The sequence below is a fragment of the Rhodococcus sp. BP-241 genome (assembly GCF_019836145.1).
Lineage (GTDB): Bacteria > Actinomycetota > Actinomycetes > Mycobacteriales > Mycobacteriaceae > Rhodococcoides.
Map to the genome: position 1 here is coordinate 228,492 of NZ_JABUEI010000002.1, position 230,686 is coordinate 459,177.

General features: G+C 66.7%; 197 protein-coding genes, 4 pseudogenes and 1 riboswitch (2 of these 202 only partly in view). Of the genes and pseudogenes, 114 read left to right on the forward strand and 87 right to left on the reverse strand.

Translation table 11 applies throughout. The features are described 5' to 3' along the window. Window positions 1-628, reverse strand: partial view of a glutathione S-transferase family protein gene (locus tag HQ308_RS04440; protein ID WP_222631663.1) — the 5' portion only. 392 nt of this gene lie to the left of the window's left edge; 628 of the gene's 1,020 nt are visible here — the first part of the coding sequence; the start codon lies at window positions 626-628; its stop codon lies off the left edge, out of view. A gap of 9 nt (window positions 629-637) precedes the next feature. Next, a complete protein-coding gene (locus tag HQ308_RS04445) occupies window positions 638-1,354 on the reverse strand; it encodes a GNAT family N-acetyltransferase (RefSeq protein ID WP_056441865.1) in 717 nt (238 codons plus the stop codon). An 82-nt stretch (window positions 1,355-1,436) separates the two neighbouring features. Between HQ308_RS04445 and HQ308_RS04450 the strand changes: the two genes are divergently transcribed. From HQ308_RS04450 to HQ308_RS04460, 3 genes are all read left to right on the forward strand, one after another. Then, window positions 1,437-2,027 (forward strand): PadR family transcriptional regulator, encoded by a 591-nt coding sequence (locus HQ308_RS04450; protein WP_222645524.1) that lies wholly within the window; start codon window positions 1,437-1,439, stop codon window positions 2,025-2,027. Continuing rightward, window positions 2,024-3,547 carry an MFS transporter gene (locus tag HQ308_RS04455; protein WP_222645525.1) on the forward strand — a complete coding sequence of 508 codons (1,524 nt, stop codon included), beginning with the start codon at window positions 2,024-2,026 and terminating at the stop codon, window positions 3,545-3,547. The genes HQ308_RS04450 and HQ308_RS04455 overlap by 4 nt, the downstream gene beginning before the upstream one ends. A 95-nt stretch (window positions 3,548-3,642) precedes the next feature. Then, window positions 3,643-4,434 carry an enoyl-CoA hydratase/isomerase family protein gene (locus HQ308_RS04460; protein ID WP_222645526.1) on the forward strand — a complete coding sequence of 264 codons (792 nt, stop codon included), beginning with the start codon at window positions 3,643-3,645 and terminating at the stop codon, window positions 4,432-4,434. Here HQ308_RS04460 and HQ308_RS04465 read toward each other — a convergent pair whose 3' ends face one another. After that, on the reverse strand, window positions 4,435-5,205 hold the full coding sequence (locus tag HQ308_RS04465) for a tyrosine-protein phosphatase (protein WP_222645527.1): 771 nt from the start codon (window positions 5,203-5,205) through the stop codon (window positions 4,435-4,437). Beyond that, the gene (locus tag HQ308_RS04470; protein ID WP_222645528.1) at window positions 5,198-22,849 is read right to left on the reverse strand and encodes an amino acid adenylation domain-containing protein; all 17,652 of its coding nucleotides are present in this window, start codon (window positions 22,847-22,849) and stop codon (window positions 5,198-5,200) included. Before HQ308_RS04470 ends, HQ308_RS04465 begins: the two co-directional genes overlap by 8 nt. Before the next feature lie 198 nt (window positions 22,850-23,047). Between HQ308_RS04470 and HQ308_RS04475 the strand changes: the two genes are divergently transcribed. Next, window positions 23,048-23,527 (forward strand): MarR family winged helix-turn-helix transcriptional regulator, encoded by a 480-nt coding sequence (locus HQ308_RS04475; RefSeq protein ID WP_027504681.1) that lies wholly within the window; start codon window positions 23,048-23,050, stop codon window positions 23,525-23,527. A 110-nt stretch (window positions 23,528-23,637) separates the two neighbouring features. After that, a complete protein-coding gene (locus tag HQ308_RS04480) occupies window positions 23,638-25,569 on the forward strand; it encodes an MDR family MFS transporter (RefSeq protein WP_222632584.1) in 1,932 nt (643 codons plus the stop codon). 265 nt (window positions 25,570-25,834) lie between these two features. Here HQ308_RS04480 and HQ308_RS04485 read toward each other — a convergent pair whose 3' ends face one another. Both HQ308_RS04485 and HQ308_RS04490 read right to left on the reverse strand, forming a co-directional pair. Further along, window positions 25,835-27,331: a molybdopterin-dependent oxidoreductase gene (locus HQ308_RS04485; RefSeq protein ID WP_222645529.1), complete on the reverse strand. Its 1,497-nt coding sequence runs from the start codon at window positions 27,329-27,331 to the stop codon at window positions 25,835-25,837. Window positions 27,332-27,344: 13 nt separating this feature from the next. Beyond that, entirely contained in the window at window positions 27,345-28,643 is a 1,299-nt protein-coding gene (locus HQ308_RS04490) for a D-arabinono-1,4-lactone oxidase (RefSeq protein WP_222645530.1), read from the reverse strand. Between the two features lie 53 nt (window positions 28,644-28,696). Between HQ308_RS04490 and HQ308_RS04495 the strand changes: the two genes are divergently transcribed. Both HQ308_RS04495 and HQ308_RS04500 read left to right on the forward strand, forming a co-directional pair. Beyond that, a complete protein-coding gene (locus HQ308_RS04495) occupies window positions 28,697-29,332 on the forward strand; it encodes a TetR/AcrR family transcriptional regulator (protein ID WP_222645531.1) in 636 nt (211 codons plus the stop codon). Next, window positions 29,329-30,465, forward strand: coding sequence for an amino acid deaminase/aldolase (locus HQ308_RS04500; RefSeq protein WP_222645532.1), 1,137 nt, complete (start codon window positions 29,329-29,331; stop codon window positions 30,463-30,465). The genes HQ308_RS04495 and HQ308_RS04500 overlap by 4 nt, the downstream gene beginning before the upstream one ends. 6 nt (window positions 30,466-30,471) lie before the next feature. Here HQ308_RS04500 and HQ308_RS04505 read toward each other — a convergent pair whose 3' ends face one another. Together HQ308_RS04505 and HQ308_RS04510 are read right to left on the reverse strand one after the other, a co-directional pair. Further along, a complete protein-coding gene (locus tag HQ308_RS04505) occupies window positions 30,472-33,885 on the reverse strand; it encodes a bifunctional RecB family nuclease/DEAD/DEAH box helicase (protein ID WP_222645533.1) in 3,414 nt (1,137 codons plus the stop codon). A 30-nt stretch (window positions 33,886-33,915) separates the two neighbouring features. Then, entirely contained in the window at window positions 33,916-34,869 is a 954-nt protein-coding gene (locus HQ308_RS04510; protein ID WP_222645534.1) for an alpha/beta hydrolase family protein, read from the reverse strand. An 89-nt stretch (window positions 34,870-34,958) separates the two neighbouring features. Between HQ308_RS04510 and HQ308_RS04515 the strand changes: the two genes are divergently transcribed. Next, window positions 34,959-35,570 (forward strand): alpha/beta hydrolase, encoded by a 612-nt coding sequence (locus HQ308_RS04515; RefSeq protein WP_222645535.1) that lies wholly within the window; start codon window positions 34,959-34,961, stop codon window positions 35,568-35,570. Between the two features lie 2 nt (window positions 35,571-35,572). Here the strand turns inward: HQ308_RS04515 and HQ308_RS04520 are convergent, their stop codons facing one another. Continuing rightward, window positions 35,573-37,147, reverse strand: a complete 1,575-nt coding sequence (locus HQ308_RS04520) for a molybdopterin-dependent oxidoreductase (protein WP_222645536.1) — start codon at window positions 37,145-37,147, stop codon at window positions 35,573-35,575. 122 nt (window positions 37,148-37,269) lie between these two features. Continuing rightward, window positions 37,270-39,060: a long-chain fatty acid--CoA ligase gene (locus HQ308_RS04525; protein ID WP_027504699.1), complete on the reverse strand. Its 1,791-nt coding sequence runs from the start codon at window positions 39,058-39,060 to the stop codon at window positions 37,270-37,272. Between the two features lie 146 nt (window positions 39,061-39,206). Here HQ308_RS04525 and HQ308_RS04530 point away from each other — a divergent pair, with 146 nt between their 5' ends. After that, a complete protein-coding gene (locus tag HQ308_RS04530) occupies window positions 39,207-40,901 on the forward strand; it encodes a DEAD/DEAH box helicase (RefSeq protein WP_222645537.1) in 1,695 nt (564 codons plus the stop codon). Window positions 40,902-40,943: 42 nt separating this feature from the next. Here the strand turns inward: HQ308_RS04530 and HQ308_RS04535 are convergent, their stop codons facing one another. Continuing rightward, on the reverse strand, window positions 40,944-42,230 hold the full coding sequence (locus HQ308_RS04535) for an MFS transporter (protein ID WP_222645944.1): 1,287 nt from the start codon (window positions 42,228-42,230) through the stop codon (window positions 40,944-40,946). 404 nt (window positions 42,231-42,634) lie between these two features. On the opposite strand from HQ308_RS04535, the gene HQ308_RS22860 reads away from it, so the two are divergent. Beyond that, entirely contained in the window at window positions 42,635-44,953 is a 2,319-nt protein-coding gene (locus tag HQ308_RS22860; protein ID WP_222645538.1) for a bifunctional diguanylate cyclase/phosphodiesterase, read from the forward strand. Between the two features lie 4 nt (window positions 44,954-44,957). Here the strand turns inward: HQ308_RS22860 and HQ308_RS04545 are convergent, their stop codons facing one another. Further along, the gene (locus HQ308_RS04545) at window positions 44,958-45,569 is read right to left on the reverse strand and encodes a histidine phosphatase family protein (protein WP_056441939.1); all 612 of its coding nucleotides are present in this window, start codon (window positions 45,567-45,569) and stop codon (window positions 44,958-44,960) included. 98 nt (window positions 45,570-45,667) lie between these two features. On the opposite strand from HQ308_RS04545, the gene HQ308_RS04550 reads away from it, so the two are divergent. Together HQ308_RS04550 and HQ308_RS04555 are read left to right on the forward strand one after the other, a co-directional pair. Then, a complete protein-coding gene (locus HQ308_RS04550) occupies window positions 45,668-46,843 on the forward strand; it encodes an acyl-CoA dehydrogenase family protein (RefSeq protein WP_027504702.1) in 1,176 nt (391 codons plus the stop codon). Between the two features lie 11 nt (window positions 46,844-46,854). Then, window positions 46,855-48,015 carry an acyl-CoA dehydrogenase family protein gene (locus HQ308_RS04555; protein ID WP_027504703.1) on the forward strand — a complete coding sequence of 387 codons (1,161 nt, stop codon included), beginning with the start codon at window positions 46,855-46,857 and terminating at the stop codon, window positions 48,013-48,015. A gap of 58 nt (window positions 48,016-48,073) precedes the next feature. Here the strand turns inward: HQ308_RS04555 and HQ308_RS04560 are convergent, their stop codons facing one another. The 8 genes from HQ308_RS04560 to HQ308_RS04595 all read right to left on the reverse strand — a co-directional run bounded on the left by HQ308_RS04560 (window position 48,074) and on the right by HQ308_RS04595 (window position 56,920). Continuing rightward, the gene (locus tag HQ308_RS04560) at window positions 48,074-49,048 is read right to left on the reverse strand and encodes a 2-hydroxyacid dehydrogenase (protein WP_222645539.1); all 975 of its coding nucleotides are present in this window, start codon (window positions 49,046-49,048) and stop codon (window positions 48,074-48,076) included. Next, on the reverse strand, window positions 49,045-50,358 hold the full coding sequence (locus HQ308_RS04565; protein WP_222645945.1) for an enolase C-terminal domain-like protein: 1,314 nt from the start codon (window positions 50,356-50,358) through the stop codon (window positions 49,045-49,047). Before HQ308_RS04565 ends, HQ308_RS04560 begins: the two co-directional genes overlap by 4 nt. Window positions 50,359-50,626: 268 nt before the next feature. Continuing rightward, window positions 50,627-51,343 carry a sulfite exporter TauE/SafE family protein gene (locus tag HQ308_RS04570; protein WP_222631617.1) on the reverse strand — a complete coding sequence of 239 codons (717 nt, stop codon included), beginning with the start codon at window positions 51,341-51,343 and terminating at the stop codon, window positions 50,627-50,629. Window positions 51,344-51,353: 10 nt separating this feature from the next. After that, complete coding sequence (locus HQ308_RS04575) at window positions 51,354-52,385, reverse strand: dipeptide ABC transporter ATP-binding protein (RefSeq protein WP_308115667.1); 1,032 nt, start codon at window positions 52,383-52,385, stop codon at window positions 51,354-51,356. Next, window positions 52,357-53,382, reverse strand: a complete 1,026-nt coding sequence (locus HQ308_RS04580; RefSeq protein WP_222645540.1) for an ABC transporter ATP-binding protein — start codon at window positions 53,380-53,382, stop codon at window positions 52,357-52,359. Before HQ308_RS04580 ends, HQ308_RS04575 begins: the two co-directional genes overlap by 29 nt. Beyond that, entirely contained in the window at window positions 53,379-54,362 is a 984-nt protein-coding gene (locus HQ308_RS04585) for an ABC transporter permease (RefSeq protein WP_235578886.1), read from the reverse strand. Before HQ308_RS04585 ends, HQ308_RS04580 begins: the two co-directional genes overlap by 4 nt. 11 nt (window positions 54,363-54,373) lie before the next feature. Beyond that, window positions 54,374-55,300, reverse strand: a complete 927-nt coding sequence (locus HQ308_RS04590; protein ID WP_027504709.1) for an ABC transporter permease — start codon at window positions 55,298-55,300, stop codon at window positions 54,374-54,376. A gap of 72 nt (window positions 55,301-55,372) precedes the next feature. Further along, entirely contained in the window at window positions 55,373-56,920 is a 1,548-nt protein-coding gene (locus tag HQ308_RS04595; protein WP_222631613.1) for an ABC transporter substrate-binding protein, read from the reverse strand. A gap of 370 nt (window positions 56,921-57,290) precedes the next feature. Between HQ308_RS04595 and HQ308_RS04600 the strand changes: the two genes are divergently transcribed. Further along, window positions 57,291-58,310: a 2-hydroxyacid dehydrogenase gene (locus tag HQ308_RS04600; protein WP_222645541.1), complete on the forward strand. Its 1,020-nt coding sequence runs from the start codon at window positions 57,291-57,293 to the stop codon at window positions 58,308-58,310. Continuing rightward, entirely contained in the window at window positions 58,307-58,693 is a 387-nt protein-coding gene (locus tag HQ308_RS04605) for a universal stress protein (protein ID WP_027504712.1), read from the forward strand. Before HQ308_RS04600 ends, HQ308_RS04605 begins: the two co-directional genes overlap by 4 nt. A 31-nt stretch (window positions 58,694-58,724) precedes the next feature. On the opposite strand, the gene HQ308_RS04610 is transcribed toward HQ308_RS04605, so the two are convergent. From HQ308_RS04610 to HQ308_RS04655, 10 genes are all read right to left on the reverse strand, one after another. Then, the gene (locus tag HQ308_RS04610) at window positions 58,725-59,618 is read right to left on the reverse strand and encodes a LysR substrate-binding domain-containing protein (protein ID WP_027504713.1); all 894 of its coding nucleotides are present in this window, start codon (window positions 59,616-59,618) and stop codon (window positions 58,725-58,727) included. 33 nt (window positions 59,619-59,651) lie between these two features. Next, window positions 59,652-60,914, reverse strand: coding sequence for a glucarate dehydratase family protein (locus HQ308_RS04615; protein WP_222645542.1), 1,263 nt, complete (start codon window positions 60,912-60,914; stop codon window positions 59,652-59,654). Then, a complete protein-coding gene (locus HQ308_RS04620) occupies window positions 60,911-61,864 on the reverse strand; it encodes a 5-dehydro-4-deoxyglucarate dehydratase (RefSeq protein WP_222631604.1) in 954 nt (317 codons plus the stop codon). The genes HQ308_RS04615 and HQ308_RS04620 overlap by 4 nt, the downstream gene beginning before the upstream one ends. A gap of 82 nt (window positions 61,865-61,946) precedes the next feature. Further along, entirely contained in the window at window positions 61,947-63,545 is a 1,599-nt protein-coding gene (locus HQ308_RS04625) for an aldehyde dehydrogenase (NADP(+)) (RefSeq protein ID WP_222645543.1), read from the reverse strand. Between the two features lie 184 nt (window positions 63,546-63,729). Next, entirely contained in the window at window positions 63,730-64,527 is a 798-nt protein-coding gene (locus HQ308_RS04630) for a TspO/MBR family protein (protein WP_222645544.1), read from the reverse strand. Between the two features lie 120 nt (window positions 64,528-64,647). Then, window positions 64,648-66,189: a signal peptidase I gene (locus HQ308_RS04635; RefSeq protein WP_222645545.1), complete on the reverse strand. Its 1,542-nt coding sequence runs from the start codon at window positions 66,187-66,189 to the stop codon at window positions 64,648-64,650. After that, a complete protein-coding gene (locus tag HQ308_RS04640) occupies window positions 66,186-66,749 on the reverse strand; it encodes a SipW-dependent-type signal peptide-containing protein (protein ID WP_082544325.1) in 564 nt (187 codons plus the stop codon). The genes HQ308_RS04635 and HQ308_RS04640 overlap by 4 nt, the downstream gene beginning before the upstream one ends. Continuing rightward, complete coding sequence (locus tag HQ308_RS04645) at window positions 66,746-67,303, reverse strand: signal peptidase I (RefSeq protein WP_056441975.1); 558 nt, start codon at window positions 67,301-67,303, stop codon at window positions 66,746-66,748. The genes HQ308_RS04640 and HQ308_RS04645 overlap by 4 nt, the downstream gene beginning before the upstream one ends. After that, the gene (locus HQ308_RS04650) at window positions 67,300-67,860 is read right to left on the reverse strand and encodes a hypothetical protein (RefSeq protein ID WP_308115668.1); all 561 of its coding nucleotides are present in this window, start codon (window positions 67,858-67,860) and stop codon (window positions 67,300-67,302) included. Before HQ308_RS04650 ends, HQ308_RS04645 begins: the two co-directional genes overlap by 4 nt. A gap of 16 nt (window positions 67,861-67,876) precedes the next feature. Continuing rightward, window positions 67,877-68,476, reverse strand: coding sequence for an alternate-type signal peptide domain-containing protein (locus HQ308_RS04655; RefSeq protein ID WP_222645546.1), 600 nt, complete (start codon window positions 68,474-68,476; stop codon window positions 67,877-67,879). Window positions 68,477-68,679: 203 nt separating this feature from the next. Between HQ308_RS04655 and HQ308_RS04660 the strand changes: the two genes are divergently transcribed. The 3 genes from HQ308_RS04660 (at window position 68,680) to HQ308_RS04670 (ending at window position 70,314) form a co-directional block, all read left to right on the forward strand. After that, complete coding sequence (locus tag HQ308_RS04660) at window positions 68,680-69,186, forward strand: DUF664 domain-containing protein (protein ID WP_308115669.1); 507 nt, start codon at window positions 68,680-68,682, stop codon at window positions 69,184-69,186. A 62-nt stretch (window positions 69,187-69,248) separates the two neighbouring features. Beyond that, window positions 69,249-69,800 carry a hypothetical protein gene (locus tag HQ308_RS04665; protein WP_222645548.1) on the forward strand — a complete coding sequence of 184 codons (552 nt, stop codon included), beginning with the start codon at window positions 69,249-69,251 and terminating at the stop codon, window positions 69,798-69,800. Between the two features lie 46 nt (window positions 69,801-69,846). After that, window positions 69,847-70,314 carry a phosphoribosyltransferase gene (locus tag HQ308_RS04670; RefSeq protein ID WP_222645549.1) on the forward strand — a complete coding sequence of 156 codons (468 nt, stop codon included), beginning with the start codon at window positions 69,847-69,849 and terminating at the stop codon, window positions 70,312-70,314. Window positions 70,315-70,324: 10 nt separating this feature from the next. Here HQ308_RS04670 and HQ308_RS04675 read toward each other — a convergent pair. Continuing rightward, window positions 70,325-71,636 (reverse strand): annotated as a pseudogene (locus HQ308_RS04675) (MCE family protein). A gap of 66 nt (window positions 71,637-71,702) precedes the next feature. Continuing rightward, window positions 71,703-72,731, reverse strand: coding sequence for an NADPH:quinone reductase (locus tag HQ308_RS04680; protein ID WP_056441992.1), 1,029 nt, complete (start codon window positions 72,729-72,731; stop codon window positions 71,703-71,705). Between the two features lie 98 nt (window positions 72,732-72,829). Here HQ308_RS04680 and HQ308_RS04685 point away from each other — a divergent pair, with 98 nt between their 5' ends. The 3 genes from HQ308_RS04685 to HQ308_RS04695 are packed head-to-tail and all read left to right on the forward strand — an operon-like array spanning window position 72,830 to window position 76,254. Further along, window positions 72,830-74,476 (forward strand): alkaline phosphatase, encoded by a 1,647-nt coding sequence (locus HQ308_RS04685; RefSeq protein WP_222645550.1) that lies wholly within the window; start codon window positions 72,830-72,832, stop codon window positions 74,474-74,476. Window positions 74,477-74,521: 45 nt separating this feature from the next. After that, window positions 74,522-75,370, forward strand: a complete 849-nt coding sequence (locus HQ308_RS04690; RefSeq protein WP_222645551.1) for a rhodanese-related sulfurtransferase — start codon at window positions 74,522-74,524, stop codon at window positions 75,368-75,370. Then, window positions 75,355-76,254, forward strand: a complete 900-nt coding sequence (locus tag HQ308_RS04695) for a pseudouridine synthase (protein ID WP_308115670.1) — start codon at window positions 75,355-75,357, stop codon at window positions 76,252-76,254. The genes HQ308_RS04690 and HQ308_RS04695 overlap by 16 nt, the downstream gene beginning before the upstream one ends. Before the next feature lie 58 nt (window positions 76,255-76,312). On the opposite strand, the gene glsA is transcribed toward HQ308_RS04695, so the two are convergent. Further along, window positions 76,313-77,506, reverse strand: a complete 1,194-nt coding sequence (gene glsA / locus HQ308_RS04700) for a glutaminase A (protein ID WP_222645552.1) — start codon at window positions 77,504-77,506, stop codon at window positions 76,313-76,315. Then, window positions 77,503-78,327 (reverse strand): hydroxyethylthiazole kinase, encoded by an 825-nt coding sequence (gene thiM / locus HQ308_RS04705; protein ID WP_222645553.1) that lies wholly within the window; start codon window positions 78,325-78,327, stop codon window positions 77,503-77,505. Before thiM ends, glsA begins: the two co-directional genes overlap by 4 nt. A gap of 254 nt (window positions 78,328-78,581) precedes the next feature. Between thiM and HQ308_RS04710 the strand changes: the two genes are divergently transcribed. The 8 genes from HQ308_RS04710 (at window position 78,582) to HQ308_RS04745 (ending at window position 86,481) form a co-directional block, all read left to right on the forward strand. Then, entirely contained in the window at window positions 78,582-78,782 is a 201-nt protein-coding gene (locus tag HQ308_RS04710) for a cold-shock protein (RefSeq protein ID WP_027504730.1), read from the forward strand. A gap of 171 nt (window positions 78,783-78,953) precedes the next feature. Then, window positions 78,954-80,033 (forward strand): BMP family protein, encoded by a 1,080-nt coding sequence (locus HQ308_RS04715; RefSeq protein ID WP_037184768.1) that lies wholly within the window; start codon window positions 78,954-78,956, stop codon window positions 80,031-80,033. Window positions 80,034-80,035: 2 nt separating this feature from the next. Further along, window positions 80,036-81,613 carry an ABC transporter ATP-binding protein gene (locus tag HQ308_RS04720; protein WP_222645554.1) on the forward strand — a complete coding sequence of 526 codons (1,578 nt, stop codon included), beginning with the start codon at window positions 80,036-80,038 and terminating at the stop codon, window positions 81,611-81,613. Next, window positions 81,610-82,809, forward strand: coding sequence for an ABC transporter permease (locus HQ308_RS04725; protein ID WP_231476227.1), 1,200 nt, complete (start codon window positions 81,610-81,612; stop codon window positions 82,807-82,809). Before HQ308_RS04720 ends, HQ308_RS04725 begins: the two co-directional genes overlap by 4 nt. Continuing rightward, complete coding sequence (locus HQ308_RS04730) at window positions 82,809-84,074, forward strand: ABC transporter permease (RefSeq protein WP_027504732.1); 1,266 nt, start codon at window positions 82,809-82,811, stop codon at window positions 84,072-84,074. Before HQ308_RS04725 ends, HQ308_RS04730 begins: the two co-directional genes overlap by 1 nt. 97 nt (window positions 84,075-84,171) lie before the next feature. After that, window positions 84,172-84,819: an SDR family oxidoreductase gene (locus tag HQ308_RS04735; RefSeq protein ID WP_222645555.1), complete on the forward strand. Its 648-nt coding sequence runs from the start codon at window positions 84,172-84,174 to the stop codon at window positions 84,817-84,819. Between the two features lie 39 nt (window positions 84,820-84,858). Then, window positions 84,859-85,722 (forward strand): Cof-type HAD-IIB family hydrolase, encoded by an 864-nt coding sequence (locus tag HQ308_RS04740; RefSeq protein ID WP_222645556.1) that lies wholly within the window; start codon window positions 84,859-84,861, stop codon window positions 85,720-85,722. Between the two features lie 15 nt (window positions 85,723-85,737). Next, on the forward strand, window positions 85,738-86,481 hold the full coding sequence (locus HQ308_RS04745; RefSeq protein ID WP_222645557.1) for a siderophore-interacting protein: 744 nt from the start codon (window positions 85,738-85,740) through the stop codon (window positions 86,479-86,481). A gap of 22 nt (window positions 86,482-86,503) precedes the next feature. Here the strand turns inward: HQ308_RS04745 and HQ308_RS04750 are convergent, their stop codons facing one another. The 3 genes from HQ308_RS04750 to HQ308_RS04760 all read right to left on the reverse strand — a co-directional run bounded on the left by HQ308_RS04750 (window position 86,504) and on the right by HQ308_RS04760 (window position 89,425). Then, complete coding sequence (locus tag HQ308_RS04750; protein WP_222645558.1) at window positions 86,504-87,064, reverse strand: hypothetical protein; 561 nt, start codon at window positions 87,062-87,064, stop codon at window positions 86,504-86,506. Between the two features lie 61 nt (window positions 87,065-87,125). After that, window positions 87,126-88,022, reverse strand: a complete 897-nt coding sequence (locus tag HQ308_RS04755; protein ID WP_222645559.1) for an ESX secretion-associated protein EspG — start codon at window positions 88,020-88,022, stop codon at window positions 87,126-87,128. Continuing rightward, window positions 88,019-89,425, reverse strand: a complete 1,407-nt coding sequence (locus HQ308_RS04760; protein ID WP_222645560.1) for a hypothetical protein — start codon at window positions 89,423-89,425, stop codon at window positions 88,019-88,021. Before HQ308_RS04760 ends, HQ308_RS04755 begins: the two co-directional genes overlap by 4 nt. A gap of 155 nt (window positions 89,426-89,580) precedes the next feature. Here HQ308_RS04760 and HQ308_RS04765 point away from each other — a divergent pair, with 155 nt between their 5' ends. Then, window positions 89,581-90,777 carry a metallophosphoesterase gene (locus HQ308_RS04765; RefSeq protein ID WP_222645561.1) on the forward strand — a complete coding sequence of 399 codons (1,197 nt, stop codon included), beginning with the start codon at window positions 89,581-89,583 and terminating at the stop codon, window positions 90,775-90,777. On the opposite strand, the gene HQ308_RS04770 is transcribed toward HQ308_RS04765, so the two are convergent. Continuing rightward, window positions 90,740-92,056: a CdaR family transcriptional regulator gene (locus HQ308_RS04770; RefSeq protein WP_222645563.1), complete on the reverse strand. Its 1,317-nt coding sequence runs from the start codon at window positions 92,054-92,056 to the stop codon at window positions 90,740-90,742. The genes HQ308_RS04765 and HQ308_RS04770 overlap by 38 nt on opposite strands. Window positions 92,057-92,223: 167 nt before the next feature. Between HQ308_RS04770 and HQ308_RS04775 the strand changes: the two genes are divergently transcribed. Genes HQ308_RS04775 through HQ308_RS04795 form a run of 5 tightly spaced genes read left to right on the forward strand, consistent with a single transcriptional unit; the run spans window position 92,224 to window position 97,063 of the window. After that, complete coding sequence (locus HQ308_RS04775) at window positions 92,224-93,000, forward strand: ABC transporter ATP-binding protein (protein ID WP_261775734.1); 777 nt, start codon at window positions 92,224-92,226, stop codon at window positions 92,998-93,000. Then, window positions 92,990-93,733, forward strand: coding sequence for an ABC transporter ATP-binding protein (locus tag HQ308_RS04780; protein ID WP_307108338.1), 744 nt, complete (start codon window positions 92,990-92,992; stop codon window positions 93,731-93,733). Before HQ308_RS04775 ends, HQ308_RS04780 begins: the two co-directional genes overlap by 11 nt. A gap of 24 nt (window positions 93,734-93,757) precedes the next feature. Then, window positions 93,758-94,636: a branched-chain amino acid ABC transporter permease gene (locus HQ308_RS04785; protein WP_027504741.1), complete on the forward strand. Its 879-nt coding sequence runs from the start codon at window positions 93,758-93,760 to the stop codon at window positions 94,634-94,636. Between the two features lies 1 nt (window position 94,637). Then, complete coding sequence (locus tag HQ308_RS04790) at window positions 94,638-95,732, forward strand: branched-chain amino acid ABC transporter permease (RefSeq protein ID WP_222645565.1); 1,095 nt, start codon at window positions 94,638-94,640, stop codon at window positions 95,730-95,732. Further along, window positions 95,729-97,063 (forward strand): ABC transporter substrate-binding protein, encoded by a 1,335-nt coding sequence (locus HQ308_RS04795; RefSeq protein WP_222645567.1) that lies wholly within the window; start codon window positions 95,729-95,731, stop codon window positions 97,061-97,063. The genes HQ308_RS04790 and HQ308_RS04795 overlap by 4 nt, the downstream gene beginning before the upstream one ends. Window positions 97,064-97,115: 52 nt before the next feature. Here HQ308_RS04795 and HQ308_RS04800 read toward each other — a convergent pair whose 3' ends face one another. Genes HQ308_RS04800 through HQ308_RS04810 form a run of 3 tightly spaced genes read right to left on the reverse strand, consistent with a single transcriptional unit; the run spans window position 97,116 to window position 101,008 of the window. After that, window positions 97,116-99,512, reverse strand: coding sequence for a phosphoketolase (locus HQ308_RS04800; RefSeq protein ID WP_222645569.1), 2,397 nt, complete (start codon window positions 99,510-99,512; stop codon window positions 97,116-97,118). 45 nt (window positions 99,513-99,557) lie between these two features. Next, a complete protein-coding gene (locus HQ308_RS04805; protein WP_222645572.1) occupies window positions 99,558-100,199 on the reverse strand; it encodes a hypothetical protein in 642 nt (213 codons plus the stop codon). Window positions 100,200-100,222: 23 nt separating this feature from the next. Next, window positions 100,223-101,008 (reverse strand): hypothetical protein, encoded by a 786-nt coding sequence (locus HQ308_RS04810; protein WP_222645574.1) that lies wholly within the window; start codon window positions 101,006-101,008, stop codon window positions 100,223-100,225. A gap of 3 nt (window positions 101,009-101,011) precedes the next feature. Between HQ308_RS04810 and HQ308_RS04815 the strand changes: the two genes are divergently transcribed. The 5 genes from HQ308_RS04815 to HQ308_RS04835 all read left to right on the forward strand — a co-directional run bounded on the left by HQ308_RS04815 (window position 101,012) and on the right by HQ308_RS04835 (window position 103,833). Then, window positions 101,012-101,485: a hypothetical protein gene (locus HQ308_RS04815; RefSeq protein ID WP_222645576.1), complete on the forward strand. Its 474-nt coding sequence runs from the start codon at window positions 101,012-101,014 to the stop codon at window positions 101,483-101,485. Between the two features lie 257 nt (window positions 101,486-101,742). Then, window positions 101,743-102,039: a WXG100 family type VII secretion target gene (locus HQ308_RS04820; RefSeq protein WP_056442041.1), complete on the forward strand. Its 297-nt coding sequence runs from the start codon at window positions 101,743-101,745 to the stop codon at window positions 102,037-102,039. Then, the gene (locus tag HQ308_RS04825; protein WP_235578887.1) at window positions 102,036-102,323 is read left to right on the forward strand and encodes a WXG100 family type VII secretion target; all 288 of its coding nucleotides are present in this window, start codon (window positions 102,036-102,038) and stop codon (window positions 102,321-102,323) included. The genes HQ308_RS04820 and HQ308_RS04825 overlap by 4 nt, the downstream gene beginning before the upstream one ends. After that, window positions 102,323-103,597, forward strand: coding sequence for a hypothetical protein (locus tag HQ308_RS04830; protein WP_222645577.1), 1,275 nt, complete (start codon window positions 102,323-102,325; stop codon window positions 103,595-103,597). The genes HQ308_RS04825 and HQ308_RS04830 overlap by 1 nt, the downstream gene beginning before the upstream one ends. Then, window positions 103,594-103,833, forward strand: a complete 240-nt coding sequence (locus HQ308_RS04835; RefSeq protein WP_222639501.1) for a hypothetical protein — start codon at window positions 103,594-103,596, stop codon at window positions 103,831-103,833. Before HQ308_RS04830 ends, HQ308_RS04835 begins: the two co-directional genes overlap by 4 nt. 100 nt (window positions 103,834-103,933) lie before the next feature. Here the strand turns inward: HQ308_RS04835 and HQ308_RS04840 are convergent, their stop codons facing one another. Continuing rightward, on the reverse strand, window positions 103,934-104,422 hold the full coding sequence (locus HQ308_RS04840; RefSeq protein ID WP_222632946.1) for a hypothetical protein: 489 nt from the start codon (window positions 104,420-104,422) through the stop codon (window positions 103,934-103,936). A gap of 94 nt (window positions 104,423-104,516) precedes the next feature. Here HQ308_RS04840 and HQ308_RS04845 point away from each other — a divergent pair, with 94 nt between their 5' ends. The 3 genes from HQ308_RS04845 (at window position 104,517) to HQ308_RS04855 (ending at window position 107,704) form a co-directional block, all read left to right on the forward strand. Beyond that, a complete protein-coding gene (locus tag HQ308_RS04845; protein ID WP_056442050.1) occupies window positions 104,517-104,978 on the forward strand; it encodes a hypothetical protein in 462 nt (153 codons plus the stop codon). A gap of 10 nt (window positions 104,979-104,988) precedes the next feature. Then, on the forward strand, window positions 104,989-106,479 hold the full coding sequence (locus tag HQ308_RS04850) for a fatty acyl-CoA synthetase (RefSeq protein ID WP_222645579.1): 1,491 nt from the start codon (window positions 104,989-104,991) through the stop codon (window positions 106,477-106,479). 109 nt (window positions 106,480-106,588) lie between these two features. Next, window positions 106,589-107,704 carry a cellulase family glycosylhydrolase gene (locus HQ308_RS04855; protein ID WP_222645581.1) on the forward strand — a complete coding sequence of 372 codons (1,116 nt, stop codon included), beginning with the start codon at window positions 106,589-106,591 and terminating at the stop codon, window positions 107,702-107,704. 2 nt (window positions 107,705-107,706) lie between these two features. Here the strand turns inward: HQ308_RS04855 and HQ308_RS04860 are convergent, their stop codons facing one another. Then, on the reverse strand, window positions 107,707-108,318 hold the full coding sequence (locus tag HQ308_RS04860) for an excalibur calcium-binding domain-containing protein (RefSeq protein ID WP_222645583.1): 612 nt from the start codon (window positions 108,316-108,318) through the stop codon (window positions 107,707-107,709). Window positions 108,319-108,416: 98 nt separating this feature from the next. After that, entirely contained in the window at window positions 108,417-109,769 is a 1,353-nt protein-coding gene (locus tag HQ308_RS04865) for an MmgE/PrpD family protein (protein ID WP_222645585.1), read from the reverse strand. 168 nt (window positions 109,770-109,937) lie between these two features. On the opposite strand from HQ308_RS04865, the gene HQ308_RS04870 reads away from it, so the two are divergent. Continuing rightward, entirely contained in the window at window positions 109,938-110,750 is an 813-nt protein-coding gene (locus HQ308_RS04870; RefSeq protein ID WP_222645587.1) for a cyclase family protein, read from the forward strand. Beyond that, the gene (locus HQ308_RS04875) at window positions 110,747-112,162 is read left to right on the forward strand and encodes an MmgE/PrpD family protein (RefSeq protein ID WP_222645589.1); all 1,416 of its coding nucleotides are present in this window, start codon (window positions 110,747-110,749) and stop codon (window positions 112,160-112,162) included. The genes HQ308_RS04870 and HQ308_RS04875 overlap by 4 nt, the downstream gene beginning before the upstream one ends. Here the strand turns inward: HQ308_RS04875 and HQ308_RS04880 are convergent. Beyond that, window positions 112,159-112,971 (reverse strand): CoA ester lyase, encoded by an 813-nt coding sequence (locus HQ308_RS04880; RefSeq protein WP_222645591.1) that lies wholly within the window; start codon window positions 112,969-112,971, stop codon window positions 112,159-112,161. The two genes, HQ308_RS04875 and HQ308_RS04880, sit on opposite strands and share 4 nt — an antisense overlap. 8 nt (window positions 112,972-112,979) lie before the next feature. Next, window positions 112,980-113,780 (reverse strand): IclR family transcriptional regulator, encoded by an 801-nt coding sequence (locus HQ308_RS04885; protein WP_222645593.1) that lies wholly within the window; start codon window positions 113,778-113,780, stop codon window positions 112,980-112,982. A gap of 244 nt (window positions 113,781-114,024) precedes the next feature. Between HQ308_RS04885 and HQ308_RS04890 the strand changes: the two genes are divergently transcribed. The 11 genes from HQ308_RS04890 (at window position 114,025) to HQ308_RS04940 (ending at window position 125,322) form a co-directional block, all read left to right on the forward strand. Further along, a complete protein-coding gene (locus HQ308_RS04890) occupies window positions 114,025-115,245 on the forward strand; it encodes an ABC transporter substrate-binding protein (protein ID WP_222645594.1) in 1,221 nt (406 codons plus the stop codon). Next, on the forward strand, window positions 115,242-116,225 hold the full coding sequence (locus tag HQ308_RS04895) for a branched-chain amino acid ABC transporter permease (protein WP_222645596.1): 984 nt from the start codon (window positions 115,242-115,244) through the stop codon (window positions 116,223-116,225). Before HQ308_RS04890 ends, HQ308_RS04895 begins: the two co-directional genes overlap by 4 nt. After that, the gene (locus HQ308_RS04900) at window positions 116,222-117,265 is read left to right on the forward strand and encodes a branched-chain amino acid ABC transporter permease (protein WP_222645599.1); all 1,044 of its coding nucleotides are present in this window, start codon (window positions 116,222-116,224) and stop codon (window positions 117,263-117,265) included. The genes HQ308_RS04895 and HQ308_RS04900 overlap by 4 nt, the downstream gene beginning before the upstream one ends. Then, on the forward strand, window positions 117,262-117,981 hold the full coding sequence (locus tag HQ308_RS04905) for an ABC transporter ATP-binding protein (RefSeq protein WP_197027740.1): 720 nt from the start codon (window positions 117,262-117,264) through the stop codon (window positions 117,979-117,981). Before HQ308_RS04900 ends, HQ308_RS04905 begins: the two co-directional genes overlap by 4 nt. Beyond that, window positions 117,978-118,682, forward strand: coding sequence for an ABC transporter ATP-binding protein (locus tag HQ308_RS04910; RefSeq protein WP_222645601.1), 705 nt, complete (start codon window positions 117,978-117,980; stop codon window positions 118,680-118,682). Before HQ308_RS04905 ends, HQ308_RS04910 begins: the two co-directional genes overlap by 4 nt. Before the next feature lie 28 nt (window positions 118,683-118,710). Continuing rightward, the gene (locus HQ308_RS04915) at window positions 118,711-119,343 is read left to right on the forward strand and encodes a hydantoin racemase (RefSeq protein ID WP_222645603.1); all 633 of its coding nucleotides are present in this window, start codon (window positions 118,711-118,713) and stop codon (window positions 119,341-119,343) included. Next, on the forward strand, window positions 119,340-120,707 hold the full coding sequence (locus tag HQ308_RS04920; protein WP_222645605.1) for an FAD-binding protein: 1,368 nt from the start codon (window positions 119,340-119,342) through the stop codon (window positions 120,705-120,707). Before HQ308_RS04915 ends, HQ308_RS04920 begins: the two co-directional genes overlap by 4 nt. A 12-nt stretch (window positions 120,708-120,719) precedes the next feature. Next, window positions 120,720-122,186, forward strand: coding sequence for a dihydroorotase family protein (locus HQ308_RS04925; protein WP_222645607.1), 1,467 nt, complete (start codon window positions 120,720-120,722; stop codon window positions 122,184-122,186). Continuing rightward, window positions 122,183-123,370: a CaiB/BaiF CoA-transferase family protein gene (locus tag HQ308_RS04930; RefSeq protein ID WP_222645609.1), complete on the forward strand. Its 1,188-nt coding sequence runs from the start codon at window positions 122,183-122,185 to the stop codon at window positions 123,368-123,370. The genes HQ308_RS04925 and HQ308_RS04930 overlap by 4 nt, the downstream gene beginning before the upstream one ends. Before the next feature lie 26 nt (window positions 123,371-123,396). Continuing rightward, entirely contained in the window at window positions 123,397-123,798 is a 402-nt protein-coding gene (locus HQ308_RS04935) for a hypothetical protein (RefSeq protein ID WP_027504763.1), read from the forward strand. 258 nt (window positions 123,799-124,056) lie between these two features. Then, on the forward strand, window positions 124,057-125,322 hold the full coding sequence (locus HQ308_RS04940; protein ID WP_222645611.1) for a DUF4185 domain-containing protein: 1,266 nt from the start codon (window positions 124,057-124,059) through the stop codon (window positions 125,320-125,322). Window positions 125,323-125,325: 3 nt separating this feature from the next. On the opposite strand, the gene HQ308_RS04945 is transcribed toward HQ308_RS04940, so the two are convergent. Both HQ308_RS04945 and HQ308_RS22865 read right to left on the reverse strand, forming a co-directional pair. Then, a complete protein-coding gene (locus HQ308_RS04945; RefSeq protein WP_222645613.1) occupies window positions 125,326-125,559 on the reverse strand; it encodes a hypothetical protein in 234 nt (77 codons plus the stop codon). Between the two features lie 100 nt (window positions 125,560-125,659). Then, the gene (locus tag HQ308_RS22865) at window positions 125,660-126,130 is read right to left on the reverse strand and encodes a DUF3558 family protein (RefSeq protein WP_222645614.1); all 471 of its coding nucleotides are present in this window, start codon (window positions 126,128-126,130) and stop codon (window positions 125,660-125,662) included. A gap of 337 nt (window positions 126,131-126,467) precedes the next feature. On the opposite strand from HQ308_RS22865, the gene HQ308_RS04955 reads away from it, so the two are divergent. The 4 genes and pseudogenes from HQ308_RS04955 (at window position 126,468) to HQ308_RS04970 (ending at window position 132,064) form a co-directional block, all read left to right on the forward strand. Next, window positions 126,468-129,278 (forward strand): FAD-linked oxidase C-terminal domain-containing protein, encoded by a 2,811-nt coding sequence (locus HQ308_RS04955; protein WP_308115696.1) that lies wholly within the window; start codon window positions 126,468-126,470, stop codon window positions 129,276-129,278. A gap of 60 nt (window positions 129,279-129,338) precedes the next feature. Further along, the gene (locus HQ308_RS04960) at window positions 129,339-130,724 is read left to right on the forward strand and encodes an acyl-CoA dehydrogenase family protein (protein WP_222632930.1); all 1,386 of its coding nucleotides are present in this window, start codon (window positions 129,339-129,341) and stop codon (window positions 130,722-130,724) included. A gap of 42 nt (window positions 130,725-130,766) precedes the next feature. Continuing rightward, window positions 130,767-131,279: pseudogene (locus HQ308_RS04965) on the forward strand (DUF2243 domain-containing protein). Then, the gene (locus HQ308_RS04970; protein WP_222645619.1) at window positions 131,276-132,064 is read left to right on the forward strand and encodes a cytochrome c oxidase assembly protein; all 789 of its coding nucleotides are present in this window, start codon (window positions 131,276-131,278) and stop codon (window positions 132,062-132,064) included. Before HQ308_RS04965 ends, HQ308_RS04970 begins: the two are co-directional and overlap by 4 nt. Here the strand turns inward: HQ308_RS04970 and HQ308_RS04975 are convergent. Then, the gene (locus HQ308_RS04975) at window positions 132,012-132,926 is read right to left on the reverse strand and encodes an alpha/beta hydrolase (protein ID WP_222645621.1); all 915 of its coding nucleotides are present in this window, start codon (window positions 132,924-132,926) and stop codon (window positions 132,012-132,014) included. The genes HQ308_RS04970 and HQ308_RS04975 overlap by 53 nt on opposite strands. 72 nt (window positions 132,927-132,998) lie before the next feature. Here HQ308_RS04975 and HQ308_RS04980 point away from each other — a divergent pair, with 72 nt between their 5' ends. Both HQ308_RS04980 and HQ308_RS04985 read left to right on the forward strand, forming a co-directional pair. Then, window positions 132,999-133,529: a TetR/AcrR family transcriptional regulator gene (locus tag HQ308_RS04980; RefSeq protein ID WP_222645623.1), complete on the forward strand. Its 531-nt coding sequence runs from the start codon at window positions 132,999-133,001 to the stop codon at window positions 133,527-133,529. A 102-nt stretch (window positions 133,530-133,631) separates the two neighbouring features. Next, entirely contained in the window at window positions 133,632-134,033 is a 402-nt protein-coding gene (locus HQ308_RS04985; protein ID WP_222645626.1) for a cupin domain-containing protein, read from the forward strand. Between the two features lie 3 nt (window positions 134,034-134,036). On the opposite strand, the gene HQ308_RS04990 is transcribed toward HQ308_RS04985, so the two are convergent. Further along, a complete protein-coding gene (locus tag HQ308_RS04990) occupies window positions 134,037-135,044 on the reverse strand; it encodes an alpha/beta hydrolase (RefSeq protein ID WP_222645628.1) in 1,008 nt (335 codons plus the stop codon). A gap of 48 nt (window positions 135,045-135,092) precedes the next feature. Between HQ308_RS04990 and HQ308_RS04995 the strand changes: the two genes are divergently transcribed. The 6 genes from HQ308_RS04995 to HQ308_RS05020 all read left to right on the forward strand — a co-directional run bounded on the left by HQ308_RS04995 (window position 135,093) and on the right by HQ308_RS05020 (window position 141,617). Further along, window positions 135,093-135,938, forward strand: coding sequence for a tryptophan 2,3-dioxygenase (locus HQ308_RS04995; protein ID WP_222645630.1), 846 nt, complete (start codon window positions 135,093-135,095; stop codon window positions 135,936-135,938). Beyond that, window positions 135,935-137,140 (forward strand): kynureninase, encoded by a 1,206-nt coding sequence (kynU, locus tag HQ308_RS05000; RefSeq protein ID WP_222645631.1) that lies wholly within the window; start codon window positions 135,935-135,937, stop codon window positions 137,138-137,140. The genes HQ308_RS04995 and kynU overlap by 4 nt, the downstream gene beginning before the upstream one ends. A gap of 94 nt (window positions 137,141-137,234) precedes the next feature. After that, window positions 137,235-137,867: a response regulator transcription factor gene (locus tag HQ308_RS05005; protein ID WP_222632922.1), complete on the forward strand. Its 633-nt coding sequence runs from the start codon at window positions 137,235-137,237 to the stop codon at window positions 137,865-137,867. Further along, on the forward strand, window positions 137,864-139,042 hold the full coding sequence (locus HQ308_RS22870) for an ATP-binding protein (protein WP_222632921.1): 1,179 nt from the start codon (window positions 137,864-137,866) through the stop codon (window positions 139,040-139,042). Before HQ308_RS05005 ends, HQ308_RS22870 begins: the two co-directional genes overlap by 4 nt. Next, a complete protein-coding gene (locus HQ308_RS05015) occupies window positions 139,039-140,055 on the forward strand; it encodes a hypothetical protein (protein WP_222645633.1) in 1,017 nt (338 codons plus the stop codon). The genes HQ308_RS22870 and HQ308_RS05015 overlap by 4 nt, the downstream gene beginning before the upstream one ends. Before the next feature lie 41 nt (window positions 140,056-140,096). Beyond that, window positions 140,097-141,617 (forward strand): alkaline phosphatase, encoded by a 1,521-nt coding sequence (locus tag HQ308_RS05020; RefSeq protein ID WP_222645634.1) that lies wholly within the window; start codon window positions 140,097-140,099, stop codon window positions 141,615-141,617. A gap of 4 nt (window positions 141,618-141,621) precedes the next feature. Here HQ308_RS05020 and HQ308_RS05025 read toward each other — a convergent pair whose 3' ends face one another. After that, on the reverse strand, window positions 141,622-142,314 hold the full coding sequence (locus tag HQ308_RS05025) for a Tellurium resistance (protein WP_056442948.1): 693 nt from the start codon (window positions 142,312-142,314) through the stop codon (window positions 141,622-141,624). Between the two features lie 241 nt (window positions 142,315-142,555). Between HQ308_RS05025 and HQ308_RS05030 the strand changes: the two genes are divergently transcribed. The 9 genes from HQ308_RS05030 to HQ308_RS05070 all read left to right on the forward strand — a co-directional run bounded on the left by HQ308_RS05030 (window position 142,556) and on the right by HQ308_RS05070 (window position 149,744). Continuing rightward, window positions 142,556-143,005, forward strand: coding sequence for an Hsp20/alpha crystallin family protein (locus tag HQ308_RS05030; protein WP_056442946.1), 450 nt, complete (start codon window positions 142,556-142,558; stop codon window positions 143,003-143,005). Between the two features lie 84 nt (window positions 143,006-143,089). Then, entirely contained in the window at window positions 143,090-144,208 is a 1,119-nt protein-coding gene (locus HQ308_RS05035) for a sensor histidine kinase (RefSeq protein ID WP_056442944.1), read from the forward strand. Window positions 144,209-144,213: 5 nt separating this feature from the next. Further along, entirely contained in the window at window positions 144,214-144,864 is a 651-nt protein-coding gene (locus HQ308_RS05040) for a response regulator transcription factor (protein WP_222633000.1), read from the forward strand. A 112-nt stretch (window positions 144,865-144,976) separates the two neighbouring features. Beyond that, a complete protein-coding gene (locus tag HQ308_RS05045; RefSeq protein ID WP_056442941.1) occupies window positions 144,977-145,879 on the forward strand; it encodes an ABC transporter ATP-binding protein in 903 nt (300 codons plus the stop codon). Continuing rightward, the gene (locus tag HQ308_RS05050) at window positions 145,876-146,652 is read left to right on the forward strand and encodes an ABC transporter permease (protein ID WP_308115671.1); all 777 of its coding nucleotides are present in this window, start codon (window positions 145,876-145,878) and stop codon (window positions 146,650-146,652) included. Before HQ308_RS05045 ends, HQ308_RS05050 begins: the two co-directional genes overlap by 4 nt. 5 nt (window positions 146,653-146,657) lie before the next feature. Beyond that, window positions 146,658-147,422 carry an ABC transporter permease gene (locus HQ308_RS05055; protein WP_222645635.1) on the forward strand — a complete coding sequence of 255 codons (765 nt, stop codon included), beginning with the start codon at window positions 146,658-146,660 and terminating at the stop codon, window positions 147,420-147,422. Window positions 147,423-147,465: 43 nt separating this feature from the next. Continuing rightward, entirely contained in the window at window positions 147,466-147,828 is a 363-nt protein-coding gene (locus tag HQ308_RS05060; RefSeq protein WP_222645637.1) for a hypothetical protein, read from the forward strand. Between the two features lie 66 nt (window positions 147,829-147,894). Then, window positions 147,895-149,079 (forward strand): sensor histidine kinase, encoded by a 1,185-nt coding sequence (locus HQ308_RS05065; RefSeq protein ID WP_222645639.1) that lies wholly within the window; start codon window positions 147,895-147,897, stop codon window positions 149,077-149,079. Next, complete coding sequence (locus tag HQ308_RS05070; protein WP_222645641.1) at window positions 149,076-149,744, forward strand: response regulator transcription factor; 669 nt, start codon at window positions 149,076-149,078, stop codon at window positions 149,742-149,744. The genes HQ308_RS05065 and HQ308_RS05070 overlap by 4 nt, the downstream gene beginning before the upstream one ends. Here the strand turns inward: HQ308_RS05070 and HQ308_RS05075 are convergent. The 7 genes from HQ308_RS05075 to HQ308_RS05100 form a co-directional block, all read right to left on the reverse strand. Further along, on the reverse strand, window positions 149,711-150,553 hold the full coding sequence (locus HQ308_RS05075) for an ABC transporter permease (protein WP_222645642.1): 843 nt from the start codon (window positions 150,551-150,553) through the stop codon (window positions 149,711-149,713). The two genes, HQ308_RS05070 and HQ308_RS05075, sit on opposite strands and share 34 nt — an antisense overlap. Next, the gene (locus tag HQ308_RS05080) at window positions 150,550-151,497 is read right to left on the reverse strand and encodes an ABC transporter ATP-binding protein (RefSeq protein ID WP_222645643.1); all 948 of its coding nucleotides are present in this window, start codon (window positions 151,495-151,497) and stop codon (window positions 150,550-150,552) included. Before HQ308_RS05080 ends, HQ308_RS05075 begins: the two co-directional genes overlap by 4 nt. Window positions 151,498-151,606: 109 nt before the next feature. Continuing rightward, window positions 151,607-151,729: a hypothetical protein gene (locus HQ308_RS22420; protein ID WP_261775737.1), complete on the reverse strand. Its 123-nt coding sequence runs from the start codon at window positions 151,727-151,729 to the stop codon at window positions 151,607-151,609. Window positions 151,730-151,771: 42 nt separating this feature from the next. Then, entirely contained in the window at window positions 151,772-151,891 is a 120-nt protein-coding gene (locus HQ308_RS05085; protein WP_222632908.1) for a keywimysin-related RiPP, read from the reverse strand. Between the two features lie 100 nt (window positions 151,892-151,991). Further along, window positions 151,992-152,459 carry a lasso peptide biosynthesis B2 protein gene (locus HQ308_RS05090; RefSeq protein ID WP_222632907.1) on the reverse strand — a complete coding sequence of 156 codons (468 nt, stop codon included), beginning with the start codon at window positions 152,457-152,459 and terminating at the stop codon, window positions 151,992-151,994. Beyond that, window positions 152,456-152,707, reverse strand: coding sequence for a lasso peptide biosynthesis PqqD family chaperone (locus tag HQ308_RS05095; protein ID WP_222632906.1), 252 nt, complete (start codon window positions 152,705-152,707; stop codon window positions 152,456-152,458). The genes HQ308_RS05090 and HQ308_RS05095 overlap by 4 nt, the downstream gene beginning before the upstream one ends. A gap of 38 nt (window positions 152,708-152,745) precedes the next feature. Further along, window positions 152,746-154,599, reverse strand: coding sequence for an asparagine synthase-related protein (locus tag HQ308_RS05100; RefSeq protein ID WP_222632905.1), 1,854 nt, complete (start codon window positions 154,597-154,599; stop codon window positions 152,746-152,748). A gap of 169 nt (window positions 154,600-154,768) precedes the next feature. On the opposite strand from HQ308_RS05100, the gene HQ308_RS05105 reads away from it, so the two are divergent. Further along, on the forward strand, window positions 154,769-155,644 hold the full coding sequence (locus tag HQ308_RS05105; protein WP_222645644.1) for a hypothetical protein: 876 nt from the start codon (window positions 154,769-154,771) through the stop codon (window positions 155,642-155,644). A 1-nt stretch (window position 155,645) separates the two neighbouring features. On the opposite strand, the gene HQ308_RS05110 is transcribed toward HQ308_RS05105, so the two are convergent. Further along, window positions 155,646-156,638 carry a sugar-binding transcriptional regulator gene (locus HQ308_RS05110; protein WP_222645645.1) on the reverse strand — a complete coding sequence of 331 codons (993 nt, stop codon included), beginning with the start codon at window positions 156,636-156,638 and terminating at the stop codon, window positions 155,646-155,648. 191 nt (window positions 156,639-156,829) lie between these two features. Between HQ308_RS05110 and HQ308_RS05115 the strand changes: the two genes are divergently transcribed. The 5 genes from HQ308_RS05115 (at window position 156,830) to HQ308_RS05135 (ending at window position 162,968) form a co-directional block, all read left to right on the forward strand. Next, window positions 156,830-157,630, forward strand: coding sequence for an MIP/aquaporin family protein (locus HQ308_RS05115; protein ID WP_051613174.1), 801 nt, complete (start codon window positions 156,830-156,832; stop codon window positions 157,628-157,630). A gap of 31 nt (window positions 157,631-157,661) precedes the next feature. Further along, a complete protein-coding gene (gene glpK / locus HQ308_RS05120; RefSeq protein WP_222645646.1) occupies window positions 157,662-159,173 on the forward strand; it encodes a glycerol kinase GlpK in 1,512 nt (503 codons plus the stop codon). Next, a complete protein-coding gene (locus HQ308_RS05125; RefSeq protein WP_222645647.1) occupies window positions 159,170-160,879 on the forward strand; it encodes a glycerol-3-phosphate dehydrogenase/oxidase in 1,710 nt (569 codons plus the stop codon). The genes glpK and HQ308_RS05125 overlap by 4 nt, the downstream gene beginning before the upstream one ends. Before the next feature lie 72 nt (window positions 160,880-160,951). Further along, window positions 160,952-162,310: a TrkH family potassium uptake protein gene (locus HQ308_RS05130; RefSeq protein ID WP_222645951.1), complete on the forward strand. Its 1,359-nt coding sequence runs from the start codon at window positions 160,952-160,954 to the stop codon at window positions 162,308-162,310. Beyond that, the gene (locus tag HQ308_RS05135; protein WP_222639015.1) at window positions 162,303-162,968 is read left to right on the forward strand and encodes a TrkA family potassium uptake protein; all 666 of its coding nucleotides are present in this window, start codon (window positions 162,303-162,305) and stop codon (window positions 162,966-162,968) included. The genes HQ308_RS05130 and HQ308_RS05135 overlap by 8 nt, the downstream gene beginning before the upstream one ends. Before the next feature lie 4 nt (window positions 162,969-162,972). Here HQ308_RS05135 and HQ308_RS05140 read toward each other — a convergent pair whose 3' ends face one another. Continuing rightward, entirely contained in the window at window positions 162,973-163,776 is an 804-nt protein-coding gene (locus HQ308_RS05140) for a formate/nitrite transporter family protein (RefSeq protein WP_222645649.1), read from the reverse strand. A gap of 39 nt (window positions 163,777-163,815) precedes the next feature. Further along, window positions 163,816-163,959, reverse strand: coding sequence for a hypothetical protein (locus tag HQ308_RS05145; protein WP_197027742.1), 144 nt, complete (start codon window positions 163,957-163,959; stop codon window positions 163,816-163,818). A gap of 140 nt (window positions 163,960-164,099) precedes the next feature. Here HQ308_RS05145 and HQ308_RS05150 point away from each other — a divergent pair, with 140 nt between their 5' ends. The 6 genes from HQ308_RS05150 (at window position 164,100) to HQ308_RS05175 (ending at window position 167,712) form a co-directional block, all read left to right on the forward strand. Next, on the forward strand, window positions 164,100-164,384 hold the full coding sequence (locus HQ308_RS05150; protein ID WP_155956952.1) for a hypothetical protein: 285 nt from the start codon (window positions 164,100-164,102) through the stop codon (window positions 164,382-164,384). Next, a complete protein-coding gene (locus tag HQ308_RS05155) occupies window positions 164,371-165,324 on the forward strand; it encodes a hypothetical protein (RefSeq protein ID WP_222645651.1) in 954 nt (317 codons plus the stop codon). The genes HQ308_RS05150 and HQ308_RS05155 overlap by 14 nt, the downstream gene beginning before the upstream one ends. After that, window positions 165,321-165,749 (forward strand): hypothetical protein, encoded by a 429-nt coding sequence (locus HQ308_RS05160; protein WP_222645653.1) that lies wholly within the window; start codon window positions 165,321-165,323, stop codon window positions 165,747-165,749. Before HQ308_RS05155 ends, HQ308_RS05160 begins: the two co-directional genes overlap by 4 nt. 193 nt (window positions 165,750-165,942) lie before the next feature. Further along, window positions 165,943-166,131, forward strand: a complete 189-nt coding sequence (locus tag HQ308_RS05165; protein WP_222645655.1) for a hypothetical protein — start codon at window positions 165,943-165,945, stop codon at window positions 166,129-166,131. Beyond that, window positions 166,128-166,520, forward strand: coding sequence for a hypothetical protein (locus tag HQ308_RS05170; RefSeq protein ID WP_222645657.1), 393 nt, complete (start codon window positions 166,128-166,130; stop codon window positions 166,518-166,520). The genes HQ308_RS05165 and HQ308_RS05170 overlap by 4 nt, the downstream gene beginning before the upstream one ends. Window positions 166,521-166,668: 148 nt before the next feature. Further along, window positions 166,669-167,712, forward strand: a complete 1,044-nt coding sequence (locus tag HQ308_RS05175; protein WP_261775738.1) for a glycerophosphodiester phosphodiesterase family protein — start codon at window positions 166,669-166,671, stop codon at window positions 167,710-167,712. Window positions 167,713-167,722: 10 nt separating this feature from the next. Here HQ308_RS05175 and HQ308_RS05180 read toward each other — a convergent pair whose 3' ends face one another. Together HQ308_RS05180 and HQ308_RS05185 are read right to left on the reverse strand one after the other, a co-directional pair. Then, the gene (locus HQ308_RS05180; RefSeq protein ID WP_222645659.1) at window positions 167,723-168,640 is read right to left on the reverse strand and encodes a hypothetical protein; all 918 of its coding nucleotides are present in this window, start codon (window positions 168,638-168,640) and stop codon (window positions 167,723-167,725) included. 87 nt (window positions 168,641-168,727) lie between these two features. Then, complete coding sequence (locus HQ308_RS05185) at window positions 168,728-169,411, reverse strand: FadR/GntR family transcriptional regulator (RefSeq protein ID WP_222645661.1); 684 nt, start codon at window positions 169,409-169,411, stop codon at window positions 168,728-168,730. Window positions 169,412-169,481: 70 nt separating this feature from the next. Between HQ308_RS05185 and HQ308_RS05190 the strand changes: the two genes are divergently transcribed. The 3 genes from HQ308_RS05190 to HQ308_RS05200 are packed head-to-tail and all read left to right on the forward strand — an operon-like array spanning window position 169,482 to window position 172,284. Continuing rightward, on the forward strand, window positions 169,482-170,222 hold the full coding sequence (locus HQ308_RS05190) for a (Fe-S)-binding protein (protein WP_222645663.1): 741 nt from the start codon (window positions 169,482-169,484) through the stop codon (window positions 170,220-170,222). Beyond that, window positions 170,219-171,685: a LutB/LldF family L-lactate oxidation iron-sulfur protein gene (locus HQ308_RS05195; protein ID WP_222645665.1), complete on the forward strand. Its 1,467-nt coding sequence runs from the start codon at window positions 170,219-170,221 to the stop codon at window positions 171,683-171,685. The genes HQ308_RS05190 and HQ308_RS05195 overlap by 4 nt, the downstream gene beginning before the upstream one ends. Beyond that, window positions 171,682-172,284 carry a lactate utilization protein C gene (locus HQ308_RS05200; RefSeq protein WP_222645674.1) on the forward strand — a complete coding sequence of 201 codons (603 nt, stop codon included), beginning with the start codon at window positions 171,682-171,684 and terminating at the stop codon, window positions 172,282-172,284. Before HQ308_RS05195 ends, HQ308_RS05200 begins: the two co-directional genes overlap by 4 nt. A 213-nt stretch (window positions 172,285-172,497) precedes the next feature. Here the strand turns inward: HQ308_RS05200 and HQ308_RS22875 are convergent, their stop codons facing one another. After that, on the reverse strand, window positions 172,498-172,944 hold the full coding sequence (locus HQ308_RS22875; RefSeq protein ID WP_308115672.1) for an ATP-binding cassette domain-containing protein: 447 nt from the start codon (window positions 172,942-172,944) through the stop codon (window positions 172,498-172,500). Window positions 172,945-173,654: 710 nt separating this feature from the next. Beyond that, window positions 173,655-173,864, reverse strand: a complete 210-nt coding sequence (locus HQ308_RS05210) for a hypothetical protein (RefSeq protein WP_222645676.1) — start codon at window positions 173,862-173,864, stop codon at window positions 173,655-173,657. 747 nt (window positions 173,865-174,611) lie between these two features. On the opposite strand from HQ308_RS05210, the gene ccmA reads away from it, so the two are divergent. Together ccmA and HQ308_RS05220 are read left to right on the forward strand one after the other, a co-directional pair. Continuing rightward, window positions 174,612-175,352, forward strand: a complete 741-nt coding sequence (gene ccmA, locus HQ308_RS05215) for a heme ABC exporter ATP-binding protein CcmA (RefSeq protein WP_222645678.1) — start codon at window positions 174,612-174,614, stop codon at window positions 175,350-175,352. Window positions 175,353-175,359: 7 nt separating this feature from the next. Then, window positions 175,360-176,550 carry an ABC transporter permease subunit gene (locus tag HQ308_RS05220; RefSeq protein ID WP_222645684.1) on the forward strand — a complete coding sequence of 397 codons (1,191 nt, stop codon included), beginning with the start codon at window positions 175,360-175,362 and terminating at the stop codon, window positions 176,548-176,550. A 191-nt stretch (window positions 176,551-176,741) separates the two neighbouring features. On the opposite strand, the gene HQ308_RS05225 is transcribed toward HQ308_RS05220, so the two are convergent. The 7 genes from HQ308_RS05225 to HQ308_RS05255 form a co-directional block, all read right to left on the reverse strand. Further along, window positions 176,742-177,158, reverse strand: coding sequence for a DUF1801 domain-containing protein (locus HQ308_RS05225; protein ID WP_222645688.1), 417 nt, complete (start codon window positions 177,156-177,158; stop codon window positions 176,742-176,744). A 22-nt stretch (window positions 177,159-177,180) separates the two neighbouring features. Then, on the reverse strand, window positions 177,181-178,404 hold the full coding sequence (locus tag HQ308_RS05230) for a type II toxin-antitoxin system HipA family toxin (RefSeq protein WP_222645690.1): 1,224 nt from the start codon (window positions 178,402-178,404) through the stop codon (window positions 177,181-177,183). Further along, window positions 178,401-178,658, reverse strand: coding sequence for a helix-turn-helix domain-containing protein (locus HQ308_RS05235; protein WP_222645692.1), 258 nt, complete (start codon window positions 178,656-178,658; stop codon window positions 178,401-178,403). Before HQ308_RS05235 ends, HQ308_RS05230 begins: the two co-directional genes overlap by 4 nt. A 159-nt stretch (window positions 178,659-178,817) precedes the next feature. Then, window positions 178,818-179,936, reverse strand: a complete 1,119-nt coding sequence (locus HQ308_RS05240) for a hypothetical protein (RefSeq protein WP_222645694.1) — start codon at window positions 179,934-179,936, stop codon at window positions 178,818-178,820. A gap of 163 nt (window positions 179,937-180,099) precedes the next feature. Then, complete coding sequence (locus HQ308_RS05245; RefSeq protein ID WP_308115673.1) at window positions 180,100-180,576, reverse strand: hypothetical protein; 477 nt, start codon at window positions 180,574-180,576, stop codon at window positions 180,100-180,102. Beyond that, complete coding sequence (locus HQ308_RS05250) at window positions 180,573-181,658, reverse strand: MerR family transcriptional regulator (protein ID WP_308115674.1); 1,086 nt, start codon at window positions 181,656-181,658, stop codon at window positions 180,573-180,575. Before HQ308_RS05250 ends, HQ308_RS05245 begins: the two co-directional genes overlap by 4 nt. 88 nt (window positions 181,659-181,746) lie before the next feature. Continuing rightward, window positions 181,747-182,163 (reverse strand): VOC family protein, encoded by a 417-nt coding sequence (locus tag HQ308_RS05255; protein ID WP_222645704.1) that lies wholly within the window; start codon window positions 182,161-182,163, stop codon window positions 181,747-181,749. Window positions 182,164-182,287: 124 nt separating this feature from the next. Here HQ308_RS05255 and HQ308_RS22430 point away from each other — a divergent pair, with 124 nt between their 5' ends. Beyond that, the gene (locus HQ308_RS22430; protein ID WP_261775742.1) at window positions 182,288-182,512 is read left to right on the forward strand and encodes a YafY family protein; all 225 of its coding nucleotides are present in this window, start codon (window positions 182,288-182,290) and stop codon (window positions 182,510-182,512) included. Further along, window positions 182,500-183,219, forward strand: coding sequence for a WYL domain-containing protein (locus HQ308_RS05260; RefSeq protein ID WP_308115675.1), 720 nt, complete (start codon window positions 182,500-182,502; stop codon window positions 183,217-183,219). The genes HQ308_RS22430 and HQ308_RS05260 overlap by 13 nt, the downstream gene beginning before the upstream one ends. A gap of 113 nt (window positions 183,220-183,332) precedes the next feature. Here the strand turns inward: HQ308_RS05260 and HQ308_RS05265 are convergent, their stop codons facing one another. Beyond that, on the reverse strand, window positions 183,333-183,956 hold the full coding sequence (locus HQ308_RS05265) for a DUF2510 domain-containing protein (RefSeq protein ID WP_222645706.1): 624 nt from the start codon (window positions 183,954-183,956) through the stop codon (window positions 183,333-183,335). Window positions 183,957-184,297: 341 nt separating this feature from the next. Here HQ308_RS05265 and HQ308_RS05270 point away from each other — a divergent pair, with 341 nt between their 5' ends. Both HQ308_RS05270 and HQ308_RS05275 read left to right on the forward strand, forming a co-directional pair. Continuing rightward, a complete protein-coding gene (locus HQ308_RS05270) occupies window positions 184,298-185,134 on the forward strand; it encodes an SDR family oxidoreductase (protein WP_222645708.1) in 837 nt (278 codons plus the stop codon). Between the two features lie 19 nt (window positions 185,135-185,153). Next, on the forward strand, window positions 185,154-185,357 hold the full coding sequence (locus HQ308_RS05275; RefSeq protein ID WP_056073455.1) for a zinc-ribbon domain-containing protein: 204 nt from the start codon (window positions 185,154-185,156) through the stop codon (window positions 185,355-185,357). Between the two features lie 21 nt (window positions 185,358-185,378). On the opposite strand, the gene HQ308_RS05280 is transcribed toward HQ308_RS05275, so the two are convergent. Next, a complete protein-coding gene (locus tag HQ308_RS05280) occupies window positions 185,379-187,514 on the reverse strand; it encodes a sigma factor-like helix-turn-helix DNA-binding protein (RefSeq protein WP_222645710.1) in 2,136 nt (711 codons plus the stop codon). A 175-nt stretch (window positions 187,515-187,689) separates the two neighbouring features. Here HQ308_RS05280 and HQ308_RS05285 point away from each other — a divergent pair, with 175 nt between their 5' ends. Together HQ308_RS05285 and HQ308_RS23065 are read left to right on the forward strand one after the other, a co-directional pair. Further along, window positions 187,690-187,890, forward strand: coding sequence for a hypothetical protein (locus HQ308_RS05285; RefSeq protein WP_222645712.1), 201 nt, complete (start codon window positions 187,690-187,692; stop codon window positions 187,888-187,890). Window positions 187,891-187,969: 79 nt separating this feature from the next. Continuing rightward, window positions 187,970-188,062: pseudogene (locus HQ308_RS23065) on the forward strand (ATP-binding protein); the annotation flags it as partial. 252 nt (window positions 188,063-188,314) lie between these two features. Here the strand turns inward: HQ308_RS23065 and HQ308_RS05290 are convergent. Genes HQ308_RS05290 through HQ308_RS05300 form a run of 3 tightly spaced genes read right to left on the reverse strand, consistent with a single transcriptional unit; the run spans window position 188,315 to window position 190,009 of the window. Then, window positions 188,315-188,764: a DUF732 domain-containing protein gene (locus HQ308_RS05290; protein ID WP_261775795.1), complete on the reverse strand. Its 450-nt coding sequence runs from the start codon at window positions 188,762-188,764 to the stop codon at window positions 188,315-188,317. After that, on the reverse strand, window positions 188,764-189,303 hold the full coding sequence (locus HQ308_RS05295; RefSeq protein ID WP_222645717.1) for a DUF732 domain-containing protein: 540 nt from the start codon (window positions 189,301-189,303) through the stop codon (window positions 188,764-188,766). Before HQ308_RS05295 ends, HQ308_RS05290 begins: the two co-directional genes overlap by 1 nt. Before the next feature lie 58 nt (window positions 189,304-189,361). After that, complete coding sequence (locus tag HQ308_RS05300) at window positions 189,362-190,009, reverse strand: response regulator transcription factor (protein WP_222645719.1); 648 nt, start codon at window positions 190,007-190,009, stop codon at window positions 189,362-189,364. Between the two features lie 56 nt (window positions 190,010-190,065). After that, window positions 190,066-190,160: riboswitch (TPP riboswitch) on the forward strand. On the opposite strand from HQ308_RS05300, the gene HQ308_RS05305 reads away from it, so the two are divergent. Next, on the forward strand, window positions 190,160-190,924 hold the full coding sequence (locus HQ308_RS05305; protein WP_222645955.1) for a 3-oxoacyl-ACP reductase: 765 nt from the start codon (window positions 190,160-190,162) through the stop codon (window positions 190,922-190,924). It overlaps the preceding riboswitch by 1 nt. Window positions 190,925-190,928: 4 nt before the next feature. Here the strand turns inward: HQ308_RS05305 and HQ308_RS05310 are convergent, their stop codons facing one another. Next, window positions 190,929-192,080 (reverse strand): histidine kinase, encoded by a 1,152-nt coding sequence (locus HQ308_RS05310; protein WP_308115676.1) that lies wholly within the window; start codon window positions 192,078-192,080, stop codon window positions 190,929-190,931. Window positions 192,081-192,300: 220 nt separating this feature from the next. Here HQ308_RS05310 and HQ308_RS05315 point away from each other — a divergent pair, with 220 nt between their 5' ends. The 4 genes from HQ308_RS05315 to HQ308_RS05330 all read left to right on the forward strand — a co-directional run bounded on the left by HQ308_RS05315 (window position 192,301) and on the right by HQ308_RS05330 (window position 197,278). Then, the gene (locus HQ308_RS05315) at window positions 192,301-192,912 is read left to right on the forward strand and encodes a DUF4352 domain-containing protein (RefSeq protein ID WP_222645723.1); all 612 of its coding nucleotides are present in this window, start codon (window positions 192,301-192,303) and stop codon (window positions 192,910-192,912) included. Window positions 192,913-192,951: 39 nt separating this feature from the next. Beyond that, on the forward strand, window positions 192,952-193,587 hold the full coding sequence (locus HQ308_RS05320; RefSeq protein ID WP_222645727.1) for a VWA domain-containing protein: 636 nt from the start codon (window positions 192,952-192,954) through the stop codon (window positions 193,585-193,587). 990 nt (window positions 193,588-194,577) lie between these two features. Beyond that, window positions 194,578-195,150, forward strand: coding sequence for a hypothetical protein (locus HQ308_RS05325; protein WP_222645731.1), 573 nt, complete (start codon window positions 194,578-194,580; stop codon window positions 195,148-195,150). 481 nt (window positions 195,151-195,631) lie between these two features. Then, window positions 195,632-197,278, forward strand: coding sequence for a nuclease-related domain-containing DEAD/DEAH box helicase (locus HQ308_RS05330; RefSeq protein WP_222645956.1), 1,647 nt, complete (start codon window positions 195,632-195,634; stop codon window positions 197,276-197,278). Window positions 197,279-197,451: 173 nt separating this feature from the next. On the opposite strand, the gene HQ308_RS05335 is transcribed toward HQ308_RS05330, so the two are convergent. Genes HQ308_RS05335 through HQ308_RS05350 form a run of 4 tightly spaced genes read right to left on the reverse strand, consistent with a single transcriptional unit; the run spans window position 197,452 to window position 207,161 of the window. Further along, window positions 197,452-202,791 carry a DEAD/DEAH box helicase gene (locus HQ308_RS05335; protein WP_222645734.1) on the reverse strand — a complete coding sequence of 1,780 codons (5,340 nt, stop codon included), beginning with the start codon at window positions 202,789-202,791 and terminating at the stop codon, window positions 197,452-197,454. Beyond that, window positions 202,784-203,830: a hypothetical protein gene (locus HQ308_RS05340; RefSeq protein ID WP_222645737.1), complete on the reverse strand. Its 1,047-nt coding sequence runs from the start codon at window positions 203,828-203,830 to the stop codon at window positions 202,784-202,786. Before HQ308_RS05340 ends, HQ308_RS05335 begins: the two co-directional genes overlap by 8 nt. Continuing rightward, window positions 203,827-205,911 carry a hypothetical protein gene (locus HQ308_RS05345; RefSeq protein ID WP_222645740.1) on the reverse strand — a complete coding sequence of 695 codons (2,085 nt, stop codon included), beginning with the start codon at window positions 205,909-205,911 and terminating at the stop codon, window positions 203,827-203,829. The genes HQ308_RS05340 and HQ308_RS05345 overlap by 4 nt, the downstream gene beginning before the upstream one ends. Then, a complete protein-coding gene (locus HQ308_RS05350) occupies window positions 205,908-207,161 on the reverse strand; it encodes a hypothetical protein (protein WP_222645742.1) in 1,254 nt (417 codons plus the stop codon). The genes HQ308_RS05345 and HQ308_RS05350 overlap by 4 nt, the downstream gene beginning before the upstream one ends. Window positions 207,162-208,129: 968 nt before the next feature. Between HQ308_RS05350 and HQ308_RS05355 the strand changes: the two genes are divergently transcribed. Then, entirely contained in the window at window positions 208,130-208,576 is a 447-nt protein-coding gene (locus HQ308_RS05355; RefSeq protein WP_222645744.1) for a hypothetical protein, read from the forward strand. A 435-nt stretch (window positions 208,577-209,011) separates the two neighbouring features. Then, window positions 209,012-209,179 (forward strand): annotated as a pseudogene (locus tag HQ308_RS22435) (transposase); the annotation flags it as partial. A 123-nt stretch (window positions 209,180-209,302) separates the two neighbouring features. On the opposite strand, the gene HQ308_RS05360 reads toward HQ308_RS22435, so the two are convergent. Together HQ308_RS05360 and HQ308_RS22880 are read right to left on the reverse strand one after the other, a co-directional pair. Next, window positions 209,303-210,931 (reverse strand): hypothetical protein, encoded by a 1,629-nt coding sequence (locus tag HQ308_RS05360; protein WP_308115697.1) that lies wholly within the window; start codon window positions 210,929-210,931, stop codon window positions 209,303-209,305. Between the two features lie 259 nt (window positions 210,932-211,190). Beyond that, on the reverse strand, window positions 211,191-212,063 hold the full coding sequence (locus HQ308_RS22880) for an HNH endonuclease (protein WP_308115677.1): 873 nt from the start codon (window positions 212,061-212,063) through the stop codon (window positions 211,191-211,193). Window positions 212,064-212,873: 810 nt separating this feature from the next. Between HQ308_RS22880 and HQ308_RS05370 the strand changes: the two genes are divergently transcribed. From HQ308_RS05370 to HQ308_RS22885, 7 genes are all read left to right on the forward strand, one after another. After that, complete coding sequence (locus HQ308_RS05370; RefSeq protein ID WP_222645749.1) at window positions 212,874-213,629, forward strand: hypothetical protein; 756 nt, start codon at window positions 212,874-212,876, stop codon at window positions 213,627-213,629. After that, entirely contained in the window at window positions 213,626-214,183 is a 558-nt protein-coding gene (locus HQ308_RS05375) for a BREX protein BrxB domain-containing protein (RefSeq protein ID WP_222645751.1), read from the forward strand. Before HQ308_RS05370 ends, HQ308_RS05375 begins: the two co-directional genes overlap by 4 nt. Continuing rightward, window positions 214,180-217,623: a BREX system P-loop protein BrxC gene (brxC, locus tag HQ308_RS05380; protein ID WP_222645759.1), complete on the forward strand. Its 3,444-nt coding sequence runs from the start codon at window positions 214,180-214,182 to the stop codon at window positions 217,621-217,623. Before HQ308_RS05375 ends, brxC begins: the two co-directional genes overlap by 4 nt. After that, window positions 217,623-220,826, forward strand: coding sequence for an Eco57I restriction-modification methylase domain-containing protein (locus HQ308_RS05385; RefSeq protein ID WP_222645761.1), 3,204 nt, complete (start codon window positions 217,623-217,625; stop codon window positions 220,824-220,826). Before brxC ends, HQ308_RS05385 begins: the two co-directional genes overlap by 1 nt. Next, window positions 220,823-223,162: a BREX-1 system phosphatase PglZ type B gene (pglZ, locus tag HQ308_RS05390; RefSeq protein ID WP_222645771.1), complete on the forward strand. Its 2,340-nt coding sequence runs from the start codon at window positions 220,823-220,825 to the stop codon at window positions 223,160-223,162. The genes HQ308_RS05385 and pglZ overlap by 4 nt, the downstream gene beginning before the upstream one ends. Beyond that, window positions 223,159-225,216, forward strand: a complete 2,058-nt coding sequence (gene brxL / locus HQ308_RS05395; RefSeq protein ID WP_222645774.1) for a protease Lon-related BREX system protein BrxL — start codon at window positions 223,159-223,161, stop codon at window positions 225,214-225,216. The genes pglZ and brxL overlap by 4 nt, the downstream gene beginning before the upstream one ends. 653 nt (window positions 225,217-225,869) lie before the next feature. Continuing rightward, window positions 225,870-227,645 carry a DUF262 domain-containing protein gene (locus HQ308_RS22885; protein WP_222645776.1) on the forward strand — a complete coding sequence of 592 codons (1,776 nt, stop codon included), beginning with the start codon at window positions 225,870-225,872 and terminating at the stop codon, window positions 227,643-227,645. 186 nt (window positions 227,646-227,831) lie between these two features. Here the strand turns inward: HQ308_RS22885 and HQ308_RS22450 are convergent, their stop codons facing one another. From HQ308_RS22450 to HQ308_RS22460, 3 genes are all read right to left on the reverse strand, one after another. Then, window positions 227,832-229,049, reverse strand: coding sequence for an ABC transporter substrate-binding protein (locus HQ308_RS22450; RefSeq protein WP_261775745.1), 1,218 nt, complete (start codon window positions 229,047-229,049; stop codon window positions 227,832-227,834). A 66-nt stretch (window positions 229,050-229,115) separates the two neighbouring features. After that, complete coding sequence (locus tag HQ308_RS22455) at window positions 229,116-229,427, reverse strand: hypothetical protein (RefSeq protein ID WP_261775746.1); 312 nt, start codon at window positions 229,425-229,427, stop codon at window positions 229,116-229,118. Between the two features lie 132 nt (window positions 229,428-229,559). Beyond that, on the reverse strand, window positions 229,560-229,688 hold the full coding sequence (locus HQ308_RS22460) for a hypothetical protein (protein WP_261775747.1): 129 nt from the start codon (window positions 229,686-229,688) through the stop codon (window positions 229,560-229,562). Between the two features lie 10 nt (window positions 229,689-229,698). Between HQ308_RS22460 and HQ308_RS22890 the strand changes: the two genes are divergently transcribed. After that, window positions 229,699-230,686 carry the beginning of a PD-(D/E)XK nuclease family protein gene (locus HQ308_RS22890; protein ID WP_308115678.1) on the forward strand. It continues 1,811 nt past the right edge of the window, so 988 of the gene's 2,799 nt are visible here — the first part of the coding sequence; the start codon lies at window positions 229,699-229,701; its stop codon lies off the right edge, out of view.

A 230,686-nucleotide genomic window follows, 5' to 3' on the forward strand; every position in this document is an offset into this window, starting at 1 on the left:
GACGGTCGCTCAGCCAGTCCAGTCGCGCGAAGAGAGCGTCGTACGCCTTCTCGTACGCGCTCTGGGAGCCGGCGAAACCGCACTTGTAGACGCCGTTGTTGACGTCGTGGAAGATCAGTTCCGCCACCTCGTCGATCTCGCCGCGCAACGCTTCCGGGTACAGGTCGGGTGCGCCCTCACGGTGGTACCGCGTCCACTCCGTCGAGAAGTCGAGCGTCATCTGCGGGTAGTCGTTGGTGACCACCTCGCCCGTCGACACCTCCACCATGGCGGGCACGGTGATCCCGCGTGGGTAGTCGGGGAAGCGCGCGAGAAACGCGTCCTGCAGACGTGGGATCTTCAGCACCGGGTCGAGGCCGTCGGGATCGAGATCGAAGGTCCAGCTCCGCTTGTCGTGGGTCGGTCCGCACACTCCCATCGAGATGGCGTCCTCGAGACCCAGGAGCCGACGCACGATGATGGCGCGGTTGGCCCACGGGCAGGCGCGGGCCACGACGAGGCGGTAACGACCGGCCTCCACCGGGTAGCGCGACGACGGATCGTCGGTGATGCGGTCCTCGATGTAGTTCGTGTCGCGGTCGAAGCCGCCCTTCTCCACGTAGGACGGGGTACCGCTGTCGGTGCTCATGGTCGTAACTTACCCGGGGTCGGTCAATTCCATCCCGATGTGCACTCCCAGTTCGGTGAAGCCGAGCGAGAGGCCGAACAGCCGGGCGGTCGCGTTGTCCATCGGCACCGACCACTGCGGCACGAGTCCCGCGTCGATGGCCTCGTTCGTGGCCAGCCGTGCGGCGGTCGAGCCGTACCCCCGCCGGCGTCGTGACGGCACGGTGACCGCGACGGTGTCGGCGAGGAAGCCGCGCCACTCGACGTACCCGGCAGCGGCCGCGGGGAGAGCGTCGTCCTCACCGTCGGCGTCGTCGAACACCGTGAACCACGAGTCGACGCCGACCGCGCGGATCCCGGTGGCGTCGTCGGGAGGCACCAGTGCGAGGACGCGGTCCACGTCGTGCCCGTCGTGGGAGATCAGAGGGTGTTCGACGCGCACGTCGTCGCGACTGTCGTCGAGGAAGGCGAGGACCCGTGGTCCACCGCAACGACCCCGGCGCTGTCCCGCGAGCTCGGCGAGACCGTCCCGCGTCGCGAGCACGTCGTTGCCCAGTGCCTCGGCGCGGTCGAGGATGTCGCCGGGTCCGACCAGGACCGCGTGGCCGTCCAGGACGACGAACGTGAGGCGGGTCGCGTCGTCGTCGACCACGTGCAACCGCTCCGCGTCGTCGAGCGAGGCGTCGTCGGGAAGACCCAGTTCTCGCGCCCAGGCGAGACGGACGATGTCGATCTGGTGGGAGTTCATCGCCGTCCACGCTAGCGCCGCTTGTGGCGACCATGCTCGGCGCCGTATATTCCAAGCGGAATATACGGGCGAGGGGATCGACATGGAACGCGTGACACCGCTGGCCATCGCCGTGCTCGCGTGCCTGTTCGAGCGGCCGATGCACCCGTACGAGATGTATCAGCTCCTGCTCGAGCGCAAGGACGACCGACTGCTCAAGGTACGTCCGGGGTCGCTCTACCACGCGGTCGACCGCCTGGCGGAGCGTGAGCTGATCGTGGCGGTCGGCACCGAACGGGAAGGTAATCGGCCCGAGCGCACCACCTACTCGGTGACCGACTCGGGTCGGGCGGCTCTGTCGGACACCCTGCGTATTCTCCTGGCGGAACCCACGCCCGAGTACTCGCAGTTCACCCTCGCCTTGTCCGAGTCGCACAACCTCCCCGGGTCGGAGGTCGCGACACTCGTCCGTACCCGTATCGCTCTGCTGGAGAAGGATCTCGACGAGATGCGCGTCATCGATGCGATGGCCGTCGATCGCCACGTTCCCCGGCTCTTCTCCGTGGGCCTCGACTACACCCTCGCCCTGCGCGAGGCCGAACTCACCTGGCTCCGGGCCTTCGTCGACGACATCGACTCCGGACGTCTCCCCTGGCTGGACAGCATTCTCACCGAACGACAGGACCACCGATGACCAGCACCAGCAGTCCGGCCGTGAAGGAGGCGTCCCCCTGGATCGCGCTCTGGACCCTGTGCCTGGGCTTCTTCATGATTCTCGTGGACACCACCATCGTCGCCGTCGCGCAGCCGGCGATCCTCGAGGGTCTGCAGACCGACATCTCGAACGTCATCTGGGTGACCAGTGCGTACCTGCTCGCGTACGCGGTACCGCTCCTCGTGACCGGCCGTCTGGGCGACCGGTTCGGGCCGAAGAACCTCTACATCGGCGGGCTCGTCGTCTTCACTCTCGCCTCGCTGTGGTGTGGCGTGTCGGGGTCGATCGAGATGCTCATCGCCGCGCGCGCCGTGCAGGGCCTGGGCGCCGCGATGATCACGCCGCAGACCATGGCCGTCATCACCCGCATCTTCCCCAAGGACAAGCGCGGTGCCGCGATGGGCGCCTGGGGCGCGGTCGCCGGCGTCGCGACCCTGGTGGGTCCGCTGCTCGGTGGCGTGCTGGTCGACGCGTTCGGGTGGGAGTGGATCTTCTTCATCAACCTCCCCGTCGGTGTCGTCGCCATCGCACTGGCCGTCAAGTTCGTGCCGACGCTCCCCACCAACGACCATAAGTTCGACATCCCCGGCGTCGTGCTGTCCGCCGCCGGCCTGTTCTTCATCGTCTTCGGTCTGCAGGAGGGTCAGAAGTACGACTGGAACGGGTGGATCTGGACCTCCATCGCCGTCGGCGTGGTCGTCTTCGCCGCGTTCATCGTGTGGCAGTCGCGCAACCGCAACGAGCCTCTGGTGCCGCTCGGGTTGTTCCGCGACCGGAACTTCTCGCTCAGCAACATCGGTATCGCGGCCATGGGCTTCGCGATGACCGGCATGATGCTGCCGATCATGTTCTACGCGCAGAGCGTCACCGGACTGACGCCCACGCGTTCGGCCCTTTTGTTCGTGCCCATGGCGGTGCTCACCGGCGTGCTCGCGCCCAACGTCGGCCGTCTGGTGGACCGCGTGCACCCGCGCTACATCGCCGGTACCGGCCTGACCCTGCTCACCGTTGCCCTCGTCTGGCTCGCGATGGAGATGACACCGACCACGGCGATCGTCCGGCTCCTCATGCCCATCGCACTGATGGGTGTGGCCAACGCGCTCATCTGGTCTCCGCTCGGTGCCACGGCCACCCGCAACCTGCCGATGTCGCAGGCCGGCGCGGGCAGCGGTGTCTACAACACCACCCGCATGATCGGGTCCGTGCTGGGCAGTGCGGGTATCGGCGTGCTGATGCAGTCCCGCATCTCCGCCGAGGTGCCGTTCGCCGGTGCGGCCGGCGCGTCGGGTGAGCTGTCCACGGGCCGGGTGCCGGCACAGGTGGCGGAACCGTTCGCCACCGCGCTCGCCCAGTCGCTGTACCTCCCGGCCGCGGTCCTGCTGGTCGGAGCGATCGCGACGCTCTTCTACGCGCGCCCCAACTTCGGTGGGCACGGGGCTGCGATTCCGGATCCGTCGGTCGAGGCGAGTGTTCCGGCCGGGACGACGCCCGTCCGCTGAGGCGGGCAGGCCGGAGGCCGGTCGGGGTAGGCGGGCAGGCCGGAGGCCGGAGGCCGGAGAACGAGGATGTGTGCGCACCTGGCATGCTCCGATCCATGAGTGAGAAGCCCACCCGTCTCGAGCGCACCACCACCGACGCGGGCGCCGAGGTCGCGATCCTCACGTTCGCCCACGGCGCCCTGAACCTGTTCGACCAGGCGATGTTCGATGCCGTGACGGCCGACGTCGCCGAGTTGGTGGCCGCTCCTCCGCGTGCGCTGCTGCTGCGCGCGGAGGGCAAGGTGGTCTCGGGTGGGGTCGACGTGCACGTCTTCGAGGGGCTGTCGGAGGCCGAGGGAACGGCGTTGTGGGAGGGGCTCTTCGCGGCCATCGCCCACCCGCTCGAGGCGCTGCCCTGCCCGGTGGTGTTCGCCGCGCACGGTCTGACGCTCACGGCCGCGTTGGAGATCGCCCTGGCGTGCGACATCATTCTCGCGTCGCCGAAGGCGAAGTTCGGTCTGGTGGAGACGGTGGTGGGTCTGACTCCGTCGATGGGTGGTCCGCAGCGGATGGCGGAGCGTGCGGGCAGCGGCCGGGCACGTGAGTTCGTCATGACGGGCGACCTGTACACGGCGGAGACGCTGCGCGAATGGGGAGTCGTCAACCAGATCCACGAGGACGTGGACTCCGCAGCCAGGGCTCTCGTCGCACGGCTCGCGGACGGGCCGACGCGCGCCCATGCGGCCACGAAGGAGATCATCGGTGCGTGGCGCTCCGGCGGTGTGCGCCATGCGGATTCGGTGACGTCTGCGGTGTCGGGTGCTTTGTTCGAGACCGAGGATCTGCAGGGCGCGGTGCGCAGCTTCCTCGACGTGGGGCCCGGCAAGGCGACCTACACCGGGCGCTGATCAGCGCTGGGGGTCCACCAGCGCATTCCTCAGTCGAGTGACCGCGTCGTGGTCGAGGCCGAGCCAGTCCAGGTAGCCGTCGAACGAGCCGTGCGCCGTGGTCATCGCCTCGAGCCCGGCGCGGTAGTACTCCTCCCGCACGCCCAGCAGGTCGTCGTCGAGGTCGGCGGGGGCCACCTCGTCGTGATCGAGAATGTGGCGCCGGAGTGGAGCGACGGCGGCGTTGCTGCGCAGGTAGTCCGCGACGATGTCCTCCTCGACGACGCCGGCGGCGCGCAGCACGGTGGCGACGGTCCACCCCGCGCGGTCCTTGCCGGCGGCGCAGTGCACCAGCGACGAGGTGCCGGACGACAGGGCCTCGACCACCGCCCTGATCGCCACCCGCGCGCCGGGCAGCGTCGGAAAGGCGCGGTAGGCGCCGTCGAGGTAGCCCCGGGCGGTGGTGGCGGGCACGGCGCGCTCGTGCGGCGCGTCGCGTTCCGCGGCGATGTAGGGGACGCGATGCACGGTGACCGTGTCCGGGGCCCGGTCCGAGCCCCACCGCGTCACCTCGGCGTCGCCGCGCAGGTCGAACACGTCGCTGACCCCGAGTCCGGCCAGCGTGGCCCGGCCCTCGTCGGAGAGGTGAGTGAGTGCCGACGCGCGGAAGAGCAGTCCGCTGCGGGTGCGTCCGCCGTCGGACGTGCGCAGGCCGCCGGTGTCGCGGAAGTTCCACGCGCCGTGCAGGTGGAACTGGCCGGGTTCGGAACCATCCGTGCTGCGTTCACTCACCCGTCGACAGTAACGACGCGGTCTCCACGCGTCCGAGCCACCGTCCCACCAGGGGACCGATGTCCGCCACGGCGTCGCTCGACAGCAGTTCGCCGTGTCGCCACGGCACCGACTCCACGTCGGCGGGTCCGGTGCAGTACTGCGACCAGAAGTCCGACATGCGGCCGAGTTCGACGGCGGTGACGTCGGAGTCGATCATCAGGACGGCGCCGCTGTAGGTCGGCGGCACGTGCTCGTCGACGAGGGCGAACAGGGTGAGCATCGCCTTGGTGATCAACCGCGCCTGGATGTCCGAGACCGGTAGCTGGTCGCCACCCATCGCCGACCACACCGACCACAGCGCGTCCGGCGTCATGTCCGCCAGGTCGTCGGTCAGGTGCCGGTACGCGCCGAACATGGCGTCCGCCTGCGCCTTCTTGACCGCACTGCCCGGAACGATGCTGTGCACCGGGTCGAGCAGCGACAGCGACGCGACGGTGTGGCCCTGCGATTCCATCCGGGCCGCGACGGCATGGGCCAGCACACCGCCGACCGACCATCCGACGAGGTGGTACGGGCCGACGGGATCCACGTGCCGGATCTCCTCGACGTAGCGCTCGACGACGTCGTCCATCGACCGTGGTGCGAAGTCGGGGTCCGCCACCGCCGGCGTCTGCACGCCGTACAGGGGGCGGCCGGTCTCGAGGTGGCGGCCGAGCTCGAAGTACGGCCAGGCCAGCCCCATCATCGGGTGGATGCAGAACACCGGGGCGAGCTCGTCTCCGCCGCCCAGTCGGAGAACGGGACCGACTGCGTCGGACGAGGCGATCGACTCGTCGTCGTCCTCGCGGTCGAGATGCTCGGCGACGGCGCCGACGGTGCCGTGCGAGAACAGGAGTCGGAGCACGCGATCGACCCCGGCGGCACGACCGAGGTGTGCGGCCACCCTGGTCGCGGTCAGTGAGGTCCCGCCGAGGGCGAAGAAGTCGTCGTCGAGTCCGATGTCGCCGACGCCCAGCACGAGGGCGAAGGCGTCGGCGACCATGTGTTCCGTCGAGGTCGTCGGCGCGCGGTACACCGTCGGTGCGAACGTCGGTGCGGGAAGGGCCGCCCGATCCACCTTGCCCGCGGTGGTGCGCGGAACCGCGTCCAGAGCGATGACGCGCGACGGCACCATGTACTGCGGAACCCGTTCCGCCACCGCCTCACTGACAGAAGCGACGTCGATCCCGTCGCCGGCGACGTACGCGACGAGATGATCCGATCCGGTTCCGGCGTCGCGGTGGAGGAGGACCACCGCCTGCGTCACCGCGGGATGGGCGAGGGCGGCGTTCTCGATCTCGCCCGGCTCGATGCGCAGTCCGCGGAGCTTGATCTGGAAGTCGCTACGTCCCAGATACGCCAGCTCTCCGGCCGAGTTCCACCGCACCAGGTCGCCGGTGCGGTACAGGCGCGCGCCCGGCGGTCCGTACGGCGCGGCGACGAACCGGCTCGCCGTCAGCCCGGTCTGCCCGACGTACCCGCGGGCGAGATGTGGTCCGGACAGGTACAACTCACCGACGGCGCCGAGAGGAACCGGCCGCAGGCGGCCGTCGAGCACCACCGCGTCGACACCGCGGACCGGTGTGCCGATGCCGACGGGGCGGTCCGGCGTGATCGGTCCGTGCGCGGTGGCCCAGACGGTCGTCTCGGTGGGGCCGTAGTCGTCGTACATCTCGCGTCCGGCGGACCACGTCGCCGCGAGGTGATCCGGGAGGGCCTCGCCGCCCACGACGAGGACGCGCACGCAGTCGAGGCCGGCGGGGTCCAGGGAGTCGAGCACCCGGGGCGTGATGATCGTGTGCGTGACCCTCTCGTGGCGAATCAGCGCGCCGACCTCGTCGCCGCTGTGCACGTGCGCCGGCGCGAGAACGAGAGTGCCGCAGTGCGCCAGTGCCATCAGCATCTCGGCGATCGAGGCGTCGAAGGTCGGTGAGGCCAACGCGAGTACACGCACGTCCGGCACGTCGCTGCGCCGGGAACGTTGGTCAGCCAGCGCATCCGCCAGGCCCGCGTGGGTCACGGCGACGCCCTTGGGTCGGCCCGTGGAGCCGGAGGTGTAGATGACGTACGCGATCGAGCTCGGATGCAGCCCCGGACGACGCTCCGACGCGAGCACCGTGTGGGCCGGGTGACGGTCGAGCGCCGACACGACGTCCGGATCGTCGAGCACGATGCGCGGAATCCACGGCGCGGCGGTCGAATTGGCCTGCTCGGACCGGGAGTCCGTGATCACGACGACGGCGCCGGAGTCCTGGAGGATGTGCGCAATTCGGTCGGCGGGTTGCGCGGGATCGACCGACAGGAACGCGGCCCCGGCCGCGGCGACGGCCCACACGGACAGGACATGGTCGATCGAGCGCGGCATCGCCAGCGCGACCACGACGTCGGGTCCTGCGCCGCATGCGATGAGTTCCCGCGCGAGACGATTCGCGCGCGCGGACAGGTCCGCGTAGCTCAGGTCGATGCCGTTCGCCCGCAGGGCGATCGTGCCGGGACGGGCCGCTACCGCGTCGGCCACGAGGTGGTCGAGAGTCCGGGCCGCCAGCGCGGGGGCACCGCTGCGGGGACGCATCGCGGCACGCTCCGAGGGCTCCACCGTTTCGAGGTCCCCGATCCTGACCGAGGTGTCGCGTGTCATCGACCGCAGTGTCCACACCAGTCTGCGCGAGACCCGCTCGATGGTGCTCCGGTCGAACAGATCGGTCGCGTAGGACAGCTCGATCAGCAGGCGCCCCTGGTCCTCACGCAGCGTCACGGCGAGATCGAACTGCACGGGAGCGCCGCCGAGATCGAGCACCTCGACGGCCGGTGTGGTGACGGGGAATCGCGGCGGCGCGGTGTTCTGCAGAGTCAGCATCACCTGCACCACAGGGTGACTCGCAGTGGAACGCACCGGGTCGAGGGCCGTCACCAGGGTCTCGAACGGCAGAGCGGCATGCGCGAAGGCGTCCAGGGTGGTCTCGCGCGCCGCGGCGAGGTGGTCCGCGACGGTGCCGTCCTCGTCGATCGTGGACCGCAGGACCACCGTGTCCACGAACATGCCGACCACGTCGTCGAGTGCCGGATCGGTGCGACCCGCGACGGCCGTCCCGACGAGGAGATCGCGGGTTCCCGCCCACTGGGCGAGCACGATCGACAGCGCGGTGTGCGCGACCATGAAGAGGGTGACGTCGTGGGCCTGCGCGACGGATCGGAGCGCGCCCAGCGCGTCCGCGTCGAGAACGGTCCGCACCCGATCGCCCTGCTGCGACGGGGTTCTCGGCCGGGCGCGATCGGTCGGCAGCGCGAGATCGAGGGGTACGCCGGCCAACCGCTCCCGCCAGTGATCGAGGTGGCGCGACAAGGCCGAGCCGGGATCGTTCAGCGATCCCAACGCTGCGCGTTGCGCGAGGGCATGGTCGGCGTACTGCACGGGTAGCGGTGGTAGGTCGAGTGGCCGTCCCTCCGCGCGAGCGGCGTACGCCGTGACGACGTCGCGCGTGAGCGGCGCCATCGACCACCCGTCCGCGGCGATGTGGTGCACGAGGATCACCAGCACGTGATCGGTCGGCGACACGACGAGAAGAGTGGCGCGCAGCGGAGTCTCGGTGGTGACGTCGATGCGCGCCGCCGCGGCCGTGCGTACCGCCGCGGGCACGTTTGTGGCAGTGGTGCGCACGAGGTCGAGGGGAACGTCGACCGTGGGCGACACCACCTGGTGCGGCACGCCGTCGAGGGCGGGATGGACGGTGCGCAGGATCTCGTGCCGGAGGGTCACGTCGTCGAGGGCGGATCGGAGCGCGTCGACGTCCAGCGGACCGGTCAGCCTCAGCGCGAGCGGGATCAGCTGTCCACCGCGGTCGGCGTCGACGCGGCCGAGGAACCACATCCGGTGCTGAGCGAAGGAGAGCGGCACCCTGTCCGGGCGCGGCGCCGCCGTCAGGGGAGTGCGCGCCGCGGTCGGCGCCGCGACCAGCGACGAGGCGAGTGCACCCACGGTGGGGTGGTCGAACACCGCGCGCACCGACACCTCGCGCTCCGTCGCCGCCGACACACGCGCGGCCACTCGGGTCGCGGACAGCGAATGGCCACCGAGAGCGAAGAAGTCGTCGTCCAGCCCCGGCAGCTCCGGCAACTCGAGCACGGTGGCGAACGCCTCGGCGACGGCGCGCTCGGCCGGGCCGACCGCCTCGCGACGCGGAACCGTCGGCGCGGTCCCGGGAAGGCCGGAGGTCGGTCGGCGAGGGGCCGACGGGAGTGCGCGACGGTCGAGCTTGCCCGACGCCGTCAACGGGATCGCGTCCACGGTGACGATGTGCGCGGGCACCATGTACCGCGGCAGGCGGCGCGCGGCGTCGTGTCGGAGGGCGGCGGGGTCGACGGCACTCGCGCCGGACGGCACCACGTACGCGACGAGGTGGTCGTCCTGCACCAGCACCACGGCACGGTCGACCGACGGGTGCGAGGCGAGTGCCGCCTCGATCTCGCCGGGCTCGATGCGCAACCCGCGCAGCTTGACCTGGACGTCGGTGCGGCCCAGATACTCCAGATCTCCGCCGCTGGTCCAGCGCACGCGGTCGCCGGTGCGGTAGAGCCGCGCGCCCTGAGCCGCGGCGACGAACCGCTCGGCCGTCGCGGTGGGGCGGCCGACGTACCCGCGCGCGAGGTGGGTGCCGTCGAGGTAGAGCTCGCCGACCACCCCGATCGGCACCGGACGCAGGAACGTGTCGAGCACCCGCGCGCCGACCCCGCGGACGGGCCGCCCGATGGTCACGGCGTCGTCCGACCGGAGCGGGCCGCTGCTCGTGGCCCAGACGGTGGTCTCGGTGGGACCGTAGTCGTTGAACAGGCGCCGACCGGGGGCCCATCGGGCGGCCAGTGCCGGTGGGCAGGCCTCACCGGCGGTGACCAGGACGTGGAGTGACGGAACGTCTTCGGGGATCAGCGAGTCGAGCACTCGCGGCGTGAGGAGAGCGTGGGTCACCGCCGACTCAGCCACGAGGCGACCCAGTGCCGGTCCGCCGAACACGTCCGGTGGAGCGACCACCAGGGGAGCGGACAGGGCCACGGCGATGAGCAGCTCGGCGATGGACGCGTCGAACGTGGGGGACGCGACCGCGAGCACACGTGCCTCCGCAGCCTCGCGCAGTCGCTGGTCCGGCCGCGCAGCGCCGCGCAGTCGCTGGTCCCACAACGCGTCCACGAGGCCGCGGTGTGTGACGCCCACGCCCTTGGGGGTTCCGGTGGAGCCGGAGGTGTGGATGACGTACGCGAGGGTGTCGGGACGGATGGCACCGAGCCGGTCGGCGGGCGTCACGTCGGCCTCGGACTCCGCGCCCGTGTCGAGGACCGTCGGTGACACCGTGGCGAGACGTACCAGTGCGGCGGGAACCGTCACGGCGGTGACGGCGACGGCGGCGCCCGTCTCGGTGAGCATGTGCTGCAGTCGGTCCGGTGGCCCGTCGGGGTCGATCGGCAGGAACGCCGCGCCGGTCTTCGCCACCGCCCACACCGCGGTGATCTGGTCCACCGAGCGCGGCAGCGCGACGGCGACGACGGTGTCGGGCGCGGCGCCGAGGGCGATCAGTGCCCGCGCCCAGCGGTTGGAGCGGCGGTCCAGCTCGGTGTAGGTGAGCGTGCGCTCCCCGATCAGGGCGGGCCCGTCCGGGTTGCCGGCCACCGCGTCGGCCAGCAGACGAGGCAGCACGCGCGGTGGTAGTCCGGCGCTGCCGTGCTGGGAGAGCAACAGTGCCCGCTCCGACGGGTGCAGGATCTCGAGGGCACCGATCCGGTCGAAGGGCCTGCGCGCCACCGCGTCGAGGACGCGGAGCAGGACGTCGACGATTCCGGCCGCGGTCCGCCGGTCGAAGAGGTCGACGGCGTAGGTCAGTGCGCCGCTCAGTCCGTCCCCGGTCTCCGTGAGATCCAGGGTCAGGTCCACCGGCGCGGCCACGGGACCCGAGTCCAGGACGTCGATCTCCAGTCCGGCGGCCACGAGAGTGGGCGGAGTCTGGTTCTGGAACGCGAACATGACCTGCACGACGGGGTGGTGCGCGGTGGAGCGCACCGGATCGAGAGCGTCGACGATCAGCTCGAACGGCACGTCGGCGTGGTCGAGGGCCGCCACGGTGTCCTCGCGCACCTGATCGACCAGAGCCGCGACGGTATCGGTACCGGTGACGAACGGGCGGTGCACGACCGTGTCGACGAACATGCCGACCAGCTCGTCGAGATCCTCGTGACCGCGGCCTGCCACCGGTGTTCCGACGGCGATGTCCTCGCTTCCCGTCACGCGGGCGAGAGTGACGGCCCAGGCCGCCTGCAGGACCATGACGAGCGTCGCGTGGTGGGCGGTGGCGAGCGCACGCAGCGCCGCGGTCGTGGCGTCCGGCACCGTCACGCGTACACGCGCCCCGCGGTGCGAGGCCACCGGCGGCCGCGGTCGATCGGTCGGCAACGGCAGCACGTCCGGGAGACCGGCCAGGCGGTCCGTCCAGAACGCGACTCGACCACGGATGTCGTCCGCGTGATCCTGTTGCCACACGGCGTGATCCGCGTACTGCATGGGCAGGGGGTCGACAGTCCACTCTCGACCGGACCGGCGGGCCGCGTAGGACGCCGTGAGATCGCGGGTGAGCGGCGCCAGGGACCAGCCGTCCGCGGCGATGTGGTGCAGCACGAGAAGCAGGACGTGATGCTTCTCGGTCACCGCCACGACGGAGGCGCGCAGCGGGAGATCCGCTGCCAGGTCGAACGGTGCCGACGCCATCCGGTCGAGGACGGCCTCCGGTGTCTCCGACTCCCGGTCGATCGCGATCCGCGCGTGATCGAGAACGTGTTGCTGCGGAACACCGTTCACGGCGGGGTAGACGGTGCGCAGTATCTCGTGGCGGTCGACCACGTCGGCGAGTGCGCCCTGTAGCGCGCCGTGGTCGAGGACACCGCGCAGCCCGAGTGCGAGCGGGATGACGTAGCCGCTGTCGCTGGAGACCGTGTTCAGGAACCACATGCGCTGTTGGGCGAACGACAGAGGCACCATGTCGGGGCGCGGCCGTGTCCGCCGCGGTGCGAGAGCGCTCCGAGGCACGGCGTCGATCTGCGCGGCGAGTGCGTGCACGGTCGGTGCCTCGAACACGCTACGGACCGGAACCTGCAGTCGGGCAGCGACTCTGGTGGCACTGAGGGAGTGGCCACCGAGCGCGAAGAAGTCGTCGTCGAGTCCGACGGGGTCCGCGAGTTCCAGGACCGTCGCGAAGACGGCCGCGACGGCGACCTGCCCGGCGGTGGACGGAGCGCGGAACTCGGCCGTGTCGAGGGGCGGGCGGGGCAGCCGCGCGCGGTCGAGTTTGCCCGACGTCGTCATCGGCAGTGCGTCCATCACGACCACCGCGGCGGGAACCAGGTACCGCGGCAGTGCCGCCGCGGCTGCGGCCGACACTTCTGCCGCGTCGATGCTGTGCCCGTCGGCAGCGACCACGTAGCCGACGAGACGCTCGTCGATCACCCCGGCCGCGGCGGCGCCGACGCCCGCGGCGCCGACGAGCGCGGTCTCGACGTCACCGAGCTCGATCCGCAGGCCGCGCACCGTGATCTGGTGATCGGACCGTCCGAGGTACAGCAGGTCGCCGACGGCGTTGCGGCGCATCAGGTCTCCGGTACGGTACGTCCGCTGTCCGTCGGGAGCCGCGACGAAGCGGGACGCGGTGAGTCCCGGCCTACCGAGGTACCCGCGTGCGAGATGGTCGCCTGCGACGTACAGCTCACCGACCACGCCGTCCGGAACCGCGTGCAGGCGGACGTCGCGAAGCGAGACCTCGACGCCGAGAGTCGGGGACCCGACGGTCACGGGATCCCCGGCGGCCAGGAGTGCCGTCGTCGACCAGATGGTCGCCTCGGTGGGTCCGTAGACGTTGGTCATCGTCCGGCCGGGTGCCCACGTGTCGACGAGACTCGGCGGGCACGCCTCGCCGGCGCTCATGACGACGCGGAGGTCACCGCCGGGATCGGGTGTCGCGTCCAGCGCGCGGGGTGTCATCAGCGTGTGGGTGACGCGGTGCCGCCGCATCAGGTCGCGGAGTTCGACACCGGCGTAGACCTCGGGAGGGGCGACGACGAGTGCGGCGTCCAGTGCGAGTGCGATGACCAGTTCGCCGACGGACGCATCGAACGTCGTCGACGACACAGCGAGCACCCGGGCATCGGATGCCGGTGCGTGCCGAGCCCGTTGGTCCTGGACGGCGTTGTGGAGTCCGCGGTGCGTGACGGCGACGCCCTTGGGCCGTCCGGTGGATCCCGAGGTGTAGAGGACGTAGGCGAGGTGGTCGGGTCGCAAAGTCGAGCGACGGTCGCGATCGGTGATCGCTGCGTCCGACAGCGCCGCGACCGCGGCGAGTGTGGCGGGATCGTCGACCGTGATCCGGACGACGTCTGTCGGGAACGGTGCCGCCGTGTCCGCGAGCACCAGCGTGGGCGCCGCCTCGGTCAGGATGTCCGCGAGCCGAGCCCTCGGCTGCTCGGGATCGATCGGGAGGAACGCGGCTCCCGCACGGCTGATCGCCGCGACGAGAACGAGGTACCGCGCCGACCTGGCGACGGCGACCGCGACGACGGTCTCGGGACCGGCACCGAGCGCGATCAGACGGCGCGCCCACCGGTTCGACGCTCGTGCCCACTCGTCCCGCGTGAGAACGGTGTCGCCCTCGATCACCGCGACTGCGGAGCCGTCCGCGTGGGCGTCGAGCAGGGCGGGGAGCGTCGTCGGGGTCGTGCGGGCGTCGGGATGCGTCCACGTGTCGGGCTCGTCCGCTCCGCGGATCGCGATGTCGCCCACTGCGATCTCGGAACCCGGGGCCGCCGCGCGCAGCACGTGCTCGAGGACGGACGAGAGGCATTCCGCGGTCGTGTGATCGAACAGGTCGCACGCGTAGGTGAGGACGACCGCGAGGCCGGCGCCGGCGGGGCGGACGTCGACGGTGAGGTCGAAGGTCGCGGGTGCCGGCCCGACGTCGAGCACCTCGATGTCGGGACTGCCCGGGAGCGGATCCACGTCCTGGAAGGCCAGCACGACCTGGAAGACCGGGTGATGCGCCGACGTGCGAGCCGCACCGAGGGTGTCGACCACGTGATCGAACGGGACGTGCGCGTGCGCGAAGGCGTCCACCGTCTCGTCTCGGGTGCGGGAGAGCAACTCGGCGAACGACTCCGACGGATCCACGCGGGTGCGCAGCACGACGGTGTCGACGAACAGGCCGACGAGGTCGTCGAGCGCAGGATCCGGTCGACCCGAGATCGGTGACCCCACCGCGATGTCCGTCGACCCTGTCCAGCGCGCGAGGGCGACGGCGAGGGCGGTGTGCACGACCATGAACACCGTGGCCCGGTGAGCGACGGCGAGCTCGCTCAGTGCGGCCACGGTCGCGTCGTCGAGATCGAGGCGCACCGCGGCGCTCGCCCGGCCGGGCCGCTCCGGGCGCGGTCGGTCGAGCGGCATGTCGAGGACGTCGGGCAGTCCGGAGAGACGGCGCTCCCACCATGCCGCCGCGTCGGAGTCGATGCCCAGTTCCGTCTGCCGCACAGCGACGTCGGCGTACTGCACCGACAGTGGCGACTGTGCCGGTACCCGTCCCGAGCGATGGGACTGGTACGCCGACAGCAGGTCTCGCGTGAGAGGGGCGAGAGACAGACCGTCCGCCGCGATGTGGTGCACGGTCAGCAGCAGGACGTGCTCGTCGTCGGCGAGGCGCAGCACCTCGGCCCGCAGGGGTGGTTCGGTGGCCAGGTCGAACCGCGTGGTCCGGGCATCCGAGAGTCGCTCCACCAGGGTGTCGGGTGTGACGGCGGTGATCGTGAGGGTGGTCGGCGCCGGGGGCGGTAGCACGACCTGGTGCACGACACCGTCCGCATCGGCGTAGACGGTACGGAGGATCTCGTGACGAGTCATGACGTGACCGATCGCGGACGACAGCGCGCCGAGATCCAGGTCGCCGCGGACGCGCAACGCCAACGGCATGACGTAGGACCCCGGTTCGTACCGGTCGAGGAACCACATCCGGTGTTGGGCGTGCGTGAGCGGGATGCGGTCGGGACGCGCAGCGTGGAACCCGTGGTCGGTGTGCGCGTCTCCCGCATCGACGGCGGCAGCCAGCCCCGCGATGGTCGAGACGTCGAAGAGCGTGCGGAGCGTCAGGTCGCGTCCGGTCGCCGACCGGATGCGCGCGACGACCCGCGCCGCGCTGAGGGAGGTGGCGCCGAGCGCGAAGACGTCGTCGTCGGCACCCACCGGAGCGGACGTCTGCAGGACTGCCTCCACGATGTCCGCGACGACACGCTGGGTCGGTGTGAAGGGAGTGCGGTGGACCCGGCCGCGGCGCGCGGGTGCGGGCAGCGCGCGCTTGTCGACCTTGCCCGACGCGGTGAGGGGAATGGTTTCGATCTCCACGATGTCGTCGGGAACCAGATGGCGCGGAAGCGACGAGCGCAGCGACTGCAGCAGCGCCTCCGTGACGGCTGAACGGCCCCGTGTCGGAACGACGTACGCGACCAGTCGGTCTCCGACGACCGTTGCCACCGCGCGGTCGATCAGGCCCGACCGCGTCAGCACGGCCTCGATCTCCGCCGGCTCGACGCGCACGCCGCGCACGGACAGCTGGTCGTCACTCCGGCCGAGGAAGTGCAGGTCGCCGGCGGCGGACCAGCGGACACGATCGCCGGTCCGGTAGAGACGAGATCCGTCCGGTCCGGCGACGAACCGCTCCGCGGTCAACGCGGTGCGATGCGCGTAGCCGCGGGCGAGTTGCGCACCACCGAGATACAGCTCGCCCGGGACGTCGATGGGAACGGGGCGCAGGGCGTCGTCCAGCACGAGGGTCGTCGTGTTCCACACCGGCCCCCCGAGGGGGACGTCCGTCGTGTCGGCGTCGGTCACGACGTGGGCGGTGACGTCCACCGCCGCTTCGGTCGGCCCGTACAGGTTCACCACTCGTACGGGGAGCACGGCGCGGACGGCGGCGGCGACCCCCGCGGGCAGTGCCTCGCCCGACGACAGGATCGTGCGCAGCGACGTGCAGGCGGTGAGGCCCGGTGCGTCCGCCATGAGCGCCAGCGTCGACGGGACGGCGTGCACCACGGTGACGCGGTGCCGTGCGATCAGTTCCACCAGCAGATCGGCGTCGCGGTGGTCGTCCGGATCCGCGACGACGACCCGGGCACCGATCTGCCACGGCAGGAACAGCTCCCACACCGAGACGTCGAAGGTGGCGGGTGTCTTGTGGAGCACGACGTCGTCCGCGGTGACACCGACGAACTCGGCGCGCCAGCGCAGTTGGTTCACGATCGCGGCGTGCGACACCCCGACACCCTTGGGCTGCCCGGTGGAGCCGGAAGTGAAGAGCACGTAGGCGAGGTGGTCCGGGCGCAGGGGTGCGAGGCGATCGTCGTCGGTGAGGGGTGTGTCGGAGAAGGACCCGAGGGGCGCATCGCTGATCGTGATCCATTCGACCGCCTCGGGAAGCGTTGCCGCACTCCCGATACCGAGCCGAACTCCCGACATGGTCACCGCGTGTCGGAGCCTCTCCGCGGGATGGCCGGGATCGAGCGGGACGTAGTGCGCGCCGGTGGCCATGACGGCGTGCACGGCGACGAGCAGATCGATCGACCGTTCGAGCGCCACCGCGACGGCCGTCTCCGGTCCGGCGCCGCGGCTGATCAGGTACCGGGCGAGGCGGTGGACGTGAGCGGAGAACTCGGCTCGGGTGACGTGTCGATCACCGTGAGTGAAGGCCACACGGGACGGATCCAGAGCCGGTACGGCGCCCGAAAGTGTGGTGGGGACGAGGGGGTGCCGGGTGGAGTTCCACGTCTCGGTGACGAGGGTGCGCTCCGTCGCCCCGAGCAGGTCGATCTCGGCGAGCACACGCGAGGGGTCGAGTGCCTCGAGCACCCGCAGGAGTCGGTCCAGCAGTCGGTCCACGGCGTCGGTGTCGAGGACGTCGCGGCGGTGCGTCGCGCGCACGACGAGGCTCTCTCCCGGTTCGACCGCCAGGGACAGCGGGTAGTGCGTCGCGTCCCGCGCCTCGACGCCGAGAACGGAGAGGTCACCCGCCGCCGCGGTCAGAGCGGTGCGATCCAGTGGATACGACTCGAAGGCGAGCGACGTGTCGAATCCGGCGCCCGGCCCGACCTCCGCCTCGATGGCGGACGGAGCGAGGTGATGATGATCGAGCAGCGCGGCCTGCTCACGCTGCAGTCGCTGAGCCGACTCCCGCACCGTCGCTGTGCGATCGAGCCGCACGCGAACCGGAACGGTGGAGATGAGGAGCCCCACCATGGATGCGGAACCGTCCAGCTCGGCCGGTCGGCCCGAGACGGTGGCTCCGAAGACGACGTCGGTACGGCCCACCGCGGAGCCCAGTACGAGTGCCCACGCGAGTTGCACGAGGGTGTTGACCGTGACCCCCGCGGCGCCGGCGCGCGCCACGAGTTCGGCGGTGCGCTCGGTGCTCAGCGTCGCGATGCGCTGTCCCGGTGCCTCGTCGGTTCCGGAACCGTGCGCGGGAGCGAGCAGCGTCGCCTCGGTCGATCCGGCCAGGGCCTCCGACCATGCCGCGAGCGAGGCCGTGGTGTCGCGTTCCCTCACCCACTGCAGGAAGCCGCGGAGTGGAGGCGGCGCGGGCCGGGGTTCCTCGCCGGCGTAGTCGGCCAGGAGGTCGGCGAGGACGATCGGCAGGGACCAGCCGTCGAGGAGCAGATGGTGATGGGTGAGCACCAGGGTGTGCCGCTCGTCCCCGGTGTGCAGCAGAGCGACGCGCAGCAGCGGTGCGGCGGCCACGTCGACGGCGACGCCGCGATCGTGCGCGAGGAAGGCGTCGAGCACGGCGGCAGGGTCGGGATCGGCCCTGACGTCCACCTCCGTCCACGGCACCGTGACGGATGCCGCGATCACCTGGACGTCCGTCCCGTCGACGGTGGTGTCGAAGGCGACCCGCAGCGCGTCGTGACGGTCCACCAGCGAGTACGCGGCCCGCCGCAGACGGTCGGCATCGAGCGCTCCACCGAGGTGCACGATCGTCTGCACCACATAGGGATCGACGCTCCCGGCGGCGAGGCGGGCATGCACCAGCAGGCCCGCCTGCAGTGGCGCGGTGGGCAGGACGTCGATCAGCGTGGGATGACGCCCGGTCCACCCGTCGACATCGAATGGTGTCGCATCGACCAGCGGGAAGTCCGACGGTGACCGCCCGCCGGCGCCGGAGGTGTCGACGTGCCGCGCGACGGCCGTCGCCGCCTCGACCCACAGCGAGACTAAGGCCTCGACGTCCGCGTCCGCCAGGACCGCGTCAAGCGTGCTCAGTCGTGCGATCAGGGTGTCCCCGAGGACGACGGTGTCGATCTCGAGCACGGCGGCCGCGCCCAGGTCCTCGGGCCGTGGTCCCGACAGCGGGGAGATGCCGGGAACCGGGAGCCAGTCACCGGTGTCCGTCGTCGTCATCCTGCCGAGGTGCGCGAACGAGATCTGCGGTGTCCAGCGCAGGGCGTGGCGCGCGTCGTCGTCTGCCCCGTGTCGCAGCAGCCCGTAGCTCGCGCCGTGGTCGGGAACTCGTGCGAGGTGCTCCTTGACCCGCAGAATCGCCTCGCCCGCAGCAGGTCCGCCGCGCAGCGCCGCGGCGATGTCGAGACCCGTGAGGTCCAGTCGTACGGGGAACACCGTGGTGAACCAGCCGACGGTGCGCCCGGTGTCGGCGCCGGGAACCAGGTCGTCCTCCCGTCCGTGTCCCTCGAGTTGGACGAGCCTGGTCGGTGCGTCGTCCTGTCGCCACGCGGCCAGCGCGAGGGCGAGCGCGGCGAGGAGGGCGTCGGTCGGTCCGGCGTGGAACAGGGTGGGCGCGCGGACCAGTAGTGCGTCGGCGATCTCTGCTGGAAAGGCGACGTCCCGGACCGTCGTGTCCCGTACCCGATCGACGACGGGGTCGAGGAGTCGTTGTCCGAGAACGGGATCGGGGCCGTCCAGAACGCCGGTCCAGTACGGCAGCCGCGCGCTCGCGTCGTGCGCTGCGAGACCGGACGACCAGCGCCGCATCGACGTGCGGACGGGGGCGAGAGTCGGTGCGACCCCGTCGCGCACCGCGGCCCACGCCGCGACGAGATCGGCGACGAGGACGCCCCACGACACCACGTCCACCACCAGGTGGTGCGCCGCGATCACGAGGCGTCCCGCCGTGTGCTCGCCGAGGTCGTTCCAGCCGAGCCCGAGCATCACGCCGTTCTCGGGATCGAGTGTCGCGACGATGTCCTCCACCGCGAGATCGGCGCCGCGGCGCAGCAGTCCGTCGACCCGGACGACATCCCGCGGGCGCACCTCGAGGTGTACGCCGTCCGCGTCGCGGACGAGCACGGAGCGCAGCATGTCGTGGTGCGCGACCACGGCCTCGATCGTGGACACCAGGGATGCGCGGTCGATGCCGACCGGGAGCGAGAGCGTGAGGGTCTGAGCGAACCGATCCGGTGTTCCGCCACGCTCCAGCAGGTGGCGCACGATGGGTGTCGGGTCGACGCGGCCGATGCCGCTGCCGGGTGGCTCGTCGACGGTGCCGACCGTGTCCGCCACGCGCGCGAGCCCGGCGGCACTGCGTTGTTCCACGACGTCACGAGCGCTGATCCGCACGCCCGACGCCGCCGCGACGGTGACCAGTCGGATCGAGAGGATGCTGTCACCGCCGAGCGCGAAGAAGTCGTCGTCGACACCGACATCGTTGCGGGACAGCACGTGTGACACCGCGTCGAGCAGCCGCCGCTCGACGTCGGAGGCGGGTTCACGGCGGGTCGTGGTCCGGCGCTCCGGCTCGGGGAGTGCGCGGACGTCCACCTTGCCGGAGGCGGTCAGTGGGAGCGCGTCCAGCGGCACCACGTGCACCGGGACGAGGTGGCTCGGCAGCGTCCGGACGACGGCGGCGAGAACGTCCGCGGGGTCGGCGTCACCGGTCACGTACGAGACCAGCTGCTCGCTGTCGCCGTCACGGCGGACCACTGTGACGGCCTGCGTCACACCGGGAACCGTGACGAGGGCCGTGTCGATCTCGCCGGGTTCGACACGGCGCCCTCGTACCTTGACCTGACTGTCTGTGCGCCCCAGATACTCCAGGTCACCGGACGACGTCCACCGTGCGCGGTCACCCGTGCGGTACAGCCGCGTTCCGTCGACCCCGGCCACGAAGCGCGCCGCGGTCTCCGCCGACCGTCCGACGTACCCGCGGGCCAGGCCGGCTCCGGCGAGGTGCAGCTCACCCGGAACTCCGACCGGGACGGGGCGCAGGCGGGAGTCGAGCACCACGGCGCGCACTCCGGGCAGGGGACGCCCGATGGTGACGGTTCCGGACTCCGTCAGCGGCGCGGTCCCGGTGGCCCACACCGTGGTCTCGGTGGGTCCGTAGTCGTTGTGCAGCAGGAGGTCCGGTGACGTCGACCACCGGGACGCCAGCGCGGTCGAGCACACGTCGCCGACGCTGAGGACCTGGCGCAGCGACGGAGCTCCGGTCGGGGACAGAGTCTCGAGCACCCGCGGAGTCACGATCGCGTGGGTGATCGATTCTCGTCGCAGCAGATCCTGCAGAGGTGCACCGGAGTACGCGTCGGAATCGGCGACGACGAGGCAGCCGGACAGTGCGAGGGCGAGAAGGTGTTCCGAGATCGACGCGTCGAAGGTCGGAGCCGCGACGGCGAGGACGCGACTGCCCCCCATCTCCGGAACCCGTGTCTCCGGACCGCGTGCGCGGTGGCCGGCCACGACACCGTGCAGTCCGGCGTGGGTGATCGCGACGCCCTTCGGACGGCCGGTGGAGCCGGAGGTGTACATGACGTAGGCGAGCTCGGTGATCGTCGGGCGCTCCCTCGTCAGCGGCTCCGGTGCGACGTCCGTGACGGCCACCCGGGTCGTTCCGCTCGGCAGATCGACGGGATGTCGATCTGCCGTGACGACGAGGGTCACCCCGGATTCGGCCAGCACGGCGGCGAGCCGCTCGACGGGGTCCGCGGGGTCGACCGGGAGGAACGCGGCACCGGTGCGCACGACGGCCCAGAGCGCGATCACCTGGTCGACGGACCGCGGAAGTGCCAGCGCCACCACGGTTCCCGGAGTCGCCCCCGCATCGCGGAGAGTGCGGGCGAGGCGCCCGGAGGCGTCGTCGAGTTCGCCGTACGTGAGCGTGGCCGTTCCGCCGCGCACGGCCGGCGCCGCCGGGTCGCTGCGCACCACCGCCGCCATGAGGTCCCCCAGCGTCGTCGCCGTCGGTGCCGGCCCGCCCGACCGGTCGAGCAGATCGGACGCCTCGCCGTCGTCCAGGAACGCGAGATCGCCCACGGTGGTGTGGTCGTCCGCCGCGACGATGCCGCCGAGGAGTCGCGTCAGCCGCACGCCGTGCCGGTCGATGTCGGAGGCGTCGTAGCGCTCCGGGTTCCACTGGATGTCCAGCGTCAGTGTGTCGCCGGTGTAGATGTTGATCGCGGTGTCGTGGACGGGCCCCGACGACAGGATCCCGACTGGAGCCGAGATGTCGTCGAACTGCAACGGGGCGACGAACGGCATGATGTTCACGACGGGGCCGAAGGAGACTCCGAACGGCCGCACCTCCGGTGCCAGAAGATGATCCCAGTCCCGGAAGCGTTGGTGCCGAAGCGCTCCGGTGATCTCTCGCCGTACCTGTACGAGCAGTTCTCGCACCGTCGTGGTCGAGTCGACCGTCAGCCGCAGCGGCACCAGATTGGCCATCATCCCGGCCGTCGCCCGCAGTGCGGCGGTGGTGCGTCCGGTGACGGGGAATCCGAGGACCACGTCGTCGGTGTCGAGCACCCGCGACTGATGCACGGCGAGAGCGGCGACGACGGCGAGCGGGTCGGCTGCGGTTCCCCTCGGCTGGGTCCACGATAGGCGCGTCGCGACGGGTTGCCGGGGTGCGCTCGGGGGTGCCGCCGACAGGGCCGTGGGGCCGCCGACGCCGGCGAGGTGCTCGCGCCAGTGGGCGAGGTCGGCGTCGTGGCGACGTGACGCGGCGTAGGCGACCTCCGCATCGTGGATGCGGGCGGCGGTGTCGGGCGTCGGCGCCGGTCCCGGAGCCGACGTCCCCGAGTAGTGGCCGGCGATCCGTCCGAGGAGGGTGAAGGCGCCCTGGCCGTCGAGCACCACGTGGTGGGCTCGCAGATACAGGAACGTGCGGTGATCGTCGAGTCGGAGGAACACGCATCGAACCAGCACGGTTCCGTGGAGATCGACGGGCTCGCGGAACTCGGCGCGCATCCACGCGTGAGCGGACGCCTCGGGGTCGGCGTCGCCGCGCAGGTCGAGCACGTCGAGGTTCATGACGGCGTCCTCGACGTGGATCAGACACGGCTCGTCGTCCTCTCCCTGCGCGAGGCGGGTCTGCCGCAGGCCGGACTCGGTGCCCGCGGCGTACATCGCCCGTTCCAACCGAGCGAGGTCGACACCCGAGCCGACCGGAGCGGAGATGTCGACGTACAGGGCGACGGTGAGAGCCGCGTCGGGATCGAGGCGCTGGGCCAGCCAGAACGGCCGTTGCGCACCCGTCAGGGGAACCCGGGCGGGGCCGCCGTCCGGTTCGGGGGACACGACCGCCCCCTCGTTCCGGTCGTCTCCCACAGGACGAAACCTATCCGCGGGAATTGCCCGTTCGGTCGGGCTCGCCGTCTTCTGGAGGACTCACAGGAGGCGGCGACGACTGCTGGTCCGGGCCACGCCCCACGGCTCGGGAAGAGAGACACATTAATAGTTGTTTACCTCAGGTATCTATCTATATAGTTGCAGACAGCAAGTAAACGAGTTCGAGGAGAGATCGCCGTGGCCGTCCACACCGAGACAGCAGAGCTGCTGATGGAGGAAGTCTTCCGCTTCGGCCGCGCACTGCGCGTGGCCGTGTCGACGGGGGACGACCGCACCGAGTTGCCGGCCGCCCTGGTCGGCGTACTGGGAACGCTCGCCACCCACGGCGAGTGCCGACAGTCCGAACTGGCGAACGCCATGTGCACCAGCCAGTCCGTGCTCAGCCGCCAGCTCGCCGAGCTGGTGGACGCGGGCCACGTCGTGCGTACTCCCGATCCCGACGACGGACGTGCCACCCGGGTTCGGGTGTCCGACGCCGGACTCGCCTGCTTGGACCGCATCAAGGAGCACCGAGTCGCACGGTTGTCCCGCATGTTGGGGGACTGGGACGAGGACCAGGCGAATGCCGCCCTCGACTCCATCCGTCGACTCACGTCCACCTTCACCGACGAGGCGCAGGCCCGGCACTCCGGCCAGCGCATCCTCTCGCATAACTGAGAATAGGAAGAACCACAGACATGACCGTCACACACGACACTCCGCCCTCCCGGGTGAGTGACACCGATCAGCTCTCGGCTCCCGCCGAGGCCGCCGCGGACTCGACCCCGATGACGCACCGGCAGATCCTCGAGGCCCTGATCGGTCTGCTCGCCGGGCTCTTCACCGCCCTGCTCAGCACGACCATCGTCTCGACCGCCCTGCCCACCATCATCGGCGACCTGAAGGGCTCGCAGACCGCGTACGCCTGGGTCATCACGACGGCACTGCTCGCCAACGCGGCCTCGACGCCGATCTGGGGCAAGCTCGCCGACCTCTTCAACAAGAAGCTGCTGGTCCAGAGCTCACTCGTCATCTTCGTCATCGGCTCCGTCATGGCCGGCCTCGCGCACAACGTGCCGATCCTGCTCGCCGCTCGCGTGGTGCAGGGCATCGGCATGGGTGGTCTGACCGCACTCGTCGTCGCCATCATCGGCAGCATCGTGTCTCCTCGTGAGCGCGGTCGCTACTCCGGCTACATGGGCGCCGTCATGGCCGTCTCGATGTCCGGCGGCCCGATCCTCGGCGGCGTCATCGTCGACAGCCCCCTCGGGTGGCGCTGGTGCTTCTTCGTCTGCATCCCGCTCGCCGTCATCGCTCTGCTGCTGCTGCAGCGCACGCTGCACATCACCACCGAGCGCAAGGACGACGTCTCCATCGACTGGCTCGGCGCGCTTCTCCTCACCGCCGGTGTGTCCGTGCTGCTCATCTGGGTCTCGTTCGCCGGCAAGGCCGGGTACTACGACTGGATCTCCCGTGAGACCGCGATGTACGTCGGTGGCGGTGTCGCTCTGCTGATCCTCACCGTCCTCGTCGAGGCGAAGGTCAAGAGCCCGATCATCCCGCTCAAGATCGTCACCGAGCGCACCACCGGCCTCGCCATCATCGCCTCCGTCGCCGTGGGTGTCGGCCTGTTCGGCGCCACCACCTTCCTGGGTCAGTACTTCCAGACCGCTCGTGGCTACTCGCCCACCGCGGCAGGTCTGCTCTCCATCCCGCTCGTCGCCGGCATGCTCGTCTCGTCGGTCGGCTCGGGTCAGCTGATCTCCCGCTTCGGCAAGTGGAAGCCCTTCATCGTCACCGGTTCCTTCCTGCTCGTCGTCGGCTTCGGTCTGCTGGGCACGCTCGATCACGCCACCAACCTGTGGCTCGTGGGCGTCTTCATCGCCATCGTCGGCCTCGGTACCGGCATGCTGATGCAGAACCTGGTGCTGGCCGTGCAGAACACCGTGAGCGTGCAGAACATCGGTGCGGCATCGTCCACCGTCGCGTTCTTCCGGACGTTCGGTGGCGCCATCGGCGTCTCGGTTCTGGGATCGGTCCTCGCCACCCGCGTCGCCGACAACTCGGCCTCCGGACTCGCGGCCCTCGGTGTCCCCGCCGGCTCCAACGGCGGCGGCACCCTGGACATCGGATCGCTGCCCGACCCGATCGCTGCGGTCATCCGTACCGCCTACGGTGACGCCACCGGACGCATCTTCCTGATCGCCGGGTTCGTCGCACTGGTCACCGTGCTCGCGGTGCTGTTCATCCCGAACCGCCCGCTGCGCACCACGATCGACCTGAAGCCGCAGGGTGAGCAGGCCGTGCCCGTCGAGGGCTCGGACGTGCAGGGCGAGACTGTCGTGGACATGCAGAAGGACGAGGCTCGCACCGACACCGCGGACACCACCGAGATCGCACCGGTGACCGCTCCCGTCGGCAAGCACGAGGCCGCGGAGGGCTCCGCACCGTTCGACGGACTGAGCACCGATGCCCGCGACCGGCTGCTGTCGCTGCTGCTGCCCAAGCCCGCGGAGACCCTCGACGCACTCGAGGAGGCCGAGGTGCTGCGCGCCGAGGTCGCCGAGCTCCAGCAGGAACTCGACTCCAAGATGCTGAGCTTCGACGCCGTGTGCGAACGACTGCGCCGGTTGGGTCTCAGCGAGGACCAGATCGCTCGCGTTCTCGGTGACGTCCACGTGCCGGACGTGCACTCGCGATTCGACGCCTCGCACAACTAGTTCGACGACGACAGAGCGGACGCACCCGATTCGGGTGCGTCCGCTCTCTCGTGCGTGGGGTGCACGGGTTCCGTGATGTGCACACCCCTTCTATCCGGCGGACGAGGGTGTGCGGCGCGGGAACCTGTGCGCGCCGGCGCTCATCGGCCGTTGCAGGGGGTGTGTACACCGGCAGTGGTGACTGCACACACCTTTCAGTCAGCTACACGGGGTGTGCGGACACCGAGAGGGGTGTGCGCTCCGGCCCAGACGCTGGACCAGCGACCTACTGCACCGTCACGGGCATGCTCGCGTACCCGCTCGCACCGTCGGGAACGGTGTCGACGCGCACGTCCGTCTGCACCTCACCGGTGCCGTCGGTGGCCCGAGCCTCGATGCGGTGCTGGCCGGAGGTGGCCGTCCAGGCGTACGACCATTGGCGCCAGGTGTCGCGCGAGTACTCGTCGGAGAGGGTGGTCTCGGTCCAGGGGCCGTCGTCGACGCGGACCTCGACACGGGAGATGCCTCGATGCTGGGCCCACGCGACGCCGGCGATCATCACCGTGCCCGCCTGGACGTCCTTGCTGCCGACGGGGGTGTCGATACGGCAGGCCGTCTTGATCGGTCCGCGCTCGGACCATCCGCGGTCGGTCCAGTACGCGCGAGCCTGGCTGAACTTGGTCACCTCGAGGTCGGTGACCCACTTGGTCGCCGAGACGTAGCCGTACAGGCCGGGGACGACGAGGCGCGCCGGGTAGCCGTGCTCGATCGGCAGCGGCTCCCCGTTCATGGCGACGGCGAGCATGGCGTCGCGCCCGTCCATGAGGACGTCCAGCGGGGTGCCGGCCGTGAAGTCGTCGTGCGACGAGGACAGCACCATGTCGGCCGATGCCTGCGGACGTGCTTCCGCCAGAATGTCTTTCAGGGCGTAGCCGGTCCAGGTGGCGTTGCCGACGAGGTCGCCGCCGATGGGGTTGGACACGCAGGTGAGCGTCACCATCCGTTCGATGGACACACGCTGTTCGAGATCGGCCAGCGTCAGCATCATCTCGTTGTCCACCATGCCGTGGATGCGCAGACTCCAGTCCTGCGAGTTCACCCGCGGCACCACGAGAGCGGTGTCGATCCGGTAGAACTCGGCGTTCGACGTGACGTACGGGGACAGGCCGGGCAGCCGGAGATCCGCGGCGGCGGGCACGGGCGGCGCCGGGCTGTCGGGCACCGGGACGGTGAAGGCGTTGCGGTCCTGCGTGACCGCCCGCGTGGAGGCGCCGAGCACCCGTCCCGCGGCGCCGGTCGCGACGGCCGCGGCGGCGCTGATCCCGGCGAGCATCACGAAGCGTCGACGGGAGAACCCCTCCGACGCGTCCGGGTCCGCGCGCTCGACGAGCGACCGTAAGACGAGGATGCCGACCGCGACGCCGACGACGGTGGGGAGGGCTGCGATCGATCCACTGCCGGAGCGCGAGATCGCCGCCAGGACCCCGAGTACGCCGAGAACCACGAACAGTGCCGATCCGATGGGTCGCCGAGCACGTTCGAGGATGCCTGCTCCGGCGGCGAGGAGGGCGATGACGACACCCATACCGATGAAGAGGGCGAGCTTGTCGGAGGTGCCGAACGTGTCGATGGCCCACTCGCGGACGCCTGCGGGGGTGTTGTCCACCGCGGCCGACCCCACAGCGACGATCGGTGACGAGTCCGGGCCGACCACGGCGGAAAGGAGTTCACCGACACCGAGCACGAGGGCGGCCGAGAGGATTCCGGACAGGGCCCTGCGCATCACGTTCACTGTGTCACTCTAGTCGCGCGAGCACCGTGTCCGAATAGTCGTTTCCGAAGGTGCCGTGGGGATCCACTCGCTCGCGTTCGGCCACGACGTCGTCGAAGCGCGGGTACAGCGAACGAAGTGTGCCCGCGGTGAGGGAGTGCAGCTTGCCCCAGTGCGGTCGTCCACCGACATCACGAGCGATCGCCTCCACCGCGTCGAAGTACCCACCCACCGGCCGCCGGTGGTACTGGTGGACGGCGACGTAGGCGGTGTCACGGCCGTGCGCGGTGGACAACCAGACGTCGTCGGCGGCGGCGCAGCGGACCTCGACCGGGAAGGTCACGCGGTAACCGGTCCGCGCGATCCAGGCCTCGATCGCGCGGATCACGCTCGGCACGGACTCGGGCGGCACCGCGTACTCCATCTCGCGGAAGCGGACCCGACGGGAGGACGCGAACACGGACGAGCTGCGATCGGTGAACGTGCGACCCGACCAGGCCGCCGCCGACACCGTGTTCACCCTCGGGATGATGGACGGGATTCGCGTCGTCACGCGATTGATCACCTCGAAGGCGTTGTTGGACAACAGTTCGTCGTCGATCCACGACGACACGCGGCCCACGGGAGACAGTGGCGTGTCGGCGGGCAGTCGCGTGTTGCGCTTGGTCAGCACCCGATCCGTGTGCGGGAACCAGTAGAACTCCGGATGGTCGACGTCGCGCATGTCGTCGGGGAAACGCTCGAGTGCCTCGCCGAGGCGACCCGGGGTCTCCTCGGCGTGCAGCGCGAAGGCCGGAACGCACCGCATCGTCACGGCGGTCAGGATCCCGAACGCCCCGAGGCCGAGTCGCGCGCACTCGAACAGCGGCCCGTCCGACACCGTGACCTCCGTGCCGTCGGCGAGCACCAGTCGCGCCCCGACCACGTGGGCGGACAGCCCGGCGAACCGCGCCCCGGTGCCGTGCGTGCCGGTCGAGATCGCACCCGCGAGTGTCTGCACGTCGATGTCGCCCATGTTGGTCAGCGCCAGCCCGCGGGCGTGCAGGAGATCGTTCAGGGTGTGCAGCCGCGTTCCGGCGCGCACGGTGACGTCGGTGGTGCCGTCCGGTCCCGCGGCCACACCCTCGATGCCCGTCAGATGGTCGAGCGCTACCAGGACGCCGTCCGTCAGCGCGGCGCCGGTGAATGAATGGCCTGCTCCGACCGCGTGGACCCGGCCCTGCGCGCGCACGACGACGTCCCGGATCTCGTCGGCGCTGTGCGGTCTCACGATCGACGCGGGCCGTGCGCGCTGGTTTCCCGCCCAGTTCGTCCATTCGGTCATGGATGGATACAAGTACTGGACAACCGTCCAGGTCAACCCCCTAGACTTCGACCATGACCGTGCGCCTCCCCGCCGATCTCCGGCGTTCGCAGCTGATCGAGGCCGGGCTCACCGTGGCAGCGGAGGCCGGGATCGCCGCCGTCACCGTGCGCGCCGTCGCCGAACACGCGGAGGTCTCGCTCGGCGTCGTCCACTACTGCTTCGAGAACAAGGAAGCGCTCGTCACGGCCATGGGCGAGGCGTTGGTCCAGGAGCTCGGCGCCGCCGTCGGCACGGCCCTGCACGCTGCCGCCGCCGACGGTCGGCGGGACTGCGCCGGCCCCCGTGCGCTGCGCGAGATACTGCACCGCGGCGTGGCCGCACTCTGGTCGGTCATCGAGACCACGGCCGACCGGCAGCTGCTCACCTACGAGATCACCGCCTACTCGGTGCGCTCCGCGGGAGCCGGACCCGGCATCGGCACGTTGCAGTACCGCGTCATGGACACCGAGACGGAGAGCTTCCTCGAGGCGGCGGCCGAGGCATCACGGATGCGGTGGACCGAACCGATGGCGTCGTTGACGCGTTCCGCACTGGCGACCATCGACGGGGTGGTTCTCCGGTGGCTCGTCGACCAGGACACTCTCGCCGTCATCGCGGAACTCGACGACCTGGCCGCGCGCATCGCGGCGAAGGCGGTGCCGTCGTGACCGTGCTCGATCGGCTCGGTGCCGCGACGGCAGAGCTCGACCCGCCGCTGCTCGCGATCGACGAGGAGTCGCTCGCGGTCAACCTCGCGGACCTGGTGCGACGGGCCGGCGGTACGCCCATCCGTCTCGCGTCGAAATCCGTCCGTATCCGCGGTGTCCTCGAGCGTGCGCTGGTCGTGCGGGGGTTCGCGGGCGTCATGGCCTACTCGCTGCGAGAGGCCTTGTGGCTGAGCGAGGTACCGGACATCCTCGTCGGCTATCCGACCGTGGATCGACAGGCGCTCGCCACCCTGGCCGCGGACGCCGACGCGTGCCGCCGCATCACTCTCATGATCGACTCGCGAGCACACCTCGACGTGATCGACGCCGCCGGTCCGTGGGCAGCTCCGGTGCGGGTGTGTGTCGACGTCGACGCGTCGCTCCGGATCGGACCCGCACACATCGGCGTTCGTCGGTCGCCGCTACGTCGTCCGGCCGAGGTGGCCGCGCTGGCGCGGGAGGCGGTCCGGCGCGGCGCGTCCGTCGTCGGCGTCATGTTCTACGAGGCGCAGATCGCGGGGCTGCCCGATTCCGGACGAGCAGTGCGGTGGATGAAGCGGAAGTCGGCGTCCGAGTTGGCCTTCCGGCGACGCGCCGTGGTCGATGCCGTGCAGGACGAGGTGGGCGTACTCGAGATCGTGAACAGTGGCGGCACCGGGTCGATCGAGGTGTCGGCTGCGGATCCGGCGGTGACCGAGGTGACGGCGGGATCCGGCTTGTTCGCGCCGACGCTGTTCGATCGCTACGACGCGTTCACTGCACGACCGGCGCTGTTCTTCGCGCTCCCCGTCGTCCGCACGCCGACGCGGACCATCGCGACAGCGTTCTCGGGTGGGTACATCGCCTCGGGACCGACGGGGGCCTCTCGCGTGCCGTCACTGATCGGACGCGGGGCGTTGATCCGCACCGAGGGGGCCGGGGAGGTCCAGACGCCGGTGGCGGGATCCGGTGCGGCGGTGGGGGATCGGCTGTGGTTCCGGCACGCCAAGGCCGGTGAGGTGTGCGAGCGCTTCACCGAGGCGCACCTCGTGTCCGCGGACGGTTCCCGCACGACACTGCCCACCTACCGCGGTGAGGGTCGGGCCTTCGGCTGACCGGTTTCACTCGTCGGGGCTCACCCGCATGAAGGCGCCGACCAACGACAGCTCCGCCGGTGTCGAGGGCAGATAGTGCGTCAGCGCGGGTGAGCGGACGACGTACGCGGCCCACTGCCCCCGCGACAAGGCGACGTTGATGCGGTTGCGCGACAACAGGAACTGCATGCCGCGCGGCACGTCCTCGGGGGCCGACGCGGCCATGGACACGATCACCACGGCGGCCTCCCGACCCTGGAACTTGTCGACGGTGCCGCACGAGGCCTCGTGCAGTCCGGCATCGTCGAGCGCCGCGCGCACGGTGGCGACCTGGGCGTTGTAGGCCGCCACCACGAGCAGGTCCGAGGCGCCCAGCGGCCGTGTCTCCCCGTCACACGTCCAGGCCGATCCCACCAGTGACCGTGCCAGTCGGACGATCTCGACCGCTTCCTCTCGCGAGGACGTCGCGTTGCCCTCGTGGTCGACGAGAACTGTGTGCACTCCCGGGTCGACGCCGTCCAGGTGCCGTCCCAGCACTGTGTCGTGCGAGCGGAGCCGTCCGTCGTAGGACAGGTCGGACACCACGGAACACAGCTCGGGGTGCATGCGGCGAGTGGTGGCCAGGAAGTACCCGAGGTCGGCCGGGAGCGTGTCGGAGCCGTCCGCGAGCCAGCCCAGAGCAGAGGTGTCCACCGGTTCGGGGTGGCTGCCCTGGCTCACCTGCGGCAGCTGCTGCGGATCGCCGAGCAGCAGGAGGTTGCGTGCCACCCGCGCCACCGCAATGGTGTTGGCGAGCGAGAACTGGCCCGCCTCGTCGACGACCAGCAGGTCCAGCTCCTGCTCTGCGAACTCCTTGCGGTTGGTGAACGGCCAGGCCGTCGCACCCACGACGCATCCGCCGGTGTGTGTGGCCAGGTACCCGGAGTACGAGTCCACGCCGAGCCACGAGTGCGTGCTGTCGGACGACCCCTTCTTGGCGACGCTCTCGGGATCGAGCCCGGCGGCGACGACACCGTCGAGAAGGTTCTCGATCACCGAGTGCGACTGGCCGACCACCCCGATGCGCCAGCCGTGATCGCGTGCGAGTGCGGCGATCACTCGCGATCCGGTGTAGGTCTTCCCCGTTCCCGGCGGCCCTTGGACCGCGATGTAGGAATCGTCGAGATCGAGGAGCGACGCCGTGATGGCCGCAGCGACCTGCTCGTCGACGACCTCGGCGAGCGGTGCGCCGGACCGGGTCCGGGGAGGATCACGACGCAGGAGGTCGACCACGGCCGAGGCGCGGACTTCGGGAAGGCGATCCGCTGCCTCCGCCGCGGTGGCGGCGATGGCCTCCCGCAGCGTGGTCGTGTTGACGAAGGCATCGGGCGTCGTGGCGACCGGTGCGACATCGTGGGGTTCGGCGCCCTTGGACAGCGACTCCTCGAGCGTGAGGTGGGCGCCGTCCTCGGACACCTCGACGATCGTTCCGGGCATCGTCCAGCGATACTGCGGGTTCGCGCGTCTGTCGGGCGCGATCCAGTCCGGAGCAGGCGGCGCGTAGAGCACGGTCACCTTCGACCCCACGCGCCCACTGCCGGGCCCGAACTCACCGCGCACCACGCTCGTGCGCCGCTGGACCCGCTTGCCGGGCGGTGTCGCCCACTCGGTCATGGACTCCACCTCCTCGACCATGAACACGTCGCGGGTGTCGGCCCACTCGTCCATCGGCGAGGCCAGTCGGTCGAAGTGCGCCCACCAGTAGGGCTTCTCCTCGCGCTGGTGGTAGCCGACAGCGGCCGCGAGCAGGGCGATCGCCTGCTGGTCGGTCGTGCGTGAGACCGATTCACCGGCGAACTCCCACAGGGCGTCTCGCACCGCGTCCCGGTCCTCGTCGACCGGTTCGGCCGCGTCGAGCGGACCGCGGGGCACCACACCCGCGCGTTCGGCGTGACCGAGCAACCAGTCGCGCAGTTCCAGTGTGGAGCGGCAGTCGTACTCGTTGTAGTCGGCGATCTCGGCGAGGACGCCGGCCGCCTCGTCGAGGTCGCCACGGTCGCGCAGATCGCACCACCGCGCGTACTCGGTGATGGAAGCGACGGCGTCTGCCACGTCGCCGCGGTGATCGGTCATGTACAGCGGTTCGAGCTTCTTGATGCTGTAGCTCGGTGCGCCGATGCGCAGGGCGGACCGCACGACGGGATACAGGTCGACGAGGATCTGCTGCCGGAGAAGGTCGTCGACCTCGTTCTCGTACACCCCGTACCGCGAGGCCAGACGCAGCAGAGCCGACTTCTCGTATGCCGCATAGTGATACACGTGCATGCCGGGGAACGCCTCGCGGCGTGCGCGCACGTACTCGACGAAGGCGACGAAGGCGGCCCTCTCCTCGTGCCGGTCGTGGGCCCAGAACGGCCGGAACGCGCCGTCGGACTCCATGACGCCGAAGAGGTACTCGAGTCCCCAGTCGGAGGAGCCGCGTTCGGCGTACAGCGGGTCGCCCTCGAAGTCGAAGAAGATGTCGCCCTCGTCCGGAGCGGGCAGTGCACCGAGAGCACTCGGGGTGTGCACGTCGACCACCGGTGACCCCGACTGCTCCTGCTGAACCTGGGCGAGGGCCTGCGCGCGCAGGGTGCCGAGGGACCGCTCCGAGAGGTCCGCGACGGAACCGGTGTGTGCGGCCAACTCGTCGATTGTCGTGATCCCCGCGGCGTGCAACGTGGACCGCTGGGAGACGCGCATCCCGGCGACCAGCAACAGGTCACGCTGTGCCTCGACCTCGGGGGTGCAGTGCTCGCACCGGAAGCAGGCGCGAATGTCGAGGTCGGCCCAGGATGCCGGGAGCAGTTGCGTCAGGTGGCCGGACAGCAGGGCCACCATCTCGCGCCGTGCGCGGCGGTAGACGGGGAGGACGTCCGGCAGGTGCACGAGATGGTCGGTGCCGTCACCGAGGACGAGGTGGCCCGTGGCGGACGTGGGAACTCCGACAGCCTCGAGCGCGTCGGCGTACGCCGCGATCTGCAGGACCGACGGGACGCGCTCGGTGCGCGACAGCTTGGTGTCGTGCACCGCATAGGTGTCGGTCGACGGGTCGTGGATCAGGAAGTCGCTGAAGCCGAGGAACTCGCCGTCGAAGAACGTGCCCTGGTAGATGACGGGGACGCGCTGCTGCGCCGCGGCGAGGGTGGCCTGTGCGGCGGCGGCCAGCTCGGACGGGATGCTCTCGTCCGGCCGTTCGATGGTCACGACGCCGCCCGGATGCTCGCGCTCGAGTCTCAGCAGCTCGCGGGCCTCGTGCTGACTGCCGAGGCGCGCGAGCCGGGCGAACATCGCGTCGTCGACCTGCTCGGTCTCGATGCGGCCGAGGTTCGCGTCGAGCGTGCGCAGGAGTGCGTACTCGCACCGGGACGCCAGCGCGAGGTCCCCTGCGCTGTGGACGAGGGTGTCTCCGGTGACGAACATGCCGCCACCCTAACGAGACCGGCCGACAGGTCAGCGGGTCGCGAGGGCCGGTGCGATCGTCGTGCCCCACGCTTCCTTCAGCTGATCCTCGAACAGTGCCCAGCTGTGCGAGCCCTCGCCGCGCATCGAGATGGTCGCAGGCACGCCCGCCCTCCGCACCGCGTCGGCGAAGATGCCGGTGCACGTGTTCACCATGGCTTCGACGGCTGCTCCACCGAACGGGGGAATGCTGCCGGGCGGGATGCGGTCGACGGGGCCGGGAACACCGCTCGCGGATCCTGCGTAGACAGCCGTTCCGCGGAGGCGGTCGGCGTGGAGGGACGGGTCGTGCTGCGCCCATGCGGGAGCGCCGGGAGGGCCCCACATGTTGAAGGGGTTGTTCAGGGCGCCGCCGATCATGATCGAGATCGCGGCCTGGGCGAGCGGGTTCGACGAGGCGGGGCACCCGCTGATGGACGCCGCGGCACGGTAGAGGCCGGGCGCCTGCACGGCGAGATCGAGTGCCGGACCGCCGCTCATCGACACCCCTGCCACCGCGTTGCGGCGCGTACTGCCGAAGTGCTGGTCCATGACGCCGGGCAGTTCCTGCGTCAGATAGGTCTGCCATTTGTTGGATCCGAGGATCGGATCGTCGGCGAGCCAATCCGTGTAGAAACTCAGACGCCCACCGATGGGGAGCACGACGGTGACGTTCTTGTCGGCGAAGAATCCCGGGGCGCCGGAGTTGTTGATCCAGCCGACTCCGTCCTCGTTGCCCAGGGCGCCGTTGAGAAGGTAGAGCGTGGGGAGCGACCCGCCGCGAGCCGGGCGGAGCACGTCGTTCGGCACGACGCGGTTCATGGCGGGGGAGTAGACGTCGACGACCGAGTGTGTCGGCGAGAGCTGCCGCACCCCGACCACTCGGGCAGGCTCCGCAGCGGTGGCGGCGGGCGCCCCGAGAAGAGCCGCGACGACGGCGACGACGATGACGAAAACCAACCTCATGGTCCGATGCTCGCACGGCGGAGGGAACCGTGGGGTTCGGTTCTGTGTCGAACCGGTGACTATTGAGTCACATCAGCCACAATGGCCACATGCCGTTCTTCGAAGGACCCCGAGGTCGCGCCCACTACCGCCAGTGGGGACCCACCGAGGACCCTGCCGCGACCCTCGTGTTCCTGCACGGGCGGGGACAGCACACCGGCCAGTACCACCGGTTCGGCGCTGCCCTGGCAGCACACGGCATCGCCACCTGGGGCCTCGACCACATCGGCCACGGCTTGTCCGAAGGAGAGGCGGCCGACGACGCCGCCTACCTCGACGCGCTGGCGGAGAACGCACGACATCTCCTCGACGTCGTGGTCGAGGCCGGCCACCGACCTGCGGTGATGGGCCACTCGCTGGGGTCCGCGACCGCGGTGCGGATGCTCGCGACCGGCGGGAGCGCGCCCGCCGTCGTGCTGGTGGCGATGCCGCCGCGCGCGATCTCCCGCGAGGATCTGACGGCAGCGACCCGGTCGCCCACCCTGGCACTGCACGGTGTGGACGACCGCATGGTGCCGATCGACGGCGTCCGAGACCTCGTGCGCGGCATCCCGACGATCACCCTGCGCGAGTACGCCGACGCCGGACACGACCTGCTGCACGAGAAGATCCACCGCACCGTGACCGACGCGGCCGCGGACCACGTCCTCGCGAACGCCTGACGTCAGCTGACGATGATGGTGCGGGTGTGCCACCCGGTCGAACCACCGGGGATCGGCGGGGTGCGCTCCTCGACCTGCGTGTTCCCGTCCTGATCCGTCGCGCGGACCTGGATGTTGTGGTTGCCCGCAGTGGCGTCCCAGTCCCAGAACCATTGGCGCCAGGTGTCGATCGTGTACTGCTCGGCGAGCGTCGCCTCCTGCCACGGTCCGTTGTCGACACGGACCTCGACGCGCTCGATGCCACGCTGCTGCGCCCAGGCGGTACCTGCGACACGGACGGGACCGGGTGCGACGGGGGCGAAGGCGGCCGGCACGTCGATGCGTGACGCCGTCTTGATCGGTGCCTTGTCGCCCCAGCCGCGGTCGGTCCAGTAGGCCGTCGCCTCGTCGAAGCGCGTGAGTTCCCAGTCGACGACCCACTTGGTGGCGGAGACGAATCCGTACAGACCGGGCACGACCTGACGCACCGGGTAGCCGTGCTCGACGGGCAGCGGCTCGCCGTTCATCGACACCGCGAGCATCGCGTCGCGGCCGTCGGTGAGGGCCTCGACCGGCGAACCGATGGTCATGCCGTCGATGCTCGTGGACAGCAGCATGTCCGCGTCGGCCTGCACACCCACCTCGTCGAGGATGTCCTTGATGGGGAACCCGATCCAGGTCGCGTTGCCGGCGAGCGGTCCGCCGACCTCGTTGGACACGCACGTCAGCGTCACGACGCGCTCGATCGGAGTGCGAGCCATGAGGTCGTCCCAGCTCAGCGTCATCTCGCGGTCGACCTTGCCGTGGATCTTGAGCTGCCACTCGGCGGTGGTCAGCTGCGGGACCTGCAGAGCGGTGTCGATGCGGTAGAAGGTGTTGTTCGGCGTGACGAAGGTGGTCGCGCCCTCGACGCCGATGTCGGTACCGGCCGGAATGGCGGCGGCTTTCTCGCCGGCCGCGACCGTGGGGAGGCGGAAGTTCTTGATGTCCTCGGCGACACCGGCCACACGATCGCCGAGGTACCGGCCGACCGTGCCGGCTGCGACGGCCACCGCGGCGGCAGCGCCGAACAGGACGAGGAACTTACGACGCGGCATGAACCCGTCGACCGTGCCCGCCGGCACCTCGAGCGCTCGCGTGAGGGCTTGCAGGACCGCGATGCCCAGGACGACACCCACCACGGTGGGGATGACGTCACCGAGTGAGGACGTCGGCCGCTGCAGCACCGCGTAGACGCCGACGGCACCGAGCACCAGCAGGACCACCGATCCGATGGGACGGGACGGGCGCTCGAGCAGGCCGGCGATGGCGGCGATGATCGCGATGCCGATGGACATGCCGACGAACAGGGCGGCCTTGTCGTTGGTGCCGAAGGTGTCGATCGCGAACTCGCGGGCGAACGCGGGCGTGCGGTCCACGGTGGTGGAGCCGACGGCGAAGAACGGTGACGACGCCGAGCTGAAGAGGAGCGAGAGGATCTCGCCCACGCCGAGCACGACGCCGGCGGCGACCACTCCGCTGAGCATGCGTGCGAAGGGGTGGACGCGCGTACGCGCGGAGTCACCCGAGGTCTGGCGTTCGGTGGTCGTCGTGGTCATGACTGCTATTCGTCACGATGGCAGTGTCGGCTTGCTCCGGTGGGCGTGTTGACGAGCCACAACGAGCGAGGCGCGCCCGTGAGGAGTTCTCACGGGCACGCCTCGGGTGGGTCGGACGAGTGTCAGCCGCCGTAGATGTCGGCCACCTCGGTGGCGTGCGACTCCAGGATGACGTTGCGCTTGAGCTTCATGGTCGGCGTCAGTTCTCCCGACTCGATCGTGAAGTCACCGGGCAGGATCGTGTACTTCTTGATCTGCTCGGCCTTGGAGACCTTCGAGTTGGCCGTGTCGACGGCCTTGTCGATCTCGGCGATCAGGTCGGCGTTGGTCGTCAGATCACTCGCGGACGTGCTCTTGTCGAGACCGTGACGCTCGAGCCAGCCGGGCAGAGCCTCGGGATCCAGCGTGATGAGCGCCCCGATGAACGGCTTGGCGTCGCCCACGACGAGGCATTGGCTGACCAGCGGGTGCGACCGGATGGAGTCCTCGAGGCCGGCGGGCGCGACGTTCTTGCCACCTGCCGTCACGATGATCTCCTTCTTGCGACCGGTGATCGAGAGGAAGCCCTCGTCGTCGAGCGAGCCGAGGTCACCGGTGTGGAACCAGCCGTCGCGGATCGATTCCTCGGTGGCCTTCTCGTTGTGCCAGTACCCCGAGAATACGACGGGACCCTTCACCAGGATCTCGCCGTCCTCCGCGATCTTCACGGCGTGTCCCGCGAGCGGGCGGCCGACGGAACCGATGCGCTGCTTGTCGGTGGTGTTGACCGTGACGGCGGCGCTGGTCTCGGTGAGTCCGTAGCCTTCACGCACCGGAACGCCGATGCCGCGGAAGAAGTGGCCCAGTCGAGCGCCGAGGGGGCCGCCGCCGGACAGCGCACTGGTGCACCGTCCACCGAGCGCGGCGCGGAGCTTCGAGTAGACCAGCTTGTCGAACAGGGTGTGCTTCGCCTTGAGCACCAGGCCGGCGCCGCCCTTGTCCTGCGCGATGCTCCACTCGATCGCGACGTCCGCGGCCTGATCGAAGATCTTGCCCTTGCCGCCGTCGTGCGCCTTCTGCTTGGCCGAGTTGTAGACCTTCTCGAACACGCGGGGGACCGAGAGGATGAAGTCGGGCTGGAACTCGGCGAACTGCTCGACGAGCGTCGTGGTGTCGGACGTGTGCGCCACCGTGACCTTGGCCTCGAAGGCGCCGAACGACACCGCGCGAGCGAACACGTGCGCCATCGGGAGGAACAGCAGGGTGCGCTTGCCCTCGGTCATCTGGTCGTGCAGCGCCACCTGGGTGGCCGTCGTCTCGGCGTAGAAGTTCGAGTGCGTGAGCTGGACACCCTTCGGGCGGCCGGTGGTCCCCGAGGTGTAGATGAGCGTGGCGGCCGACGACGCGGACACCTGCTGACGACGGGCGTGCAGATCGTCGTCGGACACGGAGGCGCCGCGGGTGGTGAGCTCGTCGATCGCACCGCCGTCGAAGCTCAGCGTCTCGCGAAGATCCGCGGCGCTGTCGGTGACGTCCTTCATGCGGGTGAGGTGTTCGGAGGTCTCGACCACGAAGAGCTTGGTCGCGGAGTCCTCGAGGATCCACTGCGCCTGATCGGCTGCGGACGTCTCGTAGATGGACACGGTGCAGCCACCGGCGGTCCAGATCGCGTAGTCGAGCACGACCCACTCGTAGCGGGTGCCGGCCATGATGGCGACGCGGTCACCGAACTCGATGCCGGAGGCCATGAGGCCCTTGGCCACGCCCGCGACCTCGTCGGCGAACGTGCGCGCCGTGACGTCCTTCCACGAGCCGCCGACTCGCCGTTGGAACGCCACCCACTCCGGGGTCTCGCTCGCGTAGCGGAACACGGTGTCGGCCATCGAGACGTCGTCCGGGATCGTGTAGGACGCGGGTACCGAGTATTCGTGCACGGTGTCTGTACCTTCCAGTAGCAGCAGGTTTGTTGTGTATTGGATCACATGAAGCGATGCTGCGGTGATCGTAGTGCCGTATCCGCTTTGTCCTGTTCGAACAGTTGTCGTTCTGCAGGTGGTCGCTGGACTAGACTCTGGTGCACATGAGCACTTCCGAGTCGGAAACGGTGTCCACCGACACCCCCTCGTTCGTCGATCTCGGTATCGACGAGCGTGTGCTGAAGGCCCTCGCGGACGTCGGGTACGAGACGCCGTCGCCCATTCAGGCAGCCACCATCCCGCCGTTGATGGCCGGGAACGACGTCGTCGGCCTCGCGCAGACAGGCACCGGCAAGACCGCCGCGTTCGCCGTGCCGATCCTCTCGCGCCTCGACGTCGCCAACCGGGTGCCGCAGGCGCTGGTCCTCGCGCCCACCCGCGAGCTGGCCATCCAGGTGGCCGAGGCGTTCGGCAAGTACGCCACCCACATCGAGGGCCTGCACATCCTGCCCATCTACGGCGGGCAGGCGTACGGCATCCAGCTCTCCGGTCTGCGGCGCGGCGCCCACATCGTCGTCGGCACGCCCGGTCGCGTCATCGACCACCTCGAGAAGGGCACGCTGGACCTGTCACACCTCGAGTACCTCGTGCTCGACGAGGCCGACGAGATGCTGAAGATGGGATTCCAGGAGGACGTCGAGCGCATCCTCGCGGACACCCCCGAGTACAAGCAGGTGGCGCTGTTCTCGGCCACCATGCCGTCGGCGATCCGCAAGATCTCGCAGCAGTACCTGCACGATCCGGTCGAGATCACGGTGAAGACGAAGACGTCCACCGCCCCCAACATCACGCAGCGGTACGTGCAGGTGGCGCATCAGCGCAAGCTCGACGCCTTGACGCGGATCTTCGAGGTCGAGGACTTCGAGGCGATGATCATCTTCGTCCGCACCAAGCAGGCCACGGAGGAGCTCGCCGAGAAGTTGCGGGCGCGGGGCTACTCGGCCGCCGCCATCAACGGTGACATCGTTCAGGCGCAGCGCGAGCGGACCATCGGTCAGCTCAAGAACGGTGCGCTCGACGTGCTCGTCGCCACCGATGTCGCGGCCCGCGGTCTCGACGTCGAGCGGATCTCGCACGTCGTCAACTACGACATCCCGCACGACACCGAGTCGTACGTGCACCGCATCGGGCGGACCGGTCGCGCCGGGCGCGCGGGCGAGGCGCTGCTGTTCGTCGCGCCGCGGGAGCGTCATCTGCTCAAGGCCATCGAGAAGGCGACGCGGCAGCCGATCACCGAGATGCAGCTGCCGAGCGTCGACGACGTCAACGCGCAGCGCGTGGCCAAGTTCGCCGACTCCATCACCCAGTCGCTGTCCTCGACGTCGCTCGGGCTGTTCCGTCGACTCATCGAGGACTACGAGCGCGAGCACGACGTGCCGCTCGCGGACATCGCCGCGGCGCTGGCGACGCAGTCGCGGGACGGCGACGCGTTCCTCATGTCGCCCGAGCCGCCGCCCCTGCCGAGGGAGAAGCGCGAGCGCCCCGAGCGCAAGTTCGACGATCGGGACGCACCGCCGTTGCGCAAGTCTCGCAAGGGCGATCAGGATCTGGCGGTGTACCGGATCAGCGTCGGCAAGCGGCACAAGGTGGCGCCCGGTGCCATCGTCGGTGCCATCGCCAACGAGGGCGGGCTGCGGCGCAGCGACTTCGGGCACATCAGCATCCGGCCGGATCACAGCCTGGTCGAGCTCCCGGCGGATCTCGCGGACGAGACGTTGGAAGCGTTGCGCCGCACCAGGATCAGCGGCGTGCTCATCCAGCTGCAGCGCGACGGCGGACCGCCCCGCGGCAAGCACTGATACCAGCGCACCCCCGCGAGATTCTCACGGGGGTGCGGTGCGTCAGCTCTTCTGCAACGCGGAGGGATGCGCGTCGGTGTCGACGCCGGGGACTCCGCGGCCGCGGATCGACGCGCCCGCCGTCTCGGCGACGAAGAGCAGTGCGATCAGTCCGACGACGCAGGCGCCCATCATGTAGAACGCCGGGACGAGATCGTTACCGGTCCGTTCGACGAGCCACTCGTTGGCCGCCGGCGCCGTGCCACCGAACAACGAGGTCGACACGTTGTAGGCGATGGCGAAGCCGGCGAACCGGACGTGCGTCGGGAACATGGCCGGGAACGTCGCCGAGATGGTCGAGAGCTGCAGGACGTAGAGCAGGCCCAGCACGGTGAACGCGACGATGGCCCAGCCGACGTTGACCGTCATCAGCATGTACATCGGGATCGCGAAGATCAGCAGTCCGACCATCGAGACGAGCCACAGTGGCTTGCGCCCCACCTTGTCCGACAGTGCTCCGGCGAACGGAATGACGAGCATCATGGCGAACTGCCCGATGACGACGAGGAACAGCGACGACGTGCTCGACAGGCCGATCCGGCTCTCCAGATAGGTCGGCATGTAGCTCAGCAGGGTGTAGTTGCAGACGTTGAGCGCGACGACGAGGCCCATCAGCGTGAGGATCGGTCGCCAGTAGGTGGCGATCAGTTCGCGGAACTGGGTGGACGTCTTGTGCTCCACCGCGTCCTCGTTCTCGAGTTCACGGAACACCGGGGTGTCCTCGAGCTTGGACCGCATGTAGAGCCCGATGAGCGCCAGCGGCCCGGCGACGAAGAACGGCAGGCGCCAGCCCCACGTGTCCATGAACGCGTCGGTGGAGAGCAGGTCGACGGCCAGCACCACGAGGGCGCCGAGGGAGAAGCCGCCGAGTGTGCCGAACTCGAGGAAGCTGCCGTAGAAGCCGCGTTTGCGGTCGGGGGAGTACTCGGCCATGAAGGTGGCTGCGCCGCCGTACTCACCGCCGGTGGAGAAGCCCTGGATCATGCGCAGGATCACCAGCAGAACCGGTGCCCAGAAGCCGATCGAGGCGTAACTCGGGATGACACCGATGAGGAAGGTCGCGGTGCCCATCAGGATGATGGTCAGTGCGAGGACGTGCTTGCGGCCGAGACGGTCCCCCAGTGGTCCCCAGACGAGGCCGCCGAGCGGCCGCACGAGGAAGGACACCGCGAAGATGCCCAGCGTCAGCAGGGTGGCGGACTCGAGGTCGTCCGGGAAGAACGCGCGGGAGATGTACGTGGCCGTGTAGGCGTACACGCCGTAGTCGAACCACTCGGTCGCGTTGCCCATCGCCGAGGCGCCGATCGCGCGCCGGAGAACCCCGGGCGGAGCGTCCTTCAGCGCCGGTGTCGGGTTGTCGACAGAACCTGATTCGGAAGTACTCACTCACCCAGACCTACCGAAGTAGTGGCCGAACCTCAGCATCGAGAGGGGCGATCGGTCTCTTCGTTATCGAGTCGTTACGGCGCCCGGGCCGCCGTGACAGTGGCCGTTCGGCACCGAAAACCACCTCTCACCTGGCCCTCGCACGGACCGTCGTCGTCGGTGTTGCGGCGCGGGAGCGGCGGCATCCGATCTCGGGCACTGCTGGCAGCGTCGGCGCCGTCCGCGCAGGCATGACCGCTGCCTCGGCGCTGCTCGTCTTTCCACTGCTCAGCTAGGTTGTGGACGGATAGATTGTGGTGGGACAGGTCGTGGTTCGGGGGACACGCTCACGCGCGGTGGTCGAGGAGGACGAGTCGATGGTGTCGACGCCCGTTCCCCCACGAGTGACCGCTGCGGCGCTGGACCGATCGCGCCTCGGTGGGCCCGTCCGGTCGCCGGGGCGCTACCTGGCGGCGTCGTTCACGGTGGCCGCCGTGGTACTGGCCGTCTACCTGATCGTGCCCGCATCGATCCGGACCGGCGTCTTCGCGGTGGGCGCCATCGGCTGCATGGTCGTGGTCCTGGTCGGCCTGCGGCGCAACAGCCCGACCGACACGTACGCCTGGCGGTGCATGCTCGGCGCGGCGACGTCCTTCCTGGTGGGCCTCTCCGCGCGGAGCGTGCGCGCGGACCTGCCGTCGGCGATCCGGCTGCTGCCGGAGGTGCTGGTGTTGCTCGGCTACCTGCTGCTCGTTTTGGGCATCGTGGGCTGGTCGCGGCGAGGGGGAAACTCGCGGCCCACCCCGACCATCATCGACGCGGTCCTGGTCACGCTGGGCATGACGTTCGTGTCCTGGGTGCTGCTGGTGGCTCCGGTCCTCTCGACCACGCGGGACGTGCCGTCCGTGGTACTCAACGGGCTGTTCCCCGCGATCGACGCCGGCCTGTTCACGATGGCGTTCTTCCTGCTGTTGTCGAAGAGCCGCTTCAACGTGTCCCTGGTTCTCCTCGTCGCCGCACTGCTCGTCACCATCGTCGGCGATCTCGGCTACGCGATCGCGACGGCCCGCTCGGTCGCCCCGCCCGCGGTCGTCCTCGACGCGATGTATCTGCTCGCGTTCGTCCTGCTGGCCGCCGCGTCGCTGCACCCGTCGATGGCGTGGGTGGGCCGCGCGGGAGGTGTGACGGCCGCGCTCACCCGGCAGCGGATGACGGTGTCCGTCGCGCTCGTCGCCACCTGCGCCGCGCTGCCGCTCGTCGGCGACGCGGTGGGGACCGCGGACGTGGTGGTCCGCTCGACCTTTCTGGCCGTGATCCTGGTGGGAATGTTCGTCCGTGGTGAGCGGGCGCTGAGCCGGGTGCAGCGCAGCGAGGACAAGGCCCGCCACGACGCCACCCACGATTCGCTCACCGGTCTCCCCGATCGGTCCATGCTCGAGTCGATCCTGGAACGCGCTGCGCGGAGGCCGTCCTCGTCGGCGTCGGCCACCACCGTGCTGTTCGCGGACCTCGACAACTTCAAGGTCGTCAACGACTCGTACGGCCACCGCGCGGGCGACGAGCTAATCCAGGCGGCGGCGCAGCGCATCCGGCGCGTGGTCTCCGCCGACGAGGACGTGGTGCGGTACGCCGGCGACGAGTTCGTGGTGGTGGCGCACTGTGACCGGGCCCGTGCCGAGGAACTCGCGGAACTGCTCCTGGCCGCGTTCGCGGAACCGTTCGAGTTGAGTGTGGCGTCGCTGTACGTGAGCGTCAGCATCGGCATCGCGACGTCCTGCGGTCCCGCCGGGCTCGCGGACGATCTGGTCCGCGAGGCCGACACGGCGATGTACGACGCCAAGTTCCGCGGGCCGGCGGCCTACGCGTTCTTCGACGAGTCCCTGCGCACCGCGGCGACCCGGTCGGTCGAGCTGGGCAGCGCGCTGCGCGGCGCGGTCGCGCGCGGGGAGATGGCGGTGCACTACCAACCCATCGTGTCGCTGCGGACCCACGACGTGCTGGTCTACGAGGCCCTGGTGCGGTGGAAGCATCGCGGCCGCTGGGTCGGGCCGGACGAGTTCATCCCGGTCGCCGAGGCCACCAACATGATCTCCGAGATCGGGACCTGGGTACTCGACACGGCTCTGGGCGATCTGGTGCGACTGCGGGCGGCGGGAGCGCCGCGCATGTCGATGTCGGTGAACCTCTCCGTGCTGCAGCTGCGTGACGAGCGGCTCCCGGACGTCGTCGCGGACCTGCTGGCGTCGCACGGTCTGGACGGGTCGGTGCTCGGGCTCGAGGTGACCGAGAGTGCCCTCATCGCCGATCCGGTGGTGGCCAATCGGGTCCTCGCGCGTCTCGCCGAGCAGGACATCGTGCTGGTGCTCGACGACTTCGGGATGGGGTACTCCTCGCTCGGTCGCCTACGAGATCTGCCCATCACCGTCATCAAGATCGACAAGTCGTTCATCGACCGCGTCCCGGTCGACGACGCGTCGGTGTCCATCGTGACGGCCATCGAGGCCATGGCCACCGCGCTGACCATGCGCACCGTCGCCGAGGGCGTGGAGACGACGGAGCAGGAGCGCATCGTCACCGAACTCGGCTGCACGTACGCGCAGGGGTACCTCTACGGCCGCCCCGCGCCCGTGGAGACGTTCCTCTCCTGACGCGTCAGCGGAGCCGTCGGCCGTGGCGGACCGGGATCGAGTTGACGGTGCGGACCGACCAGCCGTCGTCGTCGCGGACGACGACGCTCACGCCGGCGTTCGCGATGCGCGGCGCAGGGTGGCCGGTGATGGACCTCAGCACGGCCCGGATGATGCCGCCGTGTGCCACGGCGACGAGGGACCTGCCGGGGTTCTCGTCGGCCAGCAGGTCGAGTCGACGACGCCCCCGCTCGGCGAGCGCCTCGTGCGACTCGGCGCCCGGGTAGTCACCGTCGGGCCAGTACGCCCACGCCTCGTAGCCGGTCATGCCCTCGGCACGTCCGAAGCGACGTTCCATCAGGTCCTCGTGGTCGGCCGAGCGGGTGAGCCCGATGACGTGGCCGATGATGTCGGCGGTCTCCGACGCCCGCGAGAGCGGCGAGCTGACGAGGGTGTCCCACGAGTCGTCGGCCAGCGCGGCGGCCGCGGTCCGGGCCTGGCTGCGCCCGATGTCGTTGAGCGGGATGTCGGAGGAGCCCTGCAGACGCCCCTCGACGTTCCAGTCGGTCTCGCCGTGGCGCACGAGGGCCACTCGGACAGAGGTGCTCCGCGCCCGGGAGTCGAGGTGATCGGTCATGGTCGGGCCCAGAATATCGGTCGACGGCACCCCTGTCCGAGCCTGGTTACCGGAGAGTACGGTGCTAGAGATCAGCGAATGACGTCGAAAGGTCACAGATGAACCTGGCACTCACCGATGAGGAAGCTGCGTTCCGCGACGAGATGCGAACTTTCTTCCGTACCGAGATCCCTGCCGATATCCGCGAGCGCAACGCGGCAGGCGAGGAACTCGAGCGCGAGGACATGATCACGACGCTGCAGATCCTGAACAAGCACGGCATGGCGAGCCCGCACTGGCCCGTCGAATGGGGTGGCAAGGACTGGACCCCGATGCAGCACCACATCTGGTTGGACGAGCTGCAGCTCGCGTCGGTGCCCGAGCCCCTGGCCTTCAACATCTCGATGGTGGGGCCCGTCATCGCGACCTTCGGCAGCGAGGAGCAGAAGCAGAAGTTCCTCCCGCCCACGCAGAACCTCGACATCTGGTGGTGCCAGGGCTTCTCCGAGCCCGAGGCGGGATCGGACCTCGCGTCGCTGCGCACGGTCGCTCTGCGCGACGGTGACGAGTACGTCATCAACGGTCAGAAGACGTGGACCACGCTCGGCCAGTACGCCGATTGGATCTTCGTGCTGGCGCGCACCAACCCGGACGCGCCGAAGAAGCAGGCCGGTATCTCGTTCATCCTGGTGGACCTGAAGACCCCCGGCATCACCGTGCGCCCGATCAAGCTGATCGACGGCGGCCACGAGGTCAACGAGGTCTGGTTCGAGGACGTCCGCGTCCCCGTCGAGAACCTCGTCGGCGAGGAGAACGCCGGCTGGACCTACGCCAAGTTCCTGCTGAGCAACGAGCGCACCGGCATCACGCGACTCGGCTTCACCAAGACCAAGCTGGCGCAGGCCAAGGCGCTCGCGGCCGAGACCACGGTCGGGACCGGCACGCTGCTCGACGATCCGGTCTTCGCCGCTCGGTTTGCCGAGCTCGAGAACCAGGTGCTCGCACTCGAGCTCACCCAGCTGCGCATCGTCTCCAGCTACGTCTCCGGCAAGGAGAACCCGGCGTCGTCGGTGCTCAAGCTCCGGGGCAGCGAGCTGCAGCAGCTGGCCACCGAGATCCTCACCGACGTGGCGGGACCGGACTCGCTCCCGTTCGCGGCCGGAGAGGACTCGCCGACACCGGTCTGGGCGCAGCGTGCGACCCCGACCTACCTGAACTTCCGCAAGACATCCATCTACGGCGGCTCGAACGAGGTGCAGCGCACCATCATCGCGTCCGGCATTCTCGGTCTCTAGGAGCGCACGACATGCAGTTCGAACTGGACGAAGAACAGAAGCTGCTGCGCGACACGGTGCGTGACGTGCTCGCCCGCAGTTACGACAACGAGAAGCGCAAGGCAGCGGTGGAGAGCGAGCGCGGCTGGACCGAATCGGTCTGGAAGCAGTTCGCCGAGCTGGGCCTGCTCGGCCTCAGTTTCGCCGAGGACGACGGCGGCATGGACGCCGGACCGGTCGAGACCTTCGCGGTCATGACCGAGATCGGTCGCCGCCTCGCACCCGAGCCGCTGCTGGACTGCGTGCTGATTCCGGGTGGTCTCATCACCGAGGTCGGATCGACCGATCAGCGTCAGCGCATCCTGCCGGGCGTCGCGGAGGGGCAGACCCTTCTCGCATTCGCGCATTCCGAGCCGGGCACCCGCTGGCCGGCGGCCGAGGTGTCGACGTCGGCCACCGAGGACCTGCGTGAAGGCCGGAGGCCGGCCGGATCGGGTGGCTCGTGGGCACTCTCGGGTGTGAAGAACCCTGTGCTGCACGGTGACTGCGCCGATCACTTCGTGATCAGCGCGGCGCTGCCCGGCGGCGGCGTGGGCCTGTTCCTGGTCGCGGCCGATGCCGAGGGACTCACGCGCAAGACCTACCGCACCCACGACGGACTGCGCGGCGCGTCGCTCGAGCTGTCGGACGTCGCGGGCGAACCGCTCGGTGACGGCGGCGACGCCAGTGCCGCCATCGTGGCGTCCAACGTCCGTGCGCAGGCGGCTCTCGCTGCCGAGGCGCTCGGTGCGATGGAGGAGTCGCTGCGACTCACCACGGAGTACCTGAAGCAGCGCAAGCAGTTCGGTGTGCCGCTCGCCAAGTTCCAGGCACTGACGTTCCGCGCTGCGGACATGTACGTGCAGCTCGAACTGGCACGCAGCATGGCGCTCTACGCGACGATGTCGCTGGCCGACGGATCTCCGGATCCCACGGTCGCGTCGCGGGCGAAGCTGCAGATCGGACGCTCCGCCCGGCAGATCGGCCAGGAGTCGATCCAGCTGCACGGCGGAATCGGGGTGACGGACGAATACCCTGTCGGACATTACTTCTCGCGTCTCACGGCCATCGAGCACACCCTCGGCGGGGTCGACGATCACCTCCGGGTGATCACGTCGTCGCTGAAGGATCACGAGATGCTCGGCGTCTCCTAGCACCGCCTCGACGAAGGCCGGTCGCCCGCGTGGTGACCGGCCTTCGTCCTGTTCGGGGTCAGCCGACCAGGTTGATCAGCGGGGTCCCGTCGGCGAGATGCCGGATGTTGGCGACGATGTCGCGGCAGCGGCCCTCGAACGTTCGGCGCGTGATGCCGGACGAGTGCGGCGTCATCAGCACGTTCGGCAGGCTTCCGAACGGGAGTGCACTCGGCTCGCCTCGCCCGTCCGGGCCGGGGTAGCTGTACCAGACGTCGATGGCCGCGGCGCCGAGCTCGCCGGTCGCCAGCGCGTCGTGTAGCGGCCGCTCCTGCACCAGCGGCCCGCGGCCGACGTTGATCAGGACTCCCGCCGGCCCCAGCGCGCGGAGCTCGTCCGCGCCGATCATGCCGGTCGTCGCCGCGGAGAGAGGTGCCGAGACGACGACGATGTCCGACTCCGCCATCAGCCGCGGAAGTTCCGTGGCATCGCCGGCCCAGTCCAGGCCGTGAGCGGCCACGTCGACGGCTCCGCGTCCGGTCACGGCGGCGCCGAAGCAGCCGAGGGTGCGCAGCAGCGACCACGAGCGCTGCCCGATGTGGCCGAAGCCGACGAGGCCCACGCGGGCGCCCGCCGTCGCGGACGGCTGGGGCAGCGTGTCGTCGTACACCGAGGTCGACCAGACACCCTGTCGCAGTGCGTGATCCTGCGTCAGGAAGCCACGCCGCAACAGCACCGCAGACGCGAGCACGTACTCCGCGATGGAGTCCTCGTGGTGGAACGTGTTGGCCAGCAGTGTGGTCGATGGAAGGGCCGCACGGGCGACGTTGTCGACGCCGGCTCCCGCGACCTGGACGAGTCGCAGGCCCCGGCCCGCCTGCGCCATGGCCTCGGTGACCCGGCCCCCGACATGGACGTCCGCATCGGCGAGGTCGGCGACGAGCGCGTCCTCGTCGAAGCGTTCGTGCCACGACACGACGGTGCCGTCCGGCATCCCCGCCTCGACGGCGTCCCGATGCGGGAGGAGGTTGCGGTCCGCGACGACGACCTTCATGCGCGCTGCAGGCAGGGGCGCTTGCTGTCGAAGGTCCAGTTCGGCACCAGGTACTGCATGCCGACCGCATCGTCGCGGGCCCCGAGGCCCTCGCGCTGGTACAGCTCGTGTGCGGCCTCGACGCGCTCCATGTCGAGGGTCACTCCGAGACCCGGCACGTCGGGGACGGTGAGGTACCCGTCCACGATGGGGAACGGATTCGTCGTGATGCGCTGGCCGTCCTGCCAGATCCAGTGCGTGTCGATGGCGGTGATCTCACCGGGAGCGGCAGCTGCGACGTGCGTGAACATGGCGAGCGAGACGTCGAAGTGGTTGTTGGAGTGCGATCCCCACGTCAGACCCCAGGCATCGCAGAGTTGCGCGACGCGGACCGATCCGTTCATCGTCCAGAAATGGGGATCCGCGAGCGGGATGTCGACGGCGCCGGATCGAATGGTGTGTCCCATCTCGCGCCAGTCGGTGGCGATCATGTTGGTGGCGGTGGGCAGGCCGGTCGCGCGCTTGAACTCCGCCATCACCTCGCGCCCGGAGAATCCGCCCTCGGGTCCGACCGGGTCCTCCGCGTAGGCGAGCACGTCGCGCAGACCACGGCAGGTCTCGATCGCGTCCTTCAGGAGCCACCCGCCGTTGGGATCCAGCGTGATGCGTGCCGTGGGGAAGCGTTCCGCGAGTGCGCGCACGGCGTCGGCCTCCTGCGCTGCGGGGAGGACACCGCCCTTGAGCTTGAAGTCCTGGAAGCCGTACCTGGCGTGTGCCGCTTCCGCGAGTGCGACCACGGCGTCGGGAGTCAGTGCCTCCTCGTGGCGCAGACGGGACCAGGCGTCGGCGGAACTGCCCTCGTCCGAGGGTGCGCGGTACGCGAGATCCGTCTTGTTCCGGTCGCCGAGGAAGAAGAGATACCCGAGCGCCTGCACTCGGTCGCGCTGGCGGCCGTCGCCGAGCAGGGCCGCGACGCTCACACCCAGGTGCTGGCCGAGCAGATCGAGCAGTGCGCTCTCGACGGCCGTCACGGCGTGCACGGCGATCCGCAGATCGAAGGTCTGGGCGCCGCGTCCGCCGGAGTCGCGGTCCGCGAACGCGCGGCGCATCGCGTTGAGCACGGCGTGGTAGTTGCCGACCGAGGCGTTCTCGACGAGGACGCGGGCGTCCTCCAGGCAGCGGCGGATGGGCTCGCCACCCGGCACCTCGCCCACACCGGTGCGCCCGTCGGAGTCGGTCAGCACGACCAGGTTCCGGGTGAAGAACGGTGCATGGGCGCCGCTGAGATTCAGCAGCATGCTGTCGTGGCCGGCGACGGGAACGACGCGCATCGCGGTGACGACGGGCGTGGCATGGGAGGTTCGGACCTCGGTGACGGTGCTCACGTCGACGAGCCTAGGGCGGGTGATTCATTCCCGTCCAACACCATTTGTGGATGCAGCGATGCAGGGTGAGTATCGGTCGAGTGTGCTGGTGCCGAGTGCGCACATCTGCCATGAAGCGCATACCCCGTCCAGTCGGCTGTAGCGGGTGTGCGCTCATCAGAGGGTGTGTGCGCTCCCGGAAGCGCCAGCGCTGCACCCACCGCAACCGCACACCTCACACCACCGCATCGACCAGCAGCACGAGCGCACCACCCGCCGAGACGACGATGGACACCCATCGCAGCCGACGACGGTCGAGTACGCGGTTCACCCAGCGCGAGGCCACGTACCCGAGCGCGACGACGGGCAGGAGCAGGGCGCCGGTCGCCAGGGAGTGCGCGTCGAGGGAGCCGGTGACCCCCAGCGCGGCGAGCGACATCAGGGAGCCGATCAGGAAGAAGCCGCTCATGGTGCTGCGCAACGCGGCGCCGCTGCTGCCGCTCCAGATCAGCGCCATGGGTGGCCCGCCGATGGAGGTGGCGGTGCCGAGCAGTCCGGACGCGGCGCCCGCGGTCATGAGCGATCCGCGTCGCGGTGTCGGCGACCAGCCGATCGCCGTGGCCACGACGCCGAACAGCACCACTGCGCCGAGCATGATGGAGACTCCCCGCTCGGGCAGCACGACGAGCAGCGCGGCGCCGGCGATCACGCCGGGCACCCGTCCCACCAGTGCCCAGCCGGCCCCGCGCACGTCGATGCTCGTGCGCTCCCGCACCACCACCAGCGCGGTGAGCGCGGTGGCGAGCAGGATGATCGTGCCGGGCACCATCCGCGGATCGATGATGGCCAGGACGGGCGCCGCGACCATCCCCATCCCGAAGCCGATCGACGACTGGAGACACGACGCCGTGAAGATCGCGACGCCCACGACCAGCCATTCGAGGCCGGTCACGCGAGCACGGTCATACGGCCACGGCGTCCGATCTCGGGTGGTGGCACTCGGCGATGTGCAGGTTCCCGAGACGCCCGACCGACGGGGGAATGCCCGTCGAGCAGACGTCCGTCGCGTGCGCGCAGCGCGTACGGAAACGGCAGCCCGACGGCGGGTTCAGAGGCGACGGGACCTCTCCCTCCAGGAGGATGCGCGAACGCCGGGTCGAGGGATCCAGCGTCGGGGCTGCCGACATCAGTGCCTCGGTGTACGGGTGCGTGGGGTGGTCGAAGACGTCGTCGGTCGGACCGGTCTCGATGATCCGGCCGAGGTACATGACGGCGACCCGGTCGGCGACGTGGCGCACCACCGACAGGTCGTGCGAGATGAAGACGTAGCTGATGCCGAGCTCCTTCTGCAGATCCGAGAGCAGGTTCAGCACCTGCGCCTGGACCGACAGGTCGAGAGCCGAGACGGGCTCGTCGCACACCACGACACTCGGGTCGAGTGCCAGGGCCCGCGCGATGCCGAGACGCTGGCGCTGACCACCTGAGAACTCCTGCGGGTAGCGGTGCTCGTCGCTGGGACGCAGACCGACGAGGTGCAGCAGCTCCCGGACGCGGGCGGCGCGGTCGCGCTTGGTCTTGTACATCGTGCGATGCGTGTGCCACGGCTCCGAGATTATCTCCGCCGCCGACATCCTCGAGTTGAGCGATCCGTACGGGTCCTGGAAGACCATCTGGATCCGACGACGCCACGCGAGCAGTTCCTTGCCCTTGAGGCCGAACGGGTCGACGCCGTCCCACGACACGGTGCCCGTGTCGGGTCGTTCGAGCATCATCAGCGTGCGCGCGAGTGTGGACTTGCCGCAACCGGACTCACCGACGAGGCCGAGGGTCTCGCCGCGTCGCAGCTCGAGGTCGATGCCGTCGAGTGCCCGCAGTTTCTTGTGGCCGCCGCTGCCGGCGGCGACGTCGAACGTCTTGGAGACTCCACGGACCTGGAGCAACGGTGCGGCCTGCGTGGCCGCGGCCTCACTCGCCACTGTCGTCGTAACGGACACCGGACACCTCCTCGGGGAAATGGCATGCGGTCGCACGGCTGGTGCCGGCGACACAGCGGAGTTCGGGGCGCTGCGCGACGCAGACGGCGCGCGCGATGGGGCATCGGGCCTGGTACACGCATCCCGGCGGGATGGAGTGCAGATCCGGCGGGGTGCCGCCGATGGACTTCAGGTGCTCGCCGCGCACGGTGGCGACGGGGACCGAGTCGAGCAGTCCCTTCGTGTACGGATGCTGCGGTGAGCCGAACACCTCGGCGACGGGTCCCGTCTCGACGACGGTGCCGGCGTACATGACGGCGACGTCGTCGGCTTCCTCCGCGACCAGCGCGAGGTCGTGCGTGATGAGGATGACGGCCATGTCGTGCTCGGTGCGCAGGTCGCGCAGCAACGACATGATCTGCGCCTGCACGGTGACGTCGAGAGCGGTGGTGGGCTCGTCCGCCAGCAGCACGGTGGGCCCCAGGGCGACGGCCATCGCGATGAGCAGGCGCTGACGCATACCGCCCGAGAACTGGTGCGGGTAGGAGTCGGCGCGCGACTCGGGCTCCGGGATGCCCACCCGCTCCATTAGCGAGATCGCCTCGACACGTGCAGCTTTCGCCGACATGCCGCGGTGGATGCGGAACGGTTCCGCCAACTGTGTGCCCACGGTGTAGACGGGGTTCAGTGCCGTCAGCGCGTCCTGGAAGACGATGGCGAGCTCGGTGGCGGCGATGCGGCGTCGAGTCCTGGAGTTCGCCGTCACCAGATCGGTGTCGCCGAGCATGACGGTGCCGTCGACGATGTCGGCGATCGGCTCGAGCAACCCGACGAGGGCCTGGGCCGTCATGGACTTGCCGCAGCCGGATTCGCCCAGCAGTGCGAGTGTGCGGCCGCGCTTCGCGCTGAACGACACTCCGTCGACGGCACGCACGGTGCCCGACGGGGTGCGGATCTCGACGGTCAGACCGTCGACCTCGAGCGCGGTGCGGGCGAGAGCGGGAGCGGGAGCACTCATCGACGTGCCTTTCTCTTCGAACGCGGGAGGGTGAGGCGCCAGCGCTGCGCCGGGTCGGTGGCGATGCGGGCCCACGCGGCCAGCACGGTCGCGGACACGGTGGTGATGACGATCGCGAGTCCGGGGAAGAACGACAGCCACCAGGCGCTCTGCAGGTAGGTGCGGCCCTGGGACACCATGAGGCCCCAGCTGATGTCGGGTGGCTGGATCCCGATGCCGAGGAAGCTGAGCGACGACTCGGCCAGCATCACGAAGCAGAAGTCGAGCGTGGCGACGGTCAGCAACGTGGGCAGCAGAATCGGCACCACGTGGCGACGGATCACCGCGCCGCTGCCGGCGCCGAACGTGCGGGCCGCGTCGACGAAAACTCGCGATCGGAGTTCCGCGCTCTCGGCGCGGGCCGTGCGGAGGTAGATCGGGATGCGGGTGATGGTCAGGATCAGCACGATGTTCGCGGCGCTGGGGGAGAAGACGTACAGCACGACGACGGCCATCAGCAACGACGGGAAGCTCATGATGACGTCGGCGACGCGCATGGCGGCGGTCTCGCGCCAGCCGCGGTGGTAACCGGCCCACATGCCGATGATCGAGCCGATGATGCCGGACAGGATGACTGCGGGGATCGCGACCGACAGCGTGGTCCGGCTGGCGAGGATCAGGCGGGCGAGCATGCTGCGGCCGAGCGGATCGGTGCCGAGGATGTTCATGAAGCCGGTGTCGAGGGAGAACGGCGCCAGGTTGGATCGATCGAGGTCCTGACGGGTGGCGGCGTCGCCGACCAGCATGGGACCGAAGATCGCGGTGAGGAAGACGAGCACCAGAATGCTCGCCGCGATGGTGGCGACGCGGTCCCGCAGCAGCAGACGCCACAGCGGCATGGAGGTCGTGCGCGAGGGCGCCGTGGACGCGGCGTCCGGGGTGGGCGGCAGCACCGGGGGAACCGGAACGCCCGAGCTGTCCTTGCTTGCTTCGAGTGTCATGGGTGTACCTCTCAGACCTTGGCCTTGTCGCGAACCCGTGCGTCGAGCAGCGCGTAGCACGCGTCGATCACGATGTTCAGAACGAAGATGCTCACGGCCGTCAGGAGGACGGCTGCTTGGAGGACGGCGAAGTCGCGCTGCAGGATCGCGTCGATCATCAACTTGCCGATGCCGGGCCACCCGAAGATGGCCTCGACCACGACGGCGCCGTTCACCAGGCCGACGGTGAGGTCGCCGGCGACGGTCAGCGCGGGTGCCGCGGCGTTGCGCAGCGCATGGTGGGTGACGACGCGCAGATCGCCGGCACCCTTGCTGCGAGCGAGGCGGACGTACGGGGCGGAGAGGGCGGAGACCATCGCGCCGCGGACCACCTGGGTGAGCACGCCGAGCGGACGGATGAGCAGTGTCGCGATGGGGAGCACCCATGCGACGGCGCCCCCGGTGCCGGAGGTCGGCAGGACACCGAGCACCACGGCGAAGATCCAGACGCCGGTGATGGCGAACCAGAAATCGGGGATGCTCGCGGCCGTCATGGACAGCAGGCTCGAGAACCGGTCGGCGAGAGAGTTGGGACGGTACGCGGCCCAGCAGCCGATGACGATCGAACCGATCACGGCGAGGAGCATCGTGACGAACGCGAGCTGCAGGGTGGCGGGGAAGGCGCGCAACGCCATGGTGGACGCGGCTTCGCCCGTCCGGAGCGACTCACCGAAGTCGAGGTGCAGCACGCCGCCGAAGTAGTCGGCCATCTGTGTCCACACGGACTGGTCGAAGCCGTTCTGGGCGGCGAACGCCTCGCGCTGGGCGGGTGTCGCCGACTCGGGAAGGTAGAGGCTGGTCGGATCACCGGTCAGACGAGCGAGGAAGAAGACGCCGATGAGGACGACCAGAAGTGGGACGAGGCTGGTGTAGACGCGGCGTCGCAGAAAGGCGAACATGGCGGTCACTCCCTTCCGGAGGAGGGGCTGGTCGGCCTCTCGATCGAGGTGGGCTGCTGGTCGGGGTCGTGATCAGTCGGTCGCATCGGAACTCCGGGTCATCTCGGCCAGTCGCATCTCGTCGACGGTGGCGGAATCGGGGGTGTAGTCGATGCGCGGGTCCTTGGCCAACACACCGTTCATGTGCGCGATGTACGCCATCTGCGTGATCTCCTCGGGTTCACGGGCGAAGAGATCGGCGAACGCGGTCTGTCGCTCCTCGTCGGTCAGCGATTCGGCCTCGTCGATCCCCTCGTCGAAGTCGGTTGTGCCGTAGGAGCTCTGGAAGCCGTCGCTGCGCATGTACTGATCCATCGTGAACGCGGCGTCGCCGGCCTGATTGCCGTGCTGGATCACCAGCAGGTAGGGCCCGACGTTCGGGAACGGCCGTTCCTGGAACTCGGCGGTGGCCGCCGTGTCCTTCATCTCGATCTTCACGTTCAGGCCGATGCCGGCCAGCGCGTTCTGGATGACCTCGACGGTCTCGTTGATCTTCGGGAACTGCCCGGTGCGGCCGATGAGGCGGATCTCGGTGTCGACGGGAACACCGTCGGCGCGAGCCTCGTCGATGAGGGCCTTGCCCTTCTCCATGTCGTACGGCCACGGGGTGAGCTCGTCGTTGTAGCCGACGACGCCGTCCGCGATGAGTTGCGCAGCGGGCGCTCCCATTCCGCGGAACAGAGCCTTGACGATGCCCGCACGGTTGATGGCGTAGTTGATCGCCTCGCGCACGCGCTGATCGTCGAGTGGCGGTGTGGTGGCCTGCATCCGCAAGGCGGTGGTCTCGTTGTTCGGGAAGGCGACACCGAGGTCGCCGGCTCCGTCCTCGGGGCCGAGGCCGGTCGCGATGTCCGCCTCGCCGTTGGTGACCATGGCGGCGCGGACGCTGCCCTCGGTACGCCACTGGTAGACGGCCCGCGTGAATTCCGGTGCGTCGCCCCAGTAGGTGTCGTTGCGCACCAGGGAGAGTCGCTGGCCGTAGTCCCACGAGTCGATGCGGTACGGGCCGGTACCGATCGGCTCGCGGGTCCGCTCGGCGCTACCGACCTCGCTCTTGACCATCTCGATGAACGAGAGCCGAAGCGGCAGAATCGGATCGGGAGTCGGCGAGGCTACGGTCAACGTCGTCGGATCCACGGCGCGGACGGTGAGGTCGTCGTCGCCGAAGACGTATCCCTCGACGTTGCAGGCCAGATCGGAGTTCACGGCGCGATCGACCGACACGGCGGCGTCCTCGGCGTCGAACGGTGTGCCGTCGCTGAAGGTGACGTCGTCGCGCAGGCGGATCGTCCACTCGGTGTCCGACGTGCGCTCCCACGACGTGGCGAGCTTCGGTTCGAGGTCACCCGTGGTGGGGTCACGCTCGATCATGGGTTCGGTGATGTTGGACCGCGTGACCACGCCGATGGCCGTCAGCGAGACATCGCACGGCTCCAGGGTCGGTGGTTCCTGCGGCAGCACGATCCGGACGGTGTCGGGACTCGCGGCGTCTCCGCTGTCCGAGTTCGCGACGGTGCATCCGGTGAGGAGTGCGGACGCGGCGATCACCGACACCAGGGATGTGGCGCGGGTGGATCTCATGGATTCCTCCAAGCTGAGGGGGCTTCACCGGGTGCGAGGTGTCGGGGCTGACGACGCACGCCGAGTGGAGCCGATGGACCGCCTGTGACGGTAGACACACGGTAGGAGTGGGGGGAGTGACCGTCAACAGGCGATCGGCCGGGAAATCGCAGTTCGGGGCCGATTTCGGGCTCGCCGTGACGGCGTCGAGCGGTCCGCATCACACTGCCGAGGCTCTGACCTGCTGCGTCACGAGAAGACACGATATCAATACCGGAAGAGTATGGATCCATGCTAATTGCGTGTTGGACCGGTATTCGTCGGCCGACATACGATCACCCCAGACGATGGCCGTCGCTCCCGGTGGCCGTCGCACGGTGAAGGAGGCGGCATGACCGACGGTGGAACGCCGAGCTCGAACGGATCGGCATCGAGTCCCGATGAGGCGCAGCGATTTTCGCGCGTTCTCCGGGTCGGCGGACTCAAGCCTTCGCTCATGGAGACACTCGAGGCCGGCGGCGCGCTGGTGCTGCCGGACGACGATCGCGACGATGTGCTCGGCCGGCACGCCGACGAGATCGTCGCCGTCGTGACGTCCGGCCGTGTCGGCGTCAAGGCGGACCTCATGGACCGCCTGCCCGCGCTGCGCGCGATCGTCCACTTCGGAGTCGGGTACGACGGCACCGATGCCGAGGAGGCCCGCCGCCGCGGGATCGGTGTCAGCAACACTCCGGACGTCCTCACCGACGCCGTCGCCGACACCGCCCTCGGGCTGCTCATCGACACCCTCCGCGGCTTCTCCGCCGCCGACCGCTACGTGCGCGCGGGCGAGTGGACCACCAAGCCCATGCCGCCGTTGGCGCGGCAGGTCAGCGGATCTCGGGTCGGCATCCTCGGTCTCGGGCGCATCGGCGGCGCCATCGCGCACCGCCTCGAGGCCTTCGGCTGCACCATCGACTATCACAACCGCAACGTCGTCGAGTCGAGTCCGTACCGGTACCACTCGTCTCCGCGCGAACTCGCTGCGGCAGTGGACGTTCTGGTCGTGGCCGCAGCCGGCGGACCGGAGACGCGGCAGCTCGTCGACAGGGAGACGCTGGACGCACTGGGGCCGGACGGCGTCCTGATCAACGTGGCTCGCGGCAGCGTCGTGGACGAGGACGCCCTCGTCGAGGCGCTGCAGAGCGGACGGTTGGCCGGCGCCGGGCTCGACGTCTTCGCCCACGAACCCGAGGTGCCGGACGCGCTTCGCGCCCTCGACACCGTGGTGCTGCTTCCCCACGTCGGGAGTGCCACGGTGCAGACTCGCGCCGCGATGGAAGCACTCACCCTCGAGAACCTGAACTCGTTCCTCGCCGACGGCACGCTCGTGACGCCGGTCTTCCAGCCCGATCAGAAGGAGACCCGATGAGCGTCGTCGTGGGATACGCGGACACCGTCGAGGATCGCAACGCACTGCCGTTCGCGTTCCGCGAGGCCAAGATGCGCGGTACCGACGTCACCGTCGTGGTCGACGGTGATCGCAGTGCGGTCGACGAGCTGATCATGGCTGCCCGCACCGACTCCGGCGCCGACGGCGTGGCGGCACGGGTGGCGGAACCGGTACCCGGCCGCTCGCACGCCGACAACCTCGTCGACATGTCCTACGAGCCGGACGTCGAGCTCCTCGTCATCGGCGTGCGTCGCCGCTCACCCGTCGGAAAGCTGTTGCTCGGCAGCCTGTCTCAGCGTGTCCTGCTCGACGCACACTGCCCGGTCGTGGCCGTCAAGCCGCCGGTCGAGGTCGCGCACTAATTCGCGGACGCAGCAGCCGCCGGCCGTGATCTCACTGCAGTGAGGTCACGGCCTTCACGTCCGTCAGCACACGGTGCAGGGCGGGGTTGGCGGCGTCGTGACGCCATGCGGCGTTCAGTCGCACGGGTTCCTCGGTGCTGGAACGGATCTCGCGGAACACGACGCCCTCGGTGTGCATCGTGCGTGCCGAGGCCGGCACCAGTGCGCAGCCCAGGCCGGAGCTCACGAGCATCAACATGGTGTGCACCTGCGTCACGTACTGCACGTATCGAGGCGTGACCCCGGCGACGGTGAAGGTGCTGATGAGGAGCTCGTGGAAGTAGCGGGCATCCACCGGCGAGTACATGATCACGGGTTGATCGTCGAAGTGCGTCACGCTCAGACGCTCCACGTCGAGGAGTTCGTGCCCCTCGGGAAGCGCAGCGACGAGTGCCTCGCGGTGGATGGGCCGCGTCAGAATTCCCGGTCGCGTGACGGTGGGACGGACCAGACCGAGATCCAGTTCCCCGCTCGCCAGGGCGTCGATCTGAATCGACGACACCATCTCCCGCAGCACCAGTTCGACGTCCGGCAGAGCCGCGCGCACGTCCGAGAGCAGCCGAGGCAGGACGGCGTGCGCGGACGCCGCGGTGAAGCCGATGACGACGGTGCCCAGATCACCGGCGGGGACGCGCTTGACGGTCAGTGCGGCGCTCTCGGCCAAGCGGACTATCCGGCGGGCGTCGGGCAGGAACGCCACGCCGGCGGCCGTGAGGGTCACCGAGCGTGACGTCCGATCGATCAGCTGCACGCCCAGTTCACTCTCGAGCTGTTGGATCTGCCTGCTGAGCGGGGGCTGGGTCATGTGGAGCCGCTCTGCGGCTCGGCCGAAGTGCAACTCCTCCGCGACGGCGATGAAGCACGTCAGGCGCGAGAGCGAGAACATCGGCTCAAGATAGCCGACCGTGTGAACGGCCGGTCACCATCGCGGCGAGGAGTTGACGAAGTCGGGTTCGAGACTCTGCCGGTAGCCGGTGTCGTCACGGTCCCTGATCCCGCAGTCGAGGTACTGCTGGTGCAGCCTCGCCAGCGCGTCCTCGTCGAGTTCGACGCCCAGCCCCGGTCCCGTGGGTACCGCGACGGCGCCGTTCTCGATACGCAGAACGCCCGGAACCACGACGTCCTCGGTCTTCCACGGCCAGTGTGTGTCGCAGGCGTACGTGAGATTCGGCGTGGCGCCGGCGAGGTGCACCATCGCGGCGAGCGAGATGCCGAGATGGGAGTTCGAGTGCATCGACAGGCCGAGTCCGAAGGTGTCGCAGATGCCGGCGAGCAACCGTGAGCGTTGCAGTCCACCCCAGTAGTGGTGATCGGACAGCACGACCCCGACCGAGTCGCGTCGGACCGACGGCTCGAGTTGGTCGAACGCCACGACACACATGTTGGTCGCCAGCGGCATGGCGGCCTTGCGGGCCACCTCCGACATTCCGTCCAGGCCCGGTGTGGGGTCCTCGAGATACTCGACGACACCGGTCAGGGCCGACGCGACCTCGAGGGACGTGTCGACGGTCCACGCCGCGTTGGGATCCAGCCGCAGTGGGAGATCGGGAAACGCCTCGCGCAGCGCGTGCATCGCGGCGATCTCCTGCTCGGGTGGGAACACCCCGCCCTTGAGCTTGATCGCGCCGAAGCCGTACCGGTCGATCATCCGTCGGGCCTGCGCGACGATGCCCTCGGGATCGAGCGCGGCACCCCACTCGTCGTCCGCGGAGCCGGGGTGCCCGGCCCACTTGTAGAAGAGATATGCACTGAACGGTACGGTCGTGCGCACCAGGCCACCGAGAAGATCGGAGACGGGCCGCCCGAGGATCTTGCCCTGGATGTCGAGGCACGCCACCTCGAACGGCGAGAACACCCGATCGGTGGTGCTGGCCGTCGTGATCATGCCGGCCACCCCGTCACCACCCGTCACCGTCAGGCCACCCAGGCACTCGTCCACGACGGCGCGCAGCGTGTGGAGTGCGAAGACGTCCACCCCGACCATGGCCTCGGCAGCAGCGTTCAGGCGAACGAGATGCGCGGTGTCGGCGTAGGTCTCGCCCAGACCCACGGCGCCGTCGTCGGTCCGGATCTGCACGATCGCGCGCAGAGCGAACGGCTGATGGACTCCGACGGTGTTGAGCAGCGGCGGGTCGGCGAAGGCGACGGGGGTGACGGTGACGGAGGTGATCCGGGCGCTCACGAGTGCACGGCCTCCTTGGTGACCGAGTCGGCTGCGAGGGAGTCGGCGAGCACGGCGCGGCCGGCTGCGATGATCGCGGTGAGGGCCTCCACGTCCGCGGGGGCCGCGTCGATCAGCGGTGCCCGAACGGGGCCGGCGGCAACACCTTCGAGGGTGACGCCCGCCTTGATCAGGGAGACGGCGTAGCCGGGTACCGAGTCGCGCAGACGCACGAGTGGGTGGAAGAACTCGCGCAGCAGGGCGTCGGTGAGCGTGACGTCGTCGTTCTCGAGCGAGGTGTAGAACGCCAGGGCCAGCTCCGGGGCGAAGGCGAACGTGGCCGACGAGTAGAGCGTGACGCCGATGGCGCGGTAGGCCTGCTGCGAGACCTCGGCCGTGGGCAGTCCGTTGAAGAACTGGAACGCCTTGCCGGTGGGCGCCAGGGAGTCCTCGACCGCGCGCACGATACGCGAGACGCGATCCAGATCGCCTGTGCCGTCCTTGAATCCGACGACGGTGGGGAAGTGGGCGACCTCGACGGCCGACGCCTCGTCGTAGCGCGCGTTGCCGCGGTTGTAGACGATCACCGGCAGGTCGGTGACGGAGGTGACCTCGCGGGTGTACTCGACCAGGCCGGCCTGCGGCATGGTCACCAGGTAGGGCGGGAGCAGCAGGATGCCGTCGGCACCGTTGTCACGAGCGGATCGGGCGAAGATCTTCGCCTGGGCCACCGAACCACCCGCGCCCGCGTAGACCGGGACGCGGCCGGCGACGGTACGCACCGCGGTGGCGACGATCTCGCCGAACTCGACGGCCTCGAGAGCGTGGAACTCACCGGTGCCGCAGGCGATGAAGACACCGCCGGGGCCCGCGTCGACACCCTTCGCGATGTGCTCGGCGAGAAGTGCGTGGTCCACCTCGCCGGAGTCGGTGAAGGGGGTGACAGGGAAGAAGAGGACGCCGTCGAGCATGAGATCTCCTGGTGTACGAGGGGGGGGTGGTGCGGGAAGGCCGGAGGCCGGCCGGGGTGGTGCAGGAAGGTGAGTGGCGGGGTCAGTCGCGGGAGAGTTGGCCGTCGACACGCCGCCAGATGCCGTCGGGGTTGCCGTCGGCGATGGCGCTGGGGAGCAACGCGGCGGGAACGTCCTGGTACGCGACAGGGCGCAGGAACCGCTCGATGGCGAGCGAGCCGACCGAAGTCGAGCGTGAGTCGGACGTCGCCGGGTAAGGGCCGCCGTGGACCATCGCGTGGCCCACCTCGACGCCCGTGGGCCACCCGTCGAAGAGGATGCGTCCGGCCTTCAGCTCGAGGACGCGGAGCAGGCGTCCGGCGTCGGCGTGATCGGCGGCGTCGGCGTGGATCGTCGCGGTGAGCTGACCTTCGAGAGCGCGGGCCACGGCGGCGACCTGCTCGGCCGAGGTGCAGCGGACGACGAGCGCGGATGCGCCGAACACTTCGGCCTGCAACACGTCTCGGTCGAGGAACGTCGCGGCGTCGGTGCTGAAGAGTGCCGCGCGGCCGGCGTTGGGTGCGTCGGTGACGGTGCCGCGGGCGACCTCGTCTGCGGCGGCGCTCAGCGCGTCGACACCCTTGCCGTAGCTGTCGGCGATGTTCGGCGTCAGCATGGTGGTCGGGGTGCTGGCCGCGACGGCGTCCGCAGCGGCCGCGACGAAGGCGTCGAGTTCCGGTCCGTCCTGCGCGATGACGAGGCCGGGATTGGTGCAGAACTGTCCGGAGCCGAGCGTCAGGGAGGCGACGAAGGCGCGGCCCAGATCTGCGGCCCGCGTCTCGAGGGCGTGCGGGAACAGGAACACCGGGTTGATGGAGCTCATCTCGGCGTACACCGGGATCGGTTCCGGTCGACCGGCTGCGGCGCGTACCAGAGCGGTTCCGCCGGAACGGGATCCGGTGAAGCCGACGGCCTTGACGCGCGGGTCGGTGACCAGAGCGGTGCCGATGGTGCGGCCGTCGCCGTAGACGAGCGAGAACACTCCTGCCGGCATGCCGGTCGACGCGGCGGCCTCGGTGATCGCGCGGCCGACGTATTCGGACGTACCCGGGTGGGCGTCGTGGGCCTTGACGATGACGGGGCATCCGGCGGCGAGTGCCGATGCGGTGTCGCCGCCGCCGACGGAGAAGGCGAGCGGGAAGTTGCTGGCGCCGAACACGACCACCGGTCCGAGTGAGACCTTGCGCTGGCGGATGTCGGCGCGGGGAAGGGGTGCGCGATCCGGCTGTGCGGGGTCGATGCGGGCACCGTTCCAGCTGCCCTCGCGGAGCACCGAGGCGAACAGGCGGAGCTGTCCGCTGGTGCGGCCGACCTCACCGGTGATCCGACCGACGGGCAGGCCGGACTCGGCCACCGCGCGCTCGATGAGCGTCTCGCCCAGCGCCTCGATGTTGTCGGCGATGGCGTCGAGGAAGTCGGCGCGCGCCTCGGACGTGGTGGAGCGGTAGGCGTCGAAGGCCTCGTCCGCCGCCGCGCAGGCCGCGTCGACGTCGGCCATCGTGCCGTGCCGGTAGGCGGGCTCGAGATCCGCGCCGGTGGACGGATCGATGCCGTGGACGGTCGTGCCGGTGCCGGGGACGGTGGACCCGGCGATGATCAGCTCCCCGGTCAGAGGAGCGGTCGTCGTCACCGTTGCAGTCATCAGTGCATCAGCCCTTCTCGCAGTGCGTGGTTGTACAGACGACGCTAAGGCGCGGTGTCATACAAGTCCAAGTTAAAATTGCACTGCAGCGATGCACTGTCGGTATCGACAGGGGTGACGCCTCGGTTCCCGCGGGCGTTGTATGTTCCCGTGGTGGTTGCAGCGGCCGCGGGAACACGGAACGTCAGCGGGAGCGCACTCGCACGGCGACCGTGCCCACGAGAACGACGACTGCCGCCGTCGCGGCGGTCCACCCGACGGTGGTGTTCAGGACCTCGCCGGACAGGCGCCCCTGCGCGACCCATCCGAGTCCCCAGGCGAGTGCCAGTGCGGGCGCCGCCCGTCCGGCGGAGACGGTGGCCAGGAACAGTCCGACGAGCGCCGCGACGACGAGCACGAGGACGGCCCACAGGGTGGCCGCCGACTCGACGCCGGTCGACGCGAGCCATGCGCTGAGGTTCGCGACCGTCGCGATCGCCACCCATCCAAGGTAGAGGCCCATCGTCCCGTCGGTGATCACCGCGTCGACGGCGGTGGTACGCGGAGCCGCGATCAGCCGCGCGAACACGAACGCCAGGCTCGCGAGCAGCGCGACGATCACGACGACGCTCAGCAGTACCTGCCCGAACTGCACCACGGTGATCCACGCGGCATTGAGCAGCATCGTCACGGCGATGGGTACGCGGAGTGCTCGTTGCCGCTCGGACCGGCGCTGGGCGGGCAGTGCCTGCCAGACGGCGTAGGCGATCAGTCCGAGGTAGATGACCGACCAGATGGAGAACGCGGGCCCCGCCGGCGCAACGAGGGTGGCGGTCGCGCTGAGGGCACCATCCGCCGCCTCGGCGATGGGAGTGCCGACCACAGCGCCCGAACCGAGGAATCCTCCGACCAGGGCGACGATCGCGCTGACGACGACCAGGAGAACCGAGCCTGACGATGCGGGCTCGGTGTGCTGCCGAGGTGTGGCCGTGTCATGGGTCATGGGAGTCCTTCGAGCCGACGGATCAGGTCGGCACACGGTTTCCCGGAAGTTCAGAAACTGAAACACTTCGTTCCCCGGAGCTATCAATAGCGAGCACGTCCACGCAGTTCCCGATTCGACTCACCCGAGTACGGATCGGACCTCGGCTGGGACGGAGGCGTCATCGTCCGGCACTGTCATGGCAGACCAGCTGTTGTCGGCCGCCAGCCTTCGCAGTCCAGCGGAGTCCCGGAACCACAACGAGTCGTCGTCGGCCCATACCACGAGATAGCCGCCGGACGAGGGCGGTGCCTGACCCCGATGGAGGGTCGATCCCGTCGAATCGCTGACGGTCAGGACCGCGCCGGACGTGTCCTCCAGGACACGTGCGGTGAACGCGCCTGACGGTGATGTACGCGGTCCGACGAGATCGACGGGCGCCGCTGGCGCACTGGTCGTCGTGGGTGTGGCGGTCGTGGTGGTCGTGGCGGTGGACGTCGTCGTCGGAGCCGCGGACGTGACCGACGGGGTTGTGGTCGTCGCCGCTGAGGTGGTCACGGTCGGTGCGGTGGATGTCGGTGTGGCCGACGGATTGATCGATTCTGTCGACGTGGCCGGAGGCGCTGCGACTCGCGCGGACTGAGCGGCAGTGCCCCCGCAGCGGGCGCTCGCGGCGATGCCCGCCAAGCCCGGGTTCATGGTGACAGTAAGCGAATTGCTGGGCGCCGACGTGACGCCGCCTATCGTCGCGGTGACGAAGACGGTGTAGACCCCGGTGAGTGGAGCGAGGTTGATCAGGGCCCCATTGTCGAGGTCGAACGACACGCGCCCGCTCGCCGTCGTCGTCGGTGACGCCGACTTCGCTATGTCGGCGCTCCCCGACTTCCGCAGGACATACGTATAGGTGGCGCCGGTTCCTGAGGGCGCCCAGCTCAGAGTGACCATGGAGATCAGGTTGAGAGCCCCGCCCTGCTTGTTGGCGCAGGCCAACGATCCAGGTGCGGCAACCCCCGCCCTCGTGGTCAGTGTGCCGGACACAGCAGTTCCCGAGTCCGGGGCGAGTGCTGCGTGGGCGGCAGGCGCGCCGGTGACCGACAGTGCCAACAGAGCGACAGTGAAGACGCTGACCATGACTGTCGCCGATCCTGACGACGGAGATGCGGTCTGCGCCGGCGCCGTGGCACTTGGTTTCCACGCGATGAGGACGAGGAGCCCTACGAGCAGGCCGCCGGCGACTATCGCTGTCGGGCTCGACAGCCAGGCCACAGCCCACCCAAGTGTTCCGACGTGAGCGAATACTCGATCGACCTCGGTCACCGTGTAGGGATTCGAGTCGGGGAAATCGTTGGCGTCGCCCTTGAGGATCATCGTGACCGAGTCCGAGGTGGAACCTTGAATATCGTCGACCCGGTGCGTAAGACGTGAACCGTCCTCACGCTCCACGGTCACGATGTCGCCGGCACGAACGTCGGTGGCGGGCACGGTGCGAGCCAAGGCGAGCGCACCGGTGTCGATCGCGGGGGACATGGATCCGGACTGGAACACCAGCGGGGTGATCGAGAACAGCGCGGCTGCGACGGCTGCCGTCATGCAGAGGACACCCAGCGCAGCGCCGACGGTGAGCGCCAGCTCCCGAATGACGCTGTGCTCTCGTTTTTCCGGCTGTCGGTGGTGGCCGCTCATGCGGACATCGCGTCGAACGTGAGGGTCACGGTTCCGGAGACCGGGTTGAGCGGAAGAATGGCGGAGGCGGGGATGGACACCGCCACGCAGAGCGGATCCGATCCGGACGCCGCTACAGGTCCCCTGGCGGGGAAGAGGGTGGAGTCCGATGTATTCGACAATGTTGTCGTGGAGCCTATTTCGGTCCCCGGGCAGGAGCCACTAGCGATGGCCACTCTGAGAACATTCGCGATTCCCGGTGTACTCGCCCGTACCTTGGCCGAGTACAGGTACGGCACCGTTCCGGCGTTCGACACGATGAGAGGCGTGGTGACGGTCGTGCCGGGAATCATGTCCGTCGCTTTCACGTCTTGTGTGAATTTCGCGGGCTGATCATCGACGCCGTCGAGCTTGAGATCGACGTAACCGGTGGTGAACAGGCCGGAAGTCGCCGTCGCCGTGTCGGACCACGCCGCCATGGTGCCGACGCTCCCGAGGCCCATCACTATCCCGAGGGACAGGAGCGCACGAAGTCGCGCGCTGGACATTCGACGCGGACGTCGGTCCGTCGCGTGCGTCATGTGGACGACTCCTTCTCTGTACGACGGCCGCGAAGAGCGCCACCGAACATCACCACGGCGTAGAGGAACAAGATTCCGGAGATCGCCAGTACAGAGATTCGACGTTGTTCGCCGTTGATCCATGTGTTCACGTGACCGAGAAACGGCACCGAGTACCACACCGCTCCCCTGATCTGGCCGAACTCGATGGGTTCATCGTCGGCGTTGTTGTTGTCACCTCGGGTGATGTACCGGGTGCCCCCGTCCGCAGACTCGAGAACCGAAACTATCCGGTGCGTGACCACCTCGGGACGGCCCGACTCGAGTTGATACGTCACCGGCACCCCGATTCCGAGGTCCGCGGGTCGCACCTCGCGAACGACGATGAGGGTGCCGGGTGGGTACGTCGGCTCCATAGAGCTCGTGAGGATCGTGTACGGCACCGCGCCCGCAATTCGCGGCACGACCACAGTCGCCGCCAGAATTGCCAGGGCGCCGAACAACGCTGTGTACGAGAGAATTCGGCCGATCCACCACCGCGCGCCCAGGTCGCGGGCCGAGCGGTGGCGGCTCATCCGAGCTCCGCAAGGAAGGTGAAGGTGACCTTTGTCGACGCTCTCGACGGCGGACTCGCCGTGAGCGCCACGCGGAGGCACAGAACTTCTGACGCACCCGCCGCGAGCGTGCGGAAGGCGGGTGACGCAGGACCCTGCGCGGTCGCCAGTGGTCCGTTGTAGAGCGTCGCGACGGTTCCGTTGGGTGGCGCGTCAGCCGGACATGACGCAACAGAAGCGACTTTGGATGCGACGACAGTCATCGACGACGCGAGCGGAGCAGTGGCTGCGGCGCTCTGGAGTCGATACCTCATGGCGATGTTCCCCGCATTCCTGACCGTCAGCGGTGCCTGAGAGAAGGCATCCGGGCCCAAATTCGTTCCACCCAGAGCGGCCAACTCGTAGGCGTCCACTTCCGCTCCGGACGCGCCGACCTTGATGTCGAGTGTGCCGGCGCGGATAATTCCGCCGTTGGTGACGGCATCGTTACGCCACAGCGCGCCCGTCGTCTGGGTGGATCCGAGGACCACCACAGCGACGGACGCGGCTGCGGCCACGACATATCTGATGTGTTTCACCGCGAAGATCAGAGAATCAGGGGGTGCGGGATTGCTGCAGCTTCACGGCGAACGCGGACAGATTGACTGTTCCGTTCTGCGCCGTCAGACCCGACACCGAGGTCGGGAAACTGAAGGTGACCTTGACGGTGACGGTCTGATCGCTGGAGGCGATACGGACGGCCGATCCGGTGCTGGGCAACGCGGTCGCGCCAGAGGTGCCGGAGACGCTGATGACCATGTTCTCTTTGAGGTTGCCGGTTCCTGTGATGGTGTTGAGATCTACGCTGAGGTCGGCGAGAAGGTTGTTACCGCTGGCCTCGATGTCGTACGTCTTCGTGTAGGTGACCACATCACCCGGAACCACGAGGTAGGTGGCGATGTTCGGGATCGGTCCTGCGGGTTTGACGTCCGAGGTCGTCTGCTCCCACAGCCCTGCGGCGGCGTTGGCGGTGATCTTGAGGTCGCCGGCGGTGACCGTCCCGCCATTCGTCGTTGCTTCGCTGTTCCAGAGCGCGAAGCTGCCCATGCCGCCCAGGAGCAGAACGATTGCCGCCACAGCGGCCAGCGCGCCCTTTGTTGCCTTGTTCATCAGAATCGCTTTCGATTGGCCGGTGAGGGCGTTTGGTTCAGCCACGATCGTGGCGTGAACTGCGGCCCGTCAGGGCCAGATGCGATGGTGTCTGCCATTGTTTCGGCCGGGTGAACCATTTCGTTAACGTCCGTGGCAAAAAAGTCCGATAAATTGTTTTCGAGAGGTTTGAGATGCTGATGCGCTGACCGGGATGGACCGGTGCCACCATGGGAACCTCGACCGACTCGACACTGAGGAGACCACCCGTGGACCACAGAGGCGTGCTCATCGACGCGTACGACCGCATCAAGGAGACCGTGCACACGACGCTCGACGGCCTGGATCGGGAGGCGCTGACCTACCGCATCGATCCGGAGGCCAACACCATCGCCTGGCTGGTGTGGCATCTCGCGCGGGTGCAGGACGATCACGTCGCGGGTGTGGCGGGCAGCGAGCAGGTCTACACCGCGGACGGATGGAACGCCCGCTTCGCACTTCCGTTCGACGACGACGCCATCGGGTACGGGCAGTCGACGGAGGACGTGGGCAAGGTCGACGTCAACGCTGAGATCCTCGCCGGATACGTCGATGCCGTTCATGCGCGCACCGTCGAGTACCTCGACACCCTCACGGCAGAAGACCTCGACCGGGTGATCGACGAGAACTGGGATCCGCCGGTCACGCTGGCCGTCCGCCTCGTCAGTGTCGTGTCCGACGATCTACAGCACATCGGCCAGGCGGCCTTCATCCGTGGAGTCGTCGAGCGGCGGTGAGAGAGCCCCGTGTCGGACGGCCGTGACATCGTGACGGCACTCAGCACGAGAGGACCCGAACGATGACCACCACCACCTGGCCGCTGCGTTGGCCGGCGTCCGCACGCGATGTCGCCGACGGCATCGTCCGACTCTCCGCGGCGCTGCGAGACTCCGATGCCGACGCGGTCGACGATGCTGTGTCGGAACTGGCTTCGCAGAACGGTGTTCGCGTCGAGGACGTCTACGCCGCGATCCTGCGGATGCTCCTCGAGGCTGCTCATCCCGACGGCCTCGACGGTGACGACGTGGGCGCCGTCGTCCGCGAGGCCGCCGCGAAGGACACCGGGTCGGATCCGTCCGACGTCGTGGCCGTGGTGCTCGGCACCCTGGGGGTCCATCCGGAACCGGAGCGTCGGACGAGCGGGTCGAGCGCCGAGGACGAGAGTCAGGACCCCGACGACCGGCGAGACGACGGCCAGGTGGTCGTGGCGAGAATGGCCGCGGCGCCTGCGATCCGTGCGTCGGCAGCGGTCACGGACGTGCTCCTCGCCCGCATCGGATCACCGATCGAGGCCGTGGTGACCATGGTCGTCGACGACATCGCCGCCGCGGAGACCATCGAGTGGCCGTGATCGCTCGTCCGATCCGGTGGCACCGGCACGGGTAACGTGAGCCCCCATGCGCGAGACACTGACGTGGGACCTGTTCGGCACGGCGTCGCGTGAGCTCACACGCACCGTCGTGGACAGTGGCTTCCGGCCGGACATCGTCATCGCGATCGCACGCGGCGGACTCATCCCGGCCGGGGCTCTGGCCTACGCGATGGGTGTGAAGGCCGCCGGCACGCTCAACGTCGAGTTCTACACCGACGTCGAGGAGACGCTGCCGGATCCGGTGGTGCTCGCGCCATTGCTCGACACCGATGCACTCGTGGGCAAGAAGCTGCTCGTCGTGGACGACGTCGCCGACTCCGGGCGCACTCTCGCGCTGGTCGTGGGCTTACTGAAAGAGCATGCAGCAGAGGTGAAGTCCGCCGTCGTCTACACCAAGCCCCGCACCATCATCACGCCGGACTTCTCGTGGCGGGAGACCGATCTGTGGATCGAGTTCCCGTGGTCCTCGGAGCCGGTCATCGAACAGGATTGACCTGCTGCCGTCAGCGGATCGCCACCTCGGCGCCGCGGAGTGCGGGTGCGCCGATCAGCGTCGTCCAGGACGGGACCGCGGTGGGCTCGACGCCGCTGCCCTGTCCGTAGATGACGGCCAGCGTGTCTCGCTCGGCGTCCGATCCGGCGTACGACGCGTCGGCCGGAACGGGTGACTGCTGTGGGAGCGATGCGTACTCGATGTCCTGTGGGCCGGGATTGCGTGAGGGCACCTGGTACGACCCGTCGTTGAGTCCACTGCCCGGGTACTGCGGGAAGAACCGTCCGGGTGCGGTGACGTCCTGATAGCAGGCGGCCGGCCTGTCGTCGAAGAGGCGCGGTTCGTCCTGGTTGGGGAGGTAGCCGCCGCGCGGGTTGACGAAATTGATGGTGGCGCGCGCACCGGGGTACGGATCACCCACTCCCAGAATGCGTCTCGCCTCCCCAAATCAGGCCCGCGAACTTGGGCAGCATGCACCCGAACGTGGGGGAGAACTCGGCGAGCAACTCCAACGTCTCTCTGCTGCCGTCGGCGATGGTGATGATCGACTCGGCGTTCGCCGCGAGCAGGTCCGCGGTGCTGCCGGACGATGCGGTCGCCGACGTCAGAAGCGTGTCGACGGCGGGACGTCGCTCGACGAGCGTGTTGCCCGTGACGGTGAGATTGTCGAGCGCGTCGAGCAGATCGGGAGCCGCGGTGGAGTAGGTCTCCGTCAGGGCGGCGAAGTCGACGAGATCCTGCTGCAGCGCGGGCAGCTCACGGCTGAGGCCGGTGACGATCTCGTCGAGTCGGTCGAGTGTGCGACCCAGTGCCTCGCCTCGCCCGTCGAGGGCCTGCGACAGCGCGCCCAGAGTGGTGGCCAGCTTGTCCGGGGGAATGGCGTCGAGCAAGGGCAGCAGGCTGTCCAGTAATTGGCCGACCTCGATGGCGTTGCCGCTCGTGTCCTGCTCGATGACGTCGCCCTCCGCGATGGGAGTGGCCGTTCCTCCTCGCGGAATCTGAAGTGCGACGTAGCGCTCGCCGAACAGCGTCTTGGGCAACAGACGCGCCGTCACGGACGCCGGAATCATCGGCGCCGAGTCCTCCTCGAGCGCGATGCGGGAGATCACGACACCGTTCTCCGTGGTCGACGATCGCACCTGGCCGACGATGACTCCCCGCACCTTGACGTCGGCGTCGGGTGGCAGCGCGTTTCCCACCGAATCGGTGCGCAGTTCCACCGTCACCACGGACTCGAATGTCCGGGCGTACACCGCGGTGGTGAAGCCGACGAAGGCCACCACGGCCAGAAAGAACGCGAGACCGGCCAGGCGGCGCACCATCATCCGGGAATGGTGACCGCGATCACACCATTTGTCAATGGCCTCTCGACCGTTGACACGAAAGGATCACGGGGCGCTGATGTCGATGAGCACCTTTCCGGTCACCCCGGACTCGACGGCGGCATGAGCGTCGGCCGTGGCACCGAGAGAGAAGCGGTGCAGCGGCAGCCCGTGCGACTCACCGACCGGAAGTGCACCGGCCCGAACAGCCTCGGTCACGTCGTGCTTCGCGGCCTCGAGAGCGGCGGTTCCCACGGTGTACAGCAGCACGAACTGGTACCGGATGTTGCCGACCATGCTCGGGCGGATGTCGATGGAGACCGCGTCGCCGCCGTTGTTCGCGTAGATCGCGACCGACGCGCGGGGTGCGGCGACGGCGGCATCGAGCTCCGCGTTCTGGGCGGGAGCCACCTCGACGATGATGTCCACACCGTGCGGAGCCAGTTCGCGGATGCGAGCCACAGCGTCGCCGGACTTGTAATTGACGATGTGGTGCGCACGGGCTGCGGTGGCCAGACCTGCCTTCTCCGGGCCGCTCACCGTCGTGATGACGGTGGCGCCGGCCCAGCGGGCCAGTTGGATCGCGGCGTGGCCGACCGCACCTGCACCGCCGGCGACCAGGACGGTCTTGCCGTCCAGTGCGCCCGGATGGAGACGGGACGGTCCGTCCTCGGACACGGTGAGCGCGCGATGGGCGGTCACCGCCGGGACGCCGAGCGAGGCGCCGAGGTCGAAGTCGGCGTTCTCGGGCAGCCGGACCACGCGATCCGCCGGGACGACGGTGAACTCCTGGGCGGTTCCGGTGGGGCGCTCGTGCTGGGCGAGCAGCAGCCACACCCGGTCACCGGTGGCGATGCCCTCGACCTCCGGGCCGACCGCGTCGACGACACCGGCCCCGTCCTGGCCCGGAACCACCTCGTCGAACGCGGGCTTCTGCCCCGGACCCGCGCCCGTCCGCGACTTCCAGTCGGTGGGATTGACCCCCGCGACGACGAGGCGCACCCGCACCTCGCCGACGCCGGGCTCCACGATGTCGCGGTCGACTGCGGTCAGGACGGAGGGTGCACCGGTCTCGGTGTAGACGATTGCCTTCATGTGTGGGGCAACGATTCGACCGGGGGGTCCTGTTCCTGAGAGGGCGCCGCTCGAACGTTCACTTGACCGATCGGCCCCCATGGCATGGACTCACGGGCGTGCACGAGACTTCTCTGAACCGCCGCGGCTTCCTCCGGACCACCACCCTCGCCGCAGGGGTGGGCGCCGCGGCGACCCTCACCGCCCGGACCGCGGCGGCGCAGTCGTCGTCCGTCTTCCGACACGGTGTCGCCTCGGGCGACCCACTCGAGGATGCGATCCTGCTGTGGACCCGCGTCACGCCGACCCCCGACGCGACGCCGGGGTCCGGCCGTGGACCGGCCACCACCGTCACGTGGGATCTGGCGCGCGACGCCGCGCTGACCGACGTGGTGCGCTCGGGCAGCGTCGTCACCTCTGCAGACACCGACCACACGGTGAAGGTCGACGTCACCGGTCTGAGCCCGGCGACGACCTATCACTACCGCTTCACGGCGGCGGGCGAGTCGTCGACGGTGGCCACCACCCGTACTGCCCCTGCCGCCGGGGCCGACGTCGCGCGCCTGCGATTCGGCGTCGTGTCGTGCGCCAATTGGGAGTCGGGGTACTTCTCCGCGTATCGCCATCTCGCCGCCCGCCAGGATCTCGATGCGATCATCCATCTGGGCGACTACATCTACGAGTACGAGACCGGCGGCTTCGAGGGCAAGAACGGCGTCGTGCGAGTGCACGATCCACTGCACGAGATCGTCTCTCTCGCCGACTACCGAATCCGGCACGGCCAGTACAAGTCCGATCCGGATCTCCAGGCCGCTCACCGAGGTGTTCCGTGGATCTGCACGTGGGACGACCACGAGTCGGCGAACGACGCCTACGCCACGGGCGCCGAAAACCATCAGCCGGACACCGAGGGGGACTGGGCCTCGCGCAAGGCCAACTCGGTTCAGGCCTACTACGAGTGGATGCCCGTGCGCGCTGCGGGAACCGCGAACAACCGGCACCTGTACCGCCGACTGCGGTTCGGGACGCTGATGGAGCTGTCGATGCTCGATCTCCGCACCTACCGTTCGAAGCAGGTGCTGCCGTTTCAGGGCCCGGCGGTGGACTCGCCGGATCGCACCATCACCGGCGCCGACCAGATGGCGTGGCTGACGGCAGGTCTGACGTCGTCGCCCACGCAGTGGCGCATCATCGGCAACCCGGTGATGATCACGCCGACTCTGATTCCGCCGCTGGACCCCGAGGCGGCGCGAGGTGTCACCCAGCTGCTCGGGCTCCCGGCCGCCGGAGTGTCCTACAACGCCGATCCGTGGGACGGGTACACGGCCGACCGGCGCAGGCTGCTCGACGCGATCCGTACCGCGGGAGTCGACAACACCGTGTTCATCACCGGCGACATCCACTCCTCGTGGGCCTGCGACATCCCGGTCGACGCCGCGGCGTACCCGGCGGCGGGAACGGTAGCGACCGAGCTGGTGGTCACGTCGGTCACCTCGGCGAACATCGACGACTTCCTGAAGGTCCCGGAGCACACGGTCGGGCGGGTGGCGGAGGAGGCGTTCAAGGCCTTCAACCACCACGTCAAGTACGTCGATCTCGACACTCACGGGTTCGGTGTCTTCGAGGTGACGCCGTCGGGCGCGCAGATGGATCACTGGTACGTCACAGCCAAGGAGGACCCCGCGTCGACGGCCTACTTCGGTGCGGGTTTCCGCGTCGGGTCGGGCACGCAGACGGTGGCTCCGGCTCCGCGCCTGGCTCCCTGACTGCCCTGACGTACCGTCGGCTCGGGGAATCTAGACTGTTCCTCCGTGTCGACGCCCAAGATCGTGCTGTTCTACGTGTTCACGCCGCTTCCGGACCCCGAGGCGGTCCGGCTGTGGCAGCACACCCTGGCGTCCGCACACGGGCTCACCGGCCGGATCATCGTTTCCCCGCACGGCATCAACGCGACGGTGGGCGGCGACGTCCGCGCGGTCAAGAAGTACGTCCGTGGCACTCGTGAGTACGCGCCGTTCGCGACCGCGGACGTCAAGTGGTCGGACGGCCGCGGCGGCGACTTCCCCAAGCTCAGTGTCCGGGTGCGTCCCGAGATCGTGACGTTCGGAGTACCGGACGAACTCCACGTGACCGCGGACGGCGTCGTGGGAGGTGGCCGGCACCTCGCACCCGAGGAGGTGCACGACCTGGTGGCCGAGCGGGGGGACGACGTCGTCTTCCTCGACGGCCGCAACGCCTTCGAGGCCGCGATCGGACGATTCGACGGCGCTGTGGTTCCGGACGTCGAGAACACGCGAGAGTTCGTGGCTCAGTTGGATTCCGGGGTGTTCGACCATCTGAAGTCGAAGCCCGTCGTCACCTACTGCACCGGGGGCGTGCGATGTGAGGTGTTGTCCTCCTTGATGCGCTCGCGCGGCTTCGAGGAGGTCTACCAGCTGGACGGCGGCATCGTGCGGTACGGCGAGCGGTACGGGGACGACGGGCTCTGGTCCGGGTCGCTGTACGTGTTCGATCAGCGCGGCACCGTCTCGTTCTCCGACCACCCGGCCGTCATCGGAACCTGTTCACGCTGCGATGTTCCCACCTCGCGGTACCTCGACACGGACGACGGCCACGGTCGTGGGTTGGCTCTGGTCTGCACCGAGTGCGTCCCCACGTGACCGTGCCGTTGCCGTTCCGTGACGGGCTCGCACCGCTGCGGCATCGGTTGCCCCACGGCGAGCATCCGGCGACCACGCTCGACTATCTGGAGAGCGTGCTGCCCGGCGACGCGTGGCGGGCGACGATGGCGGCGGGGGAGGTGGTCGACGAGCGCGGCCGCCCGTACAGCGAGGACACGGCCTATCGCGCCGGTGCCGTCGTGCACTTCCACCGGATCCCGGAGCCCGAGGTGCCGGTTCCCTTCGAGATGGAGATCCTGCACGTCGACGACGCGATCGTCGTCGTCGACAAGCCCCACTTCCTCGCGACCATCCCGCGCGGGCGTCACATCACCGAGACCGCGACGGTGCGGCTGCGGCGGCTCTTCGACGAGCCGGACATCACGCCGGCCCATCGGCTCGACCGCGCCACCGCGGGAGTCCTGATGTTCACCAGAGCAGCCCGATTCCGTCGGGCGTACCAGGACCTCTTCGTCGACGGGAGCGTGGACAAGGAGTACGAGGCCGTCGCCGGATTCGACCCCGGCCTCACCTTCCCGCGCAGTGTCGAGAGCCGGATCGTCAAGGAACACGGCGTCATGACCGCGCACGAGGAACCGGGTGAGCCGAACAGCGAGACACGGGTGGAGATCATCGAGAGGGTGGGCGACGCGGCGCGCTACCGGCTCTTCCCTCGCACGGGCAAGACGCATCAGCTGCGCCTGCATCTCTCCTCGCTCGGCATCCCGATCCACGGCGACCCGTACTACCCGACGTTCACGTCCGTCGCGCCCGACGACTTCTCGACACGCCTGCAGTTGCTCGCGCGCCGATTGAGCTTCACCGATCCGCTCACCGGCGACCCCCGCACCTTCCGCTCACGGAGAGAACTCCGGCTCGTCTGATTCCGGCCGGCCTCCGGCCTTCCCGCTTTCCGACCCCGGCCGGCCTCCGGCCTTCCCGCTACATGAGCCCGTTGGGGTCGTCCACCTCGACGTCGTGGCCGTCGCCGCGCAGTCGCTCGATCAACTCACCGAGCAGCCGCACCGCAGCTCCGTTGACCGCTCGGGCGGGCTCGAGCTCGAAGCCGATGCGTGTCGGCTCGTCCGGAAGGTCGGCCAGGACGCGGCTCATGATGTTCTCCGCGCCGGCGAACCGGATGTCGCCCTGCAGCTCGTACACCGTGCGGCCGTCTTCCTCACGGGCCCGGCGCACCGCGGAGTGACCGGACGGGGCGATGTCCATCATGTGCAGATCCATGTCCCGCGACAGTCGTTCGAACACCTCGACCCCGCGCACGCTGTTGCCACGGTCGTCGAGTCGTGGGGAGTGGACGGCGATCCCGAGCTGACCGGGCAGCACCCCGATGATCGCGCCGGACACACCGCTCTTCGCCGGAATGCCGACGTTCGCGATCCAGTCGCCCGTGCCGTCGTACATCCCGCACGTGGTCATGGTCGAGAGCACCTGTCGCACGACGGCGGACGTCGCCACTCGCTCGCCGCTCTCGGGATGGACACCGCCGTTCGCCATCGTCGCGGCGAGCATCGCGAGGTCGGGTGTGGTCACGTCGACGCTGCACTGCTTGGCGTACCCGGTGACGACCTCGTGTGCATCGCACTCGAGGACCTTCACCGAGGCCAGCATGTGGGCGAGGGCCAGGTTCCGGTCGCTCGACTCCATCTCGGCGTCGAACACCTCGTCGTCGATAGAGAGGTCGCGGCCGACGAACGCGGAGTGCAGCGCGAGGATCCGGTCGACGCGATGCTCGACGTCACGCCCCTCGACCAACGAGTGTGCGGCGATGGCACCGGCATTGATGAGCGCGTTGCGCGGTCGGCCGGTGTCGCGTTCGAGCGAGATCTCGTTGAAGGCGTCGCCCGACGGCTCGACGTCGATCTTACGGTGTACGGCGTCGAGCCCACGATCCGCCAGCGCGAGTGCGTAGGTGAGTGCCTTGGAGATGGACTGGATCGAGAAGGACGAGTCCACGTCGCCGGCGCAGTAGACCGTGCCCTCGACGGTGACGACGGCGACCGAGAACACGTCGGGGTCGGCCTCCGAGAGGATGCGGTTCCCCGTGAGGACCTCGCCGCCGTCCGAGTCCCGGCAGTCGCGCAGCACGGCCTCCAGGTAGTCGGTGATCGGCGAGGTCACCGTGGCTCGATGTGCGCGCGCCGGAGGATGTCGTCGGGAGTGACGGCGTGCAGTGCGTCCAGGTAGGCGACCGCGAACGAGCCGGGCGCGGTGGCGGTCTCGGCCGCGATGTCGGCGGCGACCGTCGCGTGCGTGTGGGCCGCGATCGTCGCGACTCCGTGGTCGTCGACCGCGGCGCAGTACGCGGCGACGAGAGCTCCGAGCGAACACCCGGTTCCGGTCACCTTCGTCATGAGGACGCTGCCGCCGTGCACCGTCGCGAGTCCGCCCTCGTGGGCGATGTGGTCGATCGCCCCACTCGCGGACACCGCTGTCGAGTAGGCGAGCAGGCCACGTGCGGCGTCGACAGCGTCCGCCGGATCGTCCGAGCTGTCCACGCCGCGTCCGGACCCGTTCCGCTCGTCGGTGTCGAGTCCGGTCAGGCGGTGGAGACCGATGATCTCGGAAGCGTTTCCCCGCACGGCTGCGGGTCGGTGCTCGAGAAGGTCGCGGGCGAGTGCGCCGCGCCACGGCAGTCCACCGGCAGCGATGGGGTCCAGTACCCACGGGGTGCCCGCAGCCGCGGCGGCCGCCGCGGTGGCCAGGTACACCTCACGCAGCTGCGGCTGGGGCGTGCCGAGGTTGATCAGCACCGCGTCGGCCACCCCGGCGAACAGCGCCGCCTCGTCCTCGTTGTCCACCATGGCCGCACTGGCACCGGCGGCGAGGAGCACGTTCGCGGTGAAACCCGCTGTGACGTAATTGGTCACGGCGTGGACGAGGGGCGCGCGGTCACGCAGCGCGACGAGCGCGTCGGCCACGGAGGTCGTCGGGTCGGTCATGAGACGGGTATACCCGCTCGGTGCTTCGCGTCACCTCGCGCGGTACCGGTGGCGCATGGTCCCCGGTGTGTTGTAGCCTTATCGCAGCTGACAGGTCGTAGTTTTTGTGTGTTCGTGTTCATGCACGCTCGCTGGGAACTTGTAGTTGCGAGCGTGTGCGTCTTTCTGAGGAAACTCGGAGTTCGTCACGTTCAGTGCCGGCCCGGGTTTCACACGGTGTGGAACTCGAAGTATCAGCTGTAGGGAGCAACACCATGACTCAGGGCACCGTCAAGTGGTTCAACGCCGAAAAGGGCTTCGGCTTCATCGCTCAGGAAGATGGACCTGACGTGTTCGTCCACTTCTCCGAGATCCAGGGCACCGGCTTCAAGAGCCTCGAAGAGAACCAGCGCGTCGAGTTCGAGGTCACCTCGGGCGCCAAGGGTCCTCAGGCGAGCGGCGTTCGCGCGATCTGATTTCGGAGTAACCCACCGAAACTTCACACTGGGGCCGGACACCGACAGGTGTCCGGCCCCAGTGGCATGTCCGGGGGTGGGTCGCACACAGGTTTTCGGGCGGACGCTCGGCGCTCGTCCGACGCTCGGGTTAATGTTCCATCACAGCCACGAGCGAAACGGAGCACACCCGTGCCGAACACCCTTTCCAGAGCAACACTCTCCACCGTCGCAGTCGCGAGCGCGTTCACCCTGGTCACCGCCTGTGGGTCAGCGCCGGAAGACAGCGCGAGCGGCGGATCCGACTCGGGTGACTTCACCCCGTGCATGGTCTCCGACTCCGGCGGCTTCGACGACAAGTCCTTCAACCAGCTGAGCTACGAGGGCCTGCAGACCGCGGCCGGCGAACTGAACGTCGAGCCGATCACGGTGCAGTCGAACTCCCCGACGGACTACACGCCCAACCTGAACAACCTCGTCGATCAGGGCTGCGGACTGGTGGTCACGGTCGGTTTCGCGCTCGCGGACGCCACCAAGGAAGCCGCGGAGCAGAACACCGACGTCAACTTCGCCATCGTCGACGACTCGTCCATCGAACTGGACAACGTCAAGCCGCTGACCTACGACACGGCGCAGTCCGCGTTCCTCGCCGGCTACGCCGCAGCGAGCTACAGCAAGACCAACACTGTCGGTACCTTCGGCGGATCGCAGTTCCCCACCGTCACCATCTTCATGGACGGCTTCGCCGACGGTGTGAAGTACTTCAACGAGCAGAAGAACCGCGACGTGCGCGTCATCGGTTGGGACGTCGACGCCCAGAACGGCTCCTTCACAGGTGGATTCGAGGCGAACGAGGTCGCGAAGAACACCGCGCAGGGCCTCATCGACCAGAACGCCGACGTCATCTTCCCGGTCGGTGGTCCGATCTACCAGTCCGCTGCCCAGGCCATCCGTGACGCGAACCGTCCGATCGCGCTGATCGGCGCCGACGCCGACGTGTACGTCTCCGACCCGTCGGTGTCCGACCTGGTGCTCACGTCGGTGACCAAGGGCCTCGCCACCAGTACCGAGGAAGTGGTCAAGGCGGTCGGCGACGGCTCCTTCGACAACACCCCGTACGTCGGCACGCTCGAGAACGACGGTGTCGGCATCGCTCCGTTCCACGATTTCGAGTCGCAGGTCGATCCGGCTCTGCAGGGTGAACTCGACACGATCCGCGCGGGCATCATCGACGGATCGATCACGGTCACGTCGCCCTCGTCGCCCAACTGACGATGGCGTCGAACGACACCGCGTCCACGCTCGACAGCAGCCCCGTGCACGACCTGCCGAAGCTCGAACTCCGGGGCATCACCAAGCGTTTCGGTTCCCTGGTCGCCAACGACCACATCGATCTGACCGTCGAGGCGGGGGAGATCCACTGCCTGCTCGGTGAGAACGGTGCCGGGAAGTCGACGCTGATGAACGTCCTCAGCGGCCTGTACCGGGCGGAGGAGGGCGAGATCCTCATCGACGGGGAGCGGCGCACCTTCGCCGGCCCCGGCGAGGCGATGACCGCCGGGATCGGCATGGTGCACCAGCACTTCATGTTGATCCCGGTGTTCACCGTCGCCGAGAACATCATCCTGGGCAACGAGAAGACGACGTTCGGCGGTCGCCTCGATCTCGACGCGGCTCGTGCGCTGGTACGGGAGGTGTCGGCCCGCTTCGGATTCGACGTGGATCCGGACGCGACAGTGGGCGATCTCCCGGTCGGCGTGCAGCAGCGCGTCGAGATCATCAAGGCGCTCTCCCGCGAGGCCGACATCCTGGTCTTCGACGAGCCGACGGCGGTCCTCACCCCGCAGGAGACCGACGAGCTGATGACGATCATGCGTCAGCTCGCCGAGGCGGGAACGGCCATCGTCTTCATCACGCACAAGCTGCGTGAGGTGCGCGTGGTCGCCGATCGCATCACCGTCGTCCGCCTCGGGAAGGTCGTCGGCCAGGCCGAGCCGACCGCCACCGACGGCGAACTGGCGTCCCTCATGGTCGGTCGCGACGTGCAGTTGCGCGTCGCCAAGGACCCGGCGCAGCTGGGGGATGCCGCGCTGGTCGTGTCGAACCTGACGGTTCCGGGTGCTGCCGGCCCGGTGGTGAACGACGTGTCCTTCGAGGTGCGCGCCGGCGAGATCCTGGCGATCGCGGGCGTGCAGGGCAACGGTCAGACGGAGCTCGCCGAAGCACTGCTGGGTCTGCATCCGGCGATGACCGGTCAGATCACGCTCGACGGTGCCTCGCTGGTCGGTCGCGACGTGAAGTCCGTGCTCGACGCCGGTGTGGGTTTCGTTCCCGAGGACCGCACCGAGGACGGACTCGTCGGCGAGTTCACCATCGCCGAGAACCTCATGCTCGACCGGTCGCACGGCGGGCCGTTCTCCGCTCGTGGCAGCATCGTGCGGTCCTTCCTCCGGTCGTTCGCGTCGGAGAAGGTGTCGGAGTTCGACATCCGCACGCCGAGCATCGACACGGCCGTCGGCAGACTCTCGGGCGGTAACCAGCAGAAGGTCGTGCTCGCACGGGAACTCGGGCGCGATCTGCGCCTGCTCATCGCGTCGCAACCCACGCGCGGAATCGACGTGGGATCCATCGAATTCGTGCACAAGCGCATCGTCGCGACGCGGGACGCGGGCACCCCCGTCATCGTGATCTCGTCCGAACTGGACGAGGTGTCGGCGCTGGCCGACCGCATCGCGGTGATGTACCGAGGCACCATCGTCGGCATCGTGTCCGGCGACGCCTCACGAGAAGAGTTGGGACTGCTCATGGCCGGAGGCCACTCCACCGACGCGAACACCGAGGGAGCCGCGTGACCGCGACGGACACCGCGACGCCGCCGTCCACGTCCGAGTCGGTGCTGCGCAAGATCGCCAGTGGCAGTGTGCTGCTGTCCCTGCTGTCGGTCCTGATGGCGTTCGTCGTCGGCGCGATTCTCATCGCCGTCACCGATCCGCAGGTGCGTGAGACGGCGGGCTACTTCTTCTCACGCCCCACGGACATGCTCTCCGCGATCTGGGACTCGGTCTGGGGCGCCTACTCGGCGCTCTTCCAGGGCAGTGTCTACAACTTCCGACGGCCTCGGTTCGCGGACGGTATCCGTCCGCTCACCGAGACCCTCACCTTCGCCACCCCGCTGATCGCCGCGGGTCTCGGTGTCGCGCTGGCGTTCCGGGTCGGCATGTTCAACATCGGCGGCCGCGGCCAGATGCTGATCGCCGCCGCGTGTGCCGGCTACGTCGGGTTCACCTTCGACCTGCCGCCCTACGTGCACCTCATCGTCGCGATCCTGGCCGGTGTCGTCGGCGGCGCGCTGTGGGGCGGCATCGCCGGACTGCTGCGAGCGCGGACCGGCGCGCACGAGGTGATCGTGACGATCATGCTCAACTACGTCGCGTTCTACCTGATCTCGTACCTGCTGCGCACTCCCGGCGCGCTGCAGGCACCCGGCTCCAACAACCCCAAGACGCCCGCGATGATGGACGACGCGATCCTGCCGTCGCTGTTCGGATCGAAGTACTCGCTGCACTGGGGATTCGTCCTCGTCATCGCCGTGACCGCAGCTGTGTGGTGGTTGCTCGAGAGGTCGAGCGTCGGCTTCCGGTTCCGCGTCGTGGGGGAGAACGCCTCCGCGGCCCGCGTGGCCGGCATCAAGGTCGAGCGCGTGTACATCTACGCGATGGTCCTGTCGGGTGCCCTGGTCGGGCTCGCTGGTGTCGCACAGGTGCTCGGTACCGTCACCACGGGTTTCTCCGCTGACATCGACGCCGGCATCGGATTCGACGCCATCACGGTGGCACTGCTGGGGCGCTCGCGTCCGTGGGGTGTGTTCGCCGCCGGCATCCTGTTCGGAGCCTTCAAGGCGGGCGGCTTCGCGATGCAGGCCGCGGAGTCGATCCCCATCGACATCGTGCTCGTCGTCCAGTCGGTCATCGTCCTGTTCATCGCCGCGCCGCCTCTGGTGCGAGCGGTGTTCCGACTACCCGAACCTCGAGCGAAAGGGGTGAGCTGATGAGCACACTCGCCACGGCTCCTCCTGACGCCGGGTCCCGTCCCGCCGCCTCCTGGAAGCTTCCCGTCGTCCTGGGTGTCGTCACCGTCGTCGCGCTGCTGGCCTTCGGGCTGCGGGGCGACAGCGGCACCAGCACGTTCTCCCTGGCCAGTGACAGCGACTTCGTCAGGTTGCCGGACGTGGGGCTGCCCGCGCGCGCCACGTGCATCGCGCTCGTGATCCTGCTCGCCGCCCTCACGCTGGTCAGTGCGGTTCGCACCCGGGCGGGGCAGCGCACACCGGTGGCGGTCACCGCGGTGTTCGCCGTCGCGTTCGTCCTGCTGTTCCTCACGTGGTCCGCGGTGGGCGAGACCATTCCCGTGCCGGGGCTGCTCCTCGGAACCGTCGCCCTCAGCACGCCGCTGATCTTCGGTGCGCTCGGCGGCGTCGTCTCCGAGCGCGTCGGCATCATCAACATCGCCATCGAGGGCCAGCTCCTCGGCGGCGCGTTCGTCAGCGCGGTGGTCGCGACGCTCACCGGGTCGCCGTACGTCGGTCTCGCCGCGGCACTCGTCGCAGGAGCCTTGGTGGGCAGCGTCCTCGCGGTGTTCTCCATCCGGTACTTCGTCAACCAGGTCATCGTCGGCGTGGTGCTCAACGTGCTCGTCGTCGGGCTCACCAGCTTCCTGTACTCCAAGGTGCTGGTCCCCAGTGCCGCGACACTGAACACGCCGCCGCGCTTCCCCCGCATCGAGATTCCGCTGCTCTCCCAGATCCCGATCATCGGTCCGGTGCTGTTCCGGCAGACGGTCATCGAGTACGTCATGTACATCGCTGTGGCGGCCGTGTTCGTCGGCCTCTTCCGCACGCGGTGGGGCCTGCGGTTGCGCGCGGTCGGTGAGCATCCGCGCGCCGCTGACTCCGTGGGTATCGACGTCGCACGCACCCGCTTCTGGAACGTCTGCCTCGCGGGCGCCATCGCCGGCATGGGCGGCGCGTACTTCACCCTGGGGTCGGTCGGTGCGTTCGGCAAGGAGATGACCGCCGGTGCCGGCTACATCGCCCTCGCCGCCGTGATCTTCGGACGCTGGGATCCCGTCCGTGCGACGTTGGCGGCCCTGCTGTTCGGATTCGCGTCCAACCTGCAGAACGTGCTCGGCATCATCGGCTCGCCGGTACCCAGCGAGTTCATGTTGATGCTGCCCTACGTGGTCACCATCCTGGCGGTCGCCGGGCTCGTCGGGAAGGTGCGTGGTCCCGCCGCGGCGGGCAGACCGTATCCCTGATCGGCGTCCGATGTTTGTCGGGCGCCGACAGCAGGGAACCCCCGTCCGTGGACGGTCGTACGGCCGCCCGTGCTCGAAGAAGGGACACCCGGAACTCATGTCACGCATCGCAGTCGTCGGCGGCCACGGCAAGATCGCCCTGAAGCTCGCGAAGATACTGACCGAGAGTGGGCACCAGGTCACCTCGCTGATCCGCAATCCCGATCAGACCGTCGACATCGAGAAGACCGGCGCCACCGCCGTCGTCGCGGACGTCGAGGCGCAGACCACCCAGGAGATCGCCGGAACCGTGACCGGCCACGACGCCGTCGTCTTCGCTGCCGGCGCCGGGGGTGGCGATGCCGACCGCACGTACGCCGTGGACCGCGACGCCGCCATCCGCTGCATCGACGCGGCGTCCGCGTCGGGCGTCCCGCGGTTCGTGCTGGTGTCGTACTTCGGTGCCGGACCGGATCACGGTGTCTCCCCGGACGACTCCTTCTACGCGTACGCCGAGGCGAAGGCCGAGGCCGATCAGCACCTGAAGAACAGCGACTTGTCCTGGACCATCGTCGCGCCGTCCGGCCTCACCGATGACGCCGGCACCGGCTCCATCACCACCAAGGAGCAGGGAGCGACGGGTGCCTCGGTCAGTCGCGACGACGTGGCCGCCGTGATCGCCACCGTGCTCGACACCCCGTCCACCGCCGGCCGCATGATCGAGTTCGACCAGGGCGAGACGCCCATCGCCGACGCGCTGAGCTGACTCCCGGTCGGAACGGTCACCGGGTGAGAGGCTGACCCGGTGACCGTTCGACTCTTCGCCACCGATCTCGACGGGACGCTGCTGCGCTCCGACCGGACCATCTCAGCGCGCACCGCCGACGCCATGGCGGCAGCGCGAGACGCGGGGATCGACGTGGTGTGGGCGACCGCCCGTGCTCGGCACTCCGTGCACGAGTTCGCCGAGCAGAGCGGTTTCCGCGGAATTGCGGTGTGCGCCAACGGCGCCGTCCTCATCGATCTCGCCGACGGGACACCCCAGATCACCGAGACGGTGGGGATGGACGTCGCCATCGGTCAGGCCGCGGTCTACCGGGTGCGCGCCCTCGTACCGGGAACCGTGGTCGCCGCGGTCGGACCCACCTCGTTCGTCGCGGAGTCGGGCTACGCCGCGTTGTGCGTGTTCTCCGACCATCACCGCGACCCGTCCACCATGGACACTGTCGTGGGTGGTGATTTCCCGTCCGACAGCGACCGGCCTCCGGCCTTCCCGTGGTTGCGGGAGGACATGGTGAAGATCGTCGCCCGCCACGCCACCGTGCCGAGCGTGGATCTCTACCGCGCGTTGCTCGCCGGCGGTGTCGACGATGTCTCGGTCACCCATTCCGGCGCGCCCTACGTGGAGATCGCCGCGCGCGGAGTGTCCAAGGCGACCGCTCTGGCGGCGCTGTGCGAGCGCCGCGGAATCGCACGGCGGGAGGTCGCGGCCGCCGGCGACGCACGCAACGATCTGGAGATGCTCGCGTGGGCCGGCACCGCGATCTGTCCGTCCAATGCCATCCCCGAGGTGCAGGCTCTCGTCGATCGGGTGGTCGCGAGCAACGACGACGACGGCATCGCGGAGTACCTCGAGGAGTTGACACACCCCCGCGTCGGTCAGGGTTAGGCTACCCTCAGCTGCATGACCGACGCAGCGACCAGCGAGCAGACCAAGGGCTGGCAAGGCACGGTCCTCAAGCTGATGGGCGGCTCGGACGTGCTGCTGACCGTCCTCGCGGCGGAGGACGTCACCCCGCACTACCGCCGGTTGACGGTCTCCGCGGGTGGACTGTTCACGCGTAAGCCCATGCATCCCACGATGTGGTTGCGCCTGTGGTTTCCCACCGACGACGGCAGTGCCTCGCTGCACCACCGTGCCTACACGGTCGTGAACCCGGACCCCGAGAACGACCGCTTCGACCTGGAGTTCGCGCTGCACGACGGTCCGGCCGCGCACTGGGCGCGACGCGCCGCCCCCGGCGACACCCTCGAGGCGACCTTCCAGGGCTCGAAGTACGCGGTACCGGACCCGCTTCCCGCCGGGTACCTCATCGCGGGAGACAGCGCGGCACTTCCCGCGGTGAACTCGTTGCTGGCCGCACTGCCCGACTATCTTCCCGTCACTCTGTGGCTCGAGACCGTGCACGACGGCGACGACGCGCTCCCGCTCGCAGCGACGAGCGCCACGCAGGTCCATCGAGTACGACGGCGTGACGACGGTGCCTCGATGGTGGAGGCCGTCTCGGCCGCAGCGTTCGACGCGTCCCGCCACGCCGCATGGGTCGCGTGCGACACGGTCACGACGCGCTCGATCGCGTCGATCCTGAAGTCCGACTACCGCGTTCCGCGCAGGTCGGTCAAAGCTCAGGGGTACTGGATTCCCTGAGCGTCACGCACGACGGGGGCTGTCAGGGACGACCGTGATACGTCTTGGCCGCGGTGGTGGACAGCAGGGCCACGATGACGAACCCCATCAGGCCGTTGACGATCGCGGAGCCGAACGCAGCGGTGATCGCTCCCGCGGCGAGGAACGGCAGCACGATGATCGCGACGACCACCAGTCCGGCGATCCAGCTGAAGAACGTGTTCGGTGACGGCACCGCCTGGAACAGCAGGAGCATGAACGCTCCGGCGAGGATCGCGGCGAGGGCGCCGTACACACCGGCGATCCAGGGATCCTCCAGTCCGTACATCCAGAACACGCTGGTTCCGGTTCGGTTGTAGACGGCCTGGACGATCGCCGTGGCCACCCATCCTGCGATGAACGTGGTGATGGCGGTGGCGACGACTCCGCCGATGAACGGGCCGACGTCGAACTTCAGTCCGGACGATGCGGGCTTCTGCGGCGCGTAGCGCTGAACACCGGGCTCGGCGTAGGGCTCCTGCCGACCGTAGGCCCGAGTGCGGTCGTCGTAGCCGTAGTTGCCGACGTCGCGGTTGTCGGAGTCGCGCGGGTAGCGATCGCTCATCTGCCCAGTCCTCTCGATCGGCCGCGCACGCGTCAGCGCCGCAGCGTTCAATGGCCCAACCCTAGCTGCGTGTACCCGTCACCGGTGGTACCGCACCGGCCCGTCGGATCTCGTCGTCGAGCGCCGCCGCGATGGTCTGGGCCGTGGCGGGCAGCACCGCCACCACGTCGGTCGCGTGCACCAGGTAGCGCCCGTCACCGAGCGCGTCGATCCACCGTCTGCCGGCGATCGCCTCGAGCGGGCCGTCGCCGCCGTGTCCCACGACGATCTCACCGAGCCCCTCCCGTGGCCCGTCGAGGATGTGGATCACGCGATCGCGGTCGGTGTCGCCACGCGAATCGTGCAGGTGGGACGACGGAGCGCGGACCACGTCGTCGCGGGACACGGACGACGCCGTCACCCGTCCCGCGCGGCGGTGGGGCAGCGCCGCCGTGAGGGTGTGGGTCATGCGCTCCGGTGGTACGGCGTGGACGTGGACCGTGCCGCCGGTGTCGGAGGTCGGTCCCGGGTCCTGGACCACCACGACGGCGAGCGGGAAGGCCGGAGGCCGGTCGGAATGGAGCGGGAAGGCCGGAGGCCGGTCGGAATGGAGCGGGAAGGCCGGAGGCCGGTCGGAATGGAGCGGGAAGGCCGGAGGCCGGTCGGAATGGAGCGGGATCGCGGAGTACGAGGTTGCGGCTCGGATGCGCACGCGTCGATCGCCCGACTCCACCCCGCAGGCGGTGACCTGGAGTCCGGGTCCGCCGAGCAGGGACGCGGCGGCCAGCAGCGATCGGTCGCCGAGGCGGCGGCGGGCGGCCTCGCGTTCCGCACGCAGATCCGCGGCTGTGCGGGCGCGCGTGGTCCAGGAGAAGGGGAACGGCACTCGATCGCGGCCGATCCGGTCGAGGAGTACGGCGAACTCGAGTGACGTGAGGTGCCACGAGGCGACCCCCGTGGGAGCCGCTCGAACGATCACCCGATCACCGGGGGAGCGACGAGTGGGAGCTCCCCGACCAGGCGGTCGCCGTTGTCCGCCGTGACGAGGTACCCCGCCGTGGTGTGGTCGCCGTCCTGGTCTCCACCGGCGCGGCTCCCCGGCATCATCGCGCCCGGTCCGTAGGCCGCCGCGCGGGTGCCCGCGCCGGAACCGCCCGCGCCGGCTGAGGTCGCGCTCTGCAGGACGGGGCCGGTGGTACCGCCCGAGGGGCCGCGCCCGGACGAGGATCCCGGACCGAGTGTCCGCGCGCCCGACCCACCGGATCCCGCCGATGACCGCTGCCCTGCCGTCCCGTACCCGGCGGGGGTCGAGCCGCGCCCGAAGCCTGCGGGTGAGGTCACGGCAGGCCGGGATCCCGACGGGCCGACCGGTGCCGTGCTCACGGGTGCGACACCCGACGGCGGAGCTGCGCCGTTCGGGGTGCTGCTCGTGCCTGCTCCCGCGGAGTTCTGGGCGGCGGCCGCAGGCTGTGGCCCTGCGACGGGCGTCGAGTCGCCGACCGACGCCGCCGTGGTCGGTGCGGGAGTCGCCGCGAGCGACGAGAGTGCCGTCGAACCGAGCGATGCGGCGTCGACACCTCCGCGCATGCCACCGGCCGCCGAGGACGAGGAACCCGACGCGGACCCGCTCGCCGGATCTCCCGGCGGCGTGAGCACCGGCACGCCGTGATCGGCTCGGACGGCGGTGGGGACGTAGGTGCCGTTCATGACCGCCACGGCCTCGGCGCGCCGCTCCTCCTCCTCGGCCATCATCGCGGTGATCGACCCGGCGGCGCCGACGGGTCCGAGGAACGCGGCCGTCATCGCGGTGCGCGCCCAGTCCGACGGTGTGAACGACTGTGGGGCGGGCATGGTGGCGCGGGTGAGTGCGAACCCGTCGCGGGACTGCTCGAGCTTGCCCGCGACGATGTCCATGAGGTCGAGGGTGCGCAGCGACTCGGTGCGGTACGTCGTGATCGCGGCGAGCGCGGAGTCGGCCGCGGCGCCCTGCCAGTCGGTCCCGAGCACGGCGCCGAGGTCGTTCCACAGGGTCCACACCAGTGCGGTCGCCCGGGTGTGGGCCTCGCGCCACATCGCGGCACCGGAATCGAGGAGCTCCGGCGTGAGTTCGGTGGTGTACGCGAACATCTCGGGGTGCGACATGCCGTCGAACGCCTCCGGGACCACGACGCTCGCGCCACTCGCCGTGTCGCCCACCCTGGACCTGTCGACGGCCTCGCGGGCGACCCGGACGGCGTCGTCGGCGTGGAACTCCGCCGTCAGTCGTGCCGCGGACTCCGCCGCGTCGCTGTCGTGTCCCGTCGCGAAGTCGACCATCTCCGACGCCGCGTCCGAGATCGTCTCGCCCGCGGCACCGATCACCCCCGTGATGTCGAACCCCATGTTCGTGTCCTCCCCGACCGCGGTGCCACGATCCCCGTGACATTCGACGCGCGGACCGGCCGCACGGTTCCGCGTACGGTTGACGCGTCTCTCCCACGCGCGGCGATGCTCCTCGAGAGATCGCCGACGCTCCCGACACCGAAGGAACGTGCACCATGTCGGACCACTCAGTGCCGGGCGAGGTTCGCGAGAGCACTCCGTCCGGCGGGCCGCCCGTGGGCCGGCTCGCCGTCGTGACAGTCGTTCTCGCGATCCTGTTCGGGACGCCGCTGTGGACTCTCGCGTTCACCGGCGCGGACTGGCCGATCGCCGCGAGGATCATCGCGACGGTGGTCGCGGTCGGTGCTGCCGCCGCGCTCGTGATCGGCATGGCGAAGGGGCACGGCCGGGCACACTCCGACCGATGGGCCCGCATCGGGGACACCCTGCTCGGACTGGTGTGGATCGCGTTCGTGTGGTCGATCATCGGGCTCGTCGTACGGCTCGGGCTCGGCATCGTCGGGGTCGACGATCCGCTGCGATCACGCATCGTCGCCGGCGCCGTGCTGGCCGTCATCGTCGCGTTGGCGGTCTGGGGACGACGCGAGGCGATGCGGCTGCCGCGCACGAAGCACGTGACGGTGACGCTCGATCGACTCGGCGCCGGACTCGACGGGCTCCGCGTCGTCCTGGTGACGGACACGCACTACGGGCCGATCGAACGGTCCGTCTGGTCCTCCGACGTCGTGGCGGAGATCAATCGCCAGGACGCCGACATCGTCTGTCACGTGGGTGATCTCGCCGACGGGTCGGTGGAGCGTCGACGTGAGCAGGTGGCGCCGCTGGAACGGGTGCACGCGAAGTCGGCACGCGTCTACGTCACGGGCAACCACGAGTACTTCGGCGAGGCCCAGGAGTGGCTCGACCACATGACGTCACTGGGTTGGGACTCGTTGCACAACAGGCACATCACCGTCATGCGCGGTGGTGACAGGCTCGTCGTCACCGGGGTGGACGACAGGACCGCGCGCGGGTCGGGCGAGGTGGGTCACGGCGCGGATCTGACCGCCGCGCTGGCGGACGCGGAACCGTCGCTGCCGATCTTCCTGCTGGCGCATCAGCCGAAGCAGATCGACGCGGCAGTGGCGGCGGGAGTGGATCTGCAGGTCTCCGGGCACACACACGGCGGGCAGATCTGGCCGTTCGGATTGCTCGTCCGACTCGATCAACCGGTCGTCCACGGCCTCAGCCGACACGGCGCCCGCACGCAGCTCTACACGAGCCGGGGCACGGGGTTCTGGGGTCCACCGTTCCGTGTCTTCGCACCGAGCGAGATCACCGTGCTGACGTTGCGGTCGAGCTCTCTGGTGTGACAGTCGTGGCGGCGCCGACGCCGGCCACCGCGTCCGCCCAGTGCCCGGAGCGGACCAGGGCAAGGGTGAGGAGGAGCCGGTCGTCCGGCGCGGTGATGGATCGGCCGGTCAGTTCCTCGACCTGATGAAGCCGATAGATCACCGTGTTCCGGTGGCAGTACAGCAGTTTGGCGGCGTTGGTGGGTGAACCGTCGGTGGCGAGGACGTGCGCCAGAGTTCGGAGCAGTACCTCCCGCTGCGCGGGCGGGTGTCCGTTCAGCGACCCGAGTGCGTGGGACACGACCAGATCCGAGATCTCGTCGTCGGCAGACATGACGATGTGGGGCAGTCGGTCCGTGGCCACCGCGGCGGGAGTGTCGCCGGCGCCGATGGTGGCCGCCGTGCGCGCGGCAGCTCGGTACGCGGCGGCGAAGGTCACGAGTCCGTCCGTCGACGCGGCGATGCCCACCGGTCCGACCGCGCGTGCGGCGAGAGCCTCCGCCACCGAGCTGAGGTCCGCCTTGGCCGGGCACACGACGCCGAACTGAACCCCGTCGCGAATGTGCCAGTGCGACAGTGATGTCACGCCGTCGACGGCGTCCTCTGGTGAGGTCAGGGGTGGGTCACCTCGCTCGGACAGCGGGCCCACCACGCACGCGATCCGATGCTGTGCGGTGAGCCCCAGTGTGTTCCGCGCATCGACGACGAACGCGGGATCGGCTCCGCGCCCGTCGCGCAAGCCGTCGAGAACGGCGAGGATCTTCGTGACGTCGCGCTGCTGCATCCGTGCGGTCTCACGCCGGTACGAGTCGACGAGAATCGTGTTCTGCGCATCGAGTGCGTGCCACAACCGTTGGCCGGCGACGAGAAGCAGTCGCGGCTCGAGCAGCCCGGGATTCGCGCCGCGAGCGTTGACGAGTTCCTCCCACAACGTTCGACTACCGAGGGTGTACGCCTTGAGCACGAGTTCCATGGGGATGCCCTGGCGCGCGCGTTCGCGACCCGTGCGCCGCCACACCTCGGTGTTGTCCTCGCTACCGTGCTGCGTGCCGCTGAGCTTGCGCAGCCCCAGACGGATGTGTTCCCGCGTGCTGCGACGGACCACGGCCGTGATGTCGGAGCCGGCCTGGAGATAGTCGGGGTCCTGCTCGAACAGGGCCAACGTGATGGAGTCGGCGATGGCGTCCGCCTCCGGGATCAGCGTCGCCCACGCGCGTTGGATCGCGGTTCGTTCCTCCGCCGACAGCCGTCCGCGGACAGGGTGCAGCCCCGATCCACGGCCGATCGACGGCGACGCCATGCGCGCATTTTTGCGCACAGCGCCCGACGGTTCGAGCGGTTTGACCGAAATTGGTGCCCGCGGCATGACCCTTTTCGTGCGCGGAGACCATATCGCCGACTGTGCGGAGTGACCATAGTGAGTGCCACCAAGATGTGAGGTGGGCCACTGTGTCAACGATCGAGACCATGACCGAGTCCGTGTTCGAGCTGTCGTCCGTCACCGTGTCGTTCGGCGGCATCGTCGCCCTGTCGGACGTCGGACTCGATGTCCGACGAGGCGAGGTCGTCGGAGTCATCGGACCCAACGGGGCGGGCAAGACGACACTGTTCAACGTGGCGTGCGGCCTCGTCGCGCCGCAGTCGGGCACCGTGACCCGGAACGGCCGGGTGGTACGCCGGCTGAAGCCGACCGCGCTGGCGGCGCTCGGTATGAGCCGCACACTGCAGGGCCTCGGGCTGTTCGACCGGATGACCGTGGTGGAGAACGTCATGGTCGGTGCGGACCATCTCGCCCGGACCTCGATCGTCGCCGGGCTGCTCGGACTCGCTCGGAGCGGGGCCGACACCGCCGCGATCCGCGACCGGGCTCTGGCCACGTTGTCCGAACTCCGCATCGACGAGTACGCCGACCGGTACCCGCCCAGCCTGCCGTACGCGGTGCGCAAACGCGTCGCGCTCGCGCGGGCGCTGGTGGGGGAGCCGACGTTGCTGCTTCTCGACGAGCCGGCGTCGGGTCTGTCCAACGCCGAGATGGACGAGCTGGGTGAGCTGGTCCGCGGACTCACCTCGCGAATGTCGATCCTCCTGGTCGAGCACCACATGGATCTGGTCATGAGTGTCTGTGATCGGTTGGTGGTCCTGGACTTCGGGAAGGTCATCGCGCGCGGGACACCCGACACGGTGCGCGAGGATCCCGCTGTGCTCGCCGCCTACCTGGGGGACGAGGTGGACCGTGACGCGTGACGTCGTGCGGGACGAGGCGACCCGCGACGCCCTGACCGTGTCCGATCTGACGGTGCGGTACGGCGCCGTCACCGCGCTCGACTCCGTGTCGCTGAGGGTGCCCCGCGGCGCGGTCACCGCGGTGCTCGGGGCCAACGGTGCCGGCAAGACGACCCTGCTCCGGACGATCTCGGCGCTGCACCCGCCGGTGTCCGGCCACATCCGGATGGGCGAGGTCGACCTCGTCGGAGCGAGTCCGGAGTCGATGTCACGGCGTGGACTGTCGCATGTGCCCGAGGGCCGCGGGGTCATCGTCGAACTCACCGTGGAGGAGAACCTGCGTCTGGGAGCGTTGGGCCGCAACAGGTCCGCGGCCGTGGTGGGGATCGACCGCGTGCTGTCCATGTTCCCGGCTCTCGCGGAGCGTCGGGCGTCGACCGCGCACACGCTGTCGGGCGGTGAGCGTCAGATGCTGGTGATCGGGCGCGCCCTCATGGCGACCCCCACGATCCTGCTGCTCGACGAACCGTCGCTCGGGCTCGCTCCCCGCGTGGTGGCGCAGATCTTCCAGACGCTGCGTGACTCGGTCGACTCCGACGGCCTCACCGTCGTGCTGGTCGAGCAGAACGCCCGCAGCGCGCTGTCCATCGCCGAACACGCCGTCGTGCTGTCCCTGGGAACGGTGGCGCGGGAGGGTCCGGCGGCCGACCTCGTCGGCGACGAGGAACTCCGCCACGCCTACCTCGGCTTCTGACCACCCTCACGAAAGGACGACAGAGTGCAACAACTGCTCACCATCGTCATCAACGGAGTGACCAACGGGATGGTCTATGCCGCATTCGCTCTGGCACTCGTGCTGATCTGGCGCTCGACGCGCATCGTGAACTTCGCGCAGGCGCCGATGGCGATGATCACCACCTACGTGGCGCTCGTCGTGGTCGATGCCGGCTACTCCTACTGGGTCGGCTTCGCCGCCGCGCTCGTCTCCGGCCTCGTGCTCGGCGCGCTGATCGAGCGACTGATCATCCGGTACGTCGACAGCGCGTCGCACATCAATCCGGTGATCCTCACTCTCGGTCTCTTCATCGTGATCCACGCGGTGGCGGCACTGGTGTTCGGCAACCAGTTCCGGTCCTTTCCCGCTCCGTTCGGTCTCGACGGTCGGCGCATCGGGTCCGTGGACGTGGCGCTGACGGGCAACGACATCTACAAGGTCGTCGCGGTGCTGGTGGTGCTCGCCGCGCTGGTCGCGCTGTTCCGGTTCACCGATCTCGGACTCACGATGCGCGCCAGTGCTTTCAGCCAGGAGGTGTCGCGCCTGCTGGGAGTGCGCGTGGGCCGCATGCTCACGCTGGGATGGGCGTTGGCCGCGGTGGTCGGGTCGGTCGCGGGTCTGCTCATCGCCGGCGGGTCGCTGGTGCACCCCGGCTACATGGACTCCGTCGTGGTGTTCGGATTCGTGGCCGCCGTGCTCGGCGGTCTCGACAGCCCGGTGGGCGCCGTGGTGGGCGGACTGCTGATGGGCGTCGGGCTCAGTGCGGTCAGTGGCTACATCGGGCAGGACCTCGTGTCCTTCGCGGCGCTGGTCATCCTCATCGCGGTGTTGTTGTTGCGTCCCAACGGATTGTTCGCTGCCGCGGCAGCGAGGAGGGTCTGACATGACCGTGACGACGACCGACAGGCCCACCCCCTCACCCGCACGCTCGCGCGTCGCCCGCGTGGTGTCGACTCCGGTGCGGCGGCACCTGCTCGGCGCTCTGTTGGCCCTCGTCGTGGTGATTCTCGTGCTGGAGAGCGTCAGCACGTTCCGGCAGAGCCAGCTGACGTCGGTGGCGTATCTCGCGATCGCCGCGGCCGGGCTGACCGTGCTCACCGGACTCAACGGTCAGCTCTCCCTCGGGCACGGCGCGTTCATGGCGGTCGGCGCGTACACCGCGGCACTGATGTTGCGGGCGAACGAGTCCGGCTGGTCGGTGCCCCTGGTCCTGATCGCGGCCACTGTCGTGGCCGGTCTGGTCGGGGTCGTCGTCGGGGTCGCCGCGGCGCGATTGCACGGGCCCTACCTGGCCGGCGCGACGTTGGCGCTCGCCGTCGCCGTCCCTGGTCTCGCGCTGTACTTCTCGGAGTACCTCGGGGGCGAGCAGGGTCTCATCGTGCCCAGTCCCGACGTGCCGGCCGCGCTCGACGACATCGCCTTCTTCGTCACCGGAAACGAGCTGACGTCCACGAAATTCGTGGCCTACGTCGGGTGGTTCCTGCTCGTGCTGGTGTTCTTCCTGCTGGCCAACGTGTCGTCGAGTCGCGTCGGACGACGGTGGCGCGCCGTGCGTGACGACGAGGTGTCGGCCGAGATCGCGGGGATCGACCTCGGGCGGGCACGGGTGCTGGCCTTCGTGGTCAGTGCCGCGTGTGCCGGTGCCGCCGGGGCGATCATGGCGATGGCCTCCCGCATCGCCGCGCCGAGCGGGTTCACGCTGGTGTTGTCCCTGACCCTGCTCTCCGCTGTGGTCATCGGCGGACTCGGTTCGCTGACAGGCGCTCTCATCGGTGCCGCGCTCCTCACCTACATCCCGCCGGTGGTGACCAACCTGGGCCTCGACGCCGGGTTGAGCAGCCTGCAGGCCGCGGAACTCGCGCCTCTGGTCACCGGCATCTTCACCGTGGTCGTGATCCTCTTCGCGCCACTCGGACTGGTCGGCACGGTCCGCGGTCGTCTCGTACAGCGTCGTCTGAAGAGAGAAGGAGTTCGATGAACAGGATCCGAACATGGGCGCAGCGGGGCACCGCTCTCGCTGCGGCCGTCGTACTGGTGGCCTCGTGCGGCGCGGGTGGCCGTGAGGAGGCGGAGGAGTCCACGGAGGGCTCGACCGTCGGGATCACCGACACCTCGGTGAAGATCGGTGCGCACTATCCCCTGACGGGAGTCGCCGCTCCCGGGTACAGCGAGATCCCCACGGGCGCCAAGGCCTACTTCGACTACGTCAACGCCGCCGGCGGGGTGAACGGTCGGCAGATCGAGTACCTCGTGCGTGACGACGCGTACGACCCGACCACCACCACACAGGTGGTCAACGAGCTGGTCCTGCAGGACGAGGTGTTCGCGATGGTCGGCGGTCTGGGCACCGCGACCCACAGCGCGGTCATCGACTTCCTCAACGAGGAGGGCGTCCCCGATCTGCTCGTGTCCTCGGGCGCGATCATGTGGGGCAACGATCCGGCCAAGTACCCCAACACCTTCGGGTGGCAGCCCGACTACCAGGTCGAGGGCAAGATCATCGGCGACTGGGTGCAGAAGAACCGGCCGGACGCCAAGGTGGGACTCTTCCTGCAGGACGACGACCTCGGCCGCGACAGCGAGGCCGCGGTGCGCCAGTACCTCGAGGATCAGATCGTCGGCGTCGCCCGCTACACGTCCGGCAACACCGACGTCGCCCCGCAGATCGCGTCCCTCCAGGCGGCGGGTGCCGATCTGATCCTGGGCTTCAACGTCCCGTCGTACACGGCACTGAGCCAGCTGGTCTCCCGCCGACTGAACTACACGCCCGAATGGTTCTACAGCTCCATCGGTTCCGACGTGGACCTCGTGGGGTCGCTGCTCGGACGCTTCTCCCAGGGCGCGGTGACCGACGGCGCCTCGTCGCTCGAGAACATGATCTCCCTCGAGTACATCCCCGGCATCGACTCGCCGGACAACCCGTGGACGCAGTTGTGGCAGAAGGTGTGGGCCTCCAACGGAACCGGTGAGGAGCTGACCAACTACCGCATCTACGGCATGAGCCACGCCTACGCCTTCGTGCAGGCCCTGCAGGCCGCGGGTGAGAACCCGACCAGGGAGGCGATCGTGTCGGCGCTGCAGTCGCAGGGCAAGGACCTGCCCGGCCCTCAGCTCGCCCCGTTCCGCTACTCCGAGGACAGTCACCTCGGCATCTCCGGTGCCAGCGTCTACAAGATCACGAACGGAAAGCCGGAGAACCTGACCCCGGTCCTGGTCACGGACATCGGCGACTCGGCCGTCGAGGAGTACACCGGTGAGGAGGCGACCCCACCGGAGAGCGGGATTCCGGACACCCAGCCGGCCGGATGACCCGGTCGGCGGGATGACGGTGGCGGGGGCGTCGACACGCCCCCGCCGCGGGTCAGTGACGCTCTGCCGACCCCCACGTCCAGTCCTTCACCTCGGGCATGTCCTCGAGATGCTCGACGACGTAGGACCGGTGACGCTCCAACTGGTTCCGACAGTGATCGGCCAGATCGGCACTGTGTTCGGGCACGCGTCGCGCACGTCGCAGCGCGTCGAGGACGAGGTGGTATCGGCTCATCTCGTTGACGACCACCATGTCGAACGGCGTGGTGGTCGTTCCCTGCTCGCGGAAGCCGTGCACGTGGAATCGGGAGGCACCGGTGCGTCCGTGCAGGAGTTCGTGCACCGCGCGCGAGTAGCCGTGGAAGCCGAAGACGACGTCGGTGTCCGCCGTGAAAAGGTCCACGAACGTCTCCTCGGGCATGCCGTGCGGGTGGTCGCGCACCGGCATCAACGCCATCAGATCGACGACGTTCACCACCCGCACCCGAAGATACGGAACCCATTCGCGGAGCAGTTCGGCTGCGGCCAGGATCTCCTGTGTCGGAACGTCGCCGGCGCTCGCGAGCACGATGTCGGGACTGTCCGGGACCTCGGGCCGACCGGCGGTGCTCGCCTCGGTGCCCGCCCACTCCCAGATCGACGCTCCCCGGGCGCAGTGTTCGTGTGCCTCGTCCAGCGTGAGGTACTGCAGGTGCTCCTGCTTGTCCACGACGATCAGGTTCACGTGGTCCCGGCTGCGCAGGCAGTGGTCGGAGATGGACAGCAGTGTGTTGGCGTCCGGGGGCAGCCACACGCGCACCACCTCGGGGGACAGCGGGATGGCGGCGTCGATCATGCCGGGGCCCTGGTGGCTGAAGCCGTTGTGGTCGTTGCGCCAGCACGTGCTGGTCAACAGGATGTTGAGCGACGCGACGGGTTCGCGCCACCGCAGGTCGCGGGCGTGCTGGAGCCACTTGACGTGCTGGATCATCATCGAGACGCTGACCATCGCGAACGCCTCGTAGCTCGCGAACAGTCCGTGCCCGCCCGCGAGCAGGTACCCCTCCAGCCATCCCTGGCACAGGTGCTCGCTGAGCACCTCCATCACCCGTCCGTCCGCAGACAGCGCCGTGTCCCACTCGGTGGTGGGCAGTTGCCAGCAGCGGTCGGTCACGTCGAACACGGCGTCGAGACGGTTACTGGCCGTCTCGTCGGGACAGAAGAGCCGGAAGGATCCGCCGCCGTCCTCGGTGGTGTTGCGCGAGTAGATGTCTCGGAGCAGCTCGCCGAGCACCTTCGTCGTCCCGTGGAACGTGGTGCCGGGTGCGGGTATGTCCAGGGCGTACGTGTCGAGGGTCGGAATGGTCAACGGTGTGAGGAGTCGTCCGCCGTTGGCGTAGGGCGTCGATCCCATGCGCTTGTCACCCGACGGGGCGAGGTCGGCGAGTTCCTCGACCAGGGTGCCGTTCTCGTCGAACAGTGTCTCGGGCCGATAGGACGACAACCAGTCCTGCAGGAGTCGGAGGTGCGCGGGATTGTCGCGCACTCCGGACAGCGGAACCTGGTGCGCCCTGTTCGTTCCCTCCACGAGAACCCCGTCCACCTCGTGCGGACCGGTCCATCCCTTGGGCGTGCGCAGCACGATCGCCGGCCAGCGCACGCGATCACCGGACCCGGAGCGGGCGGCGCGCTGTGCCTCGCGGATCGTCTCGTGTGCGTTCCTGATCGCCTGTTCCAGATCGCGGAACACCTGGTGCGGATCGTCGCCCTCGACGACGACGGGTGCCCAGCCCTGCCCCGAGAGATACTGTGCGACATCCTCGTCGGAGGTCCGGCCGAGGACCGTCGGCCCCGCGATCTTCGCACCGTTGAGGTGCAGGATCGGGAGCACCGCGCCGTCGCGACGCGGGTTCAGGAAGGCCGGAAGCTTCCACGACGCCGACAGCGGCCCGGTCTCCGCCTCACCGTCTCCGATGACGCAGGCGACCGTGAGGTCCGGGCGGTCGAAGGCGGCACCCGCGGCGTGCACGAGTGCGTAGCCCAGTTCGCCGCCCTCGTGGATGCTGCCGGGTGTGGGCACGCTGACATGGCTCGGAATGCCGCCGGGCGAGGAGAACTGGCGGCACAGCACTCGCAGTCCCTCGGCGTCGCGGGAGACCTTAGGATAGATCTCGCTGTACGTGCCCTCCAGATACGTCGACGCGACGAGTGCGGGACCGCCGTGGCCGGGACCGGTGACGTAGAGCCAGTCGGTGTCGGTGCGGCGGATGTGCCGGTTGAGAATCGTGTAGATCATCGACAGGCCGGGGCTCGTGCCCCAGTGCCCGAGAAGCCGGGGCTTGATGTGCTCGGCCCGTAGCGGTTCCCGGAGCAACGTGTTGTCCTGCAGGTAGATCTGCGCGACGGTCAGATAGTTCGCCGCGGCCCACCAGCGCAGGTCGAGCTCCAGGTCGTGATCCTCGTACGGCATGTGCGGTCCTCTCCCGACCGGGCGGCCCCGCTCGTCGGCAGTGGCCTACCCGCCGTGCGCTGTTCCATGCAGGACGGCCGTCGCGAGAACGGCAGGGTGAGCCCGTCCGGCCCACGTGCCGACAAGGGCGTCGCGATCGGCCGGGCCGTCCAGCGGGACGCGATGCAGGGTGAGCACGGCGGTGCCGACGTCGACGACGGTGTCGGTGCCGCGGGTGTCGACCGACGGCGCGTGGACGTCGGGAACGTCGGCGCCGGCCTGTCCGGTTCCGTGGACGAGTGCGGTGACTTCGCGCTCGGGCCCGGGCTCGGAGTACTCGAACGCCGCCTGAGTTCCGCCCGTGAGAACGGTCCGCAGCAGCGTCGCCAGATACACCGGATCGTGCGCTGCGTCGTGAACGTGGCGGGTCCCGAGCACGCTGTGTTCCATGGTGGTGATCAGCGCCGTCTCGGCGCCGGGTAGCGGTGCCGATCGGTACGTGAAAGGCACGTGCAGGATCGTCCCGTCGGCGGCGCGGAGCAGGTGCGACTCCAGTCCCACCTCGCCGTCGGGATCGTCGAAGCGGTAGGCGTCGACGACCTCGAGAGTGCCGGCGTCGATGCCTGCCGCCCACGGCTGCAGCGGAACCCACTGCCGCAGCAGGTCGATCTTGGTGGGAACGATGGTCGCGCGATGAATCAGGGCCACGCCGCGCACGCTACGCCGCGGTGTCAGTCCTCGGCGGAGGTCTCTGCGGCAACGGTGCCGAAGATGTCCGCGCGTCCCACGCCGTCGAGTACCGCGTGCCGGAGCTCGGGTGGCACCAGCAACACCTCTCCGCCGACGAGCAGTCCCTGGTCGATGAACGCTCGGAGCTTCGCGGTCACCAACTCCGCCGTCCGCTTGTCCTCGCCCTCGAGGTCGTCGTAGTTCTCGTCCAGGTTGCCCTCGGGCGGGTCCGGCGTCATGGCGGCCAGCACCGCCTGGGCGACGAAGCTGTCGGCCACCGAGGCGGAGACGTCGATCTCGTCGTCGGCGGACAACTGCGCCGTGACGTGCGCCGCGACGACGGTGCGCAGAGCGTCCGCCTCGCGCGCCCGGACGTTCGCCGCGAGTGGTCCGGGAGCGGCGCCGGCGTCCGAGATCTCGACGACGCCGGACGACACGGCGGTGGTCCAGGCGTGGGCGAGTTCGGGCACGTCGGCGGGCATCTGGAACGTCGACGCGGGCACGGTGAGCCCCAGCGCGGCGGCCACCTCCTTCGCGTCGATCGGCCGACCGGTGCTCGACCAGGCGAGCAGGGCGTCGACGTCGCGGACGATCGCGAGCTCGGCCAGTGCCGCCGACTCCGCGTCCGCACTCACCTCGGGCAGGGTGATGTCCTCGGGCGTCAGCGTGTCGGGGACGCCGTCGACGAAATCGGTGAGGTCCTCCATGCAGTGCTCGTAGTCGGCGTCGCTGCCGCTCCAGATGTCCTCGTCGTCGAGGAACGTCAGATAGGACAGGGCGCTGAACACGAGGTGGAGCGCGGCGTCCTCGCTCGCCTCGGTGTTCTGCGCGAGGACGGATTCGGCGGGGAGAACGCGGCGAACAAGGCTTCCGACAAGGCCGACGAGGTCGCGGACAAGGCTGCCGGCAAGGCGAACGAGGTGGCCGACAAGGCCGGGGACGTCGCGGAGAAGGCAGCCGACAAGGCGAACGAGGTCGCTGCCAAGGCGCAGGACAAGGCCGGCGAGGTCGCCGATCGTGCCAAGCACGCCGCGGACAACGTCGCCCAGCAGGTGCGCAGCTTCGACGCGAACTCGTCCGACGTGAAGAAGGCCTCCGCAGTGAGCGCCCCCGTCATCGCCGCCGTCGTCGGTGCGATCGTTGCCGTCGTCGTGGTGCGCCGTCGGCGCAACGCCCCGCGCCGGGTCGCCCAGAAGCGACTGTCGGTCGCGCAGAGCTTCGGTCAGGATCTGGCCGAGACGGTGAAGCACAAGCTCGACCGCTGATCACCGAGAGATATCCGGGTCAATGCTGCGGACTGTTCGTTCGAACGAGGGGGCAGCGTTGATCTGATCACCGTGCACCGTCACCACGGAGCACAGTGACCACCATCCGAATGCGGCGTCTGCACGGGGCAGGCGCCGCATTCGTGTGTCCGGACACTGCTGACCGGTTCCGCGGGAACCGAACGTGAGTCCTGCCCGTCCATGCCTGCACACGCCGCCGACGACCGGTCGCCGGCGCCGGGCGGGGGGAGCACGGCATGGAACACACGGCTGTCGACGCGGCGACCATGGTGGACGCGGCCAGGGCGTTGGGCAGGGTGTCGCTGGATCTCGAGCGGGAGGTCGCGGAGGCCGCCTCGGTCGTCGCCGCGGTGTCCGCCTCGTGGCAGGGCCTGGCGGCGACAGCGTTCGTCGACGGGTGGGGCACCGTTCATCACGGCGCCCGATCGGTGGTCGCGGCGCTCGAGGACTCAGCGGGTCGACTCGAGATCGCAGCCATTGCCTATGCGGGACAGGACGACACGGCCGCGGCCGCGATCGCGGGTGCGGTGTGACGGGCTACCGAGTGGACCTGGCCGAACTGGATGCCGTGGTCGTGAGGCTGACGCGGTTGGCCGAGGCCACGCGGGTCGCGCTCGACGACGTGTCGGTGCGGGTGTCCGCCTTGCCGTGGGAGGGCACGGCGGCAGAGGCTCATCGCGCCGCGCAGAGCGCATGGTCGGCTGGGGCTCGCGAGATGGCGGTCGGTGTCGAGACCATGAGAGACGCTGCGCGCCGGGCACACTCGTCGTACACCGCGGCCCTCGAGTCGAACAGCCGCATGTTCGGGCGCGACTGATGGCGCCCCCGGTCGTTCTCGACGTGTCACCCGAGGTCTACGCCGAGGCGGCTCGGTCGGTGTATCGCGCGGACGAGATCATGGCGAGTGCGGTGAACGTCCACCACGGTGCGTCGCGCGCGTGGGCCGCGATGGCGGGAAGCGACGCCGCGGGTGAGCAGTGGGGCCGGGCGTACGACGGATCCGTCGTCGATCTCTCCCGCGCACTCGCCACGACGTTCTCGGCGACGTCGGTGCTGGCGCGGCTCGTCGATCAGGCGGGTACGAATCACGTTGCGGCGGAGTCGATCGCAGTGGTTCCGAGTACCCCGCCGCCGGCAGGACGGGCACCGTCCGCCGCGCGGCAGCTCGAGTACCCGAGCGCGGTGGGTGACCTCGGCCCGGGGCTCCAGGGTGCGGTGGAGCTGGCCGATGCGGTCGGCGTGCCGTGCCCCAACGGCGACACCGACGCACTGCGGGACGCGTCGAGCGCGTGGATCGTGCTGGGGCAGGCGATGCTCGACGCACGGTCCGAGGTGCTCGGTGCCGCAGCCGATCTGGGTGCCGTGAACGTGCCGGAGCGGGACGCGATGGTGCGGGACCTCCGTCGACTGTCCGAGGCAGTGGAAGCGGTGGCGGGTGCGTGCTCGGGGCTGGCCGCCGCGTGCCACGACTACGCCGAGCAGCTCGAGAAGACGCGCCGCGACATCCGCGACCTGATCGAGCAGTTCGCGGTGGAGGAGGCGGCGGCCGTCGCGGTCGGTATCGGGTTGGCCTTCGTGTCCGCGGGACTGTCGGCCGCGGCGGGAGCGGCGATCACGGCCGGTCGTTTCGCACGTACCGCCTCGAGAGTGCGCGCGGTCATCGCGGCGCTGCACGCGTTCGCTCGGATGCGGCGCACCGAGACGTCGATGGCGACGGTGCGACGAGCTGCCGACGACGTGGAGGATCTGACCACTCGTGTGCCCGTCGGCCTGGACGACGTCAGTGCGGCGGAGCGTGCTGCCGGTCCGCCGCCGGCAGGGTGGTCGTCCACTCGTGCGCTCGACGACCACTTCGCGCGCCACGGCGCCGACGTGGGTGCGCGGTCGGCCGACGAGTACGCCGACCTCGCGGCGCGGTTCCGCACGGAGGGCTCGCATCAGGTCAAGGTCGGCCCGGACGGCACCGTGCGGATGTACGACCCGGAGACCAACACGTTCGCGTCCTACACGCCGGACGGCACCACCAAGACATACTTCAAGCCCGGATCCGGTGCGTCGTACTGGGACCGCCAACCAGGAGTTCCGGAATGACCACTCACCTCTGCCCGGTCTGCCACTACCCCGGTCTCGCGGACCCGCCGTGGTCGGAGGCGGGAGCGTCGTACGAGATCTGCCCGTCGTGCGGCTACGAGTTTGGTGTCACCGACGACGACCTTGGGGTGACGCCCGAATCCTGGCGCCGGCTGTGGATCGACCGCGGGCATCCCTGGAGTTCGACGGCGCCGCCGCCGCCCGGCTGGGACGGCGCACGGCAACTCCGGCGCTGACGTGCGGGAAGGCCGGAGGCCGGTCGGTGGACTGCGGGAAGGCCGGAGGCCGGTCGGTGGACTGCGGGAAGGCCGGAGGCCGGTCGGTGAATCTCCAGTGTCAGGGGAGCAGGTGCGAGTACGCGGAGCACGTGGAGGCGACGCCGATGTAGACGAGTCCGTCCGACTGCTCGTCCGACCATCCGCGCACTCGCGTCCGGTCGGCGGTGTCGGCGAGGATGTCGACTCCGGTGCGTCCGACGGCGAGGTCTCGGCAGATCGAGGTGACCGAGGTGTCCATGAAGGCGGCGGTGTCCGGGTCGGTCGGGTAGCCGGCCATCTGCATGATCTCGGCGAAGGCGTCGAACGGTTCCTCGGCGGCCTGCTGGGCGAGGGGAGCGATCTGCACCGCCGGAGTGTCGAGGGCGACGGGCGAGTCGACTGCGGTGACCGGCGCGGCGGGTGCGGGGGCGTCCGAGGCACTGGCCGTGGCGGGGGCACTGTCGGACAGCACCATGGTGGTGGTGGCTGCGCCGGCGAGCACGGTCACCGCGGCGCCGATCACCGCGATCCGTCGTCCGGTGCGAGTCGGTCGCCGATGTGCTGGCATCACGTTTCCTCGGTTGGTGGGTCAGTCGCTGACTTATACCCATTTCCGAGCAAAATGTTACTGGAGTCTCACAGGAATCAGGGAGGACGCGCGCATGGAGAAGGTGACGGCCCGGACTCTCGGGGCGTGGGTCATCACGGTGAATCCCCGCAGGACCGACGTCGCCTCGTTGCTCGCCGACGGGCACGCGGGCGGTGACTGGTGCGTGGCGCCCAACTACCGTTCGCGCCTCATGGCGGCCGGTCAGCCCATCCTGCTGTGGGTGAGCAACCGATCCGGCGTGCACCCCGCGCGGGGATTCTGGGGCGTGGGGACCGTGCTCGGCCCCGCTGTCGACATGCACGATCCCGACGATCCGCGCCTGCACGTTCCCACCGAGATCACCACGCTCGGCGAGCCCGTGACGGCCGCGGAGTGCGCCGGGACGGCCGGGCTGGACCGACTCGAGATGCTCCGGTCGCCCCAGCAGTCGAATCCGTCCGTGGTCACCGCCTCCGAGTGGTCGCTCCTTCGCGCTCGTCTCGAACGGGCACCGGAGGCGCCCGGCCTTCTCTAGTGTCCGAGGTATGACAGCTGATGTTCGCGCGAGCACGGTCGACGCAGTCCTGACGAGGTCGGCGCGTCGGTACCCGGACCGGGCAGCCCTGGAGTTCGACGGTCGAACGCACACCTATGCGGCACTGGACGCGGCGGTGTCCCGCGTCGCTCGGTACCTGGTGTCGACGGGGCTCGCACCGGGAGAGCGGGTCGCGGCCTACGGCACCAACTCCGACTCCTACATCGTCGGGTTCCTCGCCTGCTGCCGTGCCGGGCTGGTGCACGTGCCGATCAACTACGCCCTCGTCGAAAACGAATTGACCTACCTGGTCGGCCAGTCCGGTGCTCGCGCGCTGCTGGTCGACGACGCTCTGGCGCCGGCGGTCGACGCCGTGCGGACGGGTCTCGATCTCGACGTCGTGCTCTCTCTGCAGGAGCTTCTCGACCTTCCCGACGTGTCGGTCGCGCTGCCCACGGTGCTGACCACCGATCTCGCCCAGTTGCTGTACACCTCGGGAACGACGTCGAAGCCCAAGGGCGCGATGATGTCTCACGGTGCGCTGGTGAGCGAGTACGTCTCGTCCGTCCTGGCACTGGCGTTCACCGCCGACGACGCCCCGCTCGTCGCGATGCCGCTGTACCACTCGGCCGGCATGCACGTGTTCGCCCTGCCGTACCTGTCGGTCGGCGCGACGGTGCGCCTGATGGCGAAGCCGGACGTCGCGGAGATCCTGCGCCGCGTCGAGGCCGACCGCATCGGTTCGCTGTTCCTGGCGCCGACGGTCTGGGTCCCTCTGGCGGGACACCCGGATCTCGAGACCCGCGATCTGTCGTCCCTGACCAAGGCGCAGTACGGGGCATCGATCATGCCGGTCACGGTGCTGGAGCGGCTGCGGGCGCGGTATCCGGACCTTCGGTTCTTCAACTGTTTCGGACAGTCGGAGATCGGTCCGTTGGCGACGGTGTTGCAGCCGGAGGAGCACGATGCACGGCCCGCCTCGTGCGGGCGCGCCGTCTTCTTCGTCGAGACGCGGGTGGTGAACGCCGACGGTGAGGACGTGGCGGACGGTGAACCCGGCGAGATCCTCTACCGCTCACCGCAGTTGTGCGACGGGTACTGGGAGAACCCGGACGCCACGGCCGAGGCCTTCCGCGACGGATGGTTCCACTCCGGTGATCTGGTGACCCGGGACGCGGAGGGATTCGTGACGGTGGTGGACCGCATCAAGGACGTCATCAACACCGGCGGCATCCTGGTGGCGTCGCGGGAGGTCGAGGACGCGATCTACACCCATCCGGCGGTGGCCGAGGTCGCGGTGATCGGCGTTCCGGACGAGAAGTGGATCGAGGCGATCACGGCGGTGGTGACGGTGAAGGACGGTCGTGCGGTGACCGCCGAGGAGATCATCGCCCACGTCTCGGGTCGCATCGCACCGTTCAAGATTCCCAAACAGGTGCGGTTCATGGACGAATTGCCGCGTAACCAGAGCGGCAAGCTGCTCAAACGCGCGCTGAGGTGATCGAACCCGCGTTCGGCGTGTTACCTGTGTGACTGATGTGACTGGTGGTACTTCTGACACCGAGAGCTTCCGCGTGTCGCGGTAGCCGAGTCGGTCGGGGAGTGCGGTCATGCAGGTCGGTAGACGCGTTGCGCAGATTCTGTTGGTGGTGGCGACGGTGATCGCCACTCTGTCGGTGCCGACCGCGTCGGCGGCGAGTCCCTATGTCGGGCGTCAGGGCATCGGGCTCAACGGCATCGACTTCCGGAGCAGCTCGAGCGCTCAGCAGGCGCAGGCGACCCGGGTCGCGGGCACGGGCGCCAAGTGGGTCCGCATCGAGATCGACTGGTGGTACGTCCAGGACGGTGGGCCGACGGCCTACAACTGGTCGGGTCCGGACGGAGCGGTGGCGGCGGCCAAGGCCAAGTCCCTCAACGTCCTGCTGCTCATCCAGAAGACACCGCCGTGGGCTCGGACGACGAACGACGGCAGCACGCCGCCGACGAACCCGAACGACTACGCGACGTTCGCCGCCAAGGTCGTGAGCAAGTATGCGCCGCAGGGGGTTCGATCGTTCGAGGTGTGGAACGAGCCGAACCTGTGGATGTTCTGGGCCGACCCGGTGACGGGCAAGCCGAACGTGCAGGGTTACGTCGATCTGCTGAAGGCGGCCTACCCGAAGATGAAGGCCGCCACCACCAGCGCCATCAGCATCGTGGCCGCCGGACTGTCCCCCTACGGCACCACGGGTCAGAGCCCGGAAGGGCACGCCGTCTCACCGATCACCTACCTCGATCAGATGTACGACCTCGGCGCCGGACCGTACTTCGACGCCGTCGGCTGGCACCCGTACACCGCGCCCGCGTTGCCGAACGACACTGCCGACTGGAACGCGTGGTCGCAGATGAGCGTCGACTTCACCAATCCCGACGGCACGATCTACCAGAAGAGCGCGCGCACGATCATGACCGAGAACGGCGACGCCGGGAAGCTCATCGTCATGACCGAGGCCGGCGCCGCCACCGCGGGCGACCCGAGCGTCAGCGAGCAGGTACAGGCGACGGCCTACCGACAGGCCGTCGACAACCGCCTGTCCTACTCGTGGGCCGGGCCGATCTTCTTCTACGAGACCACAGACCGCGCCGCGATGACCGCGGTGAACCCCGACAAGGAGAACTACTTCGGGGTCTACCGCTCGAACGGGGTGGCCAAGCCGGCGGTGACCGTTCTCAAGAGCGTGCGCTGAGCTCACTCACACCCGACGCCGTCTCCGTCGCGGTCCAGGTGCGAGCCGTAGCCGGGGTCGCCCACGCGGACGGGCGCCGCGCCGGCGTTCCGAGCCGCGGTGCAGTTCGTGTAGTACGTCGATCCGGACGACTCGGGAACGACGGCCGGCGCGACGTACGGAGCCGGTGCGGGTACCGGCGCGACGAACGGCACGGGCGCCGGGACGTAGGCGCGGTCGACGTCCGGCACGTCGACGTCCGGCACGTCGACGTCCGGCACGTCGACGTCCGGCACTTCGACGTACGGGGTCTCGACGTACGGCACCGTCGTGGTGGGCGGCGGTGCGTACACGGTGACGGTCTCGGGAGTGGTCGTGACGGCAGTGGTCGTCGACGTCGTGGTGGTCGGCCGCGGGGTGGTGGTCGTCGCGCGGGGAGTGGTGGTCGGTGCGGCCGACGTGGTGGTGAGGGTGGTCTCCGCGCTCGCGGCGACGGGTTCGGGTTCCTGCATCAGCCCCATTCCGACGACGGACAGGCCCACGAAGGCGGCGACAGCGGCCGTGATCTTGCCCTTGTTGCCCTTCTTGCGGGCCTCGATGTGGGGCGGCTGGAACGGCGGCGGATACGCGGTCATGCAGGTCCTCAGGTGAATGGCAGCAACGGGTCACACCACACGTCGCGCGGGGCGCGCGTCACGTTACAGGGTGGTCGGTTTCCGCCGGAACGCGCTGCTCAGGGCAGTGCGGTCAGAGTTCGGACCACGTCCGAAGAATCCAGGACATCGGTGACCACGCGATCGATCCGCCCGGCGTCCTCCGCGCCGACGAGCCGTTCGATCTTCTCCAGTATCTGTGCGTGGTCCAACGGGAAATGGTCGACGTCGCCCACCGGATCCGGTGAACCCGCCGACACGGTCTCGCCGGAGACGAGAACGATGTCGACCTCCGCGGCGCGTCGGTCGGGCAGCAGCGCCGTGAGCGCGGGCGACGACTCGACGTCCACCCGTGCGCTGAACTCCTCCGCCGCACGGAAGGTCGCGCTGCCGGGCGTCAGGGTCTCCAAGTCGATGCTTCCGGCCACCACCGCGGCGGACACGACGAACGGCAGCGAGAACATCGCACCGAGCCGCGTCGAGGGGTGCCGACCGAACAGGGGTTCCGCCAGCGCGTGGGTGCGGACGCGCACGCTCGCGATGTCGGCGGTATCCAGGTTCGTGCGCAGAGCCTGCACGATGTCGACGGCGGCGTGGGTGTACGAGCAGCTGGCATGGCGCTTCGCGTACCCCTGATCGAGGGCGAACGTGCCGTCCGGCGCGGGTGCGAGCCTGTCGGCATCGAGAGTGCCGACGATGTCCCCCAGGGTCGTCGCCGCCGCGCCGCTGTTGTGCACCAGTCCTGCCGAGGACAACCGTGCGGCGTCGAGTCCCGCACGGACGGCGCCGCCGATCCACAGGTTCCGGGCGAAGTTGCCCGCGAGCACCACGGCCCACGGTGCGACGTGCACGAGCGCGGTCGAGGCGTCGATCGCGGCCGCCGTGCGCTCGGCGTCGAGATCCCACACGACGGCAGCGGCGGCGGCGGCGCCGGTCGCTCCCCAGTGTCCGTGGGTGTGCCACTTCGGGTCGCGGGTCAGTGCGGCGCCGAAGCGGGTGGCCACCTCGTAACCGGCCACCACGGCGGCGACGAACCGGTCGCCCGGCACCGCCTGCGCGCCGAGGCGGGCCGCTGCGACGGCGGCCGGGAGCACATGGGCGGCAGGGTGACCCGCCGCGTACTTGTTGCCCTCGTCCAGTTCGAGGCAGCACGAGGCGATCGCGTCCAGGTAGGCCGCCGTCTCCACGCCGGTGTGGGCGCCGCGGCCGACGGTGGCCGTCGTGCCCGGTTCGGCTCGCCACCGCGTGAGAAGCGCGGTCAGTTCCGGTGTCCGCGCTCCCGCCAGGGTGACGCCCAGAAGGTCGAGCAGCACGGTGCGGATCCGACTCTCGTACGCGGTACCGGTCGCGGGTAGGTCCACGCAGAAACGCGCCAGATCGTCGATGCGTAGTCGCACCTGTTCCGCTGAAAGGAACGTCGCCGAGTCGGTCATGCGACAACGCTAGGACTGACACTCGTGCTGGTCAATACATCTGCCGGACGTGATCAGGGCTGCTAGGGTCGGCATCGACAACAGTCAGGCACCCCGGTGTCTCCGGTGTCGATCCGCTCAGCGGAACAGTGCGCACCGTGAACCCAGTCCAGAGGAGAGAATCGAGCCATGTCGGACAGACTTCTCGAGGCCGTCACGGCCGGTGTACGCACGGTCGATCTCGGACGCCAGCTGCGGGTCGGTATGCCGCAGTCGCCGAATCACCCGCAGTTCTGGCACACGCTTCCGCGTCGGCACGGTGACATGACCCGGTCGGACGGCGGCAGCGCCGCGAACGACATGATCACCACCGGAACGCATGTCGGAACCCACATCGACGCGCTCGCCCACGTCTCCCACGAGGGGAAGATGCACGGCGGTGTCGACGCGGCCGAGGCCGGTGTCGGCGGCAAGTACGTCGAGCTCGGCGTGCACACGATCGCGCCGATGATCCGACGCGGCATCCTGCTCGACATTCCGGCCGTGCGCGGAACCGAGCGACTCGAGGGCGGCGACGAGATCACGGTCGACGACCTCGAGTCCGCCTGCGCCGCGCAGGGTGTCGAGGTGTCGGCCGGCGACGTCGTGCTGATCCGCAGTGGGTGGGCGCAGTTGTTCGACGAGGGTCAGCCCTATGTCGGTGGTCCGTCCGGGGTTCCCGGCGTCGGCGAGCCCGGCGCGCAGTGGCTCGCGTCCCGAGAGGTGCACGCTGCGGGCGCCGACACCATCGCCTTCGAACGCCTCGCGCCGGGCGGTGGCCACGCGCTGCTCCCCGCTCACCGAGTCCTGCTGGTGGAGAGCGGCATCTACATCATCGAGGCCCTCGATCTCGAGGAGCTCGCACTCACCCGGACGTACGAGTTCACCTTCGTCCTGGTGCCGCTCAACATCTTCGGCGCCACGGGATCGCCGGTGCGCCCCCTCGCGGTGGTGTCGGCATGACCGAGTCCACACTCGCCCGCACGCTGGCGGAGTTCGCGGTGGCGCACTCGTTCGACGATCTGCCTGCCGACGTGGTGGACAGCATCGGGCTCCGCGTCCTCGACACGCTCGGGATCGCGATCGCCGCCACGGAACTCGACACCAGCGCGATGGCCACCGCGTGGGCGCGGGAGCAGGGCGGCCGGGCCGTCGCCTCGGCCGTCGGCGTGGAGGAGAACCTCCCGCCTACCCTCGCGGCCTTCGTCAACGGGGTGCTCGCGCACTCCCTCGACTTCGACGACACCCACCTGCCCTCGGTACTGCACCCCAGCGCGTCGGTGGTACCGGCCGCACTCGCCGCGGCGCAGCAGCACGGTGCCTCCGGCCGGGACCTGGTGCGCGGCATTGCGATCGGCCTCGAGGTGTGTGTCCGCCTCGGCATGGCGGGGTTCGATCCGGAGACGAAGAACTCGGTGTTCTTCGAGAACGGGCAGCACGCCACGTCCATCTGTGGAGCCATGGGCGGTGCGGTCGCTGCCGCGGTGATCGGCGGCGCCTCGGCCGACGGCATCGTCGACACGCTCGGTATCGCGGCGTCGATGGCGGCCGGCATCATCGAGGCGAACCGCACCGGTGGCACGGTCAAGCGCATGCACTGCGGGTGGGCGGCGCACTCCGGCGTGTCCGCGGCGGGTCTCGCTCGGCACGGCATCACCGGACCGCCGACGGTGCTCGAGGGCAGGTTCGGATTCTTTCAGGCGTGGCTGCACCAGAGCGGACGCGCCGCCGAGATCACCGACGGCCTGGGCAGCACCTGGGCCGCGCCGGGTCTCTTCGTGAAGCCCTACCCGGCCAACCACTTCACGCACGCGGCTCTCGACGCGGCGGCGGCGTTGCGGAATCGGGGCATCACGCCCGCGGACGTCGAGCGGTTCGTCCTCGGTGTCCCCGCTGCCAACCTCCGGACCATCGGCGAACCCATCGAGGTCAAGCGCACCCCGCAGACCGGGTACATGGCTCAGTTCAGCGGACCCTACGCGGTGGCGGTGGGCATGCTCGGTGGCGGTGGACTCGGTGCGGTACTGGACGACTACACCGACGAGAAGGCCACGTCGACGGAGCGTCGCGACATCATGGCGCGCGTCGACGTCGTCCCGGACGCACAGTGCGACGCCATCTTCCCGCACCAGTTCCCGGCCGTTCTCACGGCGTATCTCAGCGACGGCACCACCGTCGTCCAAGAGGTGTTGACCACGCGCGGTGGACCGGAGCGGCCGTTGTCGTTCGAGGACGTTCGAGCGAAGTTCACGGCCAACGTCGACGGCCTGCTGAGCGTGCAGGCAGCCGACGCCTTCGCAACGCAGTGCGCCGGCCTCGCCGACCTCGAGGACCCGGGCGCGCTGTTCGATTCGATTCGTACTCTGGGGAATTAGAGTCGGACGCGGGCCAGGATCTCCCGGGCGCCGCGGACCACGGCCTCGTCGACGAAGCGCCCGTCGTCGTCGACCGTGGGCCCGCCGGCCGCCCGGTCGAACAGGTCGACGAGGCGCTCGGCCCGGCGCACGTCGTCCGCCGCCGGTGTCAGGGCATCGTTGATCACGGGCACCTGACCGGGATGCACCGCGGTGCGGGAGCGGAAGCCCATGTGCACGAAGTGCGCGGTGGTGGTGACGAATGCGTCGAGGTCGCGGAACTCGGTGGAGGTCGGTGCGATCGGTGCCTCCAGACCCGCTGCTGCGCAGCCGATCACGATGTCCGCGCGGATGGCGTCGACCACGTGCTCGGTGTCCGCCGCGCGGGTGATCCGCAGATCGGCCAGCAGGTCCACCTCGCCGATGCCGACGGTCACCAGTCGGGAACTGCTCGCCAGGTCGGTCAGGCCGCGCAGGGCGGCCGCGGTCTCCACCAGACCCACCATCGCGATGTCCGCGTCTCCGAGTCGCTCGTCCGCCTCCGCGAGGGAGGCCGCCCCGCACTTGGCCACGATGATCCCGGTGACGCCGGGTCGCGCCGCCGCGGCGAGGTCCTCGGCGAGGAACTCGGGTGTCACGCGAACCCACACCTGCGCTCCACCGTCGCGCGGACGGTCCAGCCACTGCGCGACATCGGTTCTCGCCGTGTCCTTCTGCGCGAGTGGGACCGCGTCCTCGAGGTCGAGGATGACGGCGTCGGCCGGGCCCGAGACGGCCTTGTCGAACAAGGCGGGCTTCACGGCCGGCACGTAGAGGAACGAGCGCGGCATGCGGCGGGTCATCGGGCGGCCCGCGCTTCGAGGCTCTGCGTGATCGCGCGCGCGGCGGCCAGCACCTGACCGGCGTGCGCCACGTGATCGTCGTCGGCGGTGGAGGAGTAGCGGAAGGCCGGTCCGGAGGAGCTGACCGAGCCGAGCACGTGGCCGGCCGCGTCGAAGAACGGGGCGGCGATGGAGGCGGCGCCGGTGTTGCGCTCGTTGATGGAGGTCCCGTAGCCGGTGTCCCTGATCTCCTGGAGCCGGGCCAGGAACGTCGTCTCGTCGGCGTCCGGAGTGCTGCCCCGCAGCTCCTCGAAGGCCTCGTGCGCGTAGTGCGGCGGAAGGAACGCGAGGATGGCGCGGCTCGAGGCACCGGAGTGCAGTGGGTACTGCGGCCCGATCTCCACCACCATCTTCACTTCCTGCGGACTCTCGTACTGGTCCAGGTAGACGCGTCGATGCCCCACCAGGACGGACAGTGTCGCCGTCTCCAGCGTCTGAGCGCGCAGCCGCCGGAGGATCGGCGCGGCGATGGAACGGACATCGAGTTGGCTCCATGCCTTCGTGCCGAGTCCGATGGCCGCCGGGCCGAGGGAGTAGGTGGACTCGCCCGCCACCGGCTGCACGATCGAGCGCGATGCCAGGGACTGCAGGATCCGGTGCACCACAGCCTTGCTCAGGTCCAGGCGGCGCGCGAGCTCCGTGACACCCAGTGCCCGGTCGGACTGCGCGAAGGACAGCAGGACGTCGGCCACCCGATCCGCCGATTCGGTTCCCGTCGACGCGGAGTCGGTGCCGGTCGAGCTGGTAGTTGCGGCCATGGGGCCAACCTTCCACATTCGCTGAGTACGTGCGCGGCTTCGGCGCGTTCCGCTGAGCGAACCATACCCGTAACAAGAAAGTCATCAAAGAGCCTGTTCTGGCCCAGTGATGCGTGTAATACTCAGTACTGCAGGGAATAGCCACCCACTAAGTGGTGCGCTGAGCGGAACACAGGCCGTGTCCTTCGGTCACACGGTTTCCCGAGACTCGGCGCCTCGATCGGCGCGGAAGGCAGATCCAATCATGAGAAAAGTCGTAGGCGTGCTCGCCGCAGTGGCCCTTCTGGGCACGGCTGCGTGTGGATCCTCGTCCGGATCGGACGGTTCGGGTCCCATCAAGATCGGATCCGTGCACCCCACCACCGGTGCGCTGGCCGGTGTCGGTGGACTGATGAACGACGGTGCCGCACTGGCCGTCGAGGACATCAACGGTGCCGGCGGCATCTCCTCGCTCGAGGGGCGTCCACTGGAACTCGTCACCGGTGACAGCCAGGGCAAGGCGGAGGTCGGCCAGAGTGAGGCGCAGCGTCTGATCGACGACGGCGCAGTCGCCCTGGTGGGCACCTATCAGAGTGACGTGACGCAGAACGTCGCATCGGTCGCCGAGCGCTCGCGGGTGCCGCTGGTCATCGACGTCGCGGTCGACGACAAGATCCTCGACCAGGGTTACCAGTACGCGTTCCGTATCCAGCCGAACGCCTCCAGCATGGGTACCGACGGCGCCAAGGCGCTCGCGGCCATCGAGGAGCAGACCGGCCAGCCGATCGATCGCGTGTCCTACCTGCACATCGAGGGCTCGTTCGGTGACAGCGTGTTCGACGCCTTCGAGAAGGAGGCCGCGAACCAGGGCATCTCCTCGGTGCAGGAGATCACGTACCCGGCCACCAACTTCTCCGACGCCACGACGCAGGTGCGCGAGGCCGCGGTCTCCAACCCCGATGTCGTCGTCGCGACGGGCTACTACCCGGACGGTCTGCTGATCGCGAAGGCCGTCGAGCAATTGAACGTGAACGTCAAGGGTGTGTACGGCATCGCCAACGGCGCCTTCGACGACAGTTCCTTCCCGGCTGCCGCCGGCACCGCCGGTGAGGGTGTGCTGTCCGCCAATTACCACTTCGATGCCACCAGCGATCGAGTCAACGACATTCGCTCGCGCTTCGAGGAGAAGTACGGCCGTCCGATGGAGACGGCGGCGATGCTGTCGTACCAGGCCGTCGAGGTCATCGCGGCCGGACTCGAGGACGGCGCCGACGCGGATCCGGAAGCGTTGCGCGAGGCCATCTCCGGGGTCACCATCGACGACCCGCTGCTCGCCTTCTCCGGTCCCATCCAGTTCGACGAGACCGGTCAGAATTCCAACGCGACGGTCATCGTGATGCAGGTGCGCGACGGCCAGGTCACCCAGGTCTTCCCGGACGAGTTCGCCACCGAGGCCATCGAGTTCCCCGCGGGAGCGGGCCGGTGACGGTCGTCGCCGAGAGCGCGGCCACGGAGAAGACCCGGCGCGCCGTGAATCCCGGCGTCGCCGTCGGGGGAGCGCTCGTGGTGATCCTCGCCGTCATCTTCTTCGTCGGCGGCAAGGACCAGGGTCTGGTCGGCCAGGCCATCGTGTCGGGGCTGCTGCTCGGCGGGGTCTACGCGCTGATCTCGGTCGGCCTGACACTCATCTTCGGTGTGCTCGGCATCGTGAACTTCGCCCAGGGCGCGATGCTCACCCTGGCGATGTACATCGTGTACGCGCTGTCTACGGCGGGGTTGCCCGTCTACGTGGCAACGCTTCTCGCAGTCCCCGTCATGTTCGTGTTCGGCATGATCGTGCAGGCCACCCTGCTCACCAAGCTCACCATCGGCGGGAGCCACGAGGGTCCGCTACTGGTGACACTCGGGTTGTCGTTGCTCATCATCAACGTGCTCCTCATGGTCTTCGGTGGTCGGCCCAAGTCGGTGGAGGCGCCCGTGGACGGATCGATCTCGATCCTCGGCACCGTCGCGGCCTGGCCTCGGGTGCTCGCGTTCGTCGGTGCCGCGGTCGTGGCCATTGCGCTGAAGTCGGTGCTCGAAAGCACGCGCCTCGGGTTGTCGATCCGCGCGGTGGCGTCGAACTCGGAGGGCGCCAAGCTCGTCGGAGTCGACATCGGCCGCGTCTACGCGCTGACGTTCGGTATCGGCGCGGCCTGCGTGGCCGTCGCCGGCGGTCTCATGACACCGTTCACGTCTCTCACCCCGTCGGTGGGCGAGCAGTTCACGATCCTCGCCTTCGTCATCGTGGTGCTGGGCGGTCTCGGCAGTGTCGTCGGAGCCATGGTCGGCGGCATCGTCATCGGTCTGGTCCAGACGGTCGGCGCCCTGTACCTCCCCGGTACCGGATCGCTGATCCTCGTCTTCGCCGTGTTCGTCATGGTGCTCTTTCTCAAGCCCGAAGGTCTGTACGGAGGACGCCGATGACCACCACGACGGATGTCTCGACGGACTCCGCGTCCGACACGCGGCTGAAGGACTCCTGGCTGCGACGCCAGTTGCTCACGCTCGTCATCGGATTCGTGGTCGTCGCCGCGTTCCCGCTCGTGCTCGGCGAGCAGGCGCAGACGGTCGCGGTCCGGACGTTGATCTTCGCGATCATGGCGGTCGGCTGGAACCTCATGAGCGGCTTCGGCGGCATGTTCAGCTTCGGTCACGCGGCGTTCTTCGGCATCGGCGCGTACACCGGTGCGTATCTGCTGGTGGAGCACGGCATCTCACCGTGGATCTCCATGCTCGTCGGCGCCGTGGTGTCCGCCGCGGTGGGCACCACCATCGCCTACCTGTGCTTGCGCTACCGGCTGGCCGGGTCGTACTTCGCCCTGGCGACGTTCGCCTTCGCACAGATGTTCCTGCTTCTCGTGCAGAATCTCGAGGTCTTCAACAAGACCGAGGGCTTCAACGTGCCGATCCTGCCGCGTGATTCGTGGTGGATGCTGCAGTTCGAGAAGGGCAGTGCCAATTACCTGTGGATCCCGTTGGTGATCCTGGCGCTCGCGGTGCTGGGCACCATCTTCTACGTCCGGTCCCGGCCGGGGCAGTACGTGCAGGCGATCCGTGACGACGCCACCGCCGCAGCCTCTCTCGGCATCGACACGATGAAGTACCGGCTCATCGCGGTCGCGGCGAGCTGCGCCCTCACGGCCGTGGCCGGCGCGTACTACGTGCAGTACTACTTCTTCGTGGGCCCCGAGCAGGCATTCGGATCCGCGGTGTCCGTCGAGGCCATCGTCCCGGCCGTCATCGGCGGCATCGGAACCATCTGGGGACCGGTGCTCGGCGCCGCGGTCATCGGGCCGCTGTCGGAGCTCATCAACGAGCTGCTGCGCAACCCGCCCGCGTTCCTCGAGTTCCTCCAGGGATCCATCGGACTCGACGTGGCGGTCTACTCGGTGATTCTCATCCTGATCGTGATCTTCCTGCCCAAGGGGATCTTCGGCACGATTCGCGAGAGGTGGCGCAAGTGAGCGTCCTCAGTATCGAGAATCTCAGCAAGTCGTTCTCGGGCATCCACGCGGTGCGCGACGTCAGCATCGACGTCCCGGACGAGCAGTTTCTCGGCATCATCGGCCCCAACGGCGCCGGCAAGACCACCCTGTTCTCGCTGTTGGCCGGCGAGCAGCCGCCGACGTCGGGTCGCGTGATCTTCGACGGCACCGACATCACGGGGTGGCCCGCGGACCGCATCGCGCGCGCTGGGCTGGTGCGTACGTTCCAGTTGATGCGGCCGTTCGAGTCGATGTCCGTTCTCGAGAACGTCACCATCGCCGCACTGTCCAAGCGTAAGTCGCGGAAGGACGCGCGTCGGCACGCTCTCGAGGTGCTCGACCGGGTGCAGCTCTCCGACCAGGTGGGCGGGACGGTGTCGACGATGTCGACGGCCGGACTCAAGCGCCTGGAGCTGGCCCGCGCTCTTGCCATGGAACCGCGGGTGGTCCTGCTCGACGAGGTGCTCGCGGGACTCGTTCCGGCGGAACGTGCGCCGATGATCGAGCTGCTGCGCTCCCTGCACAGCGGCGGGCAGACCGTCCTGTTCGTCGAACACATCATGGCCGCGGTCATGGCGTTGTCCGAGCGTCTGGTCGTCATGCACGAGGGCGCGGTCCTCACAGCGGGGGATCCGCGCACCGTCATCGAGGACCACCGCGTCGTCGAGGCCTATCTGGGTGAGGAGACCGCATGATGCTCGAGATCGACGATCTGCACGCCGGCTACCGCCGACTGGAGATCCTGCACGGTGTCACGATGCATCTGGAGAAGGACGAGATCGTCTCTCTCATCGGAGCCAACGGCGCCGGCAAGACCACGACGCTGCGCGCCCTGTCGGGTCTGGTCACGCCCAGCAAGGGCCGCATCATGTTGGACGGCGACGACATCAGCGGCAACCGCGCCGATCGCATTGTCCGGTCGGGGCTGGTGCACGTCGCCCAGGACCGCGCACTCTTCGGTTCGCTGCCGGTCTCCGAGAACCTGGAGATGGGCGCGTACACCCAGAAGCGCGGGTCCACGAAGGAGTCGCTCGACCGCGTCTTCGATCTGTTCCCCATTCTCGCCGAGCGGCGGACCCAGCGCGCGGACACCATGTCCGGCGGTCAGCAGCAGATGCTGGCCATCGGCCGCGCCATGATGTCGAAGCCGCGTGTGCTCACGCTCGACGAACCGTCCGTCGGCCTGGCGCCGAAGCTCGCCGCCGAGGTCCTCGAGGCCATCGTGCGGATCCGCGAGACCGGGGTGACCGTGCTGATCGTCGAGCAGAACGCCGCACAGGCACTCGCGATCTCCGACCGCGCCTACGTCATCGAGAGCGGATCCATCGTGCTCACCGGTACGGGAGCCGAGCTCGCCCACGACGATCGCGTCAAGGCTGCGTACCTCGGCATCTGATGCCGCACCTCTCGTCAGGAGTTTCCCCGTGCGATTGCTCGCATACACCCCCATCCATGTCGACTTCGCCGAGTTCCGGCGACGTCAGGAGCGGTACGACGCACTGAGCCCGGTGGGCGTGTCCGTCGTCCTGCGCAACATCGGTCCCGATGCTCCGCGCGCGCTGGACACCGAGGCCGACGTCCGAGCGTCCGAAGTGGCGCTGGCCGCCGCCTTCCGCGCCTCCGATCCGGACGAGTTCGACGGGTACCTGCCCGACTGCGTGCTCGATCCGTGTGCGGAGGAGGCGGACTCCTTCGAGCGTCCCCTGTACGGACTGACGCGACTCACCGCGTCGTTCTACGCCTCGCAGGGCCACCGCCTCGGCGCCCTCGCCCGCAATGCCGCCATCGCTGCCGAACTCGACCGCCGCGTGGCGGGTTACGGCATCGCCGCCGAGCCGACCGTCGTCATGGACCTGTCGTTCGACGACATCGCGGATTCGCGGGCCTGGGCCGACGCGGTCACCGTCCACGCTCGTGCGCTGACGTGTTCGGTGGCCATCAACGCGTGCTCGGCGGTCGATCTCACCGGGCCGCGAACCACACCGCTGGTCGTGGATCCCACGGCCACCGCCCTACGCCTGCTCGCACTGCGCGACGAGCTGGAGCCGGCATCGTGAGCGCGGACGGACCCGATCTGATCGTCGCCGGCGCCGGCGGCGGACTGATCGCCGCGCTGCGTGCCGCCGAGCACGGACTCGACGTGCTGGTCGTCGAGGCCAGCGACCACTTCAAGCGCGGCAACAACACCGCGATGTCGACGGCCATGATCCCCGGCGCGGGGTCCCGCTGGCAGCGTGAGGCGGGCATCGAGGACTCCCCGGAGACGTTCGTCGAGGACGTGCTCCGCAAGACGAAGGGCACGGCCGACGCAGAGCTCGCCGGAGCCCTCGCCCGCGTGAGCGCGCCACTCGTCGAATGGATGGCAGATCACCTCGAGGTGCCGTTGTCGCTGGTCACCGATTTCGCCTACCCCGGTCACTCGGCACTGCGCTGCCACACCGTCGAGGGTCGGCACGGAAGCGTGTTGCTCGAGCACCTGGTGCGCGCGGTGACGGCGGAGCCGCGCATCGACGTTCTGGCACCGGCCCGGCTGACCGACGTCCGCGTCGACGACGGTCGCGTCACCGCCGCGGTGATCACGCTCCCGGACGGGTCGACCGAGACGATTCCCACCGACGCGGTGCTGTTGGCCACCAACGGGTACGGCGGCGACCACGAGCGGGTCGCCACCCACGTCCCCGAGATCGCGCAGGCTCGCTACCACGGCAGCGAGCACTCCCGCGGAGACGCGCTCACCATCGGTGACCGTCTCGGCGCCGCGACCGCGTATCTCGATGCGTACCAGGGGCATGCGGCGCTGTCGAAGAAGGCGTCGACTCTGGTCGGGTGGGCCACCGTCATGCACGGGGGCGTCGTCCTCGACCTCACGGGACGACGCTTCGGTGACGAGACGACGGGCTACTCCGAGTACGCCGCCCATCTCGCGGCCCGCCCGGAGTCCGAGGGCGTCATCGTCATCGACCGCAACATCCACGACAAGTGCCTGTCCTTCACCGACTTTCGTCAGACGGTCGATTCGGGCGCCGTCGTGTGGGCGGACACGCCGGCCGAGCTGGCCGACGCGCTGGGGCTCCCCGCCGATGCCGTCGTCGACGAACTCGCGGCCGTCGAGAGGTACGCACGGAGTGAGGAGTCGGACCCGCACGGGCGCACCTCGTTCGAGCACGAGCTCACCGGGCCGTACGCGGCGATCCGCATCGTCCCCGCGCTGTTCCACACCCAGGGCGGCCTCGTCGTCGACGGGAACGCTCGGGTCCTGCGACCCGACGGCACCGCGATCGAGGGACTGTTCGCCTCCGGCGGCGCTGCGATGGGCATCTCGGGCCACGGCGCCGCGGGGTACCTCGCCGGCAACGGATTGCTGCCCGCACTCGGACTCGCTTATCTGGCCGCAGATGTCGTGGCCGGTACTCATCACTAGAGAAGGATTGTCATGACGAAGCTTCTGATCACCAATGCCCGAGTCGTACGTCCGGGCGCCGATCATCCCGAGGACGGCGAATTCCTCGACCTGCTGATCGAGGACGGGAAGTTCACCCGCATCGAGGCGGGGATCGATCCGTCGAGCGCCGACACCGTCGTCGACGCCGCCGGCAAGGTCGCATTCCCCGGAGTGGTGGACGCGCACCAACACTGGGGCATCTACAACCCGCTGGGTGAGGACGCCTACACCGAGTCCAGGGCCTGCGTGCAGGGCGGTGTCACCACCTCGTTGTCCTACATGCGCACCGGTCAGTACTACATGAACACCGGTGGTTCGTACGCCGACGTGTTCCCGACGGTGCTCGAGGCCACCGAGGGCAAGCCGTTCGTCGACTACGCGTACCACCTCGCGCCGATGTCGAAGGAGCACATCGCCGAGATCCCCTCGCTCATCACCGATCACGGTGTGACGTCGTTCAAGATCTTCATGTTCTACGGCAGCCACGGGCTGCACGGGCGCTCGACCGACCAGAGCGAATTCCTCATGACGCCGGAGGGCGAGCGCTACGACCTCGCACACTTCGAGTTCGTCATGCGCGGCATCCAGGCCGCACGGGAGCAGCTCGGTGACAAGGCCGATCACATCTCGCTCTCGCTGCACTGCGAGACCGCCGAGATCATGAGCGCCTACACCAAGCTCGTCGAGGAGGAGGCAACGCTCACCGGCCTCGCGGCGTACAGCGCCTCGCGTCCGCCGCACTCCGAGGGGCTCGCGGTCACCATCGCGTCGTTCCTCGCCGACGAGACGCAGCTGCCCAACATCAACCTGCTGCACCTCTCCTCCCGCAAGGCCCTCACCGCCGCGATGCGGATGGCGAAGGCGTTCCCGCACGTCAACTTCCGTCGCGAGGTGACCATCGGTCACCTGCTCGCCGACATCGACACCGCCTACGGTTTGGGCGGCAAGGTCAACCCGCCGCTGCGCCCGCGCGACGACGTCGAGGCCCTGTGGGAGCACCTGCTCGGCGGCGACATCGACTGGGTGGTCAGCGATCACGCGTGCTGCAAGGACGAGAAGAAATTTGCCGAGGACCGCGGCGACATCTTCGCGGCCAAGTCGGGATTCGGCGGCGCCGAGTACCTGCTGCCGGGACTGGTCAGCGAGGGCCGCAAGCGCGGACTCAGCTGGCGCCGCATCGCGGAGCTGACGTCGCTCAATCCCGCTCGTCGCTACGGACTTCCGGGCAAGGGTGAGATCGCCGTCGGTATGGACGCCGACCTGGCACTGGTCGATCCCGATCACACGTGGACGGTGCGTCCCGAGGATTCGGAGTCCACGCAGGAGTACACCCCCTTCGAGGGCTTCGAACTCGGCGCGAGGGTCACCGACACGTTCGTGCGTGGCCACCGAGTACTCGACAACGGCGCTGTCGCGGGGGAGCCGACCGGCCGCTACCTGCACAGGCCCTACAAGTGACCGGGCCCCTGGAGGGGATTCGCGTTCTCGACGCGTCGACGATCCTCGCCGGTCCGCTGGTCGCCCAGATCCTCGGCGACTTCGGTGCCGACGTCGTCAAGATCGAGCACCCCACCAAGCCGGACGGTATGCGTGGGCACGGTCTGGACAAGGACGGGCACCCGTTGTGGTGGACGATGGTGAGCCGCAACAAGCGCGGCATGACGCTGAACCTCGGCAAGCCCGAGGGGGCCGACGTCTTCCGCAAGCTCGTCGCGGACGCCGACGTGGTGGTGGAGAACTTCCGGCCGGGCACCCTCGAGAAGTGGGGCCTCGGCTACGACGTGCTGTCCGAGATCAATCCGGGTCTGATCCTGTTGCGTGTCACCGGTTTCGGCCAGACCGGGCCCTACTCGACGAGGCCGGCGTTCGGCACCCTGGTCGAGTCGATGAGCGGGTTCGCCCACCTCACCGGCTCGGCCGACGGACCGCCGACGCTTCCCGCCTTCGGTCTGGCGGATTCGCTGGCCGGTATCGCCGGATCGTCGGCGGTCTCGATGGCCCTGCTGCACCGGACGAAGACGGGAAAGGGTCAGCAGATCGATCTCGATCTGCTGAGCCCCATCATGACGGCGGTCGGGCCCGGCATCATCTACGCCGACCAGTTGGGCATCGACCAGGAGCGCACCGGTAACCGGTCGAGCAACAACGCGCCCCGCAATCTCTATCGGACCAAGGACGAGCACTGGCTGGCGATCTCCACCAGTGCCAACTCCATCGCCGAGCGCGTTCTCCGCATCGTCGGTCACCCCGAGGTTCTCGACGAGCCGTGGTTCGCCACGGGCCGTCAGCGCGCGGCCCACGCCGACCTGCTCGACGGATACGTCGGTGGGTGGATCGCCGAGCGCACGCGCGACGAGGTGATCGCGGCCTTCGAGGAGGCCGGCGCGGCGGTCGCCCCCGTCTACAAGCCGAGCGAGCTGCTCGACGATCCGCAGGTCAACGCCATCGAGATGGTCACCACAGTCGAGGACGACGCTCTCGGGCCGGTGCGCATGCAGAACGTCATGTGGCGCATGGGGGAGAGCCCTGGCAGCATCCGCCACACCGGACGTCCGCACGGCGCGGACACCGACACCGTGCTCGCCGAGCTCGGTCTCAGCGACGACGAGGTGCGCACCCTGCACGAGACCGGCATCGTCTGACCGCTCGAGTGGGCACACTGGTGTCCATGACGTCAGCACACAGTGTCGCGAAGGATCTCGGTCGACGGCTTCTCTGGTGGGGCGGCGGCAGTGTCGCGGTCGGTGCCGCCGCAGCGTTGGGCGGCGGCTCTCCCGCGGTCCGTGCTTTCGGCATCCAGACCGCGGGCTGGGGTGCCATCGATCTCGCCATCGCCGGGATCGGGGCGGCCCGGTCCACCGAGGTTGCGGCCGACAAGCTGCGGAAGACCTTGTGGATCAACACTGGACTCGACGTCGTCTATGTCGCCCTGGGTGCACATCTCCTGTACCACCGGCCCACCTTCGGCGGGAGGGTGACGCCGCAGCAGTCCTCCGGGCACGGTGCCGCAGTCGTCGTGCAGGGTGCGGCTCTCCTGGTGCTCGACAGCGTGCACGCGAAACGCTTGTGACTCAGGACTCGGCATACCGCCCGGTCCGAGGGGCACACTGGACTGGAGTCCGCGGACCGACGTGGGCCTCGTGGCCGGTGCGTCCGTCGGGGGCGCACCGGCCGCCCTCATTGTGCGGCTGAAATACCCACCGTGTAATTCTCATTTGTCAAGTACCGACACGTGCTTTTGTTGCGGCGTGCCCACTTTTCGGTAACACTCACCACATCAGTCACATGAGTCACGTGAGTCACACAGTCGATCGGTGGGGGTCGGAGTATGCGAGCACGAAGTCGGCAGATCGCGGTGGGGGCCGCGCTGACGTTGGTGGCCAGCGGTCTGGGTGTGCTGTCGGCACCGGTCGCGTCCGCGGAACCGTGCGGTGGTCTCGGTGGCCCCGGCTCGTCACTGCTGGGCAGCTTCTTCGGCAGCAGCGGATCGAGTGGCGGCGGGGGCAGCAACCCGCGCGGGACTCAGCAGCCGCTCGCCCCGATCCGCAGTGGGAACACGCAGTCCGTGGGGTGGGTGACCGGACCTCTCAGCGCCAACAACACGTACGACCGTTTCGGCATCTCGGGTACCGATCTCGGCATCAGCTGGGACAACGGCGCAGGCCAGACGCTCATGGCGTTCGGTGACTCCTTCGGCAACTGCTCGGTGAACGGCCAGCAGTGGCGCAACAACCTGCTGCTGCGGTCCAGCGACGACAACCTCTCCGACGGCATCACCGTTCCCGACGCCGTCCCCGGCGACAGCGCGTCCGGCTCCGTCGTCCTGCCGGCGACGCCTCGGTACGCCGAGCAGATCGTCCCGACGCTGCGGTTGCCGGAGATCGAGGTGACCACCATCCCGACGGCCGCCATCGCCATCGACGGCGTGCAGTACCTGAACTACATGTCCGTGCAGAGTTGGGGAGCCCCCGGCCGGTGGGTCACCAACTTCTCGGCCATCGCGACGTCGAGGGACAACGGGCAGAGCTGGACGACGGACCCGATGACCATTCGCGTCAACAAGGGCGTCACGATTCCCGGTGTCGCTCAGGTCAACGAGGCCAACGGCCGATTCCAGATGAACGCATACGCCAAGGGTCCCGACGGCTGGCTGTACCAGTTCGGAACGCCCAACGGCCGTTTCGGTGCAGCCTTCCTCGCCCGTGTGCAACCGGCGGACATCCTCGATCTGACGAAGTACGAGTATTCCACCGGTGATGTCGCGCGCCCGTGGTCGACCGATGTCGCCGATTCGAAGAAGGTCGTCGACGAACCGGTCAGCGAGCTCAGCGTCTCGTGGAACGCGTACCTGAAGAAGTACGTGATGCTCTACGGCGATGAGAACCAGGGCTCGATCGTCGCCCGCACCGCCACGGATCCGCAGGGACCGTGGAGCCCGATGACAACTCTGCTCGGGCGGGCGGAGACCATCGGCGGCGTCTACGCCCCGTACATCCACCCGAAGTCGAGTGGGCGTGACCTGTACTTCACTGCCTCGCGCTGGTCCGACTACAACGTGATGCTGTTGAAGACGGATCTCGATGCGCTGAAGTGACGGCTACTTCGGCGTGATGCGTTGTGCCGCTTCGCTGTCGGTGGACTCGTAGTTCCGACCCATCTCGGTGAAGGTGTCGGCGAGCGACGACGCGACCGCGATGTGCGCCTGAAGCAAGGTCGACAAAGACCCCGGCCCACCCACCGCGAGCTCGGAGTACTTGCGCGCCAGCGCCAGGCCGGAGGGGAGGGTCCCGAAGCCCTGTGCGAAGTCCTGCACTTGGATGGTCGACCTCACGGCGGTGATGCCTTCGGCGAATTCTGCGCACGCACGGGCACATCGCTCCGCGGCCTCCGTGGTTATTTCGAGCTCGTTCAACCCTGTCACGGTGCCCCCGTCATGGTGGTGTCGCGCTCTCGAGAGCGCCTGAAATGCGCCTGGCTTCTGCGCAGTAGTCGCCGACAGTTGATGAATCACCCGCGTTTCTCACGGCGAACTCAATTGCCCCTGCGGTCGATGCGTACGCGATGTGGCAGGCCTCGTCGAGAGTTCCCGGCAGTTGCTGGAAGCTGAGCGCTGGGCGCCCGCCTATATCTATATCCTCTGGGTTCACGGATCGGCTGTCTCCGCGGAACTCTGATATCGCTGTGGTCGTCGACGAGATGGTCAGGACGAACCAGTCCTGCCGGAACGAGCAGTACCGCCACTGACTGTTTCCCTGATCGAACTGACCCGAGTTGACAATCTCCGCGTTCACGCCCGCAGCCGCCACGGCGTCACTCGGAATGGTGCACGGATCCCACAGCTCCGCGACGGGTTCGCCCGAGACGCCGGGGGAGCAGGCGCCGCAGAACACGAGCGCAGCCACGGCCACCCCACCTCGAATCCATCGCACTCGAACTTGGACGCGGTCAGCGGCCCGGCGGTTCCCATGCGGATCCGCGCGGGTTCTGGTCAGCCGCGCGCGGTCCAACCGGCGCGGGTGTCCGAACGGTGCTCGGATCCGCCGCGACCGCTGGCCGCGCAGCTCCCAGCACTGCGCGCAGGCCACGGACTTGCGCGTACTGCTGCACGGTGCGCGTCTGCGGCGCCGACCGACGCGCCGATCCGCGCGACCGTCAGCACCCCCGCTCACCACAACCGGCGCACCCGACCGGAGCGTGCGCGGACAAGCGAGCACCACCATCCGCTCACCGCCCAGCACCGTGCGCAGGCCACGTCCAGCGCGTACTGCCGCGCAGTGCGCGGGCCTCGACGACGTGCTCACCGACGGCACGACCCGCGCCGCCTATTCGTCCGACGCGTCGCTCTACCGCGTGCACCCGCTCGTCGTCGCGCGGCCCCGTCGCACCGAGGACATCGCGGCGGCCGTCGCGGTGTGCCGCGAGACCGGGGTCCCGCTGACCATGCGCGGCGGCGGCACGTCCGTGGCCGGCAACGCGGTGGGTACCGGGGTTGTGCTCGACGTCAGTCGGCACCTGAACCGGGTGCTCCACGTCGACCCCGAGGCGCGCACCGCGACTGTCGAACCTGGCGCCGTGCAGTCGGTGGTGCAGAAGGCAGCGGCGCAGCACGGGCTCCGGTTCGGTCCCGACCCGTCCACCTTCACGCGCTGCACCGTCGGCGGCATGATCGGGAACAACGCGTGCGGCTCGCGCACTCTCGGCTACGGCCGGACCTCCGACAACGTCTCCGCGCTCGACGTGGTGACGGGCAGCGGGGAGCAGCTGCACCTGCCGAGGGACACCACGTCTCCGACTCTCGACGCGCTGCGGCAGATCGTCGCCGGCGGACTCGGAACCGTCCGAACGGAATTCGGCATGTTCGGCCGCCAGGTCTCCGGCTACGCGCTGGAGAACCTGTTGCCGGAGAACCGTTTCGACGTCCGCCGGATGCTGGTGGGCAGCGAGGGCACGCTCGCGGTCACCACGCGCGCCACCGTCGACCTGGTGACGGAGCCTGCGTTCCGCATCCTCGTCGTTCTCGGGTACCCGGACATCGCCACCGCCGGTGACGCCGCGCCCACCGTCCTGACGTTCACGCCCACCGCATGCGAGGGCATCGATTCGCGCATCGTCGACGTCGTCCGCGAACGCCGCGGACTGCATGCGGTTCCGCCTCTTCCCGGCGGCGCCGCGTGGTTGTTCGTCGAGGTCGTCGGCGATACCCGCGAGCAGGCCATGGACCGAGCCGACGCGGTCGCACGCGGTTGCGGAGCGGTCGACTCCCTGGTGGTCACCGACGCGGAACGCACCGCTCGGCTGTGGCAGATCCGAGCAGACGGAGCCGGACTCGCGGGGCGCAGTCCCGCGGGGTTGCCGGCACACGCCGGGTGGGAGGACGCGGCGGTACCGCCGGCCTCGCTCGGCCGATACCTGCGCGACTTCGACGACCTCATGTCGCAGTACGGGGTGACGGGGCTGCCGTACGGGCACTTCGGTGACGGGTGCCTGCACGTGCGCATCGACCTGCCGCTCGACAAGCCCGGTGGGACAGGGGTGTTCCGCCGGTTCCTCGTCGACGCCGCCACGCTGGTGGCGCGGTACGGCGGGTCGTTGTCCGGTGAGCACGGCGACGGCCGTGCGCGCAGTGAGCTCTTGCCGCTGATGTACTCGGCGGACGCACTCGCGTTGTTCGGTGCCGTCAAGCATGCGTTCGATCCCGACGGCATCCTCAATCCCGGCGTGCTCGTGGATCCTCGACCGCTCGACGTGGATCTCCGCGTCCCGGCCGCGAAGCCTCGGACGCTGCTCGCGATGGCCTACGCCGAGGACGGCGGCGACTTCAGTCAGGCCGTGCACCGGTGCACGGGCGTCGGCAAGTGCCGCGCGGACACCACCGGCACCAGCGGGGTGATGTGCCCGTCGTACCTGGCGACTCGGGAGGAGAAGGACTCCACCCGCGGGCGCGCCCGGGTACTGCAGGAGATGATCAACGGCACCGACGTCACCGGCGGGTGGCGCTCGCCCGAGGTGCACGATGCCCTGGATCTGTGCTTGTCCTGCAAGGGATGTGCCTCGGACTGTCCGACCGGTGTCGACATGGCGTCGTACAAGGCCGAGGTGCTGCACCAGAGCTACCGACGTCGGCTACGCCCTGCGGCGCACTACTCGCTCGGGTGGCTCCCGCGCTGGGCTGCTGTCGCCGCTCGGGCGCCGCGCGCCGTCAATGCCGCGGCACGGCTTCCGGGTGTGGGTCCGCTAACACTGCGGGCGGCGGGCATCGATCCGCGTCGCTCGATACCCGAGTTCGCCCCGACGACGTTCCGGCAGTGGTTTCACGAATCGCACCGGCCCACGACCGGTGATCCCGTCGTGCTCTTCGTCGACTCCTTCACCAATCACTTCACGCCCGAGGTGGGCCAGGCGACGGTGCGTGTGCTCGAGGCGGCGGGCTACCGGCCCAGGCTGACCGAGAAGCAGCAGTGTTGCGGTCTCACGTGGATCTCGACCGGTCAACTGGACGCCGCGAAGCGCATCCTGGGACGCACCGTGGACGCCTTGACCGCGGCGTCGGACGGCGGTGTTCCCATCGTGGGTATCGAACCGTCGTGCACCGGTGTACTACGAAGCGACGCAACGGAACTGCTCGGCAAGGAACGCGCCGCGCCGGTCGCCGAGGCCACCCGCACGCTGGCCGAACTGCTCACCGAGCGCGGGTGGGAACCGCCGTCCCTGAACGGCCGAGAGGTGGTGGCGCAGCCGCACTGTCACCATCACGCCGTGATGGGCTGGGGCGCAGACGCGACTCTGCTCGAGAGAGCGGGCGCCGATGTGCAGCGCCTGGGTGGTTGCTGCGGGCTCGCCGGGAATTTCGGCGTCGAAAAGGGGCATTACGACGTCTCGGTCACCATCGCCGGTCAGCAACTTCTGCCGGCGGTGCAGTCGGCGGCGGACACCGCGTCGATTCTGGCTGACGGCTACTCCTGCCGTACCCAGCTGTCCGATCTCACGGATCGCCGCGGTGAGCACCTCGCGCAAGTGTTGGCGAGCGCGTTGCCTGATGAGACGGAGTGACGTGTAACACTCGTCGAGGTGGGGTATGCCCTGCCGAAACAACCGTCCTGGGGGGACATCATGGCTTTCGATCTGACGCTCACACCGGCCCAACACGAGTTGGTCGGTCGTGCTCACGACTTCGCCGAGAACGTGGTGCGACCCGTCGCGCAGCACTACGACAAGGAGCAGGAGTTCCCGTGGCCGGTGCTGCAGGAGGCTGCGCGGGCTGGCTTCTACTCGCCGTTGTTCTACCGCGACCTCATCGGTGACCCGACCGGGCTCTCACTGCCGGTGTTCATGGAGGAACTGTTCTGGGGTTGTGCGGGAATCGGTCTCGCGGTGGTGATGCCGGCGCTCGCGCTGTCGGCCATCGGTCAGGCGGCGACGCCCGAGCAGATGCTTGAATGGGCACCGCAGTGCTTCGGCACCCCGGACGACCTGAAGCTAGCGGCGCTCGCCATCTCCGAGCCCGAGGGCGGCAGCGACGTTCGCAACCTGCGGACCACCGCGCGGCAGGACGGCGACGACTGGATCATCGACGGCCACAAGATGTGGATCGGCAACGGTGGCATCGCGGACGTGCACGTGGTCAACGCCAATGTGGACCCGGAACTCGGTCACAAGGGCCAGGCGCTCTTCATCGTCCCCGGCGGAACCCCCGGTCTGGAACTCGTGCGCAAGCTCGACAAGCTGGGGTGCCGCGCTTCTCACACCGCGGAGCTGAAGTTCGACAGTGTCCGCATTCCCGGTGCGAACCTCCTGGGCGGTCTCGACAAGCTCGAGCACAAGCTGGCCAAGGCCCGTGAAGCGGAGAAGACCGGGATCAGAGGTCGCTCCGCCACTCTCGGAGCGCTCGAGCAGACGCGACCGATGGTGGCCGCTCAGGCCCTCGGAATTGCCCGTGCCTCATTGGAGTACGCGACGAAGTACGCCAACGAGCGTGAGGCGTTCGGGTCACCGATCATCGACAACCAGGGCATCGCCTTCCCGCTGGCGGATCTCGCGATGCGGATCGACGCGGCGCGCCTGTTGACGTGGCGCGCCAGTTGGATGGCGGCCACGGGTGTCGCCTTCGAGCGCGGCGAGGGGTCGATGGCCAAGCTCGCCGCCACCGAGGTCGCGGTGGCCTCCACCGAGCGGGCGATCCAGACGATGGGCGGGTGGGGCTACATCACCGACCACCCGGTGGAGAAGTGGTACCGCGACGCCAAGCTGTACACCATCTTCGAGGGCACCAGCGAGATCCAGCGCGTCGTGATCAGCAATGCGATCGCGCAACAGGACGGCGCTCCGCCGCTGCACGTACAGATGGATGCCGAAGGGTCGGCGCTCAACAAGGCGTTCGGCCGCGGAACCGAGACGCGCACGAAGGTGATGGACAAGGCGATGGCGGCCAAGGACAAGGTTCCAGAGCCCGTGCTGCGGGGTGCCATGAAGTTCCTGCAGCCGCCCAGCCGGAAGTAACCCGACCGTTTCGAGGGCCGTGCGCCGGGTACTGCCCTGCGCATGGTCACCTCGGAACGCCCACAAGGCGTCGTGCCCGACCGCGGAATCGCCCTGCCCGGCATTGTGCTCGGTGTGGGACTGGGCGGTTTCGTCGACGGGATTCTGCTGCACCAGATTCTGCAGTGGCACCACCTATTGAGCAGTTCGGGCGACGACAACATCGGCCTGCAGCCTTATCCCGTCGACACCGTCCACGGCCTCCAGATCAACACGCTGTGGGACGGCGTCTTCCACACGGTCACCTGGCTCGCCGTCCTACTGGGTCTCGCAATGCTGTAATCGCGCGTCACCGGGTCGCGCGGGCGGGTATGGGCGTCCCGCGTGCTGTGGGGGTGGGTCCTGGTCGGGTGGGGCCTGTTCAATCTCGTCGAGGGCATCGTCGATCACCATCTGCTGGGCATCCACCATGTCCGCAGCGGTCCGAACCAACTGTGGTGGGACCTCGGCTTCCTCGCCCTCGGTGTCCTGCTGATCGCCGGCGGCTGGGTCATGCAGCGCAGCGCACGTCGATGATGCTCGCGCACGACACTCATCACGGCAACGGTGGTCTCGGACCGGTCGTGACTCTCGTCGTGGTGGCAGCCGCGTATGTCGTTGCGGCGGAGCGCTGCAGGCGTGAGCCGCGGGGATGGAACCCGTGGCGCACGGTGAGCTTCCTCGTCGGCATCGGGCTCCTCGTCCTCGCCGTGGTCCCTGCACTGTCGCCCTACCCGGACGGCGACTTCCGCGGCCACATGCACCAGCACCTGCTTCTCGGTATGTACGCGCCGTTGGCGCTGGTACTCGGTGCCCCGATGACGCTGGTGCTGCGTTCGGTATCGACGTCGACGGGCCGCGCCATCGGACGTGTCCTGCGCTCGCGGCCGGTGCACGTGATCGCGAATCCGGTCGTCGCGCTGGCCCTGAACCTCGGTGGTCTCGCACTGCTGTACTTCACCCCGCTGTACGAGGCGACGACACACAGCACGGCGCTGCACCTGGTGGTGCACGTGCACTTCTTCGCGGCGGGATACCTGTTCGCGTGGGTCGTCGCCGGCCCCGACCCGGCACCGCATCGGCCTTCGGTACCCACCCGACTCTGGATACTCGGGGCGGCGATCCTCGGTCATGCTGTCCTGTCGCAGCTGATGTACGCGGGACTCCTCGTGCAGATCCCGGGTCCCGCCGATCAGCGCCAGGGCGCCGGCGAGCTGATGTACTACGGCGGCGACATCGCCGAACTGCTTCTGGCGCTGGCGCTTCTGCTCACCTGGCGACCGGCACGACGTCGCGAAGAAACGCCAGCTGGTCGGCGATGATCCGGGGGAAGAGCGGCTCGACGTACGGATCGAAGTGACCACCCTCGTACGTCACCACGGTGGCGCGCGGGATCTTTCGTGCGGTGTGCAGCGCGACGTCCGTGGGAGTGATCGCGTCCTCGGTGGCGATCTGGACGAGGGCGGGGCACTGAATCTTCGCGGCGGTCTTTCCCGGCGAGTACAGGCCGATGTGGAGCAGGATGCGAGCGGCGACCGTCTCGGGGTAATCACCGGTCCGCAGTCCCGACGCCTCGAGTAGACGGTCACGTCCGACGGCGGCGTCCGGCGAGACCATGGCGGCGAGGGCACCGGGTTCGCCGATCGAGTCGATGTAGCGGGGCTCGCGGCCGAGCAGAGCCCGAAGCTGATCCGAGATCGCGGCCGGTGCGAGACGCAAGGTCTGGCGCAGGCCGGCGGAGCGCACGGCGGCGATGCCGTCCACGTGCGGGACCTGCGCGATGATCGCGGCCAGTCGTTCGCCCGTGCCCGCCAGTGTGAGGACGTGGCCACCGCCGAAGGAGGTGCCCCATGCGACGACGCGGTCGGGGTCGACGCCGTCGAGTCGCCGGGCGAAGGCCAGCGCGTTGCGCCAGTCTTCGAGCTGTCTGCGCACGTCCAGGAGCTGCCGTGGGGTTCCTTCGCTGTCGCCGAAGTGCCGGTAGTCGAACATCGCGACGACGTAGCCCGCCTGGACGAACTGGTCAGCGTAGGCGGGGAGACGCAACGCGCGCACCGATCCGAAGCCGTGGGCCATGACGATGATCGGCGCGGAACCGTCGAGCCCGGCAGGACGGAGGACCGAGATCGCGCAGCGGTCGGAACCGGAGTCGAACCACAGGTCGTCGCTAACGGTGTCAGGCATGCGGGCTCCTCTTGATTGACGTTCAAGAGAACGTAGCAGCGTCTTGATCGAGCATCAAGATAGGGTGACCGCATGCCCCGGAACAGACGTCCGCAGGATCGGGAAGAGAAACGGGCCGAGATCGTCGACGCCGCGACGGCCCTGTTCGTCGAGGCCGGATTCGACGGCACCCCGCTGAGCCGGATAGCGCAGAGCGCCGGCGTCACGCCGAACACCATCTACTGGTACTTCTCCGACAAGGACGAACTGCTCGTCGCCGCCCTCACCGAGATCACGGCGACGGCGTTGACGCGCTTCGCCGAGTTGGAGGTGACGTCCCCGCAGGAGCGGTTGACGTGGGTGGTCACCGAGCTCGAGCGCTACCACCGGCTGGTGGACACCGTGCACGCCCGGGCTGCGGTGTCGGCACCGATCGACGAGTGGCACAACGGGTTCCACGCCTTGGCCGATGCGCTGGTCGCGGAGGAACTGCGCCACGTCGGCGTCGCCGAGGAGCGGATCGACGCGCGGACCAAGGTCGTGGTGTTCGCTGTCGAGGGCATGCTGACGCATCCGCAGAGCGCTGCCGACAAGGCTGCGATCGTGGACGCCCTGTTCACCTAGACGACCGGGGTGCCCTGTCGGGGCGCTCCTCGGCAGGGACTTCCCCCGTGGACCGGCACCGCGGATGCTGGACTTCAGCACCACCGACGAGAGGAACCGCGCATGCAGATCACCCGAAGCTCGATCGCGACCACCAAGGGTCCGGCCGACTGGTTCACCGGCGACGTCTACATCGACGCCGTCGCCGCAGCTCCGGCCCCGTCGCGGGTCTCCGCCAACCTGGTCCACTTCATGCCGGGGGCGCGTACGCACTGGCACCACCACTCGCTGAGCCAGACGGTGTTCGTCACCGAGGGCGTCGGTCTGTGCCAGCGGCAGGGTGGGCCGGTCGAGGTCATCCGTCCCGGCGACCGCGTGCTGTTCGAGGCCGACGAGGTGCACTGGCACGGCGCCGCACCGGATCGCCTGATGGTGCATCTCGCCATCAACGAGGGCGACGACGAGCACGACGTCGTCGTGTGGATGGACCCCGTCACCGACGCGGAGTACACCGCGCACGAGTGACGATCAGCGGGGGAGACGTCCCTCGATCCGCTCCACGATGGCAGGCCAGATCTCCGACCGCGGGTCGACGACACTGAAGTGGTCTCCGGGGCCTTCGACAAGCGTGACATCGTCACCTGCGGCCGATGCTGCGGTGACGTACTCGCGGCCGATGTCGTTCAGATTCGGATCGTCCGATGCCGCGACCACGACGATCTGCGGAACCCCGAGTGGCAGTCGCGCTCTGGGGGACGACTCCGCGTGAGCATCGGTGTACCGCGAGCTGAGGGCGGCACGCACCGCACCGTCGCCCAGGCCGCGGTCGTCGGCGATCTGCAGGTCGAGGACTCCGGCGAGGCTCACGGCCAGTGCGGGACGGGCATCCGCGGCCCAGCGCATCGCGAGCTGTCCTCCTGCCGAATGGCCGAGGACGGCCTGCGCACCAGCGTGCTTCAGGGCCGCGGCGACATCCGCCGTCGTCGTCTCCCACCCGTGCTCGTCGGGTGTGCGGTACTCGACATTCCAGGTGGTGTAGCCGCGGTCGGCGAGATCGATGGCCGCGGCGTCGAGCGAGTCGAGTCGCCACGGTGCCCGCCAGTAACCGCCGTGGATCAGGGCGACGACCGGCCCGCTCGTTCCCCGCACCTCGGCGAACTGTTCGGGGTGCTCCCCATACGACTCGACGGTCGCCGGGTGCAGTCGGTGATGATGAATCCTGTCGACGGCGTAGCGGAGCCCGCCGAGTCCCCGTCCGCGAATGTGGGCGTGCAGGCCAGCCGAGAGGTCCGCGGCCACATAGCCGTAGTCGACACGCACCACACACCGGTCGCTCGCCTGCGTGCCGACGCGTCCGCCCGCGGCCGGGACCACGATCACGTCACCGGATGCCACGGAGACGTCGTCCGACACGTGGACCTCCCCGGTGGCGCCGCGCGCAGCGAGCGCGGACTGCACCAGGTCGGTCACCGTGCCGAGGTCTCGAACGGCGTCCGGGTGCAGGACGACGTCGATTCGTTCCGAGGACTCGCTCATCCCTCGAATCTACGTCCTAGGCTCGGGGGAATCGACGAAAGAGGAGCAATGGACGAGCGCGCCATCGAGAAGGACATCGTCACCGATTTCCGCGAGCGGATGAGGTACGGGGCGTACCTCGATCTCGACACTCTGCTCAGTGCGCAGAAGCCGGTGAGTGTCCCGGAGCATCACGACGAGTTGCTGTTCATCATCCAACACCAGACCACCGAGCTGTGGTTCAAGCTCGTGCTGCACGAACTGCTCGCGGCACGCGACGCGTTCGACGCCGACGACCTCGGGTTCGCGCTGAAGTGCGTCGCTCGGGTCAAGCACATCCAGAAGACGCTGACCGAGCAGTGGTCGGTGCTCGCAACACTCACGCCCACCGAGTACGCGCAGTTCCGCGGATTCCTGGGGAACTCGTCGGGGTTCCAGTCCGCGCAGTACCGCGCGGTGGAGTTCGTGCTGGGCAACAAGAACGCAGCGATGCTGACGGTGTTCGAATTCGACTCGGTGGCAACCGAACTGCTGACGCGGGTGCACGGCGAGCCGAGTGTGTACGACGCCCTGTGGCGGTGCCTGGCCCGCGCAGGACTCGACGTTCCGGAGAGTGCGCTGCGGCGAGATGTCACCGCGCCGTACGCGCGCAACGACGATCTGATGCCACTGATCACGCACGTCTACGAGAACCCGACCGAGAACTGGGCCGCGTACGAGGCGTTCGAGGAATTCGTCGACCTGGAGGAGAACTTTCAGCTCTGGCGGTTCCGGCACATGCGCACGGTGCTCCGTACGATCGGGCACAAGAGCGGCACCGGTGGCTCCAGTGGTGTCGGCTTCCTCCAGCGCGCCCTTGAGTTGACGTTCTTCCCCGAGTTGTTCGCCGCCCGCACCGAGATCGGACAGCCATGAACGCAGCAGACCTCGACGCACGGGACCCCCTGCGCGAGTACCGCTCTCGCTTCCACACCGACGACGCCGATCCCGTCGTGTCCTATCTCGACGGCAATTCGCTCGGTCGGCCCACGACGGCGAGCATCGAGCGTGTCTCGACGTTCATGGCGCAGGCCTGGGGTGGCCGGCTGATCCGCGGGTGGGACGAGGAATGGTTCGAGCTGCCCATCACGTTGGGCGACACGCTCGGTCGGGTGGCCCTGGGTGCAGCACCCGGGCAGACCGTCATCGGTGACTCCACCACCGTCCTGCTCTACAAGATCGCGCGCGGGGCGGCGGCGCTGAGGCCGGGCCGGACCGAGATCGTCCTCGATCGCGACAATTTCCCGACCGATCGCTACGTCCTCGAGTCCATCGCGTCCGAACTCGGCCTGACGCTGGTGTGGATCGATGCGGACCGGCGGTCGGGCGTAGGGACTGCGGACATCGCCGATGTCGTCACCGAGCGAACAGCTTTCGTGCTTCTCAGTCATGTCGCCTACCGCTCGGGCTTTCTCGCGGACGCGTCCGCGGCGGCCCGTGTCGCGCACGACGTCGGCGCCCTGGTGGTGCTCGACCTGTCGCACTCGGTGGGATCCGTGCCGCTCCGTCTCGACGAGTGGGGTGTCGATCTCGCCGTCGGCTGCACCTACAAGTACCTGAACGGTGGTCCCGGCTCGCCCGCGTTCGCATACGTCCGCGCGGAGCATCTGCCCGAGTTTCGGCAGCCCGTATGGGGATGGATGGGGCGTGCCGACGCCTTCGCCATGGAGCAGGGATACGTCCCGGCCGAGGGCGTACGACGCGTCATCAGCGGCACCCCGCCGGTGCTCGCCATGATCGCGATGCAGGACACGCTCGCCATGATCGGCGAGGTCGGCATGGACGCGATCCGCGCGAAGTCGGTCGCTCTCACCGAGTACGCGCTCGAGCTGGTGCGCTCGGACCTGGTGCCACTGGGCGTGGAGATCGCCTCGCCGGAGAACGCGGACGAGCGCGGGGGACACGTCACGCTCGATCACCCCGATTTCCGCGAGGTCACGGCGCGGCTGTGGAAGCGCGGTGTCATCCCCGACTTCCGAGCCCCGAGCGGCATCAGGCTCGGCCTGAGCCCGCTCAGCACCAGCTTCGAGGAGGTGCGCATCGGCGTTCTCGCGATCGCCGAGGAGCTCCGGCGCTGACACCTGGCACCACAACACGACCGGTCAGATGGTTATGCTCTGACGACTTTGTGGCTGAGGGGGTCCGGTGGGGGTCGAACGTGCGCGTATCGGAATGGTCGATGATCACGAGCTGACCATCCGGGGGTTGCGGGACTCCCTCGCCGATCATCCCGACCTCGACTTCGTCGCGAGCGCCCCCACGGTCGCCGAGCTGTTCGACGCGACCACGGACCTCGATCTGGTGATCCTCGATCTTCGACTGCGTGACGGATCGTCGCCGGTGTCCAACGTCGAGGCCATCCGCGCCCGCGGTCTCGACGTGCTGGTTCTCACCTCGGGCGAGGATCCGTTCCTGGTCCGCTCGGCCGCCCGCGCCGGTGTGCTCGGTGTGGTGCGCAAGTCCCAGCCGATCGACGCGGTGGTGGACGCCGTGCGGAGTGCAGCCCGGGGCGAGATGGTGCCCACCATCGACTGGGCGGCGGCCATCGACGGGGATCCCGACCTCGCCGCGGTGGACCTCAGCCCGCAGCATCGACGGCTCCTCACGCTCTACGCGGCCGGGGAGACCGCCACGCGGGTCGCGTCGACCATGGGCATCTCACCCGAGACGGTGAACGACTATCTCGGCCGCATCCGGCTCAAGTACGCCGACGCCGGCAGGCCTGCCCCGACCAAGACCGATCTGTACAAACGGGCACTGGAGGACGGGTGGTTGCCGTTTCCTCGTCGACGCAGGAAGTCGTGACGACGGCGGAGCGCAGCGCGGCCGATCAGATCCTCACGATGTTCGGCCGCTTCATCGGCGTGGGCTACGTCTTCTACCTGCTCGTGTCGATTCCGCTCATCCGCGATCTGGAGGGGGTGTCGGCGTCCTGGTGGACTCCGGTCGGGCTCGTCCTGTTCTTCGGACCCGGACTGGCGTTGGGCGCCGCGTCGTTCGGCCGGCGGGGTCAGCGTGCGCTCCGGCCACTGGCGGCGGCCTGCGCCGTGGTCTTTCTGCTCGGGTTGCTCACCTGGCCGCTCGGATGGACGGGCGAGACCCTGCCCGACGGGAAGGCTGCCTGGTTCTCCCTCTTCCCTGCCCTGGCCTCTCTGGGGGCTGCGGTGTCGATGAGGCCGCGCTGGGCGTTCCTCCATCTCGCGGTTGCCGTCACGGGTGTCCAACTGGTCAACCACTATCTGCGTGACGCCGGTGACCGGAGTCCGTTGGTGGCAGACATCGTCTACAGCTTCGGCTTCAGCCTCATCTTCGTCGCCGCGTCGATCACGGCGTCGCGCACGGGCTTCCTTCTCGATCGCACCCGCGAGTCCACCTACGCGCAGGCCGCCAGTTCTGCCGCGGTGCAGGCGCGGACGGTCGAACGTCGACGGTTCGACGGGTTGATCCACGACAACGTCATGTCCACGCTCCTCGCCGCATCGCGCGGTCCGATGGATCAGCGTCTCGTCGACCAGGCGAGCGTCGCGTTGGCGGAGCTCGACACGTTGCGACGGGACGCGCTGCCGGTCTCGGACTTCGAGGTGCAGGACGTGGTCGCGCACCTTCGTGCCGCGGCCGCGGCGGTGGACGCATCGGCGACACTGAGCTTCCGGTTCGAGGCCGATGCGGCGGAACGGACGGTGCCGGCCGAGACCGTCCGCACCGTGGGCGCCGCCATGGCCGAGGCGATGCGGAACAGCCTGCGGCACGCGGGCCCCGATGCCCACCGGTCGGTCGTGGCTGCGCTCTCCCCACTCGGACTCCGGGTGACGGTGACGGACGACGGCCCCGGCTTCGATCTGTCGTCGATACCGGCACATCGCCTGGGCGTCCGGGTCAGCATTCTCGACCGCATGCACCGGCTTCCGGGCGGCTCCGCCGCGCTCCACACCGCGGTGGGTCGGGGCACCGTCGTCGAACTGCGGTGGGAGGCACAGTGAGCAGAACGAACGATGTCACGACTCTGCTGGGCATGCACACGCGTGCAGCCTTCGTGGTGGTCGCCTTCAACGTCGCCGGTGTCGTTCTGGCCGCCGCCTCGACACTCGAGGGCGTCACCGAGCCGGCGCTCGTCGCGGTGGCGGTCGTCCTGCATGCCGTGTCCGTAGCGGCACTCCTCCGCGTCCCGGGCGATCCGATCCCCTTCGGCGCGACGGCAGCCGTCACGCTCACCGGCCCGCTGTCGTGTGCGATCGTCCTCGCCGCGCTTCCGGTGCCGATCGGGAACCCTCTGCAGATGTGGCCGATCGGGACGGCGGCCGGGATCTACACCTTCCTCTGTGTCCGTGGGCGCACGTGGTGGGCGTGGGCCGGGTTCCTCGGCATCTTCGTCGTCACGCTCGTCTGGTGCCTGCTGACCGAGCAGAGCGCGGTCGACGCCGTGCTGTACGTGCTGCCCAGCGGCGCGCTGGTGTTGATGGGCACGTTCTTCGCGTTCGCGCTACGCTCGCCCGTCACGGACATCTTCCGGCTACGGGAGGAGTCCACGAGACAGGCAGCGGAGGAAGCCGCGGCCGCTGCGGCACTGCACGAGCGGGACCTGCAGCTGACCCGGCTCGACGAGCTGGCCCGCCCTCTCCTCACCAGGATCGCCTCGGGTGAGCCGCTGTCCGACGACGAGCGACTGAGCTGCCGTCTTCTCGAGTTCCATCTGCGGGACACCCTGCGTGCCGCCGGACTGGCCGACTCCGAGGTGAGCAGTGCGGCGCGGGCCGCGCGGAGTCGGGGAGTCGACGTGGTCCTGCTCGACGACCGCGGCGCGGACGCGACCGGCGTGGTCGATCGCGACATCGTGACCTCGGTGATCACCGCCCTCGAGAGCGACTCCACCAGCGCGGTGACGGTGCGTCTTCTTCCGCAGGACCGGGACTCGGCGGCGTCCATCCTGGTCACAGGAGCGGACGGAACGCACCGGGCCGAGTTCGACCGATCGGGCACCCGGCTGTCCTCCTGAGAGTCACGCCCCGTTCAAGTCCGTGCGGCACGGTGCGGAGCATGCAGATGTCGCGACGCTCCCTGTTCCGCTACGCCGCGCTCGGTGCCGCGGCCACGCCGTTGCTCGCCTGCAGCACCGGGCCCACCCTGGTGCGGGCGCGCCCGTCGCTGACCCACGGCGTCGCCAGCGGCGACGTCCGTGCCGATGGTGCGCTCGTCTGGGCACGGTCGGACACGCCCGCGACGATGATCGTCGACACGTCGGCCACTGACGCGTTCTCCTCCGTCACGACGACGCGGGGACCTCTCCTCACACCGCAGTCCGACGGTACCGGCGTGCTGCGCCTCACGGGTCTGCCGGCGGGACAGCGAGTGCACTACCGCGTGACGCTGGAAGGCGAGGACGGCGCCACGTCGGAGCCCGTCACCGGGGTGTTCTCCACGGCTCCCGACGGGCCGTCGAACATTCGCCTCCTGTGGGGCGGCGACACGGCGGGCCAGGGTTACGGGATCAACCCCGACATCGGCGGCATGACCATTTTCGGAGCGATGGCCGATCGGGAACCGGACCTGTTCCTGCACAGCGGCGACGTCGTCTATGCCGACGGGCCGCTCGAGGAGAGTGTCACGTTGCCCGACGGCCGGGTGTGGCGGAACACGATGTCCGAGGCCAAGTCCAAGGTCGCGGAGACTCTCGACGAGTATCGCGGGCAGTACGCGTACAACCTCACCGACGACAACTACCGGCGCTTCAATTCCTCGGTCGCGCAGGTGGTGCAGTGGGACGATCACGAGACCGTCAACAACTGGTATCCCGGTGAGATTCTCGACCTCGAGCAGTACACCGTGAAAGATGTGAACCTGTTGTCGCAGCGGGCCTTGCAGGCATTTCACGAGTGGCTCCCGGTCGCTCCCGCGGAGGCCGTCGACGGGCGGGTGTACCGGAAGATCGCCTACGGTCCGCTGCTCGACGTCTTCGTCCTGGACATGCGGAGCTACAAGGACGCGAACAATGCCAACACCGCCCCGACCGGGGAGATTCTCGGAGATGCGCAGCGTCGGTGGCTGATCGACGAGCTGTCGCGCTCGAAGGCCACGTGGAAGATCATCGCCAACGACCTCCCGCTGGGACTCGTGGTGCCGGACGGGAAGACCGCGCAGGAGGGCGTCGGCAACGGTGATCCCGGCGCCCCGCTCGGCCGCGAGACTGACATCGCGCAGGTACTCACCGCCATCGACCGGAACGACGTCACGGGTACCGTGTGGCTCACCGCCGACGTGCATTACACGGCAGCGCATCGGTATTCGCCCGAGCGGGCCGCCTACCAGGAGTTCCGCGAGTTCTGGGAGTTCGTCAGCGGGCCTCTCAACGCGGGTGCCTTCGGGCCGAACGACCTCGATCCCACGTTCGGCCCGGAGGCGGTGTTCGTGCACGCGCCGCCGGAGCCGAACGCCTCACCGCTCGATACCTTCCAGCACTTCGGTGAGGTGCTGATCGACAAGGACTCGAGGTCGCTGACGGTGAACTTGTGCGACGGTACCGGGGCGGTTCTCTTCACTCAGGTGCTGCCGGCGCCCTGACCGGCTACTTGCGCCCGGCCGCCCAGCGCATGCCCCAGCCGTACTTCTTGTCCAGGTCCGCCTGGCTGCCCTGGATGTACTCGACCTCGCGCGTGACCGTGATGCCCTGGCCGGTGTTCTGGATCAGCGCGATGGAGCAGATGCGGGCGGAGTTGTTGTCGGAGTCCAGACGCACCTCCACCTGCGGGCCGCTGGTGGGGAACAGCGTGACGACGCCGTCGACCGCGGCCCAGTTCGGGGCGCCGTCGTAGATCATCGCGAAGATGAGGATGCGCTTGAAGGCGTCGGGCCGCGCGAGGTTGATGTGCATGTTCTCGCCGCCCGTGACGGATCCGGAGCGGTCGTCGCCGTCGAGCTGGATGAACGGTGCGCTCTCCAGCGCGCCGAAGCTCTTGCCCAGTGCCTGGATGACTCCCTTCGACCCGTCGGCCAGCTCGTACAGGCAGCCGAGGTCGAGGTCGACGCCGCCGGTGCCGTACGACGCGGCGGCGAGCTTCGCGAGGAAGCCCTTCTTCTTCGGCTCGGGTGCGGCCGCGCCCTGCGACCAGTTGAGGTTGACGCGCATCGCGCCCTGGCTCTCGCCTTTCTTGGCCAGATTCACCGTCGGCGCGGCCTTCGACAGCGTCACCTTGCTCAGATTGACACCGCCCGCTGCCGGGGCGGGGGTGGACGGCCTTTTGGTGTAGTCGATCGCCATGGATGGGAGGCCTTTCTTCCGGAAACGGCGGTGTCCGTTTCGCGCACTTCCCTCAGCGTAGTCGCCGTGAGCGGGCCGCACCTACCGTCGACCAGTCCTGCACTGCGAGAGCAACTTCGGCCAGAAATTTTTCTGGAGGGTACTTGGCACTCTCGGGTGGAGAGTGCTAAATTCGGTGTCACACACAGAGGAGCCGAGCATGATGGGCTCGGTGTCCACGAGATACAGGAGGTGTGTTGCTGTGCTTCGCTTCGATCCTTTCCGTGACCTCGACGCCGTGACCTCGAGCTTGCTGGGAGCCGGGTCGGGCACCGACCGTTCGCCGCGGTTCATGCCGATGGATCTGTACAAGGTCGACGACCATTACGTCCTCGACGCGGACCTCCCCGGTGTGGATCCGGGCTCGATCGACCTCGACGTCGACCGTGGAACCCTCACGGTGACGGCCCACCGTTCGGCGCCGAGCGGCGACTCCCGGCAGTGGCTCACCTCGGAGCGCTTCACGGGCACCTACCGTCGCCAGCTCGCGCTGGGTGACGGCATCGACACCGAGCGCATCACCGCGTCGTACGACAACGGTGTTCTCTCCGTACACATCCCGCTGTCGGAGCGCGCCGCCCCGCGCAAGATCAGCATCGCGCAGTCCGAGAACACCGGCGGACAGACGACACTGGAGGCCTCGGCGTCCTGAGCACTCGACGCTGACGAACGCCGTGCGCCTCGGTAGGGGCGCACGGCGTTCGTCGTGAGTGCCCATGTCGTAGTGTCGAGACCGATGGCGACGGAGACGACATCCGGACGACGACGGCGCGCGACCGACATCGCGATCGCCGCGACGGTGTTCGCCTACAACCTGCCGGTTCAGGGCACATCGAGTCCTCTCGAGCTGATCGTGCCGGTGGGGCTGTGTCTGCCGTTCGTGTGGCGTCGTCGCCATCCTGTCGGCTCTTTCGCCGTCGTGATCGCCGCAGCTCACCTGCAGGTACTCCTCGGCCTCGGGCCCCTGGTGGCGGACGTGATGGTGGTGTTCTCCCTGTTCGCCGTCGCGTCCGCTCGCGCCTGGCATATCTCGCTACCGGCGGCAGTCGTCGCTGCCGGGTGGACTCTTCTCGTGACGCTGCCGGACCGAGAGGCGAACGACCTGTCACCGGGAGACGTCGGACTGTTCGTCGCAACCATGGCCGTCGCGTGGCTCATCGGCACGTTGGCCCGAACCCGGCGCCTGTACGTGCAGTCTCTGGAGGAGCGTGCGGCGCAGGCCGAGCGCGAGCGCGAGACCGGCACCCGCATGGCCGTTCTGGGTGAGCGCACCCGCATCGCACGAGAACTGCACGACGTCGTCTCGCACAGTCTCAGTGCGATCGTGCTGCTGTCGGAGGGTGCGGCATCGATCGCTCACGCGGATCCGGACCGTGCGGCCGAGGCGATGCGCTCGGTGCGCGACACCAGCCGCGGTGCGATGAGTGAGATGCGGTCCATGCTGACCGTGCTGAGATCCGACGACGACCCCGTCGGCCCGCAACCGGGTCTCGATCGAATCGACGCGCTGCTCGACGAGTCACGCGCCGTGGGCATCCCGGTCGTACGGGTGGACGAAGGGACACCGCGCGAGCTCGGTGCGGGTGCCGCCGCGGTCGTCTACCGTGTGATCCAGGAAGCACTCACCAACGTCCGAAAGCACGCCGGCGAGGTGCACGATGTTCGTGTGTCGCTGTGTTGGAACGACGACGGAGTCGACATTCGCGTGGTGGACGATGGGAAGAGCGGAACCGGAACCGGGGGACTCGGATTGATCGGGATGCGCGAACGAGTCGAGGCTCAGGGAGGGGACCTCGAGGTCGGCCCCACGGACTCCGGGTTCGGCGTCCACGCGCGTCTGCCGGTGCCGAGGTGACCACCATGCGTGTCGTCCTCGTCGACGACCAGGAACTCGTCCGGACGGGCCTGCGCATGGTTCTGCAGTCCCGAGGAGTCGAGGTGGTCGGCGAGGCGTCGAACGGTCGGGAAGCCCTGGAGGTCGCACGCTCGGCGAAGCCGGACGTCGTCGTGATGGACGTGCGCATGCCCGTCATGGACGGTGTCGCCGCCACGCGTGCACTCTGCCAGAATCACGGTTCTCCGAAGGTGTTGATACTGACCACGTTCGACCTCGACGAGTACGCCTTCGAGGCGCTGCGGTGCGGCGCGAGCGGCTTCCTGCTCAAGGACGGCCCGGTCGACGAACTCGTCGCCGCGCTCGGCCACGTCCGGGACGGCGACGCGGTCGTGGCACCGTCGACCACGCGGCGCCTGGTGGAACACGTGACCCGAGGGTCGGCGCCGTCGTTCACCAGGTCGGCCGACCTCGAGAAGTTGACCGCGCGGGAGACCGAGGTGCTGTACGCGATCGCCTCCGGGCTGTCGAACGCCGAGATCGGCGCGTCGCTGGGGGTCTCCGAGGTGACCGTCAAGGCACACGTGGGACGGATCCTCGCCAAGCTTGGGTTGCGCGATCGGACGCAGGCGGTGATCGTCGCGTACGAGGCCGGACTGATGCAGCGCCCCCGCTGATGCGACGCCCTGGCCGATGCACTGTCCGGCCTGATCTCCTACTCAGGTATACCTCCGAATATCCGCCCCCGGACTGACGATTTTCGCGCCCACCGTCGGCAGAGTGTGGGTCATGGACATCGTCAACACACAGGGCCTCGGCAAGCGGTACGGATCGACCACCGTCGTCGACGACCTGAACCTGCGGATTCCCGAGGGTTGCGTCTACGGCTTCCTCGGGCCCAACGGTTCGGGTAAGTCGACGACGATGAAGATGTTGTTGTCGCTGGTGACGCCCTCGTCGGGTCAGATATCACTCTTCGGCCGTCCTCTCACGCGGGAGACGCGACGCGACCAGCTCGCGCAGGTCGGTTCGTTGATCGAGGCACCGCCGGGATACGGGCACCTGACGGGTGCGGAAAATCTGCGCGTCGTCCAGCGCAGTCTCGGACTGCGCGCGGACCAGATCGACCGGGCTGTCCGGACGGTGCGCTTGCAGGACCAGCTCGACAAGAAGGTCCGCAACTACTCCCTGGGCATGAAGCAACGCCTCGGTATCGCCATGGCGCTCGCACGCGAACCGCGCCTGCTGGTCCTCGACGAACCGACGAACGGACTGGACCCCGCAGGAATCGAGGAGATCCGTGAGCTCCTGCGTCATCTGGCGTCACACGGAGTGACTGTCATGGTGTCGAGTCATCTACTCGGTGAGATCGACCGGACCGCCGACGTACTCGGGATTCTCAGTGGCGGGCGCATGATCTTCCAGGGATCGCGTTCCGATCTGACGAGCGCGGCCACACCGGACGTGCTGATCGACACCGTCGACCCGGATCGTGCCGGAGCGGTTCTGCGAGAGAAGCTTCCGACCCGTGTCGACGGCCACACCGTTCGGGTGACGGGTATCGACGATCGCACGACGGCGCGTGTCGTGGAGGACCTGGTCGGGGCGGGGGCCGGCGTGTACGGCGTGCGCCGTGACGAGCAGTCCCTCGAGGACGTCTTCATGAACCTGACGAGCGGGGGTCGGCTGTGACCACGACACTGTCACCGTCGACGACGTCCGGCACGTCGTCGGTGCGCAACGAGTTCGCGAAGTATCGCCACCTGCGCCTGGGCGTAGTCAGTGCCGCGCTCGCGCTGGGAATCATCGCCCTGACGATGGTGGGCATGCTCGGCGGCGCCCCACAGGGTGAGGGGGAACCGCTGACATGGGGCCTTCCCCTTGCAGGACTGTCGCTGGCACTTCCCCTCGCGTCTCCTCTGCTCATCGCGGTGATCGCCAGCCGCGCAGTGGAGATCGAGCATCAGGGAAACGGGTGGTTGCTCGCGCGGACGTCGGGTGTGACGCCAGGGCGACTGTGCCGCGCCAAGTTCTGGTGCACGGCGGTGCACGTGGTCGTCGCGACCTCCCTCGGAAGCATCGGCGCTCTCGCACTCGGAGTTCTCGGCGGCATCTCGGACACACCGCCCGCCGGACTGTGGCTCGGTCAGACCCTGTCCGCTCTCGTCGTCGCGCTGGCGGTGCTGGCCCTGCAGGTGCTGGTCTCGGCGCGCTTCGACAATCAACTCGTCGCGCTGGGGAACGGCATCGTCGGCACCGTCGTCGCGCTGTACTCGTTCGGGCTGCCTGTGTGGGCGGCGCACCTGACCCCGTGGGGGTACTGGTCGCTCATCGCGTCCGCGGACTACCAGGGCGACGCGGTGGTCACGCTCACGCCCTCCTACGGCAGCGTCGCTGTCCTCGCGGTACTCGCATCGGTGGTGTTCACACTTGCGACTCGTCGGCTCGACCGGCAGGAGGGATGAAGATCATGCGCTATGCAGAGATTTTGGGGGCAGAAGTGCTCAAGCTCAAACGTTCTCAGGTGTGGGCGGTGGTGGTCGTCCTCCCACTCGTCATGGCGGCACTCGGCGTCGTGAACACCGCGGCGTCCGGCGCCGGTCTCGAGGACGGCTGGAACACGTTGTGGCTCCGGACCACCGTCTTCTTCGGACTCTTCCCCCTCGCGCTCGGAGTCGCCGTGCTGGCATCGCTGGTGTGGCGACCGGAACACCGAGGTGGCAACTGGAACGCGCTGATGGCGAGTGCGACACCGACTGGACGCATCGTGGTGGCCAAGACCGTCGCGGTGGCAGCGCTCGGAATGGCGATGTTGGCAGTGGAACTGGTGGCCGTCGTGATTCTCGGCAAGCTGGTGTTCGGGCTGCCGGGCATGCTGCCGACGCGGTACGTCGCGGTCGGTGCACTGACCGCGATCGCCGTGATCCCACTCGCTGCACTGCAGTCGACGTTGTCGATGGCGATGCGGTCCTTCGCCGCTCCCATCGCGGTGGCGATGGTGGGTGCAGGTGTCGCCGTCGTCGCGATGACGGCCGAGTGGCACGCTGCCGTGTTCGTGTTTCCCTACGCCGTGACCACGCGGGCGAGTCAGCTCGCGTCGGGTGCCTTCGGTGACCCCGGGGCGCTGACGACCGGCGCAGCCACCGCAGTGGTCACTGCCGCCGTTCTGCTCACGGGGGTCGTGGTGGCGGCCACGACCCGATTGCTCGATCGCCGCGACGTGCACACGCGATGACCTGACTCGACACACATCGATTCATCGACACGAAGGAGACGTCATGTACACGCAGAACGCACCCGATGCCGATCGGACAGCGCCGACCCCGCGTGCCCGCGCCACCAGAGCGCTCGTCTGCGCCGCGATCGCCCTCGTGTCGTTGCCCGTTCTCGTGTTCGTCCCCCTGGGCGGCTTCGTCTCGGCCGCAGTGGGTGTCGTCGGGATCGTCGCGGGGTGGCGCGGCCTGCACGAGACCGTGCCCGGTGACCCGGGGCGTGGGGCGACGGCGACCGGTTTCGTCGTCGCCCTCGTGGTGACCGCGGTGTGCATCGTTGCGGCGGTGTTCTGGACTGTCATGGTCGTCGACCCGGCCATCACGCAGAATTCCGATCTGCGACGTCTCGTCGACGGGCTCCTCTCCTGACCCGCGAGTGACGGCCCGACACACGCTCGGGTAGCAGCCGACCGAAAGGTTTCTTATACTTCCTGAGTGACCGGGGGACCACTGCAGGGCCGCAGCCATGTCCATGATCGCGACCACACGGGCGCGCGGGCAACGGTGGCGGTGCTGCTGTGTCTGTACTCGTCGGCAGTGTCGGTCGGCACGATCTGGAACGGGTATCGAACCGTGGTCGCCCTCGCTGTGACCGTCGGCCTGTGTCTCCCCTGGATCTGGTCCCACGTCCGGCCACGCACGACTTTCGCGATCATGGCCTCGGCCGGCGCGGCTCAGCTGGCTTTCTTGAGCGGGCCGGTGCCGGCCGATCTCGTGCTGCTCGCTGGTGTCCATGCTGTCGCCCTGTACGCGTCGCAGCGATCCGCACTCGTCAGCGCCGGGTGTGTCCTCGTCGGGGCCGTGATCGGCGGCATCGTGTGGGGCGATTCGGTACGTGACGTGATCGTCCCGCTCGCCGCCGTCGGCGCGGCGACGTGCGCCGCGTACACGTGGGGTAGGAGCGCGGCGGTGGACCGGGCCTACCGCGACACCCTGGCGGACCGCGCCGCACAACTCGAGCGGGAGAAGGTCCACCTCGCTCGACTCGCTGCCGCCGAGGAGCGCGAACGCATCGCTCGGGACATGCACGACGTCGTGTCGCACAGTCTCGCCGGTGTGCTGACGCTGGCCGAGGGAATGGGACGGGCCGGCGACCTCTCCCCGGTGCATCGCCGCGCGGTACGCACCATCGCCGAGCACTGCCGAACGTCACTCGACGAGTTCCGCACCGTCCTGACGATGCTGAGGGACGACGGGTGCGCGGGAAGCGCGCCGCGGCTCTGTGATGTGGCATCGCTCGTCGAGCGGGCGCGCGCGTCGGGGTTGACCGTGACCCTGGATCTGGCCGCAGATCCGCGGACCGTACCGGTCGATGTGCAAGAGACCACGTTTCGGGTGGTGCAGGAAGCGCTGACCAACATTCACAAGCACGCGGGAGACCATGTCAGCGAGGTTGCAGTCACCGTCGTGAGCGGCGACGAGACGCTGGCGGTGACGGTCGAGGACGACGGGTGCGGGGCGTCGTCCACACAGACCGGAGGCTACGGCCTGCGCGGGATGCGTGAGCGGGTCTCGTCCCTCGGCGGTACCGTCGCCGTCGCCCGTTCCGGCACCGGCGGTTTCGCACTGCGTGTGGTTCTGCCGTCCTGCGGTGCCGTGGCGGCCGGAGCGGCCCGATGATCCGCACGGTCGTCGTCGACGACAGTGAGCTCGTGCGGGCGGGTCTGCGCATGATCGTGGATTCGGGGACGGACACCACGGTGGTGGCGGAGGCGTCCGCGGGTGGCGACGCGGTGGCCGTCGTCCGTGACATGCCCGGCGAGGTCGACGTCGTCCTGATGGACATCGACATGCCCGGGATGAATGGTATCGACGCCACCCGCAAGATCGTCGAGATGGAGAATGCACCGAAAGTGCTGATCGTCACCACCTTCGCAGTCGAGACCTACGTCTACGACGCGATCATGGCAGGTGCGAGCGGCTTTCTCCTGAAGGACACCCCGCCGGAGTCGTTGCTCGCCGCCATCGTCTCCACCCATGCCGGCACAGCGGTGGTCTCGTCCCAGATGACGCGCCGACTGCTCGCATCGCAGACGCCGCGGGCGACACCGTCCGCGTCGGCGGCGCGCTCTGCGAAGCTCGACTCGCTGACCGAACGGGAGAGGGACGTCCTCACCCTGATCGGGCGGGGTATGAACAACGCGGAGATTGCTGCCGAGCTGGTCATCGCCGAGGTGACGGTCAAGACTCATGTCGGCCACATCCTCCGCAAACTGGAGGTCCGAGACCGCATCCGATGTGTCGTGTTCGCCTACGAGGCCGGGGTGATGGCAGGCGAGGAGTGACGCGGCCTGCTCGTTCGACTGCCGCCCCGTCGGCGCGAGGTACGTCGCAGCACCAGTACCGCCGTGGCCGTTCCCACGATGCTCCAAACTCCGAGCACCGCAGCGGTTTCCGCCAACCGCCAGGTTCCGCCGATCTCCGCCGAGGCGGCGCCGTCGCCCAGAAGTCCGCCGCGGAACGCGAGTCCCAGCCAGTACAGCGGGGTGGCCTGTCCGAGCCACTGCATCCAGAGTGCCTGCTGCCCGAGCGGATACAGCACACCCGACACGCTGACCACACCCATGAGCGACAGTGAGACGAAGCTGAGGTTTCGCGGGTTCTTCACGGCCGCCCCCAGCGCGGCTCCGAAGGGCAGGGTCGCGGCCAGCCCGAGCGGCAGGATCCACAGGAGGTGAGCGAGATTCGACAGATCTGTGGCGACGAACCCGCCGAACAACAGTGTTGCCTCCGCGATGATCACCGCGACCGTCACGAGCGTGATCGCTGTCTGTGACACCAGCTTCCCGATCAGGTAGGCGTGGATGCCGTAGGGCAGGGACCGTGCGCGCAGCAGGGTGCCGTCCTCGCGTTCGGTGATGAGGATGGTGGCCAGTCCCATGAGACCGCTGAACACCACGTTGATCGCAAGGATCCCGGGTATCGCGTAGGTGCTCAACGACGCACCGGAGTCGCCCAGCCTGACACCCCGCAGGAAGAACATCACCACCAGCGCCACCGATGGGAAGAACACGTAGTTGAAGACGAGAGGCAGACCCTGGCGGAACTCCTCGCGGCCACGGTCGAAGCCGATGCGTGCGACAGACATGATCATGCCGGCGATCCTTTCTCGTCCAGTGCGTCGATCATCTGCAGGTACGCGTCCTCGAGTGACCGGGGTCTTACCGCCAGGTCGGTGATGCGGGAGTCGCGCAGCAGGGTGCGGACGTGGTCGGTCGCGTCCCCGTCGACGACGGTGGATCGGAGGTCACCGCAGACTCTGTGGGTCACCCTCGTTCCACGTGCGTGTTCGCGGGCGATGTCTGCGGTGCTGCCGCGCGCGACGATCTGCCCGCCCACCAGGATCGCCACCGAATCGGACAGGAGCTCCGCCTCCGCGAGATCGTGCGTCGTGAGTACCACGGCCGTGTCCCGTGTGCGGGCGATCGACTGGAGCAGCGCGTGAAACTCCTGTCTCGCTTCGGGATCGAAGCCCACGGTCGGCTCGTCGAGGAACAGAAGTTCCGGGTTCCCCACCAAGCCGATGGCGACGTCGAGTCGGCGCCGCTGGCCGCCACTCAGGCGCCCGACTCGCGTGGTCGCCTTGTCCGTGAGGCCGACGGCGTCGAGGAGCTCGTCCGGCTCGAACGGCGTGGCGCGGTCCCGCCGTGCGAAGGGTCGGTAGTACGACGCGATGTGTGTGAGGAGATCGCCCGCGCGCCAGCGTCGATGATCGCGCCAGGACTGGAGTACCACGCCGATACGCGATTGCCACTCTTCCGTGGCGTCGTCGGGATCGATGCCGAGCACGCGGACGTCGCCACTCGACCGGCGTCGGATTCCTTCGAGGATCTCGATGGTGGTGGTCTTCCCTGCACCGTTCGGTCCGAGCAGTGCGGTGACCTCACCGGCCTCGATGCGGAGGTCGACTCCGCGCAGCACGTCCGTGTCGCCATAGCGCATGCGGAGGTCGCGGGTCAGCACAGCCGGCTCGCGAGTGTCGGGTGTCAGCGGGAGCCGTTCGTCACGAGCGAGTGCAAGCGCGGTCGGGTGGGTCATCGCTGGGCCTTCCGTCGATCCGGAGAGGGGAAGCGGGTCGGGAATCCGGACGGCATCCGGATTCCCGACCCGTGCTACACGACCCCGTCAGGGGTCCGCTCGAACGTGGTCACTCCTTGGAGTGGTCCTCGAACGGAAGGATGGCCTCGGTGTTCGGGCCGATGAACTCGCCGGTCTCGTCCTGGAAGCGGCCGAGGTCTGCGACGACGGGTGCCTGGTAGGTCTCGATCATGAGTGTCTCCTTCTCGTGTGCTGGATCGGTGTGAGCGTGTGGTCAGTTCTTGCGATCGGCGATCGGGTTCCATCCCTCGGCCTGGCCGCCGATTCCGTATCCGGTCTCGGTGCGGAACTCGCCGAGATCGACGATCGTGGGGGTCTCGTAACGGTCGGTCATGGTGAATCTCCTTTCCGGGGTGTTCGATCGTGCATGGTGAACCGCGGTGGCTCACCACGTCCGATGGCGGTATCGGTTCCGCCACCGTGTCTGTGGGTTCCTACGCGGCCTGCTGTGAGGCCCTCGGAACAGTGGGGTGGTCCGGCTCGGTACGGCCGGATCGGACGCGGAAGAACGTCGCGAAATCTGCACCGGACATGGGTTCGTCGACGATGCGGCCGTCCGCTTCGATCCACGCGTGGGCGGTGAACGGCGGCGCCGTCAGGACTCCGACGCACCAGTCCGGCCACGTTCCGCGAGTGCGGCACACGAGCGCGGTGGCGAGCGAGCGCGGAAGGCAGGACGAACCGCCACGACAGAATGCGCTGACCGTCAGAACGGCGTCGCGGGCGTCGCGTGCATCCGCATACGACGCGGGGCGCGCGCCCCGGGCCGTCGCAGTGAGGATGCGCCGCGTCGTGTCCGGCGATGCGTGTGCCAGCATCCGGGCGAGCGCCACCGCGGTCCCGACGGCGACTCGCTCGAGGAGGTGGAGATCGGCAGGTGTGCGGGGGAGGACGTCACTCACAGCAGGCCCGCCTCTCGGAGCTGCGCGTCGACGGTCTCGACATCGGTTCGCGCCGTGGCGTCGTCGATCTCGTATCGCCGCGAGATCTCGCGAGCCGTGTCCTCGATGCCGACTCCGCCGCGCAGGCTGTCCGCGATGGTGGTCGCCGTGCCGTTCAGGTGAAAGTACCGACCTTTGCGCCGGTCGAGGAGGACCTGGCCGAACTCGGTGGGAACGGCCGTCACGGACGGTCGTCGGGTGCGAAGCATCGTCGTAACTCCTACTCGTCGGTGTGCGGAACGGGGTGTCAGACGGTGACGCGCTCGAGCGTCGCCGTTCGGTTGCGAAGGAAGACCGAGAGATTGAGAGCAGGATGGATGTGCGGCGGCGGCGCCTCTCGCTCACTCGGTGCGCTCGTGCCCCTGAACGAGGCACTGTCGATGATCCCGGTGTCGAGGAGGTGGGCATCCTCGACGAGCGCGACCAGGGCATGGTGGTGCGCTGCATACCCGCGAACCGATTGCGGTCCGCCGCCGACCTTGTTGGTGCGCAGGAGGTATTCGTCGGGGAGAAGTTCGCGCATCGCGGCCTTCATGAGCGGCTTCCACTCCAGCGGAGTGTCACGCTCGTCTCGGCGCACGGCCAGCGTCGCCTCGACGACATGATCGTCCAGCAGCGGTGATTCGTAGGCGACGCCGAGTGGCTGTCCCAGTTGAGCGGTTCCCCGTGTCAGGCGGGCCGCGTCGCGGACGTAGAACAGGTCGGCGTGGTCCGCCCTCGTGGCGCCCAGTGGTGCGGGCGAATGCGCGAGAAGCTCGCGGAGACGGGCGCGGCCGTCGTCGCTGAACCACGGTGGGAGCGACGCCGGAGCGGACCAGTCGTTCAGACCCGGTGCGCTTCTCGTGCTCGAACGGTCCAGTGCCGCGGCGAGCGAGTCCCTGAGCCAGCGGTCGTACGACCGCCGATCGAGCAGCTCGCGCAACGTCGTCAGGGGAGAGACACCGGCGGGAACGTGTTCGGACCGCGCTCGCCGCCAGGCTGCCCACGGGCGGGTGCGTGCGAGTGTGTGGTCCCAGCAGGGCAGCCCACGCAGGATGTGATCACCACCGAGCCCGGTGAGGTGAGTGGTCAGCCCGCGGGCGCGATCGTCCTGCAGCAGAGCGACGATCCGCGGCCCGGCCGTCGCCGCCTGGGTGACGTCGTCGAGCGGGGCGTCGATCCGGTCGATTCCCTCGTAGAAGTCCTGGAGGTCGTCGGTCGACAGTGTCAGGTGTGTGTGCACGCCGGGCATGGTGGCCAATGCCTTCCGCGCCCACTGCAGGTCCTCTGTGCCTCCGGGATCGTCGTTGTACATCGTGCGGGCGAGCACACCTCCTGGTTCGCGGGAGGCGAACCAGCACAACGGTGTCGAGTCGAGACCTCCGGACAGATCGACCGCGGTTCCCTCAGCTCCGGTCATGTGTGCGGACACACTGTCCCGCAGCGCCGTACGGAGCTGTCGTGCCCCCTCCTCGCGGTCGAGTACCGCGTCCGGAGCATGCCACCATGTTCCCCGGCGCGCCCGTCCGGTCGCGTCCACGATCACGCACTGGTCTCCCGGAAGAGGAGTCACGCCCGTCCACATCGAGTACCGATTCCACGGGTGTGGCAGGGTGCCGGCCAGCGCGAGGATCAGCGAGTCGTCGTCGAGGTCGAATCGGCCGATCTCGGCGAGCACATCGGCGCGGTCGCACACGATCGTGATGCCACCGACGACGGCGGAGTGGAGCCGCCGCGTCTCCATCGCGGTGCCCGACGCATAGATCTCGCCGTTCATGGACCCGATGGTGAGATGGCTGCCGTGGAATGCGCTCGACGCGGCTGCCAGGTCCTCGGATCTGGTGGCACCGAACAGGATTCGCTGCAGAGCGCCGACCGTCGCGTCGGACCGGCCGACGACGGCGAGGGCTCCGTCATGTGTGCGTCCCTCGACGATACGGTCGGTCGTGGTGTGAGCGAGCAGCAGGGGACGGCCGCTAGGGTGTCGGACCTCGTGCGTCGCAACGGGACCGACAGCGGCGGCGACTGCGTCCGAACGGGGATCGTCGGGGAGGACCACGACGAAGGAACGACCTCGCGGATCGAGTGCGACCGTCGTCTCGTTCTCTCGTGTCATCGGCATGGCAACCACTGTGCTCGCTGGAGCGACTCACGTCGTCGTGCGACGGACGTATTTCCGGGACGCCGAACGGAGGAGGTCATGTCCTCCGCCACCCTCGGGTGGGAGGATGGTCTCCTACTCCGGTAGGAGATCGCAGTCCGTGAGTGCTCGAAGCCAGTAGGTTCGACCCATGACCGACTCCACGGCAGCCGCCCATGCCCGCGCCGCGTACCGCACGTTCGAGCCCTTCCACATCTCGGCGTACTTCAATCCCGAACTCGGAGCGGCGGGCCGGGACACGGGTCTCGACGGACACGCCTGGTACGTGGGCTCGCGCGCCGAGCCGATGGGGCCGTGTGTCGCCGGGGTGGTCGCCGCCGCGTTCTACAGCTTCAACACCACGCTGATCGAGCGCTCCTGGCCCGCGGCGATCGCCGTCGGCCTCGACACCGTGGCTCGGCGCCGATGGGACGCGCTGGACATCGTCCTCGGAGGTGCGCTGGGTGAGTCTGTGTCCGACCCGGGCCTCACGTCGCTGGCCGACCGCCTGCACGGCATCGGCGACACGCTGACCTTCGCCGGCCGCCCACTGTCCGCAGCGTGGCATCAGTCGTCGGCGCCCGACGTCCCGCACCTGCAGTTGTGGCACGCCATCGCGGTTCTGCGGGAATGGCGCGGCGACGGCCACCTCGCGGCTCTCCTCGACGCAGACCTCGATCCGACGGAGGCCGGTGTCTTCCACGAGGCCCAGCACCCCGAGCCCGGTGCTCGTCGGGTGCTCGGGCGTCGCATCACCCAGCTGACGCGCGAGTGGTCGGACGAGCAGTGGGACTCGGCGGCCGAGCGTCTCGCCGCGCGCGGTCTCGTCACGACAGCCGACGGCGTCGAGACTCTGACGGACGACGGTGTCGCACTCGACCGCCACATCGAGGACCGCACCGACGCGATGGCCGCCGCTGCGTGGCGCGGTGTCGACGACGCGGAGGAGCTCATCTCCTCCGCGCGCCCCTACGTCAAGGCCGTCATCTCCGCGGGCATCCTGCCGGGAACGAAGAAGAAGGGCTGACCTACGCCTGCAGCAGGGTCGCCGCGCTGAGGTCGTCGATCACGAGATCGGTGACGATCTTTCCCGCGAGGGCCGCTCGCAGCGCGGTGAGCTTGTACTCGCCGGCGACGATGCACACGCGTCGCGGCACGGCTTTGAGTCGGTCCAGGCGTGGGCCGCTTGCACGTTCGTTCAGCGCGATGCGGTCGTAGCTGCCGTCGGAGCGGAGGAAGACGGTGGCGATGTCGCCGACGACGCCGTCCCGGTCGAGTTCCTCGAGATCCGACTTCTCCAGGTAACCCGCGCTGTAGACGTGGCTCGGTACAGCGCCGCCGTGCACGCCGATGCTGAACACGGCGAGGTCCATCCGGTCCTGCAGGTCGAGCACGCGTTTGATGCTGCGTTCGCGCCACAGCATCTGCCGAGTCTCCGGGTAGTCGAAGAACGCGGGAACCGGAAAGCCCTGGGGGAGAGCGCCGTACGCGTCGGCGACAGTGCGGACGATGTCCGTCGCGTAGGACACTCCGGTGGTGCGCGTGTTGGCTGCGCCGTTGAGTTGAACCACGTGCGAGTTGTGGGTGCGCTTCGGGGCGAGGTGTCGACTGACCGCGCTCACCGTCGTGCCCCACGCGACGCCCATGACCATGTCGGAGGCGAAGAACGTCGTCAGCAGGCGGCCCGCGAACATGGCGACCCGGTCCAGGCGATCGACGTCGCTGACGGTCTCCGGAACAGGCACGACGTGGGCACGGACGCCGTACCGATCGGCGAAGGCACGCTCGAGCCCGGGTGCCTGGCCGAGAGCGGTGCTGATCTTGATCTCCACGAGTCCCGACGTGCGGGCGAAGGTGATCAGCCGCGACACCGTGCTGCGGGAGACGCCCATCTCGCGGCCGATCGCGGCCATCGTCAAGTCCTGGAAGTAGTAGAGCCGCGCCGCCTGCACCGCGTCGATCGTGCGCGGATCCGTCGCGTCGGGGAGCAGGGGTTCCCCATAGATCTGCAGCTCCGACATGAGCCCACGCTAAACCACATCGGGACCGCCGCAGTATCGCGATCCGGTCCGAGTTGCACATATGTGCACGTGGTTTGCGACAACGTGCATGTCACCTAGCATGGCTTCCAGTTGCTCTTTATGGCCTGGATCACAAACACGAGGGAGATGGCGTGACGGACAAACGCGCGAAGTGGGGGCTGCCCGCAGAGATGGCAGCCGAGTTCGCGGGAACGATGATTCTGATTCTGTTCGGTGCCGGCGTCGTGGCGCAGGTGGTCTCCGGCGGTGAGTCCGGGAGCCTCGGTGACCACGACTCGATCGCCTGGGCCTGGGGCCTGGGCGTCATGTTCGGCATCTACGTCGCCGGCCGCGCCACCGGTGCGCACCTCAATCCGGCTGTGACGCTGTCGTTCGCGTTGTTTCGAGGCTTCGCGTGGTCGAAGGTCGCGCCGTACGCGCTCGCGCAGACTCTCGGTGCCTTCGTCGCCGCGCTGCTGGTGCGGTGGAACTACAACGACATGCTGAACGCGATCGATCCCGAGCACACCACCGCGACGCAGACGATCTTCTCGACGCTGCCCGGCAACGGCACGCTGCCCGTCAGCCTCGGCTCCGCGCTGATCGACCAGATCATCGGTACCGCGATCCTGCTCTTCCTCATCGTCGCCGTGTCCGACTCGCGTAACAGCCCGCCGCTGTCCAACATGGCCCCGCTGATCGTCGGACTCATCGTCGTGGCCATCGGCTTCGCATGGGGCACCAACGCCGGCTACGCGATCAACCCGGCTCGTGACTTCGGACCCCGCCTGGCGTCGTTCATCACGGGATACGGTGGGGCATGGCGAGATCAGTACGGCAGCCTCTACTTCTGGGTGCCGATCCTCGGGCCCATCATCGGCGGCCCCATCGGCGTCCTGCTGTACGACAACCTGGTGGGTCGGTTCCTGCCGGCCGATCCCGACGGCGACGACGAGCAAGAGCCCAGCCGTCTGCCCGAGAAGTCCGCATGATCGTCCACTCCACTACCCAGGGGAACCACTCATGACCGAAACCCGTTACGTCGCAGCGATCGATCAGGGCACCACCTCGACTCGGTGCATGATCTTCGATCACAAGGGCACCGTCGTCGCCGCCGATCAGCGCGAGCACAAGCAGATCTTTCCGCAGGCCGGGTGGGTCGAGCACGACGCCGTGGAGATCTGGAACAACGTCCGCAGCGTCTCCGCCGGCGCACTCGCCGCGGCCGACCTCACCCCGTCGGACATCGCGGCCGTGGGCATCACCAACCAGCGCGAGACCGCGCTGGTGTGGGAGCGCGCCACCGGCAAGCCCGTCTACAACGCCATCGTCTGGCAGGACACTCGCACCGACCGCATCGTCACCAAGCTCGGCGGGGGCGACGCCACCAAGTACACCGCGAAGACCGGCCTGCCGCTCGCGACCTACTTCTCGGGCCCCAAGGTCAAGTGGATCCTCGACAACGTCGAGGGCGCGCAGGATAAGGCCGACGCCGGCGAGCTGTGCTTCGGCAACATGGACACCTGGGTCCTGTGGAACATGACGGGCGGTGTCGACGGCGGTCTGCACTACACCGATCCCACCAATGCCTCGCGCACGCTGCTGATGGATCTCGACACCCTGTCCTGGGACGAGGGCATCTGTGCGGACATGGGCATCCCGATGTCCATGCTCCCCGAGATCCGCAGCTCCTCCGAGGTCTACGGCAATGTCCGCGAGCGCGGTTCGCTCAGCGGTGTTCCCATCGCCGGCATCCTGGGCGATCAGCAGGCCGCCACGTTCGGTCAGGCGTGCCTGTCGCCCGGTGAGGCGAAGAACACCTATGGCACAGGCAACTTCGTGCTGTTGAACACAGGCACCGACAAGGTGATGAGCAAGAACGGACTGCTCACCACGGTCTGCTACAAGATCGGCGACCAGCCGACGGTGTACGCCCTCGAGGGTTCCATCGCCGTCACCGGATCGCTCGTGCAGTGGCTGCGCGACAACCTCGGAATGATCTCCACCGCAGCAGATATCGAAACCGACGCCCGCTCCGTCGACGACAACGGCGGCGCCTACTTCGTGCCCGCGTTCTCCGGTCTGTTCGCCCCGCACTGGCGCTCCGACGCCCGCGGCGCCATCGTCGGACTCACCCGTTTCGTCAACAAGGGCCACCTGGCGCGGGCCGTGCTCGAGGCCACCGCCTACCAGACGCGCGAGGTCATCGAGGCCATGAACGCAGATTCGGGCGTCGACCTCGAGGTGCTCAAGGTCGACGGCGGTATGGTGGTGAACGAGCTGCTGATGCAGTTCCAGTCCGACATTCTGAACGTGGATGTCGTCCGGCCGGTGGTCGCCGAGACCACCGCACTGGGCGCGGCGTACGCAGCGGGCCTGGCCGTCGGTTTCTGGGCGAGCGAGGACGAGATCCGCGAGAACTGGGCCGAGGACAAGACATGGACACCGTCCATGGATGACGCGGAGCGAGACAAGCTCTACGCCGGTTGGAAGAAAGCCGTCACACGAACACTCGATTGGGTCGATGCCGAATGAATTCCACCACAACAGCTCTCAGCCCCGAAGCACGCAAGGAAGCACTCCGACGTCTCGCCACGGAGGAGATGGACGTTCTGGTCATCGGCGGGGGTGTCGTCGGTACCGGAGCGGCCCTCGACGCGGTCACCCGCGGACTGAAAGTCGGCCTGGTCGAGGCGCGTGACTACGCCGCCGGGACGTCCAGCAGGTCCAGCAAGCTGTTCCACGGTGGCCTGCGCTACCTCGAGCAGTTCAACTTCGCGCTGGTCTTCGAGGCGCTCAAGGAGCGGTCGCTGGTCCTCAACGACCTGTGCCCGCACCTCGCCCGCCCCGTGCCGTTCATCTACCCGCTCGAGAAGCTGACCGACCGGCCGTACGTCGGCCTCGGTATCGGCGTCTACGACGTGATGGGTGCCGGCCGCGGTGTGCCCTCGCACCACAAGCACCTGGGCAAGAAGAAGACGCTGGAATCCTTCCCGTCGGGCAAGCGCTCCGCCATCCGCGGTGCCGTGCGCTTCTACGAGGGCCAGGTCGACGACGCCCGCCACACCATGATGATCGCCCGCACTGCCGCGGCCTACGGAGCGTTGTGCGCCAACAGCACTCGCGTCACCGGCTTCCTGCGTGAGGACGACCGCGTGATCGGCGTCGTCGCGACGGACCTCGAGTCGGGGGAGTCGTTCGAGATCCACGCCAAGCAGGTCATCAACGCTGCCGGTGTGTGGACCGACGAGATCCAGGAGATGGTCGGCGGTCGCGGGCAGTTCCAGGTTCGCGCGTCCAAGGGCGTGCACCTGGTGGTGCCCCGTAACCGCATCAACAGTTCGACGGGCATCATCACCCGCACCGAGAAGTCGCTGCTGTTCGTGATCCCGTGGGGGAGCCACTGGATCATCGGCACCACCGACACCGACTGGAAGCTCGACCTGGCGCATCCCGCGGCCAGCAAGAGCGATATCGACTACATCCTCGGGCACGTCAACAAGCTGCTGCAGGATCCGCTGGACCACAAGGACGTCGTCGGTGTCTACGCCGGTCTGCGTCCGTTGTTGTACGGCGAATCCGACTCCACCAGCACGCTGTCCCGCGAGCATGCCGTCTCCAGCCCCGTACGTGGCCTCACCGTCATCGCCGGCGGCAAGTACACGACGTACCGGGTCATGGCGAAGGACGCGGTCGACTCCGCGGTGCACAACATGGAGCGCAAGGTTCCGGAGTGCGTCACGGAGAAGATCCCGCTCGTGGGTGCCGACGGGTACTACGGCGCCTGGAACGCGCGCCAGCTCGCAGCCGACCGCGCAGGGATGCGCGTCGGACGCATGGAGCACCTGCTCGGTCGCTACGGCACCCTGGTCGGTGAGGTCCTCGACCTGATCGATCAGAACCCGGAGCTCGGCAAGCCGCTGGAGAACGCACCCGACTACCTCAAGGCCGAGGCCGTCTACGCCGCGAGCCACGAGGGGGCGCAGCACCTCGACGACATCCTGACGCGGCGCATCCGCGTGTCGATCGAGTTGGCCGACCGCGGCGAAGCTGCCGCAGCCGAGGTCGCCGGACTGGTCGCACCCATCCTCGGGTGGGACGAGCAGCACGTGTCCGACGAGATCGAGCACTACCGCAAGCGCGTTGCGGCAGAGCGTGAATCGCAGGCGCAGCCGGACGACGAAACCGCCGATGCCGCACGGCTCGGGGCTCCCGACGTGCGCGTGGGAGTCGGCGGCTGAGAGCCGAGGTGCGCACCCGCTGCAGTCTGCAGCGGGTGCGCGCAGCGCTGCAGTAACGTGCCTCGCGTGACGATGAGCTCGAGCCCGGCACCCCGTCGGGCCGCGAAGGCCGTGCTGACCCCGCTGCGCCTGGTGGCGTTGGGTTTCGCCGCCGCCATCGCAGTGGGCACTGTTCTCTTACTGCTGCCCGCGGCGACGCAGGTCGGCAAGAGCACGGATCTGCTGGGCGCCCTGTTCACTGCGACGTCGGCGATGTGTCTGACCGGGTTGATCGTGGTGGACACTCCCACGCACTGGTCCGGCGCCGGTCAAGGCGTCATTCTCGCGCTCATCCAGATCGGCGGCTTCGGCATCATGACGATGGCGTCGCTGGTGGGTCTCGTCCTTGCCGACCGCATCGGTCTTCGCGGACGGCTCAATGCGGCGGCTGAACTCCGCACGTCCGGACTCGGCGACGTGCGCAGCGTCGTGGTGGGTGTCGTGAGAACCAGCCTTCTCATCGAGACGGCGGTCGCGGCGTGTCTGGCGGGCCGTTTCGCCGTCGGCTACGACGAGCCGCTCGGACGGGCCGTGTGGCTCGGCATCTTCCACTCCGTGTCCGCGTTCAACAACGCCGGCTTCGCGTTGTTCAGCGACAACATGATCAGCTTCGCCACCGATCCGTGGATCTGTGTGCCGCTCCTCGTCGCCGTGGTCCTGGGCGGCATCGGCTTCCCCGTCCTCTTCGAGGTGGCCCGACATGTTCGGGGACGCACTCGTCGACGATGGACGCTGCACACGCGGCTGACGGTCACGGTCACAGCGGTCCTGCTCGTGCTCGGCCCCGCATTGGTACTCGTACTGGAATGGTCGAACACTTTGTCCGAGCGCGGAGTCGGCGGCAAGCTGCTGGTGGCCGCGTTCCAGGGCATCATGCCGCGAACCGCCGGTTTCAACAGCATCGACTACGCCGACGCCGACAACGCGACGTTGCTCGTCACCGACGTGCTGATGTTCATCGGCGGCGGTAGTGGCGGTACCGCGGGCGGAATCAAGGTCACCACCTTCGCCATTCTGCTGTTCGTCATCATCGCCGAGGTACGCGGCGATCGCTCGGTCACGGTCTTCGACCGACGCATCGACTCGCGGGTGCAGCGTCAGTCCTTGACCGTCGCCCTCGTCGGCGTGGCGCTGGTCATGGTGCCGGTCGTGGTCCTTCTCGCCGCGACCCCGTTCGACCTGGACGTCCTGTTGTTCGAGGTGGTGTCCGCCTTCGCCACCGTGGGACTGTCGACAGGCATCACCGCGCAGCTGCCGGGGTGGGGGCAACTGATACTCGTCGTCCTCATGTACCTGGGCCGCATCGGCTCCATCACACTGGTGAGTGCGCTGGCGGCGCGCGAACGCGATCGGCGATACACCTTCCCCACAGAGAGGCCGTTCATTGGCTAAGAAGCCGTCCTCCGACGTCGTCGTGGTCCTCGGCCTCGGGCGCTTCGGCAAGTCCCTGGCTCTCGAACTGATGGCGCAGGGTGCCGAGGTGCTCGGCATCGACTCCGACGAGGCCGTCGTGCAGCGGGTCTCCGATCGTCTCACCCATGCCGCCGTCGCGGACACCACCGACGAGGAAGCGCTACGGCAATTGTCGGTGCACGAATACGACCGCGCCGTCGTGGGTATCGGGTCCGATCTCGAGGCAAGTCTTCTCACCGCCTCTGCCCTGATCAACCTGTCCGTGGGCAATGTCTGGGCGAAGGCGATCAGCAACGCGCATGCCAAGATCCTGACCCAGATCGGTGTCCACCACGTGGTGCGGCCCGAGCACGACATGGGCAAGCGCGTCGCCCATCTGGTGCGCGGTCGCATGATGGACTACATCGAATTCGACGACGGGTTCGCCATGGTCAAGACGACTCCCGCTCGGTTCCTCGTCGGCCATCGGCTCGGAGACACTGCCGTGCGTACCAAGTACAAGGTGACCGTCGTGGCTGTGAAGAGGCCGGGCGAAGGCTTCACCTATGCCACGGCCGACACCGTGATCGAGGCCGACGACATGGTGATCGTCTCGGGTCAGGTGCGCGACACCGAGCGCTTCAGTGAGCTCACCTGACGGTTCACGACCGGCGTTCCTCCTTCACCAGCTCCTTGGTACGGACCAGGCGAAGAACCGTCACGAGCATCACTCCACCGACGATGTTGAAACCGACCGTGTATCCGAACCACTCGATCCATTGCCGGTAGTCCACGTCCGCGCCGGCGTGAATCGCGCCGAAGATCAACAGCGAGTCGAGGATCGAGTGGAACAGCTGCAGCCCCGCCAACAGGAAGCCGGCCGCCATGGCCGCGATGATGCGGGCGACGTCCGAGGTGGTTCCCTGCTGCATCCTGGTCAGTAGCGTCATGGTGCTGCCGCCGAGGATCGCCAGACAGATCGACTGCGTGTTCAAGGGCGTGTCGACGAAGTGGTGTGCCGATTCGGACAGCACCATCAGCCACTGCGGGAACGCCTGCGCGACCAGCCACATCACCGCCCACCCGCCGACCAGGTTGGCCAGAAGAGTGCCGATCCAGAGCTTCGCGAGTTGTGCCGGGGTGCCGTCCTTCGAGACCACCGCGGCGATGGGCATGAGGAAGTCCTCGGTGAAGAGCTCGCTGTGCGCCAGATAGATTGCGACGAGCCCGATCCCGAACGCGAGCCCGGCGAGAAGATGGCTGCCCGTCTCGTCCAGCACCGCGAGGTAGGCCATCACGCCCAGCGCCACTTCTAGGCCACCGAACAGTCCGGTGACGATTACGGCTCGGACGGTGCGGTGCAGACGCTCGGCACCTTCGGTGACCACCGAGTCGAAGCTCTCTTCGAGCTCCTCTTCGACGGGACCGTCGTTGTCACCGTCGTTGCGGCGCGCTTCTTCGCTCATCCCACGGTGTACCCCGCGTGGTCAGTCGCTACCGGGTGGTCAGCGCTTCTTCTTGTTCACCGCGGCGGAGGCGTCGTCGGCGGCGATGTTCCCCGCGGCCTTCGTCTTCTTGTCGAGTCGCTTTTCCTTCAGCGACTTGCCCGATTTCTGTGTCATCGAGTTGCGCGGAGACTTGTCAGCCATGGTGTCAGCCCCTTGATCAAGGGAACCAGATGGCTCCGATACGGCGAACACTACGCCTGATGCAGCGTGAACAGCGCAAACGCTGACAGTGGAACGGGCTGCGCGACTGACGCGTCCTACCCCGCGAGGGGGTGGGAACGATGTTCGTCGTCGCTGATGTGGGGGCCGTGCGGGCCGCGAGCCGAGCTGTGCTCGGTGAGGTGGAGCAGATCGGTGTGGCACCGCGAGGTGTGGTCGCGCTCCCCGGAGCGTCGACCGCGGCCGCACTTGCTCGAGCGGAAGAGCGAGCCGTCTCGGCACTCAACGATCTCGTCGCGGGCTTCTCTGCGACAGCGCGATCGCTGGATGTCGCTGCCGTCGGGTACGCCGACGCGGACTCGGCGAACGCCGCTCGGCTCGAGGGGGTCGGGCATGGAGGTCGCTGAGCTCGCGCCGCGTCGTGAGGTGGTGGCGTCGTGGGATCCCGACGCCGTCCGGATCGACGCGACGTGGATCGGTGACGGCGCCTCGGTTCTCGACTCTCGGGCGGCGGCAATCGACAGGAGCCGCGTCGATCTGCGCGAGGCGTGGCAGGGTGCGGCCGGCGATGCTGCGGTAGATCGTCTTGGTCGGGATCTTGCTGCAGCGCAACGTCGGACAGTTCAGCTTCGGGTGCTGGAGCGCGCAGTTCGCGACGGTGCATCTGCCATCGCCGTTGCTCGCGAGGCACTCCTCGACGCGGTCGTCATGGCCGAGGCGGACGGTTGCCTCGTCGCACCGGACTGGTCGGTGGTCAGCAACGGTGTCTCCCACACGGCGGTCATCGCGGCGCATGTGCAGGCGCTGATCGATGCGGACAAGTCCGCCGCCCGGTCCATCGACGACGCGTCCGCTGCACTTCTCGACGGCGAACCACGACACTTCGTTCCCCTCGCGATCGGCCTGGCCTGGGCGGTGGAGGCAGCCGTGCACGCGATGATCGCGGCCGGCGTGCTGTCCGTCGGCGCGATGGCCTTCGCACTGGTCGACCGGTTCGGGACGGATGCGTGGGATGCGATACACGACGCGCTGCCGGACAGCTTCTTCCAGGATGCGGGGCCGGTCGATGCGGTGGGTGTGGAGAAAGTCCTTGCGGATGAGACCGAACAAGGCAGACAGCGTGCGGTGAGGCAGGTGGATTCCGCTGATGACGTGAGGACGTTGTTCGACGACCTTGCGCAAGAGGGCCAGGCCGCCAGCACCGGAGGAAACGAGAAAATACTGGAGCGCTATGTATTGCCCGACGGCACAATGATTCAGCTCCGGGTCGGTAGCAGGTCAGGTGGACCCGTAATCGACATCCAAAGACCAGGAGGCGGCGACGTGATCAAGGTGCATGTGCGATGAAGGTCGAGACCGGGATCGAGTTTCGTCTACTTCTGGATTTGGATGACGACTGGACGTCGCTGTGGAGCTTCGTCGCAAAGGTGCGCGCGTTCCGAGGATGGCACACCCCGCTCGACGAAGTGGCTGATGTCATCCGCTGGTTCGCCGACTCGGGGCTGATGATATTCGGCGCCCTCGCAGACAACGACATTGGTTGGGAAGAGTGGACGGCCGACACCGACGAGTCGATGAGGCGGATCGCCGAGGGGCATGGCAAAAGCGACGGTTACCTGGCTGCAGAGCAAGACCTCGACCTGATGGGCTGCGAAGTCTTCCGCGGAAGGATCACGGAGAAGGGTGAGCGTCGGCTCGCGGAGCTCGAGGCTCTGGGCATGACATGGGACAACACGATCGGTCCGTTCGAGACCCGTAGCGGACTGCTGTGAGATCCGGTCCAGAAGTAGTCGTTGAGCGATTATCTCCGCACCGGATGGGGTCCGGCAGCCTTGATCGCCCGGCCGCGACCCCCGCTGCACGTCGGTGACACTCCACATCAACTGGCGCGTCGTGGAACCGACACGACTGACGCCCGCGTCCAACCTTCGAACAGCCAGAACATCGCACGACGAGAGGGAAGTCATGTCCAACATCGCCGACGGCACACCAGTGGACCGCAGTGAGTACGTGGAGCCGCACATCCAGGAGAGGAAGGTGCTTCCCGACGGCACGACCGTCCAGCTTCGAACAGCCAGCAAGCGAGACGGACTCGCCATCGACATCGCGCCCGGTGACGGTGGACGTATGCGCCGGGTGTCATCCAAGCGATGAACGTAGAACTCGAGGCGGAGCTGCTCGCCGACATCGACGACGAGTGGATGCCCTTCTGGGGGTTCCACACGATCGTCTCGTCGCTGAGTCCCGAACCGGTGTCACCGGAGGACACTGCCGCCGTCATCGAGTCCTTGTTCCGGAGGGGACTCATCACGCTGGGTGAGTTGGCGTGGAACGACCTGGGGTGGGAACGATGGGACGTGCCTGTGGATGTCGCGATGAACCGGATCGCGCACGGGCACAACGGGAAGTGCGGCTACGTGTCCGCACCCGGCCCGGAACATCTGATGACCACAGAAGTCGTGCGCGCCGATCTCACTCCACTGGGCGAGCAGCGTCTTGCAACACTGAGGTCGACTGAGGAAGCGGCGGATCCTGTGCAGTAATCCGCGGATAGCGCGGATTACTGCACACCATCACGGCATCGACGAATACTCCGGATCCCAACGTCGGCCGGTGCTGGGCTCGACTGACCCGTCGTGGCGCGCGCGCTGATCCATCGAGCGTTCATCTTCCCGGCTTAGCGTGGGCGTCATGGCGATGCGACGAGTGCTGCTGACCGTCTCGATGTGCGTGGCGCTGGCGGCCTGCTCCGCACAAGATACCGAGACCGCGAAGCCGCTCGACGGCTTCGACCTGCAGGCGCACCGCGGTGGCCTCGGACTGGTCACCGAGAGCACGCTCGCCTCGTTCACCAACGCCCTCGAGCTCGGCGTCACCACCCTCGAGATGGACACGCAGATCACCGAGGACGGCATCGCCGTCGTGACGCACGACCGGAAGGTGTCGGATGCGAAGTGCCGCGACACCCGGCCAATTACCGACAACGATCCCGAGTTCCCCTACGTCGGGAAGTACGTCAACACCCTGACGCTGGCGCAGGTGCGAACCCTGAATTGTGGTGTCACGCAACTCGACGGCTACCCGGAACAGCGAGTGGCGACCGATGCCGGCATCCCGACTCTCGACGAGGTGCTCGCGCTGGTGAACTCGTACGACTCCACGGTGCAGCTGAACATCGAGACCAAGGTGGAGGCGGCGGCGCCCACCGAAACGGCGTCCCGTGAGCAGTTCGCCGACGTGGTGCTCGCCTCGGTCGGGGCGGCGGGACTGCTCGATCGCACGACCATCCAGAGTTTCGACTGGGGCGCTCTCCTCGCGGTGCAGAAGGTCGATCCGTCGATGCGTCTGGTCGCGCTCACGGAGCCTGATTTCCTCGAGGTCGGAGAACCAGGAGCGTCCCCGTGGTTGGGCGGTCTCGACATCGACGAGTTCGACGGCGACCCGGTGGCGGCGGTGCAGTCGTTCGGCGCCCACGCCCTCTCGCCCGTCCAGGGCAGCCCGCAGAAGGGGGCCGTGGAGGATGCGGACTTCGAGCTCTACGTGACACCCGAGTTGGTGGCGTCAGCGCATGCCGCTGGGATCCGTGTCGTGCCGTGGACGGTGGACGACCCCGCGACGATGGCGGTACTGATGGACATGGGTGTCGACGGCATCATCACCGACTACCCCGACCGCCTGCGCGAGGCGATGGGGGAGCGGGGGATGGCGCTACCGGAGTCGGCCACGGTGCGCTGACGCGCGCCTGTCAGCTGACGTACACCGGTACCGGCTTCTCGAAGCTCTCGTTCTCCGGCAGGATCGGCTCGTCCGCGCCGGCATCGACGTCAGCGACTGTGGGCACGCCGCGCAGCGACGCTGCTCCCTCGCGAGCCACCACCAGCTCGTCGTACCAGGCGAACCACGGCATCGCGAACCGCGTGTAATCCGCGGCGCTCAGAGGAACCGAGGCGGGTTCCGATCCTGTGAGCTGCTGCCACACAGCACTGTTGACGATGTCAATGGTGAATCGTCGGCCGTGCTCGAGGTCCCACGATTCGTGCGGGACCACTGGCGTCGCCACTGCCTGTCTGATGGATCCACCGGCACCGAGGCCCATCGCGTCGTTCGGGGGCAAGGAGAAGCAGATGATGGTCGGCAGGTGGTCCAGCTCCGAGTACTTGCTCGCCAGCATCGGGTAGACGGCCACCTGGATCCCACCGCGCGCCGGCTCCGAGGACAGTTGCTCCTCCACCGTGTAGTCGGCGCCCAGCGGGGCAGCGACGAACTGGCGCACCGTCCCCTTCTCGGCAGTGAACCCATCGAGCCACGGCTGGTCCGGAACTTCGAGGTAGTCCTCGGCCTCGAAGTCGGGAACGGGCGACCATGGTTCACCCGTCAAGACGTTGATGGTTCCGCTGCTCATCGTCACGAGGAACGGATAGCCGGCGTCGAAGTTGATCCAGCACGCCTCGGACTGCCACATCGGCATGGCGAAGCGAGTCACCCCGTCGTCGTCCTGGCCGGACTCCGTCACCTGCAGTCTGCCGAGGCCCGGAGGGAGGTCGTACGTGGTTCCGTCGTCGGGAACGCGGAGAGTCCGCTGGAACGAGAACGACATCCGGGCGTCGGGATGGACCTCGGGGCACCGGACCTCGATACGGTCGTCGACGACGTGCACTGCCATGGTGAACCCCTTGCCCGGGCCCGCGGCCCTCGTTGTGTGTGGAGGGATGCTGGCACGGGGGTCCGACACAATTCGGCGGGCTCCGACTCAGTCGAGCCGCATCAACCCGTAGAACCCCTCGATGTGCTCGCGCGCCAGGTTGGCGGCATTCGCGCCATGGCCTCGGCGCAACGCGTCGACGATGCCGCGGTGCTCGCACCGGAGGTTCACGGCGACGGCCGACCAGTCGTCGAGCATCGGCACCGCGTCCATGACGTAGCCGTGGATGGAGTCGCGGAGCGAGGTCATCATCGCCTCGATCAGCACGTTGCCCGCCAGCCCGGCGAACCGCACGTGCAGTTCGGCATCGAGGCGGTGGAACTGGTCGGGTTCCAGGCTCTGGTCGTCCATTCGGTCGAGTAGCTCGTCGATGGCTTTGAGGTCGGGCGTGCGCGCCGCGGCTTCGCGTAGCGCCCACGACTCGAGCAGCACGCGCGTCTGCACCACGTCCGCGATCGGCAGGAACTGCGTGGCCATGTGCAGGCGCAGAGCCGAGCCGATTGACGTGGCAGGGTCCGCCACCACGATCGCTCCCGCGTCTGGTCCGGACCCGACCGACGTCTTCACGACGCCCATCGCCTCCAGGACGCGGATGGCCTCGCGAACCGAGCTCCGGCCGACGCCGAGTTCCTCCGCGAGTGCGCGCTCGGCCGGCAGCCGGTCGCCGACGCGGAGCCGGGCCGCCGCCAGGTCCTGTTCGATGCGGTGGAGAACCACCTCGTGTGCGCGCATCGTCGGAGAATAGCTGGTGTGGTCCGACCACAGGCGTTACTGTGGTCAGACCACACGCTCTGGAGGCTCCATGCGGATCGCCCTGTTCGCCACCTGTCTGGCGGACGCACTCTTCCCCGAGTCAGCGAAAGCGACTGTCTCACTGCTCGAACGGCTCGGCCACACCGTCGTCTTCCCGTCGGATCAGACGTGCTGCGGCCAGATGCACGTCAACACCGGCTACCTCAAAGAAGCCGCACCGCTGGTGCGCCACCACGTCGAGGTCTTCGAGAAGTCGTCGTGGGACGTCGCGGTCGCCCCATCCGGTTCCTGTGTCGGATCGGTCCGTCACCAGCACGCGATGGTCGCCCGCCGCGCTGGTGACGAGGACCTGGCCACGCGCGCCGAGGACATCGCCGGACGCACCTACGAGCTGTCCGAACTTCTCGTCGACGTCCTCGGTGTCACCGACGTCGGCGCCTACTACCCGCACCGCGTCACCTACCACCCCACGTGCCATTCGCTCAGAATGCTGCGCGTCGGCGACAAGCCCCTCGAACTGTTGCGCAACGTGCGCGGCATGACCTTGGTCGAACTGCCCCAGGCTGAGTCGTGCTGCGGCTTCGGCGGAACGTTCGCGTTGAAGAATTCGGGGACCTCGACGGCGATGTTGTCGGACAAGATGGCCAACGTCCTCTCCACCGGTGCGGAGGTGTGCAGCGCTGGGGACTCGTCGTGCCTGATGCACATCGGCGGTGGTCTGTCCCGCCTGCGCACCGGCGTCAAAACCGTTCACCTGGCTGAGATTCTGGCATCGACGGAGGCAGCATGACCACCTTCTTGGGTTCTCCCGGTATCGGAAACATTCGCGGCGAGGAGAGCTTCCCGAAGGCCGCGAAGCGCGCATTGCAGGACACTCAGATGCGGCGCAACGTCGGGGCCGCGACCAAGACCATCCGCGAGAAGCGACTGGGCGCTGTTGCGGAGTGCGATGACTGGGAGGAACTGCGCCTCGCCGGGAGTGCCCTCAAGACCGACGTGATGTCGCGGCTGCCCGAACTGCTGCAGCAACTCGAAGCCAACGTCACCGCCCGCGGGGGAGTGGTGCACTGGGCACGCGACGCCGACGAGGCCAATCGCATCATCACGGATCTGGTCAAGGCCACGGGCAGTGACGAGGTGGTCAAGGTGAAGTCCATGGCCACCCAGGAGACCGGCCTGAACGAGTACCTCGAAGCCGAGGGCATCGCCGCGATCGAGACCGACCTGGCCGAGCTCATCGTCCAACTCGGTGACGACAAGCCCAGTCACATCCTGGTTCCCGCAATCCACCGCAACCGGGCGGAGATTCGCGAGATCTTCCTGCGCCGCATGCCCGGTGTCGACGCTGCCATCACCGACGAGCCGCGCGAACTGGCCATGGCCGCACGGGAACATCTGCGACGGAAGTTCCTGTCCGCGAAGGTCGCCATCAGCGGAGCCAACTTCGGTGTCGCCGAGACGGGTACGCTCGCCGTCGTCGAGTCCGAAGGCAACGGGCGCATGTGTCTGACGCTGCCCAACACGCTCATCACGCTGATGGGCATCGAGAAGCTGGTGCCGAGGTTCGCGGACCTCGAAGTATTCATGCAGCTGCTTCCCCGCTCGTCCACGGCCGAGCGGATGAACCCGTACACCTCGATGTGGACCGGGGTGTACGAGGGGGACGGGCCGCAGAACTTCCACCTGGTGCTCATCGACAACGGCAGAACCAACGTGCTTGCCGACGAGGTAGGCCGCGCCGCCCTCAACTGCATTCGATGCAGCGCGTGCCTGAACGTGTGCCCGGTCTACGAGCGGACCGGTGGGCACGCGTACGGGTCGGTGTATCCGGGGCCGATCGGTGCGATCCTCTCGCCGCAACTCACCGGCACTACCGGTCACGACGATCCCAATGCCTCGCTGCCGTATGCGTCGTCGCTGTGCGGGGCATGTTTCGATGCGTGCCCGGTGCGTATCAATATCCCAGAGATTCTGGTGCATCTACGGGCGGAGCAGGTCGATTCCGAGCGCGGCGGTATTCCCGGTGCGCAGGAGATCGCGATGCGGGCGGCAGGGTGGGCGATGAACTCGCCGAAGCGATTCGGGATGGCCGAGAAGGCTGCTGGTGTCGGACGCCTGCTGGCCGGGAAGAAGGGCCACATCGAGTCGCTTCCGTTCCCCGGATCGTTGTGGACCACCAGCCGTGACATGCCGGCCCCTCCGAAAGAAACGTTCCGTCAGTGGTGGGCACGAACGCACGAGGACGAATCATGAACGCGAAGTCGGAAATCCTCGAGCGCATTCGTGCCGCGACCGCAGGTGGGGTTGCCGGCATCGATGTTCCGCGCGATTACGACCGCGCTGCGTTGGTCGGCCGGGGGAACGTCGACCGCTTCGCCGAAACGGTCGATGACTACCGAGCGCAGGTGTACCGGATCTCCGAGTCGGAGGTCGCGTCGACGATCCGTGGACTGCTTGCAGAGGATGCGCGTGCGGTGATCCCTGTGGACGTGCCGTCGGAGTGGGTCGACGGAATCAGGACCGTGCCCGACGACGGTCTGTCGGTGGAGGAACTCGACGCCGTCGACGCTGTCATCACCGGCTGCAGGGTGGGGATCGCCGCGACGGGGACGATCGTGCTCGACGCGGGTGTCGCGCAAGGGCGACGAGCGTTGACGCTGGTGCCCGATCACCACATCTGCATCGTCAGGGAGGAGCAGGTGGTGGACACGGTGCCGCAGGCGTTCGCGGTGCTCGATGCGTCGCGGCCGCTGACGTTCATCAGTGGGCCCAGCGCGACCAGCGATATCGAGCTGAACAGGGTGGAGGGGGTCCACGGGCCGCGCACCCTCGACGTTCTGATCGTCAGGTAGGACTTGCCGCCACGCGCCCTCCACAGCCTCGGGGTGGTGGGGTCCGGCAGCCAGTGATTCGGTGAGGAACTTGGTGGCCTTCAGGCTCAGGCGACATTCGGCGTCTCGCAACACCTTCATAGCGTCGAGGGGGTCCTTCGACGCTCGATACGCGTTGTCACTACACAGTTCCTTTCTCCTGCAGCGTCTGCTGACTCCGCACGATGGACATGTTCAACTCTTTCGAGCGACCCGTGCGTGACTTCCAGATCGGTGACACGGTGCCGGTCGGGACCGGTGAGCAGGTCGCGAACGAACGGCACTTCTTCGTCGACGATCGATTCGCGTGCCTCCCCGTCGACGGTCCAGCGCACCCGAACGCCGCGCGCACTTGTTGCGCAGTTCCTCCGAAGTCCCGTGCGCGACCACCCGACCCCCGGCGAGCATGATGATCCGGTCGGCGAGTCGCTGAGCCTCGGCCAGATCGTGGGTGGCGAGGATGACGGTGGTCCCCGGGGCGAGATCTTCGATCAGCTGGCCGAAGGCCAGTTTGACCTCCGGGTCGAAACTCGACGTCGGCTCGTCGAGGAAGAGCACTTCGGGTCGGCCGATGACGCCGACCGCGACGTCGACGCGTCGTCGCTGACCTCCGGAGAGCTTGTCGATGCGGCGGTTCTCCAACCCGTCGAGACCGACTGTGGCGATCAGCGTATCGACGTCACGCTTGCCACGACCGATGGCTCGATGCGACGCGGCCGTGTAGTCGAGGAACTCACGTACACGCCACTTTCCGTGTCACGCCATGACTGCAGGACGACACCGACACGTGAGCGTCACTCCTCGCCTGCCGTTGCCGGGTCAGACCCCAGGACTTTCACCCGTCCGGCCGACGGACGTCAGAATCCCTCCAAAACCTCTATCGTCGTTGACTTTCCGGCACCGTTGGGCCCGAGGAGGCGACCACCTCACCCCAAGCGATGGTGAAGTCGATGTCGTCGACAACGGTGCGGTCGCCGTATATCATGGACAGTCCACTCAGCTCGACGGCTGCGTCGGAGCCGGATGACGCCAATGTGCGGGCGGAGAGTGTCATCGTGTTCTCGACCATCACTGCTCTGTTTCATCTCTGTCGTCGCCGGGGAGTACGAGACCCCGGATGAGCGGTGTACAGATCGCCAAGTTGGCTTCGGCCCCGGTGTTGCCGGTGCGGCTCGAGGTTTCGGCGTAATCGCAGAGGTGCAGCACGATTCGAAGCAGAGCCACCCGGTGTACGACATCGTCGTCCATCGGTCCCGCTCTGGATCCGGGGTAGCCCGTCGTGAACGCGGTGGCAAGCCTGCGGTACGGATCGCCCGGAATCCCGCGGACCGCTCGGAGGTAACTGAATTCCATCAGCTCCCGACGATCCAGCCGACATCCACCGCCGGCGTCGTTCGCGCGAGTTCGGGTCCGTCAACCACGTCGATACGGACAGTGGGGTCGGCGTCGACGAACGTCGATCCGAGGCTGAGGCCTACGTGGCCCAATGCGCATGCAGGAGGCAACTCCTGCAGCCATGTCCTCAGTTCCTCAACGATATCGGCTCCGAGATCGGTCAACACTGCCCGAGCCGGATCCGAGATTTCGCTGCCGTCCAGGTATCCGGCCAACCTGTCCAGGTGCGGCGTCGACGCGTGAAGTCGATCGTCGGGGCGTTCGGTGTGCAGCTGCCTCAACGCACGCCCAAGTGAGGCGAAGACCTCGACCCCGGTGCGCTCCGTCCAGAAGGGCCCAGGGTCGGGCCGCAACAATCTGCGCCGACCCCCGCACGGTGAAGACGGCGGTGTCGTCGAGCAATGTCGGAGTCACCCAGCGGACCGGCGAGTCGGACGATGTCGAGACGTGCGACGGCAAGCTGTGCTCGGGTCGGCAGCGCGTCGTCGGAACGAGTGAACCGGCGCCGAAGCTCGTATCCCTGGTGTGTGGTGACGAGTTGTTGGTTCCACACCGCGGTCGAGCGTTGCCAGGACGCAGTGCTGCACTGCCCTGGTGCTGTCTACGACTCGCGGAACCCGATACATGATGCTGCCGAGGTGTGTCGCATGGACGTGTATTTCATCGAGTGCGTAGTACGAACAGCGGACAGATTAACTCCAGGCCATGCGCTAATTTCGAAACCGTCGGGATCCACCGGCACTCGAGATCAAGCATGGGGAGATCAATAACATGATCCTTGCAGGAGTCATCGGACTTGGATTCGCAATTGGCGCTGCTGCGGCGGTGAACCGCAAGCGTCGGTAACCAGATCGCCCGGTGGGAATCAAATCCCACCGGGCATCCGGCCATTCGCTACAAATCGAAAGAACTTCGTGGTACCAGACATAGTTGTAAAGGGCACCAGCGTCCGCTTTTCGCGCGGTTCGCACATCGTTTTTGACAAAGCGGACTTCGAGCTATCTGCCGGTCAGAGGGTTGGATTGGTGGGCGCTAACGGTTCAGGGAAGACCACGCTTATGCGGTTAGTGTGCGGACTCCTCGAACCCAGCATCGGATCTGTGTCTACTTTTGGGCAGTTGGCCACCGCAATGAGCTTGGAAAACCGCCGTAAGACAAGCCTGTTCCTGGGAGGCGAAGCCTCCTTGTACGACCGTTTAACTGCGAAGGAAAATATCGAGTACTTCGCCCAACTTGGCGGGATGTCGCGACGAGAATCAAGAAGCGCCACTCGATCGATCATGTCCAAGTTGGACGTCACTTGGTATGCCGAGAAGGCAATTAGGGAGACCTCGCGCGGAATGCGCCAGCGAGTTGCACTCGCACGAGCGTTGGTTCATCAGCCGGAACTCGTGCTTCTCGACGAACCTACTACCGGCATGGACGTCGAAGGCGTTCAGTTGTTTCAAGATTTGATTATGAGCGAGGTGCTTCGAGGAACTGCAATGGTGATCTCGGGTCACAACGCTCTGGAACTCACCAAACTTTGCGACAACTACTGGGTGACATCAGACAGCACCGTCTATCCGGCGACGCGGCATACGCTTGATTTACTACCCGATGTCCCTGCTGCTGACGCACTGCGACAGGCACTGAACGGGGTGCGCTTTGTATAGATTGGGTGTGGCATTCGTCAAAGAATTTCGTCAGCAGGTCCGGGATCGCAGATTGCTTGTGATGATGTTCGTCCCTGCTCTTATTGCGCCTTTCATGTGTCTCGTTCTGTTCCTGGGGCAGTCGGGATCTTCGCAAGCCGACGAACGGGTTCTGACGGTTACATCCGCAGAGCCCCAATCCGACCTGATGGCCGAGCTCGCGGGAATTGCTGGATCCCTCGATAGCGACTCAGCGCTGGATCGGGAGGACGTTACATGGTTGGTGAGAAGTAGCGACTCGCCTATGAACGACCTACTCCGGGGTCGAAGTGACTTGGCGTTGATAGAAGGGCTTGACGGCAGCGCTAGGATCGTCGCGAGTCCGATCAGCCTCGACTCCGCCGAACTAACTGCTCAGGTTGTCAAGCGGTTGCAGAACAGTGGGACGATACATCCCGCCGTCGACGCGTCGTCGGACTCTACGATGAGGCGACAATTTCCCCAGCTCACAGTTGCGAGTTTCCTGGATGAGGCATCTGCCAAGAGGGCACTTGCTGGTTACCTCTTGCCGATATTGTTGCTATCGCTGTTCACGCTGACTGGCAGCCCTATTGCAATCGATGCCGTTGCAGCGGAGAAGGAAAATGGTACCTTCGAAAGTTTGAAGGTATTGGGCGCCCCCGGCTGGGGAATCATGATGGGAAAGATGTTGTCCGTGGTGTGTGCCGCGGTAGTGATGGGTGCCGCGTCGCTTCTGTTGCTTCTCGGAATCGGGCACGTCGAGCCTCGCGGACTCTGGAATCTGGGAATGGACAATATAGTGGGCGCCGAAATTGGCGCGGAGCAGGTGATTGCGATAGCAGCCTTCACCATGTCGGCGCTGATTCTGAACAGCGCGATCCTCCTTCTTGTCAGCGGCATCGCCAATAGCGTCAAGGAGGCGCAGTACTGGGTTTCACTTGTCGCATTCTTGCCGATCGCCATGGGCGGTGCGTCGGTACTCACTGCGGACGAGCACGGCGCTGGTCGTCTCCTCGGCGTCCTCCCATTTTCCAATAGTGCGCTCGGCATTTCAAACGTTGCCTCCGGCCACATCGAACTTGGCGCGCTCATCCAAACTGTGTTGATCAATGCGGTGACAACCCTCATTATTGTCGCAATTATGGTCCGCACCTTCTTCATGGGTCATCTTCGCATTTTTGCGTTGACTGCGCAGTGAATCGAACGGCATCCAAGGGCGAAGAGGTCGAATTCGTACATGCGTTGATACGAGTCGGTTGCCCTCACCCGAATCCTGCTTCCTCGCTCTTCGGGACCGCGTCGCAACTACCGACGCGGTCCTCGAGGTGAGAGAGGTCAGTGATGCTCGATCAGCAACTCGCCCGCTGGGCTGCTGGTCCGCGAATCTGCTCAGGCGTCGTCCCCACGCGCCCAGGCGATCGCGATGAGGCGCCGCAGAACGTCCAGGTCGATCTGGTCCAGCCTTCGCACATAGACGCACCCTGCGCCCTCGGTGTAAGTGCCTAGTGAGGGCAGTAGCGCCGCTCCCTCGGGAAGATCCTTCAGCCCGTACAGCGACAGCTGCGCTTTTCTCGGCGAGAACGCGACCTTGGGCCACTCGCCGCGAGTGCGTGGATTTACTGGTGAGGCATAGCAATAGCTGCCGTAACCCACCATCGACGGGCCCCACATCACGGGCTCGGCCCCGGTCACCTCGGCGAAGATCTTCGCGAGACGGACACCGTCTTCCCGGCGGCGTGCGGGTGTCGCGGCGGCGAGGAAGTCTGCGACGTCGGCGTCGGTCGGCTTCGTGCTGGGCTCGGCCATGGTTCGCATCGTGCCACACTGTTCACCGTGTCAGTTCGGCACAACGGTCCCTCAGAAAAGCTTGCAGTCGCGCCGTCGTCTTGTCGTCGAAACCGATACAACCCACGTCCTCGGCGGCAGCTCGAACGCCGGCGCAGACGTCGTCCAGCGCGCGGATCACTGCTTTTCGGGGAAGCGTATGACGTGCCGAGCCGTCGAGGACGTGCTCACGCGTCCACCTGTTGTTGCGGCCGTAGAACGTCAGGGCCATGGGGTCGTTCCACGACATATAGGGCTGGGTGCACAGAAGATCGTATGCGGGAGTGACACCCCACAAACCGTGCTTGCCTTGATGAATCGAATAGTTCTTGCCGTGCAGGTCACCGTTGCCGATTGCATAGGAGTAGACGGTGAGTCGTATCAGTTCGAGCGCCGCCTGGCGTGCGGAACCCCCTCCTTGTTCTACGGTCGCTGCCAGCGAGGCGAGCACTGTCTCGGTTTTGATGCGGTACTTGGACGAGGGATACAGCGCGTTGACCTGGCACGCATCCTCCTGGGCCAATCTGCGGCCACCATCTCGGTCGAAACGTTCGACGAGAAGACCCGAGACTCCGTTCGCGTCGGTGATCACCTGACGCCGAGGTATGACGAGTCCGCAGGTTTCTGCCACCGACATGAAAAAATTCTCGTTCTCCACCAGGCGCGGGAAACGGTTGGGTGGAGCCAGTTTGAGAATCGCTGCGCCTCGCGTCGTCGTCACCGGCGACGAGTACATCTCAGCCGATACCTTGCCCTGAACTCCGGGCAGGCCTGCCACGTCGACGTCCATCGACTGTGGGCCGGCCACGCTGTCGAACAACGCACGCAAACTCGGCATCGGCGCGTCCGGGTCGAACGCGGGCGCGGATGCCTCGGGTTCGAGTCCCGCGGGGATCACCCGCACATCGCCGATCGTGTCCGCCCCGACTGCCAGGAGGATGGTCAGGTGGTCGTCCTCCGACGTCTTGGTTCCGGCGACCACACCGGACAGGCGCACCCCTTCGGGAAGCAGTCCGGCGAAGAACGGCGGCACACTTCCTGCCGTGGCTGTCGTACCACCTACTCCCATCGGTAAAGACCAGGCGACGGGCTGGGCGCTGGGGCTGATGTAGTCATCGGCGTACTCGAAGCGAACGGTGTCGCCCGACCTGGTCAAACTGCCTGCACGGATATTTCCCTTGTAGACGTCAGCGTCGTCGACCTGGCGCAGATCGAGCCGAGTGCTCACTCGCGATCCGGTTCGACGACGATGCCGGCGCGGGTGATGAGCGACAGATCGCACCCCAACGCGTCTGCAACGGCGTGAACGCCGTCGAGTTGCGACGTCTCTTTGCCGCCCTCGATAGATTGCACAGTGGATCGGCCGACCCCGGCCAGTAAAGCCAGCTCGGCCTGTGTCATTCCCAGCTCGTGACGGCGCGCGGTGAAGGACCGCGCCAGGCGGCTGGCCTGAGTGCGGCGTGACTTCCGAGGTAGGGCCATACCGTTCCAATGCTTGCGTCAAGAGTCTTAACGCGAAGTATAGACCGGCGGTCTTCGCATCCACACCCCAATGCTTGCTGAAGCAAGCCTAAGAACTGACAAGATGGAGTTAGCGACCGGGGAGCCGCTTAAGTCTGCCGGCGCGAGCGTAAGGAGAGCTCACGCGCCCCGTGTCGCGCCAGCCCTCGACCGGCGACTGATGATGAGGATCGCTACCGACGTTGCCACGAGCATCACGGCTCCGGCCACTGCCATCGCGAACTGGTCGGGGGACGTGTTGATCTTGATGTCGTCGGAATCGTAGCCCGCTGAATAGAACGTGTAGGGGAGTGAGAACAGCGGAAGGGCAGGAATCCCGATTGCCACCGTCGCCGCGGTAGATGATGCTGCGGCGCTGGTGATCAGGTATGCAGCGGCGGCTGACGTGACGACGGTCGAGAGGTTGGAGGGAAGTAGTCCGTCTCCGATGAAATACAGGGCGGCCAGAACGCCCACCAGAATCAGTGGAAGCAACACCGACCGACGACGGACGGTGAAGAGCAGGCCGATCCCGAATCCTGCAAGAGCAAGGATCCAACTCCATTCTTGGAAGTTGCTGTCGACTCCAACGAGCGAGCTTGCGCTCACGGCGAGACCAGAAGCGAGCACCAGGCCTGTCCTACCGGAAGCGACCAGCGTGCAGGCGAGTACAACGATCGTCATCGCCCCGGCACACGCGAACCAGATCCAGTCGCGACTCCTGTCGACCGACGAGGTCGTGACGATCAGCGCCGCTGCAACGGGCAGGACGATTCCGACGGCGACCATGCGGCCCGGCGGTGCCGGTTTTGGTGCGTGGACCGGCGTTCGGTGGAGCATCGCCGTAGCCAAAGCGGCACCGGTGAGAATCGCGAGCACGATGCACACAACCACGCGGAGTGTGGTGGGTCCGACGTCGGCCGTATCGGCAGCAGTCCAACCGAAGTCCGACGCCGGCGGCGGCACGAGATCGTCGAGTGGCGGCCCTGCGGTCCCGGCGACGATCCACCCGAATGTGGCGGCGATCAACCCGCGCGACGACGAGGACAAGGACACGGTGCAGGCGAAGAAAACCCCGGTGGCGATCGAACTCGCCCATGCTGTCAGCGCGCCACTCACTGATGCGACGTTCGCACCGACGGACACGGCAAGAGCCGTGGCCATCATCCCGGCGATCGCGCTGCGGGAGAGGCGAGGAAGAACGGCGGTCGCAGCAAGACCGGCAGAAAGAGCCGTCACGAGTATGGCGTTGATGACCATGGCAAATGCTGTGGGCGAGGCCGAGGGATCGATCAGAGAATTGAAGGGGGAGTGAGCAGTGACTGTGTATCCAGCCGTGACGCCGCCGAGTAGGGCGAGGGCGATGTGCGGCGTGGACTGATCACTCGTATTGCCAGGGCCCATTCCCGAATTCCATCACGGCTCAGATCATTGGGTCGCGACTTCCCTCGTCGAGATGGCCGCGTCGACCCTTCCGATCGCGTCGCGGATGAGATCCCCGTAGGGATCGTCGGCAAGCGTCCTTCGCAGCGTCGATGTGCTCACGAGCTGCGTCGAAGGACCCTAGCTTGCAGTAGTTGTCCGCAAGATTGAGATGCAGCGACGGAAAGAACCCCGCAATGTGGAGACCCGCGTGGTGATTCTGCGTGCGGTGGTCAGTGACGGCGTATGCGGCGTCGAGTGCTCGGATATCCCAGGTGAGTGCTCGAGCAGGATCCTCATAGAGGTCGGCGAGGTAGTGCGCGAGGCTGCACCGGTGCAGGGGATCACCGTCGACACCGATGTCCTGCCACAGTGCGAGGAGTTGTCGACGTGCTTCGTCGACGTTTCCACTTCTGCCCTCGGTGACGGCCGCGGCGATCGCGTCCATCGTCGGGTCGCTTGCGGGACTTCCTGTCACGGCGTGCGTCCTGTCGTCGTGGTGTCACGCGGTGCTGCGATGGGCATGACCAGAGTGGTCAAGTCGCCTCGGTCTGCAGAGCGCACAGTGGCGGGCTGTTCGGGCCCACGGAAATCGAGTAGAACGTCAGCGCCGACGGCGGTGCTGATGGCCGGGTAGAGAGTGGTCATCTCGAACCAGACGTCGACCGTGCACCCGCTCACGCGGGCCGGAGTTTCGATGTCCGGGAGCAAGTCACTATGGACTACGAGGTTGTTGTCGTTCGTGGATAACCGAACTCGATCGCTCGGTCGTTGTTCGAGAGCATGCAGGAGCGCTGCTGTGGGGACCTCGATGCGACTGGTCACCGCCGGAAGTGAGTCGAGCATCAGTCGGTAGTCGGGAAACGACTCGGACACGAATCTGCAGTGACGATCATCGCGGTCTGTCAGTCGCAACGTCATACCGTGATCGGTGACATCCGCGTTCACCGACGAGGTACGGCGCAAGTCGCCGAGGCACTGTCGCAAGTCATCGCCGTTCACCGTCGCCGCCCAGGCCGCCGCACTGTCGACGTGGCTCACGAGGGTGCGTGTCGACAGGCGGTAGCGGTCGCTGGCGGTCACTGTCAGAACTCCGGGCCCAGCTTCGACGTGAACGCCACCGAGCACTGCGATGTCCGGATCATCGACGGTGGCGGTGAGAATCTGTTCGATTGCAGAGGCCAGCACCGGCCCGCTCAGTCGGGCGATCTGCCGCCCGGATCGACCATTCAGCGTGCTCGTGATGGCAGCCGCCTGCTGCCGCACCGACTCGGCCTCACGCATCACCGCGGTGACGTGATCATCGACCGAGCGAATCGCGTCGACAACGTCCGCGTCGAGGGTGGACTTCACAGCAGGAAGAGACATGCCGATCTCGCGCATTTGCCGAAGCAGGACCGCCCGCGCGAGCTGGTCCTCGCGATAGAAGCGGTACCCGGTCACGGGGTCGACCTCTGCGGGCGGCAGTAAGCCCGAATCGGCGTAGAAGCGCAGCGCGCTCGCCGTCAGGCCGCATCGCTGCGCGAACGACCCGATGGACATCAATCCGGCATCAGACACTCCGACAGCATGCGGCTTCGACCTACCTGAAGGTCAACCCGTGAGACCCGACGAGAGTCGGTGCGGTGCCAGGCCTGCGGGTGCTACCTCACCACTGAGGGATGACGTCGAGGATCCACACGACGCCGAACTTGTCGATGAGCTTGCCGTACAGCGGTGAGAACCCGACTGGCCCCAACGGCACCAACACTGTTGCCCCAGCAGACAAGCCCTCGAATGCTGCGGTGATCTCGTCCGCGTCGTGGCTACGCAGCGCGCTGTAGAAGGCATTCTCACCGGCGTTGTAGGGAAGCGAGTCCTGGATGTCGTACGCCATGACGCGGAACCCTCCGGATGTGCTTACCTCACCCCAGGCGATCTGCTCGGACTGTGTCGGTCCCTGGCCCGACTCGGTGTCGCCGTAGGGGAATGCGACCAGTTCGCCGCCGAAGACGGACTGGTAGAACTCCAAAGCTTCACGTGCGTTGCCGCGGAGGTTGATGTGCAGGGCGGTGATGACGGTCATCGAGACTCCTCGAGTAGTTCGGTCCGGCAGGCTTTGCCGACAGGAACGACGATCGCAGGCCAATAGGTCAGATCCTGACCGCTTGGTCGCGCATACTCGAGTGGTGTCGGAACCGTCCTCACGCATGCTGACCCTGTTGTCGTTGCTGCAGGTCCGCCGCGAGTGGCCGGGTACCGAGCTGGCCGGGCGACTCGGTGTGAGCCCGAGGACCATCCGCCGCGACGTCGACCGATTGCGCGTTCTGGGCTACAACGTCGCCGCGCTGCGCGGATCCGACGGTGGCTACCGGCTGGACGGGGGCGAAGAGGTGCCGCCCTTTTACTCGACGACGACCAGGTGGTCGCGCTGACACTCGCCCTGCAGGTGGTGCCGGCCATGGGCATCGACATTGCCGATGCCGCCGAGCGAGCCTTGGCAACCCTCCGAACTGTCATGCCTACCCGCGTCCGCAACCGGGTCGACGCGCTGGCGCTCACTGCGCTGCCTGCGATCGGAGACCCGATCGGTCCCGCGGTGCTGCGCACAGTCGGAGAGGCGGCGCGCAATCATGAGGTGATCCGTTTCGATTACGCATCGGCGGAACATGATTCAGTGGTACCTCCACGACGCGTGGAGCCAGACGGAGTGGTCGGTGCCGGAGGTCGCTGGTACGTCGTCGGGTGGGATCTGGACCGCGATGACTGGCGTGTGTTCCGAGTGGACCGCATGACACCGAAGATGCGAACAGGCGTGCGGTTCACTCCGCGCCCGATCCCCGGCGGCTCGTCGGCCGAGTTGCTCCGTCGACGCTTCCGCGGCACGGTCTCGGGTGATTGGGCGTGTGAAGGGGAGGCGACGGTGCACCTTCCTGCGGCGGAGGTCGCTCCCTTTCTCGCCGACGGGACGGTCGAAGATCTCGGTGACGGTCGGTGTCACGTCCGCATGGGCGCGTGGTCGTGGACGGGTATCGCGGCATCGTTGGCGCAATTCGACGCCGAGTTGGAGGACCTACGTCCCCAGGCGCTTGTCGACGCGGTGGAGAGGGTCAGCGAGCGTTTGCGGCGGGCGGTGGGCTGAGTCGAGATGACAGCCAACTCTTGAATAGGGTCGGTCGCCGTCAGCGCATTAAGTCGATAGCGGCCGACTGCCGGAGACTGAAACGGCGCTCTGTGCTGCGAGATCCGTGGATCTCAAGGGGCGCCGAGGCCATACGTGTAGCTACCGGTAGTCCAATTCATGGTCGCGTTGTATTTGTAGCCGCTCATGGTGCCATCCCCGTTATCTTCGTTCGCCGCAAAGCACTCGAAAACAGTGGTTGTTTCGGTGAGGTCATCTGTCGATCCACCGCTGACGGGCGAACACGTCACGTCGATGATCGGTCCGTCGACAAGTCCCTTCTCGACGTGACCTTCAGCCATCTGCTTGACACTCGACTCGATGCCGACAACAGACAGCGCGCGCCCAGCTCGCGCGGCGCCGTCCTTTTCTTCCTGTTCGGCCTGTATGTCAGCGATGCGTTTCGCCTCGAGACGGTCGGCGGTGTCACGAGCGTCCTGAGCAGCCTGTGCAGCTTCTTGTTGTTCTCGCACACCAGAATCATGTGAGATCTTCCATGACCCACCAGCGATCACCAGAACGATCAATACCGCGAGGCCGCTTATCACGAGTCTTTTTCGAGATACGCGCGGTGTCCTTGATGGCTGCTCGTTGCTGCTCGGATTCGGCAGGGACAGCCACTGGTTGCCATCCCAGTACTGTTGTCCGCCATCTGGAGTGGGGTACCAACCTGGTGCTGCGTTCTGTGGATTACTCATCGTGCATTCGCCATTCGCTCAGGAGAACTACCCTCGACAAGATCGGTGGCAGGTGCGGACGACGACGACCGCGATGCCATTTATACAGGAACAATGCTAAAACCGTAACAATCGGTTTGCTTTACTAAGTATCGACTTCCGGGGGATTGCGTCAGACCACACCACGATCACTCGATTTTCTATGGCGCCGTGCAGGTGACGGGTAGTGCTGATGACGCGAAACAGTGTGACGCGCACCCCGCTGAAGGCCTTGCCCGCGAGGTAATCGAGGGTGGCTCCGCAGGCATACTGGGGGTTCGACGCGAACGGTCAGCCGTTCGACACTGCTGCGAGGGACGGTCATGCCGACTATTGCTGTCACAGGTTCGACCGGCTCGGTGGGAGGCGCTGTTGCAGCGCTCCTCGCGGAAGCCGGCACGCCACAACACTTGCTGGTTCGCGATCCCTCCAGAGCGCCGAAGCTGCCCGGTGCCACCGTGGGCACCAGTTCCTACGCTGACCCAGAGGCTGCCACGCAGGCCTTGGCAGGAATCGACGTGCTGTTCATGGTGTCCGGCGCCGAGAATGCGGCCCGGCTGACGGATCACCGCACGTTCATCGATGCTGCGGCGCAGGCCGGAGTTCGGCACATCGTCTATACGTCGTTCTTCGGGGCGGCGCCGGACGCGACGTTCACTCTCGCGCGCGATCACTACTTCACCGAGCAGCACATCCAGGAATCCGGGCTGGCCCACACGTTGCTGCGCGACAACTTTTACAGCGACGTCATGGAACTGTTCGCCGGCGAGGACGGTGTCATCCGCGGCCCGGCGGGGGACGGACGAGTGTCCTTGGTGGCGCGTGCAGACGTTGCGCGAGTCGCGGCACGAGTTCTGACCGACCCCCAGCAACACGTGAACAAAACCTACGACCTGACCGGGTTGGAGGCGCTGTCGATGTCGGAGGTGGCCGCGACGATCGCCGACGTTCGAGGTCGTGCGGTGTCGTTCCACGACGAGACGCTGGACGAGGCGTATGAGTCACGCGCGGTGTGGAACGCGCCGGACTGGCAGAACGATGCCTGGGTGTCGACGTACACCGCAATCGCCTCCGGCGAACTCAGCGCCGTGACCGACGACGTCGAGCGGGTGACGGGTCGGCGTGCGATGACGCTGCGAGAGGTTCTTCAGAACGGCTAGACCACCTATCCTGGGAGCGGTGTTCCTCCTCTTCGGCTTCGGCCTGAAACGCAGATCCCTCGGCGCGGGCCATACCCGCACCTGCCAGCGCTGCCACAACACCACCCAGTGGGCCCGGATGCAGCAGTACAAGCAGTTCAGCGTCTTCTTCATCCCGCTCGCGCGCTGGAAGCGCACCGAGTTCGAGGAATGCGGAATCTGCGGGGCAGCTGTCTACGCGTGAGCTGATGCCCGGCGATCGCGATCAGTCGCCGGACGTGACCCAAGCACTTTCCAGTAGCTCGATCAGGTGCGTTTCGTCGCGTCCCCTCGCGGTGGACAAGATGCGGCGGGGACGGTCCTCCCCAGGTATTCCAAGAGCCTCCGCCAAGCCGGCGATGATGTCCGGGTCCGATTGGTCGACCACATCTGTTCTGCCCGTCCACACCAGTGCCGCCGCGATTGGGTTGCCGTTCATCGGCAGAGACGGAGCCCTGACAATGTCGAACATCCCTTCGTCGTGAAGCTCGAGGAACAGCCGTTCACCCTCGACGACGTTCAGATCCTGCAGGAACCTGCGGATACTCCCGCAGCCGGGCTGAACGCCTTTCCACCGGATTGCCTGTGCACCCAACCTCGAATGCAGCTCGGTCGACATGCCGTACTCGACGCCCAGGAGTCGAGCGACGCCGCTCGGCACAGCAAATCCGGAACCACGGAGGTGATCTTTGTTCGCGACAATGGCTAGTCGCCACACAGAGCCGTCGCGATAGAGCCCGCGCGTTTCTTCCGGTGTCTTCCTTGGGACAGCAGCGACACTGCGTCGACTGACGACGCCCTTTTCCAGCACGAACTCGCCCATTGAGGCGTATGTCCGAACACTGGATTCGGTCACCCCGAATCGACTGGAGATTTCGGCGGCGAGTCTGTCCATCCCCAAGGTTCCATCATGTTCGTCGAGAACCCGTGCAATCTGCGCACGGATCGACCCGTACTCCTCTACCTCCCATGAGGTGAGCGCCCACTCAGTTTTGCCGACACGCGTCACTCGTGGGTCGACTGAGAGTTGGTTCAGGAAGGATCGAAATGAGCGGTCCTTCCCGATCGCAGAAAAGATGTCCTCGGCACTCATCGTTTCGCCGTGTACGGACAGGATCGATACGGAGTGATCGCCGAGGTTCCTGGTGGAAGTAAGGATCCGGCCGCGGAAGAAGTCGTATCCGCACCAGCTCAACCAATCGTCGAGCTCGTCTTCCGCGCAGAGGCTGCCGGCAGGCAGTGACTTCGGATCAACGACACCGTTGTCGTCAGCAAACGCGAGCAGAAACTCCCGTGTGGTGGTCTTCGCAACCTCGGTGTCCGGCGTGGCCGCCCATCCGTCCGTCACTTTGATGTCGTCGTCCAGACCGTCGAGAACCTGCCAGAGAGGAACAGCACATCCGGGCACGTCGGTTCTCAGTTCGGGGTGCCGCTGGAGGAGCCTCTCCAAGCTCGCGACCGGGGTGATCTCGGCCCTCAGAGATGCAAGCAAGTCCCCGACGGGGGTTCCGAACGCACAGAGTTCGTTCACGCGCGTCCGAAGCTTCGATTCCAATTGCCTGACCCGCTCGCGACTGACATCCCACACGTCTGCGACGGACTGCAGCGTGGAGGGATCGGTCGAGATGATCCGATCTTCGAATATCTTTCGGTCCCGGTCGTCGAGACCGTCGTAGAACAAGGCGAGAGTCTCCGAGGCGGACTTCTCGGGGACTCCTGGAAAGTCTTCTGCTGTCAGGGCCTCCAACCGCGCGAGAACTTCTTGAAGCTGTTCCGGAACGGCCTCGTTGCCCGGTACCTCGAACAACGGTGTGCTCCCCTGATCACGCACACGACGCCACCGAGCCAGAGCTTGGACGTCGTCGATCAACTGATGTACGGCAGGTGAGTGTTCCGGAGTCGCTGTAGCAACGGCGTGTTCGACCTCGTGGTCCTGGTGTCCGCTGATACAGACACGGATGAGGGCGTTGACGATTGACTCGACTGTTCCAAGGCCGGCGCCGCGGACATCGAGCAGTTCGCGAACCGACTTCGTCAGTACGCCGTCGAGTGTTCGCACATCTGTCGCCCTGTTCAGACAGGTGAACGCGCGAGGCCCCACCTCGAGGCGCTTTTCGGTGTAGTGCCGCGGTGCGCTCGGTAGAAGAATTCCCAGCGGAACCGTTGGCCTATGATCGACTATCTCCCGTTCGAGTTGACCCACCAGCACTTCCGAGTAGCTTGATTCCTCCACTGATTCGGAAGCCACAGATCGGCCGTCGATATAGAGCGAGTCCGTCAAGTGAGGGAAAATCCCCGCCCATGTTCGGGGCGTAGACGAATCAGGCCCGCTCTCGGAAGCAGGAGTATCGGCGTTGGTCACGCGATCCATACCATCACATGCGGCGTGGCCGCACGATGCCCGGAGCCCCGATTACGGTGTCCCTTTTGTCGAGCCTTCGAAACTTTGAATGACCGATGTTCACCGACTAGTGCGTGATGTCGCAGCTGTGCGCGACGGTGGAAGGATGCGCCAGATGAACCGACGAGGAGATCACATGGGTGACCGAGTCGTTGAAGGGCCGATCCAGGAGGTTGTCCTGGATGCCGTCTACGCCGACGAGAGTCTTGGAGACGATGCCAAGTACTTGGTCATGGCGGCGCTGGAAGGCGACGACGTCCTCGACGGTCTCGTCGGAGTCGGGATCAAGCCGACGTTCGACCGGTCGAGACGGGTGTTGCAATCGAAGTCCCGATAGGCGCGTTCCTCACCTCGATCAGCGTCGCCGGTTTCCGCGAGACGGCGCCAAGGCTGTCTCGGACCTACATCCCGCCCCGGGCACTACCATCGTCAGCGGCCGCAATGGTTCAGGGAAGTCGAGCTTCGCCGTAGCACTCGAGTACGCAATAACTGGCCAGAACTATCGCTGAAAAATCCGCAGCGTACTGGAAAGACAGCTGGCGCAATATGCACCACGGATCGCCTTGTGGGATGTCGTTCCGACTCATCGTGGGCGGCGGTGGCGTGGAACCGGTTGAGCAACGTGTGCCACCACCACGCCTATGAAGGCATCTGTGCCAGGTTGTTGCCGTTCTGCTCGACAGTGCGCAGAGCAGGTCGAGCCCCCGACCGCACAGCAGAGCCTGTGACAGAGGTTGAATGCAGGTGCGGCTGAGGGAGAACTAACGGTTGTAGTTCGGGCAGTAGGACGCCAGCGCGGCAGTTTGGATCGTGACGTTGTCGGACGACGTGTAGACGTTCGCGGCGTTGCTTTGATCCAGCAATAGCTCGCGGGCCTGCGAGACCGAGTATCCGTTGGAGACCGCTCGGCCGATCAGAGTGCACATCCCCTTCCCAACTTTGATGGCAACGTCCGCGTCTGTGAACGGCACCGCTTCGTCGTCGACTGCGCGTAAGTAGCGGTAATCCGCTACCACGTTTTCGCGCGCGGCGTCGGAACAATTTTGTGCTGCTGACGGCGTTTTGTTCACGTAATCGAATGCGGCGTCGTCCGTCGCCGACATCGGTTCCGCGCATGGCGCCGATTCTGCCGTCGAGCATCCAGTGACCAGGGAAGAAGCAGTCGCTGCAGCCAGTACGAAGAACAGCAGCGTACTGGAGCGCTTGTGCATCACGAGTTCAGGACGTTCGAGTGCTCCGGGCAGTAGTGAAGGATCCCGGCTGTAGCAACAGACACTGCATCCATCATGTCGATGCCGGGAACGAGATTCGTCCGCAGGAGGTCGAACAATTCACTGGTGGTCTGGATGCCGCTAGCCGCGACTCCTGTGCAGATGTCCTGGGCCGCGCCGACAAGTGCCGCATCCGAACCGACAACGCCTGCGTCCCGAACGGTGAGCAGGAACTGCAGATCGCCGTATTCGTCACGGGTATTGACAGGCGTTCTGGCGGCGCTCGTAGCCGCGGAGGTTGTCGTGGTGGTCGTTGTGGGTCCTGCTACCGGTTCACCCTCGACCCCGGAGCAGCTCGTCATCGACAGCGCGGCCGCGGCCGCAATAACACAGGGCAACACAGTTGTTCGGATCTGCATTTTCGGTCTTCCGGTAGAGGTCGCTGCAAAATCTGGTCGTCGTTCCACGATCAACGCGAGCGTCCGTACAAGGCGACCGCTGATGTTCGTCTCAGTGCTGATCGCTGCACGGTCGAGCACCGTTACTTGTCGCGTCTGACGCAAGTGGCTAATGGGTCCTGTCCGGCGCACATAGTGTCTAAACAACCAGTCCCGCACGGAACGCCATCAGCGCAGCCTCGACCCTGTTGGTGACCTGCAGCTTGTGATTGACCGCAGTGAGATGCGACTTGACCGTCGTTTCCGACATGTAGAGCTGCCGAGCGATGTCGGCGTTCGTCGCCCCGGATGCCATGACCGACAACACTGTTCGCTCCTTGTCGGTCAGCGCCTCCAGCGTTACCGTGGGCCGTGGCGGCCGCGTTGTGGCCACGATCTTTCGGAGTGACTCCTCGGAGAACAGAGTGTTGCCGGCAGCGACGACGCGGATCGACTGGTGGAACGTCTCGGGTGCCTCCGACTTGCTGAGGAAGCTGTGGGCTCCGGCCTCGATGGCCTGGACCACCAGATCGTCCACGTCCATCGCCGTCATCGCCACGACCTTCGGTGGGTGTGCCGATTCCATCAGTGCTCGCGTGGCGTCGAGTCCGTCCACTCGGCGCATCTTCAGATCCATCAGGACGACGTCGGGCCGATGAGCGGCCACTGCGGCGGGTACCTCGTCACCGTCCGAGACCGATCCGACCACCACGATGTCCGTGGTGGCAGCGAAGATGTCCGCCACGCCGCGACGAACGAATGCGTCGTCGTCCACGACGAGAACGGTGATGACCGCATCGGAGTCCATGATGGGTCGACCGTATCGGGTCGCGCCGACACGCCACAGCGGAAAGGTGTTCTATGGAGTCCGACACGGGGTGCCGAACCGAACCGGCTGAGAACACACCCGTCGAACCTGACCAGGTCATGCTGGCGAAGGGATGTCGAGATGCGCACAGTGCCGTTAGCCGAACAGATTGTGCTCGTGACGGGCGGTGCTCGCGGACTGGGTTCTGCGATTACGCGAGCGTTCCTACAGCAAGGTTCCCGCGTCGTGGTCAACTACCACCGCAGTGCGGCCGCAGCCGATGCTCTGGCATCCGAGTTCGGTCCTGACCGCGTTGTCGCGGTGCAGGCCGATGTCACGGACCGGCACCAGGTCGACGCGCTGTTCGACAGGGCACGTGAGCATTTCGGGTCGACTGTCACCACCGTCGCCAACAACGCTTTGATCGACTTCTCGTTCAACGGTGACGGCCGTGCCAAGGCCGACGAGATCGAGTGGTCGGCGTTCGACTCGCAGTTCCGTGGCAGCGTCGCCGGCGCTCTGCACACCACGCAGGCTGCTGTGCCAGGTATGCGTGAGGCGGGATTCGGACGGATCATCACGATCGGCACCAATCTCGTACAGAACCCCGTCGTTCCGTACCACGACTACACGGCGGCGAAGGCTGCTCTGTTGGCGCTGACGAGGACCTTCTCGGCTGACCTCGGACCTGACGGCATCACCGTCAACATGGTGTCCGGTGGTCTGCTGCGGACCACGGATGCCAGCTCCGCGACCCCACCTGCGGTGTTCGACATGATCGCAGAGAGCACCCCGCTGCGCCGGGTGACGACGCCGGCCGAGTTCGCTGATGCTGTGTTGTTCTTCGCGTCGCCGTGGTCGAGAGCGGTGACGGGGCAGAACCTGGTCGTCGACGGCGGATTGGTGAAGGACTGACGCGTCAGGAGTACCAGGGGAGCCAGGCCGTCACGATGAACTCGCCACCCATGGCAGTCCACCGCACCCACCCGCCGGCGTTGTGAGCTTGCTCCGAGAGGCCGGCCAGTCCGGTTCGCGAACCAGGGCCAGGTTGCGCTGTCGTCGAGATGTGGTTGCGCACAGTCAGGCTGATGCCGTCGGTGTCCGCCCCACTCACCGTGATGTGAAGGGGGGAACTCGGGGCATGCTTCTGACTGTTGGTCAGAGCTTCCTGCACGATGCGGTACGCGGTATGACTGGTCAAATCGCCGACCACGCCGGGATGAATGTCCTGAACCAGCGTCACCCGACACCCGGCAGAACGCGCCGCGTCGACGAGGTCCCCGATTCCCGCGATGCTTCGCCGACCAGCATCCTCGCCGCCGGTGTCGGAGCCGCGGAGAACGCCGATGATGCGTTTGAGCTCGTCCAGGGACTCGTGAGCCGTGGACCGGATCAGGGCCGACGTGTTGGAGATCTTCTCCGGTCCGTCGTTGCTCCCGACCTGTAAACCGCCTGCCAGCAACGATATTCGACTGAGTCCGGCGGCCAGGGTGTCGTGCATGTCGCGCGCGATGCGGGAGCGTTCCTGCTGTATCAGCATGTCCTCGTGCAGGCGCTGCGACTGCGCGGTCGCCTGATCGCGAGACTGTACGGCCACCACGAGATCGGACTTCGTGCGGCGGAGCTGAGAGAGCCCCAAAACGACGGCGACGAGGACGGCCGCGACGAGCCAGGGCAGCCACCAGGGAAGCGACCACGTCGGTGGGGGAGTGCCCTCGACGTGCTTGACTCCGATCGTCAGGACCGAATAGTCGCGGCGACGCCCTGCGTCGTATACGAGGGATATCGCGCAGGCCAGGTAGACCGCGACTGCAGCACCGGCGAGAGTACGACCTCGAGCGAAGACGCCCACCGCGTAGAGAGCTATCAGCGCGGCCGTTGCGTCGGTGGCGAAGAAGAGGGGACCGACGACGGCCATCGCGAGGACGATCCACGGTTTGTCGTGTCGCCAGATCAACGCAATCGCGGCGGCCATGTTGAGGACGACCCCGAGCGCCACGTTCCATACCGGTGTTCCCGATGTGCCTGCGAGACCGGCAGCCATGAAGGTGCAGAACAAGCTGAGCGTCACTGCGCCGACGGTCCAGGCGCGACGCCGAACCGTAGCTGCAGTAGTGGTCACAGAGAGGACGGTACGGCCATGGTCCGACATGAGCCTCCGTTCTTCGGTCGCGAATGCCGACCGAAAGGAGGAGTGAGACCGGCCGAATCGACGAGGTGCCCGACGGGGTCACTGCGGTGTTGTTGGTGGGACGCACCGACCGGTGCCGGCACCACCGAAAGGAATCGCCATGACTCAGCCTCCCCAGAACCCGTACGCGCAGCCACAGCAGCCGCCGACCAAGAAGAACTGGTTCCTGCGGCACAAGATCCTCACGGCGATCGGTGCGGTCGTCGTCATCGCGGTCGGCGTCAATCTGGCGAGCGGAGGACAGGACTCGTCGACGAGCGGCACCACGTCCTCCTCGCAGGCCGCAACGGAGGGCAGCAGTGCGCCGGCCGAGGAGTCGGCACCGGGAATCGGTGCTGCGGTGAGGGACGGCAAGTTCGAGTTCACCGTGCAGAACGTCGAGCGTGGCGTCGCCAGTGTGGGGGATCAGTACACGTCGCAGACGCCGCAGGGCGAGTATGTCCTGGTCACCCTGAATGTCGCGAACATCGGCAACGAGCAGCAGCTGTTCGACACATCGTCGCAGAAGCTACTCGACGGGCAGGGGCGCGAGTACTCGACCGACACCCTCGCGACGGTGACCAACGACCCGAATCTCGGCTTCTCGCAGATCAATCCGGGCAACTCGCTCGTCGCGACACTCGTCTACGACGTGCCGGCGGGCACCGCACCGTCGGAGATCGAGCTTCACGACTCGTTGTTCTCCGGCGGCGTCACCGTCTCCGTCACCTGATCCTCAGTTCACCTATCCGTCACCACGTCAGGAGTTCCCATGCCAGATCCTTCTTTGTCCCTCGTTGCAGCTCTACTCGACCGTTCCGGTTCGATGTCGTCCATCGCCGACGACACCCGCGGTGGCTTCGACGCCTTCATCGACGCCGAGCGTGGTCACGACGGCACAACCGTCGTGACGCTGGCGCAGTTCGATGATCAGTACGCGATGGTCTACGACTCGACACCGATCGACCAGGTCCCTCCCCTGTACTTGGTGCCCCGCGGAATGACGGCGTTGTACGACGCGGTGGGGAAGTTCGTCACCGAGATCGGCTCGTCGCTTGCGGCCCTACCCGAGGAAGAACGGCCGGGATCGGTCACCGTGCTGGTGATGACCGACGGACAGGAGAATTCGAGTCGGGAGTGGTCGAACCAGGCGGTTCGCGAGTTGATCGAGCAGCAGGAATCGCAGTACGAGTGGGACTTCGTGTTCCTGGGAGCCAACATGGACGCGGTAGATACGGGCTCGCAGATGGGCTTCAAGGCCGATAAGTCGCTGACCTACGACGCCTCGTCGGTGGGTGTGAGCGCGGCGTTCTCGGCGGTGGTGGACTACCAGGATCGGAAGCGTGCGCACGGGATGCAGCAGGTGGACGGGTTTTTGGAGGGGGATCGACGGCGGGCGGGACGGTGACAGCCCTCTCCACATAGAGCACTCGATGTGGAGAGGGCTGTCAAAGGCGACGACGCGCACCACCGATTGTGGAAAAATCGCGCGGGGGTGTTGGCATCGCGAGCGCGCATCGTTCGTCGCGAAGGAATTCATGCAGGTGCACGGTGGTATCGATTGACCTGGGAACGACCACGTCACCGATATTTCAGACGCGCAGCCTCGTACACAGTGCGCAGAAGGCCGGCTTCACGCTTCGAAATCGCGAACATGCGATGACGCTTACCGGAGAGAGCGTGTTCGACTCGGTCGTGGCGCCGGACGACCAAGCACAATGGCTTCTCGATCCAGTCGCCGTGAATGCAGCCGATACTGTCGCAGCACCCGAGTACACGGCTACTCAACGTGCAGCTCATCTTTCGTCGTTCAACCAATTGGAGCAGCATCTACGCAGTGACGCCATCGTGGACGCTGTGAGCGCATACTTGAGCAGCTGTGTCCCGTTCCCGGCACGAACCGAGGGGACCTACTGGACTGTCAGCTGTTTCCCGGGGTCGTCGAGTTCTCGGTTCGCGTGTGTGTCGATGGCCATGCTGGAGACGTTGTATATCTGGAACCCGCCGGCGTCGGACCACCTGGAAGTAAGAATGTTCGTCGACGGCAGCCGGATCCCCAAACGCTTTCTTCGAAGCCGAAATCAGTGGCGCAAGCTGGCCCCGGGCGTTTGGCTTGGGCCATCGGCCCACAAGTCCGCGGGTGTCAACGAGCGCACCATCAAGGTAGGCGATGTTTCCTACCTCGCAACGGCGCTCGCGATTCCCGGTGTGGCCGATGCTGCCGCGCATCACGCGCTGGCGGTGATGCGTAAGCGGCAGTCCGGCTACAAGCCGTCGCACTGTCCACAGCTCGCAGCAGCTGCGGTCTTGTCATCGCAGGTGCGGTCCGATCCGGCTCCGTCAACGAAGATGAGTGAACCGTCGCTGGAGGAGGTTGACCAGCTGGAGCCAGTTGCCGATGGAGATGCAGTCGTCGATACCGCCCAAGAATCGGACCAGCTCCTCGGCGAAACACAAGCTCGAGAGATTCCACGACCTCGACATCGATGGTCGAGCACTCCGGTGGTTGGGCGAGTTCATTGCGGCGTCGATTCCCGATTCGTCGTCGGACGCTGGGACGAGTTGGGGTCTTACCTGCCTCCCGGCGACGAAGGCCGGGCCAGGACGCCGCCGCATGTTCACCGTCAATGTCGGTGCGATGGAGGTCGCCTACATCGTCCGCGATGTGAATGGACCGACAGCGGAGCTCGTTGGAACGGCGGTAGTTTCGCGCTCCGCCCTCGAAGTTCAGGCAGGTCGATCGATTGACGAGCTCGTGGCGGACAACCCTGGAATTACGTTCACGACGGTCGGTTACTTGGCCGCCGCCGGCGATGACATCTCCCTGAGTTGGCCTCTGCGAAGCGTTGTCAACGATCTGCCGTGGTCGCCCGCGTCGGCGGTGCTGGTTGATTCGGTGCGAGGAGGTCGGTCGTCGTACGGGAGGTATCACTCGACTTTGCTGCATACCGAAGCGCTGGGCGCAGTCTGAGGCTTGGTGGCTCCGTCGCGTTGAGGCGGTGACATCGAGCGTCGTAGCTTCCCTCCGTGAAGGCCGCAACGAGGTAGTACACGGTGAATTGCCGTAACCCCGCCCACGACCGTGGCCTGGCCGGATCGCTACCACACGTGGCGAAGCTAATGTCCGCGTTGTCGCCGAGCTAACCTTCCGCCGCGGTGACAAGACAGGGCCATGGCTGCGTTCGGCCCTGTCTTGTCGTGCCCCCTGGTCTACAGCGATCCTCGGACCTAGCAGGCGATCGTCAAGGTTTTAGATGGGCAACACTCGCAGGAATCAAACTGACAACTCGCGAGAGTGGTTCGCGAAAAGCGAGTACGGGACACACTCGTCAGTAAGGAGGCCGCCGATAACTTCGCTCAGCCACGACACCGTGGTGTGTACCTGCGGCCGGAATCGTTCCACTACCTTTACAACCGCGACGTACAGTCGATCCCTATGGCACTGTGAATCGATGCACCTGCGCAACTTGGAGAATCCGCAGTTCGTCAACGACGCCGAGCGTGCCGTTTGGGATGCACTGACTGAACAACTGGACGAGAACGACTTCGTCGCAGCGAATCAACGCGTCACGGACCGCGCCAAGGACCACGAAATAGACTTCGTTGTCGGTCTCGACGGACTCGGTGTGGTATGTCTCGAGGTCAAGGGCGGGCAGATCTCGCACGACGGCCGTACGTGGTTGCAGCGCCGCCGCGAGGGAGACGTACCCATCGATCCAGTCAACCAGGTTCTGGGCTCGAGCTATGCACTGCGCGCCTACGTCGAGAACGATCCGCGCTGGACTCAGGGTCGCGTTCTGTGGGACCACGTCGTCGTCTTCCCGAACACCGAGCTACCGGCGGACTTCGCACGGCCCGACTGCCCTCGGTGGCGCGCGATCGACCGGACACAGTTGAGCTCGTTGGTCTCCCTGCTGCGTGACGTTCTGACCGGCAAGGAGTCGGGTCGTCCAATGGGTCCCGCAGGCGTGGAGCAGTTGTCGGCTGCCCTGAGCGGACGGGGGTTACCGCAGGCCACTGTGTTGGCTCGAGCGATCGCCCACGAGGACGACGTGGACGCACTGACCTCTCAGCAATCCATTATCCTCGGCGCCATCCGCTTACTGAACCGCGTCGAGGTCCGTGGCGGGGCCGGAACCGGAAAGACTTTCCTCGCTGTCGAGCAGGCTCGACGCCTGTCTAGATCGGGTGAGCGGGTCGCGTTGGTCTGCTATTCGCATGGTCTCGCCTCGTACTTGCGCCGACTGACGTCGACGTGGCCCCGCAAGGAACAGCCGGCGTACGTGGGCGAGTTCCATTCGTTGGGGATCGAGTGGGGTGCTGCGCGTGGTCCAGACGAGTCGGTGCGCACGGCGGCGAGTGTGCGGTTCTGGGAGCAGGATCTCCCTGATCAGATGGCGGGCCTCGCTCGTAGCTTGGAGTGGCGGAATCGGTTCGATTCGGTGGTGATCGACGAGGCCCAGGATTTCGCGGACGCGTGGTGGCGGCCGGTTGTGGAATCGCTTCGTGAGCCGGATCAGGGTGGAATTTATGTGTTCAGCGACGAAGCACAACGTGTCTTCGATCGGCAGGGGACGCCACCGTTGCAACTCGTCCCGATCGTCCTCGACCACAACCTTCGCAACACCCGACAGATCGCGTTGTGCTTCACCTCTCTTGCCGGACAGCGCATGCGTCTGCTCGGTGGGGAGGGGCCCGAGGTCACGATGGTGCCGTGCACGGCCGCCGACGCTCTCGATCGTGCGGACGATCAGATCGACGCGCTCCTCGACGCGGGGTGGCGGCCGGAGGATCTGGCGATGTTGACGACGGGCAGTCGTCACCCGGAGCAGGTGTCACGGCAGGGCGAGGGCCATGTGGCGTACTGGGACAGTTTCTGGGACACCGAGCAGGTGTTCTACGGCCACGTGCTCGGGTTCAAAGGTCTCGAGCGTCGTGCGGTGGTGCTGGCAGTCAACGAAACCGTTAGCCGTGAGCGCACGAGAGAGCGGCTTTATGTCGGGTTGTCGAGGCCGCGAGACCAACTTGTAGTGTGTGGAGATCCGGAGTTCATCCGGGAGGTGGGCGGGCTAGATTTGGCACGACGGTTGGGAGTCTGAACCAGAGAGGTACGGCGCGCGATGTCGAACTAGTGATATTCGCTGATGCTGTCGTCTGTGTGACGACAACCCGCACGGCGAGCTTGCAGCCCGTTCACCCTCAAGTCTCGGTTTCTTGTCCGGACCAATCGACCACACTGGACCTGTGCCACTTCGGCAAGTTTGCCACCCGGTCATCCGATAGACGTACCGCGAATAATGTTCCGATACACCGCGGGCAAGTCGCGGACAATCGCGAAATCCGGAATGGCCACAGCACGTTCCCCAGGTCGAGGAGCCAATGCCATCTTTATCTTTGCGTAACCTTGATCGAGCAGGCTCGGATACACGCCTACAACAAATTTTGAAGTATCTTTTGAGATAACTAAGGGGCGTTTGTTCGTTCGATCTGCGGCTGCCGACCAGCCGTCCAGTTCGAAGAATCTTTTCAGAGGCGCAAGTAGTTCTGCCTGCTTCTCGGGCCGTAATAGCCCCGGAAGAGTTGCATCAATGGCATAGTTGAAAAGATTTAGGGCTAAGTGCCGATCCAGGCGGCTATGTATGAAGCGGTTGCGGTAGTGTCGCAGGCACCGAGTGCACGACTGAGTGCAATTAGCCGGGCATTCTGCCAACAGTCTACGCACTTGGTCAATTACTCCAAGAATTTCGCGGCCCGCATCGGCCGAGTAGCCAGCGCCGCCGGCCGCGGTGTCGTAGAGAAAAATCTCGGCAACCGAAGTGTCAGCGTCTGGAGACGTCCGATGAGAGTATCCAGCGCTGATTTCGTTATGATCCACATCGAGGTGAATTGTCGCAGCAAGCGCAAACGCCTCAGAAAGAGTGAGAAGCGCATCATTCACCCAAGGACGGGTCGGCTGGAGGTCTACGGGGGTCTTGCTAGTGATCTGCAGAAGCAGTGTGTCCGTCCTGAACTGGTGGGACAGGAACAGTTTCTTGCGAATCTGGCCACTGCATGTCCCACGGGCAGTGGGCGGCTGCAAGAACGGGACCCTATGTGACCCATCTGAGGGTATCGTCTCGTTGGGCCATGCTGAACCACATTTTTCGCAGACACCGAAACCGTCGTCATCGTCGCCGCGGTTGACAACAATCAGCTCGACGTCCCGATGAAAGCACGTGCGGAAGTTTATACCTGCGTTTGCGCTCCATTGAAGCTTCGACCGATCTACGAATTCGGGCATCTGCGCGCTCCCGGCAGACGTGTAGATCTGCGATTCGTTGGTTTCGTCAACAGGTCGGCCGCCGTCTGGATAAAAACCACTCGGCGACAGCAGGCTTCTTGCGATTAATTGACCGCCACACACAGGACAGGGCTGCAGTTGGGCTTCGCTAGACAAAGAATCCTCAAGTCGAACGTATGGGCAGCGTATACATCCAATATGTTGTTCGAGCGCCTTCTCGAAGTACGGAGTGGCGGGGTCCAACCGATGCTTACGGTCTGTTGGCGGAAAAAAGATACCACCACTTCGGTATGTCTTTTTGTTCACGACGATAGTTCTACCGGGGGCGTATTCGCTCAGGGCCTGTAGCTTTGCGAGCTGAGGTCGTTCCTTGACAATCACTCGGCCCTTATCGTTTCGCTCCTGTATGTAGAAAGAACACACATCCGTGGGGAATGCGTACTTCGGAAGTAGGCCCGCGTCAAATAATGCCTCAAGCAGTGTGGTGGGCCGGTTGCCTTCCTCAAGTGCGGTGAAATGCGAGTTGCCGATCTCTTTTACTGATTCCAGAAAGGCCTGCGCAGTCGCGACTACATAAGCCGGGAGTTCTGTTTCACGGCCGGCACCTAGAAGATTGTTAGGAAGCCAGGAAACAACCCGTGTTGTTCCAACAGCTTCGGGAGAGGCGAAGTTCCGTTGGGTCCAAGCATTGAAACTGCGATACGTCAGCGCAGTATCGGAATCCTTGAAGAAGTCTACTGCTGCTCCGAAGGCAGCCATGACCTCACCTGCCTGAACTCCGGGGTCGGCGACGTCGATGTTCTCGTGAAAGAAAGTTTGGAGGATGTATGAATGGACGTGCCGCTTGGCGAGCTTCTGGTTGTCATCCTTGATGCGGAGAGCTGACACGGGTCCGCTTATCATCCAATGCGGGTGCTGGAAGTAGTAGCCGTCATGAGGTGCTCCGTCGGAGTAGGTGAGGACCGTAGAAACGGCGCTACCCCGTCTGCCGGCACGCCCGGCTCGCTGTTGATAGTTCTCGCGCATCGGCGGCATGGTCCGAAGGGCGACAGCGGTCAGTGAACCGATGTCGATACCGACTTCCATCGTGGTTGTGCAGCTCAGAACGTCGACGACGGGGGCACCGTCACCGAGATCGACGTTCTGGAATCGAAGTTCAAACTTCTCGGTCGTAGCGAAAGCTATCGAGTCATCGCGCTGCGACAACTGGGCAGTGTGTTCTTCAGCGTTGATATGCATTGGGGCTCGTCCATCGAGAACTTCGAATAGTGGGGTGCGCAGATGATTCTTCGGTGCCCACGCCGACGGATGCAGCGGATCGCACTTTTCAAGGTTCGCGGAATTGCAACGGTAGTTAATGCACTTTCCGAGCAGGCCCATTGGGAAGACCGAACCGCACTCGACGCAGCGTACCCACGTTTCGTTCAAGGCGAGCTTTATCTGAAAGCGAGCAGGATCCAACGTATCTGCAGCCACACTATCTGTCTCAGTGGATTTTGCCAATACCCCGAAAAGCAGTTCCCGAAGTTGTTCGTACGGCTGGCGAGACCTTGTACCAATTTCGTCAAAAAATGACTTTAAAGCATCCATCCGTCTGACTTCTTGATAATACGGAAATACCTGCCGGCGAGAGGTGCTGGGCAGGCGCGAATCGAGCGCTCCCCGACTAAGCATCTGCCCGACCCACGCCGACACGATCTCGTCGATCTGCAAATCACTGAGGAGAACGTTGCGTCTTTCACGTTGCCTGAGGATCAGGTCTCGTGCTTTCACTGTTGGTGCTAGCTGCACTGCATTCGCTGCGGTGAGCGATCTCGTCTCGTGACATAGTTGGCGAAGCACTGATAGTCGAAAAGAAATCGAAGCGTTTGGCTGCCATTCGAAGTCGATCGCGCTTGCCAGATCGCCATCATAGTTTCGAGCAAATTCGTTTCGGTCCCTGCTTAGCCGGAGCTGGTCTTCGGCGTCGAAGAATGTCAAGTCCTCGCGTTCGCACACCCCGATGAAGCCGGCGTACAGCTCGGATAGCGTCGGCCAACGATTCTGCGCTTCTTTTAGGTCCCGAATTGCGAGTACCAAGGTCTCGCGCATCGTGGAGTCCTCGACATCTCGGGGAAGATCTCGTGCCAAACGAGCCGCTTTTTGGCGACCGTCCGAGAAGACCAGTACCTTCCGCCCACCATTGGGTAGGTGTCGGGTCCGCGGAAACGCTGCTGGTTGAGTCGCGAACTGTTGACGAACAAGATCTGCGAATGTGGATTCACCGGTTGTCGCGAGGTTGGTGAGCGTGGAGTAATTTGCCCGTTCGGCGGACTCCAAACATCGAACGCACCGTGAAAAATGCTCCGCAGCAGACTTGTTTCGCGGGCGTGCACGAAACAGCAGCCTTGTACCAAGTTTGTCTGGTAGTTCTATTCGACCGGTCGCTACATCGAGCCCAATTGGACTTACGAGCGAAGTGGAGGCGGAATGCGGCTCACCGAGAAAAAGCTTGACTTCCTTCAACGGTTTTCCGCCGCCGAGTCGTCCGCCGGGCTCGTGCCAAAGGAACCCCCCGACCTCGGTTGATTCATAGCCACGGATGTACACAGCCCCGCATCTTTTGTGGGTGAGTATTTCGTATACCCTTCCTCCACAGTCGCATTGCACGCGAGGCGTGTCGTAGATTTGGCCTAGGAGGGTCCCTTCTCGACTTTGGGGAATTGCAGTGCAGTGGTCGTCGATGCACCCGAAGAGTGTCGGCGCGGACCGATACATCATGTGGACGCGGGACGGGAGGACAGGTTGGTGCTCACGACCGGGCTGTGTACGACGAGCGAATGCCCCGAGCGTCAGAAGTCCGTCGATCGCTCGCTGTTGCAGCGCCAGATTGTCTGTTTGTACTACTACGCGGGCCAGCTCACGAAGTTCTGTCGCACTACCGGAGCACTCTGAAATCACCATGTTTGCTGGTCCGAAGCTGGCTAGTGTCCGGCCTAACGACTGCCTAGCATCCTGCAACGTGCCGTTTTCGTCGATGTCGACCTGGGTGACGAAGTTTCCAAGAGCGTGCTTGACGTCCTTCGCTGACGTGGCCAGAGCCAATGCGGATCCGTCGACGGAAGAGAGCATTTCGGCTTCTGCCACAGAAGCACGCTTCGTTGCATTTACTGGTTCGATGGTGCCGCGGATGACGGAGAAGTCCCGGATAGCCGATTCCCCAGTGAGCGCGTGGGCGAAGCGAATCGCGCTCGCTTCACCTCCGTCGGACTGCAGGCTCGCACTCGTGAGGATGCATCTGATTCGGTCACGATCTATTCCGAGGCGCGCACCGAGACGACGTATGAGAAGTCCAACTTCGGCTCCAGTCGCACCCCGATACATATGCGCCTCATCGAGCACGAGAAGAAGTTCATTCCGCTCGTCTGCTTCCAACCAAGCCCGGGTCTGGTCGAAAATCGGCCGCTCGATCGGACGGAGCAGCATGTACTCGAGCATCGAGTAGTTGGTCACGAGAATGTCAGGTGCCGACTGCTGCATTTCGTGACGCGTCAAGAGCTCACGATCGTGTGGTCCTGTCGCGTATTGATCTCGACCAGGCTTGGAGAATCCTGTGAGATCCTTGGAAGGCCAGCGCCCGCGCTCCTTCAGCTCCTGGGCTAGCTTGCTGTCGGATTCGTCGAGTTGGCGATAATAATTGACCAGCTCGGACAGTCGTCTTTTGTCGCGTTCGTTCGTGCGAAGATTTGGATAGGGTGTGCGTCCAGTATACATCCCGAAGTGTGGATGCCGGCCGCCGCGGCTTCGAAAGTATCGAGCGACGCGCTCGTCACCGAACAGTTTTCGAAGGCGTGCTGTTTGATCACTGACTAGAGCATTGAGGGGGTAAAGGAGGAGAGCGCGAACGCCGCTCTGTTCCATGCTCGGACGATCCGCTTCGCATGCAAGCATGCCAAGAATCGAATACAAGAAAGTCTCAGTTTTCCCTGATCCCGTACCAGTCGCCACAATGAGGTCGGAGGGTGAATCAGAGCTGAAAAAATGTTCGAGTGCCTCGGTTTGGTGACGGTATGGCGGGTATATCCCGACTCCAGGCGAGAAATCCTGCAAGTCGGTAAGGACTTGTTTCACGGGTTGGGGGACTCTGAGCTCGGAAAAGTCGGGGCCGTACATGTAGGAAGGTGTGATTTCAACGTGCGGAGTTTGCGCTATCACGCCCGGCCGCTCGAGCAGCGCTTTGCGGCGTTCGGCTAGGTCGAGGTTATCAATTGGTGAGTTCGTTTCGATGGAGCGCTGGAAACTCGCTCGGACTTGGCGTGCGATCTGAGTCGCGCCGACGTCACCTTCAGCCATGTTTTACATCCTTATCGATTTGAATGCCTAAATCCTCGAGTGTCCGTCTGATCTGCGAACGATGTGATGTGGCGACGAACCGGTACTGGAAGTTGGACGCGGGCAGGCGTCTGCCTAGTGCAGTGAGCGCGCGCATTTCCGGCGCGGGGATCGGGTTGTGAAGCACGACCTCGGATACACCGTCAGCGGACTCGCGCCAAGTCGCCCTCACTGGGTTGTTCGCGATCTGGTCGTAGCCATACATGAGCCGGCGCGCGTCATCGCGGCCGATTTCGCACGTCCCGGTGACTACGCCAGCCGCTACACGTGCCAAACCGTAGACCCGCCAGTGTCGGAGCACAGTGTGGCGGTACAAGTATGTACCGGTGAGTCTTCTGTCAGGTGGCTTCCATCGGATCGCTTGTATGAAGGAGCGCCGTTCGTTGTCCGCGAGATAGAACTCTAGGTCATCGAGTTGCCCATCAACGATCGGCGTTGTCCCGATGATTTCTGCTGTCCAAGTTGAGAGTGTTGATTCGGGCTTGTTCGCCCACATCCAGAGCCCCACCTGTGGGAGCCCCAGGTTGTCGAGCAATGACTGATCGATGATTTGCCGAGTTGCGCCCGCACAAGCCACCCCATCGCGGGCGGCCCGGTCAAGTAGTCGCAAGGGGATTCCGCTGACCAGCAGTTCAGGTTCTCGCCTATCCGATTTTACAACGACGCCGGGGACACTGACCCAATACCCATTGGCGAGTTCCGCCAGATCACCTAGGTCGGCCAATACATCGAGTAGGTTCCTGAGTTCGGCGCGTCGGTCGCTATCGGACTGGTTCAGGGTTGTGGAGTAGATCGACTTGTCTACAGAAACCGCGCGATTCAGTAACTTTCCGATGTATACCGGTGTATCAGCAGACGTGGATGCCCAGGTGACTGCACGGAGCATTTCGCACCGACGGGTTTCGTCATCGGCCTTATCCGGGAGCGCGAGAGCTCGCGCGATCGCCTCCCGTGCGGCTGATTCTTTAACTGGCTGGAGACTGAGTTCGTACGGGGTCATCCGAGACGCATTCTCAGTCGCCGTACTAGTCCGGAGTAGTGCACGGCCAGGTCTTCGTTCATCGACAAGTTTCTTGCGATGCTGTCTGTGAATTCGGCGTACTCTATATCCGAGAGTGCTGTGGCCGCGGCAGGCAACAGAAGGCAAAGTGCGACAGAGCGAGGAATCTGATCTTCGGGTTGCAGGCCGCTGAGCGCTGATGCAAACCGATCTCCTGCCTGGATGACGTCGTCGGAGATCGGCCAATAGGAGCGTACGTCTTCGAGTAGGTCGCGAGTGACCTCGGGCATTTCTTGTTCGGGCATTGGTAGATCGATATGCGAGTGATCTCGAGCCGAGCTGTGGTTCGGAAGTGCTGCCGTCTCGACGACGACAGCGTGTCCCCACAAGTCCGGGCTGATGCGGGCAGATGTGACGCCGGTAGCGATCGTTCCTGCGATCTTGAGGTTCTTGCCACCATCTATGCCATGCAACGGATACCCGGCCTGCCAGCTTTGCAGCCACGGAATCAGGTATGACTCGGTGGGTGCGTTGTTGATTGCTTCGAACATCACGACGACCTCGCCGGCTTCAGCCGCTGTTGATGCGGTTGACAGCACTTGGTGGTTGGCGCGCAACGTTCCGGTCTTTCCGGAGTGCAGACCGACTAAATCGTTCGGATGCAGAAAATCGTGGGCGATGGACATGCGGACAAGCCGGCCACTGTAAGCGACGGCAGCGGCTGCGGTGATCGTCATCGGTCCACCGTTTCCCAGTGCCACCGGCATAAGTCCGGCGCGAAATGCAGCAACCATCCGCTGCACCGCGATCGATTGCAAGCCTTGTTTCGTTGCTGAGTGTCGAATTTTCGTGTTGATCATGCCAGGGCTAGTGAGACGAGTCGAGGACACCTCTGGGATGGAGACGTCCTGTGCAGATTCGGGGCCCGGTGAAGGATGGAGCGACGGTGAATTGCTGGTCAGGGCCCGTCCGATGATTGAGGAGGTCAATCGGGCTCGGCTGCCTTCGATGATCTCTTCCACCGCTTTGGCGACATCGGCGCGAACTTCCTCAGAACGAATTGTGGCTGATTGCTGAGCGGTGTCGAATGCGACTCGAGCCTTCTTTGTTTGGGTCTGTAACTTCGTGAGTTCGTTCTGGACAGCTGTCTTATTTTCGATCAAGCTGTCGAGTTGTTGGCGTTCCAGCGCGATCTGTTCAACGATCCTGACATGTTCACCACGTTCGGCATTGGCGCGGCCCTCCTCGATTGCTTGGTCCAAGAGCTGGACGACGTCCGGTAGTCCTCCTAGCTTCGTCGCGACGTCTTGTGCCACGCGACGGGCGATCGCGGCGTTGTCACATGCGGTCATTGCCCGGTCGATCTGTTCCTGGCCGAAGTCCTGGTGGACGCCATGTTGGTCAGCGAGCCAGTCACCGACTTGTCGGAGCGACTCCTTGGTGGCTTCGATCTGGGTGTCGTTGACTTCAAGGTTCGATAGCGTGGAGACGGCAAAATCAGCAGCGAGTTCGACAATTTCTTCGTCGGATCTAGCGTCGAACTGGCCGATCGGAGACACGCGACTGATTCGAGAAGCAACGAGATGTCCATCGAACTCGGTCGCGTTGATGTCAGCCATTCGGCGAAGCTCGAGTCGCTGTGGTGCCTGTGCGCGAAGTCGCTTGCGGAATTGTCGAAAGGGACCAATTAATGTGTCATCTTCTAGTTTGACATAGACATCGGAAGACTCGCTGATCCAGCGAGGAAGAGCGATCTCGCCGATGCTGTCGATCGCGTTGACGGCGCTACTAGGAAGTTTCGGCGTAAGCACGATGTCTGCCGGGCGCACGGAACCTAGTTTGTATACGCTTTCGGGTTTTCCGGGAAGCTTAGGCTGTTTCAGGAGTTCGGATGCAACTAGCGCGTTGTTCTCGATGCTTAGTTCACTTGATACCTTGAGGGGCGCGCTTGACTTGAAGTCATCGAGATCAGCTGTCTCCCAGGTGTCCTCATTAAGAACAAAAAGTGGTTCGAGGCGCTTGTTCATGCGGTTCTTCACCGAAAGTCTGCCAATAATTAGCTTGCCATCGTTTGCAGTCATCGTTGAATTCTCCATCGCCAATCCGTCTCGGGCCGATTCCAATCGTGTCGGCCGAGGTGTTCCCGATATTGTAGTGCTGTATAAGCGTGGTGCCATTGAGTTGTTGTTGGTGTGCGTCGAGCGAGCTGAATGGCGGCCGTCACTTGTGGAGCGGCGTGAGCGGGAGGTGTCGACTCGAGCCTGCCCTCAGGCGTGATCATTTTCTCGGGCGGCTCAGGGTCTTCATCTTTTACGGGGTCCACGAGCAAGCTGGTGCGCTCGAGACGGATTACTCCGAAACTGCCGGCAGATACTTCCACACTCAATGCATCGGTGCGGATATTCTTCAGCCAGGAACTGAGGTGGTCTGCATCGACGTTGGACACGCGCATAGAGAATTGCGTGGGGTGCCGGACGACTGCGGAAAACTGAAGTGGCAGATGAGTGACGGCTCTGACCCGGAGGTGCTTGATTTCGGCAAGTTCTATCTTGGAGTACGGGGGATAATTCTCGGTGCCGATTGCGACGGACCACACTGTGCTCAAATTCAAGTCGGACTTAGTTAGTTCGCGCTCGACTCTCAAGATGTCGCCGGATTTGGTCCTGATCCGGATCTCCTCGGAGCCGCCAACGATTCGTGCAAGTTGGCCGGACGAATTGAGACGTAACGCTGCGAATATGCCGCTCGACTCGGCAACGAGAACGTCTGCAATTGTTGAGGGCGCAACGATGAGCTCGTCGTCGAATTGAATGACGTGTACGTCGTCGTTTCGATAGGACGTTGGCGGCGTGCGTACTTCCGTTGGATCTTGCGTCTCCGTGACCGTGGTACCCGCCGTCGTCAGCCACTGACGTGCCGCTACGGCGATCTGAGGCGTGACGACGAACCCCCACGCCGTGAATCCGTTGAGTTGATTCAGCCTCTGAGGCCGAAGAAATGACGGTGGTTTCGCTGAAATAGCCGAAACCCACAGTGCGTTCGTACCTAGATACAGTGGTCTAGTGCCGGTGCACATCAGATAGTCGCCACCGCGGTCCTGACCGAACACTGCTCCACGGTTCGGTAGCTGTTGCACTACTCGAGTCCAGCGGTCTGATCCCGGAGGCCAATCCCCTGCCGTATAGACGCGTTGGACTTGGTGAGACGGATTGACCTGAAATGTCGTCGTTCCCGCCCCCGGCCAAAGGCAAAGGGCGTTGATGAATGAGACCTCACTGTTCTGATGCTGTAACGCAATCTGCCGCCCGCGAAGCTCCGTCACGGATGTCATCGAGAGCTCTTTTTCTGTAAGGTCAGGCAGTTTGAGGTAGAGGTTCCAGTTTGATCCATCGACAGCGGCCCGGAGCTGCAGACGTGAGTCTGTTTTGCTGGTCCAAGATGAGCCGCCGAGACCGGGATGATAGTCCGGACACCCTGGGGATGCGTCGCCGTGCCTGAAGTGAGCGACGTTGATCTTCCCACGTGCTGGGATCGCGTCCTTCAAGCATTGCGGACAGCTGAATGCGTGGTTCAGGTTCGCGTGGGCGGCGTCGACGAGCGAAGCGTCGTACCAATCGACAGCAGTTCTCAAGCCGCGCCCCTCGCAGTTGGATTAAGCAATCCACTTAAACCAGGCACGGACGTGCGTCTTCGATGGTGTCTGCAACCGAGGGTATAAGTTTCTGTGAGGGGAGCCGACACGCAGGCCTTTCGCGCCTCGGTCTGTGGGCAATATGCTGAAAGTCCTTGATTGTTTGATACGACATAATTACCGCGTGAACCCGCCCCAAGGACGGGAGATTCGTATAGGTCATTGACGCCGACGGCGGCGAGATGGTAGGGCACGTGCAGTGATTGCGCTGCGCCCGCAAAAATGCACAAATTCCTAGCCTGTCCGTGATCTCGCATCTGCCCTCCGACTCTTCTCGACGGTCGTCTGTACGGATGCCAACCCGACACGCCTACTTAGTGAGTCATTACAGGCTAGACCAGTCCGACGGCAGTCCGACATCGGACGGGAACCGGACACGCTGAAGGCACGAGCGTTGTAGGCGTCAGCGTTCGATCTGGACACGCAATTTCCGGGAGTCCGCCGCCGAATGGTGTGCCGCGGGTATGCGCCCCGAGAAGTTGAGTACTCGGGATCTGAGGGAGCCGCTACCTCAGCCGCCAGTTTGCGGCGGGTTCCGTTCAGCGGCATGGGCTACAGTTTGGCGCCATTCGGCAGCCGACGGGCCGTAAACGTGGGAAGGTCTGTTCGTGAAAGCTAACTACGTGTATGGCGATGTCGACGGGTCCCTCATCTTCCTCCGTCGTGAGCTAGCCGACGAGCTCGTCTCGCTCCGTTCAGGTTTCGCGACCTGGGGTGAAGCTAGAGCCAATCTGGCTGCCAAACCATGGGAAGACATCAAGTCGCGTTTTTCCGACGCGGAAGAAGACATGCCCAGGGACTCGGAGGACTTCGATCTCGAAGCAGTTCCGGGTGTCAGCGACGGTGACTGGCCCGCGTGGCCGGCGGCCCTGATGATTCAGGAAATTCCGAGTTCGGTGACAAACGAGTTCGGTTCAGTGGAGGACAGCGTATTCAACGGCCAGTTCCTGCAGCTGAAGTCGGATGATGAGGCCGAGATTGTGCGCGCGCTCGAGTCCCATGGGTGGACGTGCGGGCGTGATGACGACCTCGTGCGAAAAGCAAGCGGATACTGAACGGCGGTCGATCGGTCGCGGCTTCATCACGAGTTGCGGGACAAATCTAGGCTTCGTGTCATCGGCAGCGCTGCTCCCGTGAATTCTGGTTCAGGCGTGGCGAAAGGCCGTGCCACCCCAGGCGGTCTGTTTGGCGCCGATGGATTTGCGCCGGCGTCGCAAATTCGACCTGACACGGAGTCAATAGCCGCAGTGGCGCCGGTTGTTGACGCGCTGAGCCACCTGTGCGAAATCACTGTCTATTAGGAGCCAGGACCAGCGATTGGCATCCGGTTATCCGTACGGCCGCTGACATGGACGACGATGTTCCCGACTAGCAACCACTGGTCGAGCCGGCCCCTGCCGCTGTGACTACGAGGTTCGCTTGCCCTCGCCTGTCGTCGCGGAAACTGGCCAAGCCAGATGCGGCCGGCGGAGCTCGAACCCGGCGAGACGGGGTTCGGCGGCTATAAGTCCGCCGCCACCAACACCGTGCCCGACGCGATCACCGTGATGGATCCGGTTTCACGTCGTCGCCCTTGCTGGAACCAGGCTCAACCTTTGCCGGCAGCGGGTGCAGCAGGTGTCAAGCAGGACACCTGCGGTCACCGCGGCCGCACCGGCGCACACCCGAGCACTGCATGCATCCTACTAAAACCGGAGAAACCGTTTATCACGCTGGTCCGTCGGCTCACGGGCACGACAACAACTCCGATAATACCGATCCCCCCTGACCACCAGGCAAGGCTAGGACGTGATCGCCCCCATCGCTGCGCGTTCAGACTCGGTCTCGGCAGTGATCAACGCTTTCGGTCCGAGTCCGTTTTCGATCATGAACGCGAGGAGCCTGGTCACCGTGTGGACGCCGCTACGGAGAGCTTCCAGAGTGGGCGACCGCGGGTCACTGTAGACCGAGAGGCGGTTGATTCGCGCGGAGAGGTGTGTCTCTAAGTCCGTGATTAGGAACCACAGTGTCTCGTCATGCCGGAGATCGAGGAGCTTCCGAGCGTGTTCGACCGCAACCCGCAGAACCAGGGCGTTGGAGTCGTCGATGGGTTGTGCGGGGCCTGTGCCCACAGTGGCCGCGGTGGTGGCTACTGCAGCACCGGTGCCTGCCAGGCCGCCCAGCATCGCGAGCCCGCCTACCATCCCGCCGGGCCCCAGAGCTGCTAGGCCTCCGGTCAGCGCCGCGGCACCGAACACTCCAGCAGGAGCCGCCACTATGAGGCCGACCGGGCCCGCGGCCACGATGGCTACGCCGGCAGCCGCGGTGAGGACGCGCCCCCACGGGACCCCACCCTTTTTGCTGATGTAGCTCTGAACGTCCTCGATTGCCCCGCCGATCTTCGACCCGGTCGAGCGGAGGAAACCCAGTTCGACAGCCATGTCGGGGAGCGCGTCTTTCGGCGCACGATCGATCGAGATCTCGTAAGGCTCGACCAAGTTTGTCATTGCGAGGATGACGAGTTCGCCGACCGCTTCGTGCAATTCCCAACGGTGCGGCAGCTGGGGGAGGGTTCCTCGCAGCAATTCGACCATCTCTGGTGCGATCAGAGGTTCCGAGCTACCGACAACCGACTCGATCTGCGCGACCACTTCGTCGAATTGCGCCCCGAGAGCGTCGCCGTATCTCGCCGCTGCGTCCTTGTCCTTGATGTGACGCTGAACGGCCTGCCCGTAATGCAGTGACAGGAGGATCTTGGCCTCCTGATCCGCCAGCCGAACTGACACGCCCGGTTCGCGCAATGCCACACTCTTGGATGGGAAGAGGACGTCCGCGACGATGCCGGAAACAGAGGGATGGCCGAGATAGACGCCGGCGCCGTGTTGGCCTCCGACATCAACAGTGAAATCCTGGGCGCCCGGGAAAGTCGATGCGAGACCGCGGCCACCTGTGACGACGTCCCTTGTGTCGAGAAAGTTGGTCCAGTCGTCCACCCGCTGATACGGGAACTTCTTCAGCAGCCGATCGCTGTTCTCGTGCAGCGCTTGCGAACTTGCGGGGCTACCTATGGTGATGAAGCGACGGACTCGAATCCCGGGGTGAAGATTGTCCAAGAGGTCGATCGCGACGACGCTTCCGAGGCTGTGACCGATGAGGAGGATGTCTCCTGTAGCGGGCAGGTTGTCGAGGATCGATCGAAGAATCGCGGCTCGAGTTCCTTCCTCCTGCATGTACCGCTTCACTTGCGGAAGGTCGTACCACGGCATTGCATTGATGGCGATTTTCTGGACTGCTGACAACGGTGCATCTGGAACCCGATGAAACCCGAAAGAACGAACGCCCGGTTCGAGTCCGAGCTTGCGTTGAACGCGTGCTTGTCGCCGTTCGAACTCGCGCCGTGCAGTCGATTCGTCGGATGGCTTGTAGGTCACTGAAGGCAGTTTTGCGGAGACTCCTTCTATATTCAGCAACGAGCTGTAGCGCGGCGCTATGACCTGTCCTGAATCGATCGGCGGATGACCTGCCTGAACTAGTCCTCGATTGAGGCCCTCCAGCCAGCCCATCGTGGGATCGCCGTCGCCGATTCCGTGCAAGAAGACTATTTTCATTATTCGTTGCCTCTATTTCGATTGTGCGAGTAAGGACCCCGGCAGGGTCGAGTGAAATCGAGCTGCGCGCGCGGTCGTTACTTCACGCAGCATCCACTCGCCACATGGTGCGGTGTGCAGCGAACCATTGTTGTTGCCGCGGAGTCGGTTCGATGGTGAGGCTGCGTCCATGTAGCTGGCCGTACAGCTCGAACGGTTCCAAGGATTTGTGCACGGCGATCGTGGCATCCTTGCGGACGGCGATCTTTCCGAAATCAAAGAGTCGGTGTAGATCGCGTCGCAGCAACAGCCCACCTTCGTCGTGGTGTTCTCCGACCTGGGCGTAACTGTAGAGATGCGCAGCTTCGAGTACTTCGTGTGGCATGGCGCCTGAGAACGCGCAGTTCGACGCGTACTTCTGCATCAATTGTGCGCGAAAGGCCGGTTGCCCCAGACGCACCCGAGTGATTCGGTCTGTGAATCCTCCGCCCAATTGCCCGGACACCGAGTTCATGAGACTCAATCCGCGGTGGCTGAGGTCGGTCGAGAGGCTTGCCGTGAATGCCGGCCAATCCAGCTCGCGAATACTTAGTTGCGACTTCGGTTGCTTGCATACTGAGCGGAGCTGCTCGGCGGTGAGCTCACCCGCCAAGTCGATCCACGCTTCACCATGATGGGTCCGGTACACGGTGACGTCGATAATCTCGGTCAGTGGGACGTCGAACTTGTTCTTGCAGTTACCGCATTTGTAGCGAGGGGTGAGCGTGAGACGTTCATCGAGCGAGCGACCAGGACCGCAGTAGGGGCACTTCTTCTGCTCCTTAGTTCCTGTTTCGCTGTCGACTTTCTCGACGACGGAGGCGCCGAGCAGGCGCTTCTGGTCCCACACCACCAGGGCATCCCCAGCCGCGATGTTTCGGCTGTTATGTACCTTACTGTCGCTGACATAGCGAGACGACGGATCGTCGTCGTACACATGCCCCCCGCGACCACCTGCCTGGTTGTCCTTGGACAGGACCAACCACGCCCGAGAGATTGAGCCCGTCGAGGGCCACGCGAAGTCCACTATCGAACCCCGGCGGGGTGTCTGACAGTCTGCATGCCTCTGTCTAGCCGGTGCGCTTGTGTTGACGCAACTCCTTCGAAGGCATCACTGAGCCGTCCCGGGTTTGGTGGGGAGCGTGAAATCTAGTCGAGAAAGTACGCCAGGACTCTGCGGTCAACATCCAAAACCTTGTCAGCAGCGACCCCGAGTTCGAGTTCGACAGATCCGAGGAAGGCGACCTCCGCGTCAGGAGAGGATCCCTCTCGAGTAGCCCGAGGTAGTCGGATATGCCCGCGATGAGCTCAAGGTGTTCGGCAGCGAGTTGATCGTCGAGTTCGCGCTGCTTACCCGAGCGTAGCTGCTGTACAGGAGTCCGAGCGATGCCCGTTGCGCATCCGGAGGGGTTCCGCTTGCGCGCGGTCGAACTGACACCTCAGCCAGGGGTGAGTGTCATGCGCATCGCGTCCGACTTCGGCATCAGTGAGTCGTGTCTGTGCAGGTGAATAGAACTCGCAGACATCGATGCCGGCTGCGTCGGCTGTCTGTCGGCGAGCGGACGCGCCGCCCACTCCTCACCGGTGGATTGCGAAAACACCTACACCAACGGGCAACCTCAGACTTGACCTGGACACCCGACCCGAACTGCCCAGGGAAACCAGGTCAAGCTCCGTATGAGCCCGCGGACTGTGAGACTGTGGGGATACACAACGCGGTATTGTCACAGAACGGAGGTAGTGGAGGGTGTCGATTACGCTCGCCAACAGCGACTTCGTCCTCGGAACGCTGCGGACAACTTCGAGCCACACGATCGGCATCCCCCACCTGGTCGAGCTCCTTCGGGAGGTGCCATCGAATGCGCCCGCCGAGCAGTATCGCGCGGCGGTAGTCGACGACAACGTCCTGGGCCGTCCGACTCAGACCGGTCGGCAGCGTTCCTACCGCCACCTTCGAGAGCTCTATTTCCTTAACCCCGACCGTCCGGAATTCAGCGCGCTCCGGCACTACTGGGATATTGACCCTCGGTCGCGACCGCTCCTTGCAGGTCTTCTGGCCTATACCCGTGACGAGGTGCTCCGCGCTTCGTTCCGCGCGATTGCGGAAAAGCCCCCGGGCTCGATCGTGAACTCGGCGGACCTCACAGCCGTTGTAGCCGCGCAGTTCGGGCGCGAGATGTCGGAGTCGACGCTTGGCAAGACAGGGCGTAACACAGGTGCCAGCTGGACACAAACTGGACACTTGTCAGGACGCGCTAAGAAGGTGCGCCAGTCAATCGAAGTGTTCCCGGCAGTAGTTGCCTACGCAGCCCACCTCGGATACTTCGCTGGGAAGCGAGGCGAAGGGGTCCTCGACACGCCGTGGGCGGCGGTGCTCGACCTTCCAATTGGTGCCGGGCTCGACGCACTTCGGCGAGCCCACACCCAAGGACTACTTGACCTCCTGGTTGCAGGCAGTGTGGTGGAAGTCAGTTTCCACAGGCTCGATAAGGTTGGAAAATGAGTCGAACTTCGGACTTGATCGACGCGTATGCGGCCGATCTGAAGTTGTCGTGGAACGCGAGACTCTCTGGTGGTGAGCGTGTGCGGATGCTTGTCTACCCGCCCGACTTGGAGCGAAGTATGCGGGCGGCGCTACCGAAGTTTGAATTGGCTACCCAACAGTCCGGCCACGGGTGGTCGGTTGTCGACATTACCGACGACTTCGGAGCGTGGGTCGGCACCCACCGCCATGCGGACGCGTTCTTCGCAGAGCCCGGCGAACTCACTCGTGCCATTGCCGACAAGTTCAAAGTGGAGCTTGTGGCGAACTTACGCGAAAAGCTCTCGGCTGCGCCGGAGACTGAGGTCGTCACCCTAGTAGGGATCGGGTCGCTCTTCCCCTTCCTCAGTGCGGCCGGCGTGATTAAATCAATCGACGACGAAGTCACTGGTCGACTTTTGGTGCTTTTCCCTGGAACGTATGACCCCGACAACCATTCTTTTCGACTCCTCGACGCAAGGGATGGATTCGACTACCGCGCTCGTGTTATCGACCCGCAGAAGGAAATCGCGTGATCAACAACGATCTGTTCACACGTCCGCCTTTAAACTTTGAAATCCCGAATGACGGTGTGACGAAAGTCGACCGCCCTGAGGACTCGAAACGCTGGAAGGTGCTGGAGTACGAACTGACCAGCTTCGTCTGTGAAGGCGAGTACGAGCACGGTATGGAACGGATCCTGAGTTCGTATGTAAGCCACCGCGGTAGCACAACCCAGCCGGCCGTCTGGGTATCCGGTTTCTATGGAAGCGGTAAATCTCACCTGATTCGAGTACTCCAGCACCTCTGGTCCGACACTCGGCTCCCGTCGGGTGCATCGTCGCGAGGATTGGTGAACCTCCCGCCGGATGTCTCAGAGAAGCTCAGAGAACTCAGCACGATCGCAAAGCGAGACGGCGCGGAACCCTGGTCTGCGGCCGGGGAGCTCGAAGGCAAGCTCTCTCTCAACGCTGCCTTTCTCGGCTTCGTCCTAGATGCGGCTGGGCTTCCACCCCAGATTGAGCCGGCTCGGGTCGCGCTCTGGCTCGCGGGTAAGGGCGAGTTGGACGCCGTTCGAGCCCACGTCGAGGGAGCAGGGGCCAACTTCAAAGACGAACTTAGCGAATACAACCTGAGTACCCATCTGGCGGACGCTATCCTTTTTGTCGACGATCGGTTTGCCGCGAACGCTGCCGAGGTGCGGAAGGCGTTGCGCAGTCAGTTCCCGACGGACGCGCAGGAACTGTCGACTTCGAAGACGATCGCCATCCTGAAGAAAGTTCTGGAGTTCGTTGGTGGCGGCGTCGTTCCGCCGACCCTCATCGTTCTCGACGAAGTGCAGCAGTACATCAACGGTGACGGCGCGCGAGCTTTAGAAGTGCAGAGCCTCGCCAAAGCCGTCTCATCCGAGCTTGACGGCCGAGTGCTCCTGGTCGGCACGGGGCAGCAAGAGCTCACAGCGGACACGACGCTCCAAAAGATTCAAGACCGATTCACCGTGCGCGTTGTGCTGAAGAACCAGGACGTGGATGCTGTCGTCCGACGAGTTCTTCTCAACAAGGAGCCCGGACAGCGCTCGCATCTCCAGCGCACGCTCGATGGGGTCGCGGGGGAGATTTCCCGCCAGCTGGCGGGCAGCAAGATTCAGCACACTGCGCAGGACGATGTTGATCTTGTGGAGGATTACCCGCTACTGCCCAGCCGCCGACGGTTCTGGGAGAGCGTCCTCCGCCAGGCCGACGCTGGGCGTGCAGGGCAACTGCGCTCACAGCTCCGGATCGTGCACGACGCCAACCGTCTCGTTGCGAACAGAGGGGTCGGCAGCGTGGTCGGAGCCGATTATCTCTACTCGGCAAAGCACGAAGACCTGAACGGTGCCGGCCTGCTTCTGAAGGAGACCCAGCGTCTGATCCACGACGAAGGCAAGAAGGAGGAGATCCGTGGTCGAGTGCTCGGCCTGATCCACCTCATGAATCTTCTGCCGACCAATCCTCCCGGTGACATTGGCGTACGAGCAAACGTTGACCACCTCGTCGACTTGCTGGTTGAGGATCTTGTCAACGATGGAACCGCACTTCGCCAGAAGGTGCCTCTAGTTCTGTCAGCCCTGACTGACGAAGGTGTGCTCCAGCAGGACGGTGATGAGTACCGGCTTCAGACGATCGCAGGGCGCGCCTGGGATGAGGCCCATCGCCGTCACTCTGCGCAATTATCGGACAGTGAGATCAGCACGGAACGAGACATCCGGCTGCACTCCGAGGTCTTGAAGGCTCTGCCTGCGTCGGTACCGCAGGGCAAGGCCAAGGTGGCCCGCAAGCTGACGCTCCACACCGAGAGCTCCGCGCCCACGCCGACCGACCTGATCTCGGTGTGGCTCCGCTCGGAGTGGGATGACGGGACCACGGTCAAGCAGTTTGACGACCTTGCCAGAGGACTCGGCCCGGACTCACCCGTAGTCCTGGTCCATCTGCCGCGTGCGCAAGTGCAATCCTTCGCCGCCGCGCTGCGTAACGAGATTGCCACGAAGCGCACGCTCGACCAGCAGGGAATCCCGCAAGACGACGAGGGCAAGCAGGCGCGACGAGCGATGGACACCCGGCTGTCTCGGGCGCAGGCTCAAGTGAGTGATCACGTCCGTGACATCATGTCCAAGTCCATTGTTCAACTCGGTGGTGGGTCGTCTCCGACGGGAACCGCACTGCGCGACCGGATTGAGAATGGTGCCCAGTCGGCAGCGAAACGGCTCTTCAGCAGATTCGGCGATGCTGACGATGCCCGGTGGAGCCAGGTCATTGACCGCATCAAGAAGGGCTCGGGGGCCGACGCTCTCAAGCAGGTGGGGTACGACGCTGACCCTGAGCAGCATCCGGTGGTCAAGGAAGCCCTCATGCGCATTAGCGGCGCCGGCACTCCCGCGAGTGACGTTGAGAAGGCTGTTCTCTCCGCGCCGTTTGGGTGGCCGCGCGATGCGCTAATGGCTGCGATTGGTGTGCTGCTCGACAACGGCACGGTGCGTGCCACCATCAATGGTTCGGACGCAACGACCGATAAGGTCCTGTCCCAAACACGCCTCGGCACCGTCCACCTGCGACGCGAGTCGACCGTGTTGAAGGCTGCGGAGAAGATCGCAGCGCGGAGCCTTCTGAGCAAGCTCGGAAGCACGGTCGACAACGAGTCATTGGTCCAGGGCGCAGAGCAGGCTGTCACCGCGCTCGTGCAGAGGGCATCCGCTATTGGCGGCGCGGCTCCGCTCCCCGAGATCTCGCTCCCGGCCGGTATTGAACAGATCAAGACATTGTCCGGCAATGATCGTATCCACGCGCTCCTTGCCGCGAAAAACGAGTTGACTGATTTCTTCAACCGCCTAACCGTTTTGGAGAAGCGTCGTCAACCCAGGATGAACGCTCTATCCACGGCTCGCGCTTTGGCAACCGCCGCCGGCGGACTCGACAGTGCTTCTGAAGCGCGCACCCGGCTCGAAGCATTTGAGAAGACTCGTGAGCTTCTCTCGGACAACGACCAGGTCAGCCCGATTGCGACCGACCTCGCGAGCGCGGTGCGCGAAGCCGTCACCACCGCCGCAGGCACCTTGCAGGCGACACGTAAGGCCGCCGTCGACGCTTTGGCGACGCATGCCGTGTGGACTGAGCTCGATGCTGACAAGCAGACGCAGCTCCTCAGTGACAACGACCTGTCGTCCGACGCCAAGCCGACGCTCGACGATGCTGAAGCCGTCGTCAAGGCAGTCCAAGCACGACCCCTCTCGTCATGGAGTGCAGAGGTCGACGCAGTGGCTGCCCGTACGGCGAGGGCACTCGAAGCGGCAGTTCGCTTGACAGCACCGAAAGCAGGCTCGGTAACAGTCCCCGCGGCGACGATCAGCAGTGCCAGCGATGTCGAGGCTTACCTGGAAGCACTTAAGGCCGTGCTGACTGCGGCCCTCGCGGAGCACGACACAGTAGTGGTGAAGGGCTGATGTCTGCCGTTCTCAACTCCGACCAGCGCCGTCATCTCGACGGCGCTGTCCAGCGCGCTCGAATGGCTGCTGAACAGGCGGCAACCGATGCGCTCCGTGCGCTCGCCGTCGCCGAGCCCAGCCGCCCGGCCTTCATCAGCGACACCGACAACTCCCTACGCCTGGCCTTGCGCGAGAAGGCCCGACAGCTCGGTGACAACACCGCATCAAGAGGGGCCGATCTCACCAACCTGATACGTGAGGTCGCGTACGAGCAATGGCACCGTCTCCTGTTCGCCCGGTTCCTCGAAGTAAACGAACTCATGCGCCACCCCGAGTTCCGAGACACTTCTCTGACGCTCGATGACTGCTCTGATCTTGCTGACGACTTGGATGAGCCCGACGGCTGGTCCGTTGCCGCCCGCTTCGCAGCCGAGATCCTGCCTGGTGTCTTCCGCCTCAAGGATCCGGCCGTTCAGGCCCGCTTCGCCACCGAGCATCGCGTCGAGTTGGAACGCATCCTCCTGAGCATCCCCTCCGAGGTCTTCAAGACAGAAGACGCACTTGGGTGGGTATACCAGTTCTGGCAGACTGCCGAGAAGAAGCGGGTCAACGAGTCGGGCGTCAAGATCGGCGGTGCCGACCTTTCCCCGGTCACGCAATTGTTCACCGAGAACTACATGGTCCGCTTCCTGCTGGAGAACTCACTCGGCGCGTGGTGGGCGGCACGCCACCCAGATTCCCCTCTGACCGCTGGATGGGACTACTTGCGTCGCCGTGACGACGGCACGCCAGCGGCTGGCACTTTCGACACGTGGCCGGCGACCGCGGCCGAGGTCACCGTCATGGATCCGTGTTGCGGTTCGGGGCACTTCCTGGTCGCGATGTTCGGGATGCTCTGGCGTATGCGCGCGGAGGAGGAAGCACTCTCTCCGGCTGACGCGCAGAACGCTGTGCTCCGTGACAACTTGCATGGGCTTGAACTTGACCCGCGGTGCACACAGATCGCCACGTTCAATGTGGCGCTCGAAGCGTGGAAGCAGGGCGGGTTCCGTGACATCCCAGCGCCTCAAGTTGCGTGTTCTGGCGTTCCGGTGCGGGGCGAACGGACTGCCTGGGAGGACCTTGCGGACGGCGATGATGAACTTCAGAGAGCGATGGGGCGTGTTAACACACTTTTCCGCAACGCGGACTCCCTCGGGTCATTGATCGATCCCCGCCCTGCACGCAAGGGAGGGGCTCTATTTGGCGCGGACATGAGCATCGGCGTATCCGCGGAAGCCGTACGAGACCTTGTGGTGAAGGCCCTCCGAAATGAAGAAGGCGGGAGTTCGGTTCTCGGTTATGCCGCTGACGAGGTCGTTCACGCAGCTAGCTTGCTCGGACGGTACTACTCGCTTGTTGTAACAAATCCCCCTTACCTGACGCGACAGAAGATGGCCGATGAGTTGCGTGATCATCTCGATTCTCATTTTGGGCGGTCTGGGGGCGACATTGCCGCAGCGTTCATCGAGCGCTGCCTTGGGTTGGCATCCCCAAGCGGCTCGGTCGCGATGGTGCTGCCACTGGCCTGGCATGCCCAGCCGGCATACAAGGACCTACGCAAGGAAGTTCTCACCCGCTACCGATGGAACGTGACCGCGGTCCTGGGCTCGGGCGCATTCAGGACTATCAGTGGCGAGGTGGTTACAACATCTCTGTCGGTGATTTCAGCGTCCCGTCCGTCGGTGGGTGAGTTCATCGCTGGGCTCGACGTCAGTGGGGGGAAAACACTCGCTGACAAAGACTCGGGCCTGCGACGCTCGGAGATCATCAACGTCGACCCCGACGCATTGTTGCGCCTTCAAGGTCATCGGATCGTCGTGAGCCGTACGAATGTTCGACTTCCAAATCTGGCGACAATCGCTCACAGTCGCACTGGTACTCGCACATCTGACAACCAGCGTCTTCGTTTGCACTTCTGGGAGGTCGCTTACTCGCCCAAGTGGGCGCGCTTGCAAGTGGCTCCAACGAGCAACGATGCGTATGCGGGGCGCGAGTACGTAATCCGCTGGGAGGGGGGTTCGGGCATCCTGTCGGAGCTGGCGCATCTGGGCCTGGCGAGCATCCAGGGGATGGATGCGTGGGGCAAGGTCGGCGTATGCGTTGGGCTCACCGGAAACCTTCGCGCCACCTTATACACCGGTGACATCTACGACATGAGTTGCGGTGTCATCTGGCCCAAGGACGAGGACGACCTTCGCCTCATCTGGGCGTACTGCAGCAGTCCCGAGTTCTCCGAGCGTGCCCGCGAACTCGACAAGCAGTTGAAGTTGACGACGAAGACGCTGGTTCAGGTGCCATTCGATCGTGCGCAGTGGGAATGGACTGCCCAAAAGCTCGGCGACCTGCCCGATCCACATACGAATGATCCCACGCAGTGGCTCTTCAAAGGCGAGGTCGCAACGTCGGCTCATCCACTCCAAGTCGCGGTGGCTCGTCTCCTTGGCTATCGCTGGCCCGATCAAGAGGGCGACGAACTCGACCGCTTTGCGGATGGCGATGGCATCGCTGCTCTGCAATCCCTTCCGGGCGAGCCGGATCTAGCGACCAGGCTCCGCGAACTACTTTCGGCGGCGTGCGGCGAGGCGTGGTCCAGTTCCTTCGAACGAAGACTTGTGGCAGAGGCTGGGGGTGCCAACGGTCGACTCGAAGACTGGCTCCGTGACACTTTCTTCGCACAGCACATCAAGGTTTTCGATAGTCGACCATTCCTTTGGCATGTCTGGGATGGACGCAAAGACGGATTCTCAGCGGTTGTGAACTATCATCGGCTCGAACGCAAGACTCTGGAAAAGCTGACGTTCACGTCGCTGGGTGCGTGGATCGAGCGCCAGAAGCATGAGGCCTCCGCAGGGCGTGCTGGCGCGGACGTGCGCCTATCGGCTGCTGTGGGTTTGCAGGAGGCACTGAGGCGAATCTTGGACGGCGCCCCACCCTACGATCTCTTCATTCGGTGGAAGGAACTCCACGAGCAGCCGATCGGGTGGAACCCGGACTTTAATGACGGCGTGCGCTTCAACATCCGCCCGTTCGTGACAGCAGGGGTTCTGCGATCGAAGGTCAACGTTCACTGGAAGAAGGACCGCGGCGCTAACGCTGACGGCACGGAGCGGCACAACGATTTGCACCCAACGCTTGAGGAGCGTCGGGAAGCGCGGCGACTGGCTGGGGGGTCGGCGTGAGTGCGGTGCGCGCAATTGTGGCGCGTGCCTTGCGCGAGGCGGCGAAGTACAACCCGGACGCAAGCACGCCGCCCGCGGCGATCTTCTGGCCCGATCCCGACCGTGTCTGGGAGCCGGTGATCCGCCTGCTTCAAGAGGCCGTTCCGATCCTGATCCTTAACGAGTACGACGCGGCGAAGGCACAGGGGCCGGCCATCTGGATTCGTTCCGTTCTTGCTGCACCGGAGGCGGTTAAACTCCCCTCGCACCTTGCCGAGCGCAACGGCGAGAACCCGTGGGTGGTGTACCTCCCTGGACTCGGGCGGAACGAGCTATTCGACGTCACTAGCCTCGATCTGTCAGTAGCACCGCTCGTTGAGGTGGCCATGCGGTCCAACTGGTGGCCATCAGCCCCCAGCCACGCGCCGTGGACTCCGCACTCGTTCCTAGGCGCAAAGGACGGCGCTGCACTGGACATTGCGAGCGACTCAAAGACTAGGGCCGCGCTGACGAGCGTGCTCGATCAAATCTTTACCGAGGATGTTGACGAGCTGCGCCGCACGGGACGCCTGGACGCGTCACGTCTGCACGCGCTCGTGATGACAGACAGTGTGCGGACTCTACTGGAGTGGATGGGCGACCCCGAAGGCGTGAAGCAGGAGCTTCAGGGTGCGCGGTGGGACGCGTTCGTTGCCGCATGCCGATACACCTACGGGTTTGACCCCGCCAAGGACGGCCAACTCGGTGCGGCAAGACGGCTCGGCTTTCGCGAGGGGGCATGGCGCGACGTGTGGTCGCGGTTTACGGACAACCCGCGGCGCTACCCGAACATCCCGAATTCTTTGGACAAGGCCCGTCCCGGCGGCGACTTGTTCGGAGATACTGACCCGCACCCTGACTCGTGGCCATCGTGGAATCAGGAGCAAGAAGACGTACTCCGTGGTGCGCTGGCCGGGCTACAGGCTCATGGAGATCTCTCCGAGACTCGCTCCGCCGTTGAGGAACTCGCAGCCGAGCATGTGCGCCGAGATGAGAGCGTTTGGGCGGAACTTGGCCTGGCCCCCCTTGCGCGTGCAGTCGGCTACACCGCTGAGCTCGCGAAACTCACCACAACCCTGGCACCTGCGGGTGATCTGAACACACAGGCGACTTGGTACGCCACCGAAGGCCACCAGGTTGACGACCTCGCGCTCCGCGCGATCGCTGCCGCCACCAGCCGAGCAGACCGCGATGCAGTGCGCAATGCCCTCAACCTGACTTACGACCCTTGGGTGGAGGGCGTAGCTCGAATCTTCCAGTCCGCCGCAGTTCCCGGCTACAAGGGGGCAATCGGTCTCGACGTCCCGGCCGGAACCTGTGTGGTGTTTGTCGATGCCCTTCGGTTCGATCTCGGACAGCGGCTTGCGAAGAAGTTGCTGTCGCTCGAAGTCTCTATCTCGCCGCGGCTTGCCGCGTTCCCCACTGTGACGCCGACAGGCCAGCCCGCTGTCGCTCCGGTCGCAGTCGGATTCCACGCCGGCCAAGCGTTCGACGCTGCTGACGGGCAGGGACGCTCGATGAAAGGCCAGGTCTTCCGCACTGCCCTGGCGGAAGCCGGCGTGCTGTACCTCGACTGGAAGGCCGGCGAGACCGGCGACGTCAACAAGGTCGGCTGGACCCAGACCAACACCATTGACGCGCTCGGACACGATCACGGTCACGCCCTGGCAGACATGCTAGAACACCAGCTCAACCTCGTCGCCGAACGCATTCAGGCCCTTCTAGGGGCCGGGTGGCGCCATGTCGTTGTCGTCACCGACCACGGGTTCGTCCTCCCCGCGGCGCCCGCGCAGAAGGTGGAACTGCCTCTAGCCATCACCGAAGGTGACTTTGCGCGTAAGCCCCGAGTCGCCCGGTTGAAGGCAGGAGCAGCGCGTCCCGATTTCCCAATCGTCGATTGGGCTTGGGGAACCGCGATTGAAATGGTAAGTGCACCCGGTGCTTCGGCCTTCGAAGCGGGGACGATCTACGAACACGGGGGGCTCAGCCACCAAGAGTGCGTCACACCCATTATCGAGATCGCCGCGAGCTCAAGCGATGTTGGTCCTGCGCAAATCGCGGGTATCCGCTGGACCGGCCAGCGTTGCCGCATCGACTTCGAGCCGCCCCAGGCAGACGTGACTGCGGAGGTGCGGCTCGCCCCCGCAGATGGGGCCACAAACCTGGGCGGGCCAAAGTCACCGTCCGAGCCAGGAGAGATAAAAGTTCTCGTCGACGAGGAGCAGGCCACCGAAGGGACTGAGGCGTACGTCGTCCTTCTCACGGCGGACGGCAGCGTTGTAGCTCAACGCCAGACCGTGGTGGGGGTCACCGCATGACCGACACAATCAACTTGGACGAGATCGACGAACTTGCGGCCTCCGCATTCGAGGGCTACGTCGTTCGCAAAGACCTTGCCCAGCAGTTCAAGGGCGCCTACCCAGTGCCGACCTATGTGGGTGAGTTCCTCATCGGCCGCTACTGCGCGACTACCGACCCCGAAGAGATCGAAGAGGGCCTCCAGGTCGTTCGCCGGCTTCTTTCTGACCGCACTGTCCGCGCTGGTGAAGAGGAACTCTTCAAGTCGCGTGCTCGTGAGCGCATGACGATCAAGCTCATCGACCTCGTCAAGGCTCGCTTGGACGCAAAATCGAACATCTACCTTGCCGAACTTCCGAGCCTCGGGCTCAAAGACGTCCGCATCAACGACGACGTCGTGCGCGACAACGAGCGAATGCTCACCGGAGGCTTCTACGCCGAGGTCGACCTGTACTACGACGCGGTCATTGCTGACGAGAGCAACGGGAAGCCTTTCGCGATCGGATCCCTTCGACCTATCCAGCTCTCGACTCGGGACTCGTTGGAGCGCCTCGCCGAAGGCCGCGCTCGATTCACGACAGAGCAGTGGAAGCACCTTCTACTGCGCTCGGTCGGCTTCGAGCCCGAGCAACTCTCACAGCGCGAGCAGGACGTGCTCTTGTTACGCATGGTCCCGTTTGTGCAGCGGAACTTCAACATGGTCGAGCTCGGTCCTCGTGGAACCGGTAAGTCGCACCTCTTCCAACAGGTCTCGCCGTACGCGCACCTGATCTCGGGTGGTAAGGCAACAGTGGCCCGCATGTTCGTCAACAACTCCACCGGGCAGCGCGGCCTCGTCGCGCAGTACGACGTTGTCTGCTTCGACGAGGTTTCGGGCGTCTCCTTCGACCAGAAGGACGGCGTCAACATCATGAAGGGCTACATGGAGTCCGGGGAGTTCTCCCGTGGCCGCGAGTCCATCCGGGCCGACGGCTCGATAGTGTTGGTTGGCAACTTCGACGTTGATGTCGCTCATCAGCAGCGGGTCGGTCATCTCCTCTCGCCTCTGCCGCCGGAGATGCGCGACGACACAGCCTTTATGGATCGGATTCATGCCTACCTCCCCGGTTGGGTAGTTCCAAAACTCAATCCGACTTATTTCACCCACCACTTCGGACTCGTAAGTGACTTTCTGTCCGAGTGTTGGTCCTACTTGCGATCTCAGTCGCGGTTGGCGCTGATCCAGGGGCGGGTCAACTACTCGGATGCTCTGTCCGGGCGGGATCTTTCAGCTGTCAATAAGACGGTTGATGGCTTGCTCAAGTTACTTTCCCCAAATCCAGAGGGGTTCATCTCAGACGAGGACTTGGAATGGGCAGTTCGGATCGCACTGGAGAGTCGACGGCGAGTCAAGGAACAGCAGCGTCGCATCGGCGCTGCTGAATTTCGTAACACACAATTCGGATATCGGATCGGCGAGGGCGTAGAACAATTCGTCTCCACCCCGGAGCTTGCAAGCCCGGACTCAATTGGACTGGACCCGCTTCCTCCTGGTCAAGTGTGGGCAATTGCCGAGGGCGACGGAGAAGTTGGCCCAGGCCTTTACCGAGTCGAAGCGGCCGATACTCCGGGCTCAGGCACTAGGGGATTATTGAATCAATCCGCACCAGCGCCCCTCCGCGAAAGCTTCAAAGTCGCCGAACAGAACCTGGTCGCGCAGGCTCGCGTGCTTGTTGGAAACCGAGATCCGCGGGAGCACAACATCACTGCGCAGGTTCGCGCGCTCGACGCCGCCAAGAGTGGCGCCGGACTTGGTCTACCTATCTTGCTCGCTCTCGCGTCCTCGATGCTCCAGCGCTCCATGCGTGGTGGTCTCATTGCGGTCGGGAATCTTTCACTAGGCGGTGGAGTGGAAACCGTCCTCAACGCAGCCGCCCTTGCCGAACACGCTATGGAGAAGGGTGCAACGTCTCTGCTACTCCCTGTATCGACTCGGCGACAGCTTCTTGACGTGAGCGACGAAGTTGCCACTAAAGTTTCGTTTATTTTCTACAGCGACGCACAAGATGCACTTATCAAGGCGATGGATGAGTGAACCGCCGCCCGTGCCTTTGCGGATCTACCGAAACTTAAAATCACGGTTGTTTGCAACTGAGTTTTCACCAGGGCGTGATTCGACCTAGCTCACTTTGACTTCAAAAGGTCAGTCTTTGTGCAAATTCGCCCCATCGATGACGCCCAATTTTCCCGATGGCAGGTCCCCGATAGTCCGACCATATCGTTCTAGCCTCGATCTTTCTTCGTGGTGATCTGCTGGCCTGAGCTGTTCGGGATTTTGTTCCGGACCAGTTGGCGCATTGTGACGTGACCGATGTCGATCGGCGGCGCTCGGATCCACGGGCCGAGTTGAGGGTCCTTTCGGGGTCGTCGGTGCGGGTCGAGATTGTCAGGTCGGCGCGGGTAGGGCCGTCAACCGGGCTTGCGGCGCCGTGCTGCGGTCTGCAGAATAGTGGTGCGCGGTGTATCGGGATCTGCGGCAGGCCTGGGACGGGATATTCAGTCGCTTCGGATGTGTGACTGCCTCTCGAAAACGTGTCATAGAACGGTGAGGGTCCGGACTCGTGAAGCGCAGAGGAGGATAGGGCTGCTGGTGTCGCGAAGCGGTGGTACAGCAAGCGACCTGCTCCCAAACGAACAGGCCGTTGCTATCTTCTGGACATGCGACAGTAACACTGAAAGAATTGTCGGGTGATCAAGTCAGCGACGCAGTACCCTGTGCACAGCCTCCTTAGCCACGATAGCAACACTCTGTACCGCGTTCCGCCGTACCAACGGGAATATTCGTGGCAACGGACGCAGTGGGAGGAGCTATTCGACGACCTGCTTGAAGCTGACGGATCTCATTTTTTGGGTACTATTATCTGCTTGAATGCCACAACAGATTCAGTTGATGCCAATATCCTCGAACTGGTCGATGGCCAACAGCGTATGACAACAATTACGATACTGCTCGCTGCGGCGCATTCGATCCTAAGTAAGAACAAAGACAGTCTTGACGAAGACTCCCTTGCGGATTTGGCGAATTTACGTCGCCAACTAGTGCGGAAGCAGGACCAACGGCTCCGTCTGCGCCCGCAATTCCAGGGGAAAAACGCCGCAGACTATTCGGTAGTGATGGCAGACGCCGGATTGCCAGTGGAGCAGGACCGGGTGAACTACCTAACCGCGCGACGCGTTTGGCGATGCTACGCTCATTTCGTATCGGAGATCGAAGATTACGCGATAGATCGTCATATTGACACCACACTCGCCGCGCAGCGCGTTCTTGAAGCCGTCAATCAAGCAATCGTAGTCAAGATTGAGGTTGACACACACGCCGATGCTTTCGTTCTTTTCGAGTCGCTTAACAACCGCGGCACTCCGCTGACGCCGGTGGATCTCATCAAGAACTTCCTTTTGGCCCGGGTTGAGGGCAGTTCAACCGACAGCGTCGAGCGCACCTTTAAACGGTGGAACGACATGTTGGTCAATCTGGGCGACAGTTATGCAAACCAAGAACGCTTCCTTCGTCATTTTTACAATGCTTTCAAAGCGGACCTCGTTATCGTCCCGAAAGCAACAGTCGCTACCAGATCCAACCTGATACGAATTTACGAAACGCAGATCAGCCTAGGGACAGAAAAATTTCTCGACCGGGTTGTTCCTGCTTCGGCGATTTACGGGCAGATTACCGGAAACGTGCCATCGCCGGCGGACCTCACGCCCAAACTCGAAGCACTCGGGCGTGCTCAAGGTGCTCCGTCGTACATGTTGTTGTTGTATCTGCTGACGGAGGTAGAAAGGGAGGCCCTGGCGTTACCCGATGTGGTTCGGATCGCCGACCTGCTGACTGACTTTTTCGTCCGTCGTAACCTGACTGGGTTCCCGCAGACTTATGCTTTGCCGCGGCTTTTCATGGACTTGATCGATCGGCTTCGGGGCCGTGGTGGAGACGCCGTCGAGCTGGTCGAAGCCGAACTGTGCGCGGGGTCTGTCAGCGATGCAGCATTCTTGGATCGACTGACTGGACCGGTATACGAAGACAACTCCGATGTGACGCGGTTCCTTCTGACCAGCCTAGAAGAGGCGGCGATGACAAAGGAATCGCAAAAAGACCTTTGGCGAAGAGAGCGTGGACATTACGTCTGGACCATCGAGCACATCCTCCCGCAAGGCGCCAATTTGCCTGCCGCGTGGCAGCAGATGCTCGGCGGTAAAGACGATGCTGCTGATGTGCAGTCGAAGCATATGCATCGTTTGGGTAATCTGACGATAACTGGTTTCAATAGCAATTTGGGTAATAAGTCGTTCGATGAGAAGAAGAATCGCAAGGACGGCAACGGTCGGTTCATAGGATTTCGGAACGGTCTGGCATTGAATGAATTTGTAGTCGCGCAACCTTGCTGGACTAGCGTTCAGATTGAAGAGCGGACGCAGGACATGGCGACCAGCGTGTTGCGTCGCTTCCCGCTGAGGAGCAGGTGATTCCACGATTGAGTTTGTGTATGCAGTGGATGAAATTTCGACTGTCTGCCTGAACGTAGGTACTTGGCGTCTCTCAGTGGCTTAGAGACGAACCTGCGGGGAACCATCCGGCGAGCTGGCGGGCACGTCAAAGAATTGGCAGGAAGCCTCACGGCTGGCGCTCGTTGTGGGGCTTCCCGCCATCATTCAGCCCCCGTCGTAGCCGCCCCTAACAGCTTCCTCACCGTGTTGGAGACGGAGATGAGCTCCGGCTTCTTTAACGTCGCGCTGTACTCCCGGTGCGCCGGTAAGTGCACGTCGAGGATGTCCATGATCCGTCCCGTCCTCGGGCTCATGACGACCACCCATTTGGCGAGGTAGACCGCCTCGGCAACGGAGTGGGTGATCAGCATGACCGTAGGCCTTCGCTGCGACGGCCTTTTTGTTCATGCCGCGCATCTCGCCCTGGAGCAGGATGTTCTTGCGGACGGTCCGCCACTCCAACAGTGTTGCGCGCTGGAAGATGTAGCCAATGTTGCGTTGCGGTCCCGTGACCTCCCTGTCCCGCAGGCTGACCGAGCCGCGGGAGGCGCCGGTCAGACCGGCGACCACTCTGAGAAGTGTGGACTTTCCGCAGCCGGACGGGCCGGCGATAAAAACGAATTCTCCCTCCACGACTCGAAGATCGACGTCGGCGAGCGCGGTGACGTCACTGCGTTTGGAGGAGGACTGGACGGTGAGGTTCTCGACAAAGACGGCGGTGTCGGTCATGGTGGGGCGTTCGGTGGTGATGGCAGAAATGTCGTCGCTCATTCCGCGGTGGAGGTAAAGGAGGCGTCCCAGTACTTGGAAGGCTTCGGCACCTTCTTCGGTGAGTCCGACGTCGCTGAGGACGCTGATGGTGTTTGCCCAGTCCTCATCGCTGTTCATGCCCGGTGCCATCCCTTCGGTGTTCTCGGTCGTGAGAAGGGGGATCGTTTCCTGCCAGTGCTGTAGCAGCACCGACTCCGGCGGGGTCTGCGGGTCCTTGCCCACAATGGGCTTGACGGCCTCTTCGGGGTTGGCGATGGCAGCCTCGAACGAGTCGGTGGTGGCGTCGACCATGGCCTGCACCAGCTCCGGGGAGCTCTCGATGGTCGAGGTGTTGGCGATGAGGCCGTCGACCCTACCGGACAGCATCGCGGCGATCTTGCCCGCGGAGTCGAGGCTCTGCTTCTGCACCTGGTCTTCAGGGACGCCGGCGCGGTCGAGGAAGATCGGGAACGTCGTGGTGGGGGCATCACCGGCGGAGACGGCGATGGTTTTGCCGGCAAGGTCGGCGGTGGTCTGGATGGGACAGTCTGCGTAGACCTGGACCGCGGACGGCGTCGTCTGCAGGAAGACGCCCAGGCTCTTCACCTTCACGCCTTTGTCGATGTTCGACATGACGGCGGCGGAGTCGGCCCAGCCGAAGTCGGTCTGGTTCGAGTCGGCGGCCTGCGCGGTCTTGGTCTAGCCCTGTCCGGCGGTGATGGTGAGGTCGATGCCGTGCTTGGCGAAGATCCCCTCCTGCCCGCCGTAGTAGAACGGTGCGTGCTCGCCGTAGGGGTACCAGTTGAGCATCAGGGACGTCGCGGTGGTCTCACCGTCAGCGCCGGGAGCCTTCTCCGTGCCTCCACCGCCGCCGCATCCGGCGAGAGCGAGCGACGCGGCTACCGCGGCCACGAGGGCAGTCTTGAGCTTCAGAATGCCGCGCGAACACATGATGATGAGTGCGGCGAACAGCATGGCGGTGTCGATCTTTCCGTTCGCCTGGAGGATCACGTAGCCGAGACCTTCGTTGGCGCCGACGAACTATCCGACCACCGCGCCGGTCACGGCGAGTGTCGCCGCGATCTTGAGGCCGGACATCAACTGCGGAAGCGAGGCAGGAAAGCGCACCTTGCAGAGCGTCTTTCACTTGCTTGCGCCCATCGTGGACGTCAGTTCGAGGATCTCCGGGTCGACGGACCGCAGGCCCGCCATGCCGGCTGCAACAGTCCGGGCCGTGACCGATTTTCTACGAATGTCGCGCAGTTGAGGCATGGTGGTCACTGTGGACGAATCAGCAGCAACGCGGCTTGTCGCGGCAGTCGTGGCGTCGAAGTCTGCTGACCCACTACGCGCGCTGACAGTGGTCGTCCCCAGCCCCGCCGCCCGGCGAGACGTCACCCGAGCACTAGCGCTCAGCGGCGGATCTGCCAACACCCGCATCGTGACCCTCGATGCTGCTGTCGACGTTCTCGCAGCGCCAGCGCTGACACCGCGACTCCCACTGCCTTATCCGCTGCTTGAGGCGTCCATCGAGCGAATCCTCGACGCCGAGCCGGGTCGATTCGACCACGTTGCGGACCAACCCATCACCGCCCAAGCCTTGGCCACCGCATCATTTGTCCTGACCGGATACGCCAACCCGCAGGCTGAGTCGACCACACTCGTGGACGAGATGCTGCGCATCCACCGTCTTGCGGTGGCCGTGCACAGCGATTCCTATTACTTGCGCCACGAGGCGTATGCGGCTGCGCTCGCCAACCTCGATGAACTCGGCGCGATCATCGTCTACCTGCCCACCCCGGTCTACGCAGCGTCTGCGCACCTCCTCGACGTGATGCAGAACCGGGGAATCACCGTCGATGCCACCGACACTGTCCACGGTTCGCTGGTCGTTCACGCCTCCGACGCCGACGACGAAGTGCGGGCCCTCGCGCGCATCGTCCGGGCCCACCTCGCAGACGGGATACCTGGTCATCGGATCGGCGTCTTCTACGGCTCTCGTGATCCTTACCTGCGGCTGCTGCATGAACACTTCGCCGCCGGTGACATTGCTTTCACCGCACCGGAGTGTCACGGTCTCGCCGACCGTCCTATTGCTCGATCACTGATCGCGTTGCTCGAACTGGATCCTGCAGAAGTCCCTCGGCGCGACCTGCTGGCCGCGCTGGCGGGGCGTGCGGTGAAACGACCAATGATGAACGACGCGCCGATCTCGCAGTCGAAGCTGGAGCACCTGACCCGCAAGCAGGTGCCGATCGTCAGCGGCACCG

Coding starts and splice junctions, on each gene's coding strand:
- HQ308_RS04445 (WP_056441865.1), bottom strand. CDS start 1,354: ATGAACTCCCACCAGATCGACATCGTCCGTCTCGCCTGGGCGCGAGAA.
- HQ308_RS04450 (WP_222645524.1), top strand. CDS start 1,437: ATGGAACGCGTGACACCGCTGGCCATCGCCGTGCTCGCGTGCCTGTTC.
- HQ308_RS04455 (WP_222645525.1), top strand. CDS start 2,024: ATGACCAGCACCAGCAGTCCGGCCGTGAAGGAGGCGTCCCCCTGGATC.
- HQ308_RS04460 (WP_222645526.1), top strand. CDS start 3,643: ATGAGTGAGAAGCCCACCCGTCTCGAGCGCACCACCACCGACGCGGGC.
- HQ308_RS04480 (WP_222632584.1), top strand. CDS start 23,638: ATGACGCACCGGCAGATCCTCGAGGCCCTGATCGGTCTGCTCGCCGGG.
- HQ308_RS04485 (WP_222645529.1), bottom strand. CDS start 27,331: ATGCGCAGGGCCCTGTCCGGAATCCTCTCGGCCGCCCTCGTGCTCGGT.
- HQ308_RS04490 (WP_222645530.1), bottom strand. CDS start 28,643: ATGACCGAATGGACGAACTGGGCGGGAAACCAGCGCGCACGGCCCGCG.
- HQ308_RS04495 (WP_222645531.1), top strand. CDS start 28,697: ATGACCGTGCGCCTCCCCGCCGATCTCCGGCGTTCGCAGCTGATCGAG.
- HQ308_RS04505 (WP_222645533.1), bottom strand. CDS start 33,885: ATGTTCGTCACCGGAGACACCCTCGTCCACAGCGCAGGGGACCTCGCG.
- HQ308_RS04510 (WP_222645534.1), bottom strand. CDS start 34,869: ATGAGGTTGGTTTTCGTCATCGTCGTCGCCGTCGTCGCGGCTCTTCTC.
- HQ308_RS04515 (WP_222645535.1), top strand. CDS start 34,959: ATGCCGTTCTTCGAAGGACCCCGAGGTCGCGCCCACTACCGCCAGTGG.
- HQ308_RS04520 (WP_222645536.1), bottom strand. CDS start 37,147: ATGACCACGACGACCACCGAACGCCAGACCTCGGGTGACTCCGCGCGT.
- HQ308_RS04530 (WP_222645537.1), top strand. CDS start 39,207: ATGAGCACTTCCGAGTCGGAAACGGTGTCCACCGACACCCCCTCGTTC.
- HQ308_RS04535 (WP_222645944.1), bottom strand. CDS start 42,230: ATGGGCAACGCGACCGAGTGGTTCGACTACGGCGTGTACGCCTACACG.
- HQ308_RS04545 (WP_056441939.1), bottom strand. CDS start 45,569: ATGACCGATCACCTCGACTCCCGGGCGCGGAGCACCTCTGTCCGAGTG.
- HQ308_RS04550 (WP_027504702.1), top strand. CDS start 45,668: ATGAACCTGGCACTCACCGATGAGGAAGCTGCGTTCCGCGACGAGATG.
- HQ308_RS04555 (WP_027504703.1), top strand. CDS start 46,855: ATGCAGTTCGAACTGGACGAAGAACAGAAGCTGCTGCGCGACACGGTG.
- HQ308_RS04560 (WP_222645539.1), bottom strand. CDS start 49,048: ATGAAGGTCGTCGTCGCGGACCGCAACCTCCTCCCGCATCGGGACGCC.
- HQ308_RS04565 (WP_222645945.1), bottom strand. CDS start 50,358: ATGCGCGTCGTTCCCGTCGCCGGCCACGACAGCATGCTGCTGAATCTC.
- HQ308_RS04580 (WP_222645540.1), bottom strand. CDS start 53,382: ATGAGTGCTCCCGCTCCCGCTCTCGCCCGCACCGCGCTCGAGGTCGAC.
- HQ308_RS04585 (WP_235578886.1), bottom strand. CDS start 54,362: ATGACACTCGAAGCAAGCAAGGACAGCTCGGGCGTTCCGGTTCCCCCG.
- HQ308_RS04590 (WP_027504709.1), bottom strand. CDS start 55,300: ATGTTCGCCTTTCTGCGACGCCGCGTCTACACCAGCCTCGTCCCACTT.
- HQ308_RS04595 (WP_222631613.1), bottom strand. CDS start 56,920: ATGAGATCCACCCGCGCCACATCCCTGGTGTCGGTGATCGCCGCGTCC.
- HQ308_RS04600 (WP_222645541.1), top strand. CDS start 57,291: ATGACCGACGGTGGAACGCCGAGCTCGAACGGATCGGCATCGAGTCCC.
- HQ308_RS04605 (WP_027504712.1), top strand. CDS start 58,307: ATGAGCGTCGTCGTGGGATACGCGGACACCGTCGAGGATCGCAACGCA.
- HQ308_RS04610 (WP_027504713.1), bottom strand. CDS start 59,618: ATGTTCTCGCTCTCGCGCCTGACGTGCTTCATCGCCGTCGCGGAGGAG.
- HQ308_RS04620 (WP_222631604.1), bottom strand. CDS start 61,864: ATGCTCGACGGCGTCCTCTTCTTCCCTGTCACCCCCTTCACCGACTCC.
- HQ308_RS04625 (WP_222645543.1), bottom strand. CDS start 63,545: ATGACTGCAACGGTGACGACGACCGCTCCTCTGACCGGGGAGCTGATC.
- HQ308_RS04630 (WP_222645544.1), bottom strand. CDS start 64,527: ATGACCCATGACACGGCCACACCTCGGCAGCACACCGAGCCCGCATCG.
- HQ308_RS04635 (WP_222645545.1), bottom strand. CDS start 66,189: ATGAGCGGCCACCACCGACAGCCGGAAAAACGAGAGCACAGCGTCATT.
- HQ308_RS04640 (WP_082544325.1), bottom strand. CDS start 66,749: ATGACGCACGCGACGGACCGACGTCCGCGTCGAATGTCCAGCGCGCGA.
- HQ308_RS04645 (WP_056441975.1), bottom strand. CDS start 67,303: ATGAGCCGCCACCGCTCGGCCCGCGACCTGGGCGCGCGGTGGTGGATC.
- HQ308_RS04665 (WP_222645548.1), top strand. CDS start 69,249: ATGACCACCACCACCTGGCCGCTGCGTTGGCCGGCGTCCGCACGCGAT.
- HQ308_RS04670 (WP_222645549.1), top strand. CDS start 69,847: ATGCGCGAGACACTGACGTGGGACCTGTTCGGCACGGCGTCGCGTGAG.
- HQ308_RS04680 (WP_056441992.1), bottom strand. CDS start 72,731: ATGAAGGCAATCGTCTACACCGAGACCGGTGCACCCTCCGTCCTGACC.
- thiM (WP_222645553.1), bottom strand. CDS start 78,327: ATGACCGACCCGACGACCTCCGTGGCCGACGCGCTCGTCGCGCTGCGT.
- HQ308_RS04710 (WP_027504730.1), top strand. CDS start 78,582: ATGACTCAGGGCACCGTCAAGTGGTTCAACGCCGAAAAGGGCTTCGGC.
- HQ308_RS04720 (WP_222645554.1), top strand. CDS start 80,036: ATGGCGTCGAACGACACCGCGTCCACGCTCGACAGCAGCCCCGTGCAC.
- HQ308_RS04730 (WP_027504732.1), top strand. CDS start 82,809: ATGAGCACACTCGCCACGGCTCCTCCTGACGCCGGGTCCCGTCCCGCC.
- HQ308_RS04735 (WP_222645555.1), top strand. CDS start 84,172: ATGTCACGCATCGCAGTCGTCGGCGGCCACGGCAAGATCGCCCTGAAG.
- HQ308_RS04745 (WP_222645557.1), top strand. CDS start 85,738: ATGACCGACGCAGCGACCAGCGAGCAGACCAAGGGCTGGCAAGGCACG.
- HQ308_RS04750 (WP_222645558.1), bottom strand. CDS start 87,064: ATGAGCGATCGCTACCCGCGCGACTCCGACAACCGCGACGTCGGCAAC.
- HQ308_RS04760 (WP_222645560.1), bottom strand. CDS start 89,425: ATGGGGTTCGACATCACGGGGGTGATCGGTGCCGCGGGCGAGACGATC.
- HQ308_RS04765 (WP_222645561.1), top strand. CDS start 89,581: ATGTCGGACCACTCAGTGCCGGGCGAGGTTCGCGAGAGCACTCCGTCC.
- HQ308_RS04770 (WP_222645563.1), bottom strand. CDS start 92,056: ATGGCGTCGCCGTCGATCGGCCGTGGATCGGGGCTGCACCCTGTCCGC.
- HQ308_RS04775 (WP_261775734.1), top strand. CDS start 92,224: ATGACCGAGTCCGTGTTCGAGCTGTCGTCCGTCACCGTGTCGTTCGGC.
- HQ308_RS04790 (WP_222645565.1), top strand. CDS start 94,638: ATGACCGTGACGACGACCGACAGGCCCACCCCCTCACCCGCACGCTCG.
- HQ308_RS04795 (WP_222645567.1), top strand. CDS start 95,729: ATGAACAGGATCCGAACATGGGCGCAGCGGGGCACCGCTCTCGCTGCG.
- HQ308_RS04800 (WP_222645569.1), bottom strand. CDS start 99,512: ATGCCGTACGAGGATCACGACCTGGAGCTCGACCTGCGCTGGTGGGCC.
- HQ308_RS04820 (WP_056442041.1), top strand. CDS start 101,743: ATGGAACACACGGCTGTCGACGCGGCGACCATGGTGGACGCGGCCAGG.
- HQ308_RS04830 (WP_222645577.1), top strand. CDS start 102,323: ATGGCGCCCCCGGTCGTTCTCGACGTGTCACCCGAGGTCTACGCCGAG.
- HQ308_RS04835 (WP_222639501.1), top strand. CDS start 103,594: ATGACCACTCACCTCTGCCCGGTCTGCCACTACCCCGGTCTCGCGGAC.
- HQ308_RS04840 (WP_222632946.1), bottom strand. CDS start 104,422: ATGCCAGCACATCGGCGACCGACTCGCACCGGACGACGGATCGCGGTG.
- HQ308_RS04845 (WP_056442050.1), top strand. CDS start 104,517: ATGGAGAAGGTGACGGCCCGGACTCTCGGGGCGTGGGTCATCACGGTG.
- HQ308_RS04850 (WP_222645579.1), top strand. CDS start 104,989: ATGACAGCTGATGTTCGCGCGAGCACGGTCGACGCAGTCCTGACGAGG.
- HQ308_RS04855 (WP_222645581.1), top strand. CDS start 106,589: ATGCAGGTCGGTAGACGCGTTGCGCAGATTCTGTTGGTGGTGGCGACG.
- HQ308_RS04860 (WP_222645583.1), bottom strand. CDS start 108,318: ATGACCGCGTATCCGCCGCCGTTCCAGCCGCCCCACATCGAGGCCCGC.
- HQ308_RS04865 (WP_222645585.1), bottom strand. CDS start 109,769: ATGACCGACTCGGCGACGTTCCTTTCAGCGGAACAGGTGCGACTACGC.
- HQ308_RS04870 (WP_222645587.1), top strand. CDS start 109,938: ATGTCGGACAGACTTCTCGAGGCCGTCACGGCCGGTGTACGCACGGTC.
- HQ308_RS04875 (WP_222645589.1), top strand. CDS start 110,747: ATGACCGAGTCCACACTCGCCCGCACGCTGGCGGAGTTCGCGGTGGCG.
- HQ308_RS04880 (WP_222645591.1), bottom strand. CDS start 112,971: ATGCCGCGCTCGTTCCTCTACGTGCCGGCCGTGAAGCCCGCCTTGTTC.
- HQ308_RS04885 (WP_222645593.1), bottom strand. CDS start 113,780: ATGGCCGCAACTACCAGCTCGACCGGCACCGACTCCGCGTCGACGGGA.
- HQ308_RS04890 (WP_222645594.1), top strand. CDS start 114,025: ATGAGAAAAGTCGTAGGCGTGCTCGCCGCAGTGGCCCTTCTGGGCACG.
- HQ308_RS04900 (WP_222645599.1), top strand. CDS start 116,222: ATGACCACCACGACGGATGTCTCGACGGACTCCGCGTCCGACACGCGG.
- HQ308_RS04910 (WP_222645601.1), top strand. CDS start 117,978: ATGATGCTCGAGATCGACGATCTGCACGCCGGCTACCGCCGACTGGAG.
- HQ308_RS04925 (WP_222645607.1), top strand. CDS start 120,720: ATGACGAAGCTTCTGATCACCAATGCCCGAGTCGTACGTCCGGGCGCC.
- HQ308_RS04935 (WP_027504763.1), top strand. CDS start 123,397: ATGACGTCAGCACACAGTGTCGCGAAGGATCTCGGTCGACGGCTTCTC.
- HQ308_RS04940 (WP_222645611.1), top strand. CDS start 124,057: ATGCGAGCACGAAGTCGGCAGATCGCGGTGGGGGCCGCGCTGACGTTG.
- HQ308_RS04960 (WP_222632930.1), top strand. CDS start 129,339: ATGGCTTTCGATCTGACGCTCACACCGGCCCAACACGAGTTGGTCGGT.
- HQ308_RS04970 (WP_222645619.1), top strand. CDS start 131,276: ATGATGCTCGCGCACGACACTCATCACGGCAACGGTGGTCTCGGACCG.
- HQ308_RS04975 (WP_222645621.1), bottom strand. CDS start 132,926: ATGCCTGACACCGTTAGCGACGACCTGTGGTTCGACTCCGGTTCCGAC.
- HQ308_RS04980 (WP_222645623.1), top strand. CDS start 132,999: ATGCCCCGGAACAGACGTCCGCAGGATCGGGAAGAGAAACGGGCCGAG.
- HQ308_RS04985 (WP_222645626.1), top strand. CDS start 133,632: ATGCAGATCACCCGAAGCTCGATCGCGACCACCAAGGGTCCGGCCGAC.
- HQ308_RS04990 (WP_222645628.1), bottom strand. CDS start 135,044: ATGAGCGAGTCCTCGGAACGAATCGACGTCGTCCTGCACCCGGACGCC.
- HQ308_RS04995 (WP_222645630.1), top strand. CDS start 135,093: ATGGACGAGCGCGCCATCGAGAAGGACATCGTCACCGATTTCCGCGAG.
- kynU (WP_222645631.1), top strand. CDS start 135,935: ATGAACGCAGCAGACCTCGACGCACGGGACCCCCTGCGCGAGTACCGC.
- HQ308_RS05005 (WP_222632922.1), top strand. CDS start 137,235: ATGGTCGATGATCACGAGCTGACCATCCGGGGGTTGCGGGACTCCCTC.
- HQ308_RS05020 (WP_222645634.1), top strand. CDS start 140,097: ATGCAGATGTCGCGACGCTCCCTGTTCCGCTACGCCGCGCTCGGTGCC.
- HQ308_RS05025 (WP_056442948.1), bottom strand. CDS start 142,314: ATGGCGATCGACTACACCAAAAGGCCGTCCACCCCCGCCCCGGCAGCG.
- HQ308_RS05035 (WP_056442944.1), top strand. CDS start 143,090: ATGGCGACGGAGACGACATCCGGACGACGACGGCGCGCGACCGACATC.
- HQ308_RS05040 (WP_222633000.1), top strand. CDS start 144,214: ATGCGTGTCGTCCTCGTCGACGACCAGGAACTCGTCCGGACGGGCCTG.
- HQ308_RS05045 (WP_056442941.1), top strand. CDS start 144,977: ATGGACATCGTCAACACACAGGGCCTCGGCAAGCGGTACGGATCGACC.
- HQ308_RS05055 (WP_222645635.1), top strand. CDS start 146,658: ATGCGCTATGCAGAGATTTTGGGGGCAGAAGTGCTCAAGCTCAAACGT.
- HQ308_RS05060 (WP_222645637.1), top strand. CDS start 147,466: ATGTACACGCAGAACGCACCCGATGCCGATCGGACAGCGCCGACCCCG.
- HQ308_RS05070 (WP_222645641.1), top strand. CDS start 149,076: ATGATCCGCACGGTCGTCGTCGACGACAGTGAGCTCGTGCGGGCGGGT.
- HQ308_RS05075 (WP_222645642.1), bottom strand. CDS start 150,553: ATGATCATGTCTGTCGCACGCATCGGCTTCGACCGTGGCCGCGAGGAG.
- HQ308_RS05080 (WP_222645643.1), bottom strand. CDS start 151,497: ATGACCCACCCGACCGCGCTTGCACTCGCTCGTGACGAACGGCTCCCG.
- HQ308_RS22420 (WP_261775737.1), bottom strand. CDS start 151,729: ATGATCGAGACCTACCAGGCACCCGTCGTCGCAGACCTCGGCCGCTTC.
- HQ308_RS05085 (WP_222632908.1), bottom strand. CDS start 151,891: ATGACCGACCGTTACGAGACCCCCACGATCGTCGATCTCGGCGAGTTC.
- HQ308_RS05095 (WP_222632906.1), bottom strand. CDS start 152,707: ATGCTTCGCACCCGACGACCGTCCGTGACGGCCGTTCCCACCGAGTTC.
- HQ308_RS05100 (WP_222632905.1), bottom strand. CDS start 154,599: ATGCCGATGACACGAGAGAACGAGACGACGGTCGCACTCGATCCGCGA.
- HQ308_RS05105 (WP_222645644.1), top strand. CDS start 154,769: ATGACCGACTCCACGGCAGCCGCCCATGCCCGCGCCGCGTACCGCACG.
- HQ308_RS05110 (WP_222645645.1), bottom strand. CDS start 156,638: ATGTCGGAGCTGCAGATCTATGGGGAACCCCTGCTCCCCGACGCGACG.
- HQ308_RS05115 (WP_051613174.1), top strand. CDS start 156,830: ATGGCAGCCGAGTTCGCGGGAACGATGATTCTGATTCTGTTCGGTGCC.
- glpK (WP_222645646.1), top strand. CDS start 157,662: ATGACCGAAACCCGTTACGTCGCAGCGATCGATCAGGGCACCACCTCG.
- HQ308_RS05125 (WP_222645647.1), top strand. CDS start 159,170: ATGAATTCCACCACAACAGCTCTCAGCCCCGAAGCACGCAAGGAAGCA.
- HQ308_RS05130 (WP_222645951.1), top strand. CDS start 160,952: ATGAGCTCGAGCCCGGCACCCCGTCGGGCCGCGAAGGCCGTGCTGACC.
- HQ308_RS05140 (WP_222645649.1), bottom strand. CDS start 163,776: ATGAGCGAAGAAGCGCGCCGCAACGACGGTGACAACGACGGTCCCGTC.
- HQ308_RS05145 (WP_197027742.1), bottom strand. CDS start 163,959: ATGGCTGACAAGTCTCCGCGCAACTCGATGACACAGAAATCGGGCAAG.
- HQ308_RS05150 (WP_155956952.1), top strand. CDS start 164,100: ATGTTCGTCGTCGCTGATGTGGGGGCCGTGCGGGCCGCGAGCCGAGCT.
- HQ308_RS05155 (WP_222645651.1), top strand. CDS start 164,371: ATGGAGGTCGCTGAGCTCGCGCCGCGTCGTGAGGTGGTGGCGTCGTGG.
- HQ308_RS05160 (WP_222645653.1), top strand. CDS start 165,321: ATGAAGGTCGAGACCGGGATCGAGTTTCGTCTACTTCTGGATTTGGAT.
- HQ308_RS05165 (WP_222645655.1), top strand. CDS start 165,943: ATGTCCAACATCGCCGACGGCACACCAGTGGACCGCAGTGAGTACGTG.
- HQ308_RS05170 (WP_222645657.1), top strand. CDS start 166,128: ATGAACGTAGAACTCGAGGCGGAGCTGCTCGCCGACATCGACGACGAG.
- HQ308_RS05175 (WP_261775738.1), top strand. CDS start 166,669: ATGGCGATGCGACGAGTGCTGCTGACCGTCTCGATGTGCGTGGCGCTG.
- HQ308_RS05180 (WP_222645659.1), bottom strand. CDS start 168,640: ATGGCAGTGCACGTCGTCGACGACCGTATCGAGGTCCGGTGCCCCGAG.
- HQ308_RS05185 (WP_222645661.1), bottom strand. CDS start 169,411: ATGCGCGCACACGAGGTGGTTCTCCACCGCATCGAACAGGACCTGGCG.
- HQ308_RS05190 (WP_222645663.1), top strand. CDS start 169,482: ATGCGGATCGCCCTGTTCGCCACCTGTCTGGCGGACGCACTCTTCCCC.
- HQ308_RS05195 (WP_222645665.1), top strand. CDS start 170,219: ATGACCACCTTCTTGGGTTCTCCCGGTATCGGAAACATTCGCGGCGAG.
- HQ308_RS05200 (WP_222645674.1), top strand. CDS start 171,682: ATGAACGCGAAGTCGGAAATCCTCGAGCGCATTCGTGCCGCGACCGCA.
- HQ308_RS05225 (WP_222645688.1), bottom strand. CDS start 177,158: ATGGCCGAGCCCAGCACGAAGCCGACCGACGCCGACGTCGCAGACTTC.
- HQ308_RS05235 (WP_222645692.1), bottom strand. CDS start 178,658: ATGGCCCTACCTCGGAAGTCACGCCGCACTCAGGCCAGCCGCCTGGCG.
- HQ308_RS05240 (WP_222645694.1), bottom strand. CDS start 179,936: ATGGTCATCAACGCCATACTCGTGACGGCTCTTTCTGCCGGTCTTGCT.
- HQ308_RS05255 (WP_222645704.1), bottom strand. CDS start 182,163: ATGACCGTCATCACCGCCCTGCACATCAACCTCCGCGGCAACGCACGT.
- HQ308_RS22430 (WP_261775742.1), top strand. CDS start 182,288: ATGCTGACCCTGTTGTCGTTGCTGCAGGTCCGCCGCGAGTGGCCGGGT.
- HQ308_RS05265 (WP_222645706.1), bottom strand. CDS start 183,956: ATGAGTAATCCACAGAACGCAGCACCAGGTTGGTACCCCACTCCAGAT.
- HQ308_RS05270 (WP_222645708.1), top strand. CDS start 184,298: ATGCCGACTATTGCTGTCACAGGTTCGACCGGCTCGGTGGGAGGCGCT.
- HQ308_RS05285 (WP_222645712.1), top strand. CDS start 187,690: ATGGGTGACCGAGTCGTTGAAGGGCCGATCCAGGAGGTTGTCCTGGAT.
- HQ308_RS05290 (WP_261775795.1), bottom strand. CDS start 188,764: ATGCACAAGCGCTCCAGTACGCTGCTGTTCTTCGTACTGGCTGCAGCG.
- HQ308_RS05300 (WP_222645719.1), bottom strand. CDS start 190,009: ATGGACTCCGATGCGGTCATCACCGTTCTCGTCGTGGACGACGACGCA.
- HQ308_RS05315 (WP_222645723.1), top strand. CDS start 192,301: ATGACTCAGCCTCCCCAGAACCCGTACGCGCAGCCACAGCAGCCGCCG.
- HQ308_RS05320 (WP_222645727.1), top strand. CDS start 192,952: ATGCCAGATCCTTCTTTGTCCCTCGTTGCAGCTCTACTCGACCGTTCC.
- HQ308_RS05325 (WP_222645731.1), top strand. CDS start 194,578: ATGGAGATGCAGTCGTCGATACCGCCCAAGAATCGGACCAGCTCCTCG.
- HQ308_RS05330 (WP_222645956.1), top strand. CDS start 195,632: ATGCACCTGCGCAACTTGGAGAATCCGCAGTTCGTCAACGACGCCGAG.
- HQ308_RS05335 (WP_222645734.1), bottom strand. CDS start 202,791: ATGGCTGAAGGTGACGTCGGCGCGACTCAGATCGCACGCCAAGTCCGA.
- HQ308_RS05340 (WP_222645737.1), bottom strand. CDS start 203,830: ATGACCCCGTACGAACTCAGTCTCCAGCCAGTTAAAGAATCAGCCGCA.
- HQ308_RS05345 (WP_222645740.1), bottom strand. CDS start 205,911: ATGACTGCAAACGATGGCAAGCTAATTATTGGCAGACTTTCGGTGAAG.
- HQ308_RS05350 (WP_222645742.1), bottom strand. CDS start 207,161: ATGACATCCGTGACGGAGCTTCGCGGGCGGCAGATTGCGTTACAGCAT.
- HQ308_RS05375 (WP_222645751.1), top strand. CDS start 213,626: ATGAGTCGAACTTCGGACTTGATCGACGCGTATGCGGCCGATCTGAAG.
- HQ308_RS05385 (WP_222645761.1), top strand. CDS start 217,623: ATGTCTGCCGTTCTCAACTCCGACCAGCGCCGTCATCTCGACGGCGCT.
- brxL (WP_222645774.1), top strand. CDS start 223,159: ATGACCGACACAATCAACTTGGACGAGATCGACGAACTTGCGGCCTCC.
- HQ308_RS22450 (WP_261775745.1), bottom strand. CDS start 229,049: ATGTCGAACATCGACAAAGGCGTGAAGGTGAAGAGCCTGGGCGTCTTC.
- HQ308_RS22460 (WP_261775747.1), bottom strand. CDS start 229,688: ATGCCTCAACTGCGCGACATTCGTAGAAAATCGGTCACGGCCCGGACT.